This is a genomic window from Sphingobacterium alkalisoli (genome assembly GCF_005049105.1).
GTDB classification, from domain to species: domain Bacteria; phylum Bacteroidota; class Bacteroidia; order Sphingobacteriales; family Sphingobacteriaceae; genus Sphingobacterium; species Sphingobacterium alkalisoli.
This window is the reverse complement of the sequence record NZ_SUKA01000003.1, coordinates 56,761-287,446: the sequence shown is the minus strand read 5'-3', so window position 1 is coordinate 287,446 and position 230,686 is coordinate 56,761. Positions and strand designations below refer to the sequence as shown.

Sequence of the window (230,686 nt, the reverse complement as noted above, 5' to 3'; positions counted from 1 at the left end):
TACAGTTGGTAGGTATTGTATACGATGGCACGTTGTTTATTGTATTTTTCCATCATATCGCGCGCAATATCGTCGATCGTATCTTGTATCCACGAATGCTCTGCATCTATCAATACCCGAATACCTGCTTCATAGCATGCTTTACATATTTGATGGCATCTATTTAATAATCGTCTATATTCAGCGGTTTCTTCCGAACTTAATGTTTCTTTAGCGTCTATTTTTGCTAATAAATCAAATCTTCCTACGCCTGTCGGTTTGAACACACAAAATGATATCAATGGATTTTGTTTGGCATACGCTACTGTTGATAAAATTTCTTGGCAGGTTATATCAAAACCTTTTTCTGATTCTTCACCCTCTACCGAGTAATCTAAAATTGTCGTTACATTTCCTTTTCCTAATTCTTGGATTGCGTCTGCACAACCCCGAATAGTTTCGCCTCCACAAAATTGTTTATAAATCGTATTTCGGATAATTCCCTGAATAGGAAGCCCAATACGTAATGAAAAATTGGTTATCGGGGTTCCTATTTTTATAAGCGTATTGCTAGCTATCATTTTAAAAAGCCAATATGCTCTTTCTAAATCTGCGTCACTCTTGTTTTTAAACGCGATTTCGGTATTGTCAAAATTTAGTTTAGCCTCGTTTTCTTGCGCTATCATTATGAGTATATAAATATTCCGCAAAAGTATGGATTTATCATCTTAATTTTTCTTAAAAATACATTTATTATATGATTTAAGTGTATTTTTGTCTATGCAAACGTTTACACTTGAGGGAGAATTTATTCCGCTGATACAATTATTAAAGGCACTAAATTGGGTAGAGCACGGCGGAATGGCTCAACGTATGGTGGAAGAGGGGCTGGTAAAGTATAATGGTGAAGTTGATCTTCGAAAAAGACTTAAGGTTCGTCGTGGGGATTGGATTGAATTTGAAGGTAAGCAAGTTGAAATCATTTAAAAATTATATCTTTATTGCTCATATTTAATTTATGCAAACTTTAGAAAGTTTAGGTTATACCGTTTTTTTTGAAGAGAATCTTTCCTCTTTAGAAGACTTCATATTCCAACGTCAATATTCTCAGATATTAATCCTAGTGGATCGTAATACCAACGATCATTGCTTGCCTGTTTTACAGGCTGCAATGCCCTCTATTACAGATTATGACATTATTGAGATTGACCCGGGGGAGGAAAACAAAAACATTGATTTCTGTATTGGTGTTTGGAAGACGATGCTAGATTTTGGCGCCGACCGCAAAGCGTTGATGATCAATTTAGGAGGAGGCGTGGTAACGGATATGGGTGGGTTTGCTGCGTCAACATTTAAACGAGGAATTGATTTTATTCAAATACCGACGACACTCTTGTCTCAGGTAGATGCTTCGGTAGGAGGTAAGACAGGTATTGATCTCGATAATGTGAAAAATATCATTGGTACATTCACGCAACCTCAAGCGGTATTTATTAGTGCGAAGTTTTTAGCGACTTTGGATGAGCGACAAATTCGTTCAGGATTTGCTGAAGTAATCAAACATGGTTTGATTCAGGACAGAAATTTCTACGAAAAATGTAAGGATGTAGAACTGGATACTATTGAAACATCCATGATAAAACGTTCTGTAGAAATTAAAAATGATGTTATCCTTAAAGATCCTACTGAACAAGGGCTTCGTAAAATATTAAATTTTGGGCATACGATAGGGCACGCTATCGAAGGTTACTCGTTATCTAACGATAGAAATCCTTTGTTACATGGAGAAGCAATTGCAATTGGCATGATTTGCGAAGGATTTTTATCCTATAAATTGAACGGATTGTCTGAAGTGGAACTTGAGGATTTGACAACTTTATTCTTAGCGCGATATTCGCCTTATACATACACTTCAGATCAATATGACGGCTTTATCGAAATAATGAAAAACGATAAGAAGAATGAAGATAATAAAATAGGTTTTGCGTTATTAAAAGAAATAGGAAATGCTGAATACAATATCTATGTGGATAAGAATGATATTGTAGAAGCACTGGATTATTACCTTTCTAAAACTAAATAACTGATGAGAAGAATATCCATTTTTTGTATGCTATTATCTGGCCTTTTCCTTTCGGAAGCTTTTGCTCAGATGGATAAGAATGTGTTGATCTTTTCAAAGACGACGGGGTTTAGGCATAAAAGTATAGAGAAGGGTGTTCAGACAGTAGCAAAATTATTGAACGATCAACGTATTGGAACTTTTCATACCGAAGATGAGTCTGTCTTTAATACAGAAAATTTAGCTAAATATGATGCTGTTTTATTTTTGAGCACTACTGGAGATATTTTTAATAAGCAACAGAAGGAAGACATTCAAAATTTTATTCGTTCGGGCAAAGGTTTCGTGGGAATTCATGCGGCATCAGATACAGAGTATAGTTGGTCTTGGTATGGTGGATTAGTTGGTGGATATTTTTCGAGTCACCCCGCTGTACAAGAAGCTAAAATTGATGTTTTAGATCGGGATCATTTATCGACTCAGCATTTGCAAAAAGTGTGGTTTCACAAAGATGAATGGTATGATTTTAAGGATATGAAAGATGGGCTTCATATTTTGATGGCCTTAGATGAAACGAGTTATAAAGGTGGGAAGATGGGGAAATTTCATCCCATCGCATGGTTTCAGGAATATGATGGAGGAAGGTCATTTTACACGGGATTGGGTCACACGGAAGAATCTTTTGATTCTGAATTGTTTCAAAGACATATTCTGGGGGGCGTGCGATATGTGCTGGGGTTAAAGCAATAATTTAGATTAAAGTATATGATAATATGTAATTAGTGCTCTAGCTGGCTATTAATCAAATCTTGAGCTTCTAAAAGAATTCGTTTCTTCTTGGCATTATTCGCTTGGATATGTTGGAGAAGGCTTGTATTTCGTACGATATCTTTAACCAATATGCATCGATTTTTAAGTAAAGTAACCTTTTCCTGCTGATTGAGCGTGGTAAGACAAGTAATAGGATATTCTCCATTACTATCTACGCGTGCCTTAATACTACTCTCTTTTGGGTAATCCCACGACAACAGGTTTAATTTGTAGTATTCGCCGAAACGTATCGAATCGCTCGTGAGGTAAGCATTTGTGACGAGCCAACCTTGGGAGATTTCATGCTCTTGGTTAAAAAAATTAAATGTTAATCCGGATATATCCTTTAATCGGGACATAAAATACATCGGAGTCGTAACGGAAATCTTTGCATTTATATCGTTCCTGAATTTACACTCTATAGCACAAAGATTTTCATCCCGAAGCGCGATGACGTCTATCTCGTGCGAAACGGCGTGACCTTGCAGCGTTTGACTGGTTACTGTTTGATAGCCATCTTCTTGAAATAAGCGACCTATCCATTTCTCAAAATAGAATCCTTCAGGTCCTAATTCTCGCAAGGCATTTTTTAGACTATATCTAGCGGCGTAAGATTCTCTCAGGTTTTTTAAAAAGTCAAAAGCAAGTTGATAGAGCTTTTTAGTAGAAATCCCATCATATAGCTTGTCATTGATTGCTTTGAAAACTTTATCTACTTCTTGATCGTTGGCGCCGGAACGCGAAAGGGAATTTTTAAGGCTGTCGGGATCAAAAGGAACCAGTTCTCCAGAGTGTTTTTGTACTTGCATAGTCTTTTTTCAAAATTTCGTAACACTTCTCAAACATAATGATTTTCTCGTTGTTTTACTTAAAAAGAGTTTTGATCATGAATGGTATATTAAATTTCGCTTTTGATAAAATAAAGCAAAAAATAGAGGATAATTGTAGCGACGGAAATGTTGGAGCCTCTGAGCGAGTGTTATCTGTAATATCTGGTGGGTTGATATTAGGCATAGGAGTGAAGCAGCTTTTTAAAAATCCTATTTCTGCGTTTTCTGGAATTACATTGGGTAGCGCGTTGGTCTATAGAGGAGTTACCGGGCATTGCACGGTGAAAAGTGTAATTGAAAGAGTAACAGAAAAAGAAGATGTAACGGTGATCGAACATCGTTACTTTGTGAAGTAATTAGCGTGATATTTTGTGAAGTAATTAAATTATCATAATTTAGTGATTGTAGGGTTAACATTTGTTGTTAACTCTATTATTTTTTGTAGTTGCTCGTAATCCGAACTCTATTATTCATATCAATAAATTATGTATCCTGAAACTTGTAAGTCCTTTGTAGCCATCGATTGTATTATTTTTGGTTTTGACGGGGAAGATGTTAAACTATTGCTAATTCATAGAGGGTTTGAACCCCTTAAAGACCAATGGAGCCTTATGGGTGGCTTTATTGAAGAAATGGAAAGTCCTGACGAGGCAGCAATTCGAGTCCTTAAAAAATTAACCGGACTTGAAGATGTATATATGGAGCAGATGGATGTTTTTGGTAATCCGAACCGTGATCCCTATGGGAAAACCATAAGCATTTGTTATTTCGCATTGATTGATATCCAAAAATATAAGCACCAGATCATCAACGATTACAGAGCTGCTTGGTTTTCCTTAAAGGAAGTGCCTGAATTAATTCTTGATCATAATGATATGGTTGCTTCGGCACGCAATCGTCTTAAATACAAAGCCGCTCTTCACCCCATATTATTCGAACTATTACCTGATAAATTTACAATTCCTCAAATAGTTTCCTTATATGAAGGAGTATACGATATTATTTTAGATAAACGCAATTTCAATAGAAAACTCTTGTCAACAAAACTTTTAGTCAAAACGAGTGAAAAAGATAAGTTGAACTCCAAAAAAGGAGCCTATTATTTTAAGCTTAATTCCGATGTTTATAAGGAAAAATTTAGTGCTTTTATAAACTTCATTCCGAATCCTAACTAAATTTTATCGATAATATTTGTAAGATGCAATATTAAACGTTATCTTGACACGAATTAAAGTAAACCTGTTATTTTAACAATTAATAGAATGAGATCAAATTATGTGATTGGAGTGGATTACGGGACAGATTCTGTAAGGTCTGTATTAGTTGATGCTACCAATGGAACAGAGCTAGCCGCTTCTGTTTTTTACTATCCTAGGTGGAAAAAAGGACTATACTGCCTGCCTATTGCAAGTCAATTCAGACAACATCCACTGGATTATATTGAAGGTTTAGAAACGACCATCAAAGATTGTATTAGGCAAGTTGGCCAAGATGCTGCAAATAGTATTAAAGCTATTTCTATTGACACCACTGGCTCGACTCCGATAGCTGTTAATAAAGAGGGCGTACCGCTTTCGCTATTGCCTGAATTTGGTGAAAATCCGAATGCGATGTTTGTCTTATGGAAGGATCATACTGCAGTACAGGAAGCGGACGAAATAAATAGTCATGCCAAAGAAGATGTTAGCGATTACCTTAGGTATGTGGGAGGGATCTATTCTTCGGAATGGTTTTGGTCAAAATTTTTACATATACTACGCGTTGATGAGAAAGTAAAGGCCCATACGTATTCATTTGTAGAACAATGTGACTGGATACCTTTTCTGCTAACAGGTGGTTCGGATGCGGATGAAATCAAACGAGGTGTATGTTCTGCTGGTCATAAAGGCCTATGGTCTGCCGATTTTGGGGGCTATCCTCCGAATGATTTTTTCAAGAAGATTGATCCTTTATTGGATGGCTTTGTGGATCGTATTTCTAAAAAAACGTATACGTCCGCGGAGGCTGCTGGAGTTATTTCGGCAGAATGGGCTATCCGCTTGGGGCTGCCAGCTACTGTAAAGATAGGTATAGGAGCTTTTGATGCACATATGGGGGCAGTTGGTGGTCAGATCGAGCCTTACTATTTAAGTAAGGTGATGGGGACATCCACTTGTGATATGATGGTCATTCCCAAAGATGAATTTGGCAGCACGTTGGTAAAAGGTATATGTGGTCAAGTAGACGGATCGGTTATTCCGGATATGGTTGGCTTGGAGGCCGGTCAATCTGCATTTGGTGATGCATATGCTTGGTTCAAAAATATCTTGATTCAACCATTGCAATTAATACATGCTGATCCTCAGATCATAGAGGAATTGAATGCGAATTTGATTGTCGAATTAAGTAAAAAGGCCAGTGAATTGGAGGTGTCATCCAATCTGCCTTATGCTATCGACTGGTTTAATGGGCGTAGAACACCAGATGCCAATCAAAATCTCAAGGGAGCCATTTATGGGTTACATTTAGGAACTGATGTTGTGCAGATTTTTAGAGCTATTGTTGAGTCCACGTGTTTTGGTGCGAGAAAGATTGTTGATAGATTCCGCAGTGAGGGAGTAGAAGTCCGCGGACTGATTGGGCTTGGGGGAGTCGCTCGAAAATCTTCTTTTATCATGCAAATGATGGCGGATGTTATGAATATGCCAATCAAAATACATAGATCTGAACAGACTTGTGCCATTGGTGCTGCGATGTTTGCTGCTACAGTGGCCGAGATTTATCCTAATGTGGAGACGGCAATGCAGCATATGGGACAAGGGTTTGATAAGGAATATGTTCCAAATGCGGATCGCCATCTTGTTTACGAGAAGCGATATAAAAATTACTTGGATACAGGTAATTCGTTAGAAAAGAATTATAATTAATTTAAGATATGAGTGTTTATCAAAAGATAAAACAGGAAGCATATGTATGTAATATGCAGCTCCCTAAACTAGGTTTGGTGTTATTCACTTTTGGAAATGTAAGTGTGGTCGATCGGGAGCGGAGTGTATTTGCCATCAAACCAAGCGGTGTACCTTATGAAGACCTTTCGCCGGAAAAAATGGTCATTGTGGATTTTGATGGAAATGTGATAGAAGGCGAATTACGCCCCTCTTCCGACACACTTACACATGCGGTCTTATATAAAAATTGGGTAGAGATAGGAGGTATCGTCCATACCCATTCAACCTATGGGACTGCATGGGCACAAGCACAACGTGATATTCCAATATTTGGAACAACGCACGCCGACCACCTAACCACAGATATACCATGTGCGCCACCCATGGCGGATGATATGATTGAAGGAGATTATGAATATCAAACAGGTTTTCAGATCATGAATCATTTTACGGACAATGGGTTGGATTATAAGGAAGTAGAAATGGTGTTGGTTGGAAATCATGCCCCATTTACCTGGGGGAAGGATGGTCATAAAGCAGTTTACAATAGTGCTGTTCTTGAAACGGTTGCACAAATGGCTCTTTTAACAGAGCAAGTTAATCCCAATGCTCCCCGTCTGAAAGATTCTTTGATTAAAAAACATTTCGAACGTAAACATGGACCTGATTCATATTACGGACAATCCTAAAATTATATAATTCAGTAAAAATGACAGAAATAAATAAATTACAAGTTTGGTTTATCACCGGTAGTCAGGACTTATATGGACCGGAGACTTTGGCGCAAGCTGCAAAACATGCAGAAGAGATCGCAAATTATTTTAATGATTCGCAGACAATACCTGTAGAGGTGATCTATAAGCCTATCGTAAAAAACACCGATGAAATCTACGAAACAATCTTAGCAGCCAATACAGCAAAAAATTGTATCGGTATTATAACGTGGATGCATACATTTTCCCCTGCAAAGATGTGGATCAGAGGTTTGAATATTTTGAATAAGCCACTTTTGCATCTACATACACAGTACAATAGAGATATTCCATGGTCAACGATGGATATGGATTTTATGAATCTTAACCAATCCGCTCATGGTGACCGTGAGTTTGGCTTTATTGTTTCGCGTTTACGTATCAATCGGAAAGTAGTTACCGGTCACTGGCAGGATGAGGAAGTTTCGCAGAAAATCAATGTATGGGCAAGGGCGGCAGCTGCTTGGCACGATTGGCAAGGGGCAAAATTTGTACGCTTTGGTGACAACATGCGCTATGTAGCTGTGACTGATGGGGATAAAGTAGAAGCTGAAAGTAAGTTTGGCTTCTCCGTAAATACCTATGCTGTCGGCGATTTAGTAGAAGTGATCAATGATGCTACGGATCAAGAGGTTAGCGCATTGCTGAAGGAATATGAGGAGACTTATATCTTGGCGGATGATGTAAAGGAAGGCGGCGTTAATCGGCAGAATATAGTAGATGCAGCAAAAATTGAAGTTGGACTTTCTAAGTTTTTAGCTTCAGGTGGTTATAAGGGTTTCACAGATACGTTTGAGGATTTACATGGCTTAGCGCAGTTGCCAGGGCTTGCAGTACAACGGTTGATGGAAAAGGGTTATGGCTTTGCAGGCGAAGGGGATTGGAAAACGCCAGCTTTGGTGCGTGCCTGTAAGGTTATGGCTCAGGGCTTAGAAGGTGGTAATGCCTTTATGGAGGACTATACCTATCACTTTGATCCAAATAATTCTATGGTTTTAGGATCGCATATGCTAGAGGTAGATCCTTCTTTATCAGCGGAAAAACCGCGCCTGGAGGTTCATCCTTTAGGTATTGGCGGAAAAGCTGATCCGGCCCGTTTGGTATTCAATGTTGGTGCTGGACCTGCTTTAAATGCATCATTGATCGATATGGGCAATCGATTTAGGTTAGTTGTGAATACGGTTGAAGCTGTTGACGTTGTAGAAAATTTACCTAAATTGCCTGTAGCTCGTGTCTTATGGAAGCCACTTCCAGATATGAAGACGGCATGTACCGCTTGGATTTATGCGGGAGGAGCGCATCATACTGTCTTTAGCCAAAATTTAACAATGGAGTATTTTGAGGATTTCTCGAGAATGGCAGATATTGAATTGGTGAAAATTGATGCAAATACATCACTTACTAATTTTGAAAACGAACTAAAATGGAGTGAGGTATATTATAAAACGATCAAATAACTTAACAACTTTATAAACCTAATAATGGAAAAATTTGCATTAATTGATTATGTAATTTTCTTTGTCTATTTCTTCGTAGTAGCGGGTTATGGATATTGGATTTACAGAAAAAAGACTAGTAAAGACCAAACTAGTCAAGATTATTTTCTGGCCGAGGGTTCTTTGACTTGGTGGGCCATAGGAGCCTCTCTAATTGCTTCTAACATTTCTGCGGAGCAATTTATCGGGATGAGTGGTAATGGTTTTGAAGTTGGTATTGCCGTGGCGGCCTACGAATGGATAGCCGCCATTGCGTTGATTATTGTAGCAGTGTGGTTTATTCCTGTGTATCTTAAAAATAAGATATTTACTATGCCACAGTTTCTTAATAGAAGATATAACGAGACCACAAGTCTTATTATGTCTATATTTTGGTTGTTTCTTTACATTTTTGTAAACTTGACGTCCATTCTTTATTTAGGAGCGATCGCAATCGATAACCTAGCGGGTGGTGGTAGTTTTCATCTAATCATTATCCTAATTTCTATCTTTGCTATTGTCATCACATTAGGTGGAATGCGCGTAATCGGTTTTACCGATGTAATCCAAGTTGTGGTACTCATTATTGGTGGTGTGGCAACGACATATGTTGCATTACAGCTGGTCAGTCAACATTTTGGATTAGGAAATGATGTATTAGCGGGTTTCACCCAATTAATGAAGGATTCGCCCGAACATTTTAAGCTGATAGTTGAAAAACCAACTGAAAACTCCACGCAAGAAGAGATCAATAAGTATTTAATGCTTCCCGGTATTGGAATGTATTTGGCTGGTATTTGGATTGTTAATCTCAATTATTGGGGATGTAATCAGTACATTACGCAAAGAGCGTTAGGAGCGGATTTAAAAACAGCCCGTACAGGTATCTTATTTGCAGGTTTCTTAAAACTATTCATGCCCGTGATCGTAATGCTACCAGGAATAGCTGCCTACGTATTATACAAGAATGGTGCATTGCAACAAGAAATGGCGCCAAATGGTGTTTTTAGGGCAGATAATGCTTATTCAGCGATTTTAGGATTCCTACCAGACGGCATCAAAGGATTATCTCTAGCGGCGTTAACGGCGGCTATTGTTGCTTCTCTAGCGGGAAAGGCAAACAGTATCGCCACTATCTTTACGATGGACATCTACAAAAAATATATGAACAAAGATGCTACTGATAGAAAGTTAGTAAACATTGGAAAGGCAACTGTTATTGCTTCTATCGCAGTTTCGGTTTTGTTCACCTGGGATGATCTATTGGGTATCGGTGGCGAGGGCGGTTTTACGTTTATCCAAAAGTATACAGGATTTATCAGTCCGGGAGTGCTGGCGATGTTCTTGCTCGGTATGTTTTGGAAGAGAACAACCGGAGCAGCTGCGATTACCGGATTAATCATGGGATTCCTCTTGTCTGTCCTATTCAATAATTACGCACCTGCCTTGTTCGGTAATGATACCTTGTTATATACCGCCTATCCAAACTCTAAAGACAACTACGAGATACCGTTTCAGATCTGTATGGGGTTAGCGTTTGCTTTTACTGTGCTTACTATGGTAATTGTGAGTTTGGCAGGACCTAAGGTAAATCCTAAGGCATTTGTGATCGACACGAAGATGTTCAAAGTGGAGCCATCCGTGATGGTGATGATTGTATTAACAATTCTTATAATCGGCGCGCTTTACGTAAAGTTCTGGTAATTGATATTTTATTAATATTTTTAACGGGTAGCATCGATGATGTTACCCGTTTATTTTTTGTTAAATTATTCGAGATTATCCAAATGAAAAAGAAAGTAGTTGTTTTTACAGGAGCTGGAATTTCCGTTGACAGTGGTTTACAAACGTTTCGAGGTGATGATGGGCTCTGGGAAGGATATAACTTAGAAGAAGTAGCGACTCCACAGGCATGGATACGTAATCCGGAACTCGTGCAGCGCTTTTATAATGAAAGAAGGTCTATTTGTCGGAGAGCAAAACCCAACGCTGCGCATAAAGCGCTGGTGGCTCTGGAAGAACAATATGATGTAGCAATCATTACGCAGAATATCGATGATCTACATGAAAGGGCAGGGAGTAGCTATGTATTGCATCTGCATGGCGAGATAATGAAAGCTCAATCAACGAAGAATCCCAACCTCATTTACCCTATCCATAGTGATAACTTAGAAATGGGACAGCTCTGTGAGCTGGGTACACAGCTACGGCCGCATGTCGTTTGGTTTGGAGAATCGGTTCCTAATATGGCTCCAGCTATAGAGGCTACATCTATAGCTGACATATTTATTGTGGTAGGGACGTCCCTGCAAGTTTATCCTGCTGCAAATCTACTATATGAAACGGCCGTGAGCTGCGAAATCATTGTAATTGACCCAAATGCAAATAACTTCAAAGTTCCATCAAATACCCGCGTTATTAGGGATACGGCGACAGCGGGTCTTTCGGCTCTGGTCGAAAGTATGACCAAATAAAATTCTGAGTACAATTATAAATTGTTTAAAATCAATAAAATACAATATTTATATAAATAATTTGTACACACTTTCATTCAAGTTATATCTAGCTAATGCCAATTTGACCAAATTTAATTTGGTCAAATTGGTATAATAAGAATAAAAACCTATAAGTCAGTCGTTTGTACCCACTTGTATCATTAACTTATTCACACCTATTGTATGCCTCTATAAAGTGTGTTCGCATGTTTATAAAATTACTTAAAACCTGATTTATAAACGTTTCATCCAACAATTCGAATATTCCATTTACGCCTCCAGTGACATCTGTTTCTGCCAATTTATATGATTGTTCGAGAATACCCTGTTCGAATTTGATAATAAATTTTTGATTCATTCCGAAGATTGAAATTTTACAGTCGGGGTGAGGGAGTTCGGCAAGTATGCGCATTAGTTACTTTTTAGTTTTATTTTATATTGTTTATAAATGCTATTGCAGCAGTTTTCGGAATCCACTATACTACGCCTTGTGATTTCATTGCTTCTGCAACTTTAATGAAGCCGCCAATATTAGCTCCTTTTAGGTAATTGATAAACGTATTTTCTTCATTACCATATTGCACACACGTGTCGTGGATATTTTGCATAATGGTCTTTAATCGACCATCTACTTCTTCTGTATGCCATTGGAGGCCAACTGCGTTTTGAGACATTTCTAATCCGGAGACCGCTACACCACCTGCATTGGCAGCTTTTCCTGGAGCAAATAAAACTTTAGCTTTAAGAAATTCTTTGATTGCCAAAGCATTGGACGGCATATTCGCACCTTCCGCAACGATTTTACAACCATTTTTTATCAACTGAGAAGCATCCCGATTATCCAGTTCGTTCTGTGTAGCGCAGGGCAATGCAATATCACATTTAAATTGCCAAGGTTTTTGTTCGGCATGGAATGATGCTGATTTATATTTTTTTGCAAATTTTGCTAAATCTCTTCCAAGTGTACTGATGTAATTTAGCTTTTCAGTTGTCAAACCTTCCGGATCATAAATGGTACCCGTACTATTCGATAGGGTAATTACTTTAGCACCCAGTTGAATCGCTTTTTCAGCTGCATAATATGCGACATTACCTGCTCCAGAAATTGCAGTCAATTTACCATTGATATTTTCCTTTCTATGGGTTAGCATACATTCTACAAAATAGAGCAGACCATATCCCGTAGCCTCCGGACGAATAGCTGAACCGCCCCAATTTATACCCTTTCCTGTCAGTACACCTGTAAAATTATTTTGAAGACGTTTATATTGACCAAATAAATATCCTATTTCGCGTGTTCCAACACCAATATCTCCAGCTGGAATATCGGTATCGGATCCGATGTGACGACATAATTCGGTCATAAAGGATTGACAGAAACGCATAATTTCATTATCTGATTTTTCTTTGGGATTAAAATCTGAGCCACCTTTTCCGCCTCCAATCGGGAGACCGGTCAAACTGTTTTTAAAAACCTGTTCGAAGGCTAAAAACTTCAATACACTAAGATTTACATTTGGGGCAAATCGCAAACCTCCTTTGTACGGACCGATCGCACTACTCATTTGGACACGGTATCCTCTGTTGATTTGAATCTGATTGTTATCGTCCAGCCAGTTTACCCGGAAGGAAATTATACGCTCTGGCTCCACCATCCGCTCTAAAATTTTCAGATCTATTAATTCCGGATGAAGCGCATTTATAAAGGGGATTAAATCTTCTGTTACTTCTGCTACGGCTTGTAAAAACTCAGGTTCATGGGGATTACGTTGTTCGACGTACTTAATAAAATTTTTAAGAGTTAGCGACATTTTTTAAGGAATTTTTATTGAAATACTGGCGAATTTACTGAAAATTCATTTTATAAGCTAACGCTTAGTGACTAATACATATATTTTTATTCGTATGAGGAAATACCTAGGAACGTAAGTAGGGGGGACTATTTACTTTTTTAAGCTAACTGACTTATTTTATTTCACTGAACGGCTCTATATGAACGAATACGTTGCCAATATCTGGAAAATTCTGCATTAAGTAATCCTTTAAGGCATGTGCTATATCATGACCGTCTTTTACACTTATATCTGGTGATACAACAGCTTGTAGATCTACTAAATATTCCATCCCGACTTTGCGCACGAAACATTTATCGGTGGCCATTACGCCAGCTACGTCAAGCGATTTTTCACGCACGTCATTAACAAGATCAATGTGTAGATTTTCGTCCATTATTTCGCCCAAGGCCGGTCTGAATATTTTATAACAGTTGTATATAATTAGTACGGAAGCAAGTAAAGCTGCCCAATCATCAGCAGACTCGTATCCATCGCCGAACCATAGGGCAATGGAAATACCAATAAAAGCTGCGACGGAAGTAATCGCATCAGCACGGTGGTGCCAGGCTTCAGCCTTCAGTGTGGAGCTATTTAATTCCTTGCCTTTGCGCATGATAATTTGATAGGTAGTTTCTTTCCAGATTATAATAGCTCCCAGAACAATTAACGTCCATGCTTTAGGCGGTTCGTGTGGAGTTTGTAGATTAATTACACTTTGATAAGCAATAACAGTAGCAGAAATTACTAAAAAAATAACCACCATAAAAGTAATTAATGGTTCGATACGACCATGACCATAGGGATGCGTCTCATCGGCAGGGCGTTTAGAATATTTAATCCCCAATAATACAAGTACGGATGAAAAGATGTCTGCTGTAGATTCTATGGCGTCGGCAATTAAGGCAAAAGAATTGCCGAAAAATCCCGCGAGCCATTTTACAACCGCTAAAAGCAGATTCACTAAAATACTAAAGTAAGTCGTTTTAATTGCGTTATCTGCTTTTGATGACATTTCGCGTTTGGATTAAGATCAAAAGTAAGGAAAATGATGTAAATAATATCTCCTATGCTCGTTTTTGACAAACATAAGAGATACTGGCAAAAGAAGAACTAGGGAAGTGGTTTGTCATCAAATATCTCTACCTGTTCAAATAAATTGCCTATTTCCTCATTCAAATCTGAATATCTTTCTATGAGCTCGTTCATGGCTTCAATGTATTTTCCTTCCTGCTGTTTTACATAATGCAATGCTCCTTTAAAATCCTCTAGATCGCGGTCAAAGGATACCATGTCCAGCGAACAGGCTTGATAATTGTCAAATATTTTGTCAAACTGCGGAAATGCCACTTCGTTCATCCACTGTTCATGCTGTACAATGTAATCTTCATACGCATAGTAAGCACTGGCTGCGTCTACCAATTCGGGTACAAAATCTTCTAAAATTTCGTCGATGCTTGTCAATACCGCTTTAAGTTGTACATGTACCGTGTCTTTTTCGGGATTATCGGAAGTCATCATTTCGAGGTGACGGAACTTTTCTTGGCCTCGGCGAAGCAGTTCTTCCACTTCTTCGAGTTGGAAACCGAACGAGGGGAGTGGGGTTCTTGCTTGTTTGATGCGCTGTCGGATTTCCCCGGTGCGGTCGTGTATTTCGTGGTAATATTCCAATGCTAATGTCTCAAAATCAGGTGCTGTGATCGTAGGGTTAAATCGGAGCATGATCGTCCTTAAAGGGTGAGGGGTGGATGTTTTTTTCGTATTCATCATAACAATATAAAAGTAGTAAAATAAATAAAACTTCAAGGGTATAAAGAACCTTCATGACAGCCTTAATAGGCAAGCAGTCATGAAGGTTCTTTCTGTTAAACCACGAGTGCGTTGGCAATATCACTAAAATTGGTAATGGTATCTGTTCCTAGATAAGATACGCGGAACTCATAGGTGTACATCATTTCCAGATCACGGACCTCCAACATCGAATTGCTATGCAGAATAGATGTCCAGGGCTCCTCCGTTCCCTTTTTTCGGTACTCGAATTGATACAGACGTGCGTGTTTCCAAGGTTTGACCCGCACGCGGAGAATGCCCGTACCGACCTGTACATTTTCTATCCGGAGGTTTTCCGCCTGTGGTGTCCTGCCTATACGATTGGTGGTAGGGCGTGTGAAACTAAAGCCCGCAGCTACGATCATGGCTTCATCACCCTTGGCGACGGCGTCTACATAATGCGATAGTCTGTAAATAGTTTCTTGCAGGTCTTTTCCTTTTTGTCCCTTTAGGATAACAGCCCGCTTGTCCCGAAAGCGAGCTTCGGCATACGCATCCCGATATGCATTCAGGTGACCTTCGAGTGTCGTTAAACTGGGGACTGGCTCAGGAAATAAATCTGAATTAGTCGTCATCTTTAATAAGATGCTCTCTGCATAACGCAACAGTTCTGTTGCATCATTACTTTTGTAAATAGGTTTTACCATGTTTTTAAATTTTAAATAAATAATAAATTATATAACATTACAAAGGTGGGGGATAAAGGGCCGGAAAAGGTTTGTTTTTGAGCCAATTTTAGGGGGTGTCTTAAAAAGTTTCTGGCCCAAAAACAAACCTTTTTAACACAAAATAATATGGTTTTCTAGTTTGAAATGTAGGTTTAAGTGGTCTTAAAGTCCACTTTTTAGCTAAAATAGTTAGCAATGTTAAAAAAGCCGACTCCTAGGTGTTTTGTCAGGATAGCTAGCTGTTCTGACAAAACACCTAGCGATTTTCTTTTGAAGGCTAGGTATTTTCTTACGATAGCTGGCTATCGTAAGAAAATACCTAGCTATCCTGTTCGAAGAGCTAGGTAAAACAACAGGATTGCTAGCTTGTGAAATAGAAAACCAAGCTATTTTAAAAGAGAAGCTAGATATCTTATTCAAACACCTAGCTAAATATACAGGGCAGCTAGCTTGCCGAACCGAACGTGTAGCTTTCAGGACAAAATACCTAGCTGTTTAAAGCGAGAGGTCAGGAGTTACGGCAAAATAGCTAGCATTTAGATCAGGATAGCTAGCTGTTTGGTTCCGACTGATGGCTATTCCTTTCGGGTTGCAATCGTTTTTCGATCCTCACGAGGTGTTTTGTGAAAGTATTTTTTGTACTGAACGGCAAAGTGTTTTGCATCTGGAAAATACAGAATAAGGGCAATCTGCTCGACAGAGAGTTCGAGTTGATCACGCAACAACGCCCGACCTTTATACAACCGGAGCGAAAGGATCGTCGCATTTACTGAAGATGGTCTCCCTTCAAAGGCACGGTTCAAACTTCGGATCGAACAGTGAAGTGCATCGGCAATTTTTTCACGACTTAAGGTCTGGTCCATATAGTTTTCCCGTATAAAGGCAATAGCTTGGTGGTAAAGCTGGATTTGGGGTTCTTTTTTATCCTGTTTAATACGTCGGATTAGCTGTTGTGTATAATTCGTGTACGTTTTTAGTATCAATTGTCCAATATGGTGTATGGTAGAAAATGGCCCAAAAACCATTTTGGATAAGCTTTCAAAAGTCTGTCTATCTGAATTGGATATAGGGATAGCCTTTAAAATGTTGTTTTGCTGTTGTTCATATTGGGCTCGCAACAAGGGTAATTCGGTCAGTAATTGCTGTTTGGACGCCCCGAATATGCCCAAAAATAGTGCCCAATGTTTTTCGGCAGCAAGCGTCAGACATTGATTATCGGTTGTTGATATAAACGAAAATAAAGTATCAGATCCAGTGACTTTTCCGCTGGAGAATGTTGATTTTCCATGAAATTGAAAACCAAGCCACAGGATTTCCATGTCTTTTGTAGGTAAAGAGAGGTTTGTGATGGATTGTAGATATCCTTTTGATTCGTAAAGAACAAAATCTTGTATGTCAAATTGAATGAGAAAAAGTTGTTCGGTTTGCTTTTGTTGTACAGCTTGATGCAGTACCGCAAGATGCATGCTTTTGAACGTATCTTTTGATATGGGTTTAGCCGATATGGTTTCTTTCCATAAATTGAAGATATTTTTCTGTGGCATTTTTTAAGCGATAATTGATGATACCGTAAGATACGATTTTTTTGAAAAAGAAACCGCGCCAATAGTTATGTTAAATAAGATTTTACATTTTTATCTGTAAAGAATTCGTATTTCAGTACGAATCCATGTTAACGTTCTAGTAAACGCACGGAACGTTCATTTTGACGTTCCTACTTTAGTCTTATAATTTATATTATGTTAAATAGATTTGTATAACCGTCGGTCGTATTATGTCCTACTCCAGGAATAAAAGTCCAAGGGAATTTAATTTAAAATCATATCGGATCAACAAAACGGATTGGATTATTTAGTGTATACACATATGGAGACCATGGATCATAATCCTCTGCCAGCGGATCCACCACGTTCCACCTACCTATCTCCACATCGTAGAACCTCGCTCCGTAATCATAATATCGACAAAATTCAATCTATTTTTCTATAAACTTCTTTCGGTTTTCATTTTTTAGAAAAAAACAGGTATGCCTGATAGGTATTGGTCTCTTTCTCGTTATAGTACCAACTTCCATCAGGACGAAAATGCGTTACTGAGCCTCTTTAATACCTTTGTACAGGTAGATGATAATAAAACGAAGTTCCCGATTTAGAATCTTGGATTAAGGATAGAGTCTTATTTCCTAATTTATAAAAACTTGCGTTATAACTACCCATCATTTGAACTTGCGTATTATGTGTTCCAACTAAAATATTATCGACTATTGGCCAGAAATCAACGTTTGTTCTACTTTTTGACAAGCCTGAGTCGTTAAATTCTCGAATAGCAATACCATAAAGATAGTCGCTCTGTATTTGATTATTTGCTTCATGATCGCCCTCGAATATACTACGAACAGGCCCTGTTCCGTTAGCCCACTCATTATAGATTGATTTCCAATTTACATCATCGCCACGCTCTTCTCCACTTAACACTTCTCTTCCATTTGTGGAACAGCTCGAGGAAAATAAGAAGTAGACGTTGTACGATCTTATTGATACGTACATAAGAGATGCAAAGGCACGTAGAGCTTATAGTCTATAGAATCAATAAAGCCCGATCTAATGATCGGGCTTCACTTTTTTAAAATGATCTAATCGTTCTTCATAAACCTTTTTCTGACGCTCGGTTCTTCTTGCGTCTATCATATGATAAAGAACAAACGTTATTATAATAATCGAAAAAACAGCTAGAACATATACTAACCAACGTATATACTTTTTCATTATGGTTTATCTTCCGTGAACAACTTTCCTAAAGCCGGCTCCATACGACCACCCTTCTGTGATAGCCCTTTTATCAGCCTTACTATCTTGATAATTATACAGGGTTCCCCATTTAATAGATTGACCAGATGAGGTCCCCAGCGTCTGTTGAGCATAACCCCATAACCAGTTACCTGCATCAAACATATTATATGCTGTGCCATAATTATTAAATATGTATATAGGTCCCTTATCTTTTAGAAGCTCTGTGTCAAAATTATAATTCTCAACAAGTGTATCATCAAAGTACCTCGGAAGATGATAAACTGAGAAATCTAAAGGTCCTCCATGAGAGTTAGCCAAAGTAAAAAGAGGTCTAAATAGCCAATGCATTTTCTCAACCCCAGATTCGTTCATCATATCATTGATATCACCTTGAGACACAAAATTTATAAAACTTATATTTTTAAAATCATCTCCAAATTTCTTCATGTTATACTTGATCGCAGCAACATCTGTTTTTGGATCATTAAATTCATAAGAACTAGATTTTCCGGTCTTCGAATTCTCTATTACCAACTTATCTGGTTCATTATTCTCTACAATACGTTTAAATCTACCTTCTTCATCGAACACAAAATCATCCTCTAACATACCGTCTGGGTCAATAAATCTCAATGGATTATCGTAGGCATAGCGATAGGGAGACCATCTCCTGCCTTGCTCAGCCAATGGATCCACGACATTCCATCTACCTATTTCAGCATCATAGAACCTAGCCCCGTAATCAAGTTGGCCTCCAAGCTCGCCCTGGACTTCTTTACCGTTATAAAGATACTTATTGATCCCCGAAGTTACAATAGCCTTCGATTTACCGAACGGGTAGTAGTCATGCTTCTGGATTACCGTACCCGTAGTAGCTGTCGTGCGCTGTAACGTAGCACGTACATTGCCCAGATGATCCGTCAGGTTATAATGGTACGTATAAGTGCCTCCACTGTTCTGCAGGTAGCCCTCTTCGGTATGCATCATTTCAATGGTGCTTGGATCACTGCCCACCTTGTTGTATTCGATACCGCCTATGTAATCCCGTTGGGTGGTCGTACCGCCCACAGTAGAGGCTTTTCTTAGCTTCGTTCCGAAGGCATTATAGAGGTACGTAACGCTCGTTCCGCTCTTCGTCGCCGTCTTGGGCAGGTTCAGGTGGTTGTACGTAAAGGCCATCGCTGTGCGGTCTAGCGTCGCATTTCCGTTGACATCGTACAAATAGCTACCGTTCAGCCCTCCCGTCAGCGCGGTTAGCCGGTTACCCGTATAGGTATAGTTAATCGCTGTGCTGTTGTCGCGCGTTAGCGTAGAGATATTACCCATATCGTCATAGGTCAGTATCTCGCTCATCACCGTACCTGTGCTTGTACCGTTCTTCAGCCGGTTCAGCTTATCATACGTATAACTGAAGGTGCTACTGGTCGTAGCACCATGTCCCCACAGTTGCTGCGAGATATTACCATTGTACTGTGCCGTACCCCCACTTGCCGGGTCGTTGTACCTAAGTTCCTCCGTAAAATGCGGTGAGGCTATACGCTTTGTCCAGCCGCGCTCGTTGTACGTGTAGTCGATGCTGTAGATAAAATTCGTTCCGCTGTTCTCGCTGTGCAAGTTCTTCTGTTTCAGCTGGCCGATCTCGTTGTACACCAGCTGGCTCTGGATCACCTCGGCCTGCGCGTTCACTTTCTTCTTGGTCTCGATTAGGCGCCCCACATGGTCGTACTCATTCGTCGTCAGTAACGTGGTTACCGCTCCCGAAGTCGAACCCTGATGCTGGTGCCTGCTCGTCAGCAGCTCTCCAGTGAAACTATACGTGTTCGTTGCCCTATCCACACCGCCAAGATGGTTGTCCGACACCGATTCGATCATACGAGCACGCCTGTCGTAGTAGTTCACCGTCAACAGCGCGGCGCTACCGTCGTCCCTGCTTACCTTAGTTCCCGTGAGCAGCCCCTCTACCATAGCCGTACTGTCCAGACCGCCGCTGGCGGCAAGAACGGTCGATGCCTTGAATCCGTAATCGTCGTAGTAGTTCACCACATGCACTGTTTTCCCGCTGGTCGGAAACGTCCGGTTGGTATAAGCAGCACTCCCCATCCGTTCTTCCCACTGTGGAGTGACCGCGTCTGCCAGAGCGCGAACCTGCATATATGTCCGCTGGGTACTGGCCGTATTGGTATAGATACCCGTCTCCGTTACTCGGCCGAATGCGTCATATTTCGTGTAGCTCCACTTTCCCGACACACGCTGTACAGAATCCTGCGTCAGGACAGGCTGGTCGTTCTTGTTATAGATGACATATTCCCGACCTTTGCCCGGAACTTTCTTTTCCTTCAGTCGGCGCTGTTCGTCGTAACGGTAAGCGTAGATATATTTATCGAATACCGGGTCGCCGGATGCTTCCGTAAAACCTGTGCCCGTTACCGTCGGCGGGACCACATAGCGCAGGTCGCCGAAAATATCGTATACGTAGTGTGTTTCCAGCTTTTTGCTTTCCGTCTCCCAAATGCGCCTGAGCACCGCACGGTCATCAAAGTCTTTGTATTCCTCTACTGTACCAGCCTTGCCACTCACCCAGTTCTCGTCCTTGACAACAGTCTTGTACAGCTTCCCAGGCAGATAATAGCCGCTGCCGTCGGCGCTTTTGTCATCGGCGTTCACCTTCCACAGGTGCACGTCGTTCGAGATATTTGTCCCATAATCTGTAACAACTGTACGTCCGCTGTTTGCCGTACGGCTTGTTCCAGGCTGCCACACGGCACCGGGCGAACCCTGCTCCAAGACCCTGTCCAGTGGGTTGTTCTCGAATACCGTTACCGCGTAAGGGTTTGGTGTACGCACTATCCCGGCGATGTCGTTACCACTGCTCTTGCTATAGAAGCTCGTTACATTTGTACTTCCGCCGGTCTTGTAGGAGCCGTTCCCCGTGCTGTGCACATACGGCAGGTATTGATGCGTCTTCCGTCCGAAACCGTCGTACTCGATGTGCTGTACGATGTCCCTATGCTCCGGGCTGGCCATCAGCCCCACAACCTGCGAAGGTCTGCCAAGGCCGTCGAAGTACTGCACCGTCTGGTTCTCCTCTTCGATCGTACGTACCTGCCCAAGCTCCGCCACCTTTACCGGAATACGGAACGTGCGCGTCAGTATATAGTTCTGGTTGCTGCTGGGTATACTGACAATGTTCGGCTTCTGCTGGATCGACAGCAGAACGTTCTTACCCGATGGGATATGGAAACCCGGCTTCAGCACAATGCTCTGCAAGGCGCGGATCGACGTCTGGTTGCTGTAGGTATTCAGCTCCAGATTGCTGGATTGCCCATGCGTTACAACTGTCAATAACGCCAACAATATAATTGTTAATAATTTCTTCATCTCCATCGTTCTAAGGTCTGTAATGGTATTGGTAATCCTGCAACAGGTTTTTATCATAATCAAGCACGTCCTTCAGACGCTGGAACCCATCATATTCGTAATACTCGGTGACGCCCCGCGGATCGGTCATACTCTTCATCCCTACCAAAGGCTGGTACTCATATATGACAATCTGCGCTCTGGGATACATTGTTCTCAATGGAAGTATAAAACTTTGGATCTCCTCAAACGTCGGTTTAGAATTTTGTAAGAAATTGACAATATTAACATTTCCTAGAGCAGTTTCAACCTGCATGTAACTGAGATTTGTAATCTTTGCAATAGCATGTCGACCGTTATAGCTCCATAAATAAATTTCACGTAATCCATTTTTTCTAATCGTAGCGACCGGATTGAACAAGGCATCATATTGTTCTATAGCGAATTCGGTAAGGTAGTCGCCTGTGCCAAATTTTTTAGAGACGGATTCAGGTACAATCTTCCCATTCCAGTCTTTGTATGAATTAAATTTTCCAGATACCAACATATTCCCTTTATAATTTAGCTCTTCTATAACAGTATTGACCATATTGTGATCAGTAATCATTTTAGAATAAGTAGCATCTCCTGAGAAATCGTTGGCATACCTGTACATCTTCTTTGCTACGACTCCTTCCGATGAAGTTGTGGAAACTGATACTGGGTTGAAATGGAATATGGGTGAATATTCATAGTCTAATACCTGAATCGATCGCTCGGTCCCAAAATAGTTTACAGTCGAATCCTTTTTTAAAACAGGATAAAAGGCTCTTGTAAATAAGAATTCGCGTTCCAGCTGACTATTTCCAAAAAACTCGATCCCATTTCCAGCAACCTCGCCATAAATTTTAGAGGGTATCGGCTTGATCGGAAGTATCATAGAAACTGAGGTACGATCGGAGAAAAGCGACATGTCATAACTTAAATATTGGCGGCTTTTTATTTCTCCACTTTCGTCGTATTGCTCTCGCTCAATCAACAGACCGCGCAAGCTAGATTGGTCCTGAACAATATTTGTCCTTATATGATAAGAAATGTACTGCCTCACTTGATAGGTGTCACCCAGATGGGGAATTAAATTGTTCTGAGGCTTTTTTCCTGAGGTATAGTGATAAATGGTCTTTCCGTTTCCCTCTTGGATCTCTGTAACTTTCGTATAACCCACATGCCCCCCTGTCGGCGCATTTGAATTGCCAGAATAATTAATCTTAAAAAATAGAGCTCGCTCCAACCCGGAAGTATTACCATTGTTGAAATAGCCTGACCGGGGCTGCTGCATTCCCATTATGTAAGGTGAAATAAAATCAAGTGGGGCTTCCAACACACCAGAACTGTTTCCTTGATCATCTTGATAACTGAAAGTCTTGTTCATTAAGAGTCTTCCATTTTCAGTATATTTTATCCTTTTGATCCGTATTCCTCCACTATTGAAAACAGTATTTCTTCTATATGGAAATTTATAAGAAACAGTCAGATTACATTGAAAATCCTGTGGACCAACGACACTTGATTCCATCTTATATCGTCCCTCGAGTAAAAAAATGGTAGAGTTGCCCGCGAAAACAGCATTCCTCAGTAGACTTTGAAAGTGTCCTTCGCTAACAGGGGTTCCAATTGCTGTGACGACATCAAATTCTTTTGTGAAAATCAGAATATCAAAACTGGAGGTTGATTCATTGAATTTCAAAATCCTACATGAGCCAATATTTCCAATCGGATTACTCTGTACAAAATTATTGTAATCAGCCAAGGTCAAATTTGATGAAGGTGGAATACCTATCTGTTGTGCTACCGTTATATTCTGGTCGTTATGTATGGTAAATTCCATAACTTCCGAATGACTTCCATAACCGCTATTTTCAGTAACAGTAGAAATCCTTCGGCTTACTAAGGAATCCAAACGAAGTTGCATAGTCTCGTCATTTAGCACAGTCGCCTGATAAGCACCCGGTGAATATCCTACAAAAGAATAGTCATTACCCTCATATTCAAATTCGGCCATTCCTCCTGTCGGGTATACAATGCTTTTGAGGGTTCGTAACTGCGCATATTTATGATCTGGATTCCTAAATGCACTATTCCTATATTGAAGATCGTAACTAAACAGATCCGCATTGCCAGTTTCCGATATACCATGAGAATTATAAACTTTAAAAAATGGCTCTTCAGGCTTATAATCTTCGCCGTTGTAGTAACCCCAAAAGTCTTTTCCGACCTTGTGCCCCAATGTATGATTGAAGTTATGGAATAAATTTTTACCCATATATGTCTCATAGTAGTTGAAACTATAATGTTTATCTCCAACCTGCACACCAGAGAGCTTACTATTGCCCTCGATCATTGGGTTTCCTAAAAAATTCGTAATCTTATACCCCTCAAAATTCCCGAAAAGGAAAATTATGCGGGAGATTCTTTCCCTATCGCTATGGACTGTGATACTGTCCAGAAAGGTTCTCATAATTAAATTTGAAGAAGTTGAATGGGAATGAAATGAAATGGTATCTTTATTATAGATAATCTTTGAAAGATACTGGTTCACAGCAGAAGCATCATTTACCGGGGGAACATGTTCACCAAATTTTGTTAGTATATATTTTTGCCACGTAGCTGGCTCTCCTAGTCTTTCAAAAGGGTAGGGGCTCAAATAGCCATCGTCAAAAATCTTCATTCTGTCCGAATAGTTATGGATGTTAAAGGTTCCGAAACCAGCTTGACTCTGCGTGAGTGACTTGTAGACAAAATCTATTTTATCCATTGTGACCGAATTAGTTATGGAACTAAGGCTCCAACTGCTTACATAGGGAATTTCTGCACCAATTTTTAACCGTGTATATCTCGTTTCCTGATTGTTAAAAAGATAAATGTTTCCATCCCCATCGGTAATCCTAAAATTCTTTGTAGATAGATACTCTATCTTTAAGTTATCATGCGTAAGCTTTAAGATATCACCATTGTTATCAAATGTGAATTTCCCTGCGAATTCGTTAAAACTATATTGATATATGTCATATTGGGTGTCGACTGTCTCAGTCCCTAGATAATCTAAACAATTAAAATAACTAGAACTGTTGTAAATCTCATAATCATCGGTAGAATTGAATTGATTAGACCACCCCGATACGGCGGCTGATAATTTGGACTTTACGTTCTGGCTATATGAAGAATAGGATCCGTTAATGTATTCATCGGGATATCCTTCCACTACGCGTACTATTGAGCCACCCACGTTAAGGGACCAGCCAAGACCAACCCAAGTTGGCATGTCTACATCCCTGATCCCTGAGGCATGGTAATCTAAACTGATCTCAATGTTTCGAACAGAAAAATCATAATTTCCTAAAGGAACAGAAATCTTAGGTACACCTGTATAATTCGAAACAGGTATTTCGGAGAACTTCAATAGTGCTTCGGTATTGGGAGAGTGAAAGTTAGGAACGTTCGTCTGCGCGGAACTTGATAGGCAAAAGACACTCAACAAAAGTGATGCAAACTCTTTTAATCGATGATTGTTATTCATGTGATACATTAGAGATTATAAAATACTAATAAATTTCAAAAAATACATTTATTTTCTATGCTTTGCCAGGGGTGTATCCTATAAACATCGATCACACGATTGATTTCATAAATATCTCCTAACAATTGGTTTTTTATAAAGATAAAAAGATTTACCAAATTGCTGAAACAAAAAAAGAGATCGTCTCAATTATTTTTGAGACGATCTCTTTTTTTGTGTAGCTGTTTTTATTAAATAAAACTTTTACGCTACATCTTCTATCATTAGTGCGCCCACGGTAATATTTGTGCGTGGATCAATAATAATGGCTCGCGAATTTTCAGCGTGTTCTTTATGCAAATCGAAAACTACATCGTTAGCTGCTTTTACGAAAACCTTACCAATATCATTTAACTTAATTTCAGAATCAAATAATTGTTCTTGGGTATTGACGTCGTATTTAAACAATACTTCTTGAATTTTAATTTTTGTGATATGTGTATGATTTTGCAGCAAATACACTTGATTAGTATCCAGAGGCTTGTTGTCAAACCACGAAATATTTGCTTCAAAATTGCGTTCGGTCAATGCTGGGTGCGCTGCACTCACAATGAAATCTCCGCGCGAAATATCTACGTCTTCTTCTAAATGTACAATAACCGATTTTCCGCTTTCGGCTGAATCGATGTGTTCCTGGTTAAATTCGATCGCTTTGATCGTGGTACGTACACCGCTTGGAAGTACCAGAGCCGCTTCTCCTACTTTAAGGCCCTCTCCTAACACGCGTCCCGCATATCCCCTATAGTCATGTAAATCGTCGGTTTGAGGGCGTACCACCCATTGCACGGGAAAACGCCACGCCTGTGATTTATCTTCCGGAAATTCGATATTTTCGAGGTATTCCAGTAAGGAGGTTCCTTGATACCAAGGCATCCTATCCGAGGCAGCAACGATATTATCTCCTTTTAGTGCCGATACGGGTATGAAATCAACATCTTCTAGATTTAAATTTTTTGCCAGTTTCAAATAATCCGCTTTGATATTTTCGTACGCAGCTTGCTCAAAATCAACCATATCCATCTTATTTATACATACCAATACCTTTTTCAGGGACAGTAATTTAGATAAGAACGAATGCCGTTTGGTTTGCTCAATCACGCCTTTGCGTGCATCCACTAATATGATAATTAAATCCGAATTGGAAGCTCCTGTCACCATATTACGGGTATACTGTATATGTCCAGGTGCATCCGCAATAATAAATTTGCGCTTTTCCGTTTGAAAATACTTATAGGCAACATCGATTGTGATTCCTTGTTCACGTTCTGCTTTTAGACCATCGGTTAGTATCGCTAAATCTACTGTTCCGTCGTTGTTCTTGCGATTGGCTTTTTGGATAGCCTCTAATTGATCATCTAATATGGAATTCGTATCGTACAGCAAGCGGCCTATCAATGTACTTTTACCATCATCGACCGATCCTGCTGTTATAAATTTTAGTATATTCATTTTGTGAGATTTGAGATTTGAGATTTGAGATTTGAGAAACTTTGCCCAATACTACTTTCTCAATCTGTTTTATATTTTACTATATGGACTGAAAAATCTAAGGTCTAACATTTGATATCTAATGTCTCATATCTATTTTAAAAATAACCCTGTTTTTTACGTTCTTCCATCGCTGCTTCAGAAACCTTATCATCCATGCGTGCTCCGCGTTCGCTCACGGTAGAGGCTTTTATTTCGGCAATGATATCATCGAGTTCAGTCGCTATTGAATCTACAGCTGCTGTACATGTCATATCACCCACTGTTCTAAAACGTACGGATTTATATTCTACTGTGTCTTCTTCATCAATTTGTAAAGCTGCCGCTGCTGCCATCCACTGTCCATTACGAAATACTACATCACGCTCATGACTGAAATATATGGATGGAAGATCAATTTTTTCACGTTTGATGTAATTCCATACATCCAGTTCAGTCCAATTTGAAATAGGAAATACACGGACATTTTCTCCTTTGTGAATCTTACCGTTAAAGATGTTCCAAAGTTCTGGACGTTGTCTTTTGGGATCCCATTGACCGAATTCGTCACGTACTGAGAAAATCCGTTCCTTTGCCCGAGCTTTTTCTTCATCGCGACGGGCTCCTCCTATACATGCATCAAATCCGTATTTTTCAATCGTGTCTAAGAGTGTGACTGTCTGTAATGCATTACGACTAGCATTCTTGCCTGTTTGCTCGACCACTTTGCCTTGATCAATACTATCTTGCACTAATCCGACGATAAGCCGCTCTCCTGTTTGCTCAATCAGCCAATCACGGTATGCGATGGTTTCTGGGAAATTGTGTCCAGTGTCAATGTGTACTAAAGGAAATGGAAATTTTCCGGGTCTAAAGGCCTTTTTGGCCAAATGAACCAAAGTTATAGAATCTTTACCTCCAGAAAATAATAATGCAGGGTTTTCAAATTGGCCTGCCACTTCGCGTAATATATAAATTGCTTCCGCCTCTAAATGATCTAAATAATCCATTCTTCTATCTTATCTTATTTTGTCGTTACGTGTAAACCACATTCTTTCTTACTCATATCTTCCCACCACCATCTTCCTGCACGGAAATCTTCACCTTTTTGCACTGCGCGTGTACACGGTTGGCAGCCTATACTTGGAAATCCTTTGTCGTGGAGTGGATTGTAAGGAACAAAGTTTGTTTTCAAAAAGGATTCTACTTCATCAAGTGTCCAATGAAAAATAGGATGAATCTTGATAATCTGATTGGTCTCATCCCATTCAATCATGTCCATATCTTCGCGATTCGCAGACTGTTCTGCTCGGATACCAGTGATCCACACTTTATAACCTTGAATAGCGCGCTGTAAGGGTTCGATTTTACGTATGAAGCAGCATTCCTTCCTATTTTCTACTGACTCGTAAAAACTGGAAGGTCCTTTTAAGCTTACTAATGATTCTACAGCATCTGTGTTGGGGTAATATGCTTTTATTGGGAGTTTATATTTCTCCAACGTTCGATTCCATACATAATACGTTTCTGGAAATAGACGGCCCGTTTCCAATGTAAAGATAGAAGCTGACGATCCTATTTCTGCAAGCAAATGTGTGATTACTTGATCTTCAATCCCAAAAGAAGTAGAAAATATCGTTTCATTTTTAAACTTTTGGTCTACATAGCGAATGACGTCGATGGGGGCCAGCCCTTCAATTTCCTTCTTAATTTGCGCTATCATTAGAGGTATTTTTTAATAATTCTTTAGTATGTGCGTTAAGCACTTTTATTTTTTCTTGAAAATCGCCTTTGAGCGAATTCCGCATCGACTGCATTAAGTCTAGCGTTTGATCGATCTCCTCAGGCAATAAATCGTTTAAAAATTCTTTTAGACGCTTGGCGATGGTAGGTGATTTTCCATTTGTAGAAATACCAATTTTTAAATTTCCTTTTTGTACAACTGATCCTAAATAAAAATCACAAAGACTGGGTTTATCTGCTACATTCAATAAAATATGATTTTGAGAAGCCAATTCGCGGACTTGATTGTTAAATTCTGGGTTATTTGTTGCCAGAATAATTAAGTCTACCCGTTCCATATCGCGTAGTTCGAATGCACGCTGACTTAATCGAACATTTGTTTTATCTGCAATGAATCTCTCAAATTCCGGTATAACCTCTTTTGCCACCACGTGTATATTAGCTTTCGGGGAATTGCCAATTAAGGCTTCCAGTTTCTCCAAGCCCACAGGTCCAGCCCCGACCACTAAGGTCTGGACTTGATCCAACTTGAGATATATTGGGAAAAGTTCGTTCATTACGCTTCGATATCTTGTAATTCAGATTTAATCGTTTCAAATCGTTGATGTTTTGCAACGACCTCTCCTAGCACAATGATGGCTGGGACGCCTAGAAGATTTTTATCTGCTTCTTCTAATATTGTATTTATTGTCCCTAATGCAATCCGTTCATTAACCAGCGATCCGTTTTGGATAAGTGCTATTGGTAAATCACCGCGACCATTTTCTTGATAAAGGGCAACTATTTGTTTTAATTTGGAGAATCCCATTAGGACTACGATAGTCGCAGCCGTTTTTACTGCAGTGTACAAGTCGTCCGAAAGTCGTCCATCTGAAGTGGAGCCAGTAATCACCCAAAAACTTTCACTAACGCCTCGGTGGGTCAATGGAATTTGTTGCAGCCCTGTCAGGCCAACGGACGACGAAATACCTGGAATTACGGCTGTTGGAATATTGTGTTGATGTACATATTCTAATTCTTCACCTCCTCGTCCGAAAACAAAAGGATCGCCTCCTTTAAGCCGCACGACATGTCCATACGTTAAAGCATAATCAACCAATAGTTTATTGATTTGATCTTGTGATGTAGATAGTCGTTCGGCACGTTTACCGACGTATATTTTGGTGCAAGATGGTTTAGCATAATCTAATAATTCTGCGTTTACAAGTGCATCATATAATATAACATCTGCTGCTTTGATTGCTTTGATCCCTTTTAGGGTAATCAATTCGGCATCACCAGGCCCTGCACCTACTAACGTTACAAATGGTTGAATCTCTAACATCTCTTCTCTCCTTCTTTTTTATTGGTTTATTAAGCGTAGTTCGTCCCTTCTCTCTGCTCCTTCTAAATAAAATGCCGTAGCTTGTAGAAGAAATGTTTCGGCAAATTCTTTTGAAGGTTCATATTTGTTGATCTGCAGTACACGCTCTGTAAATGTGCTAGGGAACGTAAATGTTCCTTCCTGTACATAGAGTTTGTCAAACTCGGAAATGACAGCAGATTGTGTACTGGCATTCACGCCTTTGTCCAACAGTAGCGCTTTAGCCGTCCATACAAAAGCACTATATGCATGGTAGATTGCATCAGCATACAACGCATCGCTTAATGCCTTTTTGGACCACTCAATCTTTTCTTCAACTTCCGAAAGCAAAGTTGCTACTAAATCGATTACAACACCGGCACATTCTCCTACACCTATAGCCGTTACAAAAGTTTCTTCGTGTCCCCAATCAATGAACTCGTCGGGAGTGAGATTGGTTAAATCTGCCAATGGTTTTAACAGCCGATAAAAATAGTCCTTCGTTTGTCTATCATAATACGCATGGAAATTCTCATGTTCTAAATGATTCGCCTTATAATCTGATAATACGACGTCCACAACTTGTAAAACACGCTTAGTAGGTACTTTGGTAACACGCTCTGCTACACGCCCTTTTCCATCTCCAACTGTACCTCCACCTAACATAACTTGAGCTGCTGGCACTACTTTTCCTTCTGCTTTTACAGAGCTGCCATGAAATCCAATGTGTGCCAGTCCGTGTTGGCCACAAGAATTCATGCATCCGGATATCTTTATTTTAAGATCTTGTTCGTATACAAATTCGGAATGAAATTCGTGGATATATTTTTCTATTACACGTGCCATTTCAGTCGAATTTGAAATGCCTAAGTTACACGTATCTGTACCTGGGCAGGTGGTCACATCTGACGTGCTATTATATCCAGGTTTAGCATAACCCAATTCGGTAAGCACATTGAAAATATGTGGTAATGATTCTACACGCACGTATTTAAACAATAAATTTTGATCTTGCGTGATACGAATATCATCTGCAATATGATCGCGAACTGCATGGATAAGCGTACGTGCCTTAGCAGTAGGAATATCTCCTGTTAGAACTTTGACATAAACTCCATAATATCCTTGTTGTTTCTGTTCGAACACATTTGTAGTTTTCCATATTTCAAATGCTAAAGCATCTACAGGAGCTACTTCGTTGACTTGGATTATCGGTGGTTCAGGTTGTTGGATTTTTGTCCGATCGATCTCTACATATTGATTTTTGTTAGCGATTCGTTCTTCATCGATAAGACGGAGAACTTCACTCAGTCCTAACTTTTGTACCAAGTATTTGAAGCGGGCCTTATTTCGATTATTTCTTTCTCCATATCGATCGAACACGCGTAATGTTGCCTCCATATAAGGTATAATCTGATTCTCTGGCAAGAAATCATAGACTTCGGATGCTAATATGGGTTGAGAGCCAAGGCCACCACCTATCATCACCTTAAAGCCTCTTACTTCCTGTCCGTCAACATGCTTTATCTTTGGAATAAAGCCAAAGTCGTGGATATAAGAGAAAGCAGTGTCCTGCTCGCTAGATGAGAAAGAAATCTTGAATTTCCTTCCCATATCTGCACAAATTGGATTTCTGAGGAAATATTCGAAGGTCTTTTGCGCATAAGGCGATACATCGAATGGTTCGTTGGGATCGATACCTGCCGTAGGAGACGCCGTAACATTTCGTACTGTATTACCACAAGCTTCACGGAGTGTTATATCATCTTCAGCAAGTTTAGCCCATAGTTCGGGCGTACGATCCAAACTTACGTAGTGAATTTGGATATCTTGTCTTGTAGTAAGGTGCAGATTTTTACTGGCGTATTGATCTGAAATATCCGATATTTTAAATAGTTGTTTAAAGGTCACCTTCCCAAAGGGAAGTTTGATCCGAACCATTTGTACCCCCGGTTGACGCTGACCATAAACCCCTCTAGCCAACCTCAACGAACGAAACTTTTCATCGGTAATAGTGCCTTCTTGATAGGCCCTAATTTTTTTTTCTAATTCTATTATTTCCTGCTCTACTACTGGATTTTCTAGTTCTGTACGAAAGCTCTGCATACTCTTCTTGTCTCTAATTTATAAAAGTTGTAACAAATGTCGCTTGTAGATAAGATATCACGAACAACGATTCTACAAAATTATGAAATAAATATCTATTAATCACATAAAATCTATTGATTTAGTGTATATTTTTTAATTGCAACCTACTCAACCGTTTGTACGATGTGCTCAGTACAGTTAAAATGTGTCCATTTAAATTATCCCCGCCCTTTCCAATTCGATTTCCATTTCCTTTTGCAATTTTATGGCTTCTTCCCTAGCCCTTTCTACAAAATCTGAACCGTTGGAAGCATATATTATGCCTCTTGTACTATTCACCAAAAGCCCACAGTCTTTATTCATTCCGTATTTGCATACATCCTGAAGGGAGCCACCTTGTGCACCGACGCCAGGAACCAATAAAAAATGATCTGGAGCATGCTCTCTTATTTTAGTAAACCCCTCTCCACGGGTAGCGCCGACTACATACATTAGATTTTCGATACTTCCCCAATTATTAACTTTGTCAATAACCTCCTCGAAAAGCTGCTTGCCACTTGAGTTGACGAAATTCTGAAAATCTAAACTTCCTTCATTTGATGTAAGTGCAAGTACAATGGCCCATTTGCTTTCAAAATCTAGAAATGGTGTGACTGAATCTTTTCCCATGTAGGGCGCAATAGTAATAGAATCAAAGCTCATTCCAGAAACAGACTGATCAAAAAAAGCTTTGGCATACATTCTTGATGTATTGCCTATATCTCCCCGTTTTGCGTCAGCGATACTTAAGCAGTTTTTTGGAAGGGCTTCCCAGGTTTTTTGGAGGGAACGCCAACCCTTTACGCCATAACTTTCATAAAAGGCGATATTGGGCTTGTACGCTACGCAAAGATCTTCGGTAGCTTCTATAATAGCTTTATTAAATGCATAGATGGGATCTTCCTCTGCTAAGAGGTGTTGGGGTATTTTATTTATATCCGTATCAAGACCAACACATAAAAAACTTTTCTTCCGTTTGATCTGTTGAATCAGCTCCGTTCTTGTCATTCCAGTAATGTTATAAAGCGTTGTTGATTAAGTTAGCAATAAATTCTTCCATTTCTTTAGTAGAATAGTCATACATACCCTCTTTACGTGCGGCTATTTTACCGGTTTTGTCAAGAATAACTGTGGTTGGAATAGAGCCTCCTAACCATGTGGAAGGAATCTCACTATTTGGATAAGAAATAGGTAAAGATAAGTTTTGCTCGGATATGAATTTCTTCGTTCCGTCAACATCATTGTCTATCTCGACAATTAGAAACACTATTTGCTCATTGTTTTTAAATTTTTTATAGAGTTTCTCGATAGAAGGCATTTCTGCTCGGCAAGGTGGACACCAAGTTGCCCAGAAATTAATAAATACGACCTTACCTCTTAGGTCTTCAGTATTAACAGATTTATTATTGCTATCGATAAAAGATGCGGAAGCCGGAATATCTTCCGATAAGCTTTCGTCTTTTGCCACAGGTACTGTTTTTTCAGCGTTATTTTCTACCGTTTGTTTAAAAAAACCTAATCGCGTTAAGCCTTGTTTTATGAAAGCATTATTAGGTAAAAGCAGCACAACACCTGCTATGGCTACTATAATAAAAAAGACCAAACCGATTTTTTTGTTTTTTGTCATATCCTGTTTTATGATTTTTAGCTATCAAATTTTTCCAACTGCTTTAACAACGTTGCAAAATCCTTCGGATATTGCGCTTCGAACGCATATTTTTTACCATCTAGCACAAATTCTACGGCCTTTGAATGCAATGCAAAGCGCCTTATAATGGGTTGTTCATCTTGGTCTTTGGAAATGGTAAATCCTCTTTTTTTGATTTGAGATAAGTAAATAGGTTTGCCTTTATACATTAAATCTCCTACGATAGCAGCATGTTGTGTCGCTAAATGGATACGAATTTGGTGCATTCTGCCCGTTATAGGCCTGCATTCTACCAGTGTGTAATTTTTAAAATACTGTAATGTATTGAAAATAGTCACTGCGGCCTTACCATTCGTTCTGTCAATGGAAACATTTTTATTTCCTTGATTTAATATAGGTAGATCGACCTTTAAATTTTCAAAAGTATGGATGCCTCCTATAATGGCATGATAAATTTTACTCACTCTTCTTTTTTCAAATTCTATACTTACAGAGCGGTAAGTATCAGGGTTTTTTGCGATCAATAAAATACCGGAAGTATCTTTGTCTAGTCGATGACACACCTGAGCATCATCATAGTATTTTTTAGCTAATCGTAAAATATTAACTTCACCCCCTTCCCTTTCATCCAAAGAAGCCACAAATGGTGGCTTATTGATAACAATCAAGTTGTCATCCTCATGAATAATTAAATCTGCGAATTTGGGAAACTTAAATAAACGGTGTTCATTTTGAATCATAATACAAAACTACAAAATCAGGATGACTTTGTTAAATAAAGCTTTTTAGGAATTAAATCGGAAGTTTGTTTTTTTAATTCCTAATTTTGGAACGTAACAATGAAATTATGTCTGTAAATAAAGTGATAAAAAGGGTAACTACCTCTACAATTAAAGAAATGAAATTAAGAGGTGAAAAAATAAGTATGCTTACGGGGTATGATTATTCTATGGCACGTGCCCTGGATGAAGCTGGATTGGATATAATTCTTGTGGGTGATTCGGCAGCCAATGTTTTTGCAGGTTACGAGACCACCTTACCTATCACGTTAGATCATATGATATACCATGCATCAGCCGTTGCTAGAGCAGCTACCCGTGCAATGGTATTGGTAGATCTGCCTTTTGGTGAATATCAAGGATCAGTCGAAAATGCATATCATGCAGGCGTAAGAATGATGAAAGAATCTGGCGCGCACGCCCTGAAATTAGAGGGGGGAATAGAAATTATCGATAATATCAAAAAAATTATCCAAGCCGGGATCCCCGTCTGCGGACATCTGGGACTTACTCCTCAGGCAATTTATCAATTTGGGGATTTTGGTGTTCGAGCGAAAGAAGAAGCTGAAGCTGAAAAGTTGAAATCAGATGCTCTAGCATTGCAAGAAGCGGGCTGTTTCGCCGTGGTATTGGAAAAAATACCGTCAAAATTAGCAGAAGAGGTAACTAAATCCCTCAGAATTCCTACGATAGGTATCGGTGCAGGGAATGCATGTGACGGACAGGTGTTGGTAGTTAACGATATGTTGGGTTTGACGAAAGACTTTAAACCTAAGTTTTTGCGTCAGTATCTTCATCTATATGAAGAAATCACGAATGCAGCTGCACAGTATGTAGCAGATGTAAAGTCAGCAGACTATCCAAACGAGAAAGAACAATATTAATCTGTATGGTTAAAGTAATTTTAGTAATTACGCTATTGGCATTTATCTTGTACTTTATTGTGCGCAGGCTTCGTATGTTTGGCACACAGATACGTAACAATTACGACAAGATACAACCTTCCCTACGTATTATTGAAATTACAGCACCCCTTAACGTTCTTAAAGCTATTGTTCAGAAAACCTTATTCAGTGTATTCACAGGGATACTCTTATTGGTCATTATTTTGGTTTTGGCAACAAAATTTAAAATCGCTTTAATCATGCTCCCGATCAGTTTATACCTGATCGGTCAGTTTCTTATATTGAACAACCATATCCGTCATACGCGAAATCAACGCATATTCTATGACAAAATAAATGATGATCTGACTATAGAATCATTGGAGGGTAATAGAATAGTCTTCAATTTGATTACGGATGTTAAAGCGTATAAAGAAATTAAATCCGTTCAAAAAAATAATGGCATATTATTTGGTTATTACGAAATGATATTAGCCAAACAAAAGATAACGATTTCTTATTTGTTGAAGGAAAATGTTGAAAATAAAATCCTTTTCGATAAACTGGCGCATTTTCCAACGGAGGTTGAAACAAAATTGTTTCCTGTTATATGAGGGTGCGTATAATCAACACGATTCTTGTGACAATTAACTAAAAACGATATTAAACAATTATTAACGCACGATATATGAGATTAACCTTTCTTCCGGTTTTATTATTAGTCATGTCAATAGTGGTTTCTTGCAACAATAAAACCCGGCAGGAAGCAAAAGAGAGTGCTAGAAGGGATTCGTTAGAACGCGTTAAAAAGGACTCGATAGAACGTATTAAAAAAGCGGAAGAAGAGGAAAGAAGACGTCCGATAACTGCGGCGGACATTAACCTATCAAAAGAGTTGACATTTGATAAATACACGTTGGAAGATACTTACCCTTATAAAGATACGGTTAGGGTATTTCAATGGGAAAAGATAAAAGAGAAACTGGCGATTATTGAAAATTTTCAACGTCAGGACATCAATTACGCTGTTCTTCAAAATTATAAAAATAAAAACCGCGAAGCGCCAGTCGTTGCAAATTTCAAACGAAATGCCTACAAACGTGTTTCCGATACATTGGGCGTTGAAAGATACCAATCTACTCCCCTATACGCTGTCGGTGACGCAAAAGTGCCCTTAATATACGGAAGAGACGGTTCCTTGGTGAAGCTGTTGAGCAGCGATACACTGGATATGGTCAAGGTAGAGGGGTTAACAAACGTTGAAGGAGCTTGGGAAGTGCCGAGGCGATATGTGAAATTAATAGGCGATACGGTTGATTTTTATCATGCTGTTGTCGTTGATGTTACAAATCAAAACATTTGTACACTGGAGAAATCGGGCAAAGGTTGGATTATCCGAAGTATGAATCCTGCGACAACGGGAAGGCATCTCCCTCCTCATGCGATGGAAACCCCTGTTGGTATTTTCTTGGTTCAAGAACAAAAAAGCAAAATGTATTATGTGAAAGACGGCACAAAAAATATCGAAGGATTTGCCCCATATGCAAGCCGATTCACGAATGGAGCCTATATACACGGCGTTCCGGTTAATAATCCCAAGGGAAAGATCATCGAATATAGTTGGTCATTAGGGACGACTCCACGATCGCATATGTGTGTGCGTAATGCATCTTCCCATGCCAAATTTGTGTTCGATTTGGTGAAGCCAATGGCTTCATTGGTGATTGTCATCGATTAGACACAAACCTATTCTTAACATTTCTTAACACTTTCCTAAAAATAGGGTTTTTACCTTTGTTTCGTGAATTAGTGAATAGATAATGTGTGCCTATGAAAAATCTACTTTTTATTTTAATTACAACTTGGTTTTTTACCAATTTTGCTAATCAAAATAATTCTTTAAAAACAGTAAATACCCCCATCCCTACAGATACTATTATTGGAAACACAGATGATAGTACAGAAATCGAAAAACTTTATTCAGCAATTAAACTCGAAGGAACATTAAAATTTGATGCTTTTGAGCAAGCCATGATAGGATACGAAAACCTTCCTATTAAGAATAAAAATATCATTACGGTGATTGATTTTACACTTCCGTCGACCGATAAAAGAATGTATGTCATTGATCTTAAAAACAAAAAGCTCCTTTACCATAGTATTGTTTCGCATGGAAGAAATAGCGGAGAAAAATATGCCAAATCCTTTTCGAATAAACACGGCTCTTATCAAAGTTCTTTGGGATTCTATGTTACTGAAAATACATACCAAGGGGGAAATGGTTATTCTCTAGTCATAAATGGGCTTGAACGTGGAATTAATGATCAGGCTAAGCCAAGAGCCGTGGTGATACATGGTGCAGATTACTGCAGTAACGCGGTAATAGCTTCTACCGGTAGATTGGGTAGAAGCTACGGTTGTCCCGCTTTACCGAGAGGGGTAACAAAGCCCATAATTAATACAATTAAAGAAGGTACCATGCTCTTTATCTATGCTGATAACAAAGATTATATTGCACAATCTAAGGTGCTCCATTCGGTAAAAAGAGGTTTGTTGGCACAACACGAAATAGAGCAAACAACGAATTCTAATATATCTTTAAATTAATATTTAGCTATTAATGAAATAAAAAAAGGGATAAGGTATGTATATATCTTATCCCTTTTTACATTTAGCCATCCTTATTTATTGTAAATAATTCGTATCTTAGAATAACCGAACATCCCTTTGCATGAAAAGAATATTGTCTATTGACGGCGGCGGCATTCGCGGTATTATACCGGGAATGGTCGTTGCAACCTTGGAAGATAAAATAAGAAAATTAAGCGGAGATCCTCAAACCCATATATCCGAATACTTTGATTTTTTTTCAGGAACTAGTACCGGAGGAATTTTCATTTCCCTGCTATTATTTCCTTCGCCAGACAATCCTCAAAAGCCAAAGTTTAGCGCGCGGGAGGCATTAGACATTTATTTAGAACATGGAGAGGAAATTTTCAATGCACAAAAATGGAGAAAGTTTTTGGGTAAATTTGGTCTATTGAGCGAATTGTACGATGAAAAGGTTTTAGAAAAAGTACTACAAGACTATTTTGGTGACACCAAATTGAGTGAACTGATTAAGCCCTGCATTATTACAGCCTATAATATAGAATTACGTAAAAATCATTTATTTAGACAGCAAAAAGCTTTAAGTCATGGTGATGCCAGAGACTTCCTGTTGCGGGAAGTATGTAGGGCAACATCTGCAGCTCCAAGTTTTTTTTCGGTAGCAGAAATTTTCTCTTTAGCGGGAACGCGTTATACATTATTGGATGGTGGTCTTTTCGCACATAATCCAGCCATAGCGGCGCTCCTTGAGGTTTTGAAAACGTTCAATACCTTCAAGATAACCGATATGAATATTCTATCCTTAGGAACAGGTGTAACTAAAAATGCCTATAATTACGAAGACTTTAAGAAAAAGTGGGCTATTTCAATAAGTCCAGCTCTGGTAGACATTATGACGTCCTCTTCCTCTGAGAGTAATGATTATTTTATAAAACAGCTTTTTAAATCGGTAAAGAAACCAAATAATTACCTCCGTATAGAGCCTACAAACCTCTCTTCTATTAATCCCGCGATGGATGCCGCCAATAAATCCAATATCCATAAAATAGTAACCCTAGCCGATAAAGTTGTAAGCGAGAATGAAGCAGTTTTAGATGCTTTGGCAGCGGAGCTAATACAGGATAAAAAGGAAATTGAACGAAGGGAGAAATCCGTATGGCATTTCTTGAAAATTAAAGAATAAGCGCTTCGATACCTCTCCCCTAATCCCCTTTCCTTAAAATTTAATCATCGCCTTTATCACCTTTTGTGGATTCTTAGCTAATCCATCAAATTTATCTGCTATATCATCAAAAGAAACATCATGTGTAATATAGTTTTCAGCTTTGACACTGCCGTTTTTCAAGCTCCCTAACACAAAGTCGAAATCGCTATGGAGTGCATTTCTGCTACTCATTAATGTGGCTTCCCGTTTGTGAAACTCTGGATGACTAAATGATATCTCTCCTTTTTGCAAACCTATCAGAATGTATTTTCCGGTATGCGCCAAATAATAAAATGAGCTGTTAATTGCTTTTAAATTTCCTGTAGCGTCAATAACAACATCACACATATCGCCATCTGTTATCCGTCGAATAGCTTCCACTGTATTTTCTTCCAAGGAGTTAATGGTATATTCTACGTTAAATTTAGTCTTGCATAGATTTAATCGTTCTTGATTAATATCTACGACAATGATTTTAGCTCCTTTAATCTGTGCAAAATTAATAGCCGCTAAACCAATCGGACCAGAACCGATTATTGCCACATAGTCGTCTGCTTTGACATTCGCGTTATTTACGCCATGCGCACCTATCGCTAAGGGTTCGACCAATGCAAGCTCATTAAAACTTAGCTCATTATCGACAAAAACATACTGCTCTGGGACTTTAATGTATTCGCACATACCACCATCGGTATGTACGCCTAACACTTGAATGGAGGTACAACAGTTGGGTTTTCCTTTCCGACATGCCACGCAGTTTCCACAATATAAATACGGCAATACGCATGCTTTATCACCCAATTTCAATCCTTTGGCATTCTCCGATAAATTAAAATCATCAATTACGCCCGATAATTCATGTCCTAGCACGCGTGGATATTGAAAAAAGGGTTGATTTCCTTGGTATGCATGGTAGTCTGTACCACAGATACCTATACGTTTTATCCGTATCAATACTTCACCTTCTGTAAGTGTAGGAATAACACTTTCTTTATAGACGAAGCGAAGAGGTTCTTCGCAAACTAAGGTTTTCATCATTATTCTTTAATAAGAGCTCTATCTAAATGCACATATCCGCCATCTACATGAATTAGTTGACCTGTAGTATGGCTTGAGCGGTCGGACAATAAAAATACGGTCGTGTAGGCAATCTCTTCGGAGGTTGTCATTCGGTGTTCCAACGGAATACGATTGGTAATTTTTGTTAAGGTCTCTTCCGGGTTATCCAATGTTTGGATCCATTTATCATATTGAGGAGTTGATGCCTCAGCAACTACAATTGCATTAACACGAATGCCATAAGGTAAAAGTTCGACGGCCCATTCCCGTGTTAGTGCATTACGTCCACCATTGGACGCAGCATACGCTGAAGTGTTTCCTTGTCCTGTTTCGGCCGTTTTTGACGTAATATTAAGAATAGTACCTTTCGATGCCTTTAAAGCCTCCAGAGAATGATGAGCCATTAAATAATAGTGAATAAGATTGCTATGCAAAGATTGCACAAAGCGTTCATAATTCCCAGATTCCAACCCTACACCATCGTTAACACCTGCGTTGTTTACTAAACCGTCAATGCGGCCAAATTGGGCTAATGTCTCTTTAACAGCATTTTCACAATCTTGGGGATTTGATAATTCTGCTTGTATCGAGATCGTCGTAACTCCTAATTTCGCCACTTCGTCTTTCACCGTGTTGTTGTCAGTTTGGTTTCTTCCCACAATAACCGGGATTGCACCTTCTTCGGCCAAAGCGACTACAATAGCACGGCCAATACCTTTGGCACCACCCGTGACTACAAAAACTTTATCTTTTAAATTTAAATCCATTTTCTTATTTTAAATTATAGAATTTAGTAGCATTTCCTCCCCAAAAAGCATCCAGCTCTATTTCTGTAAGAGGTGCCATGTGCTTATTCAGTATTTCTATTCCTTGTGTATAGGAAGCTGCTAACAACATGACAGGCCAGTCTGACCCAAACATAATTCTTTCTGCACCAAAGGCACTAATTGTGTGAGCAATATAGGGTACAAAATCATCCACTTTCCAATTTTTCCAATCTGCTTCTGTCACCAGGCCAGAGATCTTACAGCTTACATTTTTATATTTAGCTAGCTCCGTAATAAACTCGAACCACCCCTGTGTACCTCCGTTTTTTATACCTGGTTTGGCCATATGATCTAGAACAAATTTCTGTTCAGGATTGGCCGCGACGCAGGCTAACGTACTATGGAAATGATGTGGTCTAATCAAGAGATCGTAAGTATAGCCATATTTTGTCAACGCCTTAATACCACGTTGAAAAGTTTCGCGCAAAATAAAATCCGGATCCTCTTCTCCTTGGATAATATGTCTAAATCCTTTGATGATAGACTCTTTTCTGTATTCTTGCAATTGTTCATCAATATTTTCAGCTTGCAAGTCGACCCAACCAACTACTCCTTTAATTAATGCATAAACCTTAGATAGATCGACCAAAAATTGTGTTTCTGTAGCACTTTGACTCGCTTGTACTGCCACAGTTCCATCAATTTTACTCTCCTTCAAAATAGCCGAAAGGTCGTTGGGTAAGAAGTCCCGCTGGATAACAGCCATATCATCCGTTATCCAACTGTCTTTTACCTTATCATATATCCAAAAATGTTGATGAGCATCTATACGCATACTATTTTCCTGAATAAGCTACGACTTCTTGTTTCTGTACTCCTAAATAATCTGCTCCTAATTCTATTGTGTCACCTGGTTTTAAATAAATTGGTGGGTTAAAACCTAAACCAACTCCGGCCGGAGTGCCCGTAGAAATAACATCACCTGGAAGTAAAGTCATAAACTGGGATACATATGAAATAATATGCTGAACAGAAAAGATTAGGTTGCTGGTATTTCCATCCTGATAGGTTTTACCATTTACTTTTAACCAGAGACGCACGTTATTGATATCCGGAATTTCGTCCTGTGTTGTTAGGATCGGTCCCATAGGTGCAAAGGTGTCGCATCCTTTCCCTTTATCCCAAGTTCCACCTCTTTCCAATTGGAATGCACGCTCGGATACATCATTATGCAATACATATCCTGCTACGTAATCCAAAGCTTCAGATTCTTCTACATACGAGGCTTTCTTACCAATGACAATCCCAAATTCCACTTCCCAATCGGTTTTTTCCGAATTGCGGGGAATCGTAACGTTGTCATTCGGCCCTACCAAAGATGAGGTCGATTTCATAAAAATAATAGGCTCGGCCGGGATCGGAGAATTTGTCTCAGCAGCATGATCCTTGTAGTTTAGACCGATACAAACAATCTTAGACGGTCGGGCAAAAGGAGCGCCTAAACGTACATCGTTAGGAATTTCAATTAATTTACCTTCATTGGCTTTAACAAACTCATCCAGTCGAGCTAAGCCATTATTTGCAAAAAAATCTTCTGTATAGTCTCCCCCAAAGGCCGACACATCATAGCTTTTGCCATCGATTTGAACACCTATTTTTTCTTTTCCTGGTTCACCAAAACGTATTAGTTTCATCGTATTTTAATTTTTAATTATGCCTGATGAGAGCTCGATGTAAATCATTGTCTTGTATATCAATGATTTGCTTCTCGGTTTCATCGTATTTTATTTATGTTGTTAATTATTCAGTTTAATAAATCCTCCATCAATGGGATAATCATTACCTGTAATAAAACCCGCATCATCACTACATAGAAATAAAGCGAGCTTTGCTATCTCCTCTGGTTGTGCCATACGGCCAATTGGTTGTGATTTTGAGAGCTTCTCAAACATTTCTTCCTCTTTACCGGGATAATTTTTGGCAATAAATCCATCCACAAAAGGTGTATGTACACGTGCAGGTGAAATACTGTTGCAACGGATATTGTCTGCTATATAATCCCGGGCTACTGATAGGCTCATGGCAAAGATGGCGCCTTTGCTCATGGAGTACGCAAATCGATCCGTAATACCTACCCATGCAGCAATAGAAGCAAGATTTAAAATTGCTCCGCCTCCATGTTTCTTCATCGATGGAATTACAGCGTATAGGGCATTATAGGCACCCTTCACATTTACATTGAAAATGCGATCAAAATCGTCCTTACCACAATTCTCTATATTACCTACATGTGCTATCCCCGCATTGTTTACCAAAATATCTATACGTCCTATTTTTTCAATGACGGAAGCTACTTCTTCTTGGTTCGATACATTACATTTATGTGCTTGACCGCTTCCTTTTCTTTGAAGTATTCCCTCACACACCTGTTGTGCTTCTTCTTCATTTAAATCCAAAATGTGTACTGAAGCACCTTCTTTCGCAAACAGTTCACTGATTGCTCTTCCGATTCCGCTTCCGCCACCGGTTATAACAGCTACTTTATGGGCTAACTTTGACATCACTATTTATTTTCTATATTTTAATCCAATAACCATTTCGCCAACTCTTTGGCAGCTTTAAAGTTTTCAAATTCTTTAGGCAATTTCCGTCCATCTGTATATTCGTTATACAACCAAGGATCCCCCACGGCAAAAACTTTTCCTTTACCATAAGTACTGATAGCAATCATATTCTTACCGTTTTTAAATGCTATAGCCTTAGCAGAACCCTTTAACTGTAGCGTACTTACCTCCTTAAGGTAAAATTTAGATGGATTTGAAAAAACAGGGTTTTCTTGATCAATAGATAAGGAACCCATTTCAAATTCACTTCCTGTTACGGTATTTTCTAAGTCTTTATTGAACTTGATGCCAAATACTTCAGACAGTTTGTTCATGTGATCAAGCTCAGCATTGGTATAATCATTTGTCATTAATAACAAATTTCCACCTTCCTTGACCCAATTTTTAATCACGTCAATAGATTTTTTGTCCATGAAATTAGGGTTTTCCGTCTCTTTTTTCGTGTCCGGATCGACGATGATGTACACGTTCGCATTTGATAAAGTTTCTTTAGTTGGAGCGGTTGTTAAAGTTGAAATTTCTGCCCCCAAATCTTGGAACTGTTTTCCGAATAGATAAAAACCATTATTATCTTTTTCATCCCAAATATAATGATACTTGATCTTCTGATTCAGAACGTTATTTTGGTATTCATTATTGAAAAAATTATCCAATACGACCTTCTTATCCTTTCCAGGAAACCCGTTCAATCGTTTTTCCATTTCTACAGCAGCCAATATAAATGCACCTAAACCTTTTGGATCATCTTGCACTACCTTTTCACTCATATAATATTCATAACTTCCATCTCTATAGTTGGGCTTTCCTCCCAATCCACCTACCGATACGGTTCCATTGAGATGAAAAATGCCATCAGCACCTTTTACGATAAAATTTCGAATCAGATGATCGTATGCTTTGAATAATTCCTGAGAGTAGTCCTTGCGAATATATTTATGCTCCATCGCTTTAGAAATGGTATAGATAAACATGCTAGAAGCAGAAGTTTCTAAATAATTCTTGTCTTCACTAGGCATATCCAAAATTTGGTACCACAATCCTGTCTTTGGATCAGCAACCCGGACGATCGATTCGACAAAACGATCTAAGATATCCAGTAGTTCTTTTCTTCTGGGGTGATCTTGTGGGATATCTTCTAATACATCTACTAGAGCCAATCCATACCAGCCCATTGCCCTACCCCAAAAATGTTTGGAATTACCCGTTTCTTTGTTCGCCCAAAGCTGACTTTTACTCTCGTCCCAAGCATGATAAATCAGTCCTGTTTTCGAATCTCTCGCTTTTTCTTCAATATGAACAAACTGATTAATAATATCATCATAAAGTGCCGGTTCATTATATAATTTAGCCCATTCTGCCAAGAACGGCAGTCCCATATATAGACCATCTAACCATACCTGCTGCGGGTAGATTTTCTTATGCCAAAAACTAATGCCATCGCTTGTTCGTGGATGTGTTTTTAGTTGATCACGTAGTTTTTGTGCAGCATAAAAGTATTTTTTTTGTCCGGTGACGTTATGCAACAATAGCAATGTTTTCCCCGTCTTGATATTGTCGATGTTATAGTCATCGTGTTTGTAGGTCAATATATTTCCTTCTTTATCGACATATGTATCCATTGCGTCCTTGATATAATTGAAGTAATTCCCATCAGCCGTCTGATACCATACGGAGCGGATACCTTCCAGGAATACCCCGGTTTCATATGTCCACTTCGGACGGTTACTTATATCCTTATAAGGGAAAGGTCTAGACTTGAAAACTGCTTTCGTTAATTCTGCAGCATAAGATATAGGTTGATTATTCGCATCAACTTGCCATTTGTAATTACTATTCTGTCCGACGGAAACATCATATGCTATTAATAAGAAAATTAGCAGAAAAAATTTGTTCATAAGTTTACTGTTTAGGTGTTGTCTATTTTTTTATTTCACGTCCAATGTTAAAATTAAGAAATCTTTATCAATTGGTTTGGGAAGTGATATTTCCAATCCTGAATCTGTGTGCGCGTACGACACTGATTTATTGTCGTCGTAATTTGATATGTTCCTTATCTCTGGAACAAAATCTTTGATTATCACTTTTTCTTGATTCGGATTAAAGATATGAATATAAATTTTGTTTGCTTTTTTTGTCAGCGCATACTCATCTGTAGGAGTTACAAAGCCGCCCGTTGTTCCGTAAATCGTTTCACCATACTTTCTCAGCCAATTTCCAAGATCAAGAAGTCTATCCTGTTGATAATCTTGTATTTTACCATTTGGCATAGGTCCAATATTCAACAAGAGATTAGAGCCATACCCCGCGGCTTTGACCAAGTAGGTAAGTACCTCTTTGAAGTTTTTTTGCTTGCGGTCTTTAATATCAAATCCCCACGATCCAGCGATTGTACCGCAAACTTCTTTAGGAAGATTTCCTACCTGATCGGCAGAGGTGCCGAATCCTGTAGTATTCTGACCCGGTAAATCACGTTCAAACATCTGAAAATCTTCTCCTTCAAAAGTCGCTAAGTGATGATTATTTCCAATGAGACATTGTGGTTGCAATTGATGAATCAACCTGTATATTTCATTATATTTCCAATCTGCTTCCGGTTTGTCCCAATGACCATCAAACCAGATTCCATCAATTTGGCCATAATTCGTTAACAGCTCTGTCAATTGATCTTTCATAAACTGAATGTAACTATCCCAGTTACCTTGGGTGCTGTCGCGACCAATTATTCCCTTCCCTGTTTTTCCAGTAGGTAAATAATCATCTCTGCTCCAATCTAAAAGAGAATAGTAAAACATCACCTTTATACCCTCTTCCCGACAAGCCTCTACCAATTCTTTTACGATATCTCGCTTAAAAGGTGTCGCTTTTACGATATTATAATCTGAAACCTGAGAATTCCACATAGAAAACCCATCGTGATGCCTAGAAGTGAACGTGATGTACTTCGCACCCGAATCTTTAAAAAGCTTCGCCCAGTTAGCCGCATCAAATGCGATAGGATTAAAAAAATCAGGTAATAAACGATATTCATTTAACCCAAAATTTTGGTTATTCATTACCCATTCGCCATCCCCTAAAACGCTATAAACGCCCCAGTGGATAAAAACTCCAAAACGAGAGTCTTCAAACCATGCTCTATTTTTTAGGTTTTCTGAAGAAGGAACATAGTTATGCTGTGCGCTAACCGAGTTCATGCTAACTAGGACTAGAAAGAAGAAAACTAATTTTTTCATGCGTTTAAATTTATAAAGATACACCTCTGCGCCAAGGAATAAAATCATCCTGGCCCAATTTGACTGCTTTAGGTTTCACCTCACCACTTGCCACTTGAATGACAAAATCCAGTATACGATATGCGGCCTCTTCAATGGTTTCCTCTCCGTCTATAATGGTTCCACAATTTAAGTCGATGATATCCGACATTTTTTCAAAAATATTCGTATTTGTAGAAATTTTAATTACCGGAGCAATTGGATTACCGGTGGGTGTTCCTAAGCCTGTTGTGAAAAGAACAATATTTGCACCAGACCCGACTTCCGCAGTCGTACTTTCTACATCATTCCCCGGCGTGCATAGTAGATTTAAGCCCGGTCGATTGGCCAATTCAGGATAATCCACAACAGCGGTAACTGGTGATGTACCTCCCTTTTTAGCAGCTCCGGCAGATTTGATCGCATCAGTAATCAAACCATCTCTTATATTTCCAGGTGAAGGATTCATATAAAAGCCCGATCCATCGGCTTCAGCTTTAGCATTATATACTTTCATCAACGACATAAATTTTTCTGCCGTTTCTTCATTAATACACCGATCACTTAACTCTTGTTCTACTCCACATAATTCCGGAAATTCGGCCAATATAACAGAACCTCCCATACTGACCATCATATCGGATACATAACCTAGAGCGGGATTTGCAGAAATACCCGAAAAGCCATCTGATCCGCCACATTCTAGTCCAATGCATAATTTGTCGAGCGTAGCAGGTTGCCGTGTTTGCTTGTTAGCCTCTGCTAGGCCCGCAAAGGTAGCTTTGAGCGCCTTTTGCATTAAATCTTGTTCTGTACCTTCAAACTGCTGTTCGAAAATATACAGTGGTTTATCAAAGTATGGATCTCTTTTAGCAATTTCTTCTTTCAGAATAGACGCTTGTGCATGTTGACACCCTAGACTCAATACAGTAGCTCCTGCTACATTCGGGTGTGAAATATATCCCGCCAACAGACCACACAACGCGTCTGAATCTAAACGTGTGCCGCCACATCCCATGTCGTGGTTCAAAAATTTAATACCATCTACATTTTCAAATAAGCGGGTAGAACCCTTTTTTCCTCCCGCTGGAGATAAATCAAGTTGTAATAAATCTTGAGCTGAAGCACCATTTTTATATTTTAAAATTAATGCATCAACTTCGTCAGCGTAGTCTTTAGATTCAACTTGATAGCCTAGTTTCTCTTCTAAAGCGGATTTTAATGTTAGAATGTTACGATTTTCACAAAATACCAACGGTATTACTAGCCAATAATTTGCGGTTCCTACTGTACCGTTGTTCCTGTAAAACCCGTTAAAAGTCCGGTTTGCAAATGCAGAGACATCGGGTCTACTCCATTGCGTTTTTCGCTCTGAAAGCCTAAAATCATCTGATGCGTGTCTTAAGTTGTCTACTGTAATTAATTCTCCTTCATGAAGTTCTGAATTTGTTTTTCCGACTAGAACACCATACATTAACACGTCACTATTTTCTCTTAACGTTGTTATCGTAAATTTATGTTTTGATTGCACATGTTGCTTTAATTTGATTTCCATTCCGGCAAAATGCGCAATATATCCAGCCGGTAGATCACGCAGGGCAACCAATACATTATCATCGGGATGAATCTGTAGAAAATCCTGTCTCAATTTTTCCATTTTATATTATAACTCAAATATCTTATCCATTAACACCCACTTCTCGCCTTCCTTTGCTCCTGGAATTGCGGATTGATATTTCCACATCAATTTCTCCCATTCTTGTACTTTAGGATTTGACGCATCCATATTTGCTTTCTTTTCAAAAGAAAAGAGCTCATTAACTTCCATTATCATAAATAATCTATTCTCAAATCTATAAATTTCCATGTTTAAGATGCCTGAGTCTGAAATAGAAGCTTTTATTTCAGGCCATACATTCTTATGTAAATCGACATATTCTTGAATCAACTGCGGATCATCTATCAGATCCAATCCCAAAGCATATTTTTTCATCTCTAATGTATATTATCTTTTACTTCGGCTGTAGTTTGTTTATTTCTAAATGCAAATAATAATACTACCGCAAAACAGATCAATACGACATAATATCCCAATTGCAGGTTACCTGTAATATCTGATATCAGTCCTAATACCGGGGGAATGATGGCACCTCCCACTATCGACATAATGATAAGGCTTGACGCAGATTTGGTATCAGCACCAATGCCTTCTACACCAAAAGCAAAAATCGTCGGAAACATAATCGACATAAAGAACGCAATACCGATCATGGCATATAAGGTCATAACACCCGATCCGTAGATGACGACTATGGTCAGCAAAATAGCTGAAGCAGCAAAAATTGAAAGCAACCTTGCCGGCGATATATAACGCATTAAAAATGTTCCTACAAAACGACCGATCATAAAGGCGAGCCCCGCGATGCCAGCATAATACTTGGCACTAGATGGGGTTACATCTGCAATCTCTGTCGCATACATTACGATGAAACTCAATACACTCACCTGTGCACCTACATAGAAAAACTGCGCTATAACGGCTGAACTTACATTTTTATGCTTTAGAGCGTGAAAAAATCCTTTCTTTTGATCTGTTTCGTTATCCTTTATATCTGGTAGTTTGGTAAAGAAAAATACACAGGCTACAATCAGAATAATAATTCCTAAAATCACATAAGGCCCTTTTACTGCTGACGTTTCAGCTTGAATATAAGCGGTTTTTGCCTGCTCACTTAAAGCTGCTATTTTATCGGTACTTAGTGGTTCTTCAGACAGGATATATTTACCACCTATAATAGGAGCAATAAAAGCTGCCAACCCGTTAAAAGATTGTGCAAAATTAAGTCGTTGTGTCGCTTTCGACGGATCTCCAAGTACCGTTATGTAAGGATTAGCTGCCGTCTCCAATATGGTAAGTCCGCAAGCAACGACAAATAACGCACCTAAGAAAAATGGATAACTTATCGTATTGGCGGCGGGGACAAATAGAAAACAGCCTATTGCGAAAAGCAGTAATCCGATTAATATACCTGTTTTATAACCATACTTTTTCATGATCAATCCAGCTGGTATTGCGAGTAAGAAATAGGCAATAAAGACCGAAGAATCTACCAACGAAGCTTGCACAGTCGTGAGACTAAATGCATTTCGAAGATGCGGTATCAAAATCGGATCAAGATTATGAATAAACCCCCAAAAGAAAAATAACGACGTGATTAAAATGATCGCTAATGTATATTTTTTTTGTTGTGACATATAACAAGATGTATAATTGATAATTCGAAATACGGAATAAATAATGAATAAAGTATTAATTATATTACCCATTTTATAAATGATATTACCATTATTTTAATTTAATTTGCAAACTATCTGAATATATAATACAAAATGCGTCTAAAACAACTAACTCATCAAGGGAGCAGTTTTCAAAGTTTTCATGTGCGGCACGATACCTATCCTAAGAATCATAACGTATGGCATTACCATGAAGAATTGGAGTTCATTCAAGTTAGAAAGGGCTCAGGTACGCTTTTTATCGGAGATTGTATTCGAAAGTTTGGTCCTGGAGATGTTGTTCTCATTGGTCCTAATATTCCCCATTACTGGTTTTTCGATCCAGAATATTTAGATGCGATCAAGCCTATTGCTACAGATAACTGTGTCATACATTTCCAAAAAAGTTTTGCCGGCGAAGATTTTTTTTATTTACCGGAGATGACTGGCATTAAAGATTTACTTTTAGAAGCAAATAAAGGATTATGGTATAGATGTGATTCGACGGATCCGTTAAACAAACTTTTTGAGCACATTTTGATCGCTGGCGGATTTGAGCAGCTCTTAATTCTATTGCAGGCATTGTATATTTTCCATCATAAGAATAAGATAATGCTGGTAAGCGACAATTATGCGATCTTAAATCATTCAAGCGATCATAAACGTATGAATGATATCGTAGATTACATTCAAACAAATTTTAGACAACATATAGAGTTAAGCGATCTAGCAAATTTGGCTGGCATGACAAACAATTCATTCTGCCGATATTTTAAACAAAAAACGGGTAAAACGCCATTAGAGTTTATTACTGAGCTTCGGATCGCATCCGCCTGTAAATTCCTATCAGATACTAATACGCCCCTGAAGGAAGTCTGTTTTGAATGTGGATATAATAATTATGTAAGCTTTCATAACGCTTTTAAACGTATTACCGGCCTAACTCCGAAGAATTATAAAATAAAAGCCATACCTAAATAAGCGCTATTTTGTTTTATAACTTTAAAATTACTGATCGTTTTTACTTAACGAAAAAATGTAGATTTACTGGTTGGCAGTGGATTTAGGTTTATCCTTAGCACGAAAATAAGTTGCGAAATTACATGCTAAGACTATTTTCTATTCATATTTAAAACTATTTTCCCCAAAAAGTCTCCTGTTTCCATCAATTTATGAGCATGTACAACTTCTTCTAACGGAAAAGCCTTATATACATTTGTTTTGAATTTACCATTCATCAATAGAGGCACAATTTCTCTTTCAATTTCCTCAGCTAATTCAGCTTTAAACGACTCATCTCGCGCCCGAAGTGTGCTACCGGTAAGGAAGATCCTCTTCTGCATGAGTTTCAATAAATTCAGCTCAACTTTTGCTCCTTTCATCGCGTTGATGTAAATCAAGGTTCCGTCGTCTTCAAGAAGATCAAAATTTTTAGTAAAATAGTCGCCTCCTATGCTATCTAGAATAATATTGATTTTTTCATTACGCCATACTTTTTCATAGTCAACTTCGTGGTAGTTTACAAAATCAAACGCACCTAATTTTTTTGCAAAAGTTCCTTTCCCCTCTGATCCAACTGTTGTGTACACTTTAGCTCCAAACAAACATCCCAATTGTATGGCTGTAGTCCCTATGCCGCCAGATCCACCATGTACTAATAAGCGGTCTCCATTCTTCAGTTTGCCTCTTTGAAAAACGTTGTGCCATACTGTAAAGAGAGTTTCGGGCAAGCTTGCGGCTTCAATGAAATTGAGGTTTTTGGGCATCAGAATACAGCTACCAATGTGGGTTGTCGCATATTCAGCGTATCCACCACCGCTTAGCAAAGCCATTACCCGATCTCCTATTCTGGAATCGTCAACCCCCTCTCCAACCGCTACTATTTTACCCGATACTTCCAAACCGGGGACATCTTGAATTGCCCCGGCTGGGGCGGGGTAGTTTCCTCTACGCTGGAATATATCAGGTCGATTAATTCCAGCGGCATGTACCTCTATCAAAACATATCCTGTTTTTAGCTTTGGGATTTCCCGTTTTTCAATTTTTAAAACTTCAGGTTCACCAAATTCGCTTATTACTGCTGCCTTCATCATTTCTTTCTCGGGTATTTTTGTAGACGTATATTTAAAGAGAGCATAAAATATCTTCCTAATCTATTATTACGTGCTTCGTACACATCATTTCCGATATATTCAGAAGTAAAGCCCATACTTTTATTCTGGTCAAACAAGTCAAACCCTTGAACACGTAATAATGCCATATTGTTTGGTAAAAAGGTGAATTCTGCAAATGCATTCATAATCGTAGGGTTTATATTCATGAATGTACTTGTATATCCATCATTGAATCGTTGAGACATTTCCATTCCTAATGAAATATGATCATTAAAATATCCTTTGGCTCCTAAACCGACTAAAAAACTGTTGGCGTTTATTTCAGTTCTGTAAGGAATATCATACTGCGCGTTGTTAAGCATGTAATTCGCATTAACAACAGATTCAACATAATCTGACCATTGATAACGAATCTGTAGCGCTTGATTAAAAAACAACTGCTTTGTCGTTCTCCTGCGATCGTCTATAAAAGAAAGGTTATTATAGTAGTCTGTATTGCCTGTTAGATCTAATTGTAGGCCTTCAGCGAATAGCGGTGTATTAAAAATATAGTACCACCGCATATCGTAGTACCCTCCGGTGTTCTTGAAAGTAGTTTCTTGTATTGTTGAATTGTTGATAGATCGCTTATCACTGACAATTTTATTAAGTGCAATATTGTAAGCTATATTAGATTCTAAATATTGACCCGTAGATGGCATTGTCTTACGAAATGTAGTGGAAATACGGTGTGAAAACTCAGCTTTCAATTCTGGGTTACCAACGATAATATTTCGAGAATTGGTATTATCTATAACTGGAATAATTTGATGAAAATCGGGCTGATTATTCTTTCCTTTATAGTCAATTTGCCAATCCATTTCATTACTAAATCTGTAAATAATGTTTGCTGAAGGGATCAAATTTACATTCTCATATTTGTACTCGACTGCTTCTCGAGGTAATTTACCACGAAGTAACAACGGTTGTACGGCAAATCCCACATTTAATTTAAACTTATTATTAGGTGTAAACTGGTAAAGAAGACTTGTACGGTTACTCCTGAAAAAGTAATTATAATCTACTGTCAATGAGTCGACGTAATTGGGTAACTTAGACGGGTTGTTGGTCAACCTGTCTTCTACGAGACGCATGGCATCAATTTGTGTTATATCAAACGAATAACTAAATTCAAGCAAGCTTTTTTCAAAAAAAGGTTCGACGAATTTTACTTCTACTTTTGAACTGTTATTAATATTCTTAACATCGATAAATTGGTCCTGTGAGAACTCAGTATTAATAGGTGTGTTATCGGATAGATCATATCCTTTATAATATTCACGAACTACTTCATTTCTCTTGTTGTTATTGGAACTCATGTGTAGATTTCCGATCAATTTACGTCCCTTTTTATCAAAATGTTTAGAATATAGTATTTCTAATTCTCCATTCGGATTCTCTTGCGTTGTCGAATCCTGATAAGTTCCTAGGTTTTTCGAATCGTAATTTCTTAATTCTGTATCTTTTGTATTGGTTGCTATTTGTTTATTAAATAATAGATTTCCTCCGACCTTCAATGCGTCTTTATTTTCGAATCTTGTTTCCATATCGAATTTAATCCGATGATTGAGATCTATTGTATTAATTGAGTAGTCTTCCTTTCGCCTAATGGTATTACCGATGTAGGTAGATGTTAGTTCAGAGAAGCCTTCCGTAGAATTTTCCTGACGCACAAAGCTATAAGAAGCATTTAAATTAGTATTATCACCTATCTTTCGAGATACATTTATCCCTAAAGAATTCACATTATTGAGGCCGTCTGTCGGGTCGGAATAGTCTCCAATTTCTAACAAAGATCTATCTCTCTCCCCTCCGGTTAATGAACCGAAGGAAAAAAGATTTGTATTGGTATTATTGATTGATCCAATAAGAGAGACCTCCTCTCCATTGTTAAACTTGTTAATACCAAAACTGCCGATATAGCGCTCGTTTGTCCCGCCGCCAAAGGTAAGTTGTCCAAAGTATATTTTTTTGCGATCTTCTTTTAAAGTTATATTGATGACTTTCTCAGCGTCTCCATCTTTCAAGCCGCTTTGTTGAATATCGTCAATTATCTGAATATTCTGCACGAAATCGGCAGGGAGATTACGCGTAGCCGTAAGGACATCACCTCCAAAAAACGGTTTGCTGTCTACTTCAATACGATTTATAGGCTTACCGTTGAAATATACCGAACCGTCTCTTCCTACCTGAAATCCAGGTAAACCTTTTAACGCTTCTTCAAGCAATGCTCCTTTTCTAAATTTGTATGCGTTAAAATTGAATTGAGTGGTGTCTTTTTTGAAAACAATAGGTATAACTTTTACAATATTAATATCCTTGATCAAGAAGCTAGATGGTATTAACTCTATTGTTGGCAATTCAATCTCCCTGCTGGCTTCAATAGAAAATAGCGATTTGCTGGCCATTTGATACCCCAACATACTATACGTAATGTACAAATTATTACCTTTTATATTTTTGAATTTGTACCACCCCTTTTCATCGGTAACCTGAGTGACGGTATCTAGATTGGTATTCAGTCTTACACTTACAGACTTTAGCGGCGCACCAGTACTGTCTACTACGTTACCATAGAAGGATTTGTTAGTTGCTTGGGCCAACGCGCTGTCGGCTGCAAGTAGACCAAAAATTGTTAACAAGAAACACGCTATTTTCGGGTGGAGTAAGTGCACTTCAATATTTAAATTTCCTAATTAGCTCAATATACAAAATATTATCCTTTAGTATTGTATTACAATAACGATATTAACGAAAATATGGTATAAAAAAAACGGGCTATTAATTAATAATAACCCGTTTTTTAGTAAAAATTTTAGTGATTTACTCACCATCAAAAACTACTTTCACCAAATGTCTATCAATTTCCCAACGACCTGTTCCCTCTTCTCCAATAACATCAAACAATTCTAGAATGCGGCGAGCCACATATTCTTCTTCTACTTGCTCTTCTAAAAACCACTGGACGAAATTAAATGTCACATAATCTTTTGATTTAGCACATTGATCTGCAATATTATTAAACTGCTCTGTGACAAACATTTCTTGTTCTAACGTTTGCTCGAAAACCCCACGGAAAGATTCAAAGTCTACAGGAATATTTGTTATTTCTGGTGATATTGCTCTCCCACCTCTATTGCTTACATAATTAAATAACTTCAACATATGTGTGCGTTCTTCATCTGACTGTTTTGCGAAGAATTCTGATGCATTGTCTAATCCTTGATCATCACACCAAGCAGACATGGCCAAATATAGTGCAGAAGAATGTGCTTCTACTTTAATTTGCGCATTTAATATAGTTTCAATATTTTCAGAAAGCGATGATTTTAATTTTAATAAGTCTTTCATATAGTTTATACTTTAAACATTCATATATTATAACAATAATATTCTTGTATTGTTTATACAAATGTAATGTATAAGTCCTGTTATGGCATCAAAAAAGTGCAATACAAATTCAGTCTAAATTAAGTCAGAATAGTTGTAACTTATTTAGAATCAATACAATTATAAGGAAAATAAACTACGCAACAATTGTACTATAATGACCTTGTCTCAATAGCTGTTTAATCGAGCCATTTAATTCGATCATAAATTTAGCACCTGAAAGTATTTCTCTAAGATTTAAGATATCTTGAGGTGAAAGAATAAAACAACGTTCAGTACGAAAAGGCATCACTATTTCAAAATCCGAAGAACGAGAAGCATCGTTGAGCATTGTTTCTATACAGATGGAATCTATTCTTTTTTTGAACATAAAAAAATCTCCTACTTTAAAGGCGGTTGTCGTTCCTTTAAAATCTAACCAATAACAATTCTTGCGACTACATTGGTATATAGCTCCATGTTCAGTTTTAAACACTTCCTCTACGTTTGCTAATGGACAGATCATCTTATAAATTCTTTTTATATCAGATTGAAATATTCTATTATTGGCAAATGTAAAACTTATTAAGAATTAATCCAAATAAAATAACAAAAAAACGGTCTATTTTTATAGACCGTTCCAAAAATTATATTAATAAAATATTCTAAGACTCTTCACCCTCCGTGGTAAGAAACTCCTTGTGATTGCTTACGTTGGTACGCGTCTTCGTTTTGTGCTTATTAATCTGCCTTCTTAGCGATTCAGCCGCGATATCAACAGCTTCCTCAAACGTTTTGGCCTGAGACTTAGCAAATAGTTGATTGCCAGGAATATTTAGTTTTAATTCTGCTATCTTGTTGGCCTCGTCTTCCACATTTTCTAATCGGAGATAACATACCCCTTCAATGATATTATCTAAGTATTGGTCTAACTTGTTAGCCCTCTTCTTGATAAAGTCTACCAATTTTTGATCTGCATCGAATTTGATTGATTGCACAGTAATATTCATTTTTCCTCCTTTTTTAAGCCTTTGGATGGGCTTGTTTATAAATTGACTTTAAACGCTCAGCAGAATTATGTGTATATATTTGTGTAGCTGCTAATCCTGCGTGACCTAATAATTCCTTTATAGCATTCAAATCTGCTCCACTATCTAATAATGTCGTGGCAAAACTGTGTCTCAAAATATGAGGACTTCTCTTATTCTGCGAAGTGATCATACTAAGGTGATTTTTTACGATTCTGTAAATCAATTTTGCATATGCAGGTTTTCCTTCTTTAGTAACGATAAGATACTCTGTTTTGTTTTCAAAATTTTGATCTTCTTTTTTTTCTAAATATGATTTTAGTTCTGTCAACAAGGTTGAATGCACGGGAACAAAACGCTCTTTATTCCTTTTACCGAATATAAGAATTTTTTTACTGAAAATATCAACATCTTTCTCTTTTATTTTCAATAATTCTGACAGCCGAATTCCTGTGCCAAATAAAAGCTCCATTACAATATAGTCTCTTTTTTCTTCGAAATTTCCAGCCGCGTATTCCATTTGATTTAAGAGGACTACGATTTTGTCTTTTTCCACAATAGTAGGTAGTTTCTTTGGTATTTTTAGCGCTTTGATGAGACGTGCTGGATTTTGAAGAACTATACCCTCCCGTTGTAAGAATTTATAATATGATTTAATAGCAGAGATAGATCTATTCACCGATACTGCCTCTTTACCTTCCTCTTTGAGGATTGAAAAATATTGCCGTAACAATTTGTAGTCCACTTCTTCAAATTTGATATCTTCGCTAATTACAAAATGCGATAAGCCATCAATTTCCTTCGCATAAGCACTTAGCGTGTGGGCAGAAAATCGCTTTTCGTATTTCAAAAAATTTAAGAATCGTTCTTTATACATATCGTTCGCTGAACTAGCAGAAAGATAGGCAAAATATATTGTAATGGTATGCTATGCGATATATTTTAACAAACTTTAAAAGTTTGATACGATTTCCGTCGACAATAATGGTAAACGTAAAAAATAGTAAATAAAAAAGGAGAAACGTGAGTTTCTCCTTTTTCGGTGCAAATTGTTGCTTTAAAGCTTACTATTCACGTCAATGGCATTTAATTCGGCAAAAGCCTGTTTAAGACGAGTAACAAAGGCTTCTTCACCTTTACGTAGCCACACACGAGGATCATAATATTTTTTATTGGGAGAATCCGTACCTTCAGGATTACCAATTTGTTCTTGAAGATAATCGTGATTTTTAGCTTCATAATTTCTAATGCCTTCCCAAAATGCCCACTGCATATCCGTGTCGATATTCATTTTTATAGCTCCATAGGAGATAGCTTCCTTGATTTCTTCCGGAGAAGAACCTGAGCCACCATGGAATACGAAATTAACCGGTTTAACTGCAGTTAAGCTATATTTTTCACGTATATAATCTTGCGAGTTTTGAAGAATAACTGGTTGTAATTTCACATTACCTGGTTTATATACGCCGTGTACGTTACCAAAGGCCGCCGCTACCGTGAATTTATCCGAAACTTTAGATAATTCTTCATACGCATAAGCTACTTCTTCAGGCTGTGTATATAATTTAGAACTATCCACATCCGAATTATCCACACCGTCTTCTTCACCTCCAGTAACACCCAACTCAATTTCGACCGTCATACCGAGTGGTTTCATGCGTTCCAAATATTTTTTGGAAATCTCTATATTTTCCTCGATAGTTTCTTCGGAAAGATCGAGCATGTGTGATGAAAATAAAGGCTTGCCATTTTGAGCAAAGAACTTTTCGCCTGCTTCCAATAAACCGTCAATCCATGGTAACAATTTCTTTGCAGCATGGTCAGTATGTAAGATAACAGCCACACCATAATGTTCTGCCAACAAATGCACATGGTGCGCAGCAGAAATCCCACCTAAAATACACGCTTGTAAATCCTCATTACTCAATGATTTTCCAGCATAAAATTGCGCTCCACCGTTTGATAACTGTATAATTACAGGAGAATTTACAGATTTTGCTGTCTCCATAACCGCATTGATGGAATTCGTTCCTATTACATTTACAGCAGGCAAAGCAAATTTATGTTGTTTTGCTAACTCAAATAATTCTTGTACTTGATCACCTGTCAATACACCTTTATAATCTCTTAGGCTCATATTTTATTTTTATTTAATTGCTTTTATTTTTTGAAGTTTAAAGATAGTGATTTTTTATTGTTTTGAAAACAATAGTGTAAAAAATACACTAAGAAAAACATCCCACATCTATTTCTTATTTAAGAGTTATTGGTATCTTTAGAGGTACTTACACAATAAATACGATATATAATGGTTGAGATTTACGGTATAAAAAATTGTAACACAGTAAAAAAAGCTTTAGACTGGCTTGCAGAACATGAAATCTCTTATACGTTTCATGATTTCAAAAAGGAGCCGGCACGGGAAGAAAAGTTGACGGAATGGTCGAAAAAAGTATCATGGGAGCAACTCGTTAATAAAAAAGGAACAACTTGGCGTAAATTATCGAAGGAAGAACAAGATAATGTCAAGGATTTTTCTTCTGGAATCCAGATTCTTTTACAACACAATAGTATGATTAAGAGACCTATTATAGAATATAACGATCTCATCCTTTTGGGATTCGACGACAATGTTTATTTAAGCACACTAAAACTTCCTCACTAATATGATAAAACGATTATACGTTATAGTCTTAACGACAGCCTGTCTATTTACTTTTTCTCCTCTAGAAGCGCAGGAAGGGAGTGTATACAATTATACTGAAGCATTTGCTACAGATTTTTACAAAAACAATGGCACTGTGTACCGTTCTGCAAGTGGCAAACCAGGACCCTCCTATTGGCAGAATACAGCCAGCTACAGCATTAAGGTAAAACTGGATGATAAGACAAACCGAATAACCGGTTCAGTTGCTACAACCTACATTAATAATAGTCCCGAAGAGCTCGAGTTTATCTGGTTACAATTGGACCAGAATCTCTTCAATAATGACTCTAGAGGACAAGCTACTATTCCTCTTCAAGACAGTCGTTATGGAAATGCTAAGAATACCTTTAATGGGGGGTATACTATTAAAAATGTTATGACAGACTCCCATTCTGATATTACTTATAGCATTAACGATACTCGGATGCGACTCAATTTGCCTACACCTTTAAAAGCCAATGGAGGCAAAGTAACATTCAGCATGGATTTTGAATTTACCGTTCCAGAATATGGTGCAGACCGTACGGGTATATTGAGTACGTCAAATGGCAATATCTATGCTATTGCGCAATGGTATCCGAGAGTATGTGTCTTCGATGATATTCTTGGATGGAATACACATCCTTATACCGGACCCGGAGAGTTTTATTTGGAATTCGGAGATTACGAGGTTGAGATTACCGCGCCCGCAAATCATATCGTGGTTATGGGGGGCGACCTACTTAATCCGGAGGAAGTTTTTACCGAAGACCAGTTGAATCGCTACAATCAAGCGAAATCTTCAAATAAAACTGTACTTATCCGTTCGGAAAATGAAGTATCCAAAGCGTCATCTAGACCTGCTAAGAACGAACTGACTTGGAAGTATATTTTAAAAAATGCACATGATGTAGCTTGGGCTTCCTCAGCTGCCTTCATCTTAGACGGTGCAAAGATTAATCTACCTAGCGGTAAATCCGCATTAGCGCTATCGGCCTACCCCAAAGAAAGTAATGGGAATAATGCCTGGGAAAGATCCACAGAATATACAAAAGCATCGATTGAGCACTATTCGCAAAAATGGTATGAGTACCCGTATCCTGTTGCTGTTAATGTAGCGTCAAATGTAGGAGGAATGGAATACCCGGCTATCTCTTTCTGTGGCCACAAAGCCAAGGCCGCCAATTTATGGGGTGTAACAGATCACGAGTTTGGTCATAATTGGTTTCCGATGATCGTGGGTAGTAACGAAAGATTACACGGATGGATGGATGAAGGATTTAACACTTTTATTAATGGTATTTCAACCGAAGTATTTAATAAAGGTGAATACAATATCAAATATGGACAACGCAATAGCATGACACCAGTTTTATTCAATTCCAGTTTAGAAGCCGTGATGACAACTCCACAGAACATGAAAGAACGTCATATGGGTATCCTCTTATATTACAAACCGGCTTTTGCGTTGCAGTTGTTAAGAAACGAGATCATCGGCAAACCTCGCTTTGATGCCGCGTTTAAGAAATATATTGAGGTCTGGGCCTATAAGCATCCTACCCCTGACGATTTTTTTAGATTGATAGAAAATGAAACCGGAGAAAACCTGAACTGGTTTTGGAAAGGTTTTTTCCAGTACAACTGGCAAATGGATCAAACGATTAGCGACGTACGCTATGTAGAATCCGACCCATCAAAAGGTGCGATTGTTAGTGTTGACAATCTAGGTAAATTACCCATGCCAGTGGAAATCGAAGCAACTACCGAGAGTGGTAAAAAAATCACAGTGAAATTACCAGTAGAAATTTGGGAGAGAAATAGAAGATGGACATTTAAAATAGCATCAACAGAAAAGCTAACAATCCTTAAACTAGATCCGCGAAATGTATTTCCCGATATCAATCCCGAAAACAACACTTGGAACACAAAATAACATGAACAAAATAAATTACATAGTAGCTCTAATGGCTTTTCTACTAGCCGGAATTGGCACGCCGATACAGGCACAAGATTTTACAGGAATCGTATACGAGCTAGAGAGCAGCCATACTCTTTGGAATGTGACAGTTAGAAACCTACGCACCAAAGAGCAGGTAAATACCGATCGAGAAGGAAAATTTAAGATCAATGCTAAACTTTACGATTATCTAGAGCTCGAATTGCCAGGTTATCAAAAGGATACTGCATTTCTTTATGAGGAAGGTGTGCAAAGAATCTATTTATTACGCGAGGACAATACGATCGTTATTAATGAAGTCTTGGTAACTCGTTTAACGGATAGTCGTTTAATTTCGGAAATTGAGCGGACCAAAAATGAAGGTAAAGTAGTCGATGCAAACCAACAAAAAGGTGGATTACGTGTTTCCCCTTCCCGTTTGTTTGGACGAAAAGCAAAAGAAGCACGGAAAAACCTTGATCTATTGATCACAGAACAAAAAAATCGAAAGATTGACCGTAAATTCACCAACCAACTCATTGCGTCTTTGGTTCCCCTTTCAGAAGATGAAATTCCTTTATTTAAAGAACGGTACCGCCCAACATTAGAATTTGTTCAAGTAGCCTCCCCGCAAGATCTACAGGTTTATATATTGGATTCGTACAAAAAATTCAGACAAGAAGATTAGATTTTTATACAATCAGAACTATTATACATTATGAAATATATCATGTTTTTAATTTTAAGCTTATTTGTAAATACCCTTTTTGCACAAAAAAACGACAAAAAGCTTGAAGATAAACTTAACAATGAAATACAACATTTTAAAGGTGAGATCGGCATATATATACAACACATACGTTCTAACCGGTATGTTGCAATCCACGCAGATACCATATTTCCCACTGCCAGTATTGTTAAAATTCCAATTTTGGTAGGCGTATTCCAAAAAATCGCTGATGGACAATTGCAAGTAAATCAGGCTTTCCGATACGACAAAAATAGAGTTTATGGTGGCTCCGGTCTAATGCAATTTTATAAAGATAGTGCGCAAACGGATCTTTCTACTATGATCTCGTTAATGTTAAGTTACAGCGACAACGTTGCCTCTCTTTGGCTGCAAGAATTAGCAGGTGGCGGAACTGTTATTAATCCACTTTTGGAAAAATTAGGATTGCAACACACCAAAATCAATTCTAGAACTCCAGGTAGAGAAGATATTTGGAAAAAATACGGTTGGGGACAAACTACACCTCGAGAAATGGCTACATTATTTTTGTCAATAAGAAATGGTCAAGTAATCGACAAAAGGCATTCAGATAAAATGTACAGATATTTGAAAAATCAATTTTACAATGGACGATCTTTATCGCAGATTCCATCACATATCAATACCATATCTAAAACAGGATCTGTAAACGATGCTCGTGGTGAAGTTGTACTCGTAAATGCCCCGAGCGGAGACTATGTATTTTGTATATTAACAAAAAATAACGAAGATCAAAGTTGGAACGATCAAAATGAAGCCGAGGTGCTAACCCGAAAAATTTCGAATATCATCTGGAACCACTTTGAGCCCAAGCATCCCTTCGTCCCGTTCGAACCGATCAAATAAAAAAAGGAATTAGGCAATTTGCCGTTGGTGGCCGCTCCGTTTTCGATGAGTAAATCTTTCAAAAGCGAGGTCTAAAAATTAACTAATTTTTAGACCTCGCTTTATTGTTGAAAACTGTCAGAGACTATAAAACTGCCTCTCTGAGTCGTACTAATTTTATCAATAAATCTTCTAAATAATCTAGATGAAGCATATTAGCACCATCCGATTTGGCATTTGCCGGATCGGGATGTGTTTCTATAAAAAGTCCATCGGCGCCTACGGCGATAGCTGCTTTTGCAATGGTTTCGATTAACTCGGGTTTTCCGCCAGTTACACCAGAAGTCTGATTAGGTTGTTGTAAAGAATGCGTACAATCCATCACTGTTGGCACATTGAATGCACGCATTGTAGGGATTCCCCGAAAATCAACAATAAGGTCCTGATAGCCGAATGTATTTCCACGATCTGTTAGGAATACTTTTTCGTTGCCAGCTTCTTTTATTTTATCAACTGCAAATTTCATCGACTCGGCCGATAGAAATTGGCCCTTCTTAATATTAACTACTTTTCCCGTTTCGGCGGCTGCAACTAATAATTCGGTTTGACGGCATAGAAAAGCAGGTATCTGTAGCACATCCACATAAGCTGCGGCCAGCGCCGCCTCGTGGCTTTCGTGAATATCTGTTACAGTAGGAATACCAAATTCCTTACCCACCTTCTCCAAGATCTTCAGTGCTTTTTCATCCCCTATGCCTGTAAATGAATCTACACGCGATCGATTTGCTTTACGGTATGAACCTTTAAAAATATAAGGTATACCAAGCGTATCCGTAATGGTAACAATTTTTTCGACAATTCTAAATGCGATTTCTTCACCTTCGATGGCACAAGGCCCCGCCATTAAGAAAAACTGATTGGATTGCCCATTTTTTATTTGAGGCAAATATGTATTAATCATTTGTAAATATTAATTCCCTAATTCTGATATAAACTTAATGCGCATCAGTTGAATGTCTTCATACGTATAATCTGCTTCACCCAATTGTTTTAATGCTTCTTTAATAGAATCAACTTCGGCCGATTTAAAGTAGTCGTATACCTCATCTTGTAAGTCTTGATCAATCATCTCATCAACAAAATAGCCTATATTTAATTTTGTGCCAGAGTATACAATGGATTCCACTTCTTTGAGCAGATCTTCATAGCTTATGCCTTTCGCTGATGCAATATCACCCAATCCTATTTTACGGTCTATATTTTGAATTATAGATACTTTTAGAGCAGACTTATTCGCTGTGCTTTTTACAATAAGATCCTGTGGTCGATCAATGTTGTTATCCTCTACGTATTGTTTTATTAGCGCAATAAAAGGAGCTCCAAATTTCGTCACTTTACCCGATCCAACACCATGTATTTGTTTCAGCTCTTCTGATGTAATGGGATAATGTGTACACATTTCATCAAGTGAAGGATCTTGAAAAATAACAAAAGGAGGTAAAGACTTTTGCTTCGCTATTTTTTTTCGTAGATCTTTAAGCATTTTGAGCAACTCCGTATCTAAAGCTGCTGAGCTTTGCGTGACATCTTCCCCACCATCGTCATCTGTAAATTCCATCGGTTTATTAATGATGAATTTTATCGCATACGGATTATTCAAATACTTTTTGCCGGATTCCGTTAATGTCAGTAAGCCGTAGTGGTCAATATCTTTTTTTATAAAATCAGCTAATTCCGCTTGACGAATCACCGAATTCCAATAATTTACGCCATTTTCTTTTCCTGAGCCAAATAACTTGTGTTCATCGTGTTTGTATGATGAAACAGGTTGATTGTTTTGTCCCATTAATACATTAATAATATGATGGTCGTCAAATTTATCACCTTGCTCTTTAATAAAACCTAAAACCTTGAACAATGGTTCTTCTGCATCAATATGAGTTTTTGGTGCTCTACAGTTATCGCACATGTTATTGCAACCTGTCTCATCAAATTTTTCCCCAAAATAGTGCAAAATCTGCTTACGACGACACACAGAAGACTCAGAATAATCTATAACTTCTTTTAATATCTGTGTACCTATTTCTCGTTCGGACACAGGTTTATCTTTCATGAATTTCGTCAGTTTTTCGACATCTTTTTTAGAATAGAATGCGACACAAAGGCCTTCTCCCCCGTCCCGTCCAGCTCTACCTGTTTCTTGATAATAACCTTCCATTGACTTTGGGATATCATGGTGGATCACATACCGTACATCGGGCTTGTCTATTCCCATCCCAAAAGCAATAGTCGCCACAATTACTTCTACATCTTCCATCAAAAACTTATCCTGCGTATCAGCACGAGTTTTTGCGTCTAAGCCTGCATGGTAAGGCAGTGCTTTTATTCCATTAATATTAAGAACTTCGGCGATTTCCTCTACTTTCTTGCGGCTAAGACAATAAATAATTCCAGTTTTACCCGTATTATTTTTTATGAATCTAACAATTTCTCTTACAACTTTATTCTTGGGGCGTACATCATAATACAGATTGGATCGGTTGAAAGACGACTTGAATAATGCAGCGTTATTCATTTGTAAATTCTTTCGAATGTCTGATTGTACTTTTGGTGTTGCAGTAGCCGTCAGCGCAATTATAGGAATATTTTCGCCGATACCGTTAATAATTTGACGTATCTTTCGGTATTCAGGACGGAAATCATGACCCCATTCAGAAATACAGTGTGCTTCATCAACAGCTACAAACGAAACCTTGATTGATTTTAGGAAAAGCACATTGTCCTCTTTCGATAAAGATTCTGGAGCCACATAAAGCAACTTTGTTTTTCCTGCAGAAACGTCCGCTTTCACTTTTGTAATGTCACCTTTATTCAAAGATGAATTTAAAAAATGTGCTATACTATCATTCCCTCCGAAGGCACGAAGCTGATCCACCTGATTTTTCATCAATGCAATCAGCGGTGATATTACTATTGCCGTTCCGTCGCTCATTAATGCCGGTAACTGATAACAAATGGACTTCCCTCCACCAGTCGGCATAATTACGAACGTATCTTTTTTGTTTAATACATTTGTAATAATTGCTTCCTGATCTCCTTTAAAAGTATCAAAACCAAAAAATTCTTGCAGATTATCAAACAGTGATTTTTCTATTTCCATCGACGCAGACACAAAATTAGACAGACTCTTAAGTAACTAAGTTAAAAAACTTATTTTTGTAAATATTAAAGTAAAAATAACATTTTTTCGGTGAAAAACAACACAGACATTAAAAAAGAGGCTATACGGGTTTTAGAGCTTGAGGCTCAGGCGATACAGGCTCTGGTTTCTAAAATCAACGCTGACTTTGAACAGGTGGTCGACGAAATACTGTCGTTAAAAGGGCGTGTTATATTGACGGGCATCGGCAAAAGTGCTATCATTGCGCAAAAAATCGTAGCAACTTTAAATTCCACTGGGACTCCAGCCATATTCATGCATGCTGCAGATGCCATACATGGCGATTTAGGAATTATCCAAAAAGAGGACCTTATTATTGCGCTATCTAAAAGCGGTAATACTCCGGAAATAAAAGTACTCGTACCATTTTTAAAGCACAGACAAAATACGCTTGTAGCATTGGTTGGAAATACAACATCGTTTCTTGCCGACCACGCAGATTATATTTTAGATACTACAGTGGAGCGTGAAGCATGTTCAAACAACTTAGCTCCAACTACCAGCACGACAGCTCAATTGGCAATGGGTGATGCCCTTGCGGTGTGTCTTCAATCTGCACGTCAGTTTACAGATAAGGATTTTGCGAGATACCATCCAGGGGGGGCACTAGGCAAGCAACTCTACCTTAAAGTAGCGGACTTATCAGATGCAAATGGCAAACCCGTTGTATCACCTGAAGATAATATTCGACAAGTAATTATCACCATCACGAAGTACAGGCTAGGTGCCACAGCGGTTATCGATAAGGATCAGATTATTGGTATTATTACCGATGGCGATATACGCCGTATGTTAGAACAACATAATAGTATTTCAGATCTTACTGCCAAAGACATTATGGCACAGCAGCCCAAGATGATTGATGCGGCCGAACTAGCGGTAAACGCGCTGCATAAGATGCGTGAAAACAACATTGCACAGTTGTTAGTAACCAAAAACAACGACTTTACAGGTATTATACATATTCAGGATCTACTGAAAGAAGGAATTATCTAATATGTTGTAGCTAAATATTTTGTAAAAATATTGTTAATTTAAGTACTTGAAATCATTTCCAATCCAATTAATGGTACATTTGGTACGTATATTGAATATACAAGGAAAGATTGAAATATAATATTTAATATAATAACTATGAATAAAGTTTTAAATGTAGTAGCGGTAGTATTAGCCTTTATCTCGTTAAATGCAATGAGCGTAGCCATTGGCGAGTTTAAGTTTGAAAAGGAAACACATGACTTTGGTAGTATTCCCCAAGGAACACCAGTTTCTCACGAATTTAAATTTACAAATGGAGGGGATGCTCCGATCATAATATCGGAGGTAGCACCATCATGTGGTTGTTCTGTAGCCGATTTCTCAAAAACTCCTATTAAACCAGGAGAGACAGGCACGATTAAGGCGACGTTTAACGCGGCGGCCAAGGGACCGTTTACCAAATCTTTCACTGTAAAATCTAATACTAAGACGCCTGTAAAAACCCTTACTGTTAAAGGAACAGTTCAGTAATCGACTACAAATATTTTTTAAGCCACACGTGTTCGTGTGGCTTTTTTTATGACCAACACGGTTGTCTGTTACGAGTGGAGTTTTTTATAATTATGTATCGTGAATGCAAAGCATTTTATCTAAGTTTGCACACAACAAAAATGAATAGTTCATGCCAAAAATTTCACAAAAAGGCATTAATATGCCTGCCTCGCCCATTCGAAAATTAACTCCCTTTGCAGATCAAGCCAAAAAAGACGGTAAAAAGATCTATCACTTAAACATTGGTCAACCCGATATTCAAACACCTGAGGTGATGTTGAATGCCTTGAAAAACATTGACTTCAAAGTATGGGCGTACACTGCATCAGAAGGAACAGCATCTTATAGAAGTAAATTGGCTGAGTATTACAATAAACTGAATTATGGCGTTGCTCCTACCGATATATTAGTCACCAATGGAGGTTCGGAGGCTATTACGATTGCGATGCAAGCGTGTTTAAATCCAGGTGAAGAGATCATTATTCCCGAACCATTTTATGCCAACTACAATGGCTTTGCCTGTTCATCAGATATCGTTATCAAGCCAATCATGTCATATATTGACAACGGATTTGCTTTACCTTCTATTGCCGAATTTGAAAAAGTAATCACGGAGAAGACAAAGGCAATAGCTATATGTAACCCCAATAATCCAACTGGTTACTTGTACTCTCAAGAAGAGCTGGAAGCGCTACGGCTTCTATGCCTTAAATATGATCTGTATTTATTTTCAGATGAAGCCTATCGCGAGTTTTGTTACGATGGACGAAAGTTTATCTCCCCTATGCACTTAGAAGGCTTAGAAAATCACGTCGTGGTTTTGGATACTGTTTCCAAACGCTATTCGGCCTGCGGCGCGCGCATTGGTTGTTTGATCACTAAAAATAAAGAATTATACCAAACTGCTTTAAAATTTGCACAAGCACGTCTAAGTCCATCCTTAGAGGGGCAAATTGCAGGAGAGGCTGCAGTAGATACCCCCGATTCCTACTTCGAAGCTGTTTCCAAAGAATATACGGCTCGAAGAGACACATTAGTTAAGGGTTTAAATGGTATTAAAGGCGTTTTTTGTCCAAATCCGGGCGGTGCTTTTTACGTTGTTGCCAAGCTACCCATTGATAATGCCGACAAATTTTGTCGATGGATGCTAGAAGACTTTAGTTACGACAACGAAACAGTGATGATGGCACCTGCGACAGGATTCTATAGTACAGGGGGATTTGGTAAAGATGAAGTGCGATTAGCGTATGTTTTAAACCAAGAAGATTTACGCAAGGCTTTAATATGTTTAGAAAAAGCGCTGGAGGTTTATCCGGGAAAAATGTTTTAAAAATACCTTTTAATTAACGAAAAACAGCTTATCCGTCGATAAGCTGTTTTTCGTTAAAACAATTTTGTAGTCTATTGGTTCTTTATGTAGAAACATAATATAAATAAGACTATGGATAAATTAAAGAAATTTGATCTAATGGCAAAGATTTCACGAGAATTAGAAGACGTGAGAAATAGTCAACAAGCGGTTTTGGAAAAGATCGGTAAAATAGAAGTTGATAACATTGAACTCGGGGATAAAACTATAGAAAGCAAAATGCCTGATATTTATCAACGCACAGCTGACAATTCTGAATCGATAAAAGAAATTTTAGAATCATTCCAGAATAAAACCGAAGAGTTTGGTGAAAAGAACAATGTTGACAAACTGCGTGAGCAAGAAGAAATTAAGAATCTTAAGTAAAGAGCAATAAGGTTTAAATGAAAAAGGCCATTGAAAAAATGGCCTTTTATTGTTTATACTTATATAGTATCACTATCTTACCAGATTCTAATACGCTTATCTTTCGGCACATAAAGCTTATCACCTTCCTTTGTACTCCACGCTTCGTGGAAACCATCCAAGTTAATAATAGGTGCAAATGCGCGATACTGTGCTGGAGAATGAGGATCTGTTTTTACCTGGTTTACGACAAATTCATCTGTATTTTTGGTCCGCCATATGGTGGCCCATGATAGGAAAAAACGCTGCTCTGGTGTAAATCCGTCTATTTTACCAGGATTTCCTTTGTCATTTAGGTACATTTTTAATGCATCAAAAGCTACCGACGAACCACCTAAATCACCAATGTTTTCACCTAATGTAAAACGACCGTTGACAAATACTCCCGGAACCGGTTCGTATCTCTCAAACTGTGCAACCAAAGCATTAGCGGCAGCGTCAAATTTTGCTTTATCCTCTTCCGTCCACCAATTGTTCAAATTACCATTTCCGTCGTACTGCGATCCCGAATCATCAAATCCATGAGATAGTTCATGACCGATAACAGCACCGATCCCACCAAAGTTAACTGCGGCATCTGCTTTATAATCGTAAAATGGAGGCTGTAATATCGCAGCGGGGAATACAATTTCGTTAAACAATGGATTATAATAAGCATTTACTGTTTGCGGCGTCATGCCCCATTCCGTTTTATCGACAGGTTTCCCCTGCTTTTCTAAATTCTGTTGAAATGCCCACAAATTGATACTTTGTATATTATCGTATAACGAAGTCCCCACCTGCATTTTTGAATAATCTTTCCATTTGTCTGGGTACCCTATCTTTACATTGAACTTTGCTAATTTCTCGAGTGCCTTCCCTTTCGTCACTGGCGACATCCACGCTAAGCTGTTAATGTGTAATTCAAAGGATTTTATTAAATACTGCACCAGTTCCTCACACGCCACTTTTGCTTCTTCTGGAAAATGTTCTTCCACGTATAATTTACCCAATAGATCCCCTACCGTGCCATTCACAAATTCCAAACCACGTTTGTCGAGCGCACGTTGTTCCTTTTGGCCTTTTAATTTACGCCCGTAAAAATCAAACGACAATTCATCCAATTCCTTTGTTAAATAACCCGTAGCACCATTGATAATATGGAATTTGAGATATTCTTTGATTTCCGGAAGATTTGTTTGATTCAGGATCTGATCTAGATTTTGGTAGTATTTCAGTTCTCCAATGATCACGGTATCCGTTTTGAAACCTAGATCTGCTAAATACTGCGCTACATCCATATTTTTGACGAGGTCTTTCAAGTCTTTAACTGCTACTGGATTGTATCTTTTTTGTGCATCACGTGATTCTTCAATTGTCTTCAGGTTAGCTGCTATTGATTTTTCAAATTCAACGACTTTAGGCCCCTTCAGGTCGCGTGTCTTCTGGTCCGCTTTGCTGTAAAGCTTCGAAATAAAATTACTATACTCAGCCAAGGTTTCCGTGTTCTTTTCGTCGACCTTTTGGTAGTATGAACGACCTAGTCCTAAAGTTCCCCCTCCAAGGTATACTGCATTCATATCGCTGTTTTTCATGTGAGCATACACATAGCCTCCAAAAAAGGGATTTCCTCCGGTTGGGCCATATTTAACAAAGTATGCATATAGATCGTTTAGACTACCTACTTTATCCAACGCCTGTAGCTGATCTTGGATTGGTTTTAATCCTATTTGGTCGCGGGTTGTAAAGTCGATATACGATTTATACAGATCTGCTATTTTTTGACCATCCGAACCTCTTTCAAATTTTGTATCTAAGGATTCTTTTAAAATTTTTAAACTGGCTATATCGGTATTTTCACGGAGCTCGTCAAAAGATCCCCAGCGTGCTTTATCCGAAGGAATTTCCACTTTCTTCATCCAGTTTCCATTCACATAATTATAAAAATCATCTTGGGGGCGGATTGTTTGATCCATAAGAGACAGATTAATCGCTTTACCTTCTTGAGCAAAAGAATAGCTAGAAGTCGATAATAACGCTGTCAATACAAAAATTTTTTTCATATTTATACTATATTATTATATGCAAACATAATAAATACTACGCAAAATGTTAAGTAACTATTTTATACAAGATGATTATAGAAGTAGACGGCTATACGTTTAGGATTTTCGTTGAATCGTCCTCCAAGAGCATTGTTATCGGCGGCTATAGAAATCAAATGATTTATTTGCATGTGCCACATACCTTCCCTACGGCTGAGTTATACGCCTTTATACGTGCTAATAAACGATTGATCAACAGCTATATAACAAATAGCTATTCCGAGAAGCAGTTCGACAATTTTCAGATTTTCGATCGGGTTTACACGCTTGTAATCAAGGCACGGACATCAAATCCATACCTTCTTGCGGATAAAATATACTCATCAGCTTATCCAATCCATGAAAATGCTGTCAAACATATGCAATACAGCCTTTTACTGCAACAGCTTACTCTTCAGATTAGCACGTGGGAAGAACACTTGCACCTACTCATTTCCGAAATTAAAATACGGAAATTGAAAACAAATTATTTCACTGTTTGTACTAGAGATAAGCGCATCACGTTCTCCGCAGATCTGATCCAAAAGTCAGTCGGATTTATTTCATTTATTTGCGGAGAGGCAGTAATGTGTTTGATGAATATTAATTCTCAAGAGCGTGCACATCTCATGGACCGATTTGTAAAAGATTGGAAATTGCATGAAAAAAATGTATCATATGAACGAGAGTATACAGATTGAGATGACCATTGCGGTATCTGACTTGGATATTGTAGACCACGGCTTTAACCCCAGATCTCTGATCAAAGTACTTTCTCGGTCGCAATTGCGCGTTCTTAAAGAATCATTATTGGAAGTCGTCGTAGAAAAAGACGGTGGTCCACAAATCGGTGATTTAAATATCAGCAACTGGCACTACGACGCAAACGAGAATACGGGTAGGTTTCGATTACATTTTGCAATAGATAGGCAATTTTGTTGCAGCGATACAGAATCCTGCGTCGCTGATTATGTTGATTTTACTTTTTCCGTACAACATGATGATCATCTTATTGCATCGGCAACGTATTTTAATTGGTCTATCAACAATTAAATAGTAAACTACATGACGCACATTCCCTATCTTTTTAAATATAATAATACTTCTTTTGCCCATTACTGGTCAAAAGGTGTAGGCAAAGAATTACTCGATCAGCTGGGCTACGTACCCAATTTAGCAATTGCCGAAAAATTTATTCCACTATTGTATCAATGGGATCGTGTTGGCGACCAGGTGATTCATGACCTTTTCACAAAGACGGGTTTTTCAGGAGGAAACGCTAGTCTTTTTGACTACATAGATCAAAAACCCCTTGCCGAAGCGCAGAAGGATGTATTTGACAATTTCTTTCGGCACGTTGATCCTGATCCGGAGTGGTTAGATCGTCGAAAGCTGCAAATTGGGGCCGAATTAAGCAGACGGCCTGGGTTAACTTCTCTTATTGTCCTCCGTGATTATTGCTTAATGGGTGGATACGAATCTGCAGCTATAAATAAGCCTCTGATTTATACCGGTGCGTTAAAAAAAGGAGCAGCTAAACGGTTAACCGAAACTGTTGAATTCTGGGTACAGATCATGAAAGAAGATGCGTTGGAAATTCCCAACACAGGATTTAAGTCCGTACTCTCTACACGCATGATACATTCATTTTCCCGTGTCAATATACTAGGGAAGACGGATTGGGATAGTAATAAATGGGGTATACCACTCAACAGTTGGGATATGCTGGCCACTAATTTAGGCTTTTCACTCGTATTTCTGGTTGGGCTGCGGCGTATGGGTATACAACCTAGTGAAGAAGAAGTAGACGGTCTCTTTCATCTTTGGAAGTATATAGGCTATTTATTGGGAATACCAATACAGATTATTCCTGAGAACGAAAATGAAGCTATTGAAGCATTGTTTTACTGGACTATGACGCAACGGGAGGGTGATGGAGATACCCTTGCTTTAGCTACAGCGTTAAAAGATGAACCCATCCATGCGTATTATCCGAAGCAAGCGCTTATGCGACAGATGATGCGAGAGATTCATCTCTATTACAACCGCTATTTGTTGGGAGATTATTCTTGCAATCAGTTGGGGCTACCTTCTACCACAATTGGCAGGGCAGCCATCATCAATATCTGGAAAACCAAAAAACAAGAAAAACGAATAAATGAAATCGGTTTCCGTGAAAACATGATTGTCGAGGGTGGACGTGAACAGGAAAACGTGAGGTTGATCTATCAAAAATTTAATAGTCAATGATGTCCGCGGTGATATGCAATACACAATGCTAAAACCTTTTAAAATAATCTCTTGCTCTTTTTTATTTCTTTTTGTATCTTGGGGTCAAACCTATTATACAGATGAAAAAACTATTGATCACACTTTTTTTTGCAAGTAGCCTTACGATACAAGCACAACAGAATCCCGTGTTCGAGGGCTACTATGCAGATCCCGAAGGTATCGTTTATAATAATACTTTTTGGATCTATCCCACCTTTTCCGCAGCATATGAAGACCAGATCTTTTTTGATGCCTTTTCGTCCAAAGATTTAAAAACATGGACCAAGCATCCCCGAATTTTAGATACGAACGAAGTAAAATGGGCTAAACGTGCCATGTGGGCACCTTCCGTTATCGAAAAGGACGGGAAATACTATTTCTTTTTCGGCGCTAATGATGTACATGAAGGTGAAGTGGGCGGTATAGGCGTTGCTGTTTCAGATAAACCGGAGGGCCCCTACAGAGATTTACTCGGTAAGCCCTTAATCAGCACGATTATCAATGGAGCACAACCGATTGATCAATTTGTATTCAAGGATAAAGATGGTACTTACTATATGTATTATGGTGGTTGGAAACATTGTAATTTGGTAAAACTTAAACCAGATTTCACTGGTATTTTGCCTTTCGACGATGGTAGCTATTATAAAGAAGTTACACCCGAAGGATATGTAGAAGGTCCATTTATGTTTATCCGTAATAACAAATACTATTTTATGTGGTCGGAAGGTGGATGGGGCGGTCCACATTACAAGGTTGCTTACGCCATTGCCGACTCTCCTTTTGGTCCATTTAAGCGTCTAAACACAGTACTTGAGCAAGACCCCGAAATTGCAACTGGTGCGGGGCACCATTCGGTCATTCAAATTCCCCATAAAGATAAGTTCTTTATGGTATATCATCGCAGGCCGCTGGGAAAAACTGGCGCCAACGAACGGGTCACCTGTATTGACGAAATGAAATTCGACAAGGATGGTTACATTCTACCCGTAAAAATGACCTTTGAAGGAGTACATTATCGATTGGATTAAGATTAAGAAATACATATGTATTCAAATAAAAATCCCCATTCAAATGAATGGGGATTTTTATTATGATAATTTTATGATATCAGGAAACTTATAACAAAGCAATAGCCTCATTCAATGTTTTTGAGGGACGTAACGCTTTGGTAGCCAGCTCATCATTGGGAAAATAATATCCACCGATATCCTGTTTTTCTCCCTGTGCGCCAATAAGTTCTTCGTTTATTTTCGTTTCATTGTCGGATAAAGTCTTGGCCAGAGACGCGAATTTAGCTGCTAGCTCAGCATCTTTTGTTTGTGCTGCTAGTGCTTCTGCCCAATATGCCGTCAGATAATAGTGCGAACCGCGGTTGTCAATCTGACCGACTTTACGTGCTGGCGATTTGTCGTTGGCTAAGAATTTTTCTGTAGCAACATCCAACGCTTCTGCGAGCACGAGTGCCTTGGGGTTGTTTTGCGTTTGCGAAAGGTGTTCCAACGAAGCCCCTAAAGCTAAGAATTCGCCCAATGAATCCCATCTAAGATACCCTTCTTCCAAGAATTGTTCAACATGTTTTGGAGCAGACCCACCAGCACCTGTTTCGAAGAGACCACCCCCATTCATCAATGGAACAATAGATAACATTTTTGCAGAAGTTCCAACTTCGAGAATTGGGAATAAATCTGTTAAGTAATCACGTAAAACATTACCAGTTACCGAGATCGTGTCTAAGCCTTCACGAATACGGTCTAAAGAGAATTTTGTAGCTTCAACAGGATTCATGACGAAAATATCTAATCCACTGGTATCAAAATCTCCTAAATACTTCTCTACCTTTTTAATGATTTCTCTATCGTGCGCACGATTTTCGTCTAACCAAAATACTGCTGGAGTAGCCGATAAACGAGCACGATTTACCGCAAGCTTCACCCAGTCTTGTATAGGTGCATCCTTTGTCTGACACATACGGAATATATCACCCTGTTCAACAAGCTGTTCTAATAATACATTTCCATTTGCATCTACTACGCGAATAGTACCTGGAGCAGATGCTTGGAAAGTCTTATCATGCGAACCATATTCTTCTGCTTTCTGCGCCATCAAACCTACATTAGGTACGGAACCCATTGTCGTTGGATCTAATGCTCCGTTTTCTTTACAATCATCGATTGTTGCCTGGTAAACACCTGCATACGAGCGGTCCGGAATAATGGCAATTGTGTCTTGCGATTTACCATTCTTATTCCACATCTGTCCAGAAGTGCGTATCATTGCTGGCATTGAAGCATCAACGATTACATCCGAAGGTACATGAAGGTTTGTAATCCCTTTATCCGAATTCACCATGGCCAGATCAGGACCATTTTCAATGGCTGCCTCAATAGCCGCTTTCACTTCAGCTTCCTGAGGTTTTCCAGCTATTCGAGCATATACTTCACCTAGTCCATTGTTCTTGTTAATTCCTAATTGGTTGAACAATTCCCCGTATTTTGCAAAAACATCTTTAAAATACACTTCAACAATAGCACCGAAAATAATAGGATCAGAAACTTTCATCATTGTTGCTTTCAGATGTACAGATAATAGTACGCCTGCCGCTTGCGCTTCGTCAATTGCTGCGGCTACAAATGATTTTAGCTTTCCTAGATTTAAAACAGATGAGTCGATTACCTCACCAGCTTTCAGATTTGCCAATCCTTTTAATTCTGTAACAGAACCGTCGCTGGCAACAAATTCTATTTTAAACTGTGATTCACTTTGTACGGTTAGCGATTTTTCTGTCGCGTAAAAATCGCCATCTTGCATAGAAGCAACTTTGGTTTTGCTTTCGGACGACCAAGCACCCATAGCATGAGGATTGGCTTTAGCATAGTTTTTTACGGCTTTTGGCGCACGACGATCTGAGTTTCCTTCGCGTAGAACAGGATTTACGGCCGAGCCTAACACTTTAGCATAAGCAGCTTTAATGCTTTGCTCTTCTTCCGAACCCGCATTGTCTGGATAATTGGGGACATTATATCCCGCTTTTTGTAACTCTGTAATAGCTCCCTTTAACTGCGGTATAGAAGCTGAAATATTTGGTAATTTAATGATATTTGCATCGGGTTCGGTCGCCAGCTGCCCAAGTTCAGCCAATGCATCAGTGGCCTTTTGATCGGCCGTTAAGTACTCTGGAAAATTCGCTAATATGCGGCCTGCTAATGAAATGTCCCTTAATTCAACATCGATATTAGCCGTCTTAGCAAACGCTTGAACAATAGGTAAAAACGAATATGTTGCTAGTAAGGGAGCTTCATCCGTTTTAGTGTAAATGATTTTAGATGACATAATTTTTTATTGTGTATTATTTAATTTTCTTTTATAGTATAGCACTGCTCAAGCGAAATAAACTCGATTTCTTTTTCAATGGTCATACGGAATTTCAATACTTGTTCCAATTGCCGCCCTTCACGTTACAAATATTCTTTTGCGGAAAGTCAAACTCCATAAGTACCAATTAAAGAATGCAATTTTTAAAATTCGCCTAAAGATAAGAAAATCAAATTTAAATCGCTATAAAAGGTGAATTGCGACTAGGACTCCCTTCTCGCAAAATCTGTGGTTGCTGAAAATTAATCTTCGATTATTATTCTAAGTAAATAGTACATCCCTAATATGAACATCTCGATCGAATGAAGCCTTGGCAAAAGGGCACAAGGGAAGAATTTTAATTGCGTTTTCCCGTGCATATTCTACTGCTTTATACAGCATAACATGTCCTATGCCCTTTCCTTTTTCTTCCGGATCAACCTCGGTATGATCTATAATGATTTTATCAGGTCCTGCAACGGAATAGGTCATCTCTCCGATCTGCTTTCCTTCTTCTAAGGCTACAAAGTGACCTTTGCTTCCTTCTTGTTCATGTTGGATTATCATAGTTTTTTCTCCTTTACAATTTATTTTTCTGAACGTATTTGTTCGATGATTTTGTCCTCTGGTATTGCTTTAAGTGGAAGTATCGTATCCACTATACTGTTAGGTATTGTCAAGGAAAGTACATAGTGGATAATAAGCCATTTTCCATCTTCCAGAACTAAAATACCCGATCCACGACAGATCTTCATCTGTGTATCTAACAACTCATCTACCCAAGCGGTTTTACCGTCAGTAGAAAAATTAACAAAACGTCTTAAAGATTTAAAATCCCACGCACGTCCTTTGTCAAAATGTGGTTTTGCATATTTCATGAATTCGACTTTATTCCAACGCTCTGTAGCATCCGTGCCAATAAATATCGCTTCCGCATGGAGCAGATCGAAATAATTGTTAAAATTAGCCTCTCCTGCCGCTAAATGCCATCTATCAAGTGTCTTAGATATTGCCAGCGTATCGCGCACTTGCGAAAAGCAAATGGGAAATAAAAAGAACGAAAAGAGGATTAACAAATATTTTTTCATGTGTTTAAACGTAGATTCGGCTTCCGAATTTACGTTATTTTTACTAGACCTGTATATCGCGCAGGTAGATTATCTGTAATCAAAGATTGTGTTTAAAAAACTATTCTTATTTTCGTGCGTTTAATTCGCTGCATGAGATACTTATCTACCTTTCTATTATTATATTTTGCTTGCTTGCAAAATAGTTTTGCACAAGTAGTTTCTATACAAGACTCGAGCATAGTGCTACGTGACACTTCTCAATTTGTGGACAGCAGATTATATGATGTTGTAGATCTATTTCAGGATTTGAATCCCTTCAGAAAGGCAGATACAACGTCTACACAAAAAACAAGATCCGGAATTTCCTATTTGCCCAATATTAATTATAATCCAAGCATCGGCTTTCAGATCGGTCTAAAAGCTGTTGGAGGAGTATATCTCGGTGATAAAAAGACGACGAGTATGTCTATCTTCGCAACTTCAGCCAATTATACGACTAGGGGCATATTTTACGCTTACTTAGCGCACGATACCTATACTAAAGATAATAGATGGAACCTGAAAGGAAACTTAGTGGGAGCAAAATTGGTTGGACTCGATTACGGACTAGGGATGGGGGTTCCTCTCGAAAATCCGGAAGTCGACGAAGCAATTATGAATAATCCGGAACGCGACCGATATGTAAATCATTATAACGTATATGGATTTAGTGAACGTTTATACAAGCAGCTATTGCCGGGTATGTTTGTTGGTGGTGGTGTCTTCTTTGAATTAAAACGGCAGGTTAGAACTTCAAGCGAGTTTAATACATCTCCAAATGTTATTTATAGCGGATGGAATAATTTCAACGCTACACAAAATAATAACAACGGACTCATGTTTAATCTCCAGTATCTTACTCGCGACAACCCAAATAGTGCTTATACAGGCATTTATACTGATGTTGTGTTACGCATGAACCAAATCTGGATGGGAAGTCAAAAAAATGCCTACCAGTTACAGACCGATGTTAGAAAATACTGGCAATTATCTGAACGGCGGCCCAATCATGTCTTGGCGTTCTGGAATTACGGTTCCTATAATATAGGCGGTTCACTTTTTTATTTAGATCTTCCGGGTACAGGTAAAGATCCCTACGCACGTAGTGGCCGCGGATATACCAATGGATATTTTAAAGGTATATCTTTCTTCTATTCCGAAATAGAATACCGATTTCCAATTCTCAAAAATCAGTTTTTGAGCGGTGTCTTTTTTGCCAATGTACAGACCGCTAACGACCAAATGGGTACAAAACTATTTCAGCAATGGCAACCGGCTGGAGGTGGCGGACTTCGCGTCCTATTTAATAAAATGACAAGAACCAACTTATGCATCGATTATGCCTTCGGAAAATTCGGACAACGTGGTCTTTTCTTGGGTTTAAATGAAGCCTTTTAACCTCAATACTTATGTTTCTTAAAATGAAAACCATTTGGCTAGCACAGTTAATTATTGGCATACTGCCCGTATGTGCGCAAGAGATGTCCGATTCAGCGACCATATCCATTGTACCTGTTAAAATTAAAGCTTACTTCGTCAACCAGCCTCTTCTTTCGTTGACGGCATCGGGTCAGGTAATTTCTGCTAGACAGATACAAAATCAAAACACCATGACCCTTTTACCGGCACTTAATACCGTTCCTGGTATTCGTATGGAAGAACGTTCGCCAGGTAGCTATCGAATAGCCATGCGGGGGAGCCTTATCAGATCACCCTTTGGTATACGTAACGTCAAAATATATATCGACGACTTCCCCTTAACTGATGCAGGGGGAAACACCTACCTTAATCTGGTAGATCCTGCTGCAATAGCAGATATTCATATTATCAAGGGGCCGGATGGATCATTATACGGTGCAAATTCGGGAGGTGTAATCCGTATTCAACCCAAGGGTTTCGACGCGCAGGAAAATCGTACGGAGCTCTTATTGAGTACAGGTTCATACGGTTTATTCCAAGAACAATTGAGCGTTCAACGAAAAGTCAATGAAAATTACGTTTTTTCTTTTGATCAATCGGTTACGCGATCCGACGGATATCGTAACAATACGGCGTTAAACAAAAAAACTTTTCAAACAGCACATCAATGGAGATATAATACCAGCAACGAGCTGAAACTATTTGTTTTATATAGTGATTTGGGGTATCGTACACCCGGGGGACTGACACTTGCTCAATACGAAGAAGACCCTAAACAATCCCGACCGGCCGCTGGGCCAAATCCGAGTGCTGCAGCACAAAAAGCCGGCATCTATAACAAAACCTTCTATGGAGGAATTGCTCATAATGCGATAATCACGGATAAATTATCACATTCGGTAAGCCTATTTGGATCTATTACCGATTTTGAGAATCCCTTTATTACCAACTATGAATTCCGAGAGGAGAAAAATGCCGGGATACGCTCCTATTTTTCATATACAGACGAGGACAATGTCAACGTTAAATGGGAAATGCAATTGGGACTAGAAGCTCAAAAGGGTTATTATAAGATCGACAACTACGACAATGCCAGTGGAATAGCCGCCGACACCCAAGCCCGCGACGAACTAGAGAACGGACAATACAGTTTTTTCTACCGCGCTATGACCCAGCTCTTTGAGAGATGGACTATAGAAGGATCTGTCGGACTTAACAAAAACCATATTGCTTACCGTCAGCGATTCCCTGAAACCACTAACCCTAAGGGAAGCATAGATTTGGGAAATATTTGGATGCCTCGCATGGCCTCATCTTTTCTGATAAACAGACAGTTATCTCTACGTACCTCAATTTCCAAGGGCTATTCCGCTCCTACCATAGCAGAAGTACGACCTTCGGACATAACCATCAATACAGAATTAGAGGCCGAGACTGGTACAAATTATGAAGTGGGCCTGCGATGGCATACGCCCAATAGGCGTGTCATCGCAGACATGGCGCTATACAATTATCGCATGAATAATGGCATCGTGAGGCAGGTTCGTGACAATGGAGCAGACTACTATGTCAATGCGGGCGAAATGAATCAAAAAGGAATTGAAGCGGCGGTATGGGCATATTTATTGGTACCCAAGAGAGGTCGGTTTGTAAATACATTAGATATTAATAGCAGCGTAGCTTATAATCATTATCGTTTCGGGGATTACCAACTCAACGGGGACAACTATAGCAGCAATAAAATCACAGCGGTTCCCGATTGGGTATGGGTAAATACAGTAAGCTTAGGGATATCGGGTAATTTCAGCCTTAACGTACAGCACCAGTATACAGGAAGTATGCCATTAGATGATGGGAACAGCATTTTTACAAAAAAATTTCATCTCCTCCAAGCAAAAGCGAGCTGGACAACTAAATTTATCAAATCATCGAGTGTTCAGATTTTTTTAGGTGTCGATAATCTTCTCAACGAGAAGTATAGCTTAGGAAATGATATTAATGCATTTGGGGGAAGGTATTTTAATCCCGCTCCTACACGCAATTACTATGGTGGTGTAAAGTTTGGATTATAGCTGCATTACATATCGAACGATCAAAACACCACAAAGATGCTCAAAAAGAATTAGGAGAGGGACGTAGCAATCCCCCCCTCTTTTGCTAGTTCTTAGAAAATTTACGGAAGTTTTTCTTGACGTTTGACTTCTTTCTGGGAGGTCTCTTTTTTGGGTCATATAACGGCCCTTCTGTAAACCCTTCCGGTAGCGGTACTTTTTCAATTTCAGCACCTATCAATTCTTCTATTTTAGCAAACCGGATTTGATCTTTGACATTTATAAAGGTAATTGCTGTACCTGTTGTAGCTGCTCGAGCAGTTCTTCCGACACGATGAACATAGTCTTCCGGATCAGGAGGTACATCGTAATTTATCACCAAACTGATTCCAACCACATCGATACCTCTAGATATCACATCCGTTCCCACCAATACGTTCAGTCTCTTGCCTTTAAACCTATTCATCACATCTTCCCGTTGTGCCTGCTCTAGATCAGAGTGGAATGCTTCGGCAGCTATGCCGCCCTTGCGGAGCTCCGTGGTCAATCTTTTTACGATTTCTTTCTTCGACGCAAAAATGATAATACTAGTGAAAGATGGATCTGCAAGTAAGGTTTTTATCAGTTCCATTTTTTGTTCGTCATAAACAAGGTATGCTTGTTGCTTGATACCCTCTGAAGGTTTTGACAGGGCAATGTTAATCTCTACGGGATCGTGAAGAATTTTCTTTGCTAAAGACCGTATTTTAAAGGGCATCGTAGCTGAAAACAACAAATTCTGTCTTTTAGCCGGAAGATAGCTTATAATTTTAATCAGATCATCATAAAATCCCATGTCTAGCATACGATCCGCCTCATCTAAAATAAGGTGCCTAATTTTTGAAAAATCAAGTTTACCCGAAGCCATATGTGCAATTAAACGCCCCGGAGTAGCCACTATAATATTTACACCTTCTTGTATAGCTCTTTTCTGCTGCTCATAGTCCATTCCGCCACCACCCCCATAAACGGTAATTGAGGTCGTTCCAGTAAAGTACGATAAACCCATTATCTGCTGATCAATCTGCAAGGCAAGTTCTCTTGTCGGAACAAGAATTAACGTGTCCACATGGTTCGTCTCGCGAAGTGCTATTTTATTTAGAATAGGTAAAAGATATGATGCCGTTTTGCCGGTACCCGTTTGCGCACAAGCTATTAAATCTTTTTCGTGGAGAATAACAGGTATAGCCTGCTCTTGTATAGGAGTCGCGTTAAGGTATCCCATGCTGTCGAGTCCTTCCTCCAACAGAGGGACTAAACCAAATTCAGTGAATTTCAATTTTCTATTATTTCTTTAATTATAAAAACAGCATAATATAAGATTTTTTTTTGGAATACTATAATCTATATTGCTGAAAAATAGAAAAAGTGATTAAAGGGGATATAATGAATGAAGTATTTAAATTCGCGATGTATGACTAATTAAAACTTTCCTTTTCCAAATAGTCAATTAATCCAGCCAAATTTTCCTTGGGAAAAACCCGCTGAGCTCCAGCCCTGACCATCTCCTCTTTTTCCTGATCGTCGCTTGAAGATGTAAACCCCACCAACTTAATATTAGGAAACGATTTTTTTATTTGTCGGCAAGCGTCAATCCCATTTAGAACAGGCATATGCAAATCCAGCACACATACATCTGGAATAACATCGCTCTGAAAAATATAGTCTACCAACTGTTTGCCATTTATCGCACAATACAGTAGATTAAAGCGTTGCTTACTTCTAAGTAGCGCTTTAAAGAGCAGATGATGTATTTCCGAGTCATCAGCAAATAGCACGTTTATACTTTTAAATTCGATCATCCGTAGTGGTAAACAATAAGTTGGATAAATCTAATATCGAATAATTATTTGTAATTCCAAAGTATTTACAAATAAAAAATATTATTACGCTACCTCTGTTCCGTTCATTAGATCTGGAGACTCGATAACAAGGATAGCAAACTTTTCAATCCCTTATACGTTTACTAATTTAATTGTAATGAACCTGCATCAGTTACTGCACACAAAAAAGGCTGTGATAAATAACTTCATTCCTGCCTGCGGTAGGCAAGCTTCATCACCTTACAAAGGCAATTTATTTACATGAAAAACAACAATCTTATGTCTGATTTTTTCGCATATTATGTTCATGCCAGTAATAGTCCGTTTTGGTCTTTCGCTGTTCACGATGGAAATCGTATAAATTCCGTTTTGACAAATTACATGCAACTTAATGATAAGCAGAGATTTAGGGAAGAGGATCCATATACTGGTACGATAGCTGAGTTACCCGTTAATAAATTTATAGTTAGTACATCTCGTTTTCAGCTGGATATTAATAGAATGATAGATGATGCAATTTATTTGCATCCCGACCAAGCATGGGGATTATCTGTTTGGAAGGATCTTCCAGAAGAGCATGTCAAAGCTTTAAAAAATGAATATGAAAGCGTATTCAAGGAAATAGAAACGCTGATTCAGCGTACAATCGATGACCATGGATATTTTGTCGTATTGGATATTCATAGTTTTAATTGCAAGAGGTCCGCACCGGATGAAGAAGTCGATAAGGAAGCAAATCCGCAAATCAATTTGGGTACCATACACAATCATCTCAAATGGCGGCCACTCATTCAACATTTTATAGCCTCTATACAGAATCAGACATATCTCTCCCAACCAATCGATATTCGTGAAAATGTAAAATTTAAGGGAGGCTATCTTTCGAAATTTATCAATGAAAAGTTTGGAGAAAAAGGTTGTGTATTATCCATTGAATTTAGAAAAGATTTTATGGACGAATGGACAGGCGAACCATATATCCAAGATATCATGGCTTATAGACAAGTTCTTATGAACGCCTTAACAGATTTACAGGAATATAATTTCAACGATGCAAGACGATAAAACAATTCAGCAGATTATGCAGGCTATAAAAGAAAAAGAGCCTTTCCATCAGCAGATACCCAATGTCGGCAAATTGATTTTTAATAAGATTGTACCGTACCTTTTTGTTTACCGTATACCTATAGTGGGTAAAGATCGAATGCTTTCAGAACTGGCCAAATCCGAGACGGCAAGTATTATTTATAAAACGGATTTTACGAGGGAAGAGTGGATAGGTGTTATAGCAGAAGCCTTGGCAAAGGAATTTGGATCATGTCTTGTGATAGAAGTTTGGAATGCACCCGAAGATCAGGTGCAAGATATATCGATTCAATTATCTCAAAAAAATGCCTTGCAACTTGCAGAATATTTTGCCAAAAATATTGTACTGGAAGCACCAGATATCACTGTTGCCCTCGAAAAATTGAGTAAAGTACCCAAGCCGGATGGACATGCCGATCTATTCACCTTAAAAGAGTTACAGGAAAAGCAGATTATGTCGTTGGGGGTATCTATAAAACAACGGTATGTTGATCGTCAGGGCCATATTCTCCCTATCCTACTGCGTCATTTTCGCGAAACTTTAGGTAAGAGTTTGTCACGGCTATTTTTTGAGTTTCTACGCATCCATACAACAGTTAAAGCGGCAGAGTTCAAATTACAAACACATGAAGAGTTATCTAAATCAGTATTGGATATTGATAAAAAATTAGCGCAGGAAAGCCAGAAATTTGATTTTTTGCTTCTGGTAACACCCATTAACGCCCATGAAGCCTGGTTGCAATTCAAGAAAGATAAGTTCTATCGTGCACCAAAATTTATTTACCGTCCTATGCCAATAGATCCCGACTTAGTTAAGCGAAACTTATATAATTTACGAATTGAAGATTTATATGATCCCACTATTGCATATTTATTTCGGGATAAACGAAGCGAATTGGATGCAATGATGTCGATGTTGAGTGATCGAGGAAAAGAAGATTTTATGCATGGAAGCTTACAGGTATTTGGCAACGTAAGCGACAAACTGTTGAATATTGCCAAGGCGTTATTGACGGTCATCGAGCGCGATGAGCCTTCGGATCCTGATGATAAGGTAAAGTTAGATGCGCATGAATTTGCACAGTTAGCGCATGATGAGATAAAATACCTGCAAGCTCAACGACCGGACTTCAATACCACAGTACGTGTAAGGGATGATATTTCCGGCGTAATGGTAAATCGAGGCGTTCTTAATATAAGCAAAGAATACCAAATAGGAATGAAGCGGGCAAAAGCACTAATCCAGCATGAAGTCGGTACACATATCGTAACTTATTTTAATGGGAAGGCCCAGCCTTTAAGTTTATTTAGCCTTGGCGTACCAGGTTACGAACAGCTTCAAGAAGGTCTAGCCGTATTTGCGGAATACCTAATCGGAGGCCTAACAAATGATCGCTTGCGTATCATTGCCGGTCGTGTAATAGCCGTGCGCCATATGTTGATGGGACATTCCTTTATCGAAACTTTTTCGATGCTTAGTGAAGAATATGAATTTGCTAACCAGACTGCATTTCAAATGACCATGCGGGTATACCGTGGTGGCGGCCTTACCAAAGATGCACTTTATCTTCAAGGTCTCATCGAATTAATCCAATACCTCAAGGAAGGTAAAGATATTCGTCTATTAACCATAGGAAAAATACGCGAAGATTATTTGCCTATCGTACAAGATCTAACACAACGCGGTATCTTACGGCCTCCTGCATTGGTACCCCGTTACCTGAGTATAGAGAATATGGAAAGACACCGCGATTTAAATAAAATCGGGAATATATTTACCCTTATTAATCACTAGTCCGCGCTTATAAACACGTTAATACCTTAAAACAATAACTCACTAAACAAGCTTATACGCATGAAAATAGCCTTTTTAATCAATCAGACACATAAAGAAGAAGTAGCTTTCACAACCACTGTGCTAGCACTGACAGCACTAAAACGTGGTCATACAATCATTTATATCGGACTAGCTGATTTCATTTACCGAAATGAGCAAAGTATCGAGGCGCATGGCCGAGTCGCAGAACCAGGCTCCGGTATTGATAACGGAGAAGATTTATTGAATACCCTTCGAAATAATAAGAAGCAAACTGTTGATTTACAGGATATCGATGTGTTATGGCTCCGTTTTGATCCAGTACTGGATATGATCAATAGACCTTGGGCAGCGGCAATGGGTATTCAATTCGCACAGTTGGTCAAAAATAACGGACGTCTGGTGGTCAATGATCCAGATACCCTTATACAAGCGAGTAACAAACTATATTTAGAAAACTTTCCAAAAGAAGTGCGACCGAAGACTATTGTAACCAGAAACCATGAAGACGTCATCTCCTTCTTAGAAGAGCAGCAAGACAAAATCATACTGAAACCGCTAAAGGGGTCTGGGGGAAAAAATGTATTTATGATCCCTTTCGACGAACGTCAGAATTTGAAGCAGATCGTCGAAGTTATCTGTAGAGATGGGTATGCAATTGCGCAAGAATATCTTTCAGAAGCGGTAAAGGGCGATATACGTTTTTTCTTATTGGATGGAAAACCTATTATAGTAGACGGAAAATATGCCGCTGTAAACCGTGTACAGCAAGGGGACGAAATTCGCAGTAATATCCACCAAGGCGCCAAAGCTGAACAAGCCTTTATCAATGAAAAAGTACTTACCCTCGTTAATAAAGTTGCTAATAAGCTTGTAGAAGATAATATGTATTTTGTAGGACTAGATATCGTGGGAGATAAAATAATGGAAATCAATGTCTTTAGTCCCGGTGCATTAGGACAGGCATCCCGATTAAATGACGTCGATTACAGCACAGTCGTGATCGAAAATTTAGAGAACAAAATTAAAAAATTCTATAATCAATAAAGCAAAAAGCCATTTGATTGGATTTCCAACCTAATGGCTTTTTTGCTGTTCTAGTACCTACTGTTTTAGAATCCTTTATTTGGATCTTTTGCTTCAATAACTTGATCTTCCTTTTTTAACGGAGCGGGCGGTACTTCGTTTACCTCCTTCTCCATCTCATGTAATTCCACATGTACGGCAAATTCCGAAGGTTGTATAGGAATCCCCTTAAACGTGGCATATTCCCGCGTAAATACCGCACCGAAATACAATATTGCAGCCGTATAATACACCCAAAGCAAAATCAAAACAATAGAACCAGCGGCCCCATAAGTCGATTCTGTGCCCGAGTTTTGTAGGTATATTCCGATCAACAATCTACCTATTACGAAGAGTACCGAAGTAAATAATGCACCCGAACGAACAGTTCGCCAAGTAATATTTACATCGGGTAGTACTTTAAAAATTACACTAAATAATACAAATATAACACCAAACGTGATAAAGAAATTAATAGCATCCATTAAGAATACAGTCATATCCGGAAAATGACGTTGTAACCGCTCGGTAAATGCCAAAATAATACCATTCACTATTAGTGTGACCACCAACAAAAAGCCAAGGCCTATTACCAAAGATGAAGATAACACCCTGTCTTTAATTACCTTTAACCAACCCTTTTTCGGTTTTGCCCGTACATGCCATATTTTATTAATGGAATTTTGAATATCACCAAAAACGGTTGTAGCCCCTATTAACAAGGTCACAATACTGATAATAAGTGCGATAGTTGATTTGCCCGAGAGTTCCAAGTTCTTAATGACTTCTTGGATCTGTCTCGCGGCGCTGGCTCCCACGAGTGCGTTTAATTCGCTAAACAGTTTCCCTTTAATAGCTTCTTCACCGAAAAAAATACTTGCTAAGGAGATCATCAGTACCAATATTGGACCAAGAGAAAAAACAGTGTAATACGCTAGTGATGCACTATATTTCAAACTATCTTCATTTGTAAAACCCATTGCTGAATTTTTTAAAACGGCAAATGTATCTTTAAAAAAATTCCCTGTTCGTTTTTCCATGGTATCGAAATAGTGTTGTTACTAGAAACAAACAAATCGGATGGTGAAAAGTTTATCCTTAAACGCCACCATCTTTTTTAGCTATATATTTTCTCTTTCCTATCTACTTGCACAAAATACTTTGTAAATTTAGAAGATAAAACTATCTTGGTTTTCAGTTACACATATAATGAATTAAGCGATGATAAACAAAAAATTATATTCTAATGAAAATATTAGTATTTGCTGCGAGTAATAGTTCGCAATCCATTAATAAAAAACTAGTAAGCAGTATCAGTAAGTATTATAAGGAACCGGAGGATATTATTGAAATAATTGATTTAAATGATTATGAAATACCGCTTTACTCTTATGATCGACAACTTCAGGATGGGATTCCAAAGTTGGCGTTAGATTTTTCTGATAAAGTTGACTGGGCGGATTTTATACTTATTTCCTTCGCCGAGCATAATGGCAATTATTCCGCAGCGTATAAAAATATTTTAGATTGGGTATCTCGCATCAAAGGAAGAAAGCCTTATCCTAATAAACCGATGTTCCTAATTGCTACAAGTAATGGATCACGCGGAGGGCAAAGTGTGCTGGATATTGCCACAAACAGAATGCCTTTTGATGGAGGCATTGTATTAGAAACCTTCTCACTTCCGGACTTTAATAATAATTTTGAAGAAGGTAAAGGCGTAATCAATATGCTTTACCGAAGTAAGCTGGAAGCAAAAGTGCGTAAAACGAAAAGGGAATTAGCAAAAATTCAAACGGAAAAAAACTAATATTTCGCTTACGGGTTATATATTTAATTATAAATACACAAAACATACAATCATTATGGCAAAGAAAATATTACTGTTGGTAGGAGATTATGTTGAAGACTACGAAGCAATGGTGCCTTTTCAGGCAATGGGTGCACTAGGTATTGAAGTACATGCGATAGCGCCTGACCGAAAAAAAGGTGATTTGATACCTACTGCGGTGCACGATTTCACCGGCGATCATACATACAAGGAACTTCGTGGACACAATTTTGTTATAAACAAAGATTTTGATACCGTTGATCCAGCAGATTATGACGGATTATACATTGCCGGAGGCCGTTCAGCAGAATATATCCGTCTTAATAAGCGCGTGATTGAAATTGTACAATATTTCTTTGAAACAGACCGACCAGTAGCGGCCATTTGCCATGGCATCCAAGTACTTACTACGGCACGGGTCCTCAAAGGCAGAACACTGACCGCTTATGTTGCAGTCGGTCCCGATATAGAGCTCGCTGGAGGAACATGGAAAAATATACCTGCCGATCAATCCGTGGTCGATGGCAATCTGGTCACCTCTCCAGCTTGGCCTGGACACCAGGCTATTTTGAAAGATTTCTATAAACTATTAGGCATCACGATAAACTTATAATGAAGCAAAAAAGATCTAAAAGAATATGGTTTATTGCCATACCTGTTATTTTAATATTGGTTTATCTCATTTGGCAGGCCTACAGCCAACCGGGGCTTCAGGATATTCCAGGAAACTTTGAAGAGGTAGCATTTGTTCGAAACGAACAAAATAAAGGCGGAGTCGTACGGATCTATGCAGTTACTGTGGGTGATCCTTCAGTAGCAAATTATGATGCTTGTGCCGATTTATTCCCTACAAATGATTTCAATAGTATAACGACGATTTATTTTTTTGATAAAAGCAGTCCCTATCCTACCTCGCTCACAGTAGAAAGTCCGCATTATGATACCACAAGATATTCAGCCTTATACATCGCAAAAAGAAGAGGTACAGATTAATTTTATCTTATTCATATTATTTTAACATTAAGCTAACATCAATAATATAGATTTGGCTACAATATATTCGTTTAATAATGTCAAGAAAGTATATACCTAGAGATATTAGTTGGTTAAGTTTTAATGGAAGAGTGCTACAAGAAGCAGCAGATGAAACTGTACCCTTGCCCTCCCGTTTAAAGTTTTTGGGTATATTTTCCAATAATCTGGATGAATTTTTTCGTGTGCGGGTAGCCGGACTTAAAAGAGCGCTGGTAGTTGACGAAAAAGAGGCAAAAGATATTTTCTTTGAAAAGCCCCAGCTGATATTGGAAGAAATCCATGAAGAAGTGATCCGTCAGCAAAAGAAATTTAATTCAGTGTGGGAAGATGTGCAGAAAGAGATGGCTAAACAGCATGTGTACATCAAAACAAGTGAAAATCTTAACGAAGAACAGGAAAAATTTATCCATCAATACTACCAAGATGAGATAGAGTCTAACGTTATCCCACTCATTTTAAGTGATGCTAATCCGATGCCTTATCTAAGGGACAAATCGCTGTATCTGGGAGTCGCGATGATTAAGAAAGATTGGCAGTATGAAACCAAGTTTGCTATCATAGAGATACCCTCCAGCCAATTAGGACGTTTTACGATATTGCCGTCATCCAAAAACCAGGTTCATGTTATGTTATTGGAAGATATAATAAAATTCAATCTTCCTTACATTTTTTCTTACTTTGGATTTGACGAATTCCAGGCCCATGCGTTTAAGATTACCAAAGACGCTGAATTCGATTTAGATAATGATATAAACACCAACTTTGCCGAGAAAATAGCGAAGGCGGTGAAAAGCAGACGAAAAGGGAAACCTACCCGCTTTGTGTTTGACAAAGAAATGGATGAAAAACTATTGGAGTTTCTTATTAAGAAGCTTAATATTTCTAAGAAAGACAGTATTATACCAGGACAAAAAATCCATAATTTTAAGAATTTTATGGAGTTTCCTAACGTCTTCAAAAAGTACCATCAACCAGAAGAAAGAACCTCTTTTACGCATCCTCAGTTTGCGAATCAACAGCGGATTACGGATGTAATTATTAACAAGGATGTGCTCCTCTCCTTTCCATATCATACGTTTCGCCCGCTAATCGATTTACTGCGAGAAGCTGCTATGGATCCCGACGTAAAAACCATCCAAATTACAGCCTATCGGCTAGCTAGTAATTCTAAAATTGGAAATGCATTGATAAATGCTGCACGCAACGGCAAAGCTGTTACCGTAATGCTCGAATTACGTGCTAGATTCGATGAAGAGCATAATCTGGAATGGAAAGAACGCTTTGAAATGGAGGGTGTTCATGTTCTGATAGGTATTCCACATAAAAAGATACACGCCAAACTCTGTGTAATCAAAAAGAGGGTAAATAATAAGACTGTTCAATATGGTTTCGTTAGTACCGGTAATATAAATGAAAAAACGGCTAAGATATATGGCGACTATTGCCTAATGACAAGCAACAGAGCTGTTATGGCCGATATCAATAAAGTGTTCAATGCGCTAAAACGGCCAAAGCTAGATCTACAGCAAACGTTGAAGATGGGAACAGGCCTATTGGTCTGTCCTACGGATATGCGTAATGCAATTCTCTCCTATTTGGATGTGGAAATAGCGGAAGCAAAAGCCGGACGTAAAGCACATATGATCATCAAGGTCAATTCATTGAGTGACAAGATTCTGATAAAGAAAATTTACGATGCCGCACAGGTAGGTGTAAAAGTGGAAATGATTGTACGCAGTATTTATTGTGGGGTGAATCAGAAGAATTTTCAGCAACCTATACATGCGATAAGTATCGTAGACGAATATTTAGAACACGCACGTGTGATGTACTTTCACAATGCAGGTAAGGAGCATGTCTATATCTCTTCAGCCGACTGGATGACACGCAATTTAGACCATCGTGTAGAGGCGGCCTTGCGTATATCTGACAAAAAGCTCAAAGCAGAGTTAATAGATATGCTTAAAATTCAGCTCAAAGGGAACGTCAAGACACGGATATTGGATAATGAATTAAGTAACGCCTATGTAGAAAACGGGAAACCACAACACAGATCCCAAATTGAACTGTATAAATACCTGAAATCAAAAACATAAGTCAATAGTATTTATTTTACTAATTTATTTAGTAATTTTAACCCTGTTATGCAGGAGAAAGATTACATAAAAGGAAGAGGTGCGCAATATAACCCCCATAGCGTCTATAAAAAAGCGAAGTATACAATAGAGCACATCGAAGCTATTGATGATTGGGAATCAGAAAATAACAGAACAACATTTATTCACTCCGAGGCGAAGTCTCTAGTGCATAAGGTCGATAGCCCCGATGTTGGAATGATGTACTCTGCTAATCCATACCAGGGATGTGAGCATGGTTGTATTTATTGTTATGCCCGAAATTCCCATCAATATTGGGATCTCAGTTCGGGGCTGGATTTCGAACGGAAAATTATCGTAAAGGAAAATGCGCCCGAGCTTTTCGAAAAATTCATCAGCAAAAAAGAATGGCCCATCACGCCTATCCACCTTTCCGGAAATACCGATTGTTATCAGCCAGCAGAACGAAAATTTCGACTTACCCGACGAATATTGGAAATAGCGTTACGCCATAAGCAACCGATCAGTATAATTACAAAGAATAGCTTAATCCTTCGAGATGCAGATATTTTGGAAGAAATGGCCACGCATAATCTCGTGAGGATATTTATGTCTATTAACTCGTTAACAGAGGAGACACGGCTAAAACTAGAACCCCGCACGGCCACTGCTTCCCAGCGCTTTCGTGTGATAGAAGAATTAAGTAAAAAAGGCATCCCCACAGGCGTAAATGTCGCACCAGTTATCCCCGGACTAACGGATCATGAAATACCAGCAGTTTTAAAAGAGACTGTTGCTCGTGGTGCAAAATGGGCCAGTTATATTATCGTAAGATTAAATGGGCAGATTGGTGAGGTTTTTAAGGATTGGCTAACACAGGCCTATCCAGATCGTGCTGATAAGATATGGCACGGCATTCAATCTTGCCATGAAGGCCAGGTAAATAACAGTAATTTCGGACTTCGGATGAAGGGAAGCGGTAAAGTAGCAGAGATAATTCGCGACAGCTTTCGTTTGCACTGCGCTAAATACGGTTTGAATCGCGAAACATTCGAATATAATTGTACTGGACCTGCCAACGCAACACCGGTTCAGCTTACCTTGTTTTAAAAAATATTTAAGCCGTCGATTAGTAACTTTTACTATTTCCCGAATGTTAACAAATGTTAAAACTATAAGCAGGCTGTGTGCTAGTATCTGATTTCACTTGTTGTAGGATTAAATAGTAACATTAAAACATACAACACAATGAAAAATTCAATTAAAATTTTAAGCCTCTTATTTATTACGCTTTTCGCATTCAGCGCATGTAGCAAAGACGATGACCCTGCCGATAACGATTTGTTTACAGGTAGGTATGAAGGAGATGTAAGTTTCGCTAGTACAGATGATGATGAGGATGATGTTAGCACGACCAATGGATCTGTGACCGTAGTCAAGGTTGGAGATACCTACACATTCAATTTTTCGGACGGGATACCTACCTTAGGTAATATCGAAATGAAAAAAGGTGATAACAATACTATCATTATTGGTGATGGTGCATTGGGTACGATTACTATTACTGAAAGCACATTGCGAATCGCTTACACGAAAGATGGAAGAACGTGGACAGCCGACTGTGATCGATAATCAAAAAACGGTCTTCTATCAAAAGCAAAAAGCTCAACTTTCGTTGAGCTTTTTGCTTTTGAGCCTCCTATCGGGATCGAACCAATGACCTACTGATTACAAGTCAGTTGCTCTACCAGCTGAGCTAAGGAGGCATGCTTAAATGAAGTATCGTGATGCAAATATCGCAAGCTAAAGTTAAAAAATCAATACTTCTTCTCTATTTTGTTTCCGATTTTTCATTAAGTTTTTGAAAATCAGTGAAATTATTTCAGCATTTTTTAAGTAATTCAGAAATTTTGTCGTTATTTTTCGGGCGTAACAGACATAATTTCAGGAATATGGTCATGAAAACACCAAGGCATCTAATTTGTTAACTTATCAATATAAATAGAGAGCAACTATGAATTTCAATAATTATACCATCAAAGCACAAGAAGCGATTCAAAAAGCGTCAGAGATCGCTACCGGTAATCAACAACAAGCTGTAGAACCAGCACATCTTCTAAAAGCGTTGTTGATGGTAGATGAGCATGTGGTCAATCATCTGCTAAAAAAACTGAATGTCAATATTTCGTACGTAACGACGGAGATAACTAAACAAATAGAATCCTTACCGAAAGTAAGTGGAACCAATATATACATCAGCAATAGTTCTGCCGCCGTGTTGCAGAAAGCACAGAGTTATTTGAAAGAATTCAATGACGAATTTGTTTCCATTGAACATATTTTACTCGGTCTGTTGTCGGCTAATGACAAAGTATCGAGTTTATTGAAAGATCAAGGTGTTAATGAAAAAGATCTTAAACTGGCTATTAGGGAGCTTCGTGGTAGTTCGCGCGTTACGGATCAGAATGCCGAAGCAACTTATAATGCATTAGGAAAGTATGCAAGAAATCTAAACGAATATGCAGAATCCGGAAAATTAGATCCGGTAATAGGGCGTGATGAAGAAATCCGTCGCGTAATGCAAATATTATCCAGACGCACCAAAAACAATCCTATTCTGGTTGGTGAGCCCGGAGTCGGAAAGACAGCCATCGCAGAAGGTATTGCACATCGTATTATCAAAGGCGATGCACCGGAGAATTTAAAAACGAAAACGGTGTATTCATTGGATATGGGTGCCTTAATTGCTGGTGCCAAATATAAAGGAGAATTTGAAGAACGCTTAAAAGCCGTTGTAAAAGAGGTAACGGAAAGTGACGGCGAAATTATTCTCTTTATTGATGAGATCCATACGTTAGTGGGAGCCGGTGGTGGCGAGGGTGCGATGGATGCGGCCAATATATTAAAACCTGCTTTGGCAAGAGGCGAATTACGCGCAATTGGTGCTACTACATTAAATGAATATCAAAAGTATTTTGAAAAAGATAAGGCCTTAGAGCGTCGCTTTCAAAAAATAATGGTGGAAGAGCCCGATACGCAAGATGCAATTTCCATCCTTCGAGGTCTGAAAGAACGTTATGAAACACACCATAAAGTGCGTATTTTAGACGAGTCTATTATCGCAGCGGTAGAACTTTCCCAGCGCTATATTACCGATCGCTTCTTACCTGATAAAGCCATCGATTTGATCGATGAAGCTGCTTCCAAGTTACGACTTGAGATGGATTCTGTACCAGAAGCTGTCGACGAGCTCGAACGTCGTATCATGCAGTTGGAGATTGAACGTGAAGCGATCAAACGAGAAAATGACAAAAAGAAAGTTGCTGAGCTGTCTGAGACTATTGCCAATCTTTCTAACGAACGTGATTCGTTAAAAGCTGCTTGGCAATCGGAAAAAAACTTAGTAGATCGCGTGAATCAGGAAATTCAGAACATCGAAGACTATAAATTGGAGGCTGAGCAAGCGGAGCGTGCCGGAGATTATGGTAAAGTAGCCGAATTACGCTATGGTAAAATCAAGGAAGCCCAAGACGTTGCCGAAAAACTAAAGGCCGAATTGACGGAAAAACAACAAGGTAGCCGCATGCTCAAAGAAGAAGTTACCGCCGAAGATATTGCAGACGTCGTATCGCGTTGGACAGGTATTCCAGTTAATAAAATGATCCAATCCGAACGTGAAAAACTACTGACGTTGGAACAAGAACTACACAAACGCGTAGCCGGACAGGACGAGGCCATCGAAGCTATTTCAGATGCCATTCGCCGTTCCCGTGCGGGATTAAGTGATGCCAAACGTCCTATAGGTTCGTTTATATTTCTGGGAACTACAGGGGTAGGTAAAACTGAATTAGCAAAAGCGCTAGCCGAATTTCTGTTCGACGATGAGCAAGCTCTGTTGCGTATCGATATGTCTGAGTACCAGGAACGTCATGCGGTATCAAGGTTGATCGGTGCGCCTCCGGGATACGTAGGATACGATGAAGGTGGTCAGTTAACCGAGGCGGTTCGTCGTCGCCCCTACTCTGTTGTATTGTTAGATGAGATAGAGAAAGCACACCCCGATGTATTTAATATTCTGTTACAGGTACTCGATGATGGACATTTAACCGATAATAAAGGTCGTACGGTCAACTTTAAAAACACCATTATCATTATGACCTCTAATACAGGTTCGCACCTTATTCAGGAAAACTTCAGTCGGTTAACAGAGGAAAACAAGGATAGCGTGATCGCTAAAACAAAAGACGAAGTATTTGAACTCTTACAGAAGACCATTCGGCCAGAGTTCTTGAACCGTATCGACGAAATCATCATGTTTACTCCACTGAGTCGCAATGAAATTGGTGATATCGTTCGGATGCAATTTAGTCGTGTACAACACCAACTTGCTGAACAAAACATCGCATTGTCCGCTACAGATGAAGCGCTGGATTGGCTTGCACAGTTAGGATACGATCCTATTTATGGAGCACGCCCATTGAAGCGTGTTATTCAAAAGCGCATCCTGAACGAATTGTCCAAAGAAATTCTTTCCGGGAAAGTGACCAGTGACTCCGTTATACAATTGGATGTTTTTGATGGACAATTTGTATTCTTAAACAAAAGCGAATAAGCGAAGTTGTATAATACGTTACGATTATATCTAAAAAGCCCTTACCGCGAGTGAGGGCTTTATTTTTTCTGAAAGTATCTATTTCTCAAAGGCCATCAAGAACTTTCATGCCTGTTGGTGATTCAATGGATCATGAAAGTTTTGTTTCCCCCTATTTTTCCTCCGTGGGTGGTATTGCAATATCTTCATTATTGCGCACCACTCTATAGTGTGGCGACATGATTTCAACTCCCGCAGCGTGAAACCCGTCAAGCAAATTTTTATGCAATTCAGAATAAATCAACGCCTGTTTATTGGGCTGTTTAGTATACGCATTGATCTGGTACGAAACGTAATAATCGTCTAGACTCGTTTGCAAAACAAAGGGAGACGGTTCGATCTCAATATATTGTACCGTGCTTGCAGCTTCAATAGCAAGCCTATGTATAGTCTGCCAAGGTACGTCGTAACCAATTGTAATGGTCGTATGTAGAATCAAACCTTTATCAGGAGCATCTGTGCTGTAATTAATTGTATGTGAGTTCATCACCTGCGAATTAGGAACGGATATTATTTCATTTTTTATCGTTCGTATGCGCGTTACTAGTAATGTTTTTTCAATAATATCCCCTTGTACTTCCCCAATTTTCACCCGATCTCCGATACTAAATGGTCGCATATATGTGATTACCAATCCAGCTACCACATTTCCCAGCGCTCCTGCAGATCCAAATGTAAATAAGATCCCTATAAAAACAGAAACACCTTGAAAGATTGGAGACTTCGACCCCGGAAGATAAGGGAAGATTACGATCAACATAAATGCTGTTAGCAGTACACGAAGTATTTGATATGTAGGCAATGTCCAGTCCGCATAAAATCCAGGTATATTTAATGCACCACGATGTAGCTCATTTGCAAAATATTTGAGGATCTTAAAGATATAGTGGAAAATTATTACGATTACAATCACCGTTATCAGATTTGGAAAATAATTGATAACTGCCAGACTAATCTTCTTAATCGGATCTAAAATATAACTCAGCAGTACGGTGGCAAATCCCTCCGTAGCGGGGAAAAGATTAAAAACTATCGGTAAAGCTAGGTAAATGACCATCAAGATAAACAACCACTTGACTAAATTGAAAAGCGTCCATATAAACCGAACCTGTTTTGAAGAAGAAACTAATTCATAGCCTCTAATTCGTATGCCAGTTAATTTATTGCCTTTATTTCGCAGTACGATACGTCGGGTGTAGCTGGCTAACCTATTGATACCATATACAATTAACGATACCACGCACAATACGAGTGCAGCCAATCCGATACCCTTCATCAACTTCGTGATACTCGTGTCGTCTCTATACTGCGTAATGCTCCCTTTTATCTTGTCAGCAAATAACTGTGCTAGCGCATTAGGTGTAGAGTTCATCCAAAGTGCATCTTCCTCACTAATACTCATTATCATATCATTCGCTCCGGTTATATACCACATATTCTCGTTTTCGACCACCCGTATTGAATCTACATGAAAAGAATATAGGTCTGCCAATGTTTTGATCCGGGTTTGTACGGCGTTCGCACGCTCGCGGATCGAGAAGCCGCCAATCCCCCGGTAGATGGTAAATAAAGTATCAGCAAAAGGTGTAACAGGCATACCTGGGTTTATTACACGCATGGAATCTACTTTTCTTTTACGCTCAGCTAGCGCCAGTGAATCCCGGCTTTTCAGAAAATGTAGCTCAGTCAATAAAGCCTGCTTTTCTTTAGTATCTTCAAGCTCGTCAGAAAACAGCCTATTTTCTAATTGTAGCCTTCTTAATGAATCCTGGTTCTGTTGTTCCTTTATTTTCAATAATCGGTCAGACTGTTCCGTTAATTTTTGCTCCGTTACGAGACTATCCACATTTTGACCTAAACAAAGTTGGATACAGAACAGCAAAAAAATGAGGTAAAAGAATTTCATATGCAAATTAAAAATAACAGTATTATTGCCTTAAGTTATTAAAATTCGTAAACTAACTCTTATTTTTATAGAAATAATAAAAATAAATATGAAATTCGGACAAGTAGCAGACCCTTCCACGATCGATTTTACGATTCCGGAGACACCAAAAGAAACGTTAGATTTACTACATAACAATAAACCTAAGGAGCCTATGGATGTATACGTAGGCTGTGCGAAATGGAATAAGGCCGATTTAAAGGGATTTTACCCGCGCGGCACAAAAGACGAACTCGTGTATTATTCAACGCAATTTAACTCGATCGAGCTAAACGCGACCTTTTATAATTCGCCTTCAAAACAGCAGGTTGAAACCTGGAAAGAAAAAACCCAAAAAGATTTTAAGTTCTTTCCAAAGATACCTCAATCCATCAGTCACTTCAGTAGGCTATTGAATACCGAAGAGAAGGTGAAAAATTTTGTCGATTCTACAGTATTATTTGACGAGAAACTGGGTATGGCTTTTCTCCAGTTAATTGACAATTATAAACCCAAGGATTTTGATCGTTTAGCAGATTTCCTGAATCACTTTCCAAAAGGATATCCCTTGGCAGTAGAGGTACGTAATGAAGAATGGTTTTCCAATAATGAAGTTGCCAAAAAATTCTATCAACTGCTTGAAGCAACGGGCACTACAAATATTATCGTCGATACGGCGGGCCGAAGAGACATGATGCACATGCGCTTAACGACACCAACTGCATTCGTACGCTATGTGGGTGCGAATCACCCGTCCGATTATACCCGTTTAGAGGAATGGATAGGAGTCATAAAAAAGTGGAAAGACGCAGGTTTACAGCATTTATATTTCTTTATCCATCAAAATATAGAAGTGGAGTCTCCGCTTCTAGCTGCTCATTTTATAAAAAAACTCAACGAAGCAATCGGAACCGACCTATCTATCCCCAGTAAACCAGAAGAAGGTAAACCCGCTGCGCCAACATTATTTAAATAAGGTAATGAGCCAATGAAACTAAAATCTATTCACCATATCGCTATTATTGCGAGCGACTATAACAAGTCCAAATCATTTTATACGCAAATTTTAGGCCTGCATATCCTAAAAGAGACCTATCGCCAAGAACGGGATTCCTATAAATTAGATCTTGCATTGAATGGTCAATACATTATCGAATTATTCTCCTTTCCAAAGTACGCCAGCCGTGCTACCCGTCCTGAGGCTACAGGATTAAGACATTTGGCCTTCGTAGTCGACAACGTGGATGAAGCGGTTCAAGAACTCAGATCTAAACACATTCCCGTCGAAGATGTCCGAGTAGATAAAATAACTGGCAAGAAGTTTACCTTTTTTTTTGATCCGGATCATCTGCCATTGGAGCTCTACGAAAGTTAACCGATCAGACTTAAAGTCCACAGAGTCGCTCTAAATGATGGTATTCAATTCCAAAATATGCTTTAGTAGCTTGAAGTTTTGCTAAAATCTCCTGTTGTCTTTTCTCGTTAATTTTTTTCTTGACACCTACTATCAACACATTTTTGGGCGTATGTGCGTCTGCTATAAACTGCAGCACTTTGGTCTGGTAACCGTAATACTCTAAAATCAGCGCGCGGATACCATCTGTCAACATCTCCGCATGGCGCTCCAAAAAGATACCATATTGCGTCATGAAATCTAGATCGTTCACTGTCTTTACTTTTTCAAGTTGTCGTCTTACCTGTTTATGGCAGCAGGGGGCTACAACAATTAGGTCTGTCTCATTGGTTATTCCTTTATATATGGCATCATCTGTAGCGGTATCACAAGCGTGTAGGGCAATCAATACATTTGGTTTTTGTATAGGATTAAAATCTTCAATCGTCCCCTGTACAAAAGATAGCTTATTGAAATCACACTTCTCCGCAATCGTATTACAAAGAGACACCAAATCCTCCCGATACTCGACACCCACAACAGAAGCAGGTTTCTGCAGCTCATTATTCAGATAATCATAAAGTGCAAAAGTCAGATATCCTTTTCCCGCACCCATATCGACCACATTCAACACTTTTTCAGACGCCAGTTCTTTCAACATCGAGCTCAGTATTTCGATATAATGATTGATCTGGCGCCACTTATCCTGCGCGTTTTTAAACACCTTTCCCTCAGCATCCGTCAAACGCAATTCCGCTAGGTACTTTTTAGAAGTCGAACCGATCTTCCGCTCCTTTTGATGATCATGCGAAAGACTGTCAACCTTAGTAGCTGTAGGCTGTTCCGATTTAAGAGTCCATAATTTTTTTTTATTCCATTGACAAATCGCATTTTCCTTTGCTGTGAACAATGTTCCCACACGGAATCCACGCTCATGCAAAACAGCTGTAATCTGCTCAATTGCTTCGTCTACCATAAAGTTTTTAGTAATATCACGTGTTTTGTAGCGGTAGGTAAACGAGAGTTTAAACACCCGCTTAATTAAAACCGGCTTTACATATATGTTTTTCAACTCAGGTTCTACACCATTATAATCACCTAACGAAAGCTTAATGAAATCCTCTGCTTGAATACTGGATTGAATCTGTTCTATAAAATTTTGATATGCAGTCATGCTATTTTTTATTGCTTCAAAGGTACGATTTATCGAATTAACAAATTACCTTTGCTATTATGCGAAATCCGACTATAAAAGCTGTTTTTTTTGATATCGACGGCACGTTACTGAGTTTTAAAACGCACGAAGTTGCAGCGTCTACAGAAGAATCAATAGAACAATTACAAGCTAAGGGAATAAAAACTATACTTTCTACGGGGCGATCAATTAATAGCATTGACCATGTAAAATATTTGAATTTTGACGGATATATCACGTTCAATGGCGGCTATTGCGTCACCAAGGAAGGGCATATCCTTTTCCGTCAGGCTATCGATCCGGCGGATATTCAATCCGTTTTAGATTATGCCAAGACAAATTCAATAAGTTTTTCGTTCATGTCCGAAAAGCATATTACCATATACGACGTTACACCCGAAATTGCAGGAATGTATGCGCATCTCAATTTACCGGTCCCCCCGTTGGTTGATCTCAATGATGTGGATGTAGAAGGAGTCTTGCAAACAAATATATTCTTGGGTCCCGACGACGAGCAGGCATTCATGGAAAAGGTCATGCCCAACTCTGTTGCCTCACGCTGGACTCCCCTGTTTGCAGATGTCAATCCAAAAGAGCAAAGTAAAAAAGTAGGTATCGATATTTTCTGTAATCACTTCGGTATTGATTTGCAGGAAACAATGGCCTTTGGAGACGGTGGAAATGATATTACCATGCTACAGCACGTTGCCGTAGGTGTAGCGATGGGAAATGCCAACCCAGAAGTAAAGGAAATTGCCGATCACATTACGGATGATGTCGATAGTGATGGTATTTGGAATGCATTAAAGCACTTCGGAGTTTTATAGTATAAAAGGAGCTTGAATCTAGCTAAGCTTTCTTTATGCTATAATATGCATTCAATACAATTTCCAATTGTTGATCTTGCGTTAGGTTAGAGTTATCTAAGATGAGGGCATCCTCTGCCTGTCTTAAGGGGCTCTCTTCGCGTGTGCTATCGATATGATCCCGATGACTAAGATTTTCTTGAACCTCTTCCATTGTTACGTCTTCCCCTTTAGCGGTTAGCTCAGCATACCTTCGCTCGGCTCTTACGCTCGGACTGGCCGTCATAAATATTTTTAGATCGGCATCCGGAAAGACCGTAGTTCCTATATCACGACCATCCATTACGATATTGCGTCGACTCCGTAATTTTTGTTGCTGTGCGACCATCGCATGTCGAACTTCCTTGATGGCGCTCACCTCACTTACTTTTTCGGATACGGCCATCTGACGAATTTCTTCCGAGATATCGTCACCATTCAATAATATCTGTGTTTGCGCTGTATTGGGAACAAAATCAATGTGAATGTCTGCTAAAGCCTGTAAAACCGATTCGGTATTATCCATATCTACCTTATTCCGAAGAAAATAGAGGGTTACCGCGCGGTACATCGCTCCGCTATCTACAAACACAAAATGCAACTTTTTCGCCAGCGCCTTTGCAACGGTACTCTTACCACAGCTGGAGTAGCCATCTATTGCGATAATGAAATTATGTCTTGTCATTTTTTAATTCATTCCTCCAATTAGAACACCAGGTTTATTTACGATTGGAATTTTTGATAAATTTTCATCGACTATACTTTCCGGAAGAAAAATATATTTTTTATCGTATATCGTACCACCGATATAATAACTCACCCAATATTCATTAGTTAGGCCAAATACCGCTTCATCGATAGCTTCGATCTTAGCCGCTGTCTTTTCCCTTATATCTCCAAGAAAATGACGTAAAATCGTGGTTTTAACCTGCTTCCCATCCTTTTCACCATAGCCCTTGGAGCTTACCAATACATGGGTTAATGGGATGTTTTTTTCATTAATAAGATATACAATCCAGTTTTTAACCGAAGGTGTTTCACCCTCTAAAACAATCGCGACTGAAATGTCTGCAACAATATTTTCAGGAAGATCTCTTTTCATTCGTAAAAGTTACTTCTTGAGCTCGCCTACCCTATTGAAATCGGGTTTTGCCCGATTGATCATTCATGTAAGCGACACTCTTTATCTATTTCTTTTTTGCCGTTTTAGTGGGGGTTTTACGCGTAGTGGTCGCCTTCTTAACTGTTTTGCCTTTAGCACCTTTAGCCGATTTGGCTTTAGGATCATTTTCTGCCCATTTTAAAACCTCTTCGTACGTGACTGCACTTACGTCTGTTCCTTTAGGAATTTTTAGGTTTTGTTTTCCAAAACGAACAAAGGGACCCCAACGGCCATTTTCAATTCGAGCTTCCGGATTTTCATCAAATACGCGGATTATTTTTTCGATATCTTTCTGGCGTTTTTCCTTGATGATATCGATTGCCTGCTCCTTCGACACATCCAATGGATCAAAGCCCTTTGGCAAAGAATAGAAAGCAGCGTTGTGGCGTATGTACGGTCCAAAGCGACCTATCGCCACCGTCATTTCTTTCTCTTCAAATTCACCCACTTTTTTCGGTAATTTGAAGAGCTCCATTGCTTCCTCGAACGTGATTGTCTCGATCATCTGTCCTTTACGTAAGGAAGCAAAGCGTGGCTTTTCTTCATCTTCTGCGGTACCGATCTGTACCAAAGGACCAAATCTTCCTACCCGTACACTCACCGGTTTTCCTGATACGGTATCCACACCAAGTTCCCGTTCATGCGTGGCACGTTCGGCATTTTCCAAGGTATCTTGCACCTCGCTATGGAAAGGAATATAAAATCCTTCCAACATATCTGTCCATTCCTTATTTCCCTGAGCGATCTCGTCAAATTCCTTTTCCACGTTTGCTGTGAAATTGAAATCTATAATACCCTTGAAATGTTCTACGAGAAAATCATTCACCAACACACCGATATCTGTAGGGAACATTTTATTACGCTCCGCTCCTGTCACCTCGGTTTTAATAACTTCACTAATCTCTCCCGTATTTAAGGTTAAAACAGTAAACTCGCGGACCTTTCCTTCCCGTTCTTCTTTTACGACATAACCTCTATTCTGTATAGTGGAGATCGTAGGTGCATAGGTAGAAGGTCGTCCTATACCAAGTTCTTCCAGTTTTTTCACTAAGGATGCTTCCGTGTAGCGGGCTGGTGGGCGAGAGAATCGCTCCGTCGCGCTCATTTCATTCAATGTAAGCGGCTGTCCTTTTTCCAGTGGTGGCAATAGGGTGTTGTCCGAATCATTGTCCGTAGCAGCATCCTGATCGTCGTCGGTAGATTCAAAGTACACTTTCAGGAATCCATCAAATTTCATTACCTCCCCAGATGCTGTCAGTTCCTCTGCTCGTGTCGATATACCGACTTTAGCAACCGTCTTTTCAAATTCGGCTTCCGTCATTTGAGAAGCAATAGCGCGCTTCCAGATCAATTCATAAAGGCGTGTCTCTGATGCATCGCCTTCGATTGTATGCTCCGAGAAGTACGTAGGACGAATAGCCTCGTGTGCTTCCTGGGCACCTGCCGATTTAGTTTTATATTTACGTAGCTTATGGTATTTCTCACCATAGGCTTTCAAAATTTCCTGTTCTGCAGCCTGAATAGCCGTATCCGATAGATTAACCGAATCGGTACGCATATAGGTGATACGCCCCGCTTCATATAATCGTTGCGCTACCTGCATAGTACGGGCAACTGAAAATCCCAATTTACGGCTAGCCTCCTGTTGTAAGGTAGAAGTTGTAAAGGGGGCCGAAGGTGTTCTTTTCGCTGGCTTTTTCTCTAAGCTATTGATCACAAAGGATGCATCTAAGCAGTCCGTTAAAAAGCGAGAGGCCTCTTCTTTTTTCTCAAAACGTTTAGAAAGTTCAGCTTTAAAAATTTCCTTACCCTTACCTGTATAAAATATAGCAACTATCTTGTAAGCAGCTTCCGCATTAAATTTATTGATTTCGCGTTCACGATCTACGATGAGACGGACCGCTACGGATTGTACACGTCCCGCAGATAAGGACGGTTTTACTTTGCGCCATAATACCGGCGAAAGCTCAAATCCAACCAAACGGTCTAATACACGGCGTGCCTGCTGCGCATTTACGAGGTTATAATCAATTTTACGTGGACTATCTATAGCTTTTAAAATCGCAGGCTTCGTGATTTCATGAAAAACAATCCGCTTCGTGTTATCTTCTTTTAAACCTAATGTCTCAAATAAATGCCATGAAATAGCTTCTCCCTCGCGGTCCTCATCGGATGCTAGCCATACCATCTCTGCAGCTTTAGCTAATTTCTTTAATTCACTGACAATAGCCTTCTTATCAGAAGGAACCTCATATCTTTGTTTAAACTTATTTTCCGTATCGATGGCATCATCGCCTTTCACTAGATCACGAATATGTCCGTAACTAGACTTTACTAAAAAATCCTTTCCAAGATATCCTTCTATCGTTTTTGCCTTTGCCGGCGACTCTACTATCAGTAAATTTTTAGCCATTTAATTGTTATGATTTCTGCAAATATTAATATTTCAAAATGGAATGGCAATAATTTTTAACATTAATTATTTAAAACATGTTCAAAAACTCCAATGTTTGAATACGACATCCAATAAAAAGAAGAAGGCAAAGACAACTGAAGCCACTCCATTTGTTGTCATAAAAGCGCGATTCACCCTACTTAGATCCATAGGACTTACGATACGATGTTGGTAAATAAGCAGAAGTCCATAAAAAGCGACACCTATATAATAAAACAATCCCACTGTCGTAAAAAATGCCGGTAGAATGACAAAAGCAAATGAAAAGATGTGCAAGACCTCTGAAATTCGCAAGGCAGTGTGTGAACCGAAATTTGCAGGAATAGAATTTAATCCATTGGCTCGATCAAATTCTTCATCTTGCAAAGCATATATAATATCAAAACCCGACACCCATGTCAAAACAGAAAGCCCAAAAAGAACGGGAACCATAGCGAAGCTACCGGTTACTGCTAAATATGCACCGACGGGAGCCAGTCCCAATCCCAATCCCAGCACCAGATGGCACAGAGGAGATATTCTTTTCATATAGGAGTAAAACAACACGACAAACAGCGCAACGGGTGATAGTATCAGGCACATCGGATTAATAAAGTAAGTCGCCGTCATAAAAACAACGCAATTTATAACCGTAAAAAGAAGTGCATTTCTAGGACTGATCTTTCCTGCCGGAATATCGCGTACCGCAGTACGTGGATTCAGCGCATCAATATCCCTATCTAGGTAGCGGTTAAACGCCATTGCCGCATTCCGCGCAGTCACCATACACAACAACATAAGTAAAAATAAGCTCCACTCAAAATGGTAATCCGTGGTACTAGTGGCTAAGAAAAAACCTATAATCGCAAAAGGCAATGCAAAAATACTGTGTGCAAACAACACGAGAGACATGTACTTTTTCATGCGTATCTATTATTCTTTGATAATTTGTATTCCATCGGTATTCATGAGGTATTCACTGTTGCGTCGTAAGCTCGTTATTAACCCAGCTTGACTGATTAATTGTCGTATCGCTATTTAATTATAATCCAGCGGTACTTGCAGATTAATAAAAGTCTATTCAGGAATATGGGTCGGTAAAATAAAATTCTTATTGATATCATTAATTGTCAGCAGTATCTCTTCTGTCCCTGTTTTTTTCTCTGCCGATGTTACAAAGTGAGGAGGCACCTCTTCGAACCAATTCAGCAGCGCTCGTTTAAACTTGGAGACGTTTTGATCTGACTTTATGCCCGATTGCTTGTCTGCTTTAGTAAATGCAAGCATAAACGGCAGTCCTTTTTCGCCCAGCCAACAGCAAAAATCCAAATCAATTTTTTGCGGCTCGAGTCTACTGTCTATCAATACAAATACACACTGCAGATTTTCGCGACGTGTGAGGTAGTGACGGATGAACTTGCTCCATTCCGCTCTATTCTTCTTAGAAGTCTGTGCAAACCCATAACCAGGTAAATCCACTAGATACCAGTTGTCATTAATGATAAAATGATTTATTAACTGCGTTTTCCCAGGCTTTTGTGAGGTTTTTGCGAGTCCCTTTTTATTGGTCATCGCATTAATCAAAGAAGATTTCCCGACATTCGACCGACCGATAAAGGCGTATTCCGGAAGATTTGATTCCGGTAATTTACTTACTTCTGTATTGCTACATACAAATTCAGCGGATTTTACAAGCATATACAAAGGTAAGATATTATAAGGAATTTTATTTATTTTAGCCGGCTAATCTACTTCTTCATGTTAGACATAAGAAATATCACCAAGCAATATGCAGATCACCTTGCGTTAGACGATGTATCGTTATTTATACCCAACGGGATCATATTTGGTTTATTAGGTCCAAATGGAGCCGGAAAAACCTCTCTCATCCGTATTATCAACCAGATTACAGGGCCAGATTCCGGACAGATATATTTTAAAGGCGAACCCCTAAGTCCTCACCATGTTAGTTCGATTGGATACTTGCCAGAAGAACGTGGATTGTATAAAAAGATGAAAATTGGAGAGCAAATGATTTATTTAGCGCAATTAAAAGGCTTAAATAAAGCAGAGGCCCGAAGAAGAATCCAATATTGGTTTGAAAAATTGGAGATGGCTTCGTGGTGGGATAAAAAAGTTGAAGATCTTAGCAAGGGAATGCAGCAGAAAGTTCAATTCGTTGCCACCGTATTGCACGAACCCGAGTTAATCATACTTGACGAACCTTTCTCCGGATTTGACCCGGTCAATGCGCAGATTATTCAAGATGAGATTTTAGAACTTAACAAAAAGGGAACGACAGTCATCTATTCTACCCATCGCATGGAATCGGTCGAAGAGCTATGTGATCATATTGCCTTAATTAACAAATCCAAGAAAATATTAGATGGACCGGTAAAGGAAATTAAAGCAGCCTATAGAAACCAAACCTATAGCATCGACTATATTCCGAAGAACAGCGATAATATGTTTTTAGAAGACAATACCTTATATCAGGTGCTTTCTCAAAAAAATACCGAAGAGTACCAAGTTAAGATAAAGCTTAATGAAGGTGTTAGTTTAAACGATGTTATCTTAACACTTGTGAATCATTTATTTATCCACGAAATACATGAAATTATTCCATCTATTCATGATATTTTCATTGAAAAAGTCACCTCTCCATTAATAGCCGCTCATGCATAAAATTCGACTAATCATCCAGCGAGAATATATCACCCGTGTGAAAAAACGTTCTTTTTTGTTGACTACCTTTTTGGTGCCGTTATTCTTTATCGGTATGTATATTGGGGTGATCTTTCTGACCAAAAAGAGCTTTGACGATACCCATGCCATTGTATATGTATTCGATCAAGAAGGTACAATTGCTCCGGGTTTAGTGAATACAAAAAACCTAACATACACCCACTCTAACCGTGCGTTGCAGCATCAGATCGATAGTTTAAAGGGATCCGAGAACAATACAAATATACTCGTGATACCTTCCGATTTCTTTAAAACACGCAAAGTTGAGCTGCTCTCTTCCGGAAAACCAAATGTCGTAACCCAAAAAGAGGTTGAGTCGCAGCTGGGAGAGCTAGTCAGAAATCATGCTTATCAAAAATTGGGAATCAACACCGATAGCATTAAAAATATTAAATCGTCGATATCGATTAATGCAAAAGAAATAACAACGGATGGAGAAACTCGGGATAGTAATACGGAAATTGCAATGGGGATTGCATTAGCATTATCTATACTGGTATACATTTCCCTATTTTTATACGGTTCCCAAGTAATGCGAGGGATTATCGAGGAGAAGAGTAGTCGGATTATTGAAGTTATTATATCTTCCGTCAAACCTTTTCAGTTAATGATGGGTAAGATTATCGGTATTGGAATGGTCGGGCTGACCCAATTTGTACTGTGGATATTCTTATCGCTTATCTTAGCAGGGGTCGCTTCTACATTTTTAGTATCCAAAGAAGATTTGATGAGCCAGATGACCCAAAAAGGAATACAAAATGAATCGCTGTCCCAGGTTACTTCCTCCTCATCGCAAATGGAGCTTTATTCTACACTACAGTCGATTAATTTTTCTGAACTTATTATTTGTTTCTTTGTGTTTTTTATAGGCGGATACCTGATCTATAGTGCGTTATTCGCAGCGGTAGGGTCTGCTGTGGATAGCGAGACAGAAGCTTCTCAGTTCACTATGCCTATTACAATGCCTTTGTTGCTGACCTATGCCTTATCGTTTGGTGTGCTGATCAATGATCCACACGGCACGATATCGATGTGGCTGAGTTTTATACCCTTCACCTCGCCTATCGCCATGCTGGTGCGCGTACCGTTTGGCGTCCCGGTCTGGCAATTAGTTGTATCTGCCTTATTATTGATCGGTGGATTTGTACTCACAACATGGTTTGCTTCCCGTATTTACAGAGTGGGGATCTTAATGCATGGCAAGAAAGCTTCTTATAAAGAACTTTTGAAATGGTTTCGTTATAAAAACTAAACTTTAGTAGCCGATCCAAATTATTCCACTCCAAACTATTCCACGGTCAACTCTCCAAAAAACTCGGGGCGGTGGAAGTTTGGCGTAGGGTGGTCGATCATATTCCAAGCTATAAAATGAGGCGTTGGAAGTCCGTCTCCACATTTATAAAAATTAGCATGTAATGTTTTACCGCTCCATTCCGTATTGCTAAAAATGGCTTTTGGTATCTGTAGAATCAGGTTCCATTTCTTTTTTCCGTTGATTTTGCGGACAGAGGTGTATGTATTAACCTCGTCAACCACTGTTGAATCCAGTCTTCTCCGCTCAGATTTTACAGCGGGACCATATCCGATAAGACCTGTCCCCAGTATATTAAACTCAAAATTATAATACGTTTGTTTATGATCCAGGGAAATAAAAAATTCGACACAACTATCTTCCCATACATTTTCATTAGATCGAGTATACTGTGCCTTTAAAAACTCCTCCTCCACCGCATAGTGTAAAATTACGAAAGAATCGGTGTGTCCGATTTGAAACTCGGCAACGGGACTGTAAGGGAAATCAACTTTCCAAGGAGATGCCGCTATTGCATTCCAAGAAAGTTCTTTTATTTCTTTCTGAATCGAGAAGAAATCTTTTCCGTTTATCTCGTTCAATTTTTTTACAACAAGTGTAGACATAAGTTGGTGTTCCTGTTTATTGTGCGACCAGACTAAGTTCTAAAATATTTTTCAATTCTTCCTCATGCTTTTCCAATTCATCTACCAATTTAAATTGTGCTTTAGCCCGTATGAGGTTATGATCCGGATAATATACTTTATAATAGGTGTCTCCATCAATATAATCCGTCAAGAAGCGGACGGCCTGCATATAAGGCAATAAGAGTACACCATACATGAGCGATTCAATTTCCTTGTCTGTCAAAAATTCCTTTGCTTCGCTCAGGTATCCTTCGGCATAGGCTTTAAACAACGGAATATTTAAGACAATCTTTTCCAGATTTTTCTCGTCTTCGGCAGCAGAATTGATTATCGTCCGTATCGCATCACCAAAGTCATACGCTATATATCCAGGCATCACCGTATCCAAATCGATGACACATTGCACATTGTCGTTTTGGTCCAACAGCACGTTGTTGAATTTGGTGTCATTATGAGTTATCCGCAAAGGTAATTCCCCATTATCGGCCAAATCCAATATACGGCGCATCTTAGATTCACGCTCAAATATGTAATGCAACAAGTCTTGTACGTTTTCTACCCGGTTGGCTTTATTCGTTGAGATGGCCTCTTTGAGATTTTGAATCCGGAAATCGATATTATGAAAATTTGGTAAGATTTCCACCAGCTGTGTTGCATCCAAATCAGATAGCTGCTTTTGAAACTGGCCAAATGCCAGTCCGCCCGAATAGGCCTGTTTTGCGGTTTCTACGATATCATAGCTTTTGGTATCTGCCAATAAAATAAATAACCTCCAATAGCTTCCCTCCTCATCCTGATAATACAGTTTATTATTCTTCGTTGATATAATGGTCAATGTATGCTTATCGATGTCGGAAATGCCGTTCGCTCTGAACTGATTCTTTAGATGTGTAGTTACCAGATGGATGTTATTCATCAAACTAGGAATATCTTTAAAAATATCGTGATTCACACGTTGCAGCAGATACGATTTCTCTCCCGAATTTCCGGTAGCCAATTTAAAGGTATCATTTATATGTCCAGACCCAAATCGCTTAGCATCAGTTATTACACTATTTAAGTCAAATTGTTCTGCTATTCCTATAATCTTATTAAAATCGTAAATTGACATGGAATTTATTAAGGTTTAAAATTTCCTAATTTCATTTTGCAACGCAATATCCATAATTACATGCATTTTCAAAAACAATTTCTTCAATCAAACGATTGCACATTTTTTCGTGTTAACACAAAAACATTCCTATACTCTAATATAGATTTAGTAAATTAGTGGAGTTGAATCAACTCTAACATATTCTATGATTACTGAGATAGTTATTATCCTCGTTTTAATTTTATTTAATGGTGTTCTTTCTGCTTCAGAGATAGCGATAGTTTCAAGTAGGAAGGCTAGACTGCAGGCTGCAGGAGAAACAAATCCAGGGGCAAAAGCAGCACTTAGATTGAAAGAGAAACCCAATAAATTTTTATCTACTGTTCAAATCGGGATTACATTGATTGGTATCCTGACCGGTTTTTTTTCCGGAGGTTCAGTGTCCACGTACCTATCGGGCGTATTTGACCAAGTCCCGATTATAGCACCGTATAGTGATCAGTTATCTGTTATTTTAGTCGTATTAGTCATTACTTATTTATCTTTGGTCATTGGCGAATTGGTGCCTAAGCGTATAGGCATGGCGATACCAGAGCGATACTCTGCTATTATTGCGATACCCATGACTATTTTGAGCAGGATCGTGAGACCATTTGTGTGGTTATTAAGTATATCTACTGATTTTCTTGTTAAATTAATGAATATCAAGGTTTCCAAAAATACCGTCACCGAAGAAGAGATTAAAGCATTGGTGGATGAAGGTGTGGACAGTGGCGTGATCGAAGGATTCGAGCACGATCTAGTAGATCGATTACTTACTATAGGCGACAAGCGCGCTATCAACATGATGGTGCACCGAAGTGACATCACCTATTTAGATTTAGAAAATACCTTCGAAGAGAACAAAAAGACTATTGTGGAAAGCGAGCATACAGAGTATCCGGTATGCGATGGCAATTTTGATAATATTAAGGGTATTGTACACACCAAGACCCTACTGACAAATTTTATTAATGGCACCGAGATTCAACTTGAAAAATTAGTTCAACCTATACCATTTGTCAATGAAAATAGTAGTATTTATACTGTATTAGAGGTACTTAAAAACGCACAAGTGCTGCAAGCCATCGTGATAGATGAGTACGGTAGTCCTCAGGGTATCATTACCATGAAAGATATATTAGCAGGACTTGTTGGAAGCTATGACGCCGAAAATGAACCGAAAAATAAGTTATTCCGACAACGTGAGGATGGCTCCTATATGTTAGATGGTCGTTATCAGTTAGACGACTTCTTCGAGAAATTTGAAATTGGTCTGTCGGAGGAGGACGAGGAAGAGATTGGAAATATCACCACCGTAGCCGGATTGGTCTTCCTATTACTGGATCACGTACCCGCCGAGGGGGAGATCATTAACTTTAAAGGTTATCAGTTTGAGGTGATCGATATGGATGGCAATCGGATTGACAAGATCGCTTTTACCAAAATTGAAAACGAAGGTGATACCGAGGCCTTCAATATAGATTAATCTAACTGTTTCTCAATAATGGCTATTAGGTCGGACCGCAATAACAAGCCACTTTGACGCCACGTTTGATTACCGTTTTTAAATAGAATCAGGGTAGGTACACCCTGTACCTTAAAATTTGCAGCTAGCGGTTGATTTCGATCCACATCAATTTTGATTACCGTTAGCTTGTCGCCAAAATGTGTCTTCACTTCTTTAAGAATAGGTGCCAAGGTCTGACAAGGGCCACACCACTCCGCGGAAAAATCTACTAATACGATCGTGTTCTTTTGAATAATTTCATTAAAGCTAGCCATTTCTACTGATTTTCTTTGTTACAAAAATAAGGATATTAGTTATCAATAAGGAACACACAGTTCCTCCAATTGTTCAATATCACCATCAAATAAATTCAAATCGACATTTCCCTTTATACCGGCCACACTGCCTTTCTCCGAAAATTGCCAAAAATTCCAATGTTTCTTGGGGCGTTCTACCCAAAAATTATAGTTGGCAATCCATAACGTATAATCTGCAAACTCATGCTCCAAAAAATCGGTGAAGTAGCTATCACCCGAATAGATAATAGGCCTCACTTTATAATGAGATTCTACGGCATCCAACCACCTTTTTAGCCCTACTTTTAGGCTATCCATAGGTTGTCGTCGAGGTCGTTCTTCAATATCCAATACAGGGGGGAGATCTCCGGGAGTTAAATTCACTGTTTTAATAAAATTTCTAGCCTGTTTTACAGAGTTCTCGTTTGGCCGAAAATAATGGTATGCACCCCTGAGCTTCGCCCTGCTTTGCGCGCTCTTCCAATTCGACTTATACCGTTTATCTACACCTTTCGTGCCCATCGTAGCTCGAATGAATATAAAGTCAATGGGAAAGCGATCATTGATCGTATTCACACTCACCCAGTCAATATTTCCTTGGTATTCGCTGATATCGATACCAAATACCCTGTCATCAAATTTAGACATCAGGTAAATATTTCGCTCATTGTGCTTATCGTTTTCTTTACTATCACTGGTATAGCCGCTCTCGAAAATATTCTTCACAAAGAAGCGGATTCCGCCCCGGTAATAATAAGCCGTGAAAAGGAGAATAAGGCCAGCCGGAATAACAATACTCCACAACAGGTAAATCCGTTGTATTTCTTTATCCGATTTTTGTTTTTTCTTGACTGTTCTCCTACTTTTCGTCATATTGCGGTGAAATTAGTGTATTTCTAATTTATTGACAAACTATAATTTTTGGAATGAGAATTTATAATCCCAAAGACTGGCTAAATACCACACTCTATTTTCACACCTCCGTTATTTTCAAACGGTTACTTCCCTATCTCATTATCAGTGTATTTTTTTCATTGGGGATCGCCTATTTGGAGCTAGAATACCTCAAGTTATCCGATAAAAGCTGGATCAAGAATATCACCATCGTACATAGTTTATTAGGATTTGTATTGTCCCTATTATTAGTATTCCGTACCAATACAGCATACGATCGGTGGTGGGAGGCGCGTAAGCAGTGGGGAAGCTTAACAAATACCAGCCGCACGTTAGCTTATAAAATGAATGCGATACTTGATGTCGACGATAAGACCAGTCGTAGTTTCTATCGCAAGTCAATTCCTTTATATGCCGAGACACTTTACAATTTTCTGCGTTCGGATTATACGAAGTTTATGTTAGACGAGGTAGATCATCCTGAGTTAAAAAGCTTGGACGACAAGAAACATGGTCCTAATCAAGTGGCATCATTGATTTTTAAGAAAACGAACATTTTATATAAAGAAGGAAAGATCAGTGGCGATCAATTTATTATCATCAACCAAGAGCTTACCGATCTGACCAATATCTGCGGAGCCTGCGAACGCATAAAAAATACGCCGATTCCCATGTCGTATAGCTCGTTTATTAAGATCTTTATTATTCTGTATACGGCGACGTTGCCGATCGGATATGTTTTTTCCATAGGGTATTTTGTCACAGCAGCTGTACCCTTTATTTTTTACGTACTGGCAACTTTAGAAATGATCGGCGAATCCATCGAAGAACCTTTTGGTGTAGATACAGATGATTTACCGATCGATAAAATCACGGTCAACATAAAAAAGCATACGTATGAGGTATTACTTCCTTAATTAAAAAATAATCAATCTCATTTTCAGGGGATAAAACATAAACGATAAAATAAGTTTTGTACATCTGCTTAGAATTTCTACTTTTGTCGCGGAGAGCTGGCAGAGTGGTCGAATGCGGCGGTCTTGAAAACCGTTAACTGTCACAGGTTCGGGGGTTCGAATCCCTCGCTCTCCGCCGAAAAGTCTTTCATTTTGAAAGACTTTTTTCGTTAGAAGGTATTCGAACCAGAATGATAATTGATAGAACACACTTTAACTTAAATAACAAATGCGTGGTTGAAAAATTACGCATCAAGACCCCCTTTAAATATGCTGCAATTTTTCAAAATGAAGCCTGCTTTTTATATATAAAAGATGGAGAGACCACTCTAAAATCCCCCACCGAAAAATTGAATATTTATTTATCAGAAAGTGTATTACTGAAATGTGGCAAATACTTTGCAGAACTAATCCAAAAATCCAAAAATCAATACTGTGAAATTTTTGCGATTCATCTCCATCCTGACATTTTAATAGAACTATACAAAGATGAAATCCCAAGTTTTATTAACCCTACCGATAGAAAGTACTTTGCCAAAAAAACAGAAAGACAAGGCATAATGGTTCATTTCATTGAAAGTTTCGATTTCTATTTTAGAAATCCGACATTGGTTAATGATGATTTGTTAAAACTTAAATTAAAAGAGCTAATTCTGTTACTCCTTCAGACTAGCAATGCAGAAAATGTTATGAGTTTATTTTCTCACCTGTTTACCCAGAGACAAGCGAATTTTAAAGAAGTAATCCAAGCACATCTTTTTTCCAATATTACAATAAGCGAGCTGGCAGTGCTTTCAAGTCGTAGTTTATCTTCATTTAAGCGGGATTTTGAAAAATATTTCCAAGACACACCCGCGAATTATATTAAAGAGCAAAAACTTCTGAAAGCAAGTAATTTATTAGGCTTCACTGATTTTTCTATCAGCGAAATTTGCTATAAAGTTGGATTTAACGACACCTCTTATTTTACAAAATTATTTAAAAAGAAGTATAATTTATCTCCCTTCGAATATCGAAAAAGTAAAGTACTCTAATGAACATTTGAACTTATTTTTCCTTTTTTTGAACTTCTTATCCAATATTCTTTCACTTTTTAGATGCAGTTTTGTGTTAAAATAAATATGCAAAATTGTAAAAGGAACAATTTGCCTATCTCAGTAATTCAAATGATTAATCAAATGATATATTACAAAATAACGTATTGGTTTTTAGCAACATGTATGTTTATGTTTGGCATTCTAAAATTTTTTAATCCCTTTAAAGGATGGTACAGTATACAGATTGCTAACAGTGGATTAGGTCAAATTTCACAAATAGTGGGTGTCATGGGGGAAATAGCGGTGGGTGTTATTTTATTTCTTTGTCTTATATACAGACAAAAAATTTCAAATAAAGCGTATATTTTATTAACAAACTTTGCATTTTTTACCATTATTGTGATGATGATGACAAGTGTTTATGTTCACTTACATCCAGATGTGCCAGCAGATGTTTTGCCACTAAAAATTAAACCACCATACATTCCGATATTTTTTTCATTACTTGCGCTATCAAATATTTACTGGTCAACACTTCGAACGGCAGACAATACAGGCAGAAAGGTCTAATGATCCACAGTATTTTATATAGCGTTCTTTAAAAAATTGTACCCTAAAAAAATATAAAAACTGTATCTGTAACCGTATTTTTTTTCTTCGTTACTTTGTTTTATAATTTATTTCAATGCGTAGTAATAAAAATCTGCTGGCTTATGGAGCTCTTCTCGTAGTATGTTTGGTGTGGGGTACTACTTATTTTGCCATCCGTATCGGTGTAGAGACATTTCCACCTTTCCTCTTTGCGGCTATTCGTCAAGTAATTGCCGGAGGAGTTCTCTTGGCAGGACTTGCATTGACCAGAAATCTAACATTAACTAAACAAGGGATTTGGCAACAAGCTATACCCGGAGTATTGATGGTTGCTTTGGGAAATGGGGTTATCGGTTGGTGCGAACGCTATATATCCAGCGGACTGGCCGCATTGATCTTGTCGCTTACACCGGTATTTGTGGTAGTTATCAATTATGTGCTGGGCTTCGATAAAAAAAAGCCGCACAGACTCATTATCTTCGGATTATCATTGGGTTTCCTCGGCATTCTTCTAATATTCAGAGACAACCTAAAAGATTTGACCAAACCCGAATATATTACAGGAATGTTGATTGCCTTTGGGGCTTGCCTTGCCTGGGCTTCAGGAAGCGTATATGCCAAGAATAAAACCTCCGGCCATAGTAGTGTAATGCAGAATGCAGCCTTACAGCTGTTTTCAGGAGGTGTAGCGTTATTCTTCTTTAGTGCTTTTTTAGATGACTATTCTGAATTAGAATCTATTTCGTCAGCAAGTATATGGGCATTGCTATACCTCATTGTGTTCGGTTCCATCGTGGCATATTCCTGCTTTGTTTATGCATTAAAGCATCTTCCTATAGGCATTGCATCTCTCTACGCCTATATTAATCCGTTTATTGCCATAATGCTAGGATTCTTCTTCCTGAAAGAACCATTAACAGCAATTACCCTTTTAGCATTGGCAGCTTCCTTAAGTGGCGTGTATTGCATCAATAAAGGATATCTCAAAATGACTGAAAAATGAAGGCTGGCAGACGCTATCTATTGAGCGTACCAAATCGGTCAAGTACAACGAGCAAAAATTTGAGCAGGAAAAACACAAAAGCATTACTAAGATCATGATGAAGGATCAATTTAACAAAAACCCCTCGTATCAATCGGGGAGATTGCGAGGGGCTATTAACCAATTTTTTAAACTACCTGTAGATTAAGGATTTAATCCGCAGGATTTATCTATTACCTGTATTTAAAGATAATAACAATTTTTTTTATTCCAACTTTTTTTAAAAGTATTATACCTTATAACCTTACAACAACCCTATTCCACCTATCCGGTAACGCAATCCGATTTCATGCGTATTGTTGGATATACGCTGGTTCAGCGTGCCTGTGTTGGGACTGAACTGGTAGCTGTATCCTATGCCAAAATCTCCGAAATTCAATTGTAACAACGCGGAAAGGTCCCCCTGGTTCTGAACGCCCATTCCCAAACCTAGTTTTCGTGCCATAAAAAACAAAGCACTTACATCGTACCTAGGCGACTGATCGTCCATATGGCTGACCAGAAAAGATGGACGGAAATGGAACATGTCATCTAGGCGGAATAAAGCACCACCGGTAATATAGTACACGTTTCCAAACTCATATTCGCGGTCTTCACGTCGATTAAGCGAAAAACGCGGCATGGAGACACCGACATAGTACCGTTCTTTACTGTAGTAAGAAGTACTGATACTTAATACACCGGCCGTCTCTTGTATGTTATCACGGAACGAAGGATCCGTACCATCCAGGCTATTATAATTTCCCTGAAAATACAATAGCCCACCACCCATCGACAAGCTGAGGTATTCGTTTTCAGACAAACGCACCGATTTTGCGAAATAAGCACTAAATTCACTTTCCTTGACAACACCGATGGCTGCGTGCTTGATGTCAAAGCCAACGGAAGCACCTATACGCTGTAAACCAATATTTCCTGTCGCCCATAGCGACTTTGGTGCACCGTCTACCCCCAACCATTGGCTACGTCCCAATACAGAGACACTTCCCCGTTCATCCATTGTACTCAACGACGAATTGAAGCTGTTTCGCAACTGCCCAAACTGGTTGTAGCTCACACCATGCTGTGCCCGGACAACTCCGGGTACAAGCAGTGTAAGTACGATAATCAGCGATCCGATATTTATTTTTAATATTCCCATTCTATTTAATCTCAATAAGTTCATAATTAAAGCTTAGTTACCGCTAGAGCGTTTTACGACAAAGAAACCTTTCTCGCGCTTCCACGTCCCGTCATCCAATAGATCTAGGTAATAATAATACGTTCCATCGATTACATACTGTCCCGTGAATACCTTGCCACGGTTGTTGTATCCCTCTATCTCGGCCAGCACACGGCCCGATTTATCGAATATGGTCACCCTGTTGTCTGGGTAATCTCCTATCCCCTCGATCATCAGGAACTCATTTATACCATCGCCGTTCGGTGATACGGCTTGGTGCACGCGGATCGGAACTTTTGCTGAGGCATCGTTCGCGATCTTGATATCCATGTACACCGGCTCTGCTGCCTCATAGTTAGCATTCCCGGGCTGTGTTGCTGATACCCGCACTGTTCCTAAACGGTGTACCATTAAGTCCGTACCTGATACCGTGGCGATGAAGGCGTCATCTACGGATAAGTTGACGGGTAAATCACTGCTGGCGTACACATCCAGGGCAATTGTTCCTGCATCGCGGGATAATACTCCCGGAGAAATGAACGTTATGCTCTGAGGTGCTTTATGAATCGTCAGATTGGCTGTTAGACTCAAGTCGTTATAGTTGTTGCCACCTTCAATATTTGCCGTAATGTTGTACGTGCCAGCATTGGTATGTGTATTGTTCGTATAACTTACCGTTGTTCCTGCAGGCAGTGTTCCCGTGATGGCAAGTGATTTAGCTGTACCGTCGTAGACAAAGCTTGCATCTTCGAAAGTAATACCTGTGATGGTAGCTGGTGTAATCTCCAAATCGGCGGTCAGCACCAGTTCAGTATAGTTCGAGCCAAAGATTGTAGCTGTTACCATCTGTGTTCCCACATATGTTCTGCTATTGTCCGTGTAAGCTACATTCGCCCCTGCCGGTAATGTACCCGTGATCGCAAGCGACTTCGCTGTGCCGTCAAAGACAAAGCTGGCATTATCAAAACTGATTCCCGTAATGTCTGCCGGAGTTACCGTCAGATCAGCCGTCAATACCAATGTAGTAAAGTTCGAACCGGTAATTGTAGCTGTCACTTCCTGCGTTCCCACATCCGTACGGATGTTGTCCATATAAATAACGCTTGTTCCCGCTGGTAGTGTACCACTGATGGCAAGCGATTTCGCTGTGCCGTCAAAGACAAAGCTGGCATCATCAAATGTAATTCCTGTAACTGTAGCCGGGGTAACCGTCAGATCAGCTGTCAACACCAATGTAGTAAAGTTCGAACCGGTAATTGTTGCTGTCACTTCCTGGGTTCCCACATCCGTGTGGTTGTTGTCCGTGTAGGCAACGCTTGTCCCGTTTGGCAGTGTGCCACTGATGGCAAGGGACTTGACAGTTCCGTCATACACAAAGCTTGCATCTTCGAATGTAATTCCTGTAACCGTAGCCGGAGTTACCGTCAGATCAGCCGTCAATACCAATGTAGTAAAGTTCGAACCGGTAATTGTAGCTGTTACTTCCTGCGTTCCAACATCCGTGCGGTTGTTGTCCGTGTACACAACGCTGGCCCCTACCGGTACCGTACCCGTAATCGCAAGCGACTTCGCTGTGCCGTCGTACACAAAGCTGTTATCTTCAAATGTAATGCCCGTAATGTCCGCCGGGGTAACCGTCAAATCAGCTGTCAACACCACAGTGGTGAAATTCGAACCGGTAATTGTTGCCGTCACTTCCTGCGTTCCAACCTCCGTACGGCTGTTGTCCATATAAACAACGCTTGTCCCGTTTGGCGGTGTGCCACTGATGGCAAGGGACTTGGCAGTTCCGTCGTAGACAAAGCTTGCATCTTCAATTTTAATGCCCGTAATGTCTGCCGGAGTAACCGTCAAATCAGCTGTCAATACCAAAGTAGTAAAGTTCGATCCAGAGATTGTAGCTGTTACCATCTGTGTTCCCACATCTGTTCTGCTATTGTCCGTGTAAGCTACATTAGCCCCTGCCGGTAATGTACCCTTGATCGCAAGGGACTTGGCAGTTCCGTCGTAGACAAAGCTTGCATCTTCGAAAGTAATACCCGTGATGGTAGCTGGTGTAATCTCCAAATCGGCCGTCAGCACCAACGTAGTAAAGTTCGATCCAGAGATTGTTGCCGTCACTTCCTGGGTTCCCACATCCGTACGGCTGTTGTCTGTGTAAGCTACTGAAGCCCCAGCAGGTAGGTTTCCACCGATCGCAAGGGACTTGGCAGTTCCGTCAAAGACAAAGCTGGCATCATCAAAGCTGATTCCGGTAATGTCTGCCGGGGTAACCGTCAGGTCAGCTGTAAATACCAAAGTAGTAAAGTTCGCGCCTGTAATTGTTGCTGTTACTTCCTGTGTTCCCACATCCGTGCGGCTGTTGTCCATATAAATAACGCTTGTTCCCGCTGGTAGTGTACCACTGATGGCAAGCGATTTCGCTGTGCCGTCAAAGACAAAGCTGGCATTATCAAAACTGATTCCCGTAATGTCTGCCGGAGTTACCGTCAGATCAGCCGTCAATACCAATGTAGTAAAGTTCGAACCGGTAATTGTAGCTGTCACTTCCTGCGTTCCCACATCCGTACGGATGTTGTCCATATAAATAACGCTTGTTCCCGCTGGTAGTGTACCACTGATGGCAAGCGATTTCGCTGTGCCGTCAAAGACAAAGCTGGCATCATCAAATGTAATTCCTGTAACTGTAGCCGGGGTAACCGTCAGATCAGCTGTCAACACCAATGTAGTAAAGTTCGAACCGGTAATTGTTGCTGTCACTTCCTGGGTTCCCACATCCGTGTGGTTGTTGTCCGTGTAGGCAACGCTTGTCCCGTTTGGCAGTGTGCCACTGATGGCAAGGGACTTGACAGTTCCGTCATACACAAAGCTTGCATCTTCGAATGTAATTCCTGTAACCGTAGCCGGAGTTACCGTCAGATCAGCCGTCAATACCAATGTAGTAAAGTTCGAACCGGTAATTGTAGCTGTTACTTCCTGCGTTCCAACATCCGTGCGGTTGTTGTCCGTGTACACAACGCTGGCCCCTACCGGTACCGTACCCGTAATCGCAAGCGACTTCGCTGTGCCGTCAAAGACAAAGCTGGCATCTTCGAATGTAATTCCTGTAACTGTAGCCGGGGTAACCGTCAGGTCAGCTGTCAATACCAATGTAGTAAAGTTCGAACCGGTAATTGTAGCTGTCACTTCCTGGGAGCCTACATCCGTTCTGCTATTGTCGGTATAGGTTACCGAAGTTCCGGCAGGAAGGGTTCCAGTAATTGCCAATGATTTGGCAGTGCCGTCATAGACAAAGCTTGCATCATCGAGAGTTACGCCCGTAAAGCCTGCAGGGATGATCTCAAAGTCTGCACTTGTAAAGTTAATCGTGTAGTTAGTACCTGCATTTAAAGTTCCCAGCTGAATTGCATAGGTTCCCACATTTTCTCCTGCAACCCTTTCCAAAGCTCCTGTCAGTATACTTTCATCATCCCCTCCATCAAAACCGGTAGCTGTATAGGTAAATACAGGATCTGCATCGCCATAGATTTTACTCTGTCCAACAACAGCTGTGATCTCCAGTGTCTTTTTCGACGTAGTAAAAACCACTTCATTTCCATAAGTAGTAATACCATTTTGGTTAGTGCTGTATGCTCTAGCATAGTAGGTAGTATTGACCTGTAAGCCCGTAACTACCTCACTGAAGAGATTTCCTGTCAAAGTCATTATCACTTTGGTGTCTGCAATATCAGGATTGGAAGTGGTCGCATAGACAATTCCTGTTTCCTGCTCACAATCCAATCCATTCAATAATTCACCTCCCAGCGCTGCGCTTGAGTGGCTTACTGAGGTTGGGTTTGAGGTAGCAAGACCTGCAGGTATTGGCTCAATAATCTCAACTGACTTTGTTACCGAGCATCCATTAGCGTCGGTGATTTTCACCGAGTAATTACCCGCCGAGAGTCCACTTATGGTTGCCGTAGCTGCCCCATTGCCCCATTCATAGGTAAACGGTGCCAAGCCTTCATCAGGAGTCGCTGTAATAGATCCGTCAGATCCACCGTTGCAAGTCACATTGGTTGGTATTATTGAAGCTGCCAACATATTAACCTGGATCAGATCAGTCTTTGTCAGAGTCCTACTGCATCCATCTAAGTCAGAAACCGTTAATGTGACTGTATATGTGCCTACACTAGCATACTCGTGGGTTGGGTTTTGCAGAGTAGAAGTTGTCCCGTCTCCAAAGTCCCATACCCATCTTATAGAAGGAGAGCTTGCGATGGTATTATTTGTAAATGCCACAGTAAGAGGACCGCAGCCCTCGGTGATATCTGTAGAGAAGTCAACATCAGGGCCTATAACCTGAATATAGTTGGTCTTAGTTATTGTTTTGGAACAAGCTCCACCAGTTATTGTTAAGACTACAGCGTAAGTACCAGGCTGCTCATAAATGTGGGTTGGGTTCTGCTCAGTCGACGTGTTTCCATCTCCAAAATTCCAATTCCAACTTTCTGCCCCAACAGATAAGTCCTCAAAATCAACTTCCAGTGGGCCACAACCAAAAGTCCTACTCGCTGAGAATTCAGGTTTTAGCTCATAGTTAGATACGACTTTCTCTATTGTAGATGAGCAACCATATATAGTGTCTGTCACTGTCAGTTTTACAGTAAAATCCCCAAAAGTTGTGTAGGAATGGATAGGGTTTTGAGCTGAACTAGTACCTCCATCCCCAAAATCCCATGCCCATTCATCCGGAGAGATGGATTGATCAGTAAAGAAAACCGTCAACGGATTTGCACAGCCTTCAGTAGGACTGAAAATGAAATCAGCCTGGGCATTACATTCGTTTTGATCAATGGTGATGGACAAAGCAGTAGAAGGTAAACTCACATTACCTGCAGCATCTGTAGCCGTAGCCGTGATTGCATAAGTCCCATTAGCCATAAGAGCAGATGTAAAATTCCAATTGGCCGAACCATCTGTACTGGTGGTTCCCAGCGAAATTCCATTGCCAAACACTTCTACACTAGAATTAGCTTCGGCAGTTCCCGCGAAAGTAGGTGTATTGTCGGCCGTAATATTATCCGTATCACTTACACCGGTATCGCTATTACTTGTCAAATCAGGCGTGGAAGGACTTGCAGGTGGTGTTTGGTCTAAAGTTGCGTTATTAGCTGAAACTATACCCCCTTCATTATTCCCCTCGTCTGTTAAGGTGATTTCAATGGTTAAAGTACCGTCTGTCAATGTGTTAACATCCACAGGAATTTGTTGGACTGCATTATTTACCGACACAGAACCAGTGATAGTAGCCGTATTTCCATCCCCACTACTCGAAATACTATAATTGAGGAAGGTATTAATTTCTGTATTGGAAACAGTGAAGGTAGTATTCGAAGATTCAAAAGCATTGATTAAAGCATCATCCCATGTCACTGAATAACCTGTCGGAGCAGCTGTGTCTACAACATAATTGTCGGAATGGGTTGTTCCCGTTCCTGTATTGCCAGCCAGATCTGTATACCCTTCATTGTTAAGTGATATCAAATTTGAATCATCCTCAACTCCTGAAATAGGAGTGAATATTACCGTCCAAGTTAAGCCCCCATCTGAAGAGGACAAACCCGATAAATTGCCATTGTCAACTGAAAAATCAGCAGTTTCAAGTCCCGAGATTCTTTCGCTCAACACTAGGGTAAGTGTTGCCGTTTCTCCCACCGCTAGGGAGGTATTGTCCAAACTCAAACTGACAACAGTCGGTCTTACCCCGTCAACGAGAACCTGGCTGGTACTCCCTATGCCATTGAGACTTAAATTGGCATCATTTCCAGCCGCATCCCTCACAGTTCCACCATTGAGAGATAAAGTTCCTGCAACAATCCCATTAAGATCAAGATCCCCCATAGGGACGGTGTACCTGAAAACAAGCGCATTTGAATTAGTGCCTGAAAAATAACTGGCCTGACCGGTGGTTGCCCCCACGGTAAGACTGATTTGGGGAGAACCTGTGATTGTTACAGCTTCAGAGAAATTTACTGTAAAATCCAGATTCTGACCTATGCCATAGATTCCGTTAGCAGGTACGGCAACGTTGGCAACTGTTGGAATTAACCCATCAATTTGTATATCCTTTTGTCCAGATAGGGAGTTGGGTGATCCTGTCGGAGGCAGGGTGATTAATGCAGCATCTCCTGAAATATTCTCTATAGTAGCACCATTAAGTACTAATGCATTTGTAGTCGTATAATCCAAATCTGTAGAGTTATCCCCTTCCTGAACCATATAGCTGAAATTCAGGATATTGGTTCCTGATCCACTCACGTAATCTGCTTCACGGTCTGTACTGCCGGTTTCCAAGCGTAAGCGAGGATAACCGCCACTTGTATTAACCATTACAGCCTGATCAAAATTGACCAAAATGGAGACCTCATCTCCCACTTTATAGATTCCGTTTACAGCACTGCTTGTTACTCCAGTTACCACTGGAGTAATGGAACTCACCGTTATTGAAATTACATCAGTATCCGTGTGTGCTCCACCTGAACCTGAAAAACCTTGGTCATTGGATGTCATAGAAAGGCTTGCAAGGCCATTAAAACCGGCTATAGGACTAAACATCAAACCATCCAGGGCCGTATTGATATCTGATATGGTACCTACAAACATCATCGTACCATCATTCACTCCTGAACCTTGGGAGAAAGCCAAACCCGCAGTGCCTGATAATGAAATCAATCCATTGCTGGCTGTCAGGGTTATTTCAATGGTCGCCCCACCTGCATCCACATCACTTACGCTGATCAGGTTTCCGTTACCACTGGAAAAAATTAAAGCACCCCCCTGATCAATTTGCTGTGTTCCCGGAATCGTGTTTACAGGAGCATCATTCACTGCTGTCACTGAAAGGGTAACACCCGTTTGATCAGTCAGTGCACCGCCAGAACCAATATTCCCATTATCAGAAACACTGATGTTTAAATTCACGCCTGAAGTAGTATTTAATGCAGTAGTGAATGTCAGTTCTCCGTTGGAAATGAATGCATTGATATCAGATAAACTCCCTTCCAAAATCAAGGAATTTGAATTGCCACCAACAGCCACACCATTTCCCGGAATGGCAGATAAAGTTCCGCTACCCACATTAAAAGTCACCGTGACCGGACTCGAACCTGCGTCAGGATCGGCGAAGCTTATTCCAGTTAATGCTTCAGGTTCATCTTCGAACAAGGAAATGGTTAAAGGAGCAGAAATAACCGGAGCATCGTTGACTCCTTGGATGCTGAGTTCAAAGGAATCAGAAACGGCTCCCCCATTTCCATCATTCGCAATAACCTCTATGGCTATCGAACCAGTATCATCATTTCCCGGTGTCCCACTGAAAGTCCGGCTTATTGGATCAAAACTCAGCCAAGCAGGTAAAGACCCACCGCCTGACAATTGGACTGAATACGTCACGACATCCCCGACATCAATATCATTGAATGTATTTGCAGCGAATTGGAAGTTAAAAGCTATATTCTCTGTAGCAGTTTGGTCCGGAATCGCATTGGCTACAATTGGAGCATCATTTATATTGGAAATAACAATATCAAATGTGTCTGTAGCAGTCCCCCCATTTCCATCATCTGCAATTACATCAATGCTGACAGTACCAACGTGGGCATTTGAAGGAATTCCACTGAAGGTTCGGGTTGCTGCATTGAAGCTGATCCAAGCAGGTAGTGCCCCACCACCTGCCAATTGCGATGAATACGTTAACACATCCCCATGCTCGAACGTATTAACGGCAAACTGGAAGTTCAATTCTTCACCTTGGTCTATATTCTGATTCGGAATAGGATTGACTACAGTTGGCGCTTCATTGACATCGGTAATACTTATACTAAAAGGAAGCTCCAGAACCAATCCTCCGGAGTCAGTCACACGAACACGGATCGAATAGCTGTTTTGTACATCAAAATCAAAGACAGCTGCAGTACGGAGTTCATTTCCTTCTATACTGAAAGCCGAATTACCACCATCTCCCGAACCGGGAACCAACGTGTAAGTAAATGTATCCCCATTGTCCACATCAATAGCGGAAAATAAGCCAACTACTATGCCTACAGGTTCGTTTTCTGCTACACTGTTGTTATCCAGAAGTACATCGGTTGGAGCATCGTTTACGGATGTAATATTGACATTAACGATCCCTACCGGAACGTTAGTGCCTCCTCCCGAGCCTGTGTTTCCATTGTCATTTATATAAACTTGAACCGATGCTGCATTATTGCCACTGAGATTGGCATCAGGTCTGAAATAGATATTGGAGGGAATATTGATGTAGTTATTTAGAGCCGTAAGATTTCCCGTCAGGGTTAAATTAGATGTTAAATGGCCTGAAACAGTAATTCCAGTACCAGCTGCTATATCAAATACCCCCCCTGTTGCTTCCAGCGTTAGTGTCAATTCCCCGCTTCCAGCATCGATATCACTGATTGAGGCCGCTGAAATATTGAAAGGATCTTCTGTAGCATCTTCGGTAACCGTAACTAAAGAAGGTAACCCCGAGATACTCGGATCATCGTTCACACCAATAATATCGAAAGTGACTGAAGCCGTGTTTGAATTGACCGTTCCATCATTTGAAACAAAAGAAATCGTACCTGCATTGGTGCCAAATAAATTCGGTGTTGGTGTAAATGTGGCTGCATCAAGAGCCGCATTGATATTGACCAAGGTACCGGAAGCTGTAAAGTTGGCAGAGCCATTTCCCCCACCTGCAAAAGTAATTCCTGTAGTTCCCAAAGAGACTGTACCACCGGTAACTGTAAAGGAAACCGTCTGATCATCTCCATCTACGTCTGTGATCTCTATGTTGTCCGCTAGCGCTACGTTAACATCGTCTTCATTAACAGTAGGAGCCGAGGGTGCGGTGGCAACGGGTGCAGTATTTATAGGCCCGGGAACAAAAACAGTCCCGTAGGTGAAATTATCTATAGCAACATAAATATCATCAGCTACAATTTGAATCTCGTCCACATCAAAAAAATCAGGGTCGCTTGCGAAATTTTGTGGCCCGTTGAAATTAATCGCTTTTGCATCCCCTGTTTCATCTCCATTCTTAAACCCCTGGATAGTACCTGATTTTGAAGTCATTAAGTTACCTGGGTCACGATTAAATATCCATATTCCCAAGAATTGAAATCCACCTACTCCGTCTTTAGAAATCGTCCATTTTGTTAGACCAAATTGTTGAAGATTTCCATCTATTAAAGCAATGGAATTTCCGGCTCCAACCCCGTTTTGAAAACCAATACTATATTGATTGGTCAAATTAGAGGCAAAAGTAAATCCCCCAACAGAAACAGATCGTACCCCAGAAATAGGAATAGTTGGTGGATTTTCAAAATCAATGATAATCTGAGCAAAGGCCCCGGAGGTAAGTACCGAAGTGAAAAAACCGAGGATTAAACAGGACAGAAATAAAATTTTTTTCATAGTTTAAGTTAATTTTGATCAGAAGATCTGGAACAAGTAGTAGAAAGCACTGAAGCATTTGTATCGAGCAACGCTATTTTCGCACTGTAAAAGCGTATTGTTAAAAGTACCGAAAAAAAAAAGCGATAGTTTCTTTAGGAACTGTAGGAAGTTTATATTCATATTTTCATAGGTCAAAAAAGAAAAGACAACTAAAAAAGTATACACTAGGTAGCATGCAGACTAATCTAAATAACATATCCACTTCTGCCTAAGTGGAATCGCTACAATTGGCGTTATCAGTTCATTTTGATGTAAAATGATAATTTCACCTCAATATTCTGAAAATATAATAGAAAAAACAAGAAATAATTGATAATAATTGATTTAGCTTCTCATTCTGTAAAGACAAAATAAAAGCCCAACTGTCGTTGAGCTTTTATTTTTTGGAAGATTCCTACTTCATTACCATATACTTTTAAGTTTATGAAATTCCAGCTTTTCCATTGTAGCCGACCCACCGTATACGCTAAGTTCATAGGATTGCTCAGTCGGTTTCAAATTATAGTTTATCGGCATAAATACTTCTCCATTGCTAGCAAAGACCTCTACTCCCGTACGATCCACAAAAATAGTAAGCTCCTGCTTACCGTTGATCAGTGGTGCATGGGCGCGCACGTTATCAATTTCCAGCTCTTCTTTAGCAGTATGATAGGTGATCGCTAACCCACGTACCTTTACCCGAATAGAGTCCGTATCCTGCGGTTTTATTACTACTTTAATTTCAGCCATCTCCGCGCGCATACCGCTTAAGGGATTCTGGGTGTGTGATAACAGATTTTGCTGCCGTAGCACAGTAGATTTCGTCCGCAAAGTCTTCAGCTCTTCAACAGGTTTACGCACGAGCCGCATACCCTTGCTCGTCTGCTTTAACTTGAGCTCCATCGGGATACTCATGGATTGATTAAAGGCAGACTCTCCCTGATTCGTATGAGTACGCCACCATCCTATCTCAATGCGCCTCCCTTTGGGTTCATTACTAATTGTTTGTGCAGCGTAGTAATCTCTACCATGCTGACTAAATAAGCGCTCCTCTTCAGGTAAAAATGTAGTCCCGTCAAATGTACCTACTGCGTACTGACTATTTGCACCCGTTAGTATCCACTTCTTATTATTTAGATCCCCATCCACTGCCAACTCGAAAAATTCAGGACATTCATGCATATAGCGATCATTCCCCTTTCCGCCCACTACCTTACTAGCAAATTCCCATGACTTCATGTCTCTGGATGTAAAGAAATGCATCGTATGCAGATCACCAGGTTCCGTTACGTAAAGTACCATCACCCAGCGTTTAGTAGGTTCATGCCATATTACTTTAGGATCTCGATTGCCATCTGTAATCTTATTGACGATGGTATTTGGCAATTTGTTGAATTTCCGTCCGTCCAGCGTATAGGCCAGTCCCTGCTCCCAGCTCTTTTCAGCAGCGGTATAAAATAAGACCAACGGTGTATGTCCGTTATTTCCCAGTCCGCTCGTGTTATTAGAATCCACTACACCTCCCCCACTAAACATGGTTCCGAAATTATCAGGGTATAGTGCCGGATCAAGTTCCGTCCAGTGGACAAGATCTTTCGAAACGGCATGTCCCCAATGCATATTTCCCCAGTTTACGCCATACGGATTAAACTGAAAAAAGAGATGATACTCCCCTTTATAGTAGGCCAATCCATTCGGATCATTGATCCAGCCACGCTTCGGAGAGAAGTGAAATTGAGCACGAAGAGGTTCCTGATAATCCGATTCCATTCTATCATTATCATCCTGTAGCACAGGCGAAAATGCCGTGCTTTGCTCCTGCAATGAATCAACCTTAATCGTTAATGTTGCACCCTTCCAATCACCTAAGTAAAGGTAAGCATACCAATCGGGCTTAGCAGCGGCGAGCTCCACATTAAACCATCTTAATTTTTCACCTTTTAGATAAATATCCACATTACGTTTAGGCGCACCATTTTTTATCGGAATCTTCAGATATCGTTTTTCTACCTTAAACTCTGTAGCAAAAGGTTGTTGTGCTTTAGCCATGTAGGTGATTCCCCAGCAGGTCAACACCAATAAAATTAAATTTTTCATTCTATTTCGTATGTTTAAATTAGTTCCATCCATAATTTTGTTGATAAAGTTTCTTACTGAAATTTATCTGCGATAATGGGATCGGGAAATATTCGTCCCTATTCCTTTTAAATACCGAAGCAGCAAGGTAATTTCTTTTTGTCTTTTCTATTTCTAGGTATTCATTTACGTAGGTATCTGCTATTCCCCATCTAACGAGATCAAAGAAACGGAAGCCCTCCATCGCCAGTTCCAATCGCCGTTCCCACCGCAATGCTTTGCGCGCAAAAGATTGACTCCACACACAGTTGACACCGTCTTCATATCCTTCAACAACAAATTTACCCGTCGCTTGTCCATCATTGTCTACCAACCGCGACACACTCTCTGCAGCGCGATTTCGGATTAGGTTAATAATGGGCAGTGCTTGCATATGCCTGCCCAACTCTATTAGGGCCTCTGCTTTCCATAATAGCACATCATCAAAGCGAATAATGTCCCTATTTTTACTGCTGCTCATAAACGGATTCACTTTTTTAAAGCATGGGTTGTCATACAGTACCACTTCCTTTAACGACATATAGTTTCCATATGTTTCAATCTGACGAATCCAGCTGTTCTGAAAGATAAAGTCAGTTTTATACTTGTACGGTAGTCCCACAATAGCTACCGTATGCAAGAGCCGAGGATCAATATTCTGAGATTTGACCGCTCCGGAGGTCGCTAGATCGCTACTGTTATACGTTTCAAACAGAGGCAATCCATCCATACTTGTTTTAAAAGCGTTGACCAAATTTTGAGTAGGCTGATGGAAACCACAGCACCCATACTCCGCATTCATAGGATAATTAAGCATTGCACTCCAGTCCAGTCGGCCAAATTCGGTTCCATCATTCAACGAATGCTGAACCGCAAAAATAGATTCCGGTCCATTTTCATACTCGCAAAGGAAGTTGAAAGCAAAATCCTGCGAAAGATCGTAACGCGCATCCAATTCGTCTACTAATGTGACCACCTCTTCCAATTTTTCGGCATGTATATTAATCACTTCATGTTGTTCATTCTGTTCATAGGCGGCATAAAGCAATGCTTTAGCCAAATAGGCTTTAGCCATATATTTGTTCGCTCTACCGATCTGCCCCTCGTTTAGCTCGGGCAATACGGAAGCCGCAAACCTAAACTCATCAATAATTTTAGACCATAGTTCTGCGTCCGTAAACTCCCGATTAGAGACCGTAATATACGCTTCTGGAGCAATACTCTCATCGACAAATGGTACATGTTTGAAAAGAATTTTCAGTTCAAACATATAGTGCGCACGTAGAAAGCGCATTTCCGCGATACGGATTTCTCTATTAGGGTACTCATCTGCGCTCAAGCCATTGATAACGCGCAATGCATTATTAACTCTCGAAATCGCGACGTATTGCCTATACCACTTTTGGTCTAGACCGCCCACATCTACCCGCATAGAAACGAACGTCTCATACAGATTCCATTCGCCCATGTCGCCCGTTCCAGCTCCACCTTTGTAGGCATCTCCGCTTCTCAGATCACCATAAGGCCATAGGCCGTTGGTTTTGTTATTGAAATTATCATTACCCAGTGCGGAGTAAGCTGCAATCACCAAGTTCTCGGCACCAGCTACCGTGTTCAATTGATTCTCTCCAAGCTGCCCCCTTGGATTGATATCGAGGTAATCGCTGCAGCTGCCTAATCCACTTATGAAAAGCGCAGCAAAAATTATACGAATGATTTTTTTCATGGTTACATTGCATTAAAATGAAACATTTATACCTGCCGTCAGCGAGAACGGTATAGGGTATCCCGAGTTTGGTGTTTCTGGATCTACCCCAGTATATCGATCACTTCCCCATCCCTTTTTAAATGAAACAAGGTTCTCTCCTAATATATAGACTCTTATCCCTTGGCTTTTGATTCGTTTGAGTGTACGAGGTGAAAGCGTATAGCCAAGTTCGAGGGTTCTCAATTTGAAATAGGAACCACTTTCCACAAAATAGCTTGAAAATCTTTTTTCATCATTCAGATCATTAAAAGATAGTGCCGGAATATCGGAGTTCAGGTTTTCAGGCGACCAAGCATCCAATACGCGTGTTCCATAATTTTCACCACCAAAAAAGCTGATGAAATCGGTATAGCCCTTAGCTGAGTTATTTACCAATCCCCCATATAGACCATTCCAAAACATTCCAAAATCCCATTGTTTATATCCTATGGAGAAGTTGATTCCGTACACAAAGTCCGGATCTGCCACACCAAGCCACGTCCGATCTTCATCACCTATCCGCCCGTCATTGTTGACGTCTACATATCGGATCCGACCTAGCCCCTTCCCGACCTGTTCCGCATGTGATTCTACCTCGTCGTCATTTCTAAACAGACCGTCGGCTATATAACCAAACATCGAATTGAGTGGTCTCCCTAGAATCGTTTGATCTACACCATTTCCGGGATAGGAGTTGATTACATCTTCCGGTAGTTCGACGATTTTATTCAGATAGCCGGCGATGTTTCCTGTAATACCATATCTCCAATCGTTGTGCGAAGAAGAATAGGATAGTAAAACTTCATACCCCTTGTTAGACATTTCTGCGCCATTTACCCATCTATTACCACCTTCTCCCAACGTTGCAATAAACGGTGGCGAAATTAATATGTCTTTTGTATTCTTCAGAAAATAATCAAAAGAACCCGTCAGTTTCTGGTTGAAAAAGCCGAAATCAATACCCATATTGTGCTGCGTTGCAGATTCCCATCGTAGATCGGGATTCGGTTGTTGGATTCTTCTGTAGCCCGATGGTAGCGTGCCGGTCCCATTTCCACCAATATCATAGGCAGTACCGTTATCCGGATCAAATGTCGGGTTTGTAGCGTAACTGGCTTGGTACATTCCAAAAGAAGCAAAATCTCCTATCTCCTGATTCCCAACCTTACCCCATCCGTACCGTATCTTTAAGTCAGAGAGCACATCCATTGATTTAAAAAATTCTTCTTGGCTAATACGCCATCCGGCAGATAATGCGGGAAACCATCCAAATTGATTATTTGCACCAAACCGGGATGAGCCGTCATATCGTGCTGTGACAGAAGCGAGGTATTTGTCGGCAAAATTATAGTTTACTTTACCAAAATATGATAACAAACGATACGATGTCGCCGAACCACTATTTGTCTGTACACCTTCCCCTGCATCCAGATACATATAATCAGGGTCTTCCGAGGCAAATTTTCGACGACCGGCCTGTAAATTTTCAGCGTAGTAGTCGATCATCTCCTGACCGACCAAGAAATCAAAATGATGTTTTTCATCAAGATCGATTTTGTAGGTCAAGGTATTGTTCCAAACATAGTTTCCCCATCTATTGTTGTAATTGTTCAGTGTAGCTGTATTTTCAGACATGAACCCCGATGTATAGGTCTTCTGCATATTTCGATCCCACAAAAACGAATAGTCCATCCCTAACATTGTTCTGAATTTCAGTCCCTTGAGTAGGTTAACCTCCATAAACATGTCGCCAAAGAGCCGTACCATATTTCGATGATTTTGCTTATTGTCCGCAATTAGACGTACCGGATTCTGTCTATCACTCATTCCCGCAACAGGTCCACCCCATCCGTTTCCATCAATCGTACGCACGGGCACTATAGGCTGAATATTTCGAGTCCTGTCGAGTATACTTCCCAATACATCCTGTTTAATCTTTGTGACCGAAAAGTTCTCTCCAATGGTTATCATACCGTTGATCAAACTATAATCTGTATTCAAGCGTCCAGACAAGCGTTCAAAGTAGGTGCCTTTCACCGTACCTTGATTATCCAAATAGTCCACTGCCAATAGCGACTTACTCGTTTCATTGCCCGACACCAGTGTTACATTATAGTTCTGTACAATCGCGGTCTGACCTACCTCGTCGACCCAATCCGTATTAGCGGCCCGCATGGTCTTCTGTTCGTCAATAAACTCAGGAGTTATAATTTCATTTAGCAGCCAGCTACCGGTGTTAGTCTGTTCATCGTTATAGCTATAAACACCAAAATTTGGATTTGTACCATCATTTCTTGCTGCCCGCCATTGTACATATCCGCGCTCTTGTGTATCCAACCAGTCAAGCGATCTGGCATAGTTTTTAATCGCAGTGGAAGCTCTGGCATCGACACGGGTACCATTTCGTCCTCCCTTTTTCGTCGTGATAATAATAACACCATTTGCAGCTCTAGATCCATAAATACTAGCGGAGGAAGCATCTTTCAAAATTTGGATGGATTCAATATCGAGACCCGACACCTCATTCATGGATTTGGTACTTGGCATACCGTCGATAATATATAACGGACTGTTGTTGCCCAACGTTCCAATTCCTCTAATCAGTACATTTGCCGATCCATCCGGAGAACCATTGGTAGAAATGAACGCGCCCGGTACACGCCCCTGAAGACTTTTCATTACGTTGCCACTTAGCGGAGCGTCTATTTCATCCATTTTTACCACGGAAACAGCGCCCGTGAGGTCTGCTTTTCGCTGCGACTGATAACCCGTTACTACGACTTCTTCCAGCTCTTCTCCGTTTTTCAAGACGATGTTCAGGAATCCATCATCTTTAACTATCACGCGCAGATCGTCCAAACCGATCCGTGTAAAACGAAGCTCTGCACCTTTCGGCGCAAAAACCTTAAAATTTCCATTATCATCACTTGTAACCGCATTTTGTGTACCCATCACACTGACCGTCACGGAAGATAATGGTAGCCCGTTCTCGTCTGTAACCTTTCCAGACAACGGGATCTCTTGAGCATACACGACAGAAATCATGCATGTCAAGAACAATAGTTTGAGGACTATTCTTCTCATGGTTTAATAAATTTTGTTAGTATTAGTTTATAATTACAATTGATTATTTTGTCATCCGTCTTTCTGGATGGAATTAAGATTAGCGCGAGTTGACCTCCTCTCCATTTAAAAAGTTTTTCCATTGGAATCGATGTATCGTACTGGCATCATAAGTAGGACACGCGCCCGCGCTTTGTGTTACAAATGCACTCAATGTTGCCGCAAAATCAAGCATTTCTTCCGTACTAACCTTTCGGTCTTTGCTGCAGCGCTGCGATAAAAAGGCCGCCAGAAATGAATCACCGCTACCGATCGTATCTCTCACCTCGACTTTAAAAGCCGGAAAATGATAGCTAAACTTTTCGATCCGATGGTAATAGATGGCGCCGGCCGCGCCGTAGGTTACAATCACTTCATCTAGATCAAAAAATTCTATGATCTGTTCTACCTTACCTTGGTCGGTCTGATGATCAGGCAAGCCCAACCAAGTCGCAATATGCGTTAACTCTTCCTCATTCATCTTCACCAGGTTTGCATATCGGAGCAATTCGAAAATACGCTCTTTGTCATAGAAAGGAGCCCGAAGATTAACATCTAACACCCGATAGTTTGCCTCAGCTAGAAGCGTGCGGAGTGCATTGTAGCTCTCTTCGTTGCGCGTGGAAAGACTTCCGAACACAAAGAAATCAGCATGGCGAACCGCCTTTCTTTCTCGCTCTCCGGCAGATATAAAATCCCAGGCAACAGGATATACGATTTCATATTGGACATCGCGATTTTCGTTAAAATGTACTTCTACAGTCGAGGTAGGATATACAGCATCACGCTGGAACAATCGTATCGGAACCTCCAATTCCTGCGAGAGCGCCACAAGGTCATCGCCATCTTGGTCGTCACCTATACGTGTCACCAGATCGGTATGTATTCCCAACCTGTTGAGATGATAGGCCACATTGAGCGGGGCTCCTCCCAGCTGCCGTCCCGTCGGAAGGTTATCCCACAATATTTCGCCAAAACAAATCCCGTTTAATGCTATCTTTTCGTTCTTCATAGTCTGTTATCTGCTATTGCACCCCTTTGCATGCGCTACTTTTTATCCTATCCGCTAATGTAAGTTGATGGTTTGTTCCATATTTTCCAACGAAGTTCCCTTGGTTTCCGGCATCATACGCAACACGTAGATCAGCTGCAAAACCATGAATCCAGCAAACAGCAAAAACGTATAGCCGCCTCCTAGCCATTCTGTCAGCGCAGGGAAACAGAATGTGATAATTGCTGCCATTACCCAATGCGTCAGACTGCCTAATGTCTGCCCTTTCGCACGTACATCATTTGGAAATATTTCCGAAATAAAAACCCAGATGACAGCACCTTGGGAAAATGCAAAAAAGGCGATATAAAACATGAGATAGATGGTGACCGTCATACCCTCGACCTCTCCAGAGAAGAAAGCAAGAGACACCAAAGAAAGCGAGGCGATAAGTCCACATGATCCAATCAGCATCAGTTTACGCCGACCTACCTTATCGATAAAATTGATTGCGATCAATGTAAATACAAAATTAACCAAGCCGATCCCGACGGAAGACAGCAGAGAGCTTTGCGCCCCTAGTCCCGCCATTTCAAACACACGAGGTGCATAATAAATAATAGCGTTAATTCCCGATACCTGATTGAATATGGCAAATAAAACCGCCAATGTCACCGGCGTACGATTGGTTTTCGAAAAAAGGCGCGTTTCACGAACCGTGTTCAACTGACTATTCCTTATCTGCACGATATCGTTTTCATAGCTTTCGCTATTAATCTGCTGCATGATTAACCGTGCCTGTTTCTCATTGCCCTTTTGGAGCAAAAGCCAACGTGGACTCTCGGGTACCAAAAATATCAATACGAAAAACAATAGCGCCGGAAAAGCTTGCACACCTAACATCCATCTCCACGATTCCTCGCCCGTTTGTCCGATAAAATAGTTAGATAGATAGGCGATTAGAATCCCCAGTACGACATTAAACTGAAACAAGCCGACAAGCTTTCCACGCGATCCCGCTGGCGAAATTTCTGAAATATAAATAGGTGCCGTCACGGAGGAAACACCGACGCCTATACCACCCAGAAACCGGAAAAAGATAAATATATTCCAATCTTGTGCCATCGCCGTACCGATTGCGGAGAAAAAATATAGTGCCGCAACAAAGAATAAGGTCTTTTTACGGCCAAATCGATCTGAAGGATAGGCTCCGAGCGCTGCCCCGACGACCGTGCCTATTAAAGCGATGGCCATCGTGAGGCCATGCTCAAATTCATTGAGACTCCAAAATAACTGGACCGCCTTTTCAGCACCCGAAATGACCGCTGTATCAAAACCGAATAGAAAACCTCCTAAGGCCACCACGAATGACCAGGCTAAAACTTTGTTATTGTTCATGTTACTTTATAATTGATATTCCAAATGTAGTATCGACATCCGCTCCAAGTACAATTGTGAGTAACCTAAATTGATTAAATTTGTAACATTTTAAGATATCCTGTATATATATTGATAAACAGGCGTTTATACGTATCAATGTTTTTTGTAAATCATAAATATGGACAGTTTCTTTAGATGATGTTACATCTTTTGCCCCGGCACAAATAGTGTATCTATTACACTAAGAATAAGCTTATGCCTCAGAAAAGTCAAAATAATGTATATTGCCTTATCAAATCACGGAGAGGGATGTTCAAATTTTCTGCTATTTGCTGGCTAATTGTATTGCTATTAATCAGTTCCTGCGGGCAGCGCCAGGATCAAAGCAAGTTTGTTATCGCATTTTCACAATGTGTAGGAGACGATGCCTGGCGCAAGACCATGTTTGATGAAATGAAAAGAGCACTTTCCTTTTATCCAGACATTGAATTTGTCTACCGCGATGCCCAGGGCAATAACCAAAACCAGATCCAACAGATCCGGGAACTATTACATGAAAATATAGATTTATTAATTGTCTCGCCCAATGAGGCCGAACCACTCACACCTATTGTAGATTCCGTTTTCCAAATGAACATTCCCGTTGTCGTAACCGACCGAAAGACGTCGTCGGGGCTTTACAACGCGTATGTAGGAGCGGATAATACCTCGATCGGTCGTCTGGCAGCGCAATACACGGCGCAAGTCTTACAAAACAAAGGCCATATCGGTATCGTGACAGGGCTTAAGGGATCTTCCGCTTCGATAGAACGCGAAAAAGGATTTCGAGAATATTTAGCATCCACCCCCCTAATGCATATTTCCATCCAATTACAGGGAGACTGGGAAAAACAGCGCGCTTACCTACAAGCCAAGAAACATCTGGATGCCTTGTTGGCGACCGATATCATCCTCGCTTTCAACGACCAGATGGCCTTGGGTGTAAAGCAGGCCCTGCGAGAATCAGGATCCGATGAAATTCCTATCATCGGTGTAGATGCCTTACCAGGACCAGGTAACGGTTTAGAACACATTACCGAGGGTACGCTTTTCGCATCCATGCTTTATCCTACCGGAGGCACCGAAGCCATTCGTACCGCTGTTGCCATCCTGGAAAAAAATCCCTATAAACGAGAAAATATTTTAGGAACGCTTGTCATCGATAACGAAAATGCCGGACTCATGGCACTACAATCCGATAAAATACAGGAACAGCAAAAAGATATTGACAAGCGCCAAGAACTGATCGTAGAGCAAAATAGAATTTACAGAAGCCAAAAAACAACGCTAAATATTGTGGTCGCAAGTCTTGTATTAGCCGTTGTATTTGGAGGGATTTCCATTATAGTGATCAAAAGTAATTGGGAAAAGAACAAGCATCTCGAAGTGCAGAACAAGGAGATCCTCTCTCAACAGCAACGGATTATGGAGATGAATCTACGCATCCAAGAGGCCTCCGAAGCAAAAACCAATTTCTTTACCAATGTTTCGCACGAGTTCAAAACGCCACTTACACTGATATTGGCTCCCTTGGAAGAATTGGAAAAAGAAACACAGCTGTCGCGAGAAGCCAGCGAGCAATTAACACGCATCAGGCGTAATGCGAAAAAACTGCAGCACTTGGTTAGTAACCTGATCGATATACATCGCATAGACAAAGCTACGATCAAACTTCAAGCATCACCCGTACAGATTGATCCTTTCATCCAACAGACACTCGCCAATTTCAAACCCTTAAGCCAACAGCAGCGCATATCGTTAAGTTATACGAACAAAACAATCATCAAAGAGATCTGGATCGATGAGTACCTTATGGAACAGGTACTTTCTAATTTATTGTCCAATGCGTTTAAATTTACATCCATAGGCGGAAAGATTTCGATTGTTGTCGACGAAGACTCGCTTACCGGCCAACTTAACATCCACGTGGTGGATAATGGCGTCGGAATTCCATCTTCAGCCATCGAGCATATTTTCGATGCATTCTATCAGGGGGTACAGAGTCCTTTGGGTTCAGGAATCGGTCTAGCTTACGTAAAAGAAATTGTTGCCTTACACCATGGCCAAATAACTGTAGACAGCAAGCAAGACATGGGGTCTTCGTTTACACTAAGCTTACCCACGGGTCGCGCCCATCTGTGTGATGAAGAAATAAAAATGGGATCCGAACCAGTTGCAACCTATCAGCCAAACAAGGAAGATGCGGCGGACAGCACAGCGGAATTATTCGATGAGAAGGCGGCCTCCTTCCATTCCAGTAAATCAGCAAATATATTGATTATAGAGGATGATTCTGACGTTCGCCATTTCCTTAATACGATTTTGGATAAAGAATATAACGTCCTTTTTGCTAAAAATTATGCTGACGCATTGACAAAAATTGAAAGAAGCTATCCCGATTTGATCATCAGTGATATTATGCTTCCTGATGGAAGCGGCTTCGAATTGTTGAAGCAGGTCAAAAATAATCCCCACACGGCGCAGATACCCGTACTGCTGCTTAGCGCATTAGATACGGATGAAGCGAAGGTTGAAGGTATGGAACTTATGGCCGATGCCTATCTTACCAAGCCTTTTCACGTTGCACATTTAAAGGCTGTTATTGCTAATCTTATTCTTTCCCGAAAGCACCTTAAAGAACGCTATACCAGTGTAATAACCTCAACGGATATTGTTTCGGGATCGGGGTATACCGAACAGGATAAGCGTTTTCTCCAGCATTTGACAACGGTCGTCGAATCTCGTCTTGGCGATCAGCGGTTAAATGTAGAAGAAATCGCAAGTGAGCTCAATATGTCGCGCGTGCAACTCTATCGTAAAACCAAAAACCTGTTAAATTGTAGTGTAAACGATTACCTTTTACAACGTAGGTTACAGCGGGCAAAACATCTTATTGTAGAGGGCTTAAACATCAATGAAATAGCAGACAAAATAGGATTTTCATCACCCGCCTATTTTACCGCTGCCTTTAAGAAACAATTTGGCATAACACCGACGGCCTTTAAGAAAACAGCGATCAAGCGATCCTTTTAGGTTATATGATGTAAAAGATTATGATACTTTGTTTTAATGAAGGCAGGTCGATAAATGAACGTCACTGCACGGAAGTGTCATTTACGACACTTTATGATATAGAATGGAAAGTTTTCCATTACCTCGGTTATTTCAAATAATCCATATTTCTCAAACTCTTTATAAATGGATTCTCTATCGTAAAAAAATATTCTTACGCCACCAAACATTTCAAAGCGGTCTTTGCTGATGTATTTGCCCTGTCCATAGGTTCGCGCATCTTTCGTGATCGCTGTAAAGACCATATCACCCGTCGCTGTCAGCTGATTATAACAGTTGCGGATCAGCTGCGCTCTTTCTACTTTACCCAATAGATGAATCAGCCCATAGCAAAATATTCCATCATATAACCTGCTATCAAAAGGCATGTCATTTACCGAACCATGATAAATAGTCATATCCGTTCCGTAGTGTCTGCTTGCCAATTCTATAGCTGTTTTCGATATTTCGATTCCCGTTACCTCTATCCCACTATCCCTAAAAATCTGTGCATTCCGTCCATAACCTATTCCCGGAATCAGGATATTTTTCGCTGCTCTTTCAACAAAAAAATCTTTAGCCAATAAAGCCGAATGGGCAGGTTCAAACCCCCACATTTCCTGCTTATCGATAAAGCTGGCCTCCCAAAACTCCTTCTTGTTATTGCTTTTCATAACTTTGTGCGTTCTATATTTAGATGGTACATGTTGCGTTTGAAAATGTACCGAGTTAGACCCTTTCGGTATTTAAGGATCTTATGATATGACAAATATAGGGAAAACTTCAGTTATTGCGATGAAGTCGTAATAAAATAATCCTATTTACTTGTGTTAACTATGTAACAGAAAAAAGACACATGAAATGCCGGAATATCTCCCATAAAGGGGAAAAAATTTGTACCTTAGACAAGGTTATCATAGTGTAGTTTAAATTAATTTCCCTCCAGCCGTACGCGTCTGGAGGGATTTTTTTTATACATTTTGCGAAGCTACTTTACTCCAGTTTATCCAGCACCGACCTTAGTTGTTCATCTGATGGCCGCGGTGCATTGACGTCTACTATCTTACCTTCTTTATCCAGCAAAACAAACCGCGGTATCTGTAGGATATTGAAGGCTTTGGAAATCTCTTTATTATCTTGCGCATCCAACCAAACCTGCTCGCCGGTCAATTTTTGATCACGTACGAAATCTACCCATTTTTGGCGATCCGCTACACGGTCCATCGACATACTGACAAAAACAATATTCTTACCCGCATAATCATGTTCCAATTCCTTTAAGAAAGGTATCTCCTGAATACATGGACCACACCACGTTGCCCAAAAATCAATATAGATATATTTCCCTTTCCATTTTTCGAAGGTATACTTAGCTCCTACGGTATCCTGCATACTGATCGCAGGCGCCGGATTTCCTTCCAGCATACCTTCCAGGTGCTGGTACTTATCCTTAACCACTTTCGCCAGATCTGGATACGGACAAGAAGAATCAAATTTCTCGTACAACTTTTTCTTGAAATTAGTCCGTAATGCAAATGCATAATATTCGTACAGCGATCTATCGGAAAGTTTCTTCGCAGCAAAATCAAAGCGATCCCCTGGGTCTGCCGACAACTTAAACGCCTCTTTGAGGTAATAGTCCAAGAAATAGAAATAGGCAATACCTTTATCCATGCGGCTATCATTTACCCGTACGTGCTTTAAAAAATCATAATAGCTAGGATCCGGTTGAAATTCATCCTTCCGGTAGCTGCCCCGCATTGAAGGGTACAATAGCTGCGCCATAATAGCATCGCCGTATATTGTCCACTCGCTCACATGCTTCAGGTGCTTGCTCAACTTACTTTTTTTGTGGTATGATTGTAGGAAGTTATTTCGCGCTTCTTCCCTTTTGGCCACATAAGCTCCGTACTGCGTCGGATCGTATTGAACATAACCAAAGTAATTCTTCAGATGCTTATCCGCATAGCGGTTGAACTGCCAATCCTCCTGGTTCAGGTATTCGCTATCCGCATGATGACGTCCGCTTATCTGTAGGGTTTGCTGTACATCCCCGACCGTTGCCTGCACCACCTGTTTGTCGCCGGGTTGCAGATAGAGGTATACCATTTCCGAACGATTGGTATTGGTCGTCATGGCCGTATCAACTCCATTCCCAAGGGTCAAGGTAAATTTTTCTTCCACCGGCGTAGAGCCAAAGACCAAGAATGCCCGTGTAGGACCGGATATGGAGATTTCGACGCGAAAAGCGCCATGCTCGTCTACATCGACCTCTTCCTTTTGCAAAATACTCAGTAATGCATATTCTTGATAGTTGAGCGATATCGTGCTTCCCTTAAAATTTAAAATCTTACCGGAAATAACTGTTTTCTTTGCAGCCGCGGCGTTAGCAGCATAGGCAAACAGCAGTGTGATGCACAGTATTAAAATTCTTTTCATCCGTTTGTTTTTTTGTGATGTGCTCCATTTGTATAGGTATGCACAAACTTCCGCTTCATTTAGCTTTTAAAAGAAATTTGTTACATACCGCTATAACACGGAGTACGATATGCAAAGGAACGTGCCTAACCGTCCAAGATTTAGCGTACTTAGGCACGTTCTTTCTGCTATTAAAAATCTTTGTTCAGATTGGGGTTGGACGCTACGGCAGTCTCCGGCAACGGTAGATAAATGGCATCCGCTTTCCAACTTGGCTTCAATGCCGGCAAGATATCGTCAGCACGTGTTTTTCCGGCCTGTCCGGTTACACTTGGCCACCTACGCAAATCGTACCAACGATGCCCCCATTCGGCAAATAATTCGACGCGACGTTCCTGTTCAAGAGCCAAACGTACGGCATCCTTGTCGTTGTTTAAAGCCAAACCGTCGAGGTCTGCCCGCGAGCGGATGGCGTTTATATCCGCCTCAGCACCTCCGTAGTTCTGTTGGTTATAACGTGCCTCCGCTCGTATCAGGTATTGCTCTGCCAAGCGGAGCACCATGGTATACTCGGCTACGGGTGTCACCGCAAATCGCGCCTTATATTTGTGCGGAAACTTGTGCGTCACTCCAGCGGCAGTTGTAATTTTACCGACCCAATTCTCGTCTCGGGCATCACCACTTTCAAAGGCGTCATACAGATGGTTAGGAATCAACCGGAATAAAGGCGTTCCTGTCACTAAGTTAGCCGGGATGATCAGGAAACCTTCCCAGGTATTGCGACCATTTGCCGTATTGATGGCTTGGATCTGCCAGATTGCCTCCTCACTATTTTTCAAAAATACTTTTCCGATATCATCCGTAGGCATCAGCTTATACGTCGTATTATTAATTACCGCTGTCGCTTCCACCTCTGCTAAAGCAGACTGGTTTGTGTAAAGATAAGCGCGTGCTAACAAGGCAGACGCCGCTGCTTTATTCGGGCGGATGCGTTCTCCTCCCGCCGTGTTGACTTCCACTCCCTGCGGATAACCTGCAAAGAGACTTTCTTTGGCATCTTTTAGATCGGCAATAATCTGCGCATACACCTCCGTTTCGGGCGAGCGTCCTTTTGTGTTATTTTCGTTCACATTCGTGCCCACGATCAAGGGCACTCCGCCAAAGTTGTTGACCAAATAGAAGTAACAGAAGGCGCGCAGAAATTTCGCTTCTCCAAGCAATTGACTTTTGACATCCGGCGACAAGGCGGTAGATGCTTCCAAGCCTTCTATACACATATTGACCTGGGCAATATACTCATATGGCTGTGTCCATAGTGTATTTAAAAACTGGTTTGATGGTAACACGGCATTGTTTTTATATTCCTCATACGCGGCGGAGACAAAGGCATACGTAAACTCATCCGCCTGCATAGCGGGCAAGATCATAGATAAGACATTGGCAAACTGATAGTTTAGCTGATTCATGCGCCCGTAAACCCCAGTAACCGATGCCGTAGCTGTCTTGTTATCCGAAAATGCCAACTCCGCAGCAATCTCATCCTTTGGTACACCTACATCCAGAAAACTGTCGCAGGCATTTAAGCCCGGTAGAAGGGCTAGAAAAGTGATATATTTAAAAAATCTCATGGTTATTCAAATTTAGTACGTAAAACGAAGACCTACGGTGTAATACTTTAACGGTGGCATCACCCTTCCTTTAGTTTCGGGATCAAAGCCATCGTAATTCGTGATCGTGAATAAATTCTGTCCCTGTCCATATAGGCTAATGCGCTGCGATTTTAGCGCCGGCAACAAAGAAGTAAAATCGTAGTTGATCATCACATTCTTTAGCCGTATGTAAGACGCATCACCCCAGAGTGCGTCCGAATGCCTATAATAAGTATTGTATGCCGCATAAGCCTCATCGTTCGAATTTACACCTGCACGAGGTACATCGCTGGCATCATTGGCTTCTCTCCAACGATCACGTACCGAGGTGTCAAAGTTCACCATGCTGCCCAAGGCCGCGGGAGCCATATAGCCGAAGTTAAGCTGTTCCCCCTCCTGCTTGACAAATTGAAGCAAGAAACTTAAACTCAGGTTTTTGTAGCGCAGCGTGTTATTCACACCGCCGAAGAACTTAGGGGAGCGAGACCCGATTACATAACTATCATCCAATCCCTGGCTAAGTTCCCCATCGCCGCTCAAGTCTGCAAACTGAGGTACGCCCGTCTGTGAATCCACTCCAGTGAATTGATACCCGTACACGATATCCATAGGGTGTCCGATCGCGTAATACTGTTTATTAATATTATCCGATTCCAGCCCCGGATAAGCAACCAGTTTGTTTTTTGCGATAGTCAAGTTGGCAGAGGTATTCCATTCAAAATTCGTGTTTTTTATATTCACTGAGGTCAGTTCAAACTCCCAGCCCCTGTTTTGTACGATGCCGGGCAGGTTCGCTCTATAACCTGAAAAACCCGTCTGAGGTGATAACTTTTGTTCGATAAGCTGATTATCTGATTCATTGTAATAGCGGTTTACATTTAGGGTCAACCTATTGTTAAGGAAACCCGTTTCCAGACCAAATTCCAGTTTACGTGTTGTCTCCCAGCTGTATAGCGGATTCGCGACACGTGTTGGATGAAGGCCCGCTATGCCACCGTAGGCGTACGTATTGAAGCTCCAGGTATCCATAAATCCATAATCACTGATCTGGTCATTTCCAGTTACCCCATAGCTGGAGCGGAGCTTTCCAAATGTTAGAAACGAACCCTTATCCTTCAGAAAGCCTTCCTCCGAGAATACCCAAGCGGCACCTACGGAACCAAAATTACCTACCCTTCTATCCGGACCAAAGCGCGACGAGCCGTCCCTTCTAAATGTACCATTCACTATATATTTATTGAGCCAGTTGTAGGTCAGGCGTGCAAAACCGGCTTGATATCTATATTTGGAATACCTAAATCCATTGGATCGTACCGATACTGCCGCATTAATATTATTCAACTGGGTATCTGAGGTGAAGCCTTCACCCACGAAATAGGTCCCCTCACGGGTTCCCTGTTGCCAGGTCGCTCCGGCCAATACATCCAGCTTACCCCAACTGGTATCCCATAAGTAGCTTACCTGTGGTTCGATACTGTAAGAGTCGTAAGATCCATTGCCCAGATAGGAGCTGCTTCCAGCACCTTGCAGTGGGTTAAACGATGTACTCGGATACATCTGGATCTGATTGAGCCCTGTGTGGTTGTAGCCCAACGTCGTCGATATATTAAGATTCGTTATCGGGCTATAGCGGATTATTCCACTTGCCAACAACGTCTTATTACGTGTCTCGTGCCTACGTTCTAAAAACGCATAGGGATTTTGTGTATTATTATACCAATAGAACGAACCATCTTCGTTGTAAATTGGCATATTCGGCGGCAGGTTGTAATATTGGCTTACATCTGTCGCCATGGCATCGTTGAAATCTGCCGTATAATTTGCTGTTGCCGAGACGGAAAATTTCCCATCCGGCGTATTGTGGTTTACGCTCAGCATACCAGCACCTTTATTATAGCCGTTATCTCCGGGCTGTACGGTTGTCTCTTTACGCAGCGTACCCGTCAGCAAGAAACTCGTGCTTTCGGAGCCGCCTCCAATAGAGGCGTTTGCTTCCGTTAATTTGGCAGTACCGCCCATTAATTTTTTCTGCCAGTTTTGATCCAGATTTTGATCCCATTCAAATAGATCCGGCACCGTCGGTTCCGGCGTCTCACCCGAATTCGCAAATGCTTCACGGCGCAGCTCCAGATACTCCTGAGTCGACAGCATTTCCACCATATTGGTCACCTTTCCGGCTCCGGTATAGGCGTTAAAATTAACTGCAGTTCTTCCCGCTTTACCTTTCTTCGTCGTAATTAAGATTACACCGTTAGCACCACGTGATCCATAGATTGCTGTTGCATCGGCATCTTTCAGCACATCGATCCGCTCTATATCGCTCGGATTGATCCCAGCAATCGGGCTCTGTGCGCCGTTATCACCATTGAACATGTTTAACGACTCCGAGAAGTAAGGAACCCCATCTACAATGTATAGCGGCGAATTGTCCGCTGCAATGGAATTTAATCCGCGCAGACGCACATTCGGCGAAGATCCCGGCAATCCGTTAGCCGAGCCAATATCCAGACCGGCAATTCGGCCCTGCAAGGCTTCCAAGGCATTATTGACTGGCGCACGTGAAATTTCTTCGCTGCTTATAGAGGAGGTCGATCCCGTGCTCACGCGTTTACTTGTCGTACCGTAGGCAATTACCGTTACTGCATCCAGATTACCAAAATCCGGCGACAGCAGCACCTCCTGTCCATCAGCGCTAAATGTTAGTTCCTGCGTTTGATAACCCAGATACGATACCTGCAACGGTACGCTTCCAGCGGTCTTCAGTACGAATTCGCCATTCTGATCTGTCGACATGACTATATTAGTACCTTTTACACGTACCGTAGCCCCACGCACAGGCTCCCCGTTTTCGTTGCGTACGGTTCCTCTCCGTGCAGACTGAGCTACACCCTCAACAGGCTTTTCCGTAGCCTCATCACTGGCGGGAACATTTTTTTTCTTTTTGATAACAACGGTCTTTCCGACCTGGCGATACGCTAGATCGGTATTCGTCAATAGATCTTCCAAAATGGCCTCCACATTGTTGCTACGCCGTGTCGTTCGTGTCTGTTTATATTTCACGACATCACCGCTTACATAAGTAAACCGTATGTTTGTCTGCTTTTCCAACGCTTTAAAAGCTTCCCGTAAAGAGATACTTTCTGTGGGCAACGAAGCCCTGATCTCAGCCAGATTCTGCGCTGAAGAATTGGCCGCGACCATCGTCGCAAACCATGTTAATAATACTGCTAGTGCGGATATTTTCATCAATAATCTCCTATTGCACTTCTTTCGAAATAAATGCATAATTTTGGTAATGATTTAGTATAACGTAATCTGTGTATTGAATCCTTTAGCCATTTCCGGGGTCCAGCCGGAATGGCTTTCATTTTTCTTGTACTCTATCTGGTCATTTTCACTTCATAATCTTGTCTTTTAGTTGTTTAGGTTAAAAAATTACATACTCTTTATTTTCCATCTTGATTGCTGTATCTGTCAATGTAGCCAATACCTCGAGTACGTAGGCCGGGTCGCTATCTTTGAGCACCGAAAGGGTAATGATTTCGTCACGTAAAGAAGCCTTATCCAAACGAATTTTAACGCGGTAGAACCGTTCTATATCGGCTATAACAGCTGCAATAGGCTCATCTTCATACTCCAGGTATCCCGATGTCCAACTGCCCACGACTTTGCTTTTCAACTCCTTTTCTTTCACCGTTCGGAAAGTTGTAGTCGAGCGGACCGGCACGTTCACCTCTTGATTTTGGATCAACGTCGCCAACGTTTCATTTCGCTTTGAAACCATGACCTTTCCCGTTTTCACCGAGACCTGTATTTCCTTCATATTGGGATAGGCTTTGACATTAAATTTTGTTCCCAGTACCTTGGTCTGCACATCACCCGTATGCACAATAAAAGGCCAGTTTTCCGCATGCTCCACTTCAAAGTAAGCCTCACCTACCAGTGTCACTTCACGCGGTTGTCCACGTTTAAATTCTTGAGGATATTGCAGCTGCGAGGAAGAGTTGACCCACACTTTGGTGCCGTCGGCGAGCAGGATGACCTTGTTCTCATCTGGGGCAGCATGCTTGATAACCTGTACCTGTACCTCCGAGCGGTTCGTTATCGGCCAATACTGATAGAGCAAGCCCGCTAAGAGCAGCAGCAATGCACAGGCCGCCACGCTGAGATACGTTTTCGATTTAGTGGAACGATGGCGAGGTAATGAAATTTCCTTCTCCGTAAAAGTTTGAGGTAGATCCGCAGCGTGGGGCGACTCCCAGAGCTTTCCCATATCATCAATATACGTTAGTGATGGATCGTCACGTTTGAGTTGTTCATACAGTTCTTTAATCAATAGTGCGATATCGTCATCATACTCGGCCGATCGAATAATAGCGAATAGTTCGTCCAGCTCCTGACGGTTTGCCCTGTTGTAAAAATACTGTTTCAGTAAATAGTTAACTCGTTCTTTCATCTTGCAATCTATACTAAAGACGAAGCTCAAGACACGATGTCCTATCTGAATTTTGTTTTTTTTACATTTTTCTTAAAATGTCTGCATTATTGATCGTTACTTCATGTTTATTTTATCTAAGTTTGTATTAATCCCTTAAGTTTAAGACCGGCCGCGACAGATTTCCGAAAGAATCGATCACTTTATCGCCGCCGATCACGCAAAAATATAGCTCTAACGCACGGTATGAAGGCAAAGGATGAATCTAAAGACGAAAATCAACTCACGAGCGATGGTGCCACGCATCAACCGCAGGAAGATTCGTTGCATCTTTTGTTTAACGATATCTTTCTTTCGTACGAAAAGCCACTCTTCAAACTAGCCTTCAACCTCACTAAAGATAGCGACGTAGCCCGCGATATCGTACACGATGTTTTTATGAAGCTCTGGGAGATACGCCATCAGCTGCATGAGATCCAATCGGTCGAATCCTTTCTATTTATCCTTACGCGTAACAAGGTGATGGATTATCTGCGCAAAGTATCTTCGGATGCCCGCCTAAAACAAGCGATCTGGGAGTCCATGCAGGATCTTCTCACCGAGCAGCCCAAAGGGATCGAGGAAAAAGAGGTTCGGGAAGGCCTTCAGGAGGCCATTAACCAACTGCCTCCCCAGCGAAAAGTAATTTATCAGTTACGGGATGAAGGCTATCCGTATCAAGAAATCGCCGATAAACTGCAGATATCAAGGCATACGGTAAAGAACCAGATCAGCTCTGCGATCAAGTCTATCCGTCAGGTAATGGAAAAGTTTTTAATTTTATAGTCTGTATATTATCATCTCCTCGCCATGAACGCCGGGCTCCCAACTTGCACGGCGAGGAGAAATAGTTAATGTACCACGCCTTTGATATCTTCTAACGATTTACCCTTAGTTTCTGGTATGAATAGAATGAATACGAAAGATAACACCACCATTATGGCGTAAAAAAGGAAAACATAAAATCCTCCCTGCGGTATGCCTTCTACAATTACTGGAAAAATCCAAGATATCAGCGCCGCAAAGATCCAATGTGTCGTACTACCCAAAGATGATCCCTGAGCCCGTACTTCGTTTGGAAAAATTTCGGCCAGAAACACCCAGATCACCGCCCCTTGCGATAAAGCGAAGGAGGCTATGAAACCAAGGATATAATACAGCAGCATATCCGAGTTATCTCCTTTCAATCCATAAGCTGTCAATAAAAGAAAGAAAAACATCCCTACAGCTCCTGATAAAAGAAGCTTTTTCCTTCCTATCCGATCAATAATGCTCATACCGATCAACGTAAAAAACACATTGGTTCCACCGATAAATATGGGTTGCAGGTAGCTGAGCTGGGCATCGTATCCAGCCATTTCGAAAATACGGGGTGCATAATATAATATGGCGTTGATCCCTGTCATCTGATTAAAAAAAGCGAGCAATACCGCAAATAGAATGGGCTTTGCATACCTCAATTGAAACAATGCCGTTTTTGTATTGAGGTTTTCATTGCTTGAGGAGGATTGCGTCTCTTGACCCAACAACTCAAAAACAGACCTAGCCTGATCCATTCCCTTGTGTAAGGCCAGCCAGCGTGGGCTTTCCGGTATTTTTTTTAATAAAATATAGAATAATAACGCCGGAAGAGCCATAATGCCCAACATGTAGCGCCAAGCATCTTCGCCTATACCTGCAAAAAGAAAATTAGTGAGGTAGGCTACGAAAATACCCGTCACGATCATCACCTGAAAAAGCCCCGTGAGCTTTCCTCGATCCTTGGAAGGAGCTATCTCCGAAATATAGACCGGCCCTACAACAGAACTGATCCCGACCGCTAGCCCGCCGAGAAAACGAAATAACAAAAAGACAGACCAATACGTCGATACTGCGCAGCCAACTGCTGAAAACAGATAGAGTAATGCGATAGCGATCAATATCGGTTTACGACCATACCGGTCTGAGAGACGCCCTGCGATCACTGCCCCGATAATGGTACCGATCAGCGATATTGATACGGTGAGACCATGCCAAAAAGCATCCAAAGCCCATAAGCGCTGAATGATCTGCTCCGCACCAGATATTACTGCGGTTTCAAAGCCAAATAGAAAGCCTCCTAAAGAGGCGATCAAGGCAAATTTCCAAACGTTTTTCATCAAAATAATTTTTCAAATTTTAAACTAATCATTTAAATTCCAAGTGGAGGCCATTCCCAAAAAGAGGTTCATTTCATCCATGGATGCTATTTTAACAGGTATAGATTGCTCTTGCTCCAGTTCTTTCAAAAATAGCTCGTGTGCCTTCGCGATACTTCCCCCTAGTACGATCACATCCGGATTCAGCGGCCTAATATACATCCGGATAAAATCCAGTAAGGCATCTGTCAGAAATGTAAATGCAGCCGTTCTCTCCTTTTCCTTCCCCATCACCTGTACTACTTCTTTCACATTCTTAAACCTGTAGTCGGTTTGTGTACTTAGAAAGTCAAGCACACCACGCGTAGAAATGTAATCCTCAGCAATTCCATCTCGAAAATCGGCAGAACCATAATTCAAATCCTTCAGCTCCAGTGGGCTGTATAGCGCTGAACCTAGTCCAGTACCGAGCGTAAGCCCCACCACGGTTTTATCTCGCCAGCGATAGTGGTACACCTCTCCAAGCAAAAATGCGAGGGCATCATTGAAAAAGAAGACTCTCTCGGGACGGAAACCATAGCGATCAGCAAAGTAACTTTTGACATCCATATGCAGCAGCGACTGATATTTGTGCATGCCATCCATCAAACAGATCCCTTGCTCGTAGTCAAATGGGCCTGGTATAGAAACAAACACAGCCTGCATTTTGCCTCCAGCCCGATGCAGTACCCCCGCAATCGCACGATCCCATTCCAAAAGGATATTTTCTCTGGTACCCTGGCTATCCACCTGTTCGTGAGCCAGTGCGCCCTTGTGCAAACTCATCGATTGTCTATCCAACACAGCAGCTGTAATATGCGTGCCGCCGATATCTATACAAAGTATCAAGTTACTGTCCATGCGTATTAATTTGATTGAGGTAGTGGGTCAAATGGACTTGGGTTGCTTGGATCAAAGACAGTAACTCCTACTTTTGAATCCGCACAGCCGTAATATAGAAACCACTTTGATTTGTAGTATACCAGCCCTTGGAGAAAAACGGTACCATCAACATACTGTCCACTTTTTTCAAAATCTTCGATGGGTCGCATAAAAGGCGTATCAAGCCTTTCTAGTACTTTGGTCGGATCATTTTTATCAAAAAGTACCTGCCCCGCGCTGTAAGTTCCTAACGTAAACCGTGAATCAGCGTATTCGATCTGATTGTGGTTTTTACCGTTGTACAACAATACAATACCTTTATCGGTCAACACCGCCGGTGGGCCACATTCTGTCAGGGCACTATCAAAGTATCCCGGTCTCGTTTGGATGAAATCTACCAGCTCTCCTTTTTCATCCAATACCGGTTCCCAGTCAATGAGATTGTCCGAGGTAGCCCCTTTCACCCCATGTTCGCCCCAATACATCCAATACTTGTCATTGATTTTAGTAATCACCAGCTTATCATTTTTTAAGGTCGTCAAAATCGATGCAGACTTATGTGATGTTTCCATCAGTTTCGTATACGTAGATTTAGCGAATATAGGACCATGTTTTTCCCAGTTTCTCAAATCCTTGGAAGTAGCCACTCCCAATCGGGGCGTATCCCTATTCCATTGGGTATAAAATACAACAAAGGTTCCATCTTCCGTCACAGCTACACGTGGGTCTTCCACTCCTCCTGGCCATTCATATTGTTTCTGCTCGTCCTCAGCTGGATACAATACCGGCTCTTTCGCACGTTTAAAATTAAGTCCATCCGTACTACTGGCCAATCCCAATCTGGATGTTCGGAAACCAATGCCGATACCGAATTTATCTTCCGCACGATAAAGGACAAAAACGGTGTCGTCTTTAACCACTGCTCCGGGATTAAACGTATCATTCTCTTCCCATCGAACCATTTTGCCCGACATCGGATCTAAAAATGCTGTCGTGGAATCGGGGGAGATTACCGGATTCACACCCTCCGGTCGAGCGAAACCACCGATTGTCCAATCGGGGTTCGAGGTTTTCTGTATGTGCTTGCTGTCTCGGCAGGCTCCTAATGCAACCGTGGTTGCCAAAATTATAAAATGTATTCTTCTCATAATCAATTATTATATCCGTCGTTTTGCGCTATTTTACCTACTGTCTTATCCACTTCTGTTTGCGGAATCGGGTATAGCATATGCCTTTTCAAGAATGGCTTACCCATAGCAATCAGTGTTGTTTCTGCAATATTCCAACGTCTTAAATCAGACAGCCGATGACTTTCCAAACCCAGTTCGACCCGTCGCTCATGTTGCAGCCACTGCATGGCCAGATTCGCATCCGTAATGCTGGTGTTGCGATCTGGCAACACACTGTTATTGCCTGCACGTGCGCGTTCGCGAACTTTGTTGATCAAGGCTACGCCAGCAGACACCTGATTATCCTTGATTAATGCTTCTGCCCTCCAGAGTACCACGTCTGCATACCGGATATAGATCCGATTTACCGGCGAGTTGTCGTTGCCTTTATAATTTGCATTCTGCGCTCCCAATAACTTATATATAGCCTGATCGTTTGTATTGACCGTATATGTCCTGCGTGGATCGCCACTTTCAAAAGCCGCTAAAAAATTCGTAGATGGTGCCATAAATCCCCAACCCATTAGTGCCGTGAAACCATTTCCTCTTATTGGCTGCATACCAGGCTCATGATCGTATATAAATATATTTTCCTTTTCTATATAGGTCTTCGTGTCGTCAAAGGCATCGAAGTAATTCGTATTCAAGTCGTAAAAGCCCAACTGGTCCAAGGTATTAATCTGAGTAACCACCTCCTTCCAGTTCCCTTCAAACAAAGCTACCTTCGCCAATAGTGCAATAGCAGCACCTTTAGATGCCCTCCACCTTTCGCTTTGATTCGTATATTTCGCATTGGGGAATCCATTTATGGCCTCTTGAAGATCTGCCTTTATCTGTTCATATACGGCTGCCTTTGGGGTTTTTACCGCGACCTCATAGGCTTCGTTAAAGTCTCTCAAAGGTTGCAATACCATTGGGACATCGCCAAAATATTTCACGAGATCAAAGTAAAAAAATGCACGAAGAAAAGAGGCTTCTGCAAGTAATTGCGTTCGCTTTGCTTCCGCCATATTGATCTTAGCTACCGTTTCTGGATCCGTCAATTGGAAGATCGCCATATTGCAGCGAGATATTCCTTCATAATTAAATTTCCAAATACCTGCAAAAGCGCCGTTTTCAGCTGTGAAATTGTAGTTGGCTACATCATCCATCCAAGCCTGATCACCATCGGGCGTCCATTTTTTCGTCGCATCACCGGCGGCTATGTCTTCCAATAAAAAATCAGGACGAATTACAAGCCCTCCTGTCCAGTCCCATTCACCAAATAAATTAAGTGTATATGATAGCGGACGATACGCATTATCAATTCCAGTTACTACAGTACCCTCCGTTGGATCCACCTGCACCTGTTCCTGTGTCAGGATTCCTATAGGTTCTTTATCTAACCATTTGGAGCAGCTAGCGAAACACAATAGCGAGCCGATTGTATATAGAGTTAAATTTTTCATGATTTAAAAGTTAAAATTAAGACCTAACAAAATGGATTTGGACTGCGGGTATGTACCTCGGTCTATCAAATCGGTAGTCTCCGGATCCAGTCCTGTATAGCTGGTCCATGTGTACAGATTTTGAGCAGATAGATATATCCGCGCATTGTTCAATCCGTATCGATTTAAGTACTTGCCAAATGAATAGCCTAGCTCGACATTTTTCAAACGGAGGTAAGATGCATCTTCGATGTAAAGTGTCGAAAATTTACTGACACCAGTATCTTCGAATGCCACACGTGGCAAGGTATTGCTGCTTCCTTCGCCATTCCAGGCATCCAGCATTCGGGTCGTATAATTAAAAGGACGGGTATCAAAATTTATAATACGCATACCGTCGTTATAGCGATCCACATCGTCTACGCCTTGGAAGAAAATGTTCAGATCAAAGCCCTTATAGTCTATACTACCAAATAATCCATAGCTCCATCTCGGAATAGGATTGCCAATAAAGCCCCTATCCGCATCGTTAATAATGCCATCATTGTTCAAATCTTTAAAGCGAAGATCGCCTGGTTTACTGTTTGGAGTTGCTACCCCATGTTGGTGTGCCAGTACTTCTCCTGCATTCTGATAGATCCCCTCCATTTCATAGCCGTAGTAAACATCTAGCGGCTGTCCGATCTCTGCCCGAGATACCTCACCGATAATACGTGGTACATTTTCATGCAAAGAGGCAACTTCGTTCTTTATACCCGTCAAGTTTCCTCCAAAACTGTAGCTTCCCCCATTTCCGAAGGTATTTCGGTAACGTAAATTCAATTCAAAACCTTTATTTTCCACCTGCCCAGCATTCACATAGGTTGCGTCTACGTTTCCTACAAAGGTAGGAAGGCTTACAGCCAACAATATATCGTTTGTTTTTTTATGGAATATATCCACATTTAGCTCCAATTTATTGCTGAACAAACGCATATCAACACCGAAATTATTCTGTAAAGTGGTTTCCCATTTTAGGTTAGGGTTTCCGTACCGTGTTATATTTCCTTCTCTGCTAAATAAGGTTAAGTAAGCATAATTGGTAATATTCTGATTACCTAATTTGCCCGAACTACCTCTAAATTTTACATAATTCAAAAGATCGTTTTCGGGAAAAAAATCCTCATTACTCAATGTCCATCCCACGGCTAAAGACGGGAAATAACCCCATTTATTATCGGAGCCAAATCGTGTTGACGCATCGGCGCGTATGTTTCCGGTTACGCTATAGCGGCTTTTATACGAATAAGTAGCTGAACTAAAAAGAGAAAATAAAGCCCATTCTTGCGCATACCCACCATTCCATAAGTCTTGTGCAGTACCTCCCAAATCCATATACTGGAATCGATCCAACGTATATTCAAAACGTCGCCTCGACGCATTGATCGAACTGCTTTGATTATTGATAAATTCGGTACCGGCCAGCGCATTGATCTGGTGATCCCCTAAGGTCTTATCATAATTAAGTACATTATTCCAGGTCAGCGTATAATCTTCACCTCTATCTTCGTTCAGTCCGTTCGGCCGATTAATCCGTCCTAGTCCCACATCTATAGTCGGATCTACCCGTTCGTCATCGCCAAAATTAGCCATGAATGCCTTATTGTGATTAAAGTTCAATTCAAGACCGACCGTAGAGCGGAACCGAAGTGATTTATCTTTCAATATATCCACCCCAGCTTCGACGTTTCCGAAAAGTTTGAATTGCTTTTGATTGTTGTTAGAAAAGTGCGCTAAGGCGACTGGATTTTGGCTCCATTCGTAAAGACTCGACTGGAAATTTGTAGGACTTACATAAAATGGTAAGTCTGTAAAGGGATTTTCGGCAGCGTAAGTAGGATCGCTTGGATCCTTATATAAGCCCAAAACGGGAGGTCTCAATAATGCATGTCGAACAATACCTGGAGAATCTCCACGAGAAGACACGACCATTTTATCTTGATGATTCAACAGTATATTGGATTTGACCTCAATCCGATCGGTCAGTTTAGCATTAATATTCGAACGCAGTTCAAGACGTCTATAGCGGTCATTATTATACACCACTATACCATCCTGATCATAATAGCCCGTCGACAACATATAAGTTACTTTCTCGGATCCTCCTGAAGCAGACAGTTGGAAACTGTTTGTTTTTCCATTTTCAAACAACTCACCTAGCCAGTCGGTATCCGATAGATCAGTACGCATTTTTTGAGCGGTGTATGGATTTGTTCCACTCGAATTCGTGTTATTCCAAGCCGTTTCCAACGTGTTTAGATATTGGCTGGTATTCATCATTGTTGGTAGATTTGTAGTCTGCTGTATACCGGTAAATGCATTGACATCAAACTTGGCCTCACCGCTTTTCCCTTTTTTGGTCGTTACCAAGATGACGCCTGCGGCGGCTCTAGAACCATAAATGGAAGCAGCCGAAGCGTCTTTCAATACCGACATAGACTCGATATCCGCAGGATTTATAAAACTAAAATTCGTGGTGGGTACTCCATCGACAATAAACAATGGGGAATTGTTTCCAATGGTACCTACCCCACGTATCCGGATGTCAATGGCATCACCAGGCTGCCCCGTAGACTGCGTCACGTTAACGCCCGCAGTCTGCCCCTGAAGCAGCTGCCCCACATCCTGTACCCTACGCTTATCTGCCACAGACATATCTACACGCCCCACTGCACCGGAGATATTCGATTCCCGGAGACTGTTGTAACCCATTACCACCACCTCCTCCACGTCTAGCACGGCACTCACCATTCGAACGTCCAATTGATCGCTAGTTTGTAGTGTTGCGCTGTAACGTTCGTAACCTGCGTATGTAATCTCTAGTACATCGCCGATTTTTCCAGTAATCGTAAATAGACCATTAGGATCTGTAACGGCTATCGTATTATTGGTAATATTTCTAACAGACGCACCCTGCAAAGGTGATCCATCTTCGCCTACAACGCGACCTTTGTAAGGTTGTTGTACAGATTTGGTTGCCCTTATTTCCCTATCATTAGCTTCATAAGCATATGATTCAGGAGTGCACAGTATGGCACAAACAATATAGCTACATATCGTTCCCAAATAAATTGAAAATTTAAATTTTGACATAACGACTTATAATGGTTATAAAAAGTAATTTGCAAAACCGGTTTTGCAACTAAGGTAAAGGTATATCATAAAACATTAACTTCCAAATTTATTTTTTCAGCGAGTTTAAGGCCAATTTACAGTAAGATCGCCACCGCCTGATACCTCCGCTTCGCGATGACGATGATATTACTATCACAACAACGTTACTACTCGTCACTGCGAGGAGGTACGACGCGGCAGTCTTTTCACAACGTATAACGGTAAGATTGCTTCTTCGCTGCGCCCATCGTGATGACGACCAAAGTACAGGCTCATCGCGATGAACGGAATCGTAGTACGAGCATTAAAAACAAATTATTCTTGGAAATATTGATAATATGTCTATTTTTGTTAATATGGGATATTTGCATTGCTAATACGGTTTTGCTATGCATACTTCGGTTAAGTTATAAACATACGACGCTGTGCGAAAGTCCGGCATTATTATGAATAATACAAAATAGATATAGATGAATAAATTATTGGGTTTAGGGATTGCGATGGTAATTACAAGCAGTATCCTAGCACAGGAAACAAACAAAAAATCATTTCTCGGAAAAGCCTTGGAAACGCTTTCCCATATCGAACAGAACTATGCTGTTGAAGATGGCCAACAACTTTTCCGGGAAACGTATCCGTACAACAACAATTACAACGCCAGCTATCTAGGCGGTGGAGAGAATTCAACTAAATCCAACCTCTACTCCTATCTCTGGCCTTTTTCGGGAAGTTTATCCGCTTACGTAGCCGTACTCGAAAAGACTGATGCCCGCAAGACCAAAGCACACATTGACAAATCCGTGTTGAAAGGACTGGAACAATATTACGATAAGCGGCACCCCGCCGGCTACGCCTCCTATGTGAATAGCGCACCTCAATCGGATAGGTTTTACGATGATAATATCTGGTTGGGGATCGATTTTGTCGACCTATACTTACATACCCGCGAAAAGCGGTATCTGGATAAGGCATTGGAAATATGGACCTTCGTAGCCAGTGGTATGGATGATAAACTCGGTGGCGGCATTTACTGGTGCGAACAAAAGAAAGAATCGAAAAACACCTGTTCCAATGCCCCGGCCGTTGTATACCTGTTAAAGTTATACGAAGCAACCAAGATAAAAACGTATCTCGAGGAAGCTATGGAACTGTATGCCTGGACGAAAAAGAACTTGCAGGATCCGTCCGACAAGCTTTATTGGGATAATGTCAGTTTGAGCGGAAAAATAAGTAAAGCTAAATATCCTTACAATACCGGACAGATGATCCAATCTGCTGCCTTGCTTTACAAGATCACAAAGGAAAAACGGTTTTTAGAAGAAGCACAAGAATCCGCCCAATCTGGACTGGATTATTTTTTCACTGCACCAAATAGTGCGAAAAACAGCAACAGTTACCCTGTTTTGAAAAGAAGCGACAACTGGTTTATAGCAATTATGTTGCGCGGCTATATCGAGTTGTACCATCAGGACAAAGATCGGCGCTATATTGATGCGTTTCAGTCCAATCTAAACCATGCGTGGCATGCTATGCGCGACGACAACGGACTGTTTGGAAAAGATTGGTCGTCCGATGCCGCTACTTCCAAGCAAAAATGGCTATTGGATCAATTTGCCATTGCCGAAATGTATGCCCGGCTGGCCGGGTTATAATAGTAGATATACCAAAAATGCCGTTCATATGCATGGCATTTTGTTATTGAGAGCTATGCCTGATGATTAAATCAGAAGGGATGATCGTATCGCGAAATGCAGCATCAGGGTTATTAATCTGCGCCATAAGTGTTGTGACCACCTCTTTTGCGATTGCTTCCAACGGTTGTCTCATACAGGATACCGTCGGATTCAAAAGCTCAAATAGTTCATGGTCATCAAAAGACAACATACCATAGGCTTTATCTTTTTGCAATGACTGAACCACTTTTAGGGTAGATACACAGAGGTAATTGGTGCTAAAATATAAAGCATCAAGCTGTGGATTATCAACAAGAAACTGCTTTATAATTTCCATGCGTTCCGCCAGTACCATACGATAAGGCAAGGTAAGTATCGATTTTTCCTTTTGCTGTAATTCGACAATTTCATGATACCCACGTAGGCGGTCTAGCATCTGCGGCTGCTCCGAATCAATCGTAATCATGCCAATTGCCGAAAAACCACTATCAAAGAGATGCTCAACAGCCTTTTTACTGGCCGTATAATTATCGGTACCCACATAATTCGTCGGTATCTGTGGAATACGCCTATCAAAAATCACCAGTGGCGTCTTACTGTCCAGCAACTGCAGTACCTGATCCTCCTGTCCCATCGCGGGCGCCAAAATCAACCCTTCCAATTTCTTGTCTACCATTGCGGTCAGAATTGTACGTGCAAGATCCAGATCGCCCAGTGTACTGCTGTACAGCACATGATATCCATAAGGGCGTAAATACTCTTCTATATATAGCGCTATGGGGCCAAAGAAGGAGTCGCCGATATTTTCAACAATCAAACCGATGGTATTAGACCTGCCGGTAGCCAGGCTTTTTGCAAGCGCATTGGGCTTATAACCAATCTCTTCCACATAGTCCAAAATACGTTTAGCCAACGACTGGCTAATACGTGCCTGCTCTGCCTTCCCATTGATGACAAGGGAGACCGTAGACTTCGAAACCTTTAAATGCTTTGCAATTTCATTAATTGACATACCTTCTTAGCGACAGACGAGCTACAAATATAATTAAAACTGTTCACTCGTGAGTTCACTATTTGCTCTGGTTCACCACCATATACCCTTTGCAATAGCATTTAATAATAGATTGGAAAAGTTCTGATGCTACAGCCAAGCGTTCTGAATAGCTTTGGCGCCAAGTTCTACTAAATTGTTGCAGGCCGACTTTGAAAATATACTCTTTCTATGCGAATCTACCGTATACTTTGAGATATGAAGTAGCGCTGCAATTTCAATCGAACTTTTTCCAGAAAGCACGAGCTTCAACACTTCCTTTTCCCGTTTTGAAAAGAAATCCACCGTAGGCAAAAGGTTTGAACTTACCGTGAGCACGTTATGAAATGATGGTTCGCCTTCAAGCCCTATAAAAGATAATCCCAACGGTCTGTCATCCGTTTTCAAATGTGTAATATCAGTATGTACACCCAGTACCCGTATCACGCTTCCTTGTTCATCACTTTGGATCGTAGTCACCTGTTGCAATATATACTTATATGTACCATTTGCGCAGCGCAGGCGATATCCGTAACTTACTTTGTATTTCATGACCTTTTCGGGTGGCAGGTTTGTAAAAAAATCCGTTACTTTTCGTTCATAATCAATAAAACGCGTCTTGTCGTCTGGATGTATATTATCAAACAACCATTCTACTGAAAACCCACATCCCACATTGCCCACAATATTTTCAAAGCGATCACTTACAAACTCAATCGCTACCGTACAGGCATTAAATATATAGTAATAATAATCGCCAACATGAAATAGCTCTAATAGCTTTTTATAAACCTGTAGTTCAAAAGAAGCAGGTGTACTACCATTTTGGTGCTTGGCGATCTGAAGCCAAGTTTGTTTCATTTCGTCGAATTGGATAAGCTCCATGACCAGATTCAATTATGTAGGTTAATACTAATGCTAAAGTTACGTAAAAAGACAATAATTAACAAGATCCTGAACTAAATCGCTCCCCAGAGATTTTCTCACTAACCCATTCGGGCTCCTTTAAATCAAAAAACAAGATAAGTAGACATGAGGTCTCCGAATCTTGCTTTAGTTCAGATCAATTGATATACTTAAAATTTAATACGGAGACCAAGTAGAGGTGCTTTTGCCCATGGATCATACGAGGGGTGTACCTGAACAGAGAGTTTTTTTAGCGTATTGTACCTCAGTTCCGCTTCCTTGTATTCGCTTGATCCTTTCCCATATTGGAATGACCATATCAGATTAATAGCCCCACTGCCCACAAAATAAATACCTGCTAGCACACCAGCCGTCTGTACCCATACCCCGGGCGTTGCGTCTCCCAGCTCCGCATCTTCGTCTATTATCTCACCCAGTTTCCATGCCCCGTAGAAAATACCAGTACCTACAACCGGGTGCAACCAAGCCCTTCTGACATACTTTTTTCTACTGTATAACTCTTCATTCATCACTTGTAATTCTTTTTGCATTTTAATATTCAAGGCATACTTACTCCTATAAGTAGAAAACATATCTTCTATAAATTTATTTGCCTCTTCATATTGCCCCCACAACAAATAAGCCCTATGAACCTGTTCAATAGCAAATTCATCCCCCTTATTTATGGCATCGTTATAGTACATATTCATTAATACCGTTGCCTTTTCACTATTTGCCAGATTTCTTAGTCTATTTTTTTCCCTTTCTTCTGATTTACGTTGTTGTTCACTTTGGATCAGGTCCATCACATAGTCGGTTATTGCACCTGCTACCTCTTCCGTCTGTTGGCGTTCCTCCGCCATGCGTGTTTGGTTTGCCTCCAGATTACGCAGTACCTGGTCAAGTTCCGCTTGTTTACGCTGCCTGTCTGCCTCTGCAGATCCATTCGCTGTATTGTTGGTCTTTACAGGTTCCGTATTCCCAAAAGACGTACCCGTCGTGGGTACGGAAGCCTGCTTTGCTGCTTCCTGTCTGCGTTGCCAAGCAGCTAGCTCCTGTACACTCGCATTTGCAGCAGGACGCGGATCCGCTGTTACTGTTTGTGTAGTCGGGTTCGTTGCTTCTTCCTTTTGCGAGATGGTGGACTGCTGCTGAGCTGTATTCGAAGCTTGCGCCGATGACTGGCGCGTTTTTGCCGAAAAACTCGTCAATCGCGCCGACTGCACCCCATTTTTACATCCCTTTACTTCCGGAATCGCGATCGTGTAACCGCCCTCACTGTTCGTTTTTCCGGGACTAATACTTATATCCTTCGCAGAATAAGATTTAGTACCACCACATTTAAACGTAAATTCCACAGTGTATGATACAACATATAAATCCGATACGTGATCGTTGGTCGTAAGGATATCTGCGGTATATCCCAGATTTTTCACCTTCATGGAGATAGAAAGGTGTTCGGTATTTAACGTGATAATTTCCTGAGCCGAAACCATAGTAACGGATACACAAAAAAGCAGTATAACAAGATATTTTAGCATTATTTTTTTTGGATAAAGTTAGGCCGTGGATAACATGTCATCAATACCGATTAGTAGTGATTTTTTCACCTTATCCCTTCCATTTCTTTCCATAAGGCAAGTCTACCTCCTACTGTATTGTTTACTTTTGCCGACAGATTAGTCGCACTATGGAATTTCTTTTTGTTTGTTTCTCCTTACTAAGTATAACTTTCTTGTATTTATCAAGGAGCATACACTGGAAGAATATACTGATTTTTACCCTTTGGCAGATCGTCGTCGGTCTTGTCGCCTATTATGAACTGTTTATCGCCACGCCGCCGATCCTCCTAATTCCCATAATACTATCCATCTTTATAAGCTATCGTTGGTTACTTCGCCGCGCGTCACCCATACTGAATATACGTTGGCTTTTGGCGATCCATCTGATTCGAATACCTGTTGAACTTGTTTTATACCATCTCTATTTAGCGCAGCAAATCCCATCGATCATGACTTTTACCGGCTGGAATTTCGACATCCTTATCGGCCTAAGTGCAGCGATCATTCTCCTATTATCTTTTTTCAACAAGATGATATTAACACATAAGGTCCTATTGATCTGGAATATTATTGGGTGTCTATTTCTGCTATTTATTGTTGGTTTAGCCATCCTGTCGTCCCCGTTACCTATTCAGCAGTTAGGATTCGACCAGCCCAACATAGCGGTTCTCCACTTTCCATATTATTTATTACCGACCTGCATCGTACCCATCGTCTTCCTGTCGCATCTACTCCTTATGCTCCCTTATTTCAAACGCTATCAAATGGGTTAGTTCAACTGGATACAAAAGTAATTCCCTATACTTTTCTAGCTACTTTACCCGTTCTACTGTTATGAGAAGACCAAAGTTTCTAGCGCGGATGAGCAAAAGGCAGTACTTTGCCTTTATCTGGTTTTTTGTCGTTCCATTGGGTATCTTTTTGATCGGGCGATTGATCATGCTTATTGCTTTTCTTTACTTTTAGCATTCCAAGCCTCTTCAACTATCTTCAAGCTGTCTTCACGAAAACACAATTTGGCACTCGTTATCCTAGACGGGTTGCCGTAAAATCATTACCTTTAACCTCCATATCGTAAAAGCACGTGGCTCAGAAAAGAAACCCCATTCCGGTACGGTCAATGGCCGATGTATCCGACCATGGCATAGCCGTTGCCAAGGTCTCTGCCGATAGTTTCCGGGCAGACGAAGCCCTCCTGCACGCGCATCGCCACGATTACCATTTTTTTGTCCTGCAGGAAAAAGGCCTTACGATAACCGAGATTGATTTCGAACGCTATGTGATCCAAAAACCCAGCATACTTTATCAATCGCCCAATCAAGTACACCGCGCCCTGAAGGTAGAGCAGCTCGAGATGTATATACTACTGATCAAGGATGAACATCTCCATCCCGAGTACCTGACCCTGTTACAGTCTATTTCGCCCGTAAAACCGCTGGAACTCGAAGCAGGAGATCTGCCGATTATTCAGCAAGCCTTTTCGCTGTGTACCGGTCTTTATGAAAGAACAGCCGACAAGCTGTATTTTTCCCTACTAAAAGATAGTTGTAACACAGTCGTTGCCTTGTTGCTTTCGCAGTATCTCAAACGATCCACGTCCCCATCCAACTTATCCCGTTTTGAAGCCATTGAAAATACCTTTACTCGATTACTAGAAACTCAATTTATCGCGATGAAGCGACCTGCGGATTACGCTCAGCAATTGCATATTTCCGTTTCTTACCTAAATGAATGCGTACGTAATGTCACCGGATTCCCCGTATCCTACCACATACAGCAACGTATTATACTAGAAGCCAAGCGGGAACTCTATCATTCGGATAAGTCGGTCAAGGAAATTGCAGCCTTGCTTGGCTACGATGATTATGCCTACTTTTCACGCCTATTTACCAAAATAGCGGGTATGCCGGCGCTTGCCTTCCGCAAGAAAACCGTAGCTCATTAATACCATAAAAAAAAAACTACCCTTAATAAACCGCGATTCGTCCAATACCTACACCGCTCCTGCCATTGTTCTGCCCCTGCGTGGCCTATACCTTTGTGTATAAAAATTAAAGATTATGCCAAGCGCACCAAAATGGTTATTCGATGTCGTAGATAGGTTGTGGCCAAAATTGCCTATCATGGAAGTATCCAGCATACAGCTTCTTTCGCCGACCGTGAAGCGGATCAGCTTCCAAGGCGATTTACCAGCTATGGCATCAAAACCCGGTTCCTTCATCGACTTTCGGGTAAACGACACCGATTCCCGTCGATACACCGTATCTGCTATTGATTTTGACCAAGGTATTATCGAATGCATCGCCCACCTGCACGGCGATGGTCCGGGCAGTCAATATATGGATGCGTTACAAATCGGCAATCAGCTCCAGATGAATCAGCCCCGCCCCTACAACTACTATCAAGAATCGATTCCCAAGTACATTATTTTTGGCGATGAAACCTCCTTAGGCCTTGCCTGCTCTTTGCAACCTATACTAAAAGAAAATAAGCAGCTTTTTCAGTTCTTTTTCGAACTGGATGAAGAAAACAGATGGGTTCCAGACCTACTGAGTCTCGAAAACTACAGCTTATTTCCCAAAGACGGATCCTTCCGGAAGGAAGATTGGGTAAGCAGTTTGCCGCTATTCCAGAAAACCGACTGGCTCGATGCCCATTTTATCCTGACGGGAAATGCAAAATCGGCACACACCTTTCGGAAAGTTATCAAGAAAAACAGCAGCGGCAAAGTCAATCTACACGGATATTGGTTGGAAGGAAAGAAAGGCCTGTAGTTGATAAAAAGAAACTACAAAAATCCGACATCCACGATTCGGCTACAACCTTCACGGATTCGAACACACCGGGCAACGGCGTAATGCCCAACTTTGTTTCATCAAAATAGATAAAACAAATTCGTTATGGAAACAAAAAAAGTATGGTTCGTTACTGGCGCTTCAAAGGGTTTAGGTCTTAGCCTCGTCAACGAGCTCTTAGCACAGGACTATCACGTTGTGGCTACATCAAGAAATCAACATGCACTGGCCGAGGCAATTGGAAGCCACGACAACTTTCTACCGCTTGAAATGGATATTACCGATGACAGCGACGTGGCCAAAGCCGTGCAAACTGCGTTGGACACCTTTGGAAAAATTGACGTAGTCGTTAATAATGCCGGCTATAGCCAAATCGGCACATTGGAAGAACTTACCGACGAGGAGGCCAGACGGAATTACGATGTGAATGTTTTCGGGTCGTTAAATGTCATCCGGCATACCGCTCCGCATCTTCGCCAGCAACAATCCGGACACATTTTCAACATTGCCTCTATCGGTGGTCTGGTAGGCAGCTTTCCTGCTTTTGGCATCTATTGCTCCACCAAATTTGCCGTTGCCGGTTTCACCGAAGCCCTTGCTGTAGAAATGGAACCCTTTGGCGTACACACCACCTTGGTCTATCCCGGCTATTTCAGGACTGATTTCCTATCCAAAGTTTCGGTGCAGACACCTGCAAACCCTATCGATGCGTACACTTCTGCCAGAGCATCCGAAGCCGCACATTTGAATCAAATCAATGGCAATCAACCCAATGATCCACAAAAAGCAGCCGAGCTGTTTATTCAATTGAGCAAATTGGATCATCCGCCAGTGCACTTCGTGATGGGTGAAGATGCGTATGGTATGTTACAGGAAAAAATTCAGTTATTAAGCCAAGAATCCGAAAAATGGAAAGCCTATTCCCTATCCACCGGCTATTAATCTTTTTCCTTATTGCATTAAATGTTAGCTGTATGAGTACCAAAAAAAATAGCACGATCCAAACCATAGCCGACACCAAAGCCTATATCGGCATGTGGGTCACCGAAGATGGGTATATCCGTCATGAACTACTACCTAATAACCGGTATGATGAAGCCCGCGGCAACCGTAAGCATGCTTATCAGGGAAGTTATCAGGTCACTGGAAATCACATTGATTACAAAGACGACACCGGTTTTATAGCTGATGGCGAATTTAAAGATGGGATCCTATATCACGGGGGTATGATCTTGTATAAGGAAAATTAATACATTAAATTAGTACCGATGGAAAATACCTTTCGCTTTCATTCGCTCACCGAATTTCACACCTTCTGTGGTTTGCCCAAGCCAGAGCATCCGCTCATTAGTTTGATCGATTACAGTAAGGTGAACTATCCCCTTAACGATATCGAACTAAAATGGATCCAACATTTCTATTCCATCGGTTTGAAACGGAATGTAAATGCCCGGTTTAACTACGGTCAACAGCAATATGATTTTGATTCGGGTGTACTCTGTTTTGTATCGCCCGATCAATTTCTACGCCTTGAGGTCAACCCCGAGGCTCAGGTCGAACCTACCGGCTGGCTGTTGCTTATTCATCCCGATTTTTTGTGGCATACCGACCTAGCCACCAAGATCAACGGATATGAATTTTTCAAGTATGCCGTCAATGAAGCGCTGTTTCTTTCCGACAAAGAAGAGCAAACCGTTGTGGATATCCTTCAGAACATCGAAAAAGAATATCAATCCAACGTGGATAAATTCAGCCAGGATCTGATTATAAAACAAGTAGAGCGTTTATTGATTTATGCCGAACGATTTTACGAGCGGCAGTTTATCACCCGAAAAAAATCTACTCAGGAACTGGTGGTGCGGTTTGAACAGCTCCTCTCGCAGCATTTTACCACAGAGAAGCTTTGTGAGCATGGCATACCTACCGTGACCACTATTGCTGCGCAATTAAACATTTCTGCAAACTATCTGGGTAGCCTGCTCCGGATCTACACCCAACAAAACACGCAGCAGCATATCCAGAATAAAGTTATCGATTATGCGAAAACGCGGCTAAGTACCACAGCACTGTCGGTTTCGGAGATTGCCTACGAATTGGGCTTCGAGCATTCCCAGTCCTTTAGTAAAATGTTTAAGGCGAAAACCAGCCAAAGTCCGCTGGAATTTCGGGAAGCCTTTAATTGAGTACCTTTACTTTATCCATCAGCTTCCCCATGCAGTGACCACAAGATGTCTAGCACCTCCGTAATTGCGGTGTTCGCACAGGTAGATGCCCTGCCATGTACCCAAGTTCAACCGGCCATTGCTAATGGGTATGGTTAATGAGCAGCCTAAGAGCGCGCTTTTGAGATGGGCCGGCATATCGTCCGAGCCTTCGTAATCGTGCAGATAGTCGGGGTCATCCTCTTTAACGGTCTTGTTAAAAAAAGTTTCGAAATCGGTTCTCACCGTGGGATCAGCATTCTCATTGATGGTGAGCGATGCCGAAGTATGCTGTATAAACACCTGGCAGATTCCCATCGAAATCGACTCGATCCCGGGAAGCGCTTTCACCACCTCGTTGGTAATCAGGTGAAATCCCCTAGGCTTGGCTGTGATCCGAAGTGTTTCTTGGTATATCTTCATTTCACTAGCTTCTTGGATTCTTTTAGAATTCTACCCGACCCCACGACCGTATAACCAATTGGTGGGCTGATACTGTACCGCACCATCAATGCCGCCAAACGACTTACCGGCAGGGGCGCCATATTGCGAAACAAACCAATTTTATTGAAAAAAGAAATAACCGAAACGCCTATCTTTTCACCCTTACGGTCAGACTGCGGTCGCAACAACGCTCCAGGACGAAAAGCAAGGAAGCTTTCGAAGTCTAGCGCTTCAATATTTTGCTCCAGCTGCCCCTTCATCCTCGAATAAAAAATCCATGATTTCGGGTCGGCACCAGATGATGAGATGAGTAAAAAAGTAGGGATCCCGTTCTTTTTCGCCAATTTTGCAAACTCGTACTGGTAATCGTGATCCACCTTAAATTGTGCTTCCTTGCTACCGGCATCTTTTAATGTCGTACCAAGACAAGAAAACACGACATCACCCTGTATAACATCACTCCACCGTGACAGATTATCAAAATCAACCACTACCGCGTGGAGTTTCTCATGCGCTATTGGCAGTGGCTTACGAACCAGTGCCACCACTTCCGTAAATTTATCATGGGCAAGCAGCAGATCCAATACCTCTTTACCTGTTGCTCCCGTTGCCCCTATTAGTACGGCTTTCATATGTATATATTTGTTTAATGGCCCTATGGAATATCCAAATTTCCATCCTTTCTATACCTAATGTAACATTCAACCGTCGAATTAGTTTCCAGTCCCGTTATTTTGGGTAAACAAATTATTGCTAGGCTAGACATTCCGCGTCCTGATGATACCACCGTACTTTTTTAAATAATAAAAATTCTTTCTTTAAATGAAAGGCTCTGTAACGATACCAGGCTTTGCTACACGGTAAAAGCCATTTTCATCAGGCAGAACCTTAGGATTAGCCGTCCAGGCATAGACCTCAGGAGAAAGATCTATGTTGGATTTCAGGGCTTGATCCCAATTGATCACTTTACCAGTATAACATGCCAATCGACCAATAATACCTGTCAATGTGCTGTAAGCTGAAAATTCGATATCTTGAAACCTATACTCTCCTTTCGCGATGGCATCAAATAACTCTACATGTTCTTGTGCGTACGGATTTGGATCGCCTTTCGCGTTATGCCTGAAAATTTCATTTCCTTTGTCATCCCATAAAATAGCTTGATTCCCGGCGGATATATAAGCACGGCCCCTTGTTGCCTGAAATGTTTCATCCACTCGGTTATGTATGCCCTCAAAGTGACGGCATTGACTATAAATAACGGAGCCATCATCATATGTTAACTCTATCGCAAAATTATCGTAAATCTCGCCATATTCCTTACCCGTGCGATGTGCCCGTGACCCCGTGCCTTGGATCGAAACCGGATACTTCTGCTTGATCCAATTGGCAACATCCAACTGATGCACATGCTGCTCAACGATATGGTCACCACATAACCAATTGAAATAGTACCAATTTCGCATCTGATATTCCATCTCCGTTTGATGCGGTTTCCGTGGTCTTACCCATACTCCCCCACTATTCCAATACACCTGACCTGCCACTACATTACCTATTAATCCATCGTGTATTCGCTTTACAGCTTCCTTATAATTATTTTGGAATCTTCTTTGGAAACCAACCACCACATTCAGCTTTTTCTGTTTCGCCATCTTTGCAGCTTCTAATATGCGACGTACCCCCGGAATATCAACTGCCACAGGCTTTTCCAGGAACGCGTGCTTTCCCTGTCGCACCACCTCTTCAAAATGTAAAGGCCGAAAACCGGGAGGAGTAGTCAATATGACCATATCAGCATCTTGAATAGCAGACTTATACGCCTCAAAACCTACATATTTTCTTGAATCAGGGACATCAATCTTGTCCCCGTACTTCTTTAAAAGGTTATCGTATGATGTCTTGATATTTTCCTGAAAAGCATCCGCCATCGCAACCAATTTGACACGTTGGCCAGACTCGAATGCGTTGACGACGGCACCTGTACCTCGTCCCCCACATCCGATCAATGCTATTTTAATGTGATCATCCACACCTGACAACACCAAAGGTATCGATGTTGTCCCTGTTAGCGATATCCCTGCCATGATAGAAGACGATTTGATAAAATCACGGCGATTAAATTCTTTCATATTGAATAACTTATTTTTTAAAATAACTTTTACTAATCTTAAATACTACTGTTCTGCACTATTTTCACTGCGCCCCAAAACACAGTGTGTATCGCAGAGACAAAATTTAAAATGTCACGACAACCTCTTGACCGGCGATACTGCTATAGGTTTTCGTAGGCTTGCCTACGCCAGAGATTATAATTTTCAATCCATTTTTAGTTGTTCTCACCACCTCTATATCATATGGACTATCCGAACAGGCCCACACGTTTTTCAAACTAATGTTGTCCCAGCCCTCCGGTAATTGCGGATTAAGTGTAAAACTGCGAAAGCCCGTAGGACGAAAACCGAACATTCCTTCCGTGATGACGCGACAATATAATCCACTTTCGGCAGACAGATGCCTTTGGTTACCTTCAGGCCAGGCCTCTATAGCATAAGGCACATGATCTCCGAGCAGCCTTTCCGTAGAATAATGTTTGAGGTATGCTGTAGCAGTATCACTTTCGCCAGCGCTATATACTCCCCGGAGCGCATATAGTGTCGAACGATCCCAAAATGTTTCCGTTCCCGCTTGCGTCAGCAACCCATTTTTTGTCCACAACCGCGGCGAGAACAAAGCCTGTATAGACCCCTCTTTACGTTCATTAATTCCAACAGTCAGCGGCACACAAATCCAGGAACGTAACACCGTATTGCCATCATAATAACGATAGGTTTCAAATCCTTCCACATTGCTTCCAAAGTATTTTTCAATATTTTTTCTCAACACTGCTGCTTCCTGCAGATATCGCCTGGCATATGTCTTAGGCTTTCCCAATTCCTTTGCGAGGTAAGAAGCAGATATCAACGCATCGTAATATAGACTAGAGGTAGACAAGTTTGCCTGCCCTGCAGGAAACCGCCCTTCGAGTTCATCGCTATCCGATGCCACCACGCCATCTTTCGTTATTTTCCGTTTACAGAATTCTAAACACCATTCGATCAAACTCCATAATTCCGCAGCTTCAGCCCTATCTGCCCGCTCCAGTGCGTACCGGGCTGCCCCATAGGCAATCATCGCTCCGTCGCCCCGGTCGCCCGCCCCATGCCAAATATCATCTCCCTCAGCAATAATAGAGCTCGGGATGGGCCGATAATCTGTATTCATAAATCGAGCAAAGTGACGAAAGGAATTGATGGCAGATAAATTTGCCGTTCGATACCCCATGAACGGAAAAAGAGGATTTACATACTCTGCCTGATCATTAGCCCATATCGCCGCATAATAAGCCTCACCTCCGGGACCGTGCATGTAGCCCCCCTTGGTCTTAAATATACTTTCTGCCGCTCTGATCTTGGCAAAAGCAAACATGGTATTTATCACTTCGTCCGGAGAAGTGAATACAAGATTATCCCACATTTGCCGGACAAACGCTTCTCTTTTTCGCTCCTCTAGGCCATTATCTATTTCATTTTGGGCCTGCCCTTCTTTATAAGCGCCCACTGAGGCCTCTATAATAACACTTTCACCGGCCTTTAAGGTATATACCCCTCCATTATGAATGGATAAGATCTGGGTATAGATGCCATCTACTCCCTGTTCATTTGGACTTTTGTAAACCCGCTTTTGCATAGGGACTGATAGCATCATCTCCTTATTAGTGATATTTTTCACAACTATACGGTGACACAATACCGGTAAGGTTGTCGATGGGAAGTATCGCTGTACAATCTCTACGCTGGGCTTCTGCTCATTGCCTATATAAAACTCACTTAAAGCCGTCAATCGTCCATCCAGAGAAATAGACCTCACTTTCTCCCGAGAAAACAACTTTCCATCCACGGTAAAGGACGAGGCATAATCTGTCGTATATTTCTGCATCAAACTACCATGTGTATTATTGGGAATTCGGCGTAGCAGGGGCCATACCAGCGACATTTCCATTTTAAACGACCCATCCTCATGTACCCCGTACCTTAACACGGTAGAAACCTGCTCTCCGCTCATCTCAATATGGTCATAATGTGGAATTCTCTCATCTACTTGCCATACAATAGATTTATCTTCCGCTATTTTCCATCGTGAGTCCTGGGCCGATAGCGAGAATGTTAAACAAAAAATCAGAAGGAAAACTATGCTATTTTTATACATCTCTACGTCTTATATATTGTCTTTAATCACCTTTAATTCCTGCTCTGAATACGTTTCCTTCACATCGGTCTCTGCATATTTGCTAAGCGTTTCCAAAAAGATATTGAACTTTCCCCAATTCGTCACGTTGTTAGGATTGGGCTTGGAATAAAACTCCCTAAAGGTCTTTTCAAAAGGTGCCCAGCCAATTTGATTTTGTAGACGTATCAACGTGTACATCACCGCATCATGAGAATACCTTCCCTGGGCTATTGTATTATCATACGAGTCGCCTCCGTCCGTTTTGAAATATTGAATGGCTTGGGCTCCGTCATAGTATTTCCCCCCATTAGAAAAACGACCATTTAGTTTATCGAGCGCGTAGTACAATCGAAAGTTGGCAAACATTTCATCATTCCAGTTCCAGTTCGCATCAGATCCATTATACTTTCCATCTCCCGAATTAAAATTATGCCCGATTTCGTGCATCATGCCAAAACTCCAGTCATTGTGATCTTCAAAATTACGCAGCATCGGTACCACGCCACTTAATGTCACCCGAATTGGATTACCGGCCAAGCCCCAAGCTCCAATACTTGGGTAAGGCGAATAGATGTTTGTTTTTGTTTGTCCGTACGGATTAGCTCCAACCAGTTCGACGTACTGTTCGTACACCCTGTCCATAGTAGCCAACCAAGCATCAATCGAACTCGCTTTGACCGAATTGGCATGTTCGCGACTGATCCGTAATCGCATATATTTAGATTCCTGAGCAATATAATCAGCTTCTGCAACCTTAAGATTACTAAAGTAAACCGTGCCCGATGATGTCTGTCCATTGATCCCTAGGCTAACACACAACCGAGCAACACCGAGATGGTCCGTTAAGAATGTTCGCGACACGCTAGTCTTTTGCTGGGTTCCCTTAACATATTCTGCTGTGTCCCACCATTCGCCCATCAGTGTGATAGTCGCTCCCTTGTCTCCTGTCACCCCCAATGTACGAATGTCGGCAGAAAAACGATAAACCGTGTTGGGCTTCAGCGTTACCGACAGCCAAGAATTAGAACAGACTGATCCTTTTGTCGTCGATACTTTTAATGTCAAATCTTCTGGGGTGTTCTTTTCATTACTCCAAACATACTCCGCAGTTCCGCCATTAAATGTCTCGTGTTTCCAATGCTCGCTCGTGTAGATCCATACCAAATCCGGATAGTTTTCCGGTTTCATTTCTTTTGTATCCGGAGGTTTTGGTGGAGGCGGTTGTGGCACTTCTGTATCCTTCGGAGGTGTAGATTTTGTACAGGCCGACAGCCCACTTGTTAAGAAGCTAATCGACCATAGGGCATTTATAAAAAACAATAAAACTCTCATTTCTTTTTAATTTTTATATCATTTGATGATTTAATATATACATCCATTTCACAGTTTGACACCGTATTTCCTGAAAGCACAGCTCCGCTCGTATTACCGATATATATGCCGCAGAGATTCCCTGATCCGACAATCACATTATTTTCGACACAGATATTCTTATGCAAAAAAGTTTTACGCGTATTCTTTGCATCGATAATAAACGCTATTCCCGAGGCGCCGCCTTGTGTACCCGCAAAACCACACCCACTGATGACATTGTCTTTAATAACTACATTTTCGGAATGCGTACCTTCATTCCACCACGATTCCGCACCCACGTGTATGGCTGTGTTTGAACAACCGTTGAATCGATTGTTTTGGATCAATACGTCCCGCGTCTTCACGAGTATTCCTCGTGCTAAATGGCTGTTGATAACAGAATTAACGAACTCCAATCGCGGTAATTTTGAAATATTCATTACAAAATATTTGGTAGGATCAATTTCCAGTCGACGATCCAACGTCAGCGTATTGATCAACGTCTGCTTGTCTTCAGCAGCATGCTTCACCGTGAGGGTGTCTACCACCTCAAGAGTTTCTCTATTCACGAGTTCCAGGCGATCTCCCACACGTGGGAGATCTATTACCTGGATATGCGTAAACGTTGGGGCTTCCAGCTTCGTGGTAATTTGATTGTCTTTTGCTGTCAGCACCGTATGGTAATACCCGTGTACATTTGTTGCATCATCACCCTGCGCTTCAAAATAGCAGTTGTCAAATCTTAAGAGCCCATCACAACTCGCAAAGTGTGTAGCATCCGTATTCGTCGATTGATAATACCCCGGCGCCGGACGGACTTCTAATTTTTCCAGCAATATATTACGACTGTCAAATCCTACTATACCCATTCCTGCCTGCGCATGAATGGTGACATTCCGAACGACCGTATTTACACTACGATGTATCAAAATAGCCGGGCGAAAGTGAAAGCAGTGTAAGACATTTGCTATTTGCCCCACTGTCTCTGGACGTATTGTTGCATGAAACCGAACTTTGTTATCGCCCAACAGCTCTCTTTTAGGAAAATAAAGAACATCCGGCATTAACTTATCTTTCTGCAGGTCCCAAAATGTCATTCTACCCAAGATCATCTTATCATCGATGATTCTATCTTTCGAAAACTGAACTTCAAAATCATGAGGCGATACCTTAACAACCTTACCCCAAGAAAAAGGCTTTTCCGGATAATCTATCGTTAAACCTTCTACCGTAAAATCGATACAGTCTTCAATAGATATGGGTTCCATCCATCCATAACAGTTAATCTTAGCACCGTTTCCCTCTATGGTAATGCTTTGCGAACCCGAAAAATCCATCCCTCTTCCGTAGGGATAATAAGGCGTAAAAATTACGCGCTCTGGGTTATCTCCCATTTCTCCCCGCATAGCTGCACGTTCCGTTTCGATACCTTGTGCATTTTTGAGGATATACGCTCCAGGCGAAAAAACCAACACCGTCCCCGGATTATCGCGACAATACTGAGCAGCTTTAGCGAGGGCCTTCGAGTCATCTTTTCCATCATCGGGCTTTGCGCCAAATACCGCTATATCTACCCGTTTTTGCTCCAATCCCGACGCCATGAAGGGTAAGCTCGACATCAGTAATAAGAATGGCAACAGCCATAAATTTATTTTCATGGTTATATTCAATTAAAAAACTATTTTGCTGGAGGTAATTTTATCGGTTCAGACCATTCCGTGTAGAATAAGTCGAGCGCATTTTCTTCCGGCAAGAAATAAGAACGGTAGACAAATTCATCATCCCGCGCCTTGGCATAAGTTCCTACATTTTCAATATCCCTGACAACTGATATTTCATTTCCGAGCTCATCAATGTATTTCAATTCTACGTTAACCAGCTGATCCGATGGTGCAGCCCACTCAATTTCAAATCGGTCATCAAAATTTGCTAAACTTTTTATACTTCTATTGAGGATCGAATTTTGAAAATCCGCTCCATAAGCATTACCAAATGTGCTTACTTCCAAAGACCGGTTACCATGTGAGTCATAATTAACAATATAAAAAGAATACGCTGATTCGACTAAATCAGGTATCGTCACCTCGATTGAATCAAGTCCTGCCGAAATATCATATTGCCCCAGATCAACTTGCAGGGAATCATGCTTATCATTCCAATAAATAGTACTGTGCTTGAGATTGTGTCCATTAAAATACCTCAGCTTCATCATCACCTTTCCTTTACCGGCAAACACGGTCACCGAATCCACTATAGGGGCATATACACGCTCTCCATCTTTGATATACTCTTGGTGTATGTCCATAAAGTTATCGCAAGACAAGCTTATTACCAGACATAGCGCAATACCAACTGTACAAACTATACGTGTTATTTTATTTTTCATCACTATTTCTTCCTTATAAGTTATTAGTTAATTTCCCATTCCCTGTCCAAAGAAATCTACTTCAGCCGGGTGGCAAAAAGTCGTCACGCTCCAAGTTCCTGTCACCTTCAACCTGAAATATCGAAAAGCTTGCATTTCGAAGGGTACTTCAAAATCAAAAGATATCCCAAATGCGATGTCTTCCGGTGTCACATCTGTTCCTCCTATACCCGATGGCTTGATGATCTCACATTCTTTAGGCGTCTGCAATGGTGTCCATTCGTCCCAATTACCGTCTGCCGAAGGAGCGTCGACACGTCCGTATACTTCAAATGTTTTGATGTTGCCCCAGGAGAACGCGTGGCCCCAATACTCACGATTGGTCACTACAAAACGGCTCATCTTAACCCGCTGTCCCATATCCACGGTAAACGAAGCCGGCATCGTCCCATTATTCGAATGGCCAAATGTCCGCCAATCATCATCAATCAGGTATTCCACTCTTCCACCATGAAAATTGAAATCGGTGTCGTTGTTCAGTACGATCATACGCATGTTGCTTTTAGGTATTTTTTCTTCAAACAGGGGCGTCAATGTTTTTCCGCCCGCCGGATAAACAGTATCGGTAACGTTATTATATCTGTCTCTCAGGACAATGGCTACGGGAATCTCCTCATCCGGATAGCCTCGTATGGTATGGCTCATTTGTTCCGAAGAACTGACCAATATTTTCGAAAGCGTCAATGCGCCCGTCGAATCCGGTGCGTACATCTCAAAAGTTATGGGCGCTCTATCCACATTAAGCCATTGAAATCGAGGGCCACCAAAATCCGGAATGATCTGTACCGTTTCCTTTACCGATGTTATCGGAGACTTTTTAGGTGTAAACGAGATGACAACAGGCTCCGATTCTTCTAGGGCTCTATTTACAGTAATCAACCGTGCAGCCTGTGTCTCTTGGTTATCATATCCTTCCAACACAATGACATTGTCGTACACGGACACAAACGTAGACACCTCTTTGCCATTTCTATCGTATACCGCTTTGACTCCCAGTATATTATTGTCGTCCGGCATCCTAAACCTCACTTCTGCTCCGCCCGGCATCGGCTTTACGGACACATCAGAAACCGAACCCGGTTTGCCTGTACTCGCTGATATCGGCAGGTTCTCTTTCTTTGCACACCCCAAAAATGATAAGGTTATCAGGGCTAGAAATAAATATATCGTTATACTTTTCATGATCAATGCTATTTAAAATTAAAACTTATACCCACTACCATCCTGGGTTTTGCACTAATTTCGGATTGTTTATAATTTCATATTCCGGCACTGGCGCAAAGTAGTCCTTGTGTGAGAACTTCTGATTAAACAAGGTTTGCACCTCGTAATATTCTATAGCCTCCTGGCGTAACACGTTCCATCCTTTGAGCGAGCGATTATAATCCCTTATCGCCGTTTTCCATCTTCGCGCATCCCAATAGTTCTCGCTTTCCAGGGCCAACTCAATATTTCTTTCGTGTTGTATAATTTCGCGCATGCCGACTTTGGTCGACGGCTTATTCGGATTTTTGCTATAAAGCCGCCAGCTTTCTTCTACAGTGCGGAGGCCTGCACGGTCCCGAACCAAATCTATCCACTGGTACACCTCCGCATCAGGACCCGATTTAGACTCGTTCAATGCTTCGGCATACAGTAAATAGAGGTCCGACAGTCTCATCTCCGGATATCCGTAGGCTTCGGCCGCAAATCGGTGTTGCTCCGTAAATCCAGAGTTTACGGAAACTAATTTTTTAGCAAAATACCCCGTAGACGAATAATTATTGGGATTATACATCGACGAATATTCATTATATCGGGCTTGGATCGTCGGCGCATTTTGGTCCGATTTTTCCCAATCATTATGTCCCACGAAGTTATACCACTTGCCCCTATCGAAGCCCAACGATGCGTAAAACCTGTTCTCCCGGTAATAATTCAGCTTAGCTGTTTCCCCACCGTCAGCGATATTGTAAGTTTTCCATGAAGAAGAGTTTGACATTCTTTCAAATCGGCCTTCATAATCAAAATTTGTATCTTCAGAAATAGGAACACCATTCTCGGTATAAAACATCTCGGCAACATTAATCGTCGGCGAATACCATCCCGAGGTAACCCCCTGAGAGACCTGTCTTAGGTGAGGAATCATATAGTCTTGGTACGTACCATTAACCAGGCTCTGTGTATTGGTCCATATGACCTCATGATTAAATCTTAGGCTCACGGCACTGCGATAGGCCATCTGGATTTTACTATCATCCGATAACACAAAATTATTTACCACATCATTTGCCATGTATAGGGCATGCCCGGCGTTATGACAAATATCGATGGCCTCTCTACAGGCGTCTGCCGCCCTATTCCACAGTTCTGGTCTAACCTGTTGATTGAAGAATGGCCTTCCCTCCGAATCTTTAAAATTCGCATAATCGGTATTACCATTAAACAACGGGCTTGCCCATGTTACCAGTACCTTTGCACGTACAGCCATCACGACAGGCAACGTTATTCTTCCGAGCTCTTCCCTGGGATTACTGATCGTGGTAGGCAATGATTTTTCTTCCGCCAATCGATCTAGGATGCCTACGATGTATTCAAAGCATTCATCCACCGTCTGCCGCTCCTGACGAACGACATCCGTATCTTCCGAAACATCCATATAACTGTCTACGGTATGGATTGGTCCATAATAGCGTAGTAAAAAGAAGTGATAGTATGCCTTCAGAAACTCGACTTCGGCAATCCATCGTTTTCGCTCTGCATCTGTCAAATCCATTACCTTATGGATGTTTGCCAGAAATACATTGCAATTGTTGATGCCGTCCCAAAGCTTCTTTCCACCATTTCCACCGCCCCACATATTTATCTGATGATTGGCGGCAGTCTGTGCACCGCGCGCAATCAGCATACTCGTCTGGAGCATAGCCCTTTGGTGCATAAACTCCCCGGATCCCATATAAGCCGGACTAGCATTTGGGTTTGCCGAGCTTGGCATATACCAATAGCAATTACCTAAAAAACTTTCAGCTGTATATCGATCAGAGAAAGCATGATCTATTGTAGCAATATTGTCGGGTACCACCTCCAAATAATTGCAGGAAGAACTACATACCAATACGGAGCATATTACTATAAATTTATACATTCGTTTCATTGTAAATATTTTAATATTATGTTGTCAATTATAAAATACTAGAATCCCACACTAACCCCTATATTGATGACTCGCTGTACCGGATATCCCAATCCATTTCCCGCCATCTCCGGATCCCATAGCTTGAACCTACTGAACGTCAACAGATTTGTTCCATTAGCATACACCCGGAAAGTCTCCATCTTGAGTGTTGAGAGCAGACCGGGGGGCAGGGTGTAACCTATTTCAGCAGATTTTAAGCGTATAAAAGATGCATCCTGCATAAACCAGGTGCTCCTTCTATTGTTGTTTTCGACAACGGTACTAGACAGTCTGGGCCATAAAGCGTATACATTCCTGTTATCCTCCGACCAGTAGCTATCGGCGAAGGCGTTCAGTAGTGCATTGCTTCCTGTAGCTCCTTCCGCATTATTTACAAATGGCGAGACGTTATTGACATCAATCCAGAACGACTGTCGTCCTGATCCTTGGAAAAATACCGAAAAGTCCCATTTTTTATTACCCGTCGAGATACCGAAACCATAGTTAATTTCAGGCGTGTTTGGATGACCGATAGGAACCATATCCAGATCTGAAATTTTTCCGTCATTATTTACATCGCGGTATCTAATATCCCCGGCCATATATTCACCAAACTGTACAGGCGAGTTTTTCACTTCATAATCATCCACAAACAGGCGCTCGGCAATATGTCCCCACTCCTGTCCAATAGGTTTTCCAATTCGGGAGCGCCATGGCGTATCGGCATAGTCCGGTTCTTCCCATTTGCTGACTATCGCTCTGGCAAAAGTAAAGGTACCCCGCCCGGTAATCCACCAGTTATGCGTGATATTGTGCTGGTAGTTCAGCTCCATATCCATCCCTTTAGATGTAGCCTCCCCAATATTTGCTTTCACCTGAGGTTCTATCCCCAACGCACCAGGCATAATCCGGGTTAACAAAATATTGCTTCGGCGTTCGGTAAAATAATCTGCAATAACCGTAAAATTATTTTTAAGGCCGAGCTCCAGTCCCAGATTCATTTTATACGCAATTTCCCATCCTATACGGGGGTTAGCGTAACGAAGAGTCGTTACACCATCGGTGCCGTAGTCCAAATCTCTTCCAAACAAAGCGCCTTTGTCTGCATCGTTCATCCTGACACGAGACAGGTAATAAAACCTATCGTCGGCGCTACCAATCTGTTCATTTCCGACAAGCCCATATGTACCTCTCAGCTTTAACATATTGATACCGCTGTTTAGCTTATTAAAAAACTGTTCGTTAGAAACGATCCAAGCCAAACCGAAGGAAGGAAAGAATCCCCACCGATGCTCTTTCGAGAAACGTTCTGAACCATTATAGCCAAAATTTGCCTCTAGAAAATAGCGTGAATCATAGTTGTACGTAAATCTACCCGACACGCCCAGATTACGACTTGGCAGAGATTTTTGAAGATCATCATCATTATTCGTTGTCAAATAATCCCGCATAATAAAAACCAACAGCCCGCTGATATTATTTTTATCTGCGATGGTCTTATTATAATTTGTTGCCGCTTCCAAGTAGGTCGTACGATTGATAAATCGAGAACCATTACTATAATCTATCCACTCGCTGCCATCTCTAGGGTTTATCCTTAATAACTCATATTCACCCGTCATTTTATCATACCTTTTATCACTCATGGAATAAAAGAAAGGCTTGTACTGTCTTGAAATATCAAATTCTGAATATCGATTTGTGTTAAAAAGAAGCCGGGCAGATAAACCTTCTGTCCAGGCGCTCAAATCTTGTTTTAATTCCAATTGCGCCGACATCAACGTTTTACTATAGTTCTTATACCCCTTTAACATTTCCGCATAAGGATTCAAGAAATTTCCTTCCCCATAATTTCCAAAAAGAATGTGATTGGTATTTCTGTTTGCCGCATCAGGTTCGTAATAAGGCTTAAAAAACACGGGATTCGTTCGTAACACATTCTGGTATACTTCCGCCCCACCCGTTAATGGCCCCGTGTAATCATCAAAAGTACCACTCATCCGCAATACAGCTTCCGTAGTCTTCGTCAGATTCATATTCACATTTGAACGTAGGGTGTATTTTTTAAGGTCGATATTCGAATTGAAATTGTTTCTGGAATCCATCCTAAGATTGCCATTGTCCTGCATAAACGATCCCGCCACATAATATCGGGCTATTTTTCCGCCGCCACTTATACTGGTATTTACACGCTGGTTCATCGTGACAGGTTTAAGCATCGTCTCGTACCAATCGGTTACGGGGTATAGATCCGAGTAAAGGCCGCGTTCGGTCATCGTGATCTGTTCCTGATGATAAGGAAGAACAGCGAGAGGATCCCGTGTTGACACAGCTTCATTTCCTAGCCTCATATAGGAAATCGGATCGGCCAAACCAATTCGCTCTGTAGGAGCCGACCAGGAGTTTTCCATCCTGATATTGAGTTTCGCCTTCCCCTCCTTGCCTTCTTTGGTCGTGACCAATATAACTCCGTTGGCACCACGTGCACCATACAACGCGGTCGCAGCAGCATCTTTCATAATAGAGAAACTAGCAATATCGTCCACATTCAGCCGGCCCAGGTCATCTGCCCCCAGCTCGACATTATCAATCAGTATCAGCGGGTCCTTCTTCGATTCTGCACCAAAAGACGTGATACCCCGAATAAAGAAGCTCGCATTGTCTTGCCCAGGTTCGCCACTTTGTTGATAAGAGATCATTCCCGCTATTCGGCCCGAAAGTGCTGTTGTTAAGTTGCTCGAAGGAACTCTCAGCTCAGAAGGCCGAATAGTTGTGATAGCCGATAACACCGACTCCTTTTTTTGCTTAGCATAAGCGACAACGGTTACATCTTCCAGTTCATCCGCCTTCTTTTGCATGACGACCTGAAGCGTCCGTTGATTATTGACGGGCACCTGTAGAGTCTCCAGTCCTAAAAATGTGAACTCCAATATAGCATTTGGAGAAAGCCGCTCTAAAACAAATTCCCCATTTACATTTGTTACCACACCCCCAGACTCGCCTTTTGTAATAATTGTTACCCCGTTTAACGGTTGACTATCTTCGTCCACCACTCTTCCCTCTACACGTATCGTTTCTTGAGCCTGTGCTTTTGAAAACTGTAAAAATAGTCCAATCATAGTTAGCCATAAAACCAGCCAATACGATAAATTTTTTTTCATCTTTGATTACTTTTTGGTTAAAATTGTTTACACATTAGATCACAGCACCTCTAAAAAGGTACTTTGCCAAATCATATGAATACCTTGTATCCATCCTAATTATTATGATACATTATCATTCATTCTGCATTAGCGTTTCTTTCTCTTGCGAGAATACTGAGCCTGGAAATACGTGTTCTTTCATCATGTTTATTTTAGTTAGTTATCCAATTGGTTATTGCAGAGGTGCGTCCTCATGGTTACAAAAGTCCCGATTATTTAAATCGATTACTTTCAATATCATCCAATAATATTTCATTTTCTTCCAAAAAGCAGCTACAAAGACTCTATCAGGCCAGATATTATATATATTTGCCCTTAACCAATAAAAACTATGATATGATTAAAAATCTGTATCTGTTAATCTGTTTTGTGTTGCTATTTTTAAATCAAAGCACCGCTCAGCAATTCTTCCCTAGGTTCAGATACCTTACATCAGATGATGGGTTATTTGCCAATATGGTACATTTTATCACACAAGACCAACGTGGTTATATGTGGTTTGCAGCGTATAATGGAATATCGAGATATGATTCGAACAAATTCATCAATTATCTCGACATCGACAGTCACAACGGTACGCCGACCCACATTTCAACAATTAGCACTATAGATGGAGATTTATGGATAGGGTCGGCAGGCTTTCTATATCAATTCGATTATATCAAATCCAATTTTGAACGCGTAGACACACATATGCAATCGCTCGGATTCATATCTTCTATTGTCAAAGATTCATCCGGCAACATCTGGATCGGTTCGGAAGATAAGGGTCTATGGAGTTACCATATCAAGTCAAAAAAACTCACCCATTATGCCGAGATAAAAGAGGTGCAAAAAGTACTCTGTTATGGAGGAAACGAGGTACACGTCATTTCGCGTAAGGGCAACATCTACATTTTCCGGAGACAGCACAGTTCGTTTGAGGAAATTTACAAGATTAACACGCCCACTCCCACTATCACCTCTGCTTCATTAGACCGCCATGGCAATATTTGGCTGGGTGATAAAATGGCCGGAGTCTTTTGTTACCGTCAATCCGACAACAAACACATCCATTACCCTTTAAAAAACAACGGTGTGCCTATAGAGCGCATCCATTCGATCATAGAGTATGACCAAAAACAAATCATGATCGGCTCAGATGATGGAATAACGATTCTGGACAAAAGTACGGGCAGTCATTTTACGATCGGCGACAATAGTAAGGCCAATCAATCCCTGGCACTCAATAACCGGTTTGTCTATCCACTATATAAAGATAAGGATGATGGTGTTTGGATAGGAACGTATTTTGGTGGCGTAAACTATTTAGGATCCAATAAGAATAATTTTTACACCCTATCAAAACAAAAAGCCAGCGAGATAAATATGGGGCAGGTAATCAGTCGCTTTTGTGAAGATGCTAAAGGTAATATCTGGATCGGAACTGATGATGGCGGACTTTACCACTTTAACCCCAAGAGCCATCACTGTCAACGCATATATATCGGCGGACAGAATGAACCGCTTAATATCCATGCCCTTTATTGTACGGAAAACACATTATGGGTCGGAACCTATCAGCGTGGGCTTTACAAATACGACATCAAAAGCGGCACCACACAACACTACGCCCAACCGGAGAGCATATACTCTATTGCCGAAGACCGCATGGGACGTCTTTGGATCGGCACCCCGCAGGGACTTTACTTTTTAAAAAGCGGGCAAAACAAATTTATCTCTGCTTCAGCCTCAAATGAATTAATCTATGTCGACAATCTCAAAACAGATGAGCAAGACCGTATATGGATGGTATCTGATAACCGCGGGCTTTCAGCTTTAGATATCAATACGCTCCAAATTACCCATTATGACCGAGACTTAAAGGATTACACAAAAAGTCTGGTTGATGTGCAGACGATTCATCATCTCGATGGCAAGCTATGGCTAGGTATAAATCAGAAAGGACTAGCCTATATGGATTTAAAAACGATGACAATTACGCCCATCAAATTAAATTCGCCCACATTTGCCCAGGCTTCTTTCCAATATATCACATCTTCAGACAACAATAAGTTGTGGATCACTACTTCTTCTGGATTATTTCGCTATAAAATCGACAAAAACACCATTGATCTGTTTAACAAAGATGATGGATTAGAGACGGAGCGCTTCAATCCCAATGCAGGTTTACGGACCGCAGACGGAACCATTTATATAGGGGGGTACCAAGGTTTTAATTACTTTCATCCTAAAAACATCATCGAAAACGCCGTATTTCCCAAGGTACGCTTCACCGATTTCCAACTCTTAAACAAGGAGAAGGGAGAAAAAAGCCCTTTACTCAACGACCATATTGTGCTGCGCAATACACAAACCATGTTCAGCATTGACTTCTCTTCCATGTACTATGCCTCCCCTTCTAAAATACGGTACAAATACATGTTGGAAGGCTTTGATAAGCAGTTTATTGAAGTGGATCAGGGAAGAGCCCACTATACCAACGTTGCACCTGGAGATTATGTCTTCAAGGTAGTAGCCACAAGTAGCTATGGCCAATGGGATGAGAATTACACTACCATGCGCATTACGGTGCTGCCTCCCTGGTGGAATACACTCTCTATGCGCATCTTATATATTGTTATATTATTGACGTTGGCTTCTTTTTTGATCATCAATAGACAAAAAAAGATCAAGAAACGCAACGACGAACAGCTCCGTAAACTACAGCAAGAAAACGATCAAAAGATCATTGAGTCGAAAATGGAGTTTTTTACCGCTATCGCCCATGAAATCAGAACGCCCGCCACCCTGATTTCTACCCCTATTGAGGTGATCATGAATACCAATGATCTTCCTTCCGTGATACGCGAGGACATGGAAATCATCTATAAAAACAGCAATAGGCTCATTCAATTGATCAATCAAGTATTGGATTTTCGTAATATTGAATACGGGTACAACCTCATCAACTATACCCAAGAAGATATCTGCAAGTTCATCACCGAACAAACGGATCAATACAAAAAATACTGTGAGAATCACAACATTGAGCTTAATCTCTATTTGCCTGAAAAGGATGATCATCTGATCGGATCAATAGATCAAGATATTGTCGCCAAGATTATTAATAATCTACTATCTAACGCCATCAAATACACCAAAGATACTATCGATGTATTCCTGGATAAATATGATGGTGGATTTACAGTGAGTGTACATGACAATGGAAAAGGCATCCCCCGTAAAAACCTTCATCGGGTTTTTGAACCTTTCTACACAACTTCTACCCAAAAGCGAACCACTTCCAAGGGGTTTGGTATAGGCCTATCGCTGGTCTCCAAACTCATTGAAAAAATAGGTGGAGAAATTCACCTGGATTCTCAAGAAAACCTCTATACTAGATTTACCGTGATCATACCCTTTGGTACAAGTAGCACTGATAGCGTTGAAGACACAGAACTTAATCTAGGAATAGCATCGCTAGAAGATAATCCGACCACCGTATTTGAAGAACAAGAAAACGCTGTCGTATACCCTGATTCGATAAAAAATGAAACGGTATTACTGGTCGAAGATGACGAGGATCTCGCGTTGTATTTAGAAAAACAGATTGGTAAGCGTTATCAGATTTTACGTGCCGACAATGGTAAAAAAGCGCTTGAGATCCTACCGAACCACCCTGTAAACTTGATTGTCAGTGATGTATCCATGAACGAAATTGACGGTTTTGAATTATGCAAAAAAATCAAAGAAGACATTAATTTATGCCACATTCCTATTATTCTGTTAACAGCACAGACAGACGTCCACTCTCAAATTAAAGGCGTCGAAAGCGGGGCGGATGTTTACCTTACCAAACCCGTCTCCCTCAGCTTTCTGTATGCGCAGATAAATGGAATGCTACAGAAACGCAAGCAACTCATCGAATTACTAACCAGCAACCCGAAAACAATCTTACAAAGTATTGTTGGGCACGATGAGGACAAGAAGTTTATCAACCGTATGGAAGAAATCATTATCGACAACTTATCCAATACCAATTTTTCGGTCAATGAGCTCGCTCAACAGATGTACGTCAGTAGGTCAAGTCTGTATACCAAGGTAAGCGCCATATCAGATTTAACACCTAACGAGTTTATTAATCTGATCCGACTTCGCAAAGCAGCACAGTATTTAAGCAAGGGAGAGTACAAGATTAACGAGATATGCTACTTGGTAGGATATAACAGTCCCTCCTATTTTACGCGGTGCTTTGTCAAGCAGTTTGGCATTTCGCCCAAAGAGTATAAAGCGACTTGATTCATACCCGATCGATCATATCAACCGGTTAGGCTGGACGGCTTTACTGAAGCTTCCCTTTCTTTCTGAATAAGATTTTTCTTGGATCGGATATGCAAAACAAGTGCACCTGCCGCTAAAATTACGGTGAGATAGTTATTGAACATCTTTCACAAGAACTTACTATTTTTATTAATACGGTCTGCTTTTATAATAAACATTCCATAACTTGGCACACATAACAGATAAGCGACTTGAAAGATGATGGAAAAACGCAGAATCTATCTAATTTCCTATATATTTGCAGATATTTTTTAAAAAATTCTAAATTTTTTATACTCTCTGAAGAAAAAAACCATTAATTATGTCCCAATCGCCACCAGCTAATGAAAAAGAATTACTCATAGATATTGCGAATGGAAGCGAATTGGCTTTTAGCACTTTATTTGACCAATATAGTGCATTCGTTTACTCTTTTGGATACAAACTTATGCGTTCTAAAGAGTCTGCACAAGAAATTGTACAGGACATCTTTCTTAAAATATGGGTAGGTAGAGATAAATTAATTAGCATAGAGAATTTTGGAGCATACCTGAATATCTTGGTTAGGAATCATTGCTTTAACCTCCTCAGAAAACTCGCCCAACAGGAAAAAATATACCCCGAACTCTCGGGTATTTACCCAAATGCCGAAAGCACTACGCAAAATACCGTCAGTTACCGGGAAACGGTGAAAATACTGGATGAAATATTGACAGCGTTACCTGCACAACAACGTGATATCTACATTTTGTGCCATTTCGAGGGGATGAAATATGAAGAAGTGGCAAAAAAGATGAACATTTCTTTACACACGGTACATTATCACATGAAGTTAGCGCTAAAAAGCATTCGTGAACATTTGATAAAAAGAGGGATATCCTACCAAGCCTTGCTATTCTTTTTCATTTGTTCGCAATAAAAAAGACACTCATATTCAACACGTTTAAAAACAACATTCACTTTTACTAGTTTTTGACTACCCGAACATCTCTTTGATGTGTCAATCTTTATAAAGCCAGGACATTAGTCGTTATCAAATGAATCATAAAAAAGAACGGGTTACAAAATTGCTCAACAAATATCTATCCAACGCATCCTCTCCTTCTGAAGAGCTGGAATTCTTTGGGTATGTAGAAGACCCGTTGTTCAAAGAACATCTCGAAAAATTACTTAGCGAAGATTTTAGGCAACAAGTAGATAACTTGCGTTTGAACGAAAAGAGTCGCAGACAGATACTGCATCATATCTTCAAGCAAGGGAAAAGCAAGGACAGACGCACTGCCTCCCGGACCTTTATCTGGAAAGTATCAGCTGCGGCATCGATTGTATTGTGTCTAGGTATATTATTTTTTAATATATACACCGATTCGAATCATAAAACGGGTATGTTAACGAGTGAAATGGAAAAGCCTGATAATAAAGAAATTGTCAGCTTAGATAGTACGCAGGTTTATTTGACATTGTCCAATGGTAAGCGTATCCTGCTGTCTGATAGTGAAAGTGGTCAAATTGATACTGAATCGGGCGTGATGATCGATAAGCGGAAAAACGGGCAACTGATCTATTATATTTTAGATTCAGTGAATGAGGATAAAACACTAGCTTACAACACCATAGAGACGCCTAAAGGGGGGCAATTCCAGCTCAATTTACCCGATGGAACCAAGGTATGGCTTAATGCCAATTCTTCGCTGAAATACCCCGTTTCGTTTCAGGCGCAGAGCGAAAGAAAGGTATCCTTGAGGGGCGAAGGCTACTTTGAGGTAGCTCAAGATAAACAAAGACCTTTCCGTGTAATGGTTGACCCCAAACAGGAAATTGAAGTATTAGGAACACATTTCAATGTGAATGCCTATAGCAATGCCACCAAAACCGCTTTGTTGGAAGGAAGTATCAAATTGTCGTGGATGAATGCTCATCATAAAACCTCGTCAAAAATGATAAAGCCTGGTCAGATTGCCATCCATGAAAACGATAAAATCCGTATCGAGGATGTACCATATATTGCTGGTCAAATCTCTTGGAGAGATGGCTACCTGGTATTCAACAACGCAAACATTCGGGAAATAATGGCTAATCTCGCTAACTGGTATGATCTGGAAGTGGATTATCAAGGAGATCTTTCATCAATACATTTTCATGGAAATTATCTCCGATCCAGAAACGTTCAACATCTATTAAAATCATTGGAAATGACGAACAAAGTAAAATTTAAAACAGAAGGAAGGAGGATTACCGTTATGCCGGGAAACGAAGGTTGAAAGATTTAACGATCCCGATAGGAAAAGCCAGAGATGCTGTCACATCTCTGGCCAGAAAGCAGATTATGTACTGCCCTAGCTAATTCAATCGATTTACTAATTAAATTAAAACCAATCAAATGTATAAAAAATTTACTGCATTCATATGCAGGGGACGATCTTATCATATCTACAAACCGCTATTGTTCATGAAGCTGAGTTTTTTTCTTTCTGCATTCGTTTTTTTGCAAGCCAGCGCGACGTCGTTCGCACAGAAAATTAATCTCCAAATCAAATCTGCCAGCATAGACGAGGTATTCTTTAAGTTAACACAGCAAACGGGACACACCTTTACTGCCGACGCGGAATTAATAAGGAACTTACGACCTATCAGTTTAACTGTTAAAGATGCCACCATCCGTGAGGTGTTAGACCATTGCTTCGCAGAACAAAATGTGCATATATCCTATGATACCGCGCATAAAATTGTCGTGATCAGCAAAGCGAATAACCGCAAACGAACAGTGGCTCCCCCTCCTATTGCCGTTCGAGGTAGGGTTTTGGATAGCCAAGGTAAACCGCTGGCGGGTGCGCTGATAAGTATCAAGGGAAGTGATGCTAAAATCGTGAGCGATCTCCATGGCGATTTTCTTATCGAAGTCCCGAATACTACATCTATATTGCTTGTTACTTTCATTGGATATCAACCGCAAGAGTTAAAAATAGGAAATCAGACAGACATAACCGTACAGATGAAGATCGTCCAACAGGACATAGACCAAGTGGTCGTGGTGGGATATGGTATTGTGGATAGAAAGGACCTTACGGGTTCGGTTGGGCAGGTCAAAATGGATGATCTGATAAAAGCTCCGGTAGCGTCTTTCGACGAAGCTCTTGCTGGGCGGGTCGCCGGTGTCCAAGTTTCTTCCGGTGATGGGCAACCGGGAAGCGGGGTAAATATCGTTATAAGGGGTGCAAGCTCGCTCACACAGGACAACTCTCCACTTTATGTTATCGATGGATTTCCGATAGAAGACCCTACAAGTGCGGCTCTAAATCCGCAGGACATATTATCAATAGACATCTTGAAAGATGCGTCTGCTACCGCTATTTACGGATCTAGAGCGGCCAATGGTGTTATTATTATCGAAACCAAGAAGGGAAAACCTGGCAAAACAGTCATTGCGTTAAACGCTTCTACAGGCCTACAACGCGTAACAAAAACCATGGATCTTATGGATCCTTATGAATTCGTGAGGATGCAAATAGAACTTGACCCTGAAATTGCTGAAAACAGGTACTTAAACGACCGCACACTAGATTCTTACAAGAACGAACATGGCTATGATTGGCAAGATGAAATGTTCAAAAATGCCAGTCTGCAAAACTACAATCTTTCTTTATCAGGTGGTCACCAGCAGACCAATTACATGATATCGGGATCGTTCTTTGATCAAGGAGGCGCATTGATCAATTCGGGACTGAAAAGGTTACAGGGAAGATTTAATATAGACCACCAAGTGTCTGACAGATTAAAGGTGGGGTTGAACACCAATTATAGTGCGCTGAAGACACATGGTCGGATTGTATCTGAACCCGGAACCAGTGGATCCGCATCTAGTTATTTACTATACAGTATATGGGGATACAGGCCGATTGCCGGCGGTGACTTTGACTTACTAGATAGTTTCTTGGATCCCGATGTAGACGAAGCCAATGATTTTAGAGTAAATCCACTGATTTCCACCAAAAATGAGTTCATAGAAGCACACAATAAAAATTTAGCTACAAACGCCTATGCTACGTACAAAATCACCGATGAACTGACCTTTAAGGCTTCTGGAGGATTTACCAGTAGGGTGATCCGCGACGATAGTTTCTTCAACTCACAAACTTCTCGTGGCACGCCGCTCCTACCGACCAATACGCGTGGTGTTCATGGTTCAATAAATTACACCGAGACCAACAGCTGGCTGAGTGAGAATACATTGCGGTTTAATAAACAGGTAAAAAGGCATCTTTTTGATATTCTGGGTGGAATCACACTTCAGGGAAGAACAAAAAATATACACGGTTTCACCGCCACCAATGTACCCAACGAGACGCTGGGTATAAGTGGTCTGGATGAAGGCACACCTTTCATGAACACTTCGCAGATAAGTGATAACAGATTACTCTCCTTTCTTGGCCGCGTAAACTACAATTACAAATACAAATATTATCTAACCGCTAATTTCAGGGCGGATGGTTCTTCAAAATTTTTCTCTGGACACAGATGGGGCTACTTTCCATCAGTGGCAGGCGCGTGGCGCATGGGCAGAGAGGATTTCATGCAGCATCTTGATTTTATTTCCGAATCCAAATTACGTTTAAGTTATGGAGCTACTGGGAACAATAGAATTGATGATTATGCACCGTTCGCTTCCCTTAGCTTTAACCCTCCTGCGGATTATGGCAATCATCTGCCACACTATTCTTTCGGCAACCAAACGCCGCAGAAAGGAGTAATCCCTTTATCGATCCTTAATCCGGATTTGAAGTGGGAAACGAGCACACAACTGGACATCGGGTACGATCTAGGCCTCTTCAACGACAGGATTACGTTGGCAGCAGATGTCTATCGTAAAGACACGCATGATCTCTTATTATATGCCAATATGCCCTATTTTACGGGATTTCCACGTGTTTATATGAATATTGGAAAAGTGAGAAACCAAGGTCTGGAATTAACTTTGAATACGGTAAATATCGAAAAAGATAACTTTAAATGGAGTAGTAATTTTAATATCAGTTTCAACAGAAATAAAATATTGGCGCTCAACGGAGATGAAACTGAGCTTTTCAACACCATCCCATGGGAAGTCGCCTACACATCTGCCCCCTTGTACCAGACGAAAGTGGGACAACCAATATCACAGTTATTTGGATACATTTGGGACGGTGTTTATCAGTATGATGACTTTAACCTTGTAGATGATCAGTATATACTTAAAGAAGATATAACCAGAAATGGTTCCACCAATGTACAACCGGGGGATATCAAATATAGAGACCTTAATGGAGATCTCAATATGACAGATGACGACCGAACAGTTATCGGTAATCCTATCCCAAAACATACGGGTGGTTTCTCGAATAATTTCCACTATAAAAACTTTAATGTTCATGCATTTTTTCAATGGTCTTACGGCAATGACATCATGAATGCCAACCGCATCATCTTCGAGGGGAATGCGCTGAATTATATGAATCTTAATCAATACGCCAATTACACAGACCGATGGACACCGCAAAATCCAAGCAATACGCTGGCTCGATTGGACGGACAGGGACCACGTGGCGTATATTCCTCGAGAACGGTCGAGGACGGTTCCTTTATCCGGCTGAAGACATTTTCGCTGGGATACGAACTACCTGCAAATTTTCTAAATAAGCTAAATATCAATAGTGCACAATTATCCCTGTCTGCACAAAATCTTATCACGTGGACGAATTATTCAGGCATGGATCCTGAGGTCTCTGTACGTTATTCTGCTTTGACACAAGGATTTGATTATTCCGCTTATCCAAGAGCCAGAACCTACACATTTGATGTTAGATTTAACTTTTAATTCAATAGCAAACATGAAAAGAAACATAACGTTATATTTACCTATTTTTGCACTCATTTCATTCCTTACCTTAGGATCTTGTGACCGTTTTTTAGATAGTGTTCCGAAAGATTTTCTTTCGCCGGAAAACTATTATGAAAATGAGGAGCAAATTAATTTTGCGTTAAACGGCGTATACGACGTATTGGGAAACAGGAGTATGTACGGAGATGTGCTCATCAGCCGGATGGGCACCGAAGCAGACGAAGGATTCTATGCCGTCAGTACCTTCAGGGGTCCTCAAGTCTATGATTTTTCATCATCGGACCCATACGTCACCAATCTCTGGAAGATTCTCTATGATGGAATAAACAGGGCAAACATGGTGATTGGATATATCGACAAACCAGAACTTTCTTCAGAAAATCGTGCAAATATATTAGGTCAGGCTAAGTTTTTGAGGGCTTATTACTATTTTCTATTGGTCAGTAATTGGGGAAGTGTCCCGTTGATTACGAACATTAGCCTTCCTGCCGAAAACTTCAACGCCCGGCAAAAATCGATAGACGAAATTTATGCGTTTATTACCAAGGAACTTGAAGAAGCGGAAAAGTTGCTTCCTGATGCAAAGACAGTAGGTTTTGGCGGTCGAGTTACTAAATCTGCTGCACAGGGTATCTTGGCGAGAGTGTATCTGCATATGGCGGGACATCCGCTTAACGATAAAACTAAATATCAAGATGTTCTTACGTGGTCATCTAAGCTGATTGATGGTGGCTTTCATCGACTCAATTCTTCCTATGAAGATATATTCATCAAGTATGCTAGAGATGAATACGACATACAGGAAAGCATTTGGGAGGTAGAGTTCTGGGGAAATACCGCGGGTCCTTACCGCGAAGGGGGCCGTGTAGGTGTTAATACAGGGATTTCCACTACAAATACTACGATAGGTAATACGTACGGCTTCATCCAAGTAACCGCTAGATTGTACAATTCTTACGCGGAGGGGGATCTGCGCAGAGATTGGGCTATAGCGCCCTGGAGATATCAAAATGTAGGTGGGGTTCCGCAAGAAACCAATTGGCAACCGTGGCCTACCCACACGCTGTACCAACGCCACGTGGGAAAATGGAGAAGAAAATATGAACTTGTAACACCGAAATCTACTAACGACTCGCCTCAAAACTTTCCTTTGCTGCGCTTCTCTGACGTATTGCTTATGTATGCCGAAGCCGCGAATGAGCTCAATTCCGGCCCAACTTCCAAAGCATACGAAGCCATCAACAGGGTGAGGAGACGCGGCTACGGTTTTGATGAGTTCACCGCCAACCCGCTATCGGATTTAACTGGTCTAGATTATACGTCGTTTTTCGATGAATTAAAAAAAGAAAGATCAAGGGAGCTATGCTTTGAAGCTTTGAGAAAAAATGACCTCATCCGATGGGGCGTGCTGCAAAGCACGATGACGACGATAGCCGATGATTTCCAGAATGGGACAGATATATTTTCGAGTTTGCGATATGGAGGCTTAGCTGCGAGCAATGTTGAGGAACCAAAACACCTGTTGCTCCCGATTCCGGCATACGAAATTGGATTAAAACCTTACCTGCAGCCAAATCCAGGATGGTAATGTCTGCCAAAGCCTTCGATTAAGTTCAAGTTTAACAATATCCCTCCCTACTGCATACAAATAATGATTCAGTAGGAAGGGATAAAGAAAAAAAGAAATGATTAAAAATCAAAAGATCACCACAGCAAAATGGATTGCTTATTTCAGTTTTATTTTCCTTTTTTTAATGAATATCAATTGTTCGCATTCGGAAATTCAACCACATGATGAGGTGCCTGTTCGCGCTACAGCGTTTAGAGTAGTGGGATACTTCCGCGGAGACTTGACAAAGGATCTGCAACGTGTAGATTTTTCTGCGCTCACACATATTAATATAGCTTTTGCAAACCCCGATTCAACAGGTAAATTCCCTCCTATGGCAGGCTTAAAACAGTTTGTCAATACCGCTCATCAGCACGGGGTAAAGATCCTTATCTCCATTGCCGGTGGTAGGGCTCCAAAGTATTACAAAGAGCTGATTTCGCCTGCAAACCGAACGGTTTTTATTGCAGCGATAAACGAGTTTTTGGATGAATACGATTTAGATGGAATTGATGTGGATCTCGAAGGTGACTTAATTACGGAACATTACGAAGGTTTTATCACGGCATTAGGCATTTCGTTAGATTCACTGCGGCTGATGACTGCCGCGGTGGCCACGGAATACGGATGGCAGGTACCTGTAGATGCTTTGGAAAAATTAGATTTTGTCAATATCATGTCTTACGATAAAACCGGACCATGGAATCCCTCTAGACCTGGACCACATGCTCCTTACGAAATGGCTGTAGAAGACATACAATACTGGCATGAGATAAAGGGTGTACCGAAGGATAAACTCAATCTGGGCTTACCATTTTATGGGCACAGTTTTAATGGACCAAATAGTACAAGCTATACCTATAATAGGATTGTATCTGATTATCCCGGGGCCGAATACAAAGATGAGCTGACTATGAAAGATGGATCGGTGGTGTATTACAATGGTGTCCCCACAATAAGAAGAAAAACTGCACTGGCGTTGCATGAAATAGGTGGTGTTATGATCTGGCAGTTGGTTCAGGACGCCGCCGGTGAAAAATCACTACTGAAATTAATTAAAGATGTGGTCGATACAGCAGCAAAAAACAGGGATAAATAAGCTTATTATGAAAAACAAAAACATAGTAATGAAGAGCCTGGAGTCGATGTTACTACGATGTCGTTACTACTTGTTCGTCACTACGAGGAGGAATGACGCGGCAGTCTTCTCGTGTATAGTGTATATAGATATTTATGTCCGATAGTGTATGGTCCACCGCACCAATCCCGCTCTAATTTCGGATACACGTCCTTTAGCATCAAATTTGTACTCGTATGTCGCTGAACCATCTTCAATTGTACTGCCTTCCGATTGCAGTGTCGCCTCTATTACATTATTTGTATTAAAAATATCTGTTGCTCGAAATCCTTTCGACGCGAATGATTGCGGCATCCAATTCAGGCCTGCAAATAATTTTCTGAAAACGTTTGGCTTATTGTCATGCGTGTAATACCAGGTATATTTAAACGATTTCGACTCTTGGACGGCTGTTAGCGGATCTATCAACCAACCATCAATTGTATTTATCTCGCCTGTCGCGTTCCCTCCTGCTGTAGTAAACGTCGATAGATTTGACTCTATATTAAGAAAACTCAATATATTATCGATATAGCGACGTCCATCGAAATTAGATTTTTGTACCTCTTTCGGTAGCGAAGAACTACCCTCATAGGTAAATCGACTATCGACGCTAATGCTAGAATAAGAGGAGGCGTATTGCTCCTCATTATTCCAGACTATTTCTTTAATCCGATCGTGTTCATCATACAAGCATGTGTACAATAAGAAATCAGTCGGACTAACAAAAATTTTAATCGTCTGTAATCTCCCCTTACTATCATACGTATAATGCTCTGATGAAAGCTGAACTAGCCTTCCCTGTTGGTCATAATGAATATCGGATACCGTCCCTTCGATACCCCTGTCTATATACTCGTATGTAATAAATTCTATTTGATCAGATTCCTCTGATGCCGGTTCTTTCTTTTCGCATCCGAAGAATAACACAGAAAACAACAAGAAATAGATCTTTTTCATAATATTGTAATATCGGCTTTAAATTAACATCCTAAAATAAGTGATATTGTGCACATTTCCAAAGATTATATTGCTAGCAATAATTGTTTCATTGCGACCGTCAGTGGAAGGAAGTATAACGTAACTGTTACGTCGCTATTTTATGCGTTTTCTTGCGGATTTGATTTTTTATTTCCTATCTTACGGCAGGTTTTGAGCACATTTTTAACTTGTCTATCCTGTTTAGCTTATCGGGACGGATCCGGAAGCAGTTGTAGAATATGTTTAAAGCGCATAAGCCGTACATTCAATACAACAATTATGATGAAAAACCCCTTTCCGTTTCTATTTTGCGCGATTATGCTGATCGCGACCTCCACTGTTGGTCAAATACGTACCGGAGCTGAACAGACCTCCGCATACGTAAGCTACCTTAAAGGCAAGAGGGTCGGTATGGTCGTCAACCCAACTTCAAGGATAGGCAATAAATCTATCGTGGATAGTCTTCTGGGGCTTGGTGTCAACATTGTAAAAGTATTCGGTCCTGAGCATGGCTTTCGTGGCGATGTGGGCGCAGGGGTAAAAGTTAAGGACGCCGTTGATCCGTTGACCGGGATCCCAGTCGTTTCGCTGTACGGCAAGACCAATAAGCCGACGAAGGACATGTTGGCTGATGTAGACGTTATGGTCTTTGATATCCAAGACATCGGCGTGCGCTATTTCACCTATATCGCTACGATGCATCGGGTTATGGAAGCCTGTGCGGAGCACGACAAAGAACTATTGATACTGGATCGGCCTAATCCCAACGGTTACTTTGTAGACGGCAATATACTCGATATGGCTTTTAAATCCGATATCGGTATGCATCCGGTCCCGATCGTCCACGGCATGACGGTTGGCGAGTACGCACAGATGATCAACGGAGAAGGTTGGCTAGCGAGCGGTATCAAATGTAATATCAAGGTGATCCCCATGGCGAATTACAGCCGCGATATGGAGTACCTGCCACCCGTAAATATGTCGCCCAATATCAATACCTATCAGGCTATATTGCTTTATCCATCCACCTGCCTCTTTGAAGGCACCATACTCAGTGAAGGACGCGGCACGCAATTTCCCTTTACTGTAACCGGCAGTCCTGCATTAAAAGAAATCTATTCCTTTTCGTTTACGCCCGTGGCGATCAAAGGCATGAGCGCGACACCGATCTATATGGGCGAAGAATGCTACGGCTTAGATCTGCGAAATGTTGATCTGAAAAAGCTTAGACAGTCCAAGCGCATAAACCTTTCCTGGTTAATCGAACTATATCAAAATTATCCCGATCAAAAGATCTTTTTTGACAAGAAGCAAAGTAAGGAAATCGTTCCCTTCGAAAAACTGGCAGGCGGAAATACGCTAAAGGAACAGATTGAGGCCGGCCTTACGGAAGAGCAGATCCGCAAGAGCTGGGAACCCGGTTTGCGCCAGTATAAGGAAATGCGAAAGAAGTACCTGATTTATCGCTAACGTGATCGGCAGGTTTTTATTAACACCTTGCGTGTTGTATTCTTTCTTAATTGGTTTACTAACTGTTCTGGCACCGAGTGCTTACGCACAAGGTACTGAACACGTTGTCTCTGGAACCGTAGTCGATGAAGACAGCCTGCCCCTATCTGCTGTTACGGTTACTTTACAGGATGTTGACCAACAGACGGTGTTCCGCACCGCCACGGATAGCGTGGGCCAGTTTAGCCTTCGGTACGGAATACCCGGTCGATACAGACTCATTGTCAACTACATCGGATACCGGGATTATCAATCTCCGCCATTTGAATTAGCTCGGATCCACCTGGACACGATCAGTCTTTCCACCGCCGAAAATCGGCTGGAAGCCGTAGATGTTAAGGGTAAAGCTAAAGTATTGGAGATCAATGGCGGAACGATTAGCTATAACGTCGAAAATACGATCGGCGGGCAGGATGTATCCGCGTTGGAGGCACTAAAACGTGCACCTGGTGTACATGTCGAAAATGAAAGCCGCATTACGCTTAATGGCAAAAGCGGCGTACAGATCCTGCTGGATGGGCGGCAGACCTTTCTCTCCGGAGCTGAACTCACCGATCTCTTAAAATCCCTATCGTCCAACAATATCAAATCGATCGACATCATCAATAGCCCCAGCGCGAAGTACGATGCGACCGGATCTGCCGGCATCATCAACATCCGAACCAAGAAAAACCAGGTAGTAGGCACCAACGGAACAGTAACCACTGCCGTAGCCTATGGGGTTAGTCCGAAGCAGATCCAAAATATCATCCTGAATCACCGGGTAAACAACATCAATGTATATGGCAGCTATAGTCATACCTTGGGTAACTACAATTACCTATACGGAACCAACCGCACACAAAATGGCAAATCGTACGATAGCCATACGGACGATGTCGACAAGCGCCAAAAAATGTCGACCCAGATCGGTGTGGATTATTTTCTGAATGCTAAAAACACCATTGGCTTTCTGGCGAATGGCAACTTTATTTTTGGAGGAGGAATTACCGATACACGCACGGCCATCAGAACGCTACCTTCCAACGCGATAGAAGAATCACTTGACGCGATCAATGACTACTACGGACAGCGCACCGGCCGTTATAACTTCAATGTCAATTACAAGTTTGAAGACACATTGGGGCATGTGTTGAATATCGATGCCGACTACGGTATTTTCGACAAGTGGAATAAAAATTTACAGTCGAACACCTACCGTGATAACCAGGACGTACTTACCAGCCAAAACTTGTACCGTACGCTAAACGGCATAGCGATCAGCTTAAAGGGAGTCAAGCTCGATTATTCCATGGACCTGTGGAAGGGAAAATTCGAATCGGGTTTAAAGTACTCGCAGGTAGGTTCAGTCAATGATTCCCGGTTTTACCATGTCGACAAAGGGCAAGATAGTCTTGACAATCGCCGCTCAAATGACTTTCAATTCGACGAACGTATCTCCAGTGCCTACGTGGACTATAAGCAACAAATAGATAAATTTTCGTTCAATGCAGGCCTTCGGATGGAAATTTCCGATTCAAAAGGTAGGCTCACTTATCAGGAAAGCAGTTCAGCGGTAGACGACGACATCAACCGAAATTACACCAACCTTTTTCCATTTTTCTCCATTACGCTGCAGCCCACGGAGAACCAGAACCTGTCGCTATCCTATGGAAAACGCATTGAAAGACCCGCCTATCAGGACTTGAACCCATTTATCTATATGCTTGATGAGCTTTCCTTCTGGCAAGGAAATCCGTTCTTAAACCCCGAGTTGACGCATCGCTTAACCCTGTTGTATTCCCTAAAGAGTTCTACGGTTGTTTCCTTCAATTTCGCCTACACGGATCAATTTAATGCGCGGGTAACCGATACGCTGGAGCGCGATAAAATTGTTATGATCAGCCGGAATGTGGGTACACAGAAGCACTCGTCTTTAGCACTTACACAGCATCTTACGCCAGCCCCTTGGTGGGATGTGACGTTTAATGGCTTGCTGTATTACATCCAGAACAGCGTTTCGCTCGACCAGTATCGAAATTTCGATCTGCAACAGCTCGCAGGGCGTGCCAGTGTACTGCAAAGCTTTCGGCTGCCCTTAAAGTTGAAGGCCGAAGTATTTGCCAGCTATAATTCAAACCGCTTGAGTGGTGCGAATACGTTTAGCAGAGCCGTCAGTCAGGTAGACCTTGCGCTTCAGAAAACGTTAATGAAAGAAAAGGCTACGCTGCGATTGGCGGTGACCGATATCTACAAAGGCAACCAAAGCAGGAGTACCCAAAGCTTTCCGGGATTTGAATCTTCCAGTTATGGGTATTATGAATCGCGGCAGGTCAGGCTTAGTTTCAGTTATAAATTTAACCGGGGAGCATCAAAAGCGCAGCGCACCCGCAACTCGGCGTTGGAAAGCGAAAGCGGACGGATCAAGTAAGCATTCCCCTCCACTCGACAGCTATCGTTATTTTAGCCCCGCTCCCAGCCGCTTCGCTTTATCCAGCAGCTTTTGTCTACTCCTTTCGTCCGAGTTCCTAATCACGCTTAAATACGTAATGCCTACCGGGGTGACACCGCAAAACTGTAATACAGACCGTTTTAGTTGATTAACACTCGGACGACCAAACAGCAATCTGTAGGCCCATCCCGGCTGATCTAAGGTGGTGATGATGCGTGCAGACTTTCCCTTGAGCAGTTTGTCCCACCATACGGAATTATCGCGGTATCGGAAGGCCATACCCGGTAGGAATAGCCGATCAATAAATCCTTTCGTTATTGCCGGTAGGCCGCCCCACCACACCGGATGGATCCAGACCAAGTGCTCGGCCCAACAAATCGTTTCCCAGGCGCTGAGCAGATCAGGCTCCAGCTCCATCCTTTTTCGATAACCGTATTGCAGGTTGGGGTTAAAATCCAAGTCCGCTACCGTGATTACCCGTACCTCCGCACCAGAAGCTCTTGCTGCCTCTATATAGGCCTGCGCGATAGCCACGTTGAATGCCTCACTATTCGGATGGCCATTTATGACCGCTATTTTCTTTGTCATGCTGTATCTATTTTAATACAACAAAATTAGCTGGGCAATGTGTCCAAACACAGGACAAATGTCTAAAATGAAATTTCTTTTCGGATTCGGCTCAGATGCCGTTGCGTAACACCGAGATAAGAGGCCAGATATTGCAGTGGGATCTGCTGGATGTATTCGGGCTGGTTTTCGAGTAGCGACAGGTAACGCTGCTTTGCGCTATCCCTTTGGAGCTGAAAAAACCGTTTCTCCAATTCGAGGTACTCATGTTCCGCGTTTAGTTTCAAAAATTTCGTCCAGTTGTTATTATCCGCTACCAGCTCCTCCAACTGCTTTTTGTGGACAACCAACAGCTCCGCGTCGGTAATGGCCTGTACAGTTTCTACGCTCGGCTGTCCGGTCAGAAAAGCCGAATACGGCGCCATCAAGCTATTCGGGAAGCGAAAACAAAACGTATGATCGACCCCTGTTTCAGATAAGTAAAACAATCGGAATATCCCCGAACAGATGAAAGCGATCAGTTTGCAGGGTTCGCCCTCTACGACTAAGCAGTCGTTTTTATTCAGCTTTCGGTATTCAAAAAGTTGGGCAGCTGCTTCAATCTCTTCTTCACTAAATAAGTTAAAACTATTTAAATACGTTCTTATCATAAGATCCCGATCAAGAAAAACCAAAGCTAAAAATAAGAAACGATTTCTAGGCTTTCTCTTGCACCGTTGTTGTACTGTTTATTCGGGCCGTTTACGGTTATCATACAGGTATTGGTATAGGTGGTGCAGGTAATTTAAGGGCATGATAAGCAATTTAGCGATGGCGTCCGCGGGGTTGTCGCCATAGCTTTTTATCGACCGCTCAAACTTGCCAAACGATATCCGGATCCCGATCACATCGTGCAACCATTTCCAAACTTCTTTACGGCACCTGATGCGCCGATAGTCTTCATCTGCCTGCGGCACATACGGACAATCGTCCAGCAGCCTGAGCAATTCGACAGGTAACTTAAATTGTGTGGTCGTGTGAAACGCCTGACAGCGCCTACAATAGTAAACACGTCTCTCCTTCCGGGCCGGGTCATCGGTAAAGATGAAATTGGTCGCTACGATCATTTTAGCTTTCCCTAAACTCAACGGCCGTTTCCCACATGGCAAGGCATCGCGCTCCTCTTTTGACAGTTCTGCCTTTTCGATAATCCGCCTAGAGACCGTTTCCTTGTAAGGATGAAATCGATTTGCATCCTTATTCAGCACTTGTACCAAGACGGTGTGCTCACTTACCACGATCACCATCGCTAGATATCGTTTCTTCGTTAGTCCTACCCATACCCAATCATTCTTCCAAAGTTCCATCACCTATTCATTATTAGCTTCAGCTTATTGACACCCCTATCTTTTCCAACCATTTTTTTACGTGTTCAGCACTTTCGCGGCTTACTAAAATCTCTTCTTCCGCATCAATTTCACTTGTCAATAATAACTTTAGCTGACCAGTGTTAAGCATTTCAGCTTTAGCAATGATACTTCGGTGCAAGATGTAGTTTCTATTTACTTTATAAAACTCCCGACTATCCAAGTATTGGATCAATTGATCGAGCGGGTCGGTCAAGGTATACCTGTCGGCGCTGTCACGGGCCTCGCAAAATCGCTTATTGTGGGCGCTCTTAATAAAGGCAATATTTTTTACGGGCAATGCCACCTGCTTGTAGCCATTCATCACCTTGAGCGAAAGAAGAAAAGGACTATCGTTCGATAATAGCTTCTTCTGTTTTGTCAACTGCTCCACGAGCGATTCCGCTTCCTTGGTTACCTCTCCGGCATATTTAGTCGCAAAGAAAGCGAAGCTCCACATGTACCAGCTGAGATAAACCAGATTCATGATAACCACCAAAATGCCGACCGGCATGGTGAAGGCGCTCATGTATTTCAACATCCATGACCAGCCCTGTGCATAGCCAACTCCGAAGATAAGATACATAAGTGTTAATTCGCAGAGCATCATCCCCACGACACCGAAGATAACCTGTAATCTCATCCGTTTACAGAAGTGAGGCAACCACGGCACTTCTTTATCTAGACGTTTATTCATCCATTGGGCAAGTGTAAAAATAACCATGGCAATCAGAAAGCTAAATCCAAGTACAATCCAGTACTCTTCGTTATCCCATTTATTCTTCATGGAAAAGAAGGTGTTTGGCCCGCAGAGGTAATGACTTACTAGAATACTGAGTATTACTTGGGCATAGATCGGAAAATATCTTAGCTTGTGCTGCTCTTGAAATAACAAGGTTAATTTTTCGTGGTATTGAATCATTCTATGTTTACTGTTCTGTTAGCAATGAGATCCCTGCGCATAGCTGCAGCGAATCGTACGGTTTACACGAAAATACAAAAAATATAGTATTTTATAAGCCCTCTCAGTAGACTCAAAAATGAACCGAAGTGTTAATACGACATTTTTCCTACTCACCTGCTCCTGTAGGGTATCCATTACACTACTACATGCGCAAGCTAGATCCTTGTTGTAATACGCAATCTACAAGTAAGTTAAACTTAGGTTTCATGCAAGGACCACCCCTACAGAATTGATGTATTTTTCCTTTCGTCGGTTTACCGCACAAAATCCCTTAGGGCGACAAAAAAACTAGGTGAACCGTAGCATATTTTTTTTACAGAGCTTTCGATCAGGCCATGTACAAATTTTGTACATAGTAAATCAATCTGCATTTTAGCGCATATACTGCAGCTTTTACCTTTTAATTTTAAAATACATTCCACAACGGCTAAGCTTCCCATTACAGCAAAATGAACCGTAGCAAAATATTCTTCGCTTCATTCGGCAGTATGCCGCCCGCAGTTGCTATCGTCCCCGTCTTTGGTTAAATTATAATATATCGGCACGCAAGGGCTTTCTAGCCGCATCCAGACCAATACTATGAAGACACATTACCTAAGCACCGATAAAACTAAAATAAGTTAACAAACGGTTCACTACTTTTTTTCCAAGGAAATCACACCATCGTTTTTTATTGGAAAGAGGCGTTGAACCGGAGCATATCATATGGTTAATATTGGGTTTATCCTACAGGTCTGTCCGCTCCATTCCACGGATCAGCCTTCTACCGAAGCGACATCCGGTACGAAGCAGCTCCCTTTTGCCCAGCCTCACCACTATGCTATCGATGGCACCCTTATAGACCGAAGTCGGTATAACCGCCACAGTCTCGTCCTCGATCATTACGAAATCCAAGAGGCAGATGGACTCCAATTTGACATTCCAATCAACCGTGCAATTTACACTCTAGTGGTGCAGCACACAGGCGAAATGACCATTAGTTCTACACCCGATGCCAACGCTATCCGATTCTCTTCAGGTTACTGCGGTATGGTGTACTGTACCCCTGGAAACTACACTATTACATTAGGTTCGAAGTACCAACATATTGATCTATTAGGAATTGACTTTTTATTTATAGAAATTCTATACGAAGAGTTTGAGTTGCTCCAGGCGTTTGTAGAGCAGGATAAAACATCAGGAATCCATAGCATGCCGCTAATGGAGATGGACAAGGTATTCATCAGAAAGCTCGCGCATCTGCTCTACCCAGAAGTGTCGCGCGCCAAAGATTACAATAGCCATCTGCTCCAATATCTGCCCGGTATCGTATCGGCGTATAAAGGATTAGTGCATGGCAAAGACCAGCGAAGCTACGATGCGCAGAAACTGGAGGAGATCTGCCAGTACATCAGGCAAGAACTACACGAACACTGCACCACTCCCCCGATAGAAGTTATTGCCAATAATGCGTTCATCAGCCACGATAAGTTAGGAAAGCTCTTTGAACAATTCCATATGACGCCTAAACAATATATTCAACAGGAGAAAATGAAATTGATTGCCGCCTACCTGCTCGACAGCCACAAGTCCATTTCAGCCTTGGCAGATCAATTTGGCTTTAGTGACAGTAATAGCCTTATCAAAAGCTTTAAATCCGTACACGGCATCTCTCCCGGCGCCTACCGCACACAAAATCGTTTATAGATCCAGTAGTTAAAATTCCGCTTACACAAAAAAACGATTGCGGAATTCGAACTACCACCAGTGCACCTTTCCCCTCTACCTTTGATTTAACAAATACGATAAAAGGAACAAAATAAAAGGCAAATCTGCGGATTAACAAATTCGCGCATCAGCAACAAAGCATATGAGAACACGACAATACATAGTACAAGCAATCACCGTAGCCTTACTCCTACTGTGGATCCCCGTATCGATCGATAAATTAATTAATTTTCAACAGTTTAGATACGGAATCCTTCAGCAACCATTAAGCTATACCATTGCTTGGGTAGTTATCTACACCTTGCCTGTTTTAGAAATTTCGATAGTCATTTTGCTGGTGATACAGAATCTCCGTGATTCAGCGAAACGACGTAACGTGGGAATCTGGAGATTTCATTTAACAAATCCCTTTCTCCTATCGTCCTTGTTGATGGCAGCCTTTACCGGTTATGTCGGATTGGCTCTTTTAGGCGCATGGGGCAAGGTACCCTGTGCATGCGGATCGGTGATCAGTGGGATGAGCTGGATGCAGCACTTTTGGTTTAACACACTCTTTCTAACCATCAGCATAACAGGCGTTATACTTCATAAAAAATCGCGTTCCTGTCATCCTGAGTACAACGAAGGATCTCAAGATATAACAGCGTCTTTAGAAAAGACAAACATAAAGCCCTGTGGGCTTCAACGAGAATAGCACAACTATTTACAGCGGAACTTGGATTCTAGGTTAGTCCGGGCAAAGGGTTTGTCGCCAAAAGACATTTCAGACTATCCCAAGCGCTTGCCCCGGCATCGTACAGAAAATGGGCAAGCTCAGGATAGCATTACTTTCTTTTCCGTCGGGACACCGGATGTGCTAGTCCCGATGGAAAAAGAAAGAAAACAGTAAAAACAAATAAACACAAGCAAAATGCTTAAAACACTCAAAAAAAATGCAATGGCCTTAGTAGCTTTGGCGATTGCAGCAACAAGTTTAACGGTGATGTCGTTTGATAAGGCGGCAACAAGAGCGTTAAATCCAGTAACTATCTACTTCCACGGTGATTCCGAGGATCCTGATCAGGTCGCAGATGAATCAAGATGGAACACAAATCCAAACGGACAGTCGTGTAACGACGAAGATCAATTGGCCTGTTCCATGGAGGTAGATGATTCAGATCTTGATGGTAATCAACTTGATCCATCAAAAATCTCTTTAGGAGCGCAACCAACGGCGAGTGGTTACATTCCGACTCCTACGGGAGGTTCAAGTTCTACACCATTTAATCCTACCAATAGAGATTAAAGGTGTCATTAAACACCCCAGGGTACCGGGGTGTTTTCTGTTTTCATTATCCTTTAACATCTATTTTGGGTTCTGCGGCATACCCGTCTGAAGGATTATATCGGCAGGCAATGGTAATGCGAACCTATCACTGTTATGAGGCAAAACAAATTCCGCTCCATCTAAATTTCTCCTAAGATCAATCTCGGCTCCTTCCAGATTCAAACGTTTAATATCAATCCAACGTAACCCCCGGAAAAGAAGTTCCTTCCGTCGCTCTTGTAGAACAAATGCGAGAATTTCTTCTGGGCTTGACAGGTCAGGTGACACGTATTTTCCTGTCTGATAACGGTGTCGGAGCAGCTTATCCATAATATTCATTGCTAGATCTGGCTGTTCCAGCCTAACCAAGCATTCCGCTTTAATTAGATATGCTTCGGCTACCGTCATACCGGCAAATAGCTTTGCACTTCCAGAATATGTACCTCTGAAGGTGTGGTAGGTTTTGGGGCCTTTTTTAAAAAATGAACCCCTGCGCAGATCTGCTTCTTCATAAGTTTCATAAAGCAACGTATCGACCATAGCATTAGTCACACTAATCTGCGTATTGGATGTTAGTTCATAGTAGGAGACAGTTTCTTTATTAAATAGCAGAAAAGGGAAATTTGCACTCATGTTAACTTCACTCGTTGAATTGTAATCCAACAGTTCATCTTTGATCGCTAATAATCTATCCGCATGATAGAGTGCCTGCTCGTATTCCCGCATGGATAGAAATGTTCTGGCCAAGCTGCCATGTGCACCAGCCTTGTCAGGTCGGGTTGGATAGCTACTGGTCGTCGGTAAAAGATCTGCTGCCTTCTTCAAATCATCCACAATAACACGATAGCATTCCTGTAAGGATGCCCTCTCCGACTTCGCATTAAAATCAGAAGACTGCCGAATTACAATGCCCATATCGGTAGACGCGGTCTGTTTTTCATAAGCTTTAGCAAATGTCCACACCAGACTAAGGTACTGATTGGCCCTAAACACTAATGCTTCCGCATAGATCTGATCCCATTGGATACTATTGTCAGCGGTACGTTCAATTCGCTTCAACTTATCCAGCACCAGATTACTTGTGTAAACTACGCTATAAGCCTTCGCCCAGTCATTATTAAAAAGTTGATCGTAATTATCCCATACATAAGCCAATTTTACCTCATCACGAAAGGCATTATAGGTAGCCTGCTGTAAAAAATAGTCGCTGGAAGCAACTTCCCCATCTGAACAGATACCCATGTTCATAAACTGTGTGGCGTCGAGCAGCTTTTGTAAACTTTCCAGATCATCCGGTATCACCAAAGCACTATTCGACCTGACATTAAGGTAATCTTCGCATGAAGCAAAAAGAAATGCGATGCAAAATAGCATCGGATAGACAATCCTCTTTTTTGTTAAATTTTTCATTTCAGTTTTTTTATCTTTAATAATCCACTTTTAGACCTAGCGAAAATGATATAGGCGGAGAGAGCCGATAAGGAAATTCCGGATCGATCCGTTCCCGGTTTGCCGTCCACAATAAACCCAGATTGCTTACATTGCCATAAATCTGCACCTTAGCCTCCCTATTTCCAATCTTCCAGCTATTTGTCCACGAACCCGATATGTATTCTAAACGTAAATGATTTCCTTTAAACACATTGATGTCTGCATTTGAATAAAATGCTGCACTATTGGAAACCACAGGATAAGTCATCGCCGGTACATTTGTGATCTGTTCGTCACCCGGCGCTTTCCAGCGGCTTTCGAAATCAGGGTAAGCTGTACCGCTCTGAAATAGCGCTGCATAGGACGTTACCGGTCTTTGGAAATAATAATCGCCCTTATAGCTTATGTTTATAGAAAGTCCGAAATTTTTCCAGTCTAGTGTATTAATGAGGTTTCCAAACTGCTGTGGTTTAGACGAGCCGATAAATTCAATACTCTCATGGCCTTCCGGACTGGCGAACACCGCTCTTCTAATACCTAGGTAATCGGTAGTCAATTCACCGTCCAAGATACCCAGTGCTCTTCCTTCTTCGTCCAGCCCGAAGTACCGGTATGCCGCGATACCGTTTAATGGCTTTCCAACAAAAGGTTGGATCGTGTTGCCGTTACCAAGGAAAGAGATTACACCCGAGTTCGCTGAGTTATAGTATGCGGTCGTCACATTCTTATTAAAACTAAAAATCAAACGGGAGTTCCATTTTAAAGCCCCGGTCGTGTTGAGGGAATTGATGGATATATCCCAGCCTCTCCCGCGCATAGCGGCAACGTTTTTTGTGATCGTAGCCTGATTTCCCCAAGTTGTATAATCGTAATCCGTGAGCCCATATAGATCCCTTCCGTTTTTAACATAATAGTCCACTGCTCCAGTTATCCGGCTCCTTGCAAGCGCAAAATCTAGTCCTAGGTTAAAGGTACCCACTTTTTCCCATCGAAGCGACGGATCATTCAACACACTGATTGCCAACATGGGCAAGTTGGTATATTGAGCGGTTCCGGTATAGGCTACCGGATCGGGGGTCTTCCTTAAATCTACACTTCCACTGTATCCATACGTCGCACGTAACCGTAGGCGGTCTATAGCTTCCGTGCGGAAAAAAGACTCATTGGTCAGATCCCACGATCCGCCTATTGACCATAAGGGCGACCATTTATCATTGGTCGTTGCACCAAAGATATTTCCTCCGTCCCTTCGGAAGCTTCCAGATAGACCATACCTGTTGTCCCAAATCGCACTCCAGTTGCTATAGACCGACACAAAACGGTTGGTGATGTGGGAAAACGACGGCATTCCAGCGATATTGCGTAAGGAATTTGTCGGAATATTCCTGTACCTATTCGCAAAGTCTACTGGTGCAGACATGAGCGGATCATCGTTGAATCCATAGGCCGTATAGCTACTGCCGACATTCTTGTTCTGACGCAGTTCGGCACCGAGCATTCCGATAATCTTGAGCAGTCCGATGTTTTTATTTAGATTAGACTGTCCGCGAAATGTATAGGAAGACGAACTCGCGGTACCCATCTTTCTTATACCTCCCAAAGGAACGTTGTATTTTACACTGCCGGTTGTCGGATCCACTTCTGTAAATTGATTTATATAGCTACGGGCAGCATAGCTTTCCAGTTTGTCGATACCCGTATTTTCACTCGTTTGATTTTGAAACTGGAATCCCAAATTCATATCAAGGAAAGGGAGCAGTTTATAGCGAGCAGATGTACTGGCATACCATTCATTTAATCGGGTGATCGTTCTCGAGTACCTATAGTCTGTTAATGGATAGTATCCCCAATCTAATAATCCGGAGGTGTACCTCTCATCAAGATAAAGTCTCCGAAATTCGCGCTCAAAAGGAATCCCGGCACCATCATCTGCGATAAACTGCATGTAAGGAACCGCTTTTCCATTATGTGCTAACGAACTATAAGCGGGTTTGCCTGTATTACTCTTTTGGCTGGTAAAGAGGATGCTCATATCCACCTGCAGTTTATCAATGGGTCTAAAGCTGTTGTTCAACTGGATGTTTGCTTTTTTTGCTCCTGCAGAAAGTTCCGTCGTATTCTGTGTATATCCCACACCCAATCCGTAAGAATGATCAAGACTACCGCCTGATATATTCAGATTATATTGTTGCGATAGCGGCACATCGTAAAAATTCGACATATAGCTACGTCGTCCGTCCTGCACAAGTAAATTTTGGATCATACTGGCCGAATCGGTTGCCGAAATCATTCCTCGCTTACGTCGATCAAAAATGTCTATGGCTGGAGTTACCGCCAGAAACGGAGAATTATTGAGCTGGTTGTTGTAATACCCCTGATTGAAAAGCATCTCCTCCACTTCAATGAAATCTCGGTTCGACAATTCGTATAAGCTATTCAGATCTGGCCTTTTCTGTATGATCCATGTATTGTTTACCGTTACACGTGTAGGTTGCCGACTCATGAAATCCCCCTTTTTGGAAGTCATGACGATTACGCCGTTACCTGCACGTGCACCCCATATCGAACTGGCAGAAGCATCCTTGAGTATGGTGATATTCTCAATACTGTTTGGATCAATATTATTTATGTTTCCCTCGTAGATAAACCCGTCCAGCACCACCAGCGGATCCAGGTGTCCGTTGATCGTACTTAATCCGCGGATAGATACATTTAGTTTCTGAAGGTCGGGGGTATTGATTGCCTGATTATCAAAACGGATCCCCGGCGTAATGTTATTCAGCCTTTGCAGAATATTTAGACCGGTCTGCTGGTTAAGCATCTCATTCGAAATAACGTCTACAGCTCCAGTGATTTCATTGACTTTGAGGGACTGATATCCCGTTTGTACAACAACCTCTTCGAGTTGCGTTGTCTGTCGCACCAGATATAAGATAGCAGGTGTTGTAAAAGAGCCTGCGGATACGGTGGTGTCGCGGTAGCCGACCGCCGTAATGGTCAAGGAATCTTTTAATGAGCGTACAGCAATAGCGAAATGTCCTATTTCGTTGGTCGTTACAGCAGCGTTCGTATTACTGATGCGTACGGTTACATTACCTAGGGCTTCGCGGGTTTCCAGCCCATAGACCGTACCTTGAACTGTTGTAATGTCTTCCTGCTGTGCCATTGTGTACAGCAGAATGTTGCAAAAAAATATAGTGATCAACATTGATTTCATTATAAAAGTATATTAGCCGTTAGTGGGATTTATAGATATAGGGATATTCTCGAAATACTTTCCTCGGCACGAGATTGATTCCCCTTTCGGCCAGGTAGTGCCGTTTTTCTTGAATAGTTAGATCCGCGAATCCGGATGGGAGCTGGATATCAATATGTATACTTTCATTTTCGCCGAACACAGTGGGTCGATCGATCAGATAGAACAGGTTTCGAATAAACAGCCTCAGCGAGACGTTCTGATATAGTATCTCATCCTCGAGTGACTGTATTCGGTTGATCCGCATCCCGCCAGTGGTCCTTATACGGTCAATTTTATCAGACAGTTCAATCTCGTACACATCTATGCTGTCCATCCTCCGGTCCACCGAGACACCGAAATTCCTTTCAAAATCCTGGCGGAAGATCTGTGCCGCTTGAGGCAGTGCTATCGAATCAGCAATATACAGCTGGTACCAGAGTAGGTTTTCAGTGTCCCCTGCTTTGAGTATTTTGAATTTAACTTTGCTTGGTAGCGCCGGATCAAATACATAATCATTCCATGAAAATCCTTTCATTTCCGCTTGGAAGGCATAACTCAGCATAAATGACCATCCGTAATTTCCGATCTGGAAGATGGAGTTTCCATTGTTGTAGAGTACATTGGGGAATACAGCCAGATAATCCTTCCGTCGGCCTGAAAATGCAGAAATAAATGTATGACCCATGGTATCAATCAGCGGAGATGCTGAGAGTCGGTCGAGATTTTGGATGATACCTTTTTCCGGAAGATCGACCTTTCCAGACTCCAGTACCTCTAAAATATTCTTGTTGGTTACCTGGCCACTGAATGAATTGGAGAGAAATACGCCATTTTTACTGATCCAACCTATCGTCGGAATTGTATTGTGGGGTAGTAATTGTGTAAAAACCGTATCGTCCAATAAGGTTGGAAGGCTAGGTGTATAGTTATTCACCTCTTTGTATACCGCAAACGTATTTTTGATTCTTTGAGGAGTGTCTTTATTCCGTTTGCTATTTACAAGCAGAACATACACATCCTCCTTAAATTTGCTCTGGATAAGTTCCATTTTAGGCATCCCTTCCAGACAACCTTTGCAACTGGTTGACCAAAAATCAAGTAAAATTAGCTTGCCCTTTAAATCGCGGAACAAGATATCTTCATTATTACCGTCAAAATACGTGAGCTTCAGTGTCATGTTCCACAGCGCTTCGGGGATCGTATCCCCGATCTGGAGCGGTTCAATTTTATTCAGCCCATCTACAGTCCGCGTTTCCACGGACTGCGCTTGGGCCTCACTAAACAACACATATGAACAAAAAACAGATATGAACCAAATCGCAAAAGGTTGGCAAAATAATGCCCTACTTCTACTAAATCTTGATGTAATTAGGATGGTCCCTAATTGGTTATCACACCATAAAGCTACACAATATTTACTAAAACCATGTACATTATTCTTAAATTTTGCATAAGCTACCTGCCACTTGTTACCAACTTCTTGGTATGCGGTTGGTAGCTTTTTAGTAAGTCTTTGGTAAGTCTTTAGTAAGTCTAGGGTATACTTTTGGTAAGTAACCCGTATACTAACAGTAGCTTTTTGGTATAGCGACCGTAGGTTAATGGCATTTTTTCCGCTCGTTGTTCTGACTGTATTCTGCCTTTGTTCTACCTTTCTCCCACTTTTGTTCTGCTTTTCCGGCTTGGCGCTCTGATCATTGTCTGATCGCGCTCCGATCGCCATCGGAGCACGAAGCCGGCGCGAAGCCGTACTGAAGCCGTGGCGATCGGAGGCAGGGCGAACTTGGTAGGTATCTGATAGGGTGTTGACCCGATCTGCTGTATTCGCATAGTACAGGTTTTGTATCGTTGAAGTACCGCTTTTATGTACTGTTGATCTGAAAATGCGGGCCATCTTGTACAATATTGACATAGCATAAGGCCATCTCACTGCCGAAATAAGAGCTTTTATGCTATAGTCGTTTAGTACTATATCAGTACTTAGCGCATACTTAACACATACTTGGCGAGTAGGGAGCACATGCTTAGGACAAGATTGTACAAATCTGCTTGAAAGCACTTCCCTCACACTTCGCATGTCATGCTGACGATAGGAAGCATCTATTGAAAATATCACTCTCCTTTCGTCTACATTGACGGATGTACTAATTAGTTCCCCTACTTTATCCCATTTCTTCGTTTGTTGTTCGACTGCTGTTCGACATTCCTTCGGGTGTTGTTCGAGAGTTCTTCGAGACCGCTTCGACTCTTCTTCGAGAGTTGTTCGAGTGGTCTTCGACTGCTGTTCGACTAGGCTTCGACTGTTCTTCGGCAACGAGTCGAAGCCGACCCGAAGCGCAGTCGAAGGATTGCCGAAGAAAGGGTTACCTTTTCCCGAAGCTGTTACGGCTTTGGTACGGACCAACGGCGTAAACGTGCCGAACAATGGCCGAATAAAAGCTACGGGTTTTCGCCAAGCTTTATGTGCTTTGACTTCTTTTTGGACAATATTTAAAGGTATTTCCCCTTCTAATGGCTTGTCTTTTGTCTTTGGGAACAGGACATACCTCTCCCAGTTGCGTAATTTTCGCATTCTTTTAGTGATTAGTGTAAAAGATTAACTAGGAGAATTAGGATTTGATACCTAAACATCTCTTAACTAGTTCTTCTACAGTTAAAAAATTTGTTATTGGGAAATCGGAATGCGGAAATATACTTTCATAATTCAAGGTTTTACACTTCATTCTCAACGCATCCTTCGAGGAGACCATAATGGTCTTATCCGGAGAAACTATTCCGGATGCCTGATAATGTTCTGTAAAAATTGTTTTTTTTCCATTGTTCACTTGTTTTATAGCAAATGAACAAAGAATCTATATTGGATAGAATTGACCTCTCTGAAAAGAGATGGGGCCTAACTCATTCCTCCAGAAGGCCCTAGGAAGCCTGGAAAAGAGAACAAGAGTAAGCACCCATCTCTCCTCACAAAGATAAGAGAATGGGGCTTTGACTCCCGATCCTGCTTTTCCTGAAAATTTCCTAGGTTTTCCGAACAAGATGCAGCGTCATTCGCCGATTTATTAGCAGAAAAACAAATAGTTAATCCACTAATCACAATACAATTATAACACATTAAATACAAAATTCCAAATTTATATTAGGATTTAAAAATTTTGTAAATAGACGTACTTGCGGCTGATGAAACGAATTCTATTGTCTGCAATTTACAGTATTAATCAAGTGAAAATTAGGCGACTTATTAAAAGTATTTCTGCAGAAGATTTGTCATTAGCAATTGGCAAGTCAACTGAGTATGTCAGCAACGTTGAAACAATAACGAATAAAAATCAGTATCCTCATGATGTATTGGTTGCTATTGCAGAAATATTAGGTGGCCCGGTAAGAGATTATTATCCACCTGATGAAGAACTATTAGAAAATGATGGCAGCCGGTTTGTCAAAGAAATTATCAGCCTATCTAACATCCACGATTGCGCTTTAATTATTAATGGGATGATAGACGAGGGATGCTTTGTCGATGGAAAGAGTGCAACGGACACCAGTATATATTTACATGAGTACGGTAAACCCAACGCATCAGTCATTGATCAAGCTTTAAGATCAGCACAAAAGTCTAACAAATTAATCCTTCGAGAAGGTAAATACTTTTCCAAATAGTAAGCGCTAGTGCCCTGAATCAGATAAAATTCTTACTTTAGGGAAGTATTAATCTAAGTGATTTGGGGAACGTTAAAAAAAATACTAGAGTAAAAAGTCAGCTTGTTATCATGTTACGGACTGACTTCGAAGTCATTCGCAATGTATATGATCTTCTAGGAGCGTCAGCCCTATCCGATGAGGATGTTTCATTTCTATTAGGCAAACCCAATGGTTATTTTTTTGAGGTCCTAAATCCCACGGACAAGAGCAAATTTAAACAAGATCTTTGGACACTTTTTGTTCCTATATTCCAAACTCCTTTCGTCAATGTACTTCCTCCTACAAATGTGGGATCAGCGGAAGAAGTTAAACTTACAAGCGCTGCCAATTACAATAATAAGTCTACTATTTATCGCTTCACGGTCACTTATGAGGACGGAACGGCAACTGAATCTTTCGAATGGAGAAAGAGTATAGTTACGGGCGAGAGAAAAAAGGAAAATAAAGAACTGACGGGTTATCTAAAGTTTCTAATCAGCGAAGCATATTTTCTCAAACCAAAGAATGCACTTTTCATTCTTATACACCTTCGGAAATTCTTTGATAAGCCTTTTACGGTTGAAGATATAGCAGTCTCTATTAAAAAACTTTGTAGACGCCAAGCCGGTATTACTACGCTACTCCAGCGCAACACAGATAATTCGAGGTATACCTACTCGGAAGCGTTCGACATCTCGACGTTGGATGAATTTACGGATCTACCAAGTGAACTTCAAGATTTGGCAAGCAATTCATCAGTAACCAATAGATATATAATAAAACACGAACGATACGGGGCGTTGGGATTCGTTGAGCTGAACGAAAGAACGCTGGTGAAGGTGGTTATTCATCCAGACTTTAGAGAAATGCGATTAGCATCGCGATTACTTGATCACGTTATGGATCTTGATAAAAAGACACCATTGACGGTAGAGCTATCCGTAGACTCTCCCCTAGTTGATTTTCTTTATAACTGCTCGTTCGCCGAAAGCGATGAAGACCGGAAATTTAGAATTGCCAACAAATTGACAACAGTTAAAATGAAAAGGGGTACTGATAAAGAGGGTAAATGAAACTAAGTTAATATATTTCACAGACTTTAAAGTACAACCAGAAAAATCAATTATTTATGAAAAGAACTATCAAAATATCTAAATTCGAGCAAATTCACTCAATTCCAACGACAGCAATAAAAGTTAGCGATAATGAAATTAGATTCGATTTTCATAGTCCTAATTTGATTGTATTCGATTTATCCTCCATTACTGCACGAAGAGAGGACCACGCTATAAATTTATATTCGCCCTTAGTTCCGACACCACTAAGCAAGGGCGAGGTATTCGAACAACTTTACTTATGGGCTAAGGAGCTGTTTAACTATGATCACTAGCGCTTTGAACTGCAACTAAAGAATCATTTTCTCCGAACTCCCTATATTAGAATTTAAGGTTGGATTTTTTGCTTTCTAATTGAACAGCAGTATGACTCAATTGTTTTACCATAGAACTTATAACGTACAAAAGATGAGCACCACAGAAGAAAAACCATGGATACTTAACATTGCTGCCACAATCTCCGTAGGTTCCATATTTCTATATGTTTTAGGATGGATTTACTGGCAATCATATTTTGACAGATTACAACTAAGCTTCTCAATTATCGATTTATCATTTGAAAAAATGGTAAGTACTACTTGGATATTACTTATTTTTATACTTATTTGGGCTGTTTCAGCCATAATAAATTTGTATTCATCACACAAATTTTCCATCGATATTCTGACAGTTATTTACTGCTTTACAACAACCATACTCCTGCATTCATACGTAGTAGTAAGGTACAAGTACTTTTTTTATATATTCGGTTTTACTTTACTGCTATACTTTCTGTGTCAATTTTTTATTAGGAAGAAGAAAATTAATATTCCCTATTTAAGCAAGAAAGTAGTACTATATATAGGATTAGCGATCTGTGTTATTGCAAGTATGGTCTTTTATAACTACCGAGGCCGAGTTGATGCTGAATTTAATTTAGATAACACCAAAAACAACTTTGAAATCAAGCTAAAAAGTGGCGAACTAATGAAAGTTAGATATTTAGCTAAGACTAATCAAATGCTAATATTATTAACCCTAGAACAGACTCCGACAAAAATTCATATGATAAATCAAGACGAGATCCTTTTTATCAGTAAGCCACTTGGCAGCTTCGAAAGATAGAATCATAACAACCTAGGCGACCTTTGGTCGTTGTGACGACACTTTTGAACTGAATGTTGTTCCGCTACGAAGTGATAAATTTTACCGGGGAAAGCTATAGAATGGAGAATAGAAAAACGTTCTTGGACAAGAAAATTTTATAGCATACTTTTGAAATGGATTATGTATTTATTAGTACCAAAAATGCTGCACTCCAAGAATTGCCATTTACAGGAGATTTTGTAAACCTAATAGTTACTAGTATCGCGGATATAAAATGTATATTGATAATAAATAGAAGTACTTATGGCCACGACACTCGATAACCTGACTCTTGAAATCTTAGCAGAAAGATGCTTGACACATTTTGACAGCAAGAAACTTGTTGATTGGGCTGTCCAAGTTCTAGAATTAGGCTATGAAAGTAATAATCTGTTTGTTTTAGCAGGCTTGGATCACGACACGACAATAGAACGTGAGGAATGTTTTTGGAAAAGTGTGAAAGATTTAAATCTTGAAGTTGAAAAAAACGAAGACAAATTGATTAAAAGTTATGCCTTAACAATAGCAAATAAAGCAATCAGAAAAGAAATTGGAATTGATTACGCATTCGGTCAAATGTTGAAAGTTGTTTTGGCAAGTGGTTATGATAATAAATATATAGCATTTTTCGAGATAGATGAAGATTTGGATTATCTAAATTATAGAAATTTGACGTTATTCAATGCTGGCCTTACACTTGAAAACGCAAATGACTTTATATTAGAAGAGCTAAAGATATTTGCCGAAATGGAGTCTTTAAAAATTCCACACGAAGAACGAAACCAATGCTATTGCGAAAACTGCAAAAATTTCAATACGCCATTAACGATAAGCAAGTTTCAGTTTAAGCGACCTTTTAAATATATGGTGTGGGGTTGCGGGATATTTAAGTCTGAAAAATTAAAATATCAAAACGAGCATAATGTCAAACGAATGATAATTGATAAGTTTAAAACATTTAGATCATAATTTCCGCTTCTCTCAACGAATGTAACGAATTACGCAATGGAAACACAAGCCCTTAACCAAAGTTGTCGCTGCTGAATATTCCGAACAAAGTACACCACCCGTTCCGCACGAAAATACAGTAGTCTTAAGACCAATAACCTGAGCTATTTTACCACTAGATTTTTATTAAGTTTTCAACCTTAGTGATTTTTTTTCTTTCTCAGCGACTTTCCCTGCAAAGGTAATCTGTGTGCTGAAGTTGTCAATCTGTCCATTATCGCATCCCCAAGAGTCGGTTCTATAGCTTGCCCTGATGGCGGACTGAATAGCGTTTAGGCCTACAAGGTACTTGTCACAAAATCTTTTCTGCTTACTGGTCAACATACACGTACTTTAGCTATATTCATGCAAATAGTACGAAATATAGACTTCCGGAGCAAGGGCCACAGACTTACGGTGGAAATATCGGTACGAAGCATTTCTATCTGCTACCCTATGGCGCCAATCCTGGGATGAATGGGGTAATACTGTGGCGGATAAATTCATCCCTCTTTTAAAAGATGTTGCGTTAGCAAAAGGTTTTTTTTCTATATGGTTTTCTTTTTTCCATGAAGTAACAGCGGTAAAGGCTGTATTAATAGATTCGTTTCCAGACACTCGCGTTACTGCATTTGACTTAAACTTGGTTCCTATTCCGATATATGAATCGGACCTGTAGATTTTTACGTTAAGGAGGTTATTATGTTCTTTCAATTCTAATGTAGAGAATTGTGCTTAAAGACACTTACTAAACAGTGAATTCAGCTAAGTACAAGGTATTTGCAGCATTCTTTCATTTACTGATATTACGCACAGCATCCTCCAAATCCTAAATGCTAGTTTTAGTGTTGTGATTTGCTTTCCTACCCCCATTTATATTAAATTAAAACATTTTACTATATTCACAACACTTTTTAACGCAACGTATATAAAGAGTAAGATTTGGCGAAACAAGTTACGTTAAAGAAGTAGTTATGTGCCATATTATGAAACGACTAATTAACAACCGCAAGACAAAAATTGTATCATCAACTTCACCTCTGACTTTTGAGACGACAGGTGGTGGTTCATGGGAAGTATGGGACAGATTTATCGCAGTTAACGGACAAAATATTTACCATATTGGAAATGTTTGCGGAACTTGTTCTTTCTTCTTTGAAAAATTGAGCAACTACAAAAAATCAATCAATCCAAAAGAGACTATCGACAAACTAAATATTGGACTTTCTTCCATTGACGACAATGCTATTGACGTTTTACAAGAAATAATCCCAAACGGTTTGTATGAAATTGCTTTGCTTACAATTAGTCCAAAATTTGCTGTAGTTGGACAAAAAGGCGATTATTTCGCAAAAGACCAAGTTGATTTATGGGGAATAGACGGATATTATGGTGTTCCTCATTCACCTAAGGTAAATTACTATCGTGGGACGGACAAGGAAATAGGTGACGACAGAAAGCTATTTGAATTTTTCATTCCATTGACGTCCCCTGATTATATAGACCAAACACGAGTTGACTTCTATAAAGAACAAATTTCAAAGGGTTATAAACCGACTGCAATTAGCGTGACAGTTTTCGACGTTAAAGAGCCTGCTGTTTGGCCTGACGATGAGGTCAAACCTGAATTTACTTCGCATTGGTGCATTGCTCATTACATACTTGACGGACACCATAAAATTAAAGCTGCAAGTGACTTAAATTCTAAAATAACATTACTTTCGTTGATAGCAACAGAAAAAGGAATTTCATCAACGGACCAAATTAACGAATTACTGAAACACATTGACTGAAGAAACATTTCTACTCGGAAAGGTTTCTTTACGGCTAGCTCATTTAATGAAAGTAAGGATAATAGAAAATTAGATTCGCCAACAAATTGACAGAGATTAAGTTGACGAGAACGACTAAAGCGAATGTTAAATAAAAAACAGAACTATGCGACGTAAAAGATTTCTTGTTGTATTAATATTTGCAATAACCATCCTGTTGGTGTACGCGTACCTAAAAAAGACTAATTTCATTGAGATTGATGCGTGTTTAGATCGTGGAGGACGATGGAATTATCAAACTGAGGAATGTGAAACTACTTCTGATAGGACAATAGATGCTCAAAAAATGGATTAAGCAATGGTAGGTCCTACGTTTACATTATATATCAAAAAATTATTCTGGCTTATCGAAGATAGACCAGAAGTGGACCTGTGCGCCCATGCGCTATTAAAAATAATGATTGGGAACGAAATCATTGTTGACGACAATAAAGACTCAGGCGGATGGACCGTAAGCGCTTCTGCCCTATTCTTTCTACGGACTCTAAAACGTAACCATACACCAACTAATCCGTTGTGTGATGCCCTCATACCTTGTTGTGGACAACGCACAATATTATTTTCGCTATCCATACAACGAACAGCTAAAAATAGTTTTGTCAACCGTTAAAAGAACAAGATATCTTATTAGTTTACAAAATTTTACTATTTTTACTAAGTGCATATTACACCATTCGGATATCGGATATATTTGCCGAACGGAAGTACAGTAAATAAGTGGTTGCATACCATTTTGCAAAACTGAATATTAATAATAAATTTGTCGATTATAACAAATAAATAGTATGACTATTTCAGAATTTAAATTTGAAGATAAATCACTTGATTGGCGACTTGAACAATTCCCATTAAGTAAACTAACCTTATTAGTTGGAGCTTCTGGTGTGGGAAAAACTCAAATACTTAGAGCATTAATGGCTCTCAAACAAATTGCTGGAGGTTCTTCTATAAACGGAATAAGTTGGAGAATCGAATTTAAAACACTTTCAAATCAAAATTATATTTGGGAAGGGGAGTTTGAGAACAAAGGCATCGAGATTTTTATCGATATTGATGATGACGAGGACGACAACAAAAAGAATAAACCAAGAATTATTTATGAAAAATTATTTTTAGATAATGAAATAGTTATTGATAGAAATGAGGATAAAATTTTATTTTTAGGCCAACCTACCATAAAACTTTCTCAGCAACAAAGTATTATTCATCTTTTAAAAGAAGAAGAAAAAATAAATCCAGCCTACGATGGAATAAGAAAGTTAGATTTTGCAGATCATTCCAATTCTGCTAATGCTGGACAAGGTTTTCGATTTAGTTTTCTTAATGCAAAAAGTTTATCAAAGAAATTTAATACAATTGAAAGAATACAAGAGAGTGAGTTAGAAACACCATTGAAGTTATTTTTTGTACAGAAAGCTGACAAGAAGGTTTTTGTAACAATAAAGCAAAGGTTTGCGGACATTTTTCCACAAATAGAAGATATCAAAATTGCTCCTTTAGAAACCAAGGAAAAAGAAATGCCTGATCTTTTGAAAGACTATCCCTTTATTCAAATTAAAGAAAAAGGCGTTCAACATTGGATAAGTCAAAATAGAATTTCTTCAGGAATGTTTAGAACATTAATGCAATTAAGTGAACTTTATTTGTGTTCAGAAGGAACCGTGTTTTTAATTGATGAATTTGAGAATAGTTTGGGTATAAACTGTATTAATGAGATAACGAATGATATTTTAGCATCAAAAAGAAAATTACAATTCGTATTAACAAGCCATCATCCATATATTATTGATGCTATTGGTTATAATAACTGGAAACTTGTAACTCGAAATGCAGGTGTTATAAAAACTCATAACATCGATAAATTTAATATTGGCAAATCGAAACATAGCGCATTTATGCAATTAATTCAATTAGATGAGTATCAAACTGGTCAAGAACAATGAACATTTATTTCTTAGTAGAAGGAAGACGAACGGAGATGAAAGTTTATCCAGAATGGTTATCAATTCTTATCCCAGAACTAAAGAGAGTACAATGGTATCACGAAGTGACCAAAAATAATTATTGCATTTTCACTGGGGACGGCTTCCCTTCTTTATTGGATAACCATTTAAAAAACAGTATTGAAGATGTAAATATATCTGGAAATTTCGATTATCTGGTAATTTGTTTAGACTCGGATGACGATACTGTTGAAGAGCGAAATAAACAAGTTTTAGACTTCATTAAAGAGGAAAAAATAGAGTTAAATCCTAATACTAAACTTGCAATAATTGTTCAAAACAAGTGCTTTGAAACTTGGTTTCTTGGAAACCCTAAAATTTTCAAAAGTAACCCTACAAGTAGTTTCTTAATGGACTGTATTAAGCATTACAATGTAAAAAAAGAAGATCCAGAATTAATGGAGAAGCCTATTGATTTCGAACAAACTACTGCCATATTTCATTCTACATATTTACAAGAGATATTAGCCGAAAGAAGAATTTACTACAGCAAGAAAAATCCAAAAGAAGTTACTGAGAGATACTTTTTAGAGGAACTAATTAAACGAAGTAAGACAAAAGGTCATATTCAGTCGTTTAAACAGTTTATAGATTTCTGTCACAAAGTTGACCAAGAAATCATGGAAATTGCAATCAAAAAATAGTGATTTTTTGGGAGTGTAAAACAAACTGTGTCAATGGTTCAATCGATACAGGCAATTAAGATATCCTCTACGCCCCGGTTCTGTAAATCGGTCAGTGATAAAGTATCCGCGCGAAGAACTACATATTTGATTTCCGACCTCATATTCTTCAGGCTATGAATCATTAACAATTAGAAAATCAAAATAGCTTTTGAAAGTGTAAGGAACTCAATTTTCGACGTATTCATCATCAACCAGTCTCCACCTGCAAAACTAAAAAAACAACCTTCTCGGGTTTAGCTACGTCCTTGATCACCTCAAGAATTTTCGTATCCGTCCTATGAAGTACATATTGACTTAGATCCCATTAGGCTTTAGCTTTGTTGTATGAACAACTTAGAAGAAAAAGGTTTGCGTATGCTGTCTATGATAGCAGACTGGCAACAGAGTGGGAAAAGCAAGAAAGCTTATTGCGCGGAAAATGGGATCAACGAAGCGACCTTTTATTATTGGTTTTCGCGCAGTAAAGAAAATGACACTTCCAGCGGTAGCTTCATAACAATCGATAAGGCGGCCAGAAGGAACGATATTGAGGTTATTTTATCCCAACGATGTACGTATAAAGATCGAAAATGATCTTGCTCTCCCATCCCAACTGATCCGTCTGTACTGATGTTTGCGTTGGGTTCATCGCATCGCTTTTATCTTTACGATAGTATTATGCAGTTATAAAAATACGCAGTTCATCGGACGGATACGTATTAGGCGTATAGCTCGGCTTACAGACAGCGGAAATTGGTTGTTGGATATTACGGATCGATTAGCGAGATTAGGATATAGGTTATCGTTTTCACAAAAGACACTAGGGTTCGGTCTCAAGGTAGTGTAAATTAAACTATCTCATCTAGTTCCTTTTTAATTTTGAGAGCTCTTTAGGCCCCTTTTAGGCGTTTTTTTCGGCAGCATCGTTACGTAACATCATCTCACACTCGTACAAGTACGTCACATACTCACATGAGTAATTCAATTAATCATATAAGTACACGCCGTACTTCTGTAAATATTTGCGCTACTTCTGTTAGAAATTGACAAAGTCGCAGTAGTTATATATCAACTTACAATACATTTAGACAATGTCATAGAATTATTAGAGATACTTGATGGGTCGATTAACAATGGATTGTCGATAAATTGGCACATCTTCAAGCTCAAGAAATAGTATATTTTATAGTAAAGTTGTCTTGTACCGTGGAAGAGCAATGTTTCCTTAATCTTCATTTACAATTTTGCTGTCCCAAGTAACGACTTTTTCCTCGTACACGGGTTGCACAAAAACAGCCTTCTAGTTCTCATAATAATCTTTTTATTTCTTTTGATAAAATTCGAATGTCTTGTGCTTTATTCATATAAAATTGTTTGTCATTTGCAACTGATATACACTTTCGTCTAATTTTTTTTTTAGACGAAAGTAGATGCCTAAATTCTGACTTGGTAACCAAATAAATGGTGTAACTAACTTGTATACACCATTAAATTGACATTACCTACAGTTTTTAAATAATGACTGGTAGTACCTAATATCTGAAGAATATCGTCAGAAGCGCCATTTTTAGCTAATCCTGGTTGCACTATATTAATATGAAACCTTAGCTCCTTAGTCCATTTAGCTGCATTTAAAAAATATTCCAATTGATCTTCGGTTCCTTTAATAAGTCTTGAACATTCATTTCCTTGTCGTTTTTTCATTTTCCTCTTAAACATATGTTCAAAAAACTCTCTACCATCTCGATACTTCCAGTTAAGGGATTTTTGAGCCTGACCACAAACCTGATAGAAATTTTCTATATTATTACCTACCTGGCCATTGCGAGCGTATTTTAAATGGAATAAATGAATATCAATACAATCTGCTGTATCATTGATTCCTATAATATCCGCAATCTCTCCTTTTCCATCATCATCATATATAATATTATATTGATCTCGGATGTACTCTATAAAATTGTATTGAATTGAGTCCTGCTTATACGGACTGATTCCTTGAGATTCAATAGAGATATTCACGCCTGGCCAGTCTTGACTGATTATTTGATCTAAAGAAATATGGTCAGCCTTTTTACGAACCTTAACATATTGATTTTGCATTAACTGGCTACCATCAGCAAACCAAAAAATTGGTGTGACATCCTCCAGATATTCAATTAATTGCATCTTTTTTGATCCGACAATTATTTCCGCTGTCGTATTATTGACTTTGATTATATCAAAACTTGGAGCTAACTCACCGTCAATATTTTTATTAAGTAACACAAGATCAAACTCGGCACTATTTAATTCACTAGAAATTGCGAAACGAAGATTAGCTCCGCCGGATTCAACTACATAAATATCTAACTCCCAAAGGTGAGATTTAATCCCGTTTAAGTATACTTCATATCGTTTCTCCGAAAACTTATACATCTCCGGATTCCAATCGATAGAAATAGCTTTTTCTTCAGGTTTAGCAGAGATAATTTCTACTTGAAGCGTATTCTCCAAAACTGTATTAGGATTAATGGTAGGATCTGTGACAATACTTCCAATAGACCTGCACCATTCTGTCAGTTGCTGTAAGTTACCTCTAAGGTAAGACCATATTTTTCCTTTGACTGAGCAGCCTAAGCACACCTTTTCTCCATCTTTATAGCCGACTCCAAAAATGTTGTTCTTTATCAATGTCCCTTGCTCCAACATGTGAAGTCCGTCTTGAACTCCCTTACCATAGAAAGATTGGAAAGTTATATCTTTACCTATTCCTTTTCTTGCCCCCACATTGAAAAGCGACAATCTGTATACCTCATGAAATATCCTAAAGACATTTGTACCAGTAATCTTTGATTGGTTCCCGTCGAATAGTACTTTTACCAACTTATCTGAAGCAAAGTTTTTAATTGAGGTATTGATAAAAACTCGGTTAACATCTGGGCGAAGATCCCAGTATACAACAATAAGATCCCAAGCCAAGTTTTGCACAGTATCGAACTCCCCCCACTCTACTCTAATTACTTTACCTAAAATAATGACTAGAGTGTTTTCTTCTGCATTATAATCAAAATATTGATGATCATAAGTACTCAAACTACTAACTCCTTCTTTCCACTTATTTGGGTACCAATCTTTACCATCATTTTTAAATATGACTGTACTCAATGCAGGATTAATACTCTGGAATGGAATTACAGAATCCTCTAGATGGCTAAATCCTTCTAAAAATTTCTTAAAATCAATTTGTTGCTGTTCGGCTCCCTCACTTAACATTGGTAACAAAAGATTCCAATCAGCATCTTTTGCATATAGCTGTTCGAGTTCTTCTTTAATTGGCGGATAAGCCATATTCGTTACAAAGCTCGCTTTACCTAAACTACTATAGCTTGTCCTAGTAAACCTTCCTATAAATTGTAAAGTAATAGGTAGACTTTGTCGTTCGTCGTGTATAGCTCCTATTTTCAATTCTGGCAAATCAAACCCTTCTCCCAGCATATCAACGCAAATAATTATGGAATGTCTTTTAGCTTTGATGGCATCCATTTTTCCCTTAAGTCCAGCTATGCCATTGTAAACAACTACCGGCTTAAGATCTTCATGAACTGAATAGTATTGATAGACTTCTTCAGCCCTATCCTTAGACATACATCGGGCAAGGATAATATGAGAATAGCCATTTTTTATATCTTCTCTTAATATAAAAACGGCTTTATCTGCAATCATTTGATCTGCCTTGGAACGATCATATTCTCTTATAGGAAAAAACTGAATTTCTTTATAATACTGTTGTTCCTGCGCCTTCCTTAACGAGAAATTGAAAATAAACTTCCCTTTGAGGCGCTTTCCATCATTTCGATAAGGTGTTGCAGTAAATAAGAGCACCTTTTGCTTGTCAAAATTCGAAATAAATTCCTGCCAGGTTTTTGCTTCAGAATGATGTGCCTCATCAACATACAGATGTGAAAACATTTCTGACATCAAGCTCTTTTGTGTCGGCGTAGACTTAGAGGCAATTGCCATCGTGGTAATGACAACATTGCACTTTGAAATAAACTCTCTTAATTCATCATCCGTATCTATCCCAGATGTCATAATACCTACATTGGGGTTAATCGCATCCTCACCAACAACACCAAATTTCTTCAGCAATCCATAGGTCAGAAACTTTTCAAAAAGTTGTGTCCGTAAAGAGTCTGAAGGTACGGTAACCAGTAGTTTGTCAGAGGAGGTGGCTACCATGGAACAAATCATAGTTTCTGTTTTTCCCGTTCCCGTTGGCATAACTACGATACCTATATCTTCTTGATTATATCCATGAGCTAGAATAGAATGTAAAGCTCCTAGCTGAGGAGTACGAAGTCCATCAATTTTCTTGTCAATGTCCTCTTTAATAAAATTAAAATTCCCATTCCAAGAAGCTACAACTTCGTTTGGAGAAGAATTGTAAATCAATGGATGTTTAAGCCATTTAATTAAGTTGAGATTTTCATTTTCAAAATCCCTCTTGGTAGGAATTCTTGAAGACAATAGGACGTAGGAGTAATCTGTAGAATCGAAATTAGAATCTCGAGTAATAACATAAGAATCCTCACCGCTTTTAATTATAAAAGGAGATATACTTTCCAGCACACAGTCTTGTAAAATAAACTCCTCTGCACAGTATTGAATTATCTGGTTTCCACCACTGTTATATATTACATTTAAAACCTTGGGTAATTTAGTCTTTATCATAAAAATTTAGGGTAAAGTATTTAAAGTGTTTGTCAAAAGAAGAATTCTGGATTATCTAGCCAAATAGATTTCTAACCTCTTCAGGCCAATTGACCCGATGTTCAAATCGTTGTATATAAAGTTCTTCGGCAATTAAATCTGCTTTTGTTAATTGCGAAAGCTCCTCCCAATCATTACCTAAAATATATGTGGCATTGTTATGATAAATGCTCTCGAGTACAAAGAAATCTCTATCGGGAAATCCGAAAACAACATAGCCATTAAAGCCAGCTCTACCAATCGCCATAAAATTTGGATGGTAACTTGATATAGTTTCAAATCTTTGTCTAATGATTGGCTGATAATTTTCTCTTACTCTATCCACAAGTGTATCTATACTAGCCCTCACTCTTTCCCAAGGGTATTGACCTACTGGCAACACAGTCCAATTAAGCCTCCTTACAGGCACATTTAAATTAAGGATGACCCGATTATTATCTCCTACAGTATCGCATTCTCCGAAAAGCTCTAGAAACAAGTTGGCAACATGTAAGATATCAGTATAGTTAGCTCTTTCGTTGACCAAATCGGGAGAGATGATTAATAATTCTCTTCGATCATTCTCCATAACTGTTAACTCGATGCTGGGCGGAGGTATTGATGTCCTTGGATATCGCAAATATGCAATATCAACGGTATGCGGGTTTCCATGCCAGTCGGTGATAACCAACTCTCGAAATCGTGTCTCTTTCTCTCTGTCACGATGTACTATAAAACCACCTTCTGCATTGAAGCGACTTCTCGGTCCAACAACATTAGGCAAAATCTGAATACCAGATTCAAGATCATTAAAACCTGCTCTAATTACTCTATTCTCAAAATCATTCGGCTGCAACAATGCAATCCTGAATGTAGCCCCCTCTTCAATATCTCCGAGGTATTTTTCGATGTTTCTTATACGTTTACCTTGTATTTTCATTTTCCTCTTATCATTAAATAACATATCATGTTAGTACGATCTTCAAAAAACATACTATTGTTGATATGAAATACTGAGTGTTAAGCATGTGTTTGGACTAATCCTCAGGTTCAAAAAGACCGAAAATAATCTAAGCAGTTTGCTTCGCCTCATTAAATTAATCCATGAAATAACGTGACTTGTCGTAAAGGAAATCGGTATGCCGCTAAACCCGACTATAGCTAGAAAGGGAAAGTATTTTGTTGGTTACACGAAATTATCTCTTGCATATATGAAACAAAAAAGTTTATTTCGCGTTTAAATTTTAGACAACACTTTATCCTACTTTTCTAGGTACGGATAATACAAATTCCAAGGACTGATTGTTGGTAGCTTTCAGTCCTTATCTATATCTCCTCCTCTTTGTTTATTCTTTCTTTTTCATCTTTTTACTATATTTCTTATTTTTTTATACAAAATTTACACAATTATACTAAATAATTTAACATTAAAATATCACAACTTTTCAACAACTCACATTTTTTGCCCTAAAATTTTAAAGAATGTAACAAGTTTATGTACAGACGTATACGGATTGACATTCAGCATGTGTTCTTCTCTATTTCTTATCTCTAATCGCTGCGCACGGTCTATCGCCGAATCGACATAGTTTCCCAACTCCACAAAGTGATTAACCTTAGTTTTATGGTACGCAGGCCAATGCTTTTTCAAATGCCTCATGCATTCTTCTCCGTTTGCAAATGCCTTACCGCAATCCTCAAAATGTAGGATAAACCAATATTCAAGACTTATGGCAGTAAAGGCTAGATGAAAGCCATGCTTTTCAACTTGCTCAAAAACGACCTGCAAATGGGGCGAATTGTCGTGATCAAAGAATAGCCATACATCATTATACGGTGTCCGCTCCTTCTTTGCCTGCTTGACTCTATCTTTGGCTTCGGCCACTAGATTCAATGGATCGTTCTTTTTATGACGGACCACATCTACTGTAACGCTACGCTGCAACTCGCGCGGCAAAAAAGCCGTACGCAGCGCTTTGGCGTATACCTCTTCTGTCACTCCTTCACAGAGGATCAATACTCGTCTATATGATACAACCCGTCTCTTCATCTAATCCTCCTGCATTTCCACCAAAAAGTTTTCATCCTGTATCACAGGTGTCGCTCCCAGTCGACCTGCCATATACCATTTATCGAGTGGCGTATCGGCACGCACGCCCTCAATATCTGAACAACGGAATAGCGTAGATGCACCATATTCATCCTTTTCGACAAACCACACCTGATCCCGTCTAAATGTATCGTGCGACAACTGTGACACATCATGTGTTGCAAACACAAGCTGCGCTTTGTTACGATTGATATCCGGACGATGGAACAGCCTTATCAAAAAGTTCGTAATATCGGGATGCAGATTTTTCTCTAATTCGTCCACAACCAATACATGTCCTTCTTCTAGCGCTTCGATAATAATCCCTCCTAGTGCAAACAGGTTCTTGGTGCCGGC

Annotated in this window: 181 protein-coding genes, 2 tRNA genes and 1 pseudogene (2 of these 184 running past the window's edge); 82 read left to right on the top strand and 102 right to left on the bottom strand. The window is 40.4% G+C overall.

Translation table 11 applies throughout. The features are described 5' to 3' along the window. A protein-coding gene (locus FAZ19_RS10860; protein WP_136820753.1) for a proline dehydrogenase family protein crosses the window boundary here: on the bottom strand, positions 1-665 show its 5' portion. 529 nt of this gene lie to the left of the window's left edge; the window shows 665 of its 1,194 coding nt (coding positions 1-665); it begins with the start codon at positions 663-665; its stop codon lies off the left edge, out of view. 94 nt (positions 666-759) lie between these two features. Here FAZ19_RS10860 and FAZ19_RS10855 point away from each other — a divergent pair, with 94 nt between their 5' ends. From FAZ19_RS10855 to FAZ19_RS10845, 3 genes are read left to right on the top strand one after another with little or no spacing between them, the layout of a single operon-like run. Beyond that, complete coding sequence (locus FAZ19_RS10855; RefSeq protein ID WP_136820752.1) at positions 760-966, top strand: RNA-binding S4 domain-containing protein; 207 nt, start codon at positions 760-762, stop codon at positions 964-966. A 31-nt stretch (positions 967-997) separates the two neighbouring features. Next, positions 998-2,062, top strand: a complete 1,065-nt coding sequence (gene aroB / locus FAZ19_RS10850; RefSeq protein WP_136820751.1) for a 3-dehydroquinate synthase — start codon at positions 998-1,000, stop codon at positions 2,060-2,062. A gap of 3 nt (positions 2,063-2,065) precedes the next feature. After that, positions 2,066-2,791, top strand: a complete 726-nt coding sequence (locus FAZ19_RS10845; RefSeq protein WP_136820750.1) for a ThuA domain-containing protein — start codon at positions 2,066-2,068, stop codon at positions 2,789-2,791. A gap of 29 nt (positions 2,792-2,820) precedes the next feature. Here FAZ19_RS10845 and FAZ19_RS10840 read toward each other — a convergent pair whose 3' ends face one another. Then, the gene (locus FAZ19_RS10840) at positions 2,821-3,660 is read right to left on the bottom strand and encodes an ATP cone domain-containing protein (protein WP_136820749.1); all 840 of its coding nucleotides are present in this window, start codon (positions 3,658-3,660) and stop codon (positions 2,821-2,823) included. Positions 3,661-3,737: 77 nt separating this feature from the next. Between FAZ19_RS10840 and FAZ19_RS10835 the strand changes: the two genes are divergently transcribed. The 7 genes from FAZ19_RS10835 to FAZ19_RS10805 all read left to right on the top strand — a co-directional run bounded on the left by FAZ19_RS10835 (position 3,738) and on the right by FAZ19_RS10805 (position 11,309). After that, positions 3,738-4,037: a YgaP family membrane protein gene (locus FAZ19_RS10835; protein ID WP_136820748.1), complete on the top strand. Its 300-nt coding sequence runs from the start codon at positions 3,738-3,740 to the stop codon at positions 4,035-4,037. 129 nt (positions 4,038-4,166) lie between these two features. After that, positions 4,167-4,856, top strand: coding sequence for an NUDIX hydrolase (locus FAZ19_RS10830; RefSeq protein WP_136820747.1), 690 nt, complete (start codon positions 4,167-4,169; stop codon positions 4,854-4,856). An 87-nt stretch (positions 4,857-4,943) separates the two neighbouring features. Further along, on the top strand, positions 4,944-6,587 hold the full coding sequence (locus tag FAZ19_RS10825) for a ribulokinase (RefSeq protein ID WP_136820746.1): 1,644 nt from the start codon (positions 4,944-4,946) through the stop codon (positions 6,585-6,587). Between the two features lie 8 nt (positions 6,588-6,595). After that, a complete protein-coding gene (locus FAZ19_RS10820; RefSeq protein WP_136820745.1) occupies positions 6,596-7,297 on the top strand; it encodes an L-ribulose-5-phosphate 4-epimerase in 702 nt (233 codons plus the stop codon). Between the two features lie 20 nt (positions 7,298-7,317). Continuing rightward, complete coding sequence (araA, locus tag FAZ19_RS10815) at positions 7,318-8,817, top strand: L-arabinose isomerase (protein ID WP_136820744.1); 1,500 nt, start codon at positions 7,318-7,320, stop codon at positions 8,815-8,817. Positions 8,818-8,841: 24 nt separating this feature from the next. Next, positions 8,842-10,539, top strand: a complete 1,698-nt coding sequence (locus FAZ19_RS10810) for a sodium:solute symporter family transporter (protein WP_136820743.1) — start codon at positions 8,842-8,844, stop codon at positions 10,537-10,539. A gap of 83 nt (positions 10,540-10,622) precedes the next feature. After that, complete coding sequence (locus FAZ19_RS10805; RefSeq protein ID WP_136820742.1) at positions 10,623-11,309, top strand: SIR2 family NAD-dependent protein deacylase; 687 nt, start codon at positions 10,623-10,625, stop codon at positions 11,307-11,309. A 187-nt stretch (positions 11,310-11,496) separates the two neighbouring features. Here FAZ19_RS10805 and FAZ19_RS10800 read toward each other — a convergent pair whose 3' ends face one another. The 19 genes and pseudogenes from FAZ19_RS10800 to FAZ19_RS10710 all read right to left on the bottom strand — a co-directional run bounded on the left by FAZ19_RS10800 (position 11,497) and on the right by FAZ19_RS10710 (position 34,468). Continuing rightward, the gene (locus FAZ19_RS10800; protein ID WP_308423984.1) at positions 11,497-11,688 is read right to left on the bottom strand and encodes a hypothetical protein; all 192 of its coding nucleotides are present in this window, start codon (positions 11,686-11,688) and stop codon (positions 11,497-11,499) included. 118 nt (positions 11,689-11,806) lie between these two features. Next, complete coding sequence (gene gdhA, locus FAZ19_RS10795; protein ID WP_136820740.1) at positions 11,807-13,141, bottom strand: NADP-specific glutamate dehydrogenase; 1,335 nt, start codon at positions 13,139-13,141, stop codon at positions 11,807-11,809. Positions 13,142-13,295: 154 nt separating this feature from the next. Beyond that, positions 13,296-14,177 carry a cation diffusion facilitator family transporter gene (locus tag FAZ19_RS10790; RefSeq protein ID WP_136820739.1) on the bottom strand — a complete coding sequence of 294 codons (882 nt, stop codon included), beginning with the start codon at positions 14,175-14,177 and terminating at the stop codon, positions 13,296-13,298. 98 nt (positions 14,178-14,275) lie between these two features. After that, on the bottom strand, positions 14,276-14,932 hold the full coding sequence (locus tag FAZ19_RS10785) for a hypothetical protein (protein WP_136820738.1): 657 nt from the start codon (positions 14,930-14,932) through the stop codon (positions 14,276-14,278). 95 nt (positions 14,933-15,027) lie between these two features. After that, positions 15,028-15,639, bottom strand: coding sequence for a hypothetical protein (locus FAZ19_RS10780; RefSeq protein ID WP_136820737.1), 612 nt, complete (start codon positions 15,637-15,639; stop codon positions 15,028-15,030). A 596-nt stretch (positions 15,640-16,235) separates the two neighbouring features. After that, complete coding sequence (locus FAZ19_RS10775) at positions 16,236-17,204, bottom strand: helix-turn-helix domain-containing protein (protein WP_136820736.1); 969 nt, start codon at positions 17,202-17,204, stop codon at positions 16,236-16,238. 281 nt (positions 17,205-17,485) lie between these two features. After that, positions 17,486-17,617: pseudogene (locus FAZ19_RS24345) on the bottom strand (RHS repeat-associated core domain-containing protein); the annotation flags it as partial. A 145-nt stretch (positions 17,618-17,762) separates the two neighbouring features. Beyond that, the gene (locus tag FAZ19_RS10765; protein WP_136820735.1) at positions 17,763-18,206 is read right to left on the bottom strand and encodes a hypothetical protein; all 444 of its coding nucleotides are present in this window, start codon (positions 18,204-18,206) and stop codon (positions 17,763-17,765) included. Between the two features lie 225 nt (positions 18,207-18,431). Next, the gene (locus tag FAZ19_RS10760; protein ID WP_169305633.1) at positions 18,432-21,827 is read right to left on the bottom strand and encodes a DUF6443 domain-containing protein; all 3,396 of its coding nucleotides are present in this window, start codon (positions 21,825-21,827) and stop codon (positions 18,432-18,434) included. 10 nt (positions 21,828-21,837) lie between these two features. Continuing rightward, positions 21,838-25,362: a hypothetical protein gene (locus FAZ19_RS10755; protein WP_136820733.1), complete on the bottom strand. Its 3,525-nt coding sequence runs from the start codon at positions 25,360-25,362 to the stop codon at positions 21,838-21,840. A 243-nt stretch (positions 25,363-25,605) separates the two neighbouring features. After that, the gene (locus FAZ19_RS10750; protein ID WP_136820732.1) at positions 25,606-26,850 is read right to left on the bottom strand and encodes a sulfate adenylyltransferase subunit 1; all 1,245 of its coding nucleotides are present in this window, start codon (positions 26,848-26,850) and stop codon (positions 25,606-25,608) included. A gap of 137 nt (positions 26,851-26,987) precedes the next feature. Further along, on the bottom strand, positions 26,988-27,878 hold the full coding sequence (cysD, locus tag FAZ19_RS10745; RefSeq protein ID WP_136820731.1) for a sulfate adenylyltransferase subunit CysD: 891 nt from the start codon (positions 27,876-27,878) through the stop codon (positions 26,988-26,990). 14 nt (positions 27,879-27,892) lie between these two features. Then, a complete protein-coding gene (locus FAZ19_RS10740) occupies positions 27,893-28,591 on the bottom strand; it encodes a phosphoadenylyl-sulfate reductase (protein ID WP_136820730.1) in 699 nt (232 codons plus the stop codon). Beyond that, complete coding sequence (locus tag FAZ19_RS10735) at positions 28,575-29,168, bottom strand: precorrin-2 dehydrogenase/sirohydrochlorin ferrochelatase family protein (protein ID WP_136820729.1); 594 nt, start codon at positions 29,166-29,168, stop codon at positions 28,575-28,577. Before FAZ19_RS10735 ends, FAZ19_RS10740 begins: the two co-directional genes overlap by 17 nt. Continuing rightward, complete coding sequence (gene cobA / locus FAZ19_RS10730; RefSeq protein WP_136820728.1) at positions 29,168-29,935, bottom strand: uroporphyrinogen-III C-methyltransferase; 768 nt, start codon at positions 29,933-29,935, stop codon at positions 29,168-29,170. Before cobA ends, FAZ19_RS10735 begins: the two co-directional genes overlap by 1 nt. A gap of 18 nt (positions 29,936-29,953) precedes the next feature. Next, a complete protein-coding gene (locus tag FAZ19_RS10725) occupies positions 29,954-32,059 on the bottom strand; it encodes a HEPN domain-containing protein (protein WP_136820727.1) in 2,106 nt (701 codons plus the stop codon). 195 nt (positions 32,060-32,254) lie between these two features. Then, entirely contained in the window at positions 32,255-33,088 is an 834-nt protein-coding gene (gene pyrF / locus FAZ19_RS10720) for an orotidine-5'-phosphate decarboxylase (RefSeq protein WP_136820726.1), read from the bottom strand. 10 nt (positions 33,089-33,098) lie between these two features. Beyond that, positions 33,099-33,707, bottom strand: coding sequence for a TlpA family protein disulfide reductase (locus FAZ19_RS10715; protein WP_136820725.1), 609 nt, complete (start codon positions 33,705-33,707; stop codon positions 33,099-33,101). Between the two features lie 17 nt (positions 33,708-33,724). Next, positions 33,725-34,468, bottom strand: coding sequence for an RluA family pseudouridine synthase (locus tag FAZ19_RS10710; protein WP_136820724.1), 744 nt, complete (start codon positions 34,466-34,468; stop codon positions 33,725-33,727). Positions 34,469-34,575: 107 nt separating this feature from the next. On the opposite strand from FAZ19_RS10710, the gene panB reads away from it, so the two are divergent. The 5 genes from panB (at position 34,576) to FAZ19_RS10685 (ending at position 39,184) form a co-directional block, all read left to right on the top strand. After that, positions 34,576-35,391 (top strand): 3-methyl-2-oxobutanoate hydroxymethyltransferase, encoded by an 816-nt coding sequence (gene panB, locus FAZ19_RS10705; protein WP_136820723.1) that lies wholly within the window; start codon positions 34,576-34,578, stop codon positions 35,389-35,391. A gap of 5 nt (positions 35,392-35,396) precedes the next feature. Beyond that, a complete protein-coding gene (locus FAZ19_RS10700) occupies positions 35,397-36,005 on the top strand; it encodes a hypothetical protein (RefSeq protein WP_136820722.1) in 609 nt (202 codons plus the stop codon). Positions 36,006-36,079: 74 nt separating this feature from the next. Further along, positions 36,080-37,129 (top strand): L,D-transpeptidase, encoded by a 1,050-nt coding sequence (locus FAZ19_RS10695; protein WP_188876120.1) that lies wholly within the window; start codon positions 36,080-36,082, stop codon positions 37,127-37,129. 92 nt (positions 37,130-37,221) lie between these two features. Further along, positions 37,222-37,998, top strand: a complete 777-nt coding sequence (locus FAZ19_RS10690) for a murein L,D-transpeptidase catalytic domain family protein (protein WP_136820721.1) — start codon at positions 37,222-37,224, stop codon at positions 37,996-37,998. 124 nt (positions 37,999-38,122) lie between these two features. Beyond that, a complete protein-coding gene (locus FAZ19_RS10685; protein ID WP_136820720.1) occupies positions 38,123-39,184 on the top strand; it encodes a patatin-like phospholipase family protein in 1,062 nt (353 codons plus the stop codon). Between the two features lie 33 nt (positions 39,185-39,217). On the opposite strand, the gene FAZ19_RS10680 is transcribed toward FAZ19_RS10685, so the two are convergent. From FAZ19_RS10680 to fucP, 10 genes are all read right to left on the bottom strand, one after another. Beyond that, positions 39,218-40,243, bottom strand: a complete 1,026-nt coding sequence (locus tag FAZ19_RS10680; RefSeq protein ID WP_229707509.1) for a zinc-binding alcohol dehydrogenase family protein — start codon at positions 40,241-40,243, stop codon at positions 39,218-39,220. Further along, a complete protein-coding gene (locus FAZ19_RS10675) occupies positions 40,243-41,031 on the bottom strand; it encodes an L-fucose dehydrogenase (RefSeq protein ID WP_136820719.1) in 789 nt (262 codons plus the stop codon). The genes FAZ19_RS10680 and FAZ19_RS10675 overlap by 1 nt, the downstream gene beginning before the upstream one ends. A 4-nt stretch (positions 41,032-41,035) precedes the next feature. Continuing rightward, positions 41,036-41,866 (bottom strand): amidohydrolase family protein, encoded by an 831-nt coding sequence (locus FAZ19_RS10670; RefSeq protein ID WP_136820718.1) that lies wholly within the window; start codon positions 41,864-41,866, stop codon positions 41,036-41,038. 1 nt (position 41,867) lies between these two features. Next, positions 41,868-42,725: a fumarylacetoacetate hydrolase family protein gene (locus tag FAZ19_RS10665; protein WP_136820717.1), complete on the bottom strand. Its 858-nt coding sequence runs from the start codon at positions 42,723-42,725 to the stop codon at positions 41,868-41,870. A gap of 102 nt (positions 42,726-42,827) precedes the next feature. Next, positions 42,828-43,592 (bottom strand): SDR family NAD(P)-dependent oxidoreductase, encoded by a 765-nt coding sequence (locus FAZ19_RS10660; protein WP_136820716.1) that lies wholly within the window; start codon positions 43,590-43,592, stop codon positions 42,828-42,830. 20 nt (positions 43,593-43,612) lie between these two features. Continuing rightward, entirely contained in the window at positions 43,613-45,550 is a 1,938-nt protein-coding gene (locus FAZ19_RS10655; RefSeq protein WP_136820715.1) for a glycoside hydrolase family 88 protein, read from the bottom strand. 30 nt (positions 45,551-45,580) lie between these two features. Continuing rightward, a complete protein-coding gene (locus FAZ19_RS10650) occupies positions 45,581-46,885 on the bottom strand; it encodes an alpha-L-fucosidase (protein ID WP_136820714.1) in 1,305 nt (434 codons plus the stop codon). A gap of 10 nt (positions 46,886-46,895) precedes the next feature. Then, positions 46,896-48,560, bottom strand: a complete 1,665-nt coding sequence (locus FAZ19_RS10645; RefSeq protein ID WP_136820713.1) for a UxaA family hydrolase — start codon at positions 48,558-48,560, stop codon at positions 46,896-46,898. 6 nt (positions 48,561-48,566) lie between these two features. Continuing rightward, positions 48,567-48,896: an L-rhamnose mutarotase gene (locus tag FAZ19_RS10640; protein WP_136820712.1), complete on the bottom strand. Its 330-nt coding sequence runs from the start codon at positions 48,894-48,896 to the stop codon at positions 48,567-48,569. A 2-nt stretch (positions 48,897-48,898) separates the two neighbouring features. After that, the gene (fucP, locus tag FAZ19_RS10635) at positions 48,899-50,158 is read right to left on the bottom strand and encodes an L-fucose:H+ symporter permease (protein WP_136820711.1); all 1,260 of its coding nucleotides are present in this window, start codon (positions 50,156-50,158) and stop codon (positions 48,899-48,901) included. A gap of 135 nt (positions 50,159-50,293) precedes the next feature. Here fucP and FAZ19_RS10630 point away from each other — a divergent pair, with 135 nt between their 5' ends. Beyond that, positions 50,294-51,160 (top strand): AraC family transcriptional regulator, encoded by an 867-nt coding sequence (locus FAZ19_RS10630; protein WP_136820710.1) that lies wholly within the window; start codon positions 50,294-50,296, stop codon positions 51,158-51,160. Between the two features lie 131 nt (positions 51,161-51,291). On the opposite strand, the gene FAZ19_RS10625 is transcribed toward FAZ19_RS10630, so the two are convergent. From FAZ19_RS10625 to fbaA, 7 genes are all read right to left on the bottom strand, one after another. Continuing rightward, on the bottom strand, positions 51,292-52,272 hold the full coding sequence (locus FAZ19_RS10625; protein WP_229707513.1) for an NAD(P)H-quinone oxidoreductase: 981 nt from the start codon (positions 52,270-52,272) through the stop codon (positions 51,292-51,294). Then, positions 52,269-54,974, bottom strand: coding sequence for a TonB-dependent receptor (locus tag FAZ19_RS10620; protein ID WP_136820709.1), 2,706 nt, complete (start codon positions 54,972-54,974; stop codon positions 52,269-52,271). The genes FAZ19_RS10625 and FAZ19_RS10620 overlap by 4 nt, the downstream gene beginning before the upstream one ends. A gap of 181 nt (positions 54,975-55,155) precedes the next feature. Beyond that, positions 55,156-55,683 (bottom strand): ferritin, encoded by a 528-nt coding sequence (locus tag FAZ19_RS10615; protein ID WP_136820708.1) that lies wholly within the window; start codon positions 55,681-55,683, stop codon positions 55,156-55,158. Positions 55,684-55,858: 175 nt separating this feature from the next. Continuing rightward, positions 55,859-56,227 carry a hypothetical protein gene (locus FAZ19_RS10610; protein ID WP_136820707.1) on the bottom strand — a complete coding sequence of 123 codons (369 nt, stop codon included), beginning with the start codon at positions 56,225-56,227 and terminating at the stop codon, positions 55,859-55,861. 139 nt (positions 56,228-56,366) lie between these two features. After that, positions 56,367-56,711, bottom strand: coding sequence for a ribosome hibernation-promoting factor, HPF/YfiA family (gene hpf, locus FAZ19_RS10605; RefSeq protein ID WP_136820706.1), 345 nt, complete (start codon positions 56,709-56,711; stop codon positions 56,367-56,369). Between the two features lie 13 nt (positions 56,712-56,724). Further along, on the bottom strand, positions 56,725-57,606 hold the full coding sequence (locus tag FAZ19_RS10600) for a tyrosine-type recombinase/integrase (RefSeq protein WP_136820705.1): 882 nt from the start codon (positions 57,604-57,606) through the stop codon (positions 56,725-56,727). A gap of 180 nt (positions 57,607-57,786) precedes the next feature. Beyond that, positions 57,787-58,866: a class II fructose-bisphosphate aldolase gene (fbaA, locus tag FAZ19_RS10595; RefSeq protein WP_136820704.1), complete on the bottom strand. Its 1,080-nt coding sequence runs from the start codon at positions 58,864-58,866 to the stop codon at positions 57,787-57,789. Positions 58,867-59,037: 171 nt separating this feature from the next. On the opposite strand from fbaA, the gene FAZ19_RS10590 reads away from it, so the two are divergent. From FAZ19_RS10590 to FAZ19_RS10575, 4 genes are read left to right on the top strand one after another with little or no spacing between them, the layout of a single operon-like run. Next, positions 59,038-59,394 carry an arsenate reductase gene (locus FAZ19_RS10590; RefSeq protein WP_136820703.1) on the top strand — a complete coding sequence of 119 codons (357 nt, stop codon included), beginning with the start codon at positions 59,038-59,040 and terminating at the stop codon, positions 59,392-59,394. Position 59,395: 1 nt separating this feature from the next. Continuing rightward, complete coding sequence (locus tag FAZ19_RS10585) at positions 59,396-61,348, top strand: M1 family metallopeptidase (protein ID WP_136820702.1); 1,953 nt, start codon at positions 59,396-59,398, stop codon at positions 61,346-61,348. Between the two features lie 31 nt (positions 61,349-61,379). After that, complete coding sequence (locus FAZ19_RS10580) at positions 61,380-62,039, top strand: hypothetical protein (protein WP_169305632.1); 660 nt, start codon at positions 61,380-61,382, stop codon at positions 62,037-62,039. 42 nt (positions 62,040-62,081) lie between these two features. Continuing rightward, on the top strand, positions 62,082-62,966 hold the full coding sequence (locus FAZ19_RS10575) for a serine hydrolase (protein WP_229707516.1): 885 nt from the start codon (positions 62,082-62,084) through the stop codon (positions 62,964-62,966). 124 nt (positions 62,967-63,090) lie between these two features. Here FAZ19_RS10575 and kdsA read toward each other — a convergent pair whose 3' ends face one another. Then, the gene (kdsA, locus tag FAZ19_RS10570) at positions 63,091-63,906 is read right to left on the bottom strand and encodes a 3-deoxy-8-phosphooctulonate synthase (protein ID WP_136820699.1); all 816 of its coding nucleotides are present in this window, start codon (positions 63,904-63,906) and stop codon (positions 63,091-63,093) included. Between the two features lie 9 nt (positions 63,907-63,915). Next, positions 63,916-66,105 carry a DNA helicase RecQ gene (gene recQ / locus FAZ19_RS10565; protein WP_136820698.1) on the bottom strand — a complete coding sequence of 730 codons (2,190 nt, stop codon included), beginning with the start codon at positions 66,103-66,105 and terminating at the stop codon, positions 63,916-63,918. A gap of 90 nt (positions 66,106-66,195) precedes the next feature. Here recQ and FAZ19_RS10560 point away from each other — a divergent pair, with 90 nt between their 5' ends. The 4 genes from FAZ19_RS10560 to FAZ19_RS10545 all read left to right on the top strand — a co-directional run bounded on the left by FAZ19_RS10560 (position 66,196) and on the right by FAZ19_RS10545 (position 69,430). Then, on the top strand, positions 66,196-67,161 hold the full coding sequence (locus FAZ19_RS10560) for a KpsF/GutQ family sugar-phosphate isomerase (RefSeq protein ID WP_136820697.1): 966 nt from the start codon (positions 66,196-66,198) through the stop codon (positions 67,159-67,161). 138 nt (positions 67,162-67,299) lie between these two features. Then, positions 67,300-67,674 (top strand): DUF1573 domain-containing protein, encoded by a 375-nt coding sequence (locus tag FAZ19_RS10555; protein ID WP_136820696.1) that lies wholly within the window; start codon positions 67,300-67,302, stop codon positions 67,672-67,674. Positions 67,675-67,825: 151 nt separating this feature from the next. Further along, the gene (locus FAZ19_RS10550; protein WP_136820695.1) at positions 67,826-69,025 is read left to right on the top strand and encodes a pyridoxal phosphate-dependent aminotransferase; all 1,200 of its coding nucleotides are present in this window, start codon (positions 67,826-67,828) and stop codon (positions 69,023-69,025) included. A 111-nt stretch (positions 69,026-69,136) separates the two neighbouring features. Continuing rightward, entirely contained in the window at positions 69,137-69,430 is a 294-nt protein-coding gene (locus FAZ19_RS10545) for a hypothetical protein (RefSeq protein WP_136820694.1), read from the top strand. 77 nt (positions 69,431-69,507) lie between these two features. Here FAZ19_RS10545 and FAZ19_RS10540 read toward each other — a convergent pair whose 3' ends face one another. Next, complete coding sequence (locus tag FAZ19_RS10540; RefSeq protein ID WP_136820693.1) at positions 69,508-71,511, bottom strand: M13 family metallopeptidase; 2,004 nt, start codon at positions 71,509-71,511, stop codon at positions 69,508-69,510. A gap of 71 nt (positions 71,512-71,582) precedes the next feature. Here FAZ19_RS10540 and FAZ19_RS10535 point away from each other — a divergent pair, with 71 nt between their 5' ends. From FAZ19_RS10535 to FAZ19_RS10520, 4 genes are all read left to right on the top strand, one after another. Then, positions 71,583-72,233 carry a YgjP-like metallopeptidase domain-containing protein gene (locus FAZ19_RS10535; RefSeq protein ID WP_136820692.1) on the top strand — a complete coding sequence of 217 codons (651 nt, stop codon included), beginning with the start codon at positions 71,583-71,585 and terminating at the stop codon, positions 72,231-72,233. Continuing rightward, positions 72,211-72,585, top strand: a complete 375-nt coding sequence (locus tag FAZ19_RS10530; RefSeq protein WP_136820691.1) for a hypothetical protein — start codon at positions 72,211-72,213, stop codon at positions 72,583-72,585. Before FAZ19_RS10535 ends, FAZ19_RS10530 begins: the two co-directional genes overlap by 23 nt. A 12-nt stretch (positions 72,586-72,597) precedes the next feature. Then, positions 72,598-73,782, top strand: a complete 1,185-nt coding sequence (locus tag FAZ19_RS10525) for an oxygenase MpaB family protein (RefSeq protein ID WP_136820690.1) — start codon at positions 72,598-72,600, stop codon at positions 73,780-73,782. A gap of 101 nt (positions 73,783-73,883) precedes the next feature. Further along, a complete protein-coding gene (locus FAZ19_RS10520) occupies positions 73,884-74,834 on the top strand; it encodes a glycoside hydrolase family 43 protein (RefSeq protein WP_136820689.1) in 951 nt (316 codons plus the stop codon). An 88-nt stretch (positions 74,835-74,922) separates the two neighbouring features. Here FAZ19_RS10520 and FAZ19_RS10515 read toward each other — a convergent pair whose 3' ends face one another. The 3 genes from FAZ19_RS10515 to FAZ19_RS10505 form a co-directional block, all read right to left on the bottom strand. After that, positions 74,923-77,136, bottom strand: coding sequence for an NADP-dependent isocitrate dehydrogenase (locus tag FAZ19_RS10515; RefSeq protein ID WP_136820688.1), 2,214 nt, complete (start codon positions 77,134-77,136; stop codon positions 74,923-74,925). 303 nt (positions 77,137-77,439) lie between these two features. Then, on the bottom strand, positions 77,440-77,724 hold the full coding sequence (locus tag FAZ19_RS10510; protein WP_136820687.1) for a GNAT family N-acetyltransferase: 285 nt from the start codon (positions 77,722-77,724) through the stop codon (positions 77,440-77,442). A gap of 20 nt (positions 77,725-77,744) precedes the next feature. Then, complete coding sequence (locus tag FAZ19_RS10505) at positions 77,745-78,245, bottom strand: nuclear transport factor 2 family protein (RefSeq protein WP_136820686.1); 501 nt, start codon at positions 78,243-78,245, stop codon at positions 77,745-77,747. A 132-nt stretch (positions 78,246-78,377) separates the two neighbouring features. Between FAZ19_RS10505 and FAZ19_RS10500 the strand changes: the two genes are divergently transcribed. Further along, a complete protein-coding gene (locus tag FAZ19_RS10500; protein WP_211245486.1) occupies positions 78,378-79,664 on the top strand; it encodes a BamA/TamA family outer membrane protein in 1,287 nt (428 codons plus the stop codon). 23 nt (positions 79,665-79,687) lie between these two features. Then, positions 79,688-81,757, top strand: coding sequence for a TonB-dependent receptor (locus FAZ19_RS10495; protein WP_136820685.1), 2,070 nt, complete (start codon positions 79,688-79,690; stop codon positions 81,755-81,757). Between the two features lie 85 nt (positions 81,758-81,842). Here FAZ19_RS10495 and FAZ19_RS10490 read toward each other — a convergent pair whose 3' ends face one another. Continuing rightward, a complete protein-coding gene (locus FAZ19_RS10490; protein WP_136820684.1) occupies positions 81,843-83,054 on the bottom strand; it encodes a DEAD/DEAH box helicase in 1,212 nt (403 codons plus the stop codon). A gap of 139 nt (positions 83,055-83,193) precedes the next feature. After that, a complete protein-coding gene (locus FAZ19_RS10485; RefSeq protein ID WP_136820683.1) occupies positions 83,194-83,577 on the bottom strand; it encodes a response regulator in 384 nt (127 codons plus the stop codon). A 300-nt stretch (positions 83,578-83,877) separates the two neighbouring features. Here FAZ19_RS10485 and FAZ19_RS10480 point away from each other — a divergent pair, with 300 nt between their 5' ends. From FAZ19_RS10480 to FAZ19_RS10470, 3 genes are read left to right on the top strand one after another with little or no spacing between them, the layout of a single operon-like run. Beyond that, positions 83,878-84,663: an N-formylglutamate amidohydrolase gene (locus FAZ19_RS10480; protein ID WP_136820682.1), complete on the top strand. Its 786-nt coding sequence runs from the start codon at positions 83,878-83,880 to the stop codon at positions 84,661-84,663. After that, on the top strand, positions 84,650-86,479 hold the full coding sequence (locus tag FAZ19_RS10475; protein WP_229707518.1) for a flavohemoglobin expression-modulating QEGLA motif protein: 1,830 nt from the start codon (positions 84,650-84,652) through the stop codon (positions 86,477-86,479). Before FAZ19_RS10480 ends, FAZ19_RS10475 begins: the two co-directional genes overlap by 14 nt. A gap of 60 nt (positions 86,480-86,539) precedes the next feature. Continuing rightward, a complete protein-coding gene (locus FAZ19_RS10470) occupies positions 86,540-87,547 on the top strand; it encodes an ATP-grasp domain-containing protein (protein ID WP_136820681.1) in 1,008 nt (335 codons plus the stop codon). A gap of 65 nt (positions 87,548-87,612) precedes the next feature. On the opposite strand, the gene FAZ19_RS10465 is transcribed toward FAZ19_RS10470, so the two are convergent. Further along, a complete protein-coding gene (locus FAZ19_RS10465; protein ID WP_244927455.1) occupies positions 87,613-88,545 on the bottom strand; it encodes a YihY/virulence factor BrkB family protein in 933 nt (310 codons plus the stop codon). 266 nt (positions 88,546-88,811) lie between these two features. Here FAZ19_RS10465 and FAZ19_RS10460 point away from each other — a divergent pair, with 266 nt between their 5' ends. From FAZ19_RS10460 to FAZ19_RS10435, 6 genes are all read left to right on the top strand, one after another. Next, positions 88,812-89,375, top strand: coding sequence for an NADPH-dependent FMN reductase (locus FAZ19_RS10460; RefSeq protein ID WP_136820679.1), 564 nt, complete (start codon positions 88,812-88,814; stop codon positions 89,373-89,375). A gap of 55 nt (positions 89,376-89,430) precedes the next feature. Beyond that, complete coding sequence (locus FAZ19_RS10455; protein WP_136820678.1) at positions 89,431-90,009, top strand: DJ-1/PfpI family protein; 579 nt, start codon at positions 89,431-89,433, stop codon at positions 90,007-90,009. Next, positions 90,009-90,389, top strand: a complete 381-nt coding sequence (locus FAZ19_RS10450) for a hypothetical protein (protein ID WP_136820677.1) — start codon at positions 90,009-90,011, stop codon at positions 90,387-90,389. The genes FAZ19_RS10455 and FAZ19_RS10450 overlap by 1 nt, the downstream gene beginning before the upstream one ends. Before the next feature lie 77 nt (positions 90,390-90,466). Next, on the top strand, positions 90,467-92,527 hold the full coding sequence (gene ppk1 / locus FAZ19_RS10445) for a polyphosphate kinase 1 (protein ID WP_136820676.1): 2,061 nt from the start codon (positions 90,467-90,469) through the stop codon (positions 92,525-92,527). Positions 92,528-92,575: 48 nt separating this feature from the next. Further along, positions 92,576-93,637: a PA0069 family radical SAM protein gene (locus tag FAZ19_RS10440; RefSeq protein WP_136820675.1), complete on the top strand. Its 1,062-nt coding sequence runs from the start codon at positions 92,576-92,578 to the stop codon at positions 93,635-93,637. A gap of 138 nt (positions 93,638-93,775) precedes the next feature. Further along, complete coding sequence (locus tag FAZ19_RS10435) at positions 93,776-94,159, top strand: hypothetical protein (protein WP_136820674.1); 384 nt, start codon at positions 93,776-93,778, stop codon at positions 94,157-94,159. Between the two features lie 61 nt (positions 94,160-94,220). Here FAZ19_RS10435 and FAZ19_RS10430 read toward each other — a convergent pair. Further along, positions 94,221-94,293 (bottom strand) — tRNA-Thr (locus tag FAZ19_RS10430). 248 nt (positions 94,294-94,541) lie between these two features. Between FAZ19_RS10430 and clpB the strand changes: the two genes are divergently transcribed. Beyond that, positions 94,542-97,139, top strand: coding sequence for an ATP-dependent chaperone ClpB (clpB, locus tag FAZ19_RS10425; RefSeq protein WP_136820673.1), 2,598 nt, complete (start codon positions 94,542-94,544; stop codon positions 97,137-97,139). 151 nt (positions 97,140-97,290) lie between these two features. Here the strand turns inward: clpB and FAZ19_RS10420 are convergent, their stop codons facing one another. Then, positions 97,291-99,084, bottom strand: coding sequence for a mechanosensitive ion channel family protein (locus tag FAZ19_RS10420; RefSeq protein ID WP_136820672.1), 1,794 nt, complete (start codon positions 99,082-99,084; stop codon positions 97,291-97,293). 88 nt (positions 99,085-99,172) lie between these two features. Here FAZ19_RS10420 and FAZ19_RS10415 point away from each other — a divergent pair, with 88 nt between their 5' ends. Further along, positions 99,173-100,078 (top strand): DUF72 domain-containing protein, encoded by a 906-nt coding sequence (locus FAZ19_RS10415; protein WP_136820671.1) that lies wholly within the window; start codon positions 99,173-99,175, stop codon positions 100,076-100,078. Positions 100,079-100,090: 12 nt separating this feature from the next. Further along, positions 100,091-100,477 (top strand): SMU1112c/YaeR family gloxylase I-like metalloprotein, encoded by a 387-nt coding sequence (gene gloA2, locus FAZ19_RS10410; RefSeq protein WP_136820670.1) that lies wholly within the window; start codon positions 100,091-100,093, stop codon positions 100,475-100,477. A 10-nt stretch (positions 100,478-100,487) separates the two neighbouring features. On the opposite strand, the gene FAZ19_RS10405 is transcribed toward gloA2, so the two are convergent. After that, positions 100,488-101,669 (bottom strand): class I SAM-dependent methyltransferase, encoded by a 1,182-nt coding sequence (locus FAZ19_RS10405; protein ID WP_136820669.1) that lies wholly within the window; start codon positions 101,667-101,669, stop codon positions 100,488-100,490. A 59-nt stretch (positions 101,670-101,728) separates the two neighbouring features. On the opposite strand from FAZ19_RS10405, the gene FAZ19_RS10400 reads away from it, so the two are divergent. Further along, positions 101,729-102,517 carry a Cof-type HAD-IIB family hydrolase gene (locus FAZ19_RS10400; RefSeq protein WP_136820668.1) on the top strand — a complete coding sequence of 263 codons (789 nt, stop codon included), beginning with the start codon at positions 101,729-101,731 and terminating at the stop codon, positions 102,515-102,517. Positions 102,518-102,539: 22 nt separating this feature from the next. Here FAZ19_RS10400 and cmk read toward each other — a convergent pair whose 3' ends face one another. The 5 genes from cmk to yihA form a co-directional block, all read right to left on the bottom strand. After that, positions 102,540-103,220, bottom strand: coding sequence for a (d)CMP kinase (gene cmk / locus FAZ19_RS10395; RefSeq protein WP_136820667.1), 681 nt, complete (start codon positions 103,218-103,220; stop codon positions 102,540-102,542). Positions 103,221-103,223: 3 nt separating this feature from the next. After that, a complete protein-coding gene (locus tag FAZ19_RS10390; protein WP_136820666.1) occupies positions 103,224-103,637 on the bottom strand; it encodes a hypothetical protein in 414 nt (137 codons plus the stop codon). Positions 103,638-103,722: 85 nt separating this feature from the next. After that, on the bottom strand, positions 103,723-106,110 hold the full coding sequence (topA, locus tag FAZ19_RS10385) for a type I DNA topoisomerase (protein ID WP_136820665.1): 2,388 nt from the start codon (positions 106,108-106,110) through the stop codon (positions 103,723-103,725). Between the two features lie 81 nt (positions 106,111-106,191). Continuing rightward, positions 106,192-107,055 carry a UbiA-like polyprenyltransferase gene (locus FAZ19_RS10380; protein WP_136820664.1) on the bottom strand — a complete coding sequence of 288 codons (864 nt, stop codon included), beginning with the start codon at positions 107,053-107,055 and terminating at the stop codon, positions 106,192-106,194. Between the two features lie 153 nt (positions 107,056-107,208). Then, entirely contained in the window at positions 107,209-107,829 is a 621-nt protein-coding gene (gene yihA, locus FAZ19_RS10375; RefSeq protein ID WP_136820663.1) for a ribosome biogenesis GTP-binding protein YihA/YsxC, read from the bottom strand. Between the two features lie 60 nt (positions 107,830-107,889). Here yihA and FAZ19_RS10370 point away from each other — a divergent pair, with 60 nt between their 5' ends. Both FAZ19_RS10370 and FAZ19_RS10365 read left to right on the top strand, forming a co-directional pair. Continuing rightward, complete coding sequence (locus FAZ19_RS10370; protein WP_136820662.1) at positions 107,890-108,816, top strand: ABC transporter ATP-binding protein; 927 nt, start codon at positions 107,890-107,892, stop codon at positions 108,814-108,816. After that, complete coding sequence (locus tag FAZ19_RS10365) at positions 108,809-110,128, top strand: ABC transporter permease (RefSeq protein WP_136820661.1); 1,320 nt, start codon at positions 108,809-108,811, stop codon at positions 110,126-110,128. Before FAZ19_RS10370 ends, FAZ19_RS10365 begins: the two co-directional genes overlap by 8 nt. Positions 110,129-110,163: 35 nt before the next feature. On the opposite strand, the gene FAZ19_RS10360 is transcribed toward FAZ19_RS10365, so the two are convergent. Both FAZ19_RS10360 and FAZ19_RS10355 read right to left on the bottom strand, forming a co-directional pair. Continuing rightward, complete coding sequence (locus FAZ19_RS10360) at positions 110,164-110,793, bottom strand: carbohydrate-binding family 9-like protein (protein WP_136820660.1); 630 nt, start codon at positions 110,791-110,793, stop codon at positions 110,164-110,166. Between the two features lie 16 nt (positions 110,794-110,809). Continuing rightward, entirely contained in the window at positions 110,810-111,925 is a 1,116-nt protein-coding gene (locus tag FAZ19_RS10355; protein WP_229707520.1) for a phosphotransferase enzyme family protein, read from the bottom strand. A gap of 187 nt (positions 111,926-112,112) precedes the next feature. On the opposite strand from FAZ19_RS10355, the gene FAZ19_RS10350 reads away from it, so the two are divergent. Beyond that, entirely contained in the window at positions 112,113-113,435 is a 1,323-nt protein-coding gene (locus tag FAZ19_RS10350) for a hemolysin family protein (protein WP_136820658.1), read from the top strand. Here FAZ19_RS10350 and trxA read toward each other — a convergent pair. Continuing rightward, complete coding sequence (gene trxA, locus FAZ19_RS10345) at positions 113,432-113,731, bottom strand: thioredoxin (RefSeq protein ID WP_136820657.1); 300 nt, start codon at positions 113,729-113,731, stop codon at positions 113,432-113,434. The two genes, FAZ19_RS10350 and trxA, sit on opposite strands and share 4 nt — an antisense overlap. A gap of 42 nt (positions 113,732-113,773) precedes the next feature. Next, entirely contained in the window at positions 113,774-114,625 is an 852-nt protein-coding gene (locus tag FAZ19_RS10340) for a glycoside hydrolase family 25 protein (RefSeq protein ID WP_136820656.1), read from the bottom strand. A 53-nt stretch (positions 114,626-114,678) separates the two neighbouring features. On the opposite strand from FAZ19_RS10340, the gene FAZ19_RS10335 reads away from it, so the two are divergent. The 5 genes from FAZ19_RS10335 to FAZ19_RS10315 all read left to right on the top strand — a co-directional run bounded on the left by FAZ19_RS10335 (position 114,679) and on the right by FAZ19_RS10315 (position 118,233). Then, positions 114,679-115,563, top strand: coding sequence for a bestrophin family protein (locus FAZ19_RS10335; protein ID WP_136820655.1), 885 nt, complete (start codon positions 114,679-114,681; stop codon positions 115,561-115,563). A 90-nt stretch (positions 115,564-115,653) separates the two neighbouring features. Continuing rightward, positions 115,654-115,738, top strand: a tRNA-Ser gene (locus FAZ19_RS10330). A gap of 97 nt (positions 115,739-115,835) precedes the next feature. Further along, positions 115,836-116,636: a helix-turn-helix domain-containing protein gene (locus FAZ19_RS10325; RefSeq protein ID WP_169305631.1), complete on the top strand. Its 801-nt coding sequence runs from the start codon at positions 115,836-115,838 to the stop codon at positions 116,634-116,636. 87 nt (positions 116,637-116,723) lie between these two features. Beyond that, on the top strand, positions 116,724-117,209 hold the full coding sequence (locus FAZ19_RS10320; protein WP_136820653.1) for a hypothetical protein: 486 nt from the start codon (positions 116,724-116,726) through the stop codon (positions 117,207-117,209). Positions 117,210-117,324: 115 nt separating this feature from the next. Beyond that, the gene (locus FAZ19_RS10315) at positions 117,325-118,233 is read left to right on the top strand and encodes an EamA family transporter (protein WP_211245485.1); all 909 of its coding nucleotides are present in this window, start codon (positions 117,325-117,327) and stop codon (positions 118,231-118,233) included. 283 nt (positions 118,234-118,516) lie between these two features. On the opposite strand, the gene FAZ19_RS10310 is transcribed toward FAZ19_RS10315, so the two are convergent. From FAZ19_RS10310 to FAZ19_RS10280, 7 genes are all read right to left on the bottom strand, one after another. Then, positions 118,517-119,413, bottom strand: coding sequence for a PorP/SprF family type IX secretion system membrane protein (locus FAZ19_RS10310; protein WP_188876122.1), 897 nt, complete (start codon positions 119,411-119,413; stop codon positions 118,517-118,519). Between the two features lie 33 nt (positions 119,414-119,446). After that, positions 119,447-128,893, bottom strand: a complete 9,447-nt coding sequence (locus FAZ19_RS10305; RefSeq protein WP_136820650.1) for a PKD domain-containing protein — start codon at positions 128,891-128,893, stop codon at positions 119,447-119,449. Positions 128,894-129,337: 444 nt separating this feature from the next. Further along, positions 129,338-131,011 (bottom strand): glycoside hydrolase family 32 protein, encoded by a 1,674-nt coding sequence (locus FAZ19_RS10300; protein WP_169305630.1) that lies wholly within the window; start codon positions 131,009-131,011, stop codon positions 129,338-129,340. Positions 131,012-131,030: 19 nt separating this feature from the next. Next, positions 131,031-132,755: a RagB/SusD family nutrient uptake outer membrane protein gene (locus FAZ19_RS10295; protein ID WP_136820648.1), complete on the bottom strand. Its 1,725-nt coding sequence runs from the start codon at positions 132,753-132,755 to the stop codon at positions 131,031-131,033. A 12-nt stretch (positions 132,756-132,767) separates the two neighbouring features. Continuing rightward, the gene (locus tag FAZ19_RS10290) at positions 132,768-135,860 is read right to left on the bottom strand and encodes a SusC/RagA family TonB-linked outer membrane protein (RefSeq protein ID WP_136820647.1); all 3,093 of its coding nucleotides are present in this window, start codon (positions 135,858-135,860) and stop codon (positions 132,768-132,770) included. 79 nt (positions 135,861-135,939) lie between these two features. Continuing rightward, entirely contained in the window at positions 135,940-136,890 is a 951-nt protein-coding gene (locus FAZ19_RS10285) for a carbohydrate kinase family protein (protein WP_136820646.1), read from the bottom strand. A gap of 54 nt (positions 136,891-136,944) precedes the next feature. After that, positions 136,945-138,267: a sugar porter family MFS transporter gene (locus FAZ19_RS10280; RefSeq protein ID WP_136820645.1), complete on the bottom strand. Its 1,323-nt coding sequence runs from the start codon at positions 138,265-138,267 to the stop codon at positions 136,945-136,947. A gap of 237 nt (positions 138,268-138,504) precedes the next feature. Between FAZ19_RS10280 and FAZ19_RS10275 the strand changes: the two genes are divergently transcribed. After that, positions 138,505-141,321, top strand: coding sequence for a substrate-binding domain-containing protein (locus FAZ19_RS10275; protein WP_136820644.1), 2,817 nt, complete (start codon positions 138,505-138,507; stop codon positions 141,319-141,321). 77 nt (positions 141,322-141,398) lie between these two features. Here the strand turns inward: FAZ19_RS10275 and FAZ19_RS10270 are convergent, their stop codons facing one another. The 5 genes from FAZ19_RS10270 to FAZ19_RS10250 form a co-directional block, all read right to left on the bottom strand. Then, positions 141,399-142,013, bottom strand: a complete 615-nt coding sequence (locus tag FAZ19_RS10270; RefSeq protein ID WP_136820643.1) for a class I SAM-dependent methyltransferase — start codon at positions 142,011-142,013, stop codon at positions 141,399-141,401. Between the two features lie 319 nt (positions 142,014-142,332). Continuing rightward, complete coding sequence (locus FAZ19_RS10265) at positions 142,333-143,778, bottom strand: TlpA family protein disulfide reductase (protein WP_136820642.1); 1,446 nt, start codon at positions 143,776-143,778, stop codon at positions 142,333-142,335. Positions 143,779-143,948: 170 nt separating this feature from the next. Next, complete coding sequence (locus FAZ19_RS10260) at positions 143,949-145,385, bottom strand: RagB/SusD family nutrient uptake outer membrane protein (RefSeq protein ID WP_136820641.1); 1,437 nt, start codon at positions 145,383-145,385, stop codon at positions 143,949-143,951. A 12-nt stretch (positions 145,386-145,397) separates the two neighbouring features. Continuing rightward, a complete protein-coding gene (locus FAZ19_RS10255) occupies positions 145,398-148,652 on the bottom strand; it encodes a SusC/RagA family TonB-linked outer membrane protein (protein ID WP_229707522.1) in 3,255 nt (1,084 codons plus the stop codon). Between the two features lie 181 nt (positions 148,653-148,833). Continuing rightward, the gene (locus tag FAZ19_RS10250; protein ID WP_136820639.1) at positions 148,834-149,862 is read right to left on the bottom strand and encodes a FecR family protein; all 1,029 of its coding nucleotides are present in this window, start codon (positions 149,860-149,862) and stop codon (positions 148,834-148,836) included. 225 nt (positions 149,863-150,087) lie between these two features. Between FAZ19_RS10250 and FAZ19_RS10245 the strand changes: the two genes are divergently transcribed. Continuing rightward, entirely contained in the window at positions 150,088-150,666 is a 579-nt protein-coding gene (locus tag FAZ19_RS10245) for an RNA polymerase sigma-70 factor (RefSeq protein ID WP_136820638.1), read from the top strand. Positions 150,667-150,731: 65 nt separating this feature from the next. Here the strand turns inward: FAZ19_RS10245 and FAZ19_RS10240 are convergent, their stop codons facing one another. Genes FAZ19_RS10240 through FAZ19_RS10220 form a run of 5 tightly spaced genes read right to left on the bottom strand, consistent with a single transcriptional unit; the run spans position 150,732 to position 158,646 of the window. Further along, on the bottom strand, positions 150,732-152,018 hold the full coding sequence (locus FAZ19_RS10240; RefSeq protein ID WP_188876124.1) for a sugar porter family MFS transporter: 1,287 nt from the start codon (positions 152,016-152,018) through the stop codon (positions 150,732-150,734). A gap of 24 nt (positions 152,019-152,042) precedes the next feature. Beyond that, positions 152,043-152,897 carry an ROK family protein gene (locus tag FAZ19_RS10235; RefSeq protein WP_136820636.1) on the bottom strand — a complete coding sequence of 285 codons (855 nt, stop codon included), beginning with the start codon at positions 152,895-152,897 and terminating at the stop codon, positions 152,043-152,045. 5 nt (positions 152,898-152,902) lie between these two features. Beyond that, complete coding sequence (locus tag FAZ19_RS10230) at positions 152,903-154,066, bottom strand: glycoside hydrolase family 130 protein (RefSeq protein ID WP_136820635.1); 1,164 nt, start codon at positions 154,064-154,066, stop codon at positions 152,903-152,905. A 2-nt stretch (positions 154,067-154,068) separates the two neighbouring features. Next, a complete protein-coding gene (locus FAZ19_RS10225; protein WP_136820634.1) occupies positions 154,069-155,535 on the bottom strand; it encodes a RagB/SusD family nutrient uptake outer membrane protein in 1,467 nt (488 codons plus the stop codon). Positions 155,536-155,538: 3 nt separating this feature from the next. Next, on the bottom strand, positions 155,539-158,646 hold the full coding sequence (locus FAZ19_RS10220; protein ID WP_136820633.1) for a SusC/RagA family TonB-linked outer membrane protein: 3,108 nt from the start codon (positions 158,644-158,646) through the stop codon (positions 155,539-155,541). A gap of 491 nt (positions 158,647-159,137) precedes the next feature. On the opposite strand from FAZ19_RS10220, the gene FAZ19_RS10215 reads away from it, so the two are divergent. Next, positions 159,138-160,319 (top strand): glycoside hydrolase family 76 protein, encoded by a 1,182-nt coding sequence (locus tag FAZ19_RS10215; RefSeq protein WP_211245484.1) that lies wholly within the window; start codon positions 159,138-159,140, stop codon positions 160,317-160,319. Positions 160,320-160,362: 43 nt separating this feature from the next. Here the strand turns inward: FAZ19_RS10215 and FAZ19_RS10210 are convergent, their stop codons facing one another. The 3 genes from FAZ19_RS10210 to FAZ19_RS10200 form a co-directional block, all read right to left on the bottom strand. Continuing rightward, a complete protein-coding gene (locus FAZ19_RS10210; RefSeq protein ID WP_136820632.1) occupies positions 160,363-161,352 on the bottom strand; it encodes a LacI family DNA-binding transcriptional regulator in 990 nt (329 codons plus the stop codon). A gap of 129 nt (positions 161,353-161,481) precedes the next feature. Next, on the bottom strand, positions 161,482-162,231 hold the full coding sequence (locus FAZ19_RS10205) for a LuxR C-terminal-related transcriptional regulator (RefSeq protein ID WP_211245483.1): 750 nt from the start codon (positions 162,229-162,231) through the stop codon (positions 161,482-161,484). Positions 162,232-162,446: 215 nt separating this feature from the next. After that, a complete protein-coding gene (locus FAZ19_RS10200; RefSeq protein ID WP_136820630.1) occupies positions 162,447-163,817 on the bottom strand; it encodes a hypothetical protein in 1,371 nt (456 codons plus the stop codon). A gap of 194 nt (positions 163,818-164,011) precedes the next feature. Between FAZ19_RS10200 and FAZ19_RS10195 the strand changes: the two genes are divergently transcribed. The 6 genes from FAZ19_RS10195 to FAZ19_RS10170 all read left to right on the top strand — a co-directional run bounded on the left by FAZ19_RS10195 (position 164,012) and on the right by FAZ19_RS10170 (position 168,816). Further along, positions 164,012-164,611, top strand: a complete 600-nt coding sequence (locus FAZ19_RS10195; RefSeq protein WP_136820629.1) for a hypothetical protein — start codon at positions 164,012-164,014, stop codon at positions 164,609-164,611. Between the two features lie 311 nt (positions 164,612-164,922). Beyond that, the gene (locus tag FAZ19_RS10190; RefSeq protein ID WP_229707524.1) at positions 164,923-165,783 is read left to right on the top strand and encodes an AraC family transcriptional regulator; all 861 of its coding nucleotides are present in this window, start codon (positions 164,923-164,925) and stop codon (positions 165,781-165,783) included. Positions 165,784-165,898: 115 nt separating this feature from the next. After that, on the top strand, positions 165,899-166,612 hold the full coding sequence (locus FAZ19_RS10185) for an FAD-binding oxidoreductase (RefSeq protein WP_136820628.1): 714 nt from the start codon (positions 165,899-165,901) through the stop codon (positions 166,610-166,612). Between the two features lie 126 nt (positions 166,613-166,738). Then, the gene (locus tag FAZ19_RS10180) at positions 166,739-167,575 is read left to right on the top strand and encodes an SDR family oxidoreductase (RefSeq protein ID WP_136820627.1); all 837 of its coding nucleotides are present in this window, start codon (positions 166,739-166,741) and stop codon (positions 167,573-167,575) included. 32 nt (positions 167,576-167,607) lie between these two features. After that, entirely contained in the window at positions 167,608-167,883 is a 276-nt protein-coding gene (locus FAZ19_RS10175; protein WP_136820626.1) for an Atu4866 domain-containing protein, read from the top strand. An 18-nt stretch (positions 167,884-167,901) separates the two neighbouring features. Then, the gene (locus tag FAZ19_RS10170) at positions 167,902-168,816 is read left to right on the top strand and encodes a helix-turn-helix domain-containing protein (RefSeq protein ID WP_136820625.1); all 915 of its coding nucleotides are present in this window, start codon (positions 167,902-167,904) and stop codon (positions 168,814-168,816) included. A gap of 18 nt (positions 168,817-168,834) precedes the next feature. Here the strand turns inward: FAZ19_RS10170 and FAZ19_RS10165 are convergent, their stop codons facing one another. The 10 genes from FAZ19_RS10165 to FAZ19_RS10120 all read right to left on the bottom strand — a co-directional run bounded on the left by FAZ19_RS10165 (position 168,835) and on the right by FAZ19_RS10120 (position 183,640). Then, on the bottom strand, positions 168,835-169,257 hold the full coding sequence (locus FAZ19_RS10165) for a secondary thiamine-phosphate synthase enzyme YjbQ (RefSeq protein WP_136820624.1): 423 nt from the start codon (positions 169,255-169,257) through the stop codon (positions 168,835-168,837). Continuing rightward, on the bottom strand, positions 169,254-169,910 hold the full coding sequence (locus tag FAZ19_RS10160) for an NAD(P)H-binding protein (protein WP_136820623.1): 657 nt from the start codon (positions 169,908-169,910) through the stop codon (positions 169,254-169,256). Before FAZ19_RS10160 ends, FAZ19_RS10165 begins: the two co-directional genes overlap by 4 nt. A gap of 186 nt (positions 169,911-170,096) precedes the next feature. Next, positions 170,097-171,410, bottom strand: a complete 1,314-nt coding sequence (locus FAZ19_RS10155) for a Gfo/Idh/MocA family protein (protein WP_136820622.1) — start codon at positions 171,408-171,410, stop codon at positions 170,097-170,099. A gap of 106 nt (positions 171,411-171,516) precedes the next feature. After that, positions 171,517-173,526 carry a glucosidase family protein gene (locus tag FAZ19_RS10150; protein ID WP_136820621.1) on the bottom strand — a complete coding sequence of 670 codons (2,010 nt, stop codon included), beginning with the start codon at positions 173,524-173,526 and terminating at the stop codon, positions 171,517-171,519. Between the two features lie 9 nt (positions 173,527-173,535). Continuing rightward, on the bottom strand, positions 173,536-174,879 hold the full coding sequence (locus FAZ19_RS10145) for a M60 family metallopeptidase (protein ID WP_136820620.1): 1,344 nt from the start codon (positions 174,877-174,879) through the stop codon (positions 173,536-173,538). Continuing rightward, positions 174,876-176,558, bottom strand: a complete 1,683-nt coding sequence (locus FAZ19_RS10140; protein ID WP_136820619.1) for a right-handed parallel beta-helix repeat-containing protein — start codon at positions 176,556-176,558, stop codon at positions 174,876-174,878. Before FAZ19_RS10140 ends, FAZ19_RS10145 begins: the two co-directional genes overlap by 4 nt. 20 nt (positions 176,559-176,578) lie before the next feature. After that, positions 176,579-177,286: a DUF4998 domain-containing protein gene (locus FAZ19_RS10135; RefSeq protein ID WP_136820618.1), complete on the bottom strand. Its 708-nt coding sequence runs from the start codon at positions 177,284-177,286 to the stop codon at positions 176,579-176,581. A 27-nt stretch (positions 177,287-177,313) separates the two neighbouring features. Continuing rightward, complete coding sequence (locus tag FAZ19_RS10130) at positions 177,314-178,507, bottom strand: DUF5000 domain-containing lipoprotein (RefSeq protein ID WP_136820617.1); 1,194 nt, start codon at positions 178,505-178,507, stop codon at positions 177,314-177,316. Between the two features lie 34 nt (positions 178,508-178,541). Beyond that, positions 178,542-180,458, bottom strand: coding sequence for a RagB/SusD family nutrient uptake outer membrane protein (locus tag FAZ19_RS10125; RefSeq protein WP_136820616.1), 1,917 nt, complete (start codon positions 180,456-180,458; stop codon positions 178,542-178,544). Between the two features lie 38 nt (positions 180,459-180,496). Beyond that, positions 180,497-183,640 (bottom strand): SusC/RagA family TonB-linked outer membrane protein, encoded by a 3,144-nt coding sequence (locus tag FAZ19_RS10120; RefSeq protein WP_136820615.1) that lies wholly within the window; start codon positions 183,638-183,640, stop codon positions 180,497-180,499. Positions 183,641-184,018: 378 nt separating this feature from the next. Here FAZ19_RS10120 and FAZ19_RS10115 point away from each other — a divergent pair, with 378 nt between their 5' ends. The 6 genes from FAZ19_RS10115 to FAZ19_RS10090 all read left to right on the top strand — a co-directional run bounded on the left by FAZ19_RS10115 (position 184,019) and on the right by FAZ19_RS10090 (position 196,567). Beyond that, positions 184,019-187,963: a hybrid sensor histidine kinase/response regulator transcription factor gene (locus tag FAZ19_RS10115; protein WP_136820614.1), complete on the top strand. Its 3,945-nt coding sequence runs from the start codon at positions 184,019-184,021 to the stop codon at positions 187,961-187,963. A gap of 343 nt (positions 187,964-188,306) precedes the next feature. After that, the gene (locus tag FAZ19_RS10110) at positions 188,307-188,903 is read left to right on the top strand and encodes an RNA polymerase sigma factor (RefSeq protein WP_136820613.1); all 597 of its coding nucleotides are present in this window, start codon (positions 188,307-188,309) and stop codon (positions 188,901-188,903) included. Between the two features lie 118 nt (positions 188,904-189,021). Then, positions 189,022-190,245 (top strand): FecR family protein, encoded by a 1,224-nt coding sequence (locus FAZ19_RS10105; protein ID WP_136820612.1) that lies wholly within the window; start codon positions 189,022-189,024, stop codon positions 190,243-190,245. A gap of 188 nt (positions 190,246-190,433) precedes the next feature. Beyond that, positions 190,434-193,835, top strand: coding sequence for a SusC/RagA family TonB-linked outer membrane protein (locus FAZ19_RS10100; protein ID WP_136820611.1), 3,402 nt, complete (start codon positions 190,434-190,436; stop codon positions 193,833-193,835). Positions 193,836-193,848: 13 nt separating this feature from the next. Then, a complete protein-coding gene (locus FAZ19_RS10095) occupies positions 193,849-195,447 on the top strand; it encodes a RagB/SusD family nutrient uptake outer membrane protein (protein WP_169305627.1) in 1,599 nt (532 codons plus the stop codon). 97 nt (positions 195,448-195,544) lie between these two features. After that, entirely contained in the window at positions 195,545-196,567 is a 1,023-nt protein-coding gene (locus FAZ19_RS10090; protein WP_136820609.1) for a glycosyl hydrolase family 18 protein, read from the top strand. 132 nt (positions 196,568-196,699) lie between these two features. Here the strand turns inward: FAZ19_RS10090 and FAZ19_RS10085 are convergent, their stop codons facing one another. Beyond that, positions 196,700-197,545 (bottom strand): hypothetical protein, encoded by an 846-nt coding sequence (locus tag FAZ19_RS10085; RefSeq protein WP_136820608.1) that lies wholly within the window; start codon positions 197,543-197,545, stop codon positions 196,700-196,702. Between the two features lie 303 nt (positions 197,546-197,848). Between FAZ19_RS10085 and FAZ19_RS10080 the strand changes: the two genes are divergently transcribed. Next, positions 197,849-199,036: an exo-beta-N-acetylmuramidase NamZ family protein gene (locus FAZ19_RS10080; protein ID WP_136821185.1), complete on the top strand. Its 1,188-nt coding sequence runs from the start codon at positions 197,849-197,851 to the stop codon at positions 199,034-199,036. 31 nt (positions 199,037-199,067) lie between these two features. Further along, positions 199,068-201,485, top strand: a complete 2,418-nt coding sequence (locus FAZ19_RS10075) for a TonB-dependent receptor domain-containing protein (RefSeq protein ID WP_136820607.1) — start codon at positions 199,068-199,070, stop codon at positions 201,483-201,485. Positions 201,486-201,512: 27 nt separating this feature from the next. Here FAZ19_RS10075 and FAZ19_RS10070 read toward each other — a convergent pair whose 3' ends face one another. From FAZ19_RS10070 to FAZ19_RS10055, 4 genes are all read right to left on the bottom strand, one after another. Beyond that, positions 201,513-202,094, bottom strand: a complete 582-nt coding sequence (locus FAZ19_RS10070; protein WP_136820606.1) for an NAD(P)H-dependent oxidoreductase — start codon at positions 202,092-202,094, stop codon at positions 201,513-201,515. Between the two features lie 62 nt (positions 202,095-202,156). Next, positions 202,157-202,723 (bottom strand): Crp/Fnr family transcriptional regulator, encoded by a 567-nt coding sequence (locus FAZ19_RS10065; protein WP_136820605.1) that lies wholly within the window; start codon positions 202,721-202,723, stop codon positions 202,157-202,159. A gap of 78 nt (positions 202,724-202,801) precedes the next feature. After that, a complete protein-coding gene (locus tag FAZ19_RS10060) occupies positions 202,802-203,419 on the bottom strand; it encodes a hypothetical protein (protein ID WP_136820604.1) in 618 nt (205 codons plus the stop codon). 19 nt (positions 203,420-203,438) lie between these two features. Beyond that, positions 203,439-204,245, bottom strand: a complete 807-nt coding sequence (locus tag FAZ19_RS10055; RefSeq protein ID WP_169305626.1) for a LytTR family DNA-binding domain-containing protein — start codon at positions 204,243-204,245, stop codon at positions 203,439-203,441. Positions 204,246-205,127: 882 nt separating this feature from the next. Between FAZ19_RS10055 and FAZ19_RS10050 the strand changes: the two genes are divergently transcribed. The 4 genes from FAZ19_RS10050 (at position 205,128) to FAZ19_RS10040 (ending at position 207,414) form a co-directional block, all read left to right on the top strand. Continuing rightward, positions 205,128-206,108: a helix-turn-helix transcriptional regulator gene (locus FAZ19_RS10050; RefSeq protein WP_136820602.1), complete on the top strand. Its 981-nt coding sequence runs from the start codon at positions 205,128-205,130 to the stop codon at positions 206,106-206,108. A gap of 163 nt (positions 206,109-206,271) precedes the next feature. Next, positions 206,272-206,823: a MauE/DoxX family redox-associated membrane protein gene (locus FAZ19_RS10045; RefSeq protein ID WP_188876125.1), complete on the top strand. Its 552-nt coding sequence runs from the start codon at positions 206,272-206,274 to the stop codon at positions 206,821-206,823. 21 nt (positions 206,824-206,844) lie between these two features. After that, positions 206,845-207,018, top strand: coding sequence for a hypothetical protein (locus FAZ19_RS23875; RefSeq protein WP_169305625.1), 174 nt, complete (start codon positions 206,845-206,847; stop codon positions 207,016-207,018). A gap of 21 nt (positions 207,019-207,039) precedes the next feature. Then, positions 207,040-207,414, top strand: coding sequence for a hypothetical protein (locus FAZ19_RS10040; RefSeq protein WP_136820601.1), 375 nt, complete (start codon positions 207,040-207,042; stop codon positions 207,412-207,414). Positions 207,415-207,474: 60 nt separating this feature from the next. On the opposite strand, the gene FAZ19_RS10035 is transcribed toward FAZ19_RS10040, so the two are convergent. The 3 genes from FAZ19_RS10035 to FAZ19_RS10025 are packed head-to-tail and all read right to left on the bottom strand — an operon-like array spanning position 207,475 to position 214,676. Further along, positions 207,475-208,845 carry a RagB/SusD family nutrient uptake outer membrane protein gene (locus FAZ19_RS10035; protein ID WP_136820600.1) on the bottom strand — a complete coding sequence of 457 codons (1,371 nt, stop codon included), beginning with the start codon at positions 208,843-208,845 and terminating at the stop codon, positions 207,475-207,477. 16 nt (positions 208,846-208,861) lie between these two features. After that, the gene (locus FAZ19_RS10030; protein ID WP_169305624.1) at positions 208,862-212,074 is read right to left on the bottom strand and encodes a SusC/RagA family TonB-linked outer membrane protein; all 3,213 of its coding nucleotides are present in this window, start codon (positions 212,072-212,074) and stop codon (positions 208,862-208,864) included. A 28-nt stretch (positions 212,075-212,102) separates the two neighbouring features. After that, on the bottom strand, positions 212,103-214,676 hold the full coding sequence (locus tag FAZ19_RS10025) for a redoxin domain-containing protein (RefSeq protein WP_136820598.1): 2,574 nt from the start codon (positions 214,674-214,676) through the stop codon (positions 212,103-212,105). Between the two features lie 605 nt (positions 214,677-215,281). Here FAZ19_RS10025 and FAZ19_RS10020 point away from each other — a divergent pair. The 4 genes from FAZ19_RS10020 (at position 215,282) to FAZ19_RS10005 (ending at position 218,991) form a co-directional block, all read left to right on the top strand. Beyond that, positions 215,282-215,761 (top strand): helix-turn-helix domain-containing protein, encoded by a 480-nt coding sequence (locus FAZ19_RS10020; protein WP_136820597.1) that lies wholly within the window; start codon positions 215,282-215,284, stop codon positions 215,759-215,761. A gap of 110 nt (positions 215,762-215,871) precedes the next feature. Then, the gene (locus FAZ19_RS10015; RefSeq protein ID WP_136820596.1) at positions 215,872-216,855 is read left to right on the top strand and encodes a hypothetical protein; all 984 of its coding nucleotides are present in this window, start codon (positions 215,872-215,874) and stop codon (positions 216,853-216,855) included. 56 nt (positions 216,856-216,911) lie between these two features. Beyond that, a complete protein-coding gene (locus tag FAZ19_RS10010; protein WP_136820595.1) occupies positions 216,912-217,172 on the top strand; it encodes a hypothetical protein in 261 nt (86 codons plus the stop codon). 1,114 nt (positions 217,173-218,286) lie between these two features. Beyond that, complete coding sequence (locus FAZ19_RS10005; protein WP_136820594.1) at positions 218,287-218,991, top strand: hypothetical protein; 705 nt, start codon at positions 218,287-218,289, stop codon at positions 218,989-218,991. Positions 218,992-219,156: 165 nt separating this feature from the next. Here FAZ19_RS10005 and FAZ19_RS24485 read toward each other — a convergent pair whose 3' ends face one another. Beyond that, a complete protein-coding gene (locus tag FAZ19_RS24485) occupies positions 219,157-219,354 on the bottom strand; it encodes a terminase small subunit (RefSeq protein ID WP_136820593.1) in 198 nt (65 codons plus the stop codon). 641 nt (positions 219,355-219,995) lie between these two features. On the opposite strand from FAZ19_RS24485, the gene FAZ19_RS09995 reads away from it, so the two are divergent. The 6 genes from FAZ19_RS09995 (at position 219,996) to tnpA (ending at position 224,103) form a co-directional block, all read left to right on the top strand. Then, complete coding sequence (locus FAZ19_RS09995; protein ID WP_136820592.1) at positions 219,996-220,802, top strand: hypothetical protein; 807 nt, start codon at positions 219,996-219,998, stop codon at positions 220,800-220,802. A 145-nt stretch (positions 220,803-220,947) separates the two neighbouring features. Continuing rightward, positions 220,948-221,136 carry a hypothetical protein gene (locus tag FAZ19_RS09990; protein ID WP_136820591.1) on the top strand — a complete coding sequence of 63 codons (189 nt, stop codon included), beginning with the start codon at positions 220,948-220,950 and terminating at the stop codon, positions 221,134-221,136. Positions 221,137-221,139: 3 nt separating this feature from the next. Beyond that, positions 221,140-221,451 (top strand): hypothetical protein, encoded by a 312-nt coding sequence (locus FAZ19_RS09985; protein ID WP_136820590.1) that lies wholly within the window; start codon positions 221,140-221,142, stop codon positions 221,449-221,451. 175 nt (positions 221,452-221,626) lie between these two features. Then, complete coding sequence (locus tag FAZ19_RS09980) at positions 221,627-222,784, top strand: AAA family ATPase (RefSeq protein WP_136820589.1); 1,158 nt, start codon at positions 221,627-221,629, stop codon at positions 222,782-222,784. Continuing rightward, a complete protein-coding gene (locus tag FAZ19_RS09975) occupies positions 222,781-223,488 on the top strand; it encodes a hypothetical protein (RefSeq protein ID WP_136820588.1) in 708 nt (235 codons plus the stop codon). Before FAZ19_RS09980 ends, FAZ19_RS09975 begins: the two co-directional genes overlap by 4 nt. 366 nt (positions 223,489-223,854) lie before the next feature. After that, entirely contained in the window at positions 223,855-224,103 is a 249-nt protein-coding gene (tnpA, locus tag FAZ19_RS09970) for an IS66 family insertion sequence element accessory protein TnpA (RefSeq protein ID WP_229707526.1), read from the top strand. 876 nt (positions 224,104-224,979) lie between these two features. On the opposite strand, the gene FAZ19_RS09965 is transcribed toward tnpA, so the two are convergent. From FAZ19_RS09965 to FAZ19_RS09950, 4 genes are all read right to left on the bottom strand, one after another. Beyond that, positions 224,980-228,222, bottom strand: a complete 3,243-nt coding sequence (locus FAZ19_RS09965; RefSeq protein WP_136820587.1) for a DEAD/DEAH box helicase — start codon at positions 228,220-228,222, stop codon at positions 224,980-224,982. Positions 228,223-228,277: 55 nt separating this feature from the next. After that, positions 228,278-229,180 (bottom strand): hypothetical protein, encoded by a 903-nt coding sequence (locus FAZ19_RS09960; RefSeq protein ID WP_136820586.1) that lies wholly within the window; start codon positions 229,178-229,180, stop codon positions 228,278-228,280. A 513-nt stretch (positions 229,181-229,693) separates the two neighbouring features. Further along, positions 229,694-230,290, bottom strand: a complete 597-nt coding sequence (locus FAZ19_RS09955; RefSeq protein WP_136820585.1) for an RloB family protein — start codon at positions 230,288-230,290, stop codon at positions 229,694-229,696. Next, positions 230,291-230,686: the end of an AAA family ATPase gene (locus FAZ19_RS09950; RefSeq protein WP_136820584.1), read on the bottom strand. The gene runs 891 nt beyond the window's last position; 396 of the gene's 1,287 nt are visible here — the last part of the coding sequence; its start codon lies off the right edge, out of view — the gene reads right to left on this strand; it ends in the stop codon at positions 230,291-230,293.

Bases quoted from the DNA above. Each gene is read 5' to 3' on its own strand.
- FAZ19_RS10250 (WP_136820639.1), bottom strand. From the start codon at position 149,862: ATGAAAGAACGAGTTAACTATTTACTGAAACAGTATTTTTACAACAGG.
- FAZ19_RS10275 (WP_136820644.1), top strand. From the start codon at position 138,505: ATGCCTCAGAAAAGTCAAAATAATGTATATTGCCTTATCAAATCACGG.
- FAZ19_RS10470 (WP_136820681.1), top strand. From the start codon at position 86,540: ATGAAAATAGCCTTTTTAATCAATCAGACACATAAAGAAGAAGTAGCT.
- FAZ19_RS10845 (WP_136820750.1), top strand. From the start codon at position 2,066: ATGAGAAGAATATCCATTTTTTGTATGCTATTATCTGGCCTTTTCCTT.
- FAZ19_RS10660 (WP_136820716.1), bottom strand. From the start codon at position 43,592: ATGTCAAAGTTAGCCCATAAAGTAGCTGTTATAACCGGTGGCGGAAGC.
- aroB (WP_136820751.1), top strand. From the start codon at position 998: ATGCAAACTTTAGAAAGTTTAGGTTATACCGTTTTTTTTGAAGAGAAT.
- FAZ19_RS10010 (WP_136820595.1), top strand. From the start codon at position 216,912: ATGAAAAGAACTATCAAAATATCTAAATTCGAGCAAATTCACTCAATT.
- FAZ19_RS09965 (WP_136820587.1), bottom strand. From the start codon at position 228,222: ATGATAAAGACTAAATTACCCAAGGTTTTAAATGTAATATATAACAGT.
- FAZ19_RS10760 (WP_169305633.1), bottom strand. From the start codon at position 21,827: ATGAAGAAATTATTAACAATTATATTGTTGGCGTTATTGACAGTTGTA.
- FAZ19_RS10180 (WP_136820627.1), top strand. From the start codon at position 166,739: ATGGAAACAAAAAAAGTATGGTTCGTTACTGGCGCTTCAAAGGGTTTA.
- FAZ19_RS10530 (WP_136820691.1), top strand. From the start codon at position 72,211: ATGAACGAGAGTATACAGATTGAGATGACCATTGCGGTATCTGACTTG.
- FAZ19_RS10825 (WP_136820746.1), top strand. From the start codon at position 4,944: ATGAGATCAAATTATGTGATTGGAGTGGATTACGGGACAGATTCTGTA.
- trxA (WP_136820657.1), bottom strand. From the start codon at position 113,731: ATGGCTAGCTTTAATGAAATTATTCAAAAGAACACGATCGTATTAGTA.
- FAZ19_RS09955 (WP_136820585.1), bottom strand. From the start codon at position 230,290: ATGAAGAGACGGGTTGTATCATATAGACGAGTATTGATCCTCTGTGAA.
- FAZ19_RS10405 (WP_136820669.1), bottom strand. From the start codon at position 101,669: ATGACTGCATATCAAAATTTTATAGAACAGATTCAATCCAGTATTCAA.
- FAZ19_RS10650 (WP_136820714.1), bottom strand. From the start codon at position 46,885: ATGAAAAAATTAGTTTTCTTCTTTCTAGTCCTAGTTAGCATGAACTCG.
- FAZ19_RS10725 (WP_136820727.1), bottom strand. From the start codon at position 32,059: ATGCAGAGCTTTCGTACAGAACTAGAAAATCCAGTAGTAGAGCAGGAA.
- FAZ19_RS10835 (WP_136820748.1), top strand. From the start codon at position 3,738: ATGAATGGTATATTAAATTTCGCTTTTGATAAAATAAAGCAAAAAATA.
- FAZ19_RS10455 (WP_136820678.1), top strand. From the start codon at position 89,431: ATGGCAAAGAAAATATTACTGTTGGTAGGAGATTATGTTGAAGACTAC.
- FAZ19_RS10100 (WP_136820611.1), top strand. From the start codon at position 190,434: ATGAAGCTGAGTTTTTTTCTTTCTGCATTCGTTTTTTTGCAAGCCAGC.
- FAZ19_RS10485 (WP_136820683.1), bottom strand. From the start codon at position 83,577: ATGATCGAATTTAAAAGTATAAACGTGCTATTTGCTGATGACTCGGAA.
- FAZ19_RS10080 (WP_136821185.1), top strand. From the start codon at position 197,849: ATGAAAAACCCCTTTCCGTTTCTATTTTGCGCGATTATGCTGATCGCG.
- FAZ19_RS10245 (WP_136820638.1), top strand. From the start codon at position 150,088: ATGAAGGCAAAGGATGAATCTAAAGACGAAAATCAACTCACGAGCGAT.
- FAZ19_RS10220 (WP_136820633.1), bottom strand. From the start codon at position 158,646: ATGTCAAAATTTAAATTTTCAATTTATTTGGGAACGATATGTAGCTAT.
- FAZ19_RS10110 (WP_136820613.1), top strand. From the start codon at position 188,307: ATGTCCCAATCGCCACCAGCTAATGAAAAAGAATTACTCATAGATATT.
- FAZ19_RS10535 (WP_136820692.1), top strand. From the start codon at position 71,583: ATGATTATAGAAGTAGACGGCTATACGTTTAGGATTTTCGTTGAATCG.
- FAZ19_RS10025 (WP_136820598.1), bottom strand. From the start codon at position 214,676: ATGCGAAAATTACGCAACTGGGAGAGGTATGTCCTGTTCCCAAAGACA.
- FAZ19_RS10055 (WP_169305626.1), bottom strand. From the start codon at position 204,245: ATGAAGAATAAATGGGATAACGAAGAGTACTGGATTGTACTTGGATTT.
- FAZ19_RS10030 (WP_169305624.1), bottom strand. From the start codon at position 212,074: ATGTTGATCACTATATTTTTTTGCAACATTCTGCTGTACACAATGGCA.
- FAZ19_RS10840 (WP_136820749.1), bottom strand. From the start codon at position 3,660: ATGCAAGTACAAAAACACTCTGGAGAACTGGTTCCTTTTGATCCCGAC.
- FAZ19_RS10420 (WP_136820672.1), bottom strand. From the start codon at position 99,084: ATGAAATTCTTTTACCTCATTTTTTTGCTGTTCTGTATCCAACTTTGT.
- FAZ19_RS10120 (WP_136820615.1), bottom strand. From the start codon at position 183,640: ATGAAAAAAAATTTATCGTATTGGCTGGTTTTATGGCTAACTATGATT.
- topA (WP_136820665.1), bottom strand. From the start codon at position 106,110: ATGGCTAAAAATTTACTGATAGTAGAGTCGCCGGCAAAGGCAAAAACG.
- FAZ19_RS10370 (WP_136820662.1), top strand. From the start codon at position 107,890: ATGTTAGACATAAGAAATATCACCAAGCAATATGCAGATCACCTTGCG.
- FAZ19_RS10390 (WP_136820666.1), bottom strand. From the start codon at position 103,637: ATGAAAAGAGATCTTCCTGAAAATATTGTTGCAGACATTTCAGTCGCG.
- FAZ19_RS10355 (WP_229707520.1), bottom strand. From the start codon at position 111,925: ATGTCAATTTACGATTTTAATAAGATTATAGGAATAGCAGAACAATTT.
- FAZ19_RS10305 (WP_136820650.1), bottom strand. From the start codon at position 128,893: ATGAAAAAAATTTTATTTCTGTCCTGTTTAATCCTCGGTTTTTTCACT.
- FAZ19_RS10340 (WP_136820656.1), bottom strand. From the start codon at position 114,625: ATGACGAAAAGTAGGAGAACAGTCAAGAAAAAACAAAAATCGGATAAA.
- FAZ19_RS10735 (WP_136820729.1), bottom strand. From the start codon at position 29,168: ATGAACGAACTTTTCCCAATATATCTCAAGTTGGATCAAGTCCAGACC.
- FAZ19_RS10115 (WP_136820614.1), top strand. From the start codon at position 184,019: ATGATTAAAAATCTGTATCTGTTAATCTGTTTTGTGTTGCTATTTTTA.
- gloA2 (WP_136820670.1), top strand. From the start codon at position 100,091: ATGAAACTAAAATCTATTCACCATATCGCTATTATTGCGAGCGACTAT.
- FAZ19_RS10615 (WP_136820708.1), bottom strand. From the start codon at position 55,683: ATGAAAGACTTATTAAAATTAAAATCATCGCTTTCTGAAAATATTGAA.
- FAZ19_RS10855 (WP_136820752.1), top strand. From the start codon at position 760: ATGCAAACGTTTACACTTGAGGGAGAATTTATTCCGCTGATACAATTA.
- FAZ19_RS10105 (WP_136820612.1), top strand. From the start codon at position 189,022: ATGAATCATAAAAAAGAACGGGTTACAAAATTGCTCAACAAATATCTA.
- FAZ19_RS10035 (WP_136820600.1), bottom strand. From the start codon at position 208,845: ATGAAAAATTTAACAAAAAAGAGGATTGTCTATCCGATGCTATTTTGC.
- FAZ19_RS09975 (WP_136820588.1), top strand. From the start codon at position 222,781: ATGAACATTTATTTCTTAGTAGAAGGAAGACGAACGGAGATGAAAGTT.
- FAZ19_RS10450 (WP_136820677.1), top strand. From the start codon at position 90,009: ATGAAGCAAAAAAGATCTAAAAGAATATGGTTTATTGCCATACCTGTT.
- FAZ19_RS10520 (WP_136820689.1), top strand. From the start codon at position 73,884: ATGAAAAAACTATTGATCACACTTTTTTTTGCAAGTAGCCTTACGATA.
- FAZ19_RS09995 (WP_136820592.1), top strand. From the start codon at position 219,996: ATGAAACGACTAATTAACAACCGCAAGACAAAAATTGTATCATCAACT.
- FAZ19_RS10260 (WP_136820641.1), bottom strand. From the start codon at position 145,385: ATGAGATTTTTTAAATATATCACTTTTCTAGCCCTTCTACCGGGCTTA.
- FAZ19_RS10160 (WP_136820623.1), bottom strand. From the start codon at position 169,910: ATGAAAGCCGTACTAATAGGGGCAACGGGAGCAACAGGTAAAGAGGTA.
- FAZ19_RS09985 (WP_136820590.1), top strand. From the start codon at position 221,140: ATGGTAGGTCCTACGTTTACATTATATATCAAAAAATTATTCTGGCTT.
- FAZ19_RS10740 (WP_136820730.1), bottom strand. From the start codon at position 28,591: ATGATAGCGCAAATTAAGAAGGAAATTGAAGGGCTGGCCCCCATCGAC.
- FAZ19_RS10130 (WP_136820617.1), bottom strand. From the start codon at position 178,507: ATGAAAAGTATAACGATATATTTATTTCTAGCCCTGATAACCTTATCA.
- FAZ19_RS10265 (WP_136820642.1), bottom strand. From the start codon at position 143,778: ATGAAAAGAATTTTAATACTGTGCATCACACTGCTGTTTGCCTATGCT.
- FAZ19_RS10610 (WP_136820707.1), bottom strand. From the start codon at position 56,227: ATGATCTGTCCATTAGCAAACGTAGAGGAAGTGTTTAAAACTGAACAT.
- ppk1 (WP_136820676.1), top strand. From the start codon at position 90,467: ATGTCAAGAAAGTATATACCTAGAGATATTAGTTGGTTAAGTTTTAAT.
- FAZ19_RS10185 (WP_136820628.1), top strand. From the start codon at position 165,899: ATGCCAAGCGCACCAAAATGGTTATTCGATGTCGTAGATAGGTTGTGG.
- cobA (WP_136820728.1), bottom strand. From the start codon at position 29,935: ATGTTAGAGATTCAACCATTTGTAACGTTAGTAGGTGCAGGGCCTGGT.
- FAZ19_RS10070 (WP_136820606.1), bottom strand. From the start codon at position 202,094: ATGACAAAGAAAATAGCGGTCATAAATGGCCATCCGAATAGTGAGGCA.
- FAZ19_RS10400 (WP_136820668.1), top strand. From the start codon at position 101,729: ATGCGAAATCCGACTATAAAAGCTGTTTTTTTTGATATCGACGGCACG.
- cmk (WP_136820667.1), bottom strand. From the start codon at position 103,220: ATGACAAGACATAATTTCATTATCGCAATAGATGGCTACTCCAGCTGT.
- FAZ19_RS10095 (WP_169305627.1), top strand. From the start codon at position 193,849: ATGAAAAGAAACATAACGTTATATTTACCTATTTTTGCACTCATTTCA.
- panB (WP_136820723.1), top strand. From the start codon at position 34,576: ATGTCTGTAAATAAAGTGATAAAAAGGGTAACTACCTCTACAATTAAA.
- FAZ19_RS10465 (WP_244927455.1), bottom strand. From the start codon at position 88,545: ATGGGTTTTACAAATGAAGATAGTTTGAAATATAGTGCATCACTAGCG.
- FAZ19_RS10155 (WP_136820622.1), bottom strand. From the start codon at position 171,410: ATGAAAGAATTTAATCGCCGTGATTTTATCAAATCGTCTTCTATCATG.
- pyrF (WP_136820726.1), bottom strand. From the start codon at position 33,088: ATGACAAGAACGGAGCTGATTCAACAGATCAAACGGAAGAAAAGTTTT.
- FAZ19_RS10575 (WP_229707516.1), top strand. From the start codon at position 62,082: ATGTTTTTAATTTTAAGCTTATTTGTAAATACCCTTTTTGCACAAAAA.
- FAZ19_RS10145 (WP_136820620.1), bottom strand. From the start codon at position 174,879: ATGAGAGTTTTATTGTTTTTTATAAATGCCCTATGGTCGATTAGCTTC.
- FAZ19_RS10060 (WP_136820604.1), bottom strand. From the start codon at position 203,419: ATGGAACTTTGGAAGAATGATTGGGTATGGGTAGGACTAACGAAGAAA.
- FAZ19_RS10300 (WP_169305630.1), bottom strand. From the start codon at position 131,011: ATGAAAAATTTAATTTTATTGGTGTTGACCTGCTGGGGAATCACCTAC.
- FAZ19_RS10205 (WP_211245483.1), bottom strand. From the start codon at position 162,231: ATGAAACAAACTTGGCTTCAGATCGCCAAGCACCAAAATGGTAGTACA.
- FAZ19_RS10790 (WP_136820739.1), bottom strand. From the start codon at position 14,177: ATGTCATCAAAAGCAGATAACGCAATTAAAACGACTTACTTTAGTATT.
- FAZ19_RS09960 (WP_136820586.1), bottom strand. From the start codon at position 229,180: ATGAAAATACAAGGTAAACGTATAAGAAACATCGAAAAATACCTCGGA.
- FAZ19_RS10750 (WP_136820732.1), bottom strand. From the start codon at position 26,850: ATGAATATACTAAAATTTATAACAGCAGGATCGGTCGATGATGGTAAA.
- FAZ19_RS10140 (WP_136820619.1), bottom strand. From the start codon at position 176,558: ATGAAAATAAATTTATGGCTGTTGCCATTCTTATTACTGATGTCGAGC.
- FAZ19_RS10540 (WP_136820693.1), bottom strand. From the start codon at position 71,511: ATGAAAAAAATTTTTGTATTGACAGCGTTATTATCGACTTCTAGCTAT.
- FAZ19_RS10545 (WP_136820694.1), top strand. From the start codon at position 69,137: ATGGATAAATTAAAGAAATTTGATCTAATGGCAAAGATTTCACGAGAA.
- FAZ19_RS10415 (WP_136820671.1), top strand. From the start codon at position 99,173: ATGAAATTCGGACAAGTAGCAGACCCTTCCACGATCGATTTTACGATT.
- FAZ19_RS10125 (WP_136820616.1), bottom strand. From the start codon at position 180,458: ATGAAACGAATGTATAAATTTATAGTAATATGCTCCGTATTGGTATGT.
- FAZ19_RS09990 (WP_136820591.1), top strand. From the start codon at position 220,948: ATGCGACGTAAAAGATTTCTTGTTGTATTAATATTTGCAATAACCATC.
- FAZ19_RS10165 (WP_136820624.1), bottom strand. From the start codon at position 169,257: ATGAAGATATACCAAGAAACACTTCGGATCACAGCCAAGCCTAGGGGA.
- FAZ19_RS09980 (WP_136820589.1), top strand. From the start codon at position 221,627: ATGACTATTTCAGAATTTAAATTTGAAGATAAATCACTTGATTGGCGA.
- FAZ19_RS10085 (WP_136820608.1), bottom strand. From the start codon at position 197,545: ATGAAAAAGATCTATTTCTTGTTGTTTTCTGTGTTATTCTTCGGATGC.
- FAZ19_RS10335 (WP_136820655.1), top strand. From the start codon at position 114,679: ATGAGAATTTATAATCCCAAAGACTGGCTAAATACCACACTCTATTTT.
- FAZ19_RS10510 (WP_136820687.1), bottom strand. From the start codon at position 77,724: ATGATAATCCAACATGAACAAGAAGGAAGCAAAGGTCACTTTGTAGCC.
- FAZ19_RS10625 (WP_229707513.1), bottom strand. From the start codon at position 52,272: ATGATGAAGGCAGCAGTAATAAGCGAATTTGGTGAACCTGAAGTTTTA.
- FAZ19_RS10495 (WP_136820685.1), top strand. From the start codon at position 79,688: ATGAAAACCATTTGGCTAGCACAGTTAATTATTGGCATACTGCCCGTA.
- FAZ19_RS10255 (WP_229707522.1), bottom strand. From the start codon at position 148,652: ATGAAAATATCCGCACTAGCAGTATTATTAACATGGTTTGCGACGATG.
- FAZ19_RS10280 (WP_136820645.1), bottom strand. From the start codon at position 138,267: ATGAACAATAACAAAGTTTTAGCCTGGTCATTCGTGGTGGCCTTAGGA.
- FAZ19_RS10235 (WP_136820636.1), bottom strand. From the start codon at position 152,897: ATGGACAGTAACTTGATACTTTGTATAGATATCGGCGGCACGCATATT.
- FAZ19_RS10230 (WP_136820635.1), bottom strand. From the start codon at position 154,066: ATGAGAAGAATACATTTTATAATTTTGGCAACCACGGTTGCATTAGGA.
- tnpA (WP_229707526.1), top strand. From the start codon at position 223,855: ATGAACAACTTAGAAGAAAAAGGTTTGCGTATGCTGTCTATGATAGCA.
- FAZ19_RS10240 (WP_188876124.1), bottom strand. From the start codon at position 152,018: ATGAAAAACGTTTGGAAATTTGCCTTGATCGCCTCTTTAGGAGGCTTT.
- FAZ19_RS10005 (WP_136820594.1), top strand. From the start codon at position 218,287: ATGGCCACGACACTCGATAACCTGACTCTTGAAATCTTAGCAGAAAGA.
- fbaA (WP_136820704.1), bottom strand. From the start codon at position 58,866: ATGAGCCTAAGAGATTATAAAGGTGTATTGACAGGTGATCAAGTACAA.
- FAZ19_RS24485 (WP_136820593.1), bottom strand. From the start codon at position 219,354: ATGTTGACCAGTAAGCAGAAAAGATTTTGTGACAAGTACCTTGTAGGC.
- yihA (WP_136820663.1), bottom strand. From the start codon at position 107,829: ATGCTTGTAAAATCCGCTGAATTTGTATGTAGCAATACAGAAGTAAGT.
- FAZ19_RS10550 (WP_136820695.1), top strand. From the start codon at position 67,826: ATGCCAAAAATTTCACAAAAAGGCATTAATATGCCTGCCTCGCCCATT.
- hpf (WP_136820706.1), bottom strand. From the start codon at position 56,711: ATGAATATTACTGTGCAATCAATCAAATTCGATGCAGATCAAAAATTG.
- FAZ19_RS10685 (WP_136820720.1), top strand. From the start codon at position 38,123: ATGAAAAGAATATTGTCTATTGACGGCGGCGGCATTCGCGGTATTATA.
- FAZ19_RS10695 (WP_188876120.1), top strand. From the start codon at position 36,080: ATGAGATTAACCTTTCTTCCGGTTTTATTATTAGTCATGTCAATAGTG.
- FAZ19_RS10040 (WP_136820601.1), top strand. From the start codon at position 207,040: ATGCTTAAAACACTCAAAAAAAATGCAATGGCCTTAGTAGCTTTGGCG.
- FAZ19_RS10590 (WP_136820703.1), top strand. From the start codon at position 59,038: ATGGTTGAGATTTACGGTATAAAAAATTGTAACACAGTAAAAAAAGCT.
- FAZ19_RS10225 (WP_136820634.1), bottom strand. From the start codon at position 155,535: ATGAAAAATTTAACTCTATATACAATCGGCTCGCTATTGTGTTTCGCT.
- FAZ19_RS10200 (WP_136820630.1), bottom strand. From the start codon at position 163,817: ATGCTAAAATATCTTGTTATACTGCTTTTTTGTGTATCCGTTACTATG.
- FAZ19_RS10690 (WP_136820721.1), top strand. From the start codon at position 37,222: ATGAAAAATCTACTTTTTATTTTAATTACAACTTGGTTTTTTACCAAT.
- FAZ19_RS10665 (WP_136820717.1), bottom strand. From the start codon at position 42,725: ATGAAACTAATACGTTTTGGTGAACCAGGAAAAGAAAAAATAGGTGTT.
- FAZ19_RS10015 (WP_136820596.1), top strand. From the start codon at position 215,872: ATGTTACGGACTGACTTCGAAGTCATTCGCAATGTATATGATCTTCTA.
- araA (WP_136820744.1), top strand. From the start codon at position 7,318: ATGACAGAAATAAATAAATTACAAGTTTGGTTTATCACCGGTAGTCAG.
- FAZ19_RS10460 (WP_136820679.1), top strand. From the start codon at position 88,812: ATGAAAATATTAGTATTTGCTGCGAGTAATAGTTCGCAATCCATTAAT.
- recQ (WP_136820698.1), bottom strand. From the start codon at position 66,105: ATGGAAATAGAAAAATCACTGTTTGATAATCTGCAAGAATTTTTTGGT.
- fucP (WP_136820711.1), bottom strand. From the start codon at position 50,158: ATGTCACAACAAAAAAAATATACATTAGCGATCATTTTAATCACGTCG.
- FAZ19_RS10700 (WP_136820722.1), top strand. From the start codon at position 35,397: ATGGTTAAAGTAATTTTAGTAATTACGCTATTGGCATTTATCTTGTAC.
- FAZ19_RS10680 (WP_229707509.1), bottom strand. From the start codon at position 40,243: ATGATGAAAACCTTAGTTTGCGAAGAACCTCTTCGCTTCGTCTATAAA.
- FAZ19_RS10210 (WP_136820632.1), bottom strand. From the start codon at position 161,352: ATGTCAATTAATGAAATTGCAAAGCATTTAAAGGTTTCGAAGTCTACG.
- kdsA (WP_136820699.1), bottom strand. From the start codon at position 63,906: ATGATTAATACATATTTGCCTCAAATAAAAAATGGGCAATCCAATCAG.
- FAZ19_RS10505 (WP_136820686.1), bottom strand. From the start codon at position 78,245: ATGAAAAAATATTTGTTAATCCTCTTTTCGTTCTTTTTATTTCCCATT.
- FAZ19_RS10580 (WP_169305632.1), top strand. From the start codon at position 61,380: ATGGCTTTTCTACTAGCCGGAATTGGCACGCCGATACAGGCACAAGAT.
- FAZ19_RS10050 (WP_136820602.1), top strand. From the start codon at position 205,128: ATGGTTAATATTGGGTTTATCCTACAGGTCTGTCCGCTCCATTCCACG.
- FAZ19_RS10435 (WP_136820674.1), top strand. From the start codon at position 93,776: ATGAAAAATTCAATTAAAATTTTAAGCCTCTTATTTATTACGCTTTTC.
- FAZ19_RS10135 (WP_136820618.1), bottom strand. From the start codon at position 177,286: ATGAAAAATAAAATAACACGTATAGTTTGTACAGTTGGTATTGCGCTA.
- FAZ19_RS10310 (WP_188876122.1), bottom strand. From the start codon at position 119,413: ATGGGAATATTAAAAATAAATATCGGATCGCTGATTATCGTACTTACA.
- FAZ19_RS10645 (WP_136820713.1), bottom strand. From the start codon at position 48,560: ATGGAAAAATTGAGACAGGATTTTCTACAGATTCATCCCGATGATAAT.
- FAZ19_RS10020 (WP_136820597.1), top strand. From the start codon at position 215,282: ATGAAACGAATTCTATTGTCTGCAATTTACAGTATTAATCAAGTGAAA.
- FAZ19_RS10655 (WP_136820715.1), bottom strand. From the start codon at position 45,550: ATGAACAAATTTTTTCTGCTAATTTTCTTATTAATAGCATATGATGTT.
- FAZ19_RS10630 (WP_136820710.1), top strand. From the start codon at position 50,294: ATGCGTCTAAAACAACTAACTCATCAAGGGAGCAGTTTTCAAAGTTTT.
- FAZ19_RS10805 (WP_136820742.1), top strand. From the start codon at position 10,623: ATGAAAAAGAAAGTAGTTGTTTTTACAGGAGCTGGAATTTCCGTTGAC.
- FAZ19_RS10775 (WP_136820736.1), bottom strand. From the start codon at position 17,204: ATGCCACAGAAAAATATCTTCAATTTATGGAAAGAAACCATATCGGCT.
- FAZ19_RS10320 (WP_136820653.1), top strand. From the start codon at position 116,724: ATGCAAAATTGTAAAAGGAACAATTTGCCTATCTCAGTAATTCAAATG.
- FAZ19_RS10640 (WP_136820712.1), bottom strand. From the start codon at position 48,896: ATGAAAAAATATGCTTTGGGATTGGATCTGATAGATGATCCGCAGTTG.
- FAZ19_RS10315 (WP_211245485.1), top strand. From the start codon at position 117,325: ATGCGTAGTAATAAAAATCTGCTGGCTTATGGAGCTCTTCTCGTAGTA.
- FAZ19_RS10170 (WP_136820625.1), top strand. From the start codon at position 167,902: ATGGAAAATACCTTTCGCTTTCATTCGCTCACCGAATTTCACACCTTC.
- FAZ19_RS10710 (WP_136820724.1), bottom strand. From the start codon at position 34,468: ATGATTCAAAATGAACACCGTTTATTTAAGTTTCCCAAATTCGCAGAT.
- FAZ19_RS10065 (WP_136820605.1), bottom strand. From the start codon at position 202,723: ATGATAAGAACGTATTTAAATAGTTTTAACTTATTTAGTGAAGAAGAG.
- FAZ19_RS10350 (WP_136820658.1), top strand. From the start codon at position 112,113: ATGATTACTGAGATAGTTATTATCCTCGTTTTAATTTTATTTAATGGT.
- cysD (WP_136820731.1), bottom strand. From the start codon at position 27,878: ATGGATTATTTAGATCATTTAGAGGCGGAAGCAATTTATATATTACGC.
- FAZ19_RS10800 (WP_308423984.1), bottom strand. From the start codon at position 11,688: ATGAATCAAAAATTTATTATCAAATTCGAACAGGGTATTCTCGAACAA.
- FAZ19_RS10500 (WP_211245486.1), top strand. From the start codon at position 78,378: ATGAGATACTTATCTACCTTTCTATTATTATATTTTGCTTGCTTGCAA.
- FAZ19_RS10785 (WP_136820738.1), bottom strand. From the start codon at position 14,932: ATGATGAATACGAAAAAAACATCCACCCCTCACCCTTTAAGGACGATC.
- gdhA (WP_136820740.1), bottom strand. From the start codon at position 13,141: ATGTCGCTAACTCTTAAAAATTTTATTAAGTACGTCGAACAACGTAAT.
- FAZ19_RS10360 (WP_136820660.1), bottom strand. From the start codon at position 110,793: ATGTCTACACTTGTTGTAAAAAAATTGAACGAGATAAACGGAAAAGAT.
- FAZ19_RS10475 (WP_229707518.1), top strand. From the start codon at position 84,650: ATGCAAGACGATAAAACAATTCAGCAGATTATGCAGGCTATAAAAGAA.
- FAZ19_RS10365 (WP_136820661.1), top strand. From the start codon at position 108,809: ATGCATAAAATTCGACTAATCATCCAGCGAGAATATATCACCCGTGTG.
- FAZ19_RS10380 (WP_136820664.1), bottom strand. From the start codon at position 107,055: ATGAAAAAGTACATGTCTCTCGTGTTGTTTGCACACAGTATTTTTGCA.
- FAZ19_RS10215 (WP_211245484.1), top strand. From the start codon at position 159,138: ATGAATAAATTATTGGGTTTAGGGATTGCGATGGTAATTACAAGCAGT.
- FAZ19_RS10150 (WP_136820621.1), bottom strand. From the start codon at position 173,526: ATGTATAAAAATAGCATAGTTTTCCTTCTGATTTTTTGTTTAACATTC.
- FAZ19_RS10585 (WP_136820702.1), top strand. From the start codon at position 59,396: ATGATAAAACGATTATACGTTATAGTCTTAACGACAGCCTGTCTATTT.
- FAZ19_RS10270 (WP_136820643.1), bottom strand. From the start codon at position 142,013: ATGAAAAGCAATAACAAGAAGGAGTTTTGGGAGGCCAGCTTTATCGAT.
- FAZ19_RS10525 (WP_136820690.1), top strand. From the start codon at position 72,598: ATGACGCACATTCCCTATCTTTTTAAATATAATAATACTTCTTTTGCC.
- FAZ19_RS10555 (WP_136820696.1), top strand. From the start codon at position 67,300: ATGAATAAAGTTTTAAATGTAGTAGCGGTAGTATTAGCCTTTATCTCG.
- FAZ19_RS10670 (WP_136820718.1), bottom strand. From the start codon at position 41,866: ATGCGTATAGATGCTCATCAACATTTTTGGATATATGATAAGGTAAAA.
- FAZ19_RS10830 (WP_136820747.1), top strand. From the start codon at position 4,167: ATGTATCCTGAAACTTGTAAGTCCTTTGTAGCCATCGATTGTATTATT.
- FAZ19_RS10285 (WP_136820646.1), bottom strand. From the start codon at position 136,890: ATGAAGAACGAAAAGATAGCATTAAACGGGATTTGTTTTGGCGAAATA.
- FAZ19_RS10820 (WP_136820745.1), top strand. From the start codon at position 6,596: ATGAGTGTTTATCAAAAGATAAAACAGGAAGCATATGTATGTAATATG.
- clpB (WP_136820673.1), top strand. From the start codon at position 94,542: ATGAATTTCAATAATTATACCATCAAAGCACAAGAAGCGATTCAAAAA.
- FAZ19_RS10810 (WP_136820743.1), top strand. From the start codon at position 8,842: ATGGAAAAATTTGCATTAATTGATTATGTAATTTTCTTTGTCTATTTC.
- FAZ19_RS10440 (WP_136820675.1), top strand. From the start codon at position 92,576: ATGCAGGAGAAAGATTACATAAAAGGAAGAGGTGCGCAATATAACCCC.
- FAZ19_RS10295 (WP_136820648.1), bottom strand. From the start codon at position 132,755: ATGAAAAAAATCATTCGTATAATTTTTGCTGCGCTTTTCATAAGTGGA.
- FAZ19_RS10045 (WP_188876125.1), top strand. From the start codon at position 206,272: ATGAGAACACGACAATACATAGTACAAGCAATCACCGTAGCCTTACTC.
- FAZ19_RS10175 (WP_136820626.1), top strand. From the start codon at position 167,608: ATGAGTACCAAAAAAAATAGCACGATCCAAACCATAGCCGACACCAAA.
- FAZ19_RS10715 (WP_136820725.1), bottom strand. From the start codon at position 33,707: ATGACAAAAAACAAAAAAATCGGTTTGGTCTTTTTTATTATAGTAGCC.
- FAZ19_RS10480 (WP_136820682.1), top strand. From the start codon at position 83,878: ATGTCTGATTTTTTCGCATATTATGTTCATGCCAGTAATAGTCCGTTT.
- FAZ19_RS10675 (WP_136820719.1), bottom strand. From the start codon at position 41,031: ATGGATTTAAATTTAAAAGATAAAGTTTTTGTAGTCACGGGTGGTGCC.
- FAZ19_RS10090 (WP_136820609.1), top strand. From the start codon at position 195,545: ATGATTAAAAATCAAAAGATCACCACAGCAAAATGGATTGCTTATTTC.
- FAZ19_RS10755 (WP_136820733.1), bottom strand. From the start codon at position 25,362: ATGAATAACAATCATCGATTAAAAGAGTTTGCATCACTTTTGTTGAGT.
- FAZ19_RS10780 (WP_136820737.1), bottom strand. From the start codon at position 15,639: ATGGTAAAACCTATTTACAAAAGTAATGATGCAACAGAACTGTTGCGT.
- FAZ19_RS10600 (WP_136820705.1), bottom strand. From the start codon at position 57,606: ATGTATAAAGAACGATTCTTAAATTTTTTGAAATACGAAAAGCGATTT.
- FAZ19_RS10765 (WP_136820735.1), bottom strand. From the start codon at position 18,206: ATGTACGTATCAATAAGATCGTACAACGTCTACTTCTTATTTTCCTCG.
- FAZ19_RS10290 (WP_136820647.1), bottom strand. From the start codon at position 135,860: ATGAGAAGAATAGTCCTCAAACTATTGTTCTTGACATGCATGATTTCT.
- FAZ19_RS10515 (WP_136820688.1), bottom strand. From the start codon at position 77,136: ATGTCATCTAAAATCATTTACACTAAAACGGATGAAGCTCCCTTACTA.